Consider the following 230,686-nt stretch of genomic DNA (forward strand, 5'->3'; position numbering starts at 1 on the left):
CAGACCACCGATACTGGAGCCCCAAAGTACTGATGATAAGACGAACCCCGGAATACTGTGATTCAGAAGCGGGATGATATCCCCTGCCGTCGCACAAGCCCAAACCAGTATAAACATCCGGTTTACACCAAATCGGTCGGACAGACTGCCCCAGACAGGGCCGCCTGCAATGCTGAAGATGCCAGCTATGGCGTACACCAGACCGGCAGCGCGGTCCGAAATCCCTTCAGCCAGCATATAACCAGATTGATATAGATTGGGGACAAGATATGCTATACCCACTAGAAAATAGAGTACAGCCACCTGCATCAATGCTTTATTTTTTAACCACTTCGGTTTGTCTGTCTCCTTCACGCTCCCTACAATCTCGGGGTTTCTCAGGATCAATAAAGCCGCGATTAGCACAACAAGTGAGATGATACCGAACCCTAACCAGACCGCACGCCAGCCTAGAACGGGGAATTGAGCGATTAGTAAGGGTACTAAAAATCCGCTTAACAGCATCCCGATACCTGCACCACTTAGCAACATCCCGAGGACGATTCCCTTCTTGTCCGGGAACTGGCCCAGCATGAGGGACATGAGCGGAGTGAATACCAGTGCACTGCCCCCTCCGGCCAGGAACATGAACAGAGCCACCCAAATGAACGAATATGATCCGGAAAGGCCAAACATGCTGATGACAACAGCACCACCTCCTGCCATAAGAACAGCTTTGCTACCCCAGCGGACAGCGAGTATGCCCGATAACCCGACCGAAGCCAGGTAGCCTAGAAACATGATCGTGCCAAGCATCCCTCCCTGTGAAATTGACAATCCGAGTCCGGCCTGCATATAAGGCAAAACTAGCCCGTAGGCCATTCGCGCAAACCCTGTCGTGGTCACAATCATCAACATCCCGGTCAGTACAAACGGCCAGAAAGATGGAAGAGAGGCTGAATTGAAGTTTGAATCAGAACTATTTTTTGAGCGCACCCGTGCACTCTCCCTTCTGTGAAAAAATAAAAAAACAACTATTTTTCTATTATGATTTTTACAGACTCCCCCCTCTACCCCAAGGTGGATTAAAATCCCCGTTTCACGGAATCCTTAAGATTCTCTGCAATTTAACCATCCGATTTCATGAAAAAGCCCTTCAGTAGGTTCTGAAGGGCTTTTTCTGTACCTGGCAAGTTGAGTTGCTTGTGAAGAGAGAGAGTTAACCGGTAAATTGACAGTCCGTTCTAAATAAAAGCCTGTCATTACCATGTTATATCCGGGAAGAATTTTCACGTAGTAATGCGCTGGGATTTACTCCGAATTTCTTGCGGAACGCCTCGGCAAAATGGCTTGGATTCGAGTAGCCCACTGCGCAAGACACTTCAATGACGTTGGACTTGCCGGCTTGAAGTAGCTTTAAAGCCTGCACCATCCTCTTCTCTCGCAGGTATCCAAAGATGGTGTTGCCATACATTTCCTTGAAGCCCACCTTGAGCTTGTAATCATTCAAACCGACCATACGCGACAGCTGCAACAATGATGGAGGATTATCCATCTGCTCCAGGATTATTCGGCGCGCTTCGCCGACGCGCAACTGGGTCTCTTGGCTAAGCCCTATCCGTTCCTCTTTTCCTTCAAGAAAAGTGCGGAGCGCCAGTTCCAGGAGTTCTAACACCGTATACTCCAGCTCAATATTATTCATCGTTCCATCTCTTAGGCTTGCTGCAATGTGATGAAGCGAAGCGCTGGCGGAGGCTGGCGGCTTCTCCTGAAGCAACCGATACGACTTTCCTCCAAGAAGACTGTTAAAGTCAGCCTTTTGCACTCCCCCGATGGAGGTCATAAAATGATGAAACACGCCGACAGACATCCCGATGCCCAACATTCGAAAGGATTGTGCTTGGCCTAGCTCCAATCTCGCTTCTGAGGTATTAATCAGTTGCAAACTCCAATTGGCAGGCATGAACTCCTGACGAGCGCCAGGTACACTTATCTCCCTGCTACCTTCATAACAATACCCAAACTCTACCATTGGCGCGAGTGAATCTAGGCGTATATCATGGTCCTGGTACAGCTTATAGTCTGACATAACCATCTCCAACTCAGAGCGTGGGTACAACCGAAGAACCTGTCCTATTCCTGTCGTAGGGTGAAGCATATAGCTTGAACTTCCGGCTTGATGACCTCCTTCAAGCTTGTCAAAGAAATGATTGAAATTATATTGAATCGAATTGTTCATAATTAAGCACTCCATGTGATCTCTATATGATAATCATTCTCATTGTAATGAATAATTATCATTTTGTCGAACTCCCATTCAGAATCACGTTTGCTGGAATCTCTACTTCTCCATTGGCATCATGATAATCGTTCTCAATGAACGATTCTAGCATAGCAGCAGAATGGTAAGCATACCACTCTCAAACAGTGAATATGCCGGTAGACGGATTATGACATGTAAATAGGCACATAGCAATATCCTAAAAAACCGTATCGCATCAAGTATTTAGCATCCTTCATCCACCTACGTGAAAAAAGAACCTAAGTAAAAAAGCGAACTCACCGGCAATACCAACTGGGAAGTGAAACTCTATACGTTTGGCAACAAAGTCAAGTAAATGAATGATGCAAAATGCTCAAATACATAAAAAGCCGCCAATCGGGCGGCACTAACTTACATTTGTGCGTGAATCCAATGCTCTTACTCCCAGTGCTAAGGCCCCGCACAAGCCAGCATTATCGCCGAGCATAGGTGCGACAATATAATGTCCGATATCCGATACAATCGGCTTGGCACTCACGTATCCATTTAGAAGGCTGCCTACTTGCTCCCGGATCATCGGGAATAAGTGGATTTGTTTCATCACGCCCCCGCCGAGAATGACTTTCTTAGGGGATAACGTCAGGATAACATTCGATATGGCCTGCGCAATGTAGAACGCCTCCATCTCCCATGCCGGGTGGTCTTCCGGCAGGGTATCGCCCTTAGCCTTCCATCTTGCTTCCAGCGCCGGGCCGGCGGCCATGCCTTCCAGACAATCGCCATGATAGGGACAATTGCCACCAAAGTCATCGTTCGGATGCCGCCTTGTGAGGATATGTCCACCCTCTGGATGAACAAGTCCATGTACCAGGTTACCCTCGGTATAGACGCCGACTCCTACGCCAGTCCCGATCGTATAGTAGACGCAGCTATCCAATCCTTGTGCTGCACCCCATGTGGCTTCGCCCAACGCGGCAGCATTGACGTCCGTATCCCAACCAACCGGAACATCGAAGACCGATTTTAGCGTACCCACGAAATTATATCCGGCCCAGCCAGGTTTCGGCGTTGTCGTCACATAACCGTAAGTCGGACTGGAGGGTTCGAGGTCAATCGGACCAAATGATCCAATCCCTATGCTATCGACTCTCTTCTCCCGGAAGTAGGCGATGACATTCTCCATCGTCTCTTCGGGTCGACGGGTCGGAAAGTGAATCCGATCCTCAATCTCCCCTTCTTCGTTCCCGACACCGCAGACAAACTTTGTTCCGCCTGCTTCAATGGCCCCGATACGCATGAGCTTCCTCCTTGACCTCATCTCTCCATATGCTTCCCAGCTCATTGATCTGGAGCGACACAAGCTTTACGTCTCCGCCTACCGCGTAGAGCTCAAGTCCGTTGCTCTCGGAAGCGGGGAAAATCATGTCCGAGATGACCGCTAGACCCTCACCACCGAACACTTCAATCGAAGACCAATCCATGAAGATGGACATGCGTACACGGTTATTCACAGGCGTCAGCGGTGCCTGGTGCTTAGCTGCGAAATCCGGATGGAAATTCGTAGTGCCTGATTTCGTGCGATCCACAAACAACTCCATCTTGAGGGTATCGTACCCGACCACCGTTTCCTCATCTGCAGACTTTCTAACCTTCATTCCGAACTCCGTTGCGGTTCCAATTTCGAATTCCGCGATCAATTCCGCTCTATCAGTGGTGATGTCCGCCAGCGGATTCGTATCCGGAACCAAGGTTACATTCTCCAGAGCCATAAGCGGTGAACCTATCTTTCTCAATTCTTCTACCGGTTCTTGCACCAGACGAAGGCCTTCCCGATAGGTTCTCAACTTCAACTCCCGTGGAATGGATGCATTTCCCCGCCACTTGTCAGTCGGAAGCGTCCCGGCATAGCGCCAGTTGTTCATCCAGCCGATCCAGAGCTTGCGGCCGTCTCCTTCCGGTATATCACTCCAGGTGACGGCTGCATAGAAATCGGACCCGAAATCAATCCATTTCACATCATGAACCGAAAGAATAGGCTCGTCGGGTGTAAATGTCTTACCATCGAAGCTGCCGACGAAGTACATCATACCGGAGCCTCCTGCCGGTGGTTCAGGCTCATTCGGGTTCACTCCATTACAATCGCCTACACTTAGAATGAGCACCCACTTCTTCTGATTGGGATCACCATCGACATGAATCGAGAATAGATCCGGACATTCATACACGCCGCGATGTGTTCCGATGACGTCTGCGCCAAATGCACTAGCAAATGCCCATTCCTTCAAATTCGGAGAGGTGTAGAACTCCACACGGTCTTGAACGGCCAGAGTCATAATCCATTGAGATGTATCCTCATGCCAGAATACCTTCGGATCACGGAAATCAAGCGTCGTCTCCGGAAACAAGACCGGGTTCCCTTCATATTTCGTCCAAGTCCGTCCCTTGTCTCTGCTGTAGGCGATGCTTTGAACCTGCGGCTTACCTGGCTGCGCCTTGTTGTCGTTATTCGTATAGATCGCCACAAGCCCTGAACCATAATCATCAAAAAAACCACTAGTGTTATGTGTATCGACTACCGCGCTTCCAGAGAAAATTGCACCGTCCTCACCTGGCGGCAAGGATGGTTCAAGCTCCTCCCAATGGACCAGATCGGAGCTTACCGCGTGTCCCCAATGCATTCTCCCGAAATCGGGTTGGCTTGCGAACGGAGTGTGCTGATAAAAGAGATGGTACTCATTCTCGTAATAAACCATTCCGTTCGGATCGTTCATCCAGTTTTTTTGTGGCGAATAATGATACTGCGGACGGAACTTCTCTGTATAATTCATGTTTCTCCCACTCCTCCAGAATAATAATAGCCGGAGCATGGCCTGCTATAGCATGAACTCACGCTCCGACGGTATGCATTATAATGTAACTGGCTATTTCCCCGCTCTGTCGTAACCTGTTTGTTTGATTTTCAGCCAATCCTGCATGCCAAGACGATCAAGCTCTTTGATGAATGCGTCCCACTCTTTATCCACGTTCGCGCCTTGCATCCATTCCGTACGCTTCTTCAGAATATATGGCCACAGGTCGGCTTCGGTTTGGGTCAGGCGCTCTGATTCCTCTTTGGAGAAAAATACTCTCGGATACATATGCTCAGCTTTCATATCCGGCACATAGATCTTCTTTAAAATATCAATGCGATAGGCCGCATCGTCCGGCATCGTCGTAACCTTACCGTAATAGGAATCGAGAATAGCTAACGGTCCGCCAGCGCTCGTTTTGACGCGCAGCTCGTTCGGTGAAGCACCGTTCAGCGGCAAGTGCTTCAGCATTTTAGTAGCTTCGTCCATTTCAAAAATATTCTGCTGCGTTTCGTCGCCATAAGTTCCCCAATTGTTCTGTACAGACTGGGACGGATCATACATTGCGTCTATCCATTTAATCGTCGCTTCGATGTTCTTGTTATCGGCTGTGAGCACCATTCTGCCGCGGTCAAATCCCATACCGTTCGCACGGGCTACATTCTTCCAGCCGTTCGGCCCTTCCAGTGCCGGCATCGGTTCAAACGGACTGTCCATGCCGCTCACATTCGCCTTGTCCCAAGTGAAGTACAAACCGTAGCGGTCATCTTTAGCTTTGGCTATAAATTTGTTCCAGTCTTGGGTAATGAATTCCGGATCGATCAGACCCGCTGCGTACAGCTCCTGAAAGTACTTCATGCCTTCCTTATAGCCCGGCGCCAATACGGCATTGTTCACCTTGCCGTCATTGTCGACCAGCGTTAGATCCCCGTTAAATCCAGCTCCGAAGGAACCGAGAAGGAAACTTAAATCCTCGTTACCCCCGTCATCATTAATAAAGGAAACCGGAATCTCGTCGGCTTTGCCATTGCCATTCGGATCCTTCGTTTTGAACGCGATCAACACTTGTTTCAGTTCTTCCGTCGTCTTTGGCATTTGCAGGCCAAGCTTATCCAGCCATGCCTTGTTAATCCACGGAATATTGTTGACAGAGTGAATACTCTCCTTGCCTTCGCCAAGCTCCTCAATCCAAGGGAATGCGAGGATGTGCCCGTCCGGTGAAGTCATCATACCTTTGTATTGGGGCGCCTGCTCCAGCACCTTACTGAGGTTCGGCATTTTCTCAGGCGTAATGTATTCCTCGACAGGAATGATTGTGCCGTCATTGGCCAATTTCAACAAATCGAAATCACTCAGGCCGGCGTTGAAAAGCGCATCCGGAAGCTCACCTGTGGCCAAAGCCAGATTCCGTTTCTCGACGTACACATCTTCCGAATAGACTTTCCAGTCAATATGAATGCCGGTGTTTTCTTCCAGGCGTTTGAAGATCAGCTTCTCATTCGGGTCTTGAGGAGCAAGCGGTGAGTTCGGCGTCATGAAGGTTAGGGTTTGATCATCACCGGAATTCCCCTTTTCTTTGTCGCTTCCTTTATCGCTGCTGCATCCCGTAATTGCCATAACAGCCGTCAGAGAAATAATGGATACTGTTTTCTTAATATGTTTCATACTAATTCTCCCCTTTTAAATGTCTTCATTTAAATAACTGTAGGCTCTCTACTTGAGGGAACCGACCATGACACCTTTTTCGAAGTATTTCTGGAAGAAAGGATACATTACAAGAAGCGGTAGACTGGAGACTACGATGGCTGCATACTTCATCAATTCAGACAATCGTGCTAACTCAGCCTGTTCCTTAATAGAAGAGACAATATTCGGATCAACCTTGTTCAGAATCAGAATACGCCGAAGTACGAGCTGCAGCGGATATTTATCTTGATTCTCCAAGTAGATCAGAGATTGAAAGAAATCATTCCAGTGACCAACGAAAGCATATAACGCAAGGACAAACACGATAGGCTTGGAAAGCGGTATGATGATGCTAAAGAAGATTGTGAAATCTGAGGCACCGTCAATCTTAGCCGCTTCATTCATTTCCTTTGGCAAGCCCCGGAAGAACGTACGGGCCAGAATAATGTTCCAGACGCTCACTGCACCCGGGATCACGAGCGCCCAGATGGTATCAAGCATGCCCAGACTCTTCACCACGAGATAAGTCGGGATCAGGCCACCGCCAAAGAACATGGTGATAATGAAAAGCGTCATAATTATTTTTCTTCCTACGAAGTCGTCGAGCGCCAATGGATAGCCTGCAAAGACGCAGACAGAAACCGTTATCACTGTGAAAACGGAGGAATATAGCAACGCATTCAGAAACCCACCAATGATTTTGTCATCCGATAAAATCATTCTATATCCCTCAAGGCTATAATCTGAGAAGTCGAAGGATAACCCCTTATTCAGAAGTGCCGTCGGTTCCATGAACGAAGCCACGACCATATAAATCAGCGGACCAATAATTGCTACAACGAGGAGAACTAGCAGGGTGAAGATAACACCGAGCACGACCTTGTCCATCTTAGTTGGTTTAATACTGTCCATGATGATCTCCTTTTCTATACAATTCCATCGCCATCGTTAACCCGTTTCACGATGAAATTCACCGTAAACAGCATAATGAGGTTAATGACGGTATTAAACAATTCCACGGCAGCGGAGAACGAATAATTCGCCTGCTGGAAGCCGATCCGATAGACATAAGTACTGATTACATCCGATTTCTCCATGTTCATCTCGTTCCACATCAGAATGGCTTTGTCACCGCCGCCGGCCATAATGCCGCCTGCCGCAAGAATGATCATAATCGCAATAACCGGCCTGATCGTTGGTAAATCGATATGGCGTATACGCTGAAGCAGGCTTGCACCGTCAAGTGTCGCCGCATTGTGCAGCTCCGGATCCACATTGGCCAATGCAGCCACATAGATAATGGACGCCCATCCAGCCCCCTGCCAGATTCCGGAGAGGATATACATCGGACGGAAATATTCCGGTTCTGACATGAACGAGAGCGGCATCCCGCCAAAGGCCACCACTAATTTATTGACCGGGCCTGTTGGAGAGAATAAGACAAAGAGCATACCCACAACAACAACAACAGAAATGAAGTTCGGCGCATATAAGAACAATTGAATGTTCTTTTTCATCGCGGCCTTGCGTACCTGATTCAACATTAATGCCAGAATAATCGGCACCGGGAATCCCAGTAAAAGACCGTAAATGTTCAACTGAAGTGTATTGAATAACAATTGCTCAAAATTGGGTGCATTAAAGAATCGTTCGAAGTGATGAAACCCAACCCAATCACTCCCCAAAATACCCTTGCGAAAGCTGTAGTCTTTAAAAGCGATCAAAACACCATACATAGGGAGATATTTAAAAATAATAGTCAATACGACTGCGGGAAGCACAAAAAGGTAAAGCCAGTAGTTGTTCTTGATATACCTGAGTTTCTCCATAAGTCCTATCCGATTCCGGGCTTCCGGTCTTTTATTTTGTGTAATTCCAGAAGTTTGTTGCAACTTCTCCTCCCCCTCAATACTCATTTGCAAAACATAAATGTGATTTTGGATACTTCTCGCGCGAAAGTAAGTGCTTCCATAAGTCACTGTCAACGGCTTAGCAAATTCAATTTACAACATCACGATTACTTCGTCAAGACTTTTTATGAATACAAAAGTAAACATATGCACACAACAAAAACACTATTTTATTTTATTACGTAAAATTCATTGGTTTAACTGCTTAAAACAATGGAATAATAGTTTTTTATTATGAATAATCCATAACAAGGTGAAAACACACTGAATATTTTCCTTGTGCATTTGTTTACTTTTGCACAAAATGTAAACCATGAATCACGTTCTATTTACTTTTTATCCAATTGTTCATTTGTAACAATTAAGTTGACAATTACATCGATTTATACTACGATTATTTGGTCGAGAACGCAATACTCTGCTAAAGGAGCCATTATCTTTGAACAAAGAAAAAGTAACCATTCAAGATATAGCCGATTCGCTTGGACTTTCTAGGAATACTGTATCCAAAGCATTAAATAATAATCCCTCTATACCGGATGAGACACGCAGCAAAGTGGTTAGGAAAGCTATCGATATGAATTACAAGCAGTTTGCCTTGTTCGAACAAGAAGTTACACCTGCCAAAAAATCCGGTAATATTGCTCTGCTTACAGCAAATATGCCGAACAATTCACATTTTGGCACGTCACTGCTAAGCGGTCTCGAACAAAAAATCAGCTCCGAAGGCTTTAATTTGTCGATACATATCGTTCGAGAGAATGAACTCGATTCTGCAGCTCTTCCTGTAAATTTCGACACAAGTAAAGTGGATGGCATTGTCTGTATCGAATTGTTTGACAAGAGCTACTCGGAGTTTATTACGTCATTCGGGATCCCGACATTATTCATTGACGCTTCAGCAGAACTGACGTTTTCAGAGATGAAGGCAGATCTGCTGATGATGGAGAACATTCACAGTACTTTCAGCATTACGAAGAAGCTCATTGATGAAGGAATTACTGAGATCGGGTTTATCGGCGATTCCCGCCATTGCATGAGCTTCAACGAGCGTTGGGACGGGTTCACCAAAGCCATGCATGCCGCCCAGATTGATCTTGATGAATCCTTCTGCATTCTCGAAGACGACCGGCATATCGCTGACTATAAGTGGCTTAAGCAGCGACTAGCGAGCATGACTAATCTTCCACCCGCGTTCGTATGCGCCAATGACTACATCGCGATTAATGCCATTCGTATCTTAAAGGACCTGAATATTCAAATTCCTGGTGAGGTTAAGGTCTGCGGATTCGATAATTCCCCGGAGTCGCGAATCGTGGAACCCCACTTGACCACCGTTCATATCCACCGGTCCGAAATGGGCTTTCTTGCCGCCGAGATGCTTCTGTCCAAAATCGAAAATCCTGGTAGACCTCCGCTCGTTACGCATGTGAAGACGATGCCGGTTTTCCGTCAATCGACGGGTCATGAGGAGTAGACAGTAGAAAAATGCCGTGAACTACGTGTTGGCAGAAGATGAGTATTGAACGTGTCGGGACATATTCTTTGCTAATTATGGCGAGGAACCTGTTATCCACGATCTTTGGTTTGTAAAACAAATAAGGGTTCCAGCTCTAATGAGCTGGAACCCTTATTGTTGTAGTGCCGAGGATGGGGGTTGAATTCGTACGGTACTCACATACCGCGATTATAGATTCCTCTCTAATAATATCCCCAGTTGTTTTGCCAAGACCTGATGCGGGATAGGTCTTCCATTCGTAAACCACCATTCCACGACTCCTACTTGAGCTGATGCAACAAATAGTACAATAACATCTTCATTTAATCCCTGGTTTTTGCCTTTGGTTACGTCTGCTTCTTTCTTCAACTCTTCGATCAGGAAGTCAAGGAATCGATTACGAAAATAAGGGGCTCCTTTACTCGTTAACATCAACGAAAAGAATGAATAATTATTTTCAAAGTATTCGGTCCAGATCAAAGTCGCTTCTACAAAATCCAAATCAGATGCGAATTCGCAGAGTTCCCTTAGTTCGTTAAAATGTTTTTCAGTAAGCTTATCCAATAGATCATATTTATCCAAGTAATGATGGTAAACTGTTCTTCGACCAACATTTGCCCTGTCAGAGATATCTTGTATCGTAATTTGATCAAAATTCTTTTCAGACATTAGTTCAATAAAAGCCTTATTTATTGCTTTTAGAGATTTGAGTATTCTTCTATCCACTATAGACATTGGGAGAGTCACCAAACTTTCTTAGGAATAATTGCACAATTTTAATCAACTTGTGCAATAGGGCACAAACGGTGTTCATTTGATTATTGTAGACATCCTAGTTTCATTTTATATTATACACCTAAGTGCGATATCGCATTAATGTGCATTTATAATAAAAATCAAAAAGGAGAAAAAATTATGAAAAAATCAGTAACATTTAATAACGGTAATTTAACAATGGCAGGAGATCTGTATTTGCCAGACGGATTCGATGAACATAAAAAATATCCTACGGTTGTTAGCGTTCATCCCGGCGGAGGAGTAAAGGAACAGACTGCCGGGTTGTATGCACAGAAACTCTCCAACCAGGGATTTGTTGCATTATCCTTTGATGCGTCGCATCAGGGAGAGAGCGAGGGTGAGCCGCGTTTACTCGAAGACCCGTTTGCCAGAGTGGAAGATGTGCGTTGTGCAATAGATTATCTGTCTACACTTCCATTTGTAGATGAAGAAAAGATTGGAGCCCTTGGTATTTGTGCCGGTGGCGGTTATGCTATAACTGCAGCACAAGCCGAACGTCGCATCAAAGCAGTAGCAGGAGTCAGTGCAATTGATATAGGTGCTATGTTCCGAGGAGAAGGTACAGGAGGTACCGTTTCATCACAATTGCAAACACTTGAGGCGGTTGCTAAGCAGCGTACTGCAGAAGCAAATGGAGCAGAGGCTATGTTCCTTACTTATGTACCTGATTCGCCTGAAGGATTTGATGAAAATACACCTGTGCTTATGCGTGAAGGCTATGAATACTATAGAACTCCTAGAGCACAGCATCCAAATTCTACTAATCGATTCCTATTTAGAAGCGTTGACAAAATCATGGCATTCTCGGCATTAAGCCAAATAAGTACCTTTCTAACTCAACCTCTTTTAACGATTGCAGGAACCGAGGCTGACACACGTGGTTTCAGCGAACAAGCTTATGCATTGTCGAATGGACCAAAAGAATTGTTTTGGGTTGATGGTGCAACGCATATCGCCATGTATGACACGCCGGGATATGTAGCTCAGGCTGTAACCAAGTTAACAGAATTCTTTGGGAAGAATCTTTAAAAATCAATAAAAATGTGCAAATTCAACTGGCATAAACATCCGGGAGGACAGATTCTTTTAGTTACCGGTGGAAGAGGATGGCATCAAGAAGAAGGAAACCGGCACGTGGACTTCATGCTGGAGATGTAATAGAAATACTTCCAAATGTAAAACACTGGCATGGTGCTGCAGCTGACAGTTGGTGTGTTCATCTTGCAATTGAAGCAGATGTATCAGCAGGTCCTGCTGAAGCTGAATGATTTTTACTTGTCATTCAGCTTTTTACGTATAAAGAAGTTGCACAATGAAGCAAGCATTTGTAATAGAAAATAAGATTTGATTGGAGAAGATCGTATAATGAACAAAATAGAATTAAGCGAACAGAAACTCAAGGAATTATTTGGAGATGTAATTAGTTGCATAGGTCCGACCAGAAACTTTTCATCGGGCACCGCCATGTCGGAGGCCATCTCGAACATCCTGACAGCCTGCCAGGGCGCCGGAGTCAAGCGCTTCGTCATGCAGAGCGGCATCGGTCTTAGCGACGGAAAAGAACTTTCCGTGCTCAATCGCTGGGCCAAACGCAATTCGGGCCGCATCTTCTCGAAGGCGGTTGAGGACAAGACCATTGCCGAGAGTGCAGTGCAACGGAGCGACCTAGATTGGATCATTGTACGACCAGCCGCACTTAGCGACGTAGCCGCCACTTCGAAATATACATCAGGCCCCTCGACCCGCATCGCTCCGCTGCTGCCGCTTTCCTTCGCAGACTGCACCGACTGCCCCGTACGGGCGGCGACGAATGAGCCAACCTGGGTCAGGAAGATCGTTAACGTTGGGCGGTAATGGGGTTGTCTTAAAGGAAACGTTAGTTCTCGTTATTTTAATTTTGATATTTCTAAGTATTGTTTTTCTGAACTCTTTGCCGGTTTTTGGAGCAAGACCGACAAGGAAGAAGAAAAGCCAATTCCAACAATCCAAGAACTTCGTAAAAGGGAAGTTTAAATATCCTATTAAATCGCGTGTTGATTATAGACTAAAGGTGCTACTGCCAGTACTTCTTGAAATCATGAAAGGAAATCCTGATGCGCGACCTAAAGAAAAGCTTCAAGTTCAACGGATAACAAAATCTTTACTCTCTAGAAGCATGGATAAAGCATCCGTTACATGGTTCGGACACTCTACCTCATTAATCCAGTTAGACGGCCAATTATTATTGTTAGACCCGGTATTCGCGACCTATTCCTCGCCTTTTAGATTTGGTGGTAGACGTTATAGTGAGCAAATGCCAATTGAAATCGAGGACCTTCCGGAGATTGATGTTGTACTTATATCACACGATCACTATGATCATCTTGATTATCAGTCTATCAAGAAATTAAGAAACAAAGTAAGAAAATTTCTTGTGCCTCTTGGAGTTGGCAGCCATCTTGAGAGATGGGGGATTGATCCTGAGCGGATTGTTGAACTTGACTGGTGGGAAGAAGCTCAGTTTTATGGCCTGAAGTTCCGCTGCACACCAGCAAAGCATGGCTCGGGAAGAGGAATTTTTGGCCAAAATTTAACCTTGTGGTCTTCGTGGATCATAGAGGGAAAGCATACAAAAGTGTTTTTCGGTGGTGATAGCGGCTATGGTCCACACTTTAAAGAGATTGGTGAAAAATATGGACCATTTGATTTAACACTAATCGAAGCCGGACAATATGACAACAGAGGTTGGTGGCCATTGCATATGTTGCCTGAGGAAACAGTACAAGCTCATATTGAACTCCGGGGTAACCTATTACTTCCAATTCACTGGGGAGCATTTTCATTAGCGAGCCATGACTGGAATGAACCCATTGAACGTGTTCTCAAAGCTGCTCATGAAAGAAAGGTATCAGTTACTGCGCCTCGTATCGGAGAAACAGTCGAAATAAGTTTATCTAATCTATCACGAACTCCATGGTGGAGAGTTGAATCATAACTGAACAATGGAGATTTTATATGCCAAATAAAATCTTACTCAGCGCAATCTCTCGCCGCTTCAGAAAGGCCGTGCAGCACTGCTCCGGTGCCTTCTGCTCCAGACAGCTGTTTCTCGATGTGATCGTTCCAGCTCCTCCAAGGAGGGGTATTCGTTTCCATAGTGATCAACCGGATCACAGCAGCTTCTCATTTCTATTGAAGTAACGGGCAGGATAGTTTAAGAACATTCGCGGTGAACCGTATCATAAGTAGAGGCAAGTTTTTTGGTGGGGAACTGCATCAGAGGCGTGGAAAAGGATTAGCATGGCGAGGGTTACCCCTAAGTCACTTTCTGTGAAAAATCCTGCTACAGAGGCGATATACTGATCGTGTTTCTGAGCAGCCGTGAGGAAGTCGAGATGAAAATCAGCTCATTATCCTATGGCGGCGACGATTATTTGACCAAGCCGTTCAGTCCGGGAGTACTCATGGCAAGATCAAGGCTCACCTCCGCAGGGTGTCGAATGGCAGAAGGGAACAACTGCTGTGGTTACCGGGTTTGACGCTGGATTCCTAGGCACAGTCCGTCATCATGGGCAGTGAAACCAAGTCAAGATTAAAATGGCTAGCCATGATGAGGCATAAAGTTGAATTCATTACTTTTGCTTCTTATCACAACGTTGTAGTGAACCACATTAATCCTTATTTTGAAAAGTTGGGACTTTATCTTAAAGAGCTGGAGGCAAGATTATTATCAGTATGAGCTCGATGAAAACAGTGTGACAACTAACACGGTCATCCACTATCACGCAAATATTCACACCGCACTAAATTATGCCCTTAAAAATAATTTAATCACAAGAAATCCAGCAGACATTGTCGATCGTCCTAAAAAAGTCGAATTCGTCGGCAGCTTTTATAACAATGAGGAAGTCAATCCACTTTTTGAAAAAGTAAAGGGACAGCTTATTGAACTGGCAGTAATTCTAGCTGCCTTTTACGGCTTGCGGCGAAGCGAAATTATTGGATTAAAGTGGACCGTAATTGATTTGATTAATAAGACAATTAGCATTAAGCACACTGTAACTCCAGTCTACTTTGAAGGTAAAGAACACATCATCGAAAGAATGGGCCAGCGAGTAAAGCCGGGATATGTCACCCAAAACTTCACCAGAACTCTTAAAAAACATAATTTTCGTCATATTCGATTTCATGATTTACGGCATAGTTGCGCTAGCTTATTGCTCGCAAATGGGGTAAGCATGAAAGAAGTTCAGGAATGGTTGGGTCATAGCAATTATAATACAACAGCAAACACAATGGATGGAGTTCTTAATTTTTCAAATTAAAAAGCGCATCATTCTCCATATCAAGAGAACTAGCGCTTTTATCTGCGTTCTCCCTCTCAGAAAAAGGAGAGAACTGCAGGAGAGTCAACAATAAGTTCTCTCCTGCATCAAATTAAAAACCAAGGTTTTTCGAAAAAAACCTTATAAATCAAGGATGCCGAGGACGGGGGTCGAACCCGTACGGTACTCACGTACCGCAGGATTTTAAGTCCTGTGCGTCTGCCTGTTCCGCCACCCCGGCATGTTATGGTGCGCGAACTAACGCGACAAGAAATATAATATCATGTATCCGGGGGATACGCAATTCCTTTTTCCAATATTTCTGAATAAGCAGCAAAGAGCCCGTTCAGCTTAGACTGACACGGGCTTTTACTGCATTGATGCTACTGTTGCCTACATGCAAACTGTAGAGTCCTGCTCCGGCTAGTGCCGGTCACGCTCACCGGTTCTGCTGCGCATGCCGGCCAGACCCAGAAGACCGAGCAGACCAAGCCAGCCCCAGTTGGAGCGGTTGTCGTTGTTGTCTGTGGTGGTCGTGCTCTGTGCCCGGTAGCGGCCCGTTCTGTTATCGTTGGACAGCGGGGAGACGGAGCTGTTGTCTCCGGTACGGATTTTGTCCTTCATGATGGTTTCGGTCTTATGCATTGAATCCCTTGTCTCATTCATCAGCGTATTGCCCCGATTGTCCATCATGCGGTCATCCATATTGCCCATGTTCCCCATGTTGCCCATCCGGCCGTCAGTAGTGGTGTTCATGCCCGGAGCGGTGGTGCTCATAACGCCTGGAGTCGTCGTTGTCATACCGCCCGGCGCTGCTGCGGAGATGTCACCTGCTCCGAGCAGACTCATGGACAGGACCGTACCGCAGGCAAGACTTGTGATCAGCTTGTTCAAAATGTTGTGCCCCCTTCATGGATGTGGTTAATCGCTGATAATTTCCCCATCCGGCACAGCATCTATGCAGAGAAGTTATTCCTTCACAATGTTCACGGTCTTGCTGGACGCATTGTACGTGACCTTGGCTCCAAGCGCTTCGGCAATTGCCCGAACAGGCGCATAGGTTACCGCATCGTCCATGACGCCGGTTGTCAGCTTCTTACCATTGAGCGTAATATTTACCGGGATATCCTTGTTCACTTCTGGCTCACCTCCGGTTATGCGGCTTAGTGCGGCTGCACTCTGCTGGGCGGTCGGCCGTCTGCCTGCCTTGAGGTCCTGGATGCTAAGGCCGAAGCTCATCTGCAGATGAGCGTAATCCTTGAAGGAGGTCCAGTCCCCGCCCCATTCGAACCCTAGCTTCTTCCCCTCCTGCGCCACCTCTTGCCAGTCTGCCACCTTGTCGCCGTCCACGTCACGCTTCATATCCCAGGACACATTCCTGCCATCCGGCAGCAGCAGCGCGAAGTCGATCGCCAGTCCATAATTATGGTAGCTATCGCCTCCCCGGGCATTGGTAACAATGTCACCCTTCTTTGTTCTCCCTTGAGCATATAGCTCATTCTGCTGCGCTATCGTGCGCATTCCCTGCGTAATGAGGATCTGCACCCCCCGGTTATAACATCGTCTAATCAACTCGTTCGTCCCGGCCAGTACGGCCGGATGGAGCTTCGCCAGCCTTGCGGCGGACTTCTGCTTCACCTGCTCCAAAGTAAGCATCTACTCACCCCCTGGTATAGTAAATGCCCGCTTAGGCCGGATTGCTTGCACCAATGACCCTTTTTTTCACAAAATGAAGCTGTGCAGCAACCGATCTCCCCGGATGAACTGTGCACCTGCAGGCCAGAATAAGAAGGCAGACCGTAAGTCAGGTCATTCTAAGGGAAAGGGGGATGAACATGGATATACACAGCGACAGCTACAGAATAGCCCCGCTCAGCGATCAGGAGGATGTCGTGGAGGTGATCCGCCAGGCGGAATCGGAGATTGCCCGGATGACCGGGAACCCGGAGGTCACGCTGATTGCCTATGAGAAGACGGGCACCGCCGCAGGTAAATGATGCTTGGGCCCGTGCTGATTCCAGGCAGAACGGTTATCTTTTAGACAATATAAGCCTCGACAATGTCATCTACCAGCAGCCACTTCCATTCCTCCGCCCACTGCAGCTTGATCTCACGCGAGTGGGTGTGAATGGAGGTTACGAACCCGCTCAGCTTCCTCTGCTCCAGAGGACCATACAGCACCAGCGTCACCCGCACATGACTCCGCAGCGACAAAGCCAGCGTATGCTCAATCTCTTCCAGCTTCTGCTCATCCAGCACCGGCTTCAGGCTATGCCAGGTCTCCCGTATCTCTCTCCCGGTCCCTCCGATCTGCTCCGGCAGCATCCTCCCGCTGCGTTCCCGCAGCCGGTTCCCTTCAAGCTTCTTACCCATTAGCCGTTCCTCCCATCTAAGTACAGAACATATGTTTGTATTATATCTGCGGTTCAACAAATTAGGCAAGCAGAAATTAATGTCAGTCTGCACAGCAAAAAGACGCCTACAGTTATGCTGTACAGCGTCTTCATCTGAACCCTTTCTTGCCTATTAACAAGTGTTGTCTCTGCTTATTTCACTGACGAAGTCCCTGCGCTTCCGTTACCCGGTTCCTGCTTGGCATCTGTGCCTGCATCTGACACGGTTCCTGGTACTGCTTGCTCCGGATCAATCAGTCCGGCTTCTGCTCTGGCCTCATTCAGCTTGGAGATACCGTAGAGCATCGCTACGTCCGCCTGCTGATTCATCGTGTTGAATTCCTCAGCGGTTACATCGGGCGATACTGCGCTCTTAGAAGCCTTCTCCTTGATCTCATATGCACTCTGGAAAGCGATCACCGAATCTCTGAGCAGCTTCTGCACAGTCTCCGGCAGGCCACCCGCAATCTTGATGTCATTCACATGATCTGCAAGCTCGGATGCGGTATCCTGGAAGCTGTCTACAGCCTTCTGGAATTCTTTGTCCGAGGCTTGTCCGGTGGAATAAGAGGTTAGCGTGGTGTTGAAGTTTTCTAGCGAGGATTTGCCCATTTCGTCGAATTTCGACATTTCATCGTAAAAGTTCTGCACGGTCTCCTTCACCACTTCCGGGGAAGCCGGTTCAGCACTGTTATTGCCGCAGGCACTAAGAATCATAACAGCCAGGAGCAGTCCTGCAAGTAAAGCTTGTCTCATAATTAAATCCCTCCACTTAACAGAATAATATCGATTTTTGTTAAGTGCAAATGAAATTAATGTAAAATCCGCGGCAATGAAACATCTTCCTGCGTTTAAGCGTATTCATAGGGAGAACGGCGGTCAAGAACCCGTTGGTGACTGGCAATTCCTGTTATACTATAATGAATTTATCCGTTCAAGGAGAGGAAGATCTACTTATGCAATATTGCACAGCATGTGGTGCGGAATACAAGCAAGGTGCCAGATTCTGCGGGGAATGCGGGGCAGCCACAGAGGAGGCCGGTTCTCCGGCAGCAGCACAGCGTCCGGCGGCCGGCCGTAGCTCCGGTCCCGAAAAAGAATTATGGCAGGGCAAGCCTGCCGGCATCTCCGACCGTCTCAAGGGGCTGATTGGGCTGAATACCACCAAGTATACGATTACGTCCCAGCGGATTATGGTGAAGAGCGGACTGATCGGCAAGGATGTCGAGGAAATCGAGCTGCTGCGGGTCAACGACTTCTCCGTCACCCAGTCGGTTATGCAGCGTATGCTGGGGATCGGGACGCTGATCATTTTGTCGGATGATGCTTCATCTCCGCAGCTCCCCTTCTATAGAATCCGTAAGGTTCAGTCTGTCAAGGATATCCTGCGCCAAGCCGTCCGTGACGAGAAAATCGCCAACAATATCAGCTACCGCGAGCATATCTGACGCATTTATTGCTTTTATGGGAGGTAGAATGCTCCTGCCGGAATGACGCCTTTGGCCTGGCTGGGGCTCTCCCACATCAGTACCGCCCGCGCATCCCCCTGGTTCTCATAGTACTCCACCTTCAGCTCATGCAGCTTCCCCGCAATCAGCTTCACTGTGCCTTTGCGCTCCTGCCCGCTCTGATTGATCCAGCTGTCAATAATCAGCTTCCCGTCGATCCATATCCGGATGCCGTCATCGGAATACGAATAGATCGTATAGGTCTCGCTGTACGCAGCGCTTATTTTGCCGCTCCAGCGTACCGAGAACAGATTCGCTTGAATGGCCGGATCAGGCGCCGCCTGCCTCCAGGCGAAGTTAATGTTGGCATCTGTCCGGGTGAGGGCAGGCTTCCCGCCAAGCGTAATATTGTTGTAGTACTGACCACTCAGGCCCGGCTTAGGGAGAGCTCCTCCCGATGAAATATACGACGCTGCCTTGGCCGCATAGCCGTCTCTAGGTAACACGGCACTATTTTTCATAAAAGACTGGATGACTGCCTCCTTATTGCGCTCATACAGCATTTTGCCCCAGGTCATCTGGTAGCTCCATTTATTCTGTGTGCCTGTCAGTACAGATGCCGGAGGAAGCTCCCCGTTCTCGCCGATGGCGATCAGCTTGCCGCGTCCCAGGTCCCAGAGTGTATCATGATGGCTTGCCTTGTAATCCCCCTCGAAAATATCCGCTGCCAGCACATCCACTCTGCCGCTGCCCGGATAATACTTCGCCGGCTCCTGACTATTCTTGTTCTTGGCATTCGGACTCCACACCCACAGCAGATTGTGCAGCTTATGATAGACGGTATACCGCTGGAACATGATCTCCCAGAGGATCACGAAGGAGGATTTCTGCCCCCACCAGAACCAGCCGCCGTTCATCTCATGGTAAGGTCTCCAGAGGACGGGGACACCGGCATCATTCAGTTTTTTCAGGAAAACAGCTACCTTATCCAGCTCGGCAATCATCGCGGTATACTCGGGTGTTCCCGGTGTGATGTACTTGCTGAAATTAGCTTCGCTGAGGCTCATAGAGACATTCGTCCAGGCTGGTGCGCTGCCCGGCAGGTTGGCATGATAGGTCATCGCTACGATGCCCCCGGCCTTGTGCCAGCGGATCGCACTGTCCGTTACGCCCTGTCGCTGACTGCTGATGAGCTTCTCCGTCTGACCGCTGATTGCCCCCATTTCATACCCGTGCAGTCCGGCATAGGTACCCGCCGTATTCTTCAGCTTGTTGTTGATATCGTCGGGGCTCTCCAGGTAATCATGCTGACCGCTGATCATTCCCTGGCCCTGCAGCCAGTACAGCGTCTCCAGCAGCTTCCGTGCGGGCGCCCCCAGCTCCGCGTCAGCGGGAGACATCTGTATTTTGCGAAAAGCCGCTTGCCATTGCACATCACCAATCAGCCGTGAGGCCGAATCCAGCAGGTCCCTGAGGTTGCGCTGTTCCACATTTTCCACCATCCTTTTCCTTGTGTTTGTACATATTATGACGAATTATGGAACTTCAGCACGGCTGCTGCACAGAATTCGGGCTGTCACAATCCGTTATTCTTACGCTATACTATTCAGGGCACAGGCATTATACCCATACCCACTTACAAAGGAGCAGATATGAAAGCCAAAAAGTCCATCATCAGTCTCATTATCTTCGCCCTGCTCAGTCTGTCCGCTTACCTGCTGAAGGAGAACGGGCAATGGCTGCCGCAGTCACCGACGGGTCATTCTTCGGAGGTCGTGAAGCTGAAGTTCCCTGCAGACCGCTACCCGGAGACCGCGAGGCACATCCAGAAGGCCATCCGCAAGGGAGAGTCGGCCATCTGCACCATCAACCGCAAGGAAGCGGAGGAGAACCGTAAGGCGTCCCTGAAGGGAGTCCCCACCAAGAAAGGCTATGATCGGGACGAGTGGCCCATGGCCATGTGCGCAGAAGGCGGAGCCGGGGCGCATATTGAGTACATAACGCCCAGTGATAACCGCGGAGCGGGAAGCTGGGTCGGCAATCAGCTGGAGGCGTTCGCAGACGGTACGCGCGTGGAGTTTATTTTCAAATAAGCCGGCATGTGGGGGATGTTGTTCAATTTCACTGCGATAAAGCGTAGAATGAAATGGGATAATATGACTTAGATGGAGAGCCGGAAGTGTTCTATATCTGTTATCGGGGCAAACGGCTGTACGGCCCTATGTCCGAAGCTGAAGCTTTACAGGAATGGTTCGCGCTTGCAGGAACAATCAAGGAGCTCTATATCATTGAAACGGATGCTGCTACAGGCAGAATCAAACGCCAGATCGGGCCAACGGCCCGTGCTCATAAGAAGAAAAAGAAATAGCCCTATCCGGCACAGGCCGGACAGGGCTAGACTGGCTATAGGCGATACTAGAACAAACAGGCTTTAGTGATGATAACCAGCAGAATGAACAATACCAGGATGGCACCTGTCGAAGTCCAAGGGCTTACTACCGGAACGATTGGAGGTCCCTGATTCACTCCACCTACGTTATTTCCACAACCGCAACCATACTCTGCTCCCATAATTAATTCCTCCTCTTGAATATTGAATACAGCACAGAATATGTGGAATTCCACCCCGTTGCATGGGCCAATTGGCAAAGAAATACCATTCACCTAACGGACAGGCGTCTAGTGGTCGATATAGAGTATGAAGCATGGCTTCAAAATGAATGGGAGGAGGTTGTTATATGGATATTGCTGCATTGTCCGTAGTGATGAGCCAGTCTTCCTTACAGCAGGCCGCAGGGCTGCAGGTAATGAGCCTTGCCAAGGAGCAGGCGCAGAGCAGTGCCCAGGATATGGTTCAGATGCTGAGTCAGGCTTCGCACCCCACCCTGGGAAAAACACTTGATATTCGGGCGTGATTCCTTTATGCTTACATACATAGGAACATCCGTTCCATATTTCAGCCGGTGAAGTGACGCGTGCTGAACTGCTGCTTAGCCCTTTCGGGCTTTTCTTTTGACCAATAACACGAACATACGATCTTATATATGGGGTGATTGATTATGCAAGGCTATTATCAGATGACCGCTTTGGAGAAATGGACAGAGGATCTATATCAGCGCCTGGGCGTCCGCAAACCGTCTGACATCTCCATAGATTACATAGCGAAGCGGCTCAATATCTGGGTACACTATCTGGATGTCCGGAGCAAGGCAATTGAGGCTACCGCTGGAATGTACAGCATGTTCATCGACAACCGGCTCCCTCCCGAGCTGCAGCGGCTGGAATTCCTCCACGAGCTCTGTCATCTGCTGCGGCATGCCGGCAAGTCAACGCTTATGCCCGGAGTGTTCACGCAGGCGCAGAGGGATGAATCCGACCGGTTCATTCTGTATGCCTCCATGCCCTATACCATGATCTCCGAGAATACGCTGCCTGAACTTCGTGAGGATGCCGTTGCCGAGCTGGCTGTAGCATTCCAGGTGCCAATCCCCCTCGCGCTCCAGCGGATCGACCAGATCCAGAGACGTATTTTCCAGGGGCAGTTAATGGCTGTTATGGAACGTAACGAAGACAGAAATATCATCCACAGACATATTCGCTAAGCGTCGCGGGGATAATAAGGACTATAGATCTGAACAAAGAATGTACCTCCGTACAAGGTATTGGCATGGTGAGACTATACTGTAAAGGGGATCAAGATCAACGTGGAAGCCCTGAAAGTCATTCAGTTACTGCTGACTCATCCTGAATACAGCGTGGATGCCGTTCATCCTGAAATTCCGGATTTTGTGGGTATCGAGACGATTGAAGTGGACCACGTGACCCAGACCTTCTCCATCCTGCTCCAGGAGCCTAAGGAATACGGTTGAGTACCGGACCGCCGGAATGGCTCACCCGGACACACCCCATTACATGATGACAATTACATAGAACAGACCCGCCAAAACAAACCGGTACAGCGCGAACCACTCCAGACGAAGCCGCTTGATCAGCTTGATGAACGTCACGACTGCAAGCATGGCTACGAGGAAGGACGTCACGAAGCCGATCAGCATCAGGGTCAGTGAATCTGAATTCAGCAGCTCCCGGCTGTCATATAGATCAAGCAGGCTGGCCCCGAACATGACTGGAACGGAGATCAGGAAGGTGAAATCTGCAGCGGCCTTCTGGCTGGTCCCCAGCAGCAGGCCCCCGGAGATCGTCGAGCCGGATCTTGAGAACCCGGGCCATAACGCCAGGCACTGGAACAGCCCGATGCCGAAGGCTTGGGTATAATTAAGTCCGTCAACCGTCTCTGACGTAATGGTTCTTCTGCTGCGTGCAGCGAAGATCATCAGCAGACCGCCAGCGATCAGACCGATTAAGACCGGCTTGGGGCCGAATAACTGGCTCTTGATCGTATCTTTGAAGAGCAGATACACCACTAATGCCGGAACCATAGCCAGGATCATGTGAATGGCATTCAATCCCTTGCTCTTGGAGAAGTCCAGCTTCAGCATATTCATCCCGATGTTCATATACTTCTTCCAATAGAGCAGCAGCACGGCCATAACCGCACCCAGCTGGATTACGATTTTGAAGGTGACCGCTGCCTCTCCCTGGAAATCCAGCAAATCCCCTGCCAGTACAAGATGCCCGGTAGACGACACCGGCAAGAATTCAGTCAACCCCTCAATAATCCCTAATATGATTGCTTTGATAGCTTCAGTCACTGGTGAATAGCCCCTTTCGGAAGTAAATCAATATATTTCCAGTATAAGAGGCCGGGATAGAATTCCCCATCGAATGGGCTAACAATATGGGACTCCGTGTGACATAAGTGTCACGTGGGGCTGGAGTCTTTTTAGTTAGCGGTTCGGGGGACGTTCCTGTGCTTTACGGGATAACCATGATAACCCCCACTCTACGATCAGGGCAAAGGCTAACCAGGAGACAAAATGAATTCCATACAGAATGAACTGGAACGCTTGCTCGTTCCCCATAGCATAATGCAATCTTGTTAATTCGGGGTTAAAGATTAGGAGCAAGGGGCTGGTTAGGAACAGCAATAAGTTCTTGTCGTCTTCTCCTGACAGATTATAGAGACAGACCAGCACAGACAGCACGGGCAGCCAGAAGCTGAGTTTCTTGTATATTCTCTTCATGAATGACCTCCTTATTTACAAAATCATACTATTTGCATCCATAAATATGCAACTTCATGCAACGAGTACTCGTAAATGGATAAAGGAGCTGGTCAAAATGGTTGTTATTTTCACTGTTCTTTTCATACTGCTTGCGGTCCTGAATATCTTCTTCCCGGCCATGGGCTGGCATATGCGTTACGGCTGGATGGTCAAGGGCGATTCCGGACCCAGTGAAGCCTATCTCATGATGAGCCGAATCACCAGTGTGATCGTCCTTATTATCTTTTTCTTGTTCTTCTTGCCTTCGATGTTTGGTTAGGGGATATACAACACCACCGACAATAAAACAGGAGCTGCTGGCGCTTCCTGCCAACAGCTCCTGTTTTTATTTTCTTTTAATGTACTGTCGGTGGTTTGAACTCCTTCTAGGCCTTGGTTCAGTCATATAATGGCTACTAAAGTTTAGGAGAGAAATATCTTTTGTTGCTCCATTTGATGTTTTCGATACTCGATAATTGCCTCGCTGTGTTGCAGTTCAAGGAACTCTCGATGATTAATAACAAGATCAAGTATTTTTTGAAATTGTGATAAATTAAACGCTTTTTTCGCAAAACTCTTTATTAAAAGTAAAATTCCTAACAGTAAAACTCCTGAATATATAATTAAAATAATCGTTGAAAGCCCATACAAATTTGTATCTTCAGGTTGTATAACTTTTGGAAGATCTCTCAAAATGCCTAATAAAAGTGTAAAAATCGCAATCATAGCAGTAATCATACTTGTAAACAACGCAATCTGTTTATAATCTTCAGTCAAAGTATCAATTTCAACTTTCATTACCTTTAATTCTTTAAATGATCTAAGAAATATATCAGACCTTAGTTTTTCCAATTTTACTAATCCACTCTCAAAATCTTTTATTTTGCTTATGCCTAACTCATCCACTATGTCGATGTAGATTTGTGCTCGATAAAATTTCTTCCAACTAATTAAAATAAGTTTTCACCACCTTTATTTAATCCTCACTTCCTATATATATCGGTTTCATCATTATACGTCTATAATGTAATATATAATTTTTGCAGCAAACAAATAATCATCAGGCGGAATCTTATAATTGATTCTGCATGGTACATCTGATGAAAGGAATCAAGAACTCATCTAATCTTTGAGGGTAATTGTATTAATGTCGCTTGATAACTTCTATTACTAAGCCAACAGACTCATGATCAAAGCCAACTCCCGTTGCACGGCCAATTACAAAGCACGGTTTTCGATTTCATAATACAATTTCTTCATTTTTTCATTTCCCGCGTTTCACGAACTCAACTGGATAAAAATATTAAAAACCCCCTTGCTAGGCAAGGGGGTTAAGTGAAGTGGGCCCTACAGGACTCGAACCTGTGACCAATCGGTTATGAGCCGACCGCTCTAACCAACTGAGCTAAGGGCCCGGACTAGGATATCCGTATTATACGAGTGCTGTCCGGTGTAATAAGGTAATTGCGGGGGCAGGATTTGAACCTGCGGCCTTCGGGTTATGAGCCCGACGAGCTACCGGGCTGCTCCACCCCGCGTCAGTTAATAATTATTCAAACAGCGACAATAGATAATATACAATATATCCATGGATAAAGTCAAGGATGATTTTGGTTTTTTTGGCTAAGGCAGAAAACGAACTCCATAACGACCCTTGCGCGAACGGTATATTTCCACAAAACGCGGATCATGATACCCATAGATCCAGCCGTCCTGCTCCAGTCTTTTGGCAAGGCAACCCGCTTGAAATCTGGTCCTGAACAACTTGGCAAAATAGATCCAATTCATGATGCCCTCTTCTCCTTCATCGCAATAATATATGTCCCGGTGCTATTTATCATGCCCAGTTTTACAAGAAAATTAGAGGATTGCTCAGCGGAGTGGATGGCAATTTCTGCCCGAATGCAATGAGCTGGCTTGGAGTGAGTGTGATGAGAGTAGCGGTCACATTCCGCAGTGGAGCAAGTACATGTGAGAAATTGGTTAGTAGCGCATGGATATTGGAGTGTGCAGCTAATTAGGGACTGTGGAGATAATAAGCAGTTGAGGGGAAACAGTTGGATTTTGTACACTTGCTTGGGCGGAAATCGCCTCTTCAAAGGAAATAAGTGGATTTAGGCCATCTATTTCACGCGGTATCTGCGTTATTGTCCATTTTGGGTTTCAACAAGTGTATTTTTTCCAACTAGAGCCTCCCGAAGTGTGCTGAGCCATTGAATAGATGCTGTTTTTCCACTTCTTTTCCTGCTTGCCCAAAAACTAATGATAAGCACAAAATATATAAAGTCTATTTAAAAAGAAGCCCCGCCCCCGGCAAACGGGGACAAAGCTTCTTCTCCTCCTCATCTTATTCTCTATCCTTTACGCTCAACATAACCTCTACTCATCCTCTGCGTTTCTCCTAAGTCCTACACACCGAAGGCAGCAGGGTCCTTGCGCCAGGATTGCAGCAGCGCTACATCGCTCTCAGCGATCTTGCCTTGAGCCAGTGCTACATCGATTAGCGTGCTGTAGTTGGACAGGCTCTGGAGCGGAAGCTCCGCCGCAGCGAATGCTTCTACCGCGCGGTCCAGCTCGTAGCTGAAGATGGCCAGGACGGCCAGCGGGAGGCCGCCTGCTTCCTGTACGGCCTGCGCGGCCTTGATGGAGCTGCCTCCGGTGGAGATCAGGTCCTCGATCACAATGACCTTCTGGCCGGGCGTGATCAGTCCTTCGATCTGGTTCTGCTTGCCGTGGCCTTTGGCCTTGTCCCGGATGTAAGCCATCGGCAGGCCGAGCTTATCGGCCACCCAGGCCGCGTGCGGGATACCGGCGGTTGCTGTCCCGGCAATCACCTCGGCGTCCGGGTAGCTGGTTCTGATCAGCTCTGCGAAGGCCTCCGCAATGTAATTGCGGACAGCCGGGAAGGCCATGGTCAGACGGTTGTCGCAATAGATCGGCGATTTGATGCCGGAGGTCCAGGTGAACGGCTCCTGCGGGCGCAGGGCTACCGCTCCGATCTCCAGCAGATGACTTGCGACCCGTTCACTTCGATTCTCTAATATGCTCATGCTTGGCTCATCTCCTCAATAATTGTCAGTGCAGCAGCCCGCGGGTCTGCCGCTGCTGTAATCGGGCGGCCCACTACCAGGTAGTGGCTGCCTTGGCGGATAGCCTGTCCGGGAGTCATGACCCGGGACTGGTCGTCCAGTGATGCCCCTGCGGGCCGGATGCCCGGGGTAACGGTACGGAACTCCGCTCCGCAGGCTTCTGCAATCATCACAGATTCCTGCGGAGAGGCTACGACTCCATGCAGGCCGGCTTCTGCCGCAAGCTTGGCGTAACGTACCACCGCATCTGTCACTGATCCGGCTATTCCGATTTCGCGGTTCATCACTTCTTGGCTGGTGCTGGTAAGCTGGGTTACCGCGATAATCAGCGGCATATGCAGTGCTGGCTGAAGGCTGACGGCCTTCGCCGCCCCTTCGACCGCAGCAGCCATCATCGCAGCTCCTCCGGCGGCATGGACATTGAACATATCAACGCCGAGCAGGGTCAAGCTTTCTGCCCCGCCCCGTACGGTGTTGGGAATATCGTGCATTTTGACATCAAGGAATACCGAGTACCCGCGCTCCTTCAGCTCCCGGATGAAGTCAGGCCCGGCCGCATAGAACAGCTGCATGCCCACCTTCATATAGCAAGGGATACCTTCGAGCTGTTCAATCAGCGCCCGCGCCCGGGCTGCTTCCGGGTAATCCAGGGCAACCATCAGCCGTCCGGCCATTTCATTACGCTTCTCAATCTGTCCGACATTGTCTTGTTCGTGCTGCTGATCCGCTGCAGTCCGCTCCATTGGCCTACCCTCTTCCATCGTTATCATATCCTCCGTATCTCTCCGCAAGGTCCTGGGCATAGGGGAACGGTCTGCGTTAACGCAAACCGTCCCTGTAGCAGCCTGTTACAGCTGCCTCACCCTCTATTCTATTGTCCGACAAAAGCAGGCATCGACTCGGACGAGAAGTTAATCGTCTGCAGCATTATCAGCAGCGCCGTTACCGTATCAAGCGAGGTCATACATACAACGCCGTTCTCTACCGCTTCACGGCGGATACGGAACCCGTCACGCTCTGGCGTTTTGCCCTTGGTCAGTGTATTGAAGACGAAGTTCGCCTGACCGCCGCGGATCAGATCCAGAATGGTCGGCTCGCCTTCATCCAGCTTATTCACGTTCATCACGTTCAGCCCGGCCTGTTCCAGCGCCGCTGCCGTACCGCCGGTGGCGATGATTTTGTAGCCCATGGCATGGAAGCCCTTCATCAGCTCAACCGCTTCCGCCTTGTCTTTGTCGGCTACGGTTACGATAATTGCACCGGTGGCCGGAATCTTCATCCCTGCGCCGATCAGGCCTTTGTAGAGCGCCTTGGCGTACAGTTTGTCGCGGCCCATAACCTCGCCGGTCGATTTCATCTCCGGTCCGAGGGTTGGCTCCACTCTGCGCAGCTTGGCAAAAGAGAACACAGGTACTTTGACCGACACATAGTCGCTCTCCGGCCACAGGCCTTCGCTATATCCGTCATCCTTCAGCTTGCCGCCGAGAATAATTTTGGTCGCCAGATTCGCCATTGGAATGCCGGTCACCTTGCTCAGGAACGGAACGGTACGCGAGGAACGCGGGTTGACCTCAATGACATACACTTCGTTCTGATAAATGACGAACTGGATGTTCACCAGCCCGATGGTCTTGAGCTCCTTGGCAATCTTGATGGTGATCTCGGCAATCTTCTGCTTGAGGCCTTCATCCAGATATTGCGGCGGGTAGACGGCGATGGAGTCGCCGGAGTGAACCCCTGCGCGTTCCACATGCTCCATGATGCCCGGAATGACGACGGTCTCTCCATCGCAGATGGCGTCCACTTCCACTTCCTTGCCCAGCATATAACGGTCGATCAGCACCGGATGCTCCGGATTTACTTTTACCGCTTCAACCATGTAGCTCAGCAGCTCGGTGTCGTTGTAGACAATCTCCATAGCGCGTCCGCCCAGGACATACGATGGACGAACCAGCACCGGATAACCAAGCGATTGCGCGGTTTCAACGGCCTCATCGATGTTGATTACAGTCTTGCCTTTAGGTTGTGCGATATCCAGACGGGCCAGCAGCGCTTCGAACTTCTTGCGGTTCTCGGCTTCATCGATGCTGTCCAGGCTGGTACCCAGAATATTCACGCCCGCAGCGGCGAGCGGTGCAGCCAGGTTAATCGCGGTCTGTCCGCCGAACTGTACGATGACTCCAATCGGATTCTCCTGGGCAATGACGTTCATGACATCCTCGAAGAATAGCGGTTCAAAGTACAGACGGTCAGAGGTATTGAAATCCGTAGATACGGTCTCTGGATTGTTATTGATAATGACGGCTTCATAGCCAGCCTTCTGGATAGCCCAGACCGCATGCACAGTAGAGTAGTCGAACTCAATCCCCTGGCCGATACGGATCGGACCGGAGCCGAGTACAATCACCTTCTGCTTGTCGGAATGAATGACCTCATTCTCTGTCTCATAGGTAGAGTAATAGTATGGCGTAGTGGCCTCAAATTCAGCGGCGCAGGTATCGACCATTTTGAATACCGGAACCAGTCCCTGCTGCAGGCGCAGCACGCGTACCTCCGACTCCTTAGTGAATGCTCCACCCGGACGGCCTTCGGCACGGATCTCGGCAATTGCGCGGTCCGTGAAGCCCTTGCGCTTGGCCTGATACAGTGTGTCAGCAGAGAGTGTCTCTTCGGCCCGGATCTCCTCTTCGAAGCTCACGAGGCCTTCGATCTTGGAAAGGAACCACCAGTCCACATTCGTAATGTCCTGAATCTCCTGCAGTTCATAGCCGCGGCGGAAGGCCTCTGCGATCAGGAACAGACGCTCATCATCCGGCTTGGCAAGTCTGTAGCGAAGCACGCTGTCTTCGAGCAGTTCAGCTCCCGGCAGACGGAAACGGTGGACACCGATCTCCAGCGACCGGATGGCTTTGTGAATCGACTCTTCAAAAGTACGGCCGATCGCCATTACCTCTCCGGTCGCCTTCATCTGCGTTCCCAGCTTGCGGTTCGCCGAAATGAACTTGTCGAACGGCCAGCGCGGGATTTTGCTGACGATATAGTCCAGTGTAGGCTCGAAGCAGGCGTAAGTCTGCCCGGTCACCGGATTGACGATTTCATCCAGCGTGTAGCCGAGGGCAATCTTGGCTGCCATCTTGGCAATCGGATAACCGGTCGCCTTCGAGGCCAGCGCCGAGGAACGGCTGACACGCGGATTCACTTCAATGACATAATACTGGTAGCTCTGCGGGTCCAGCGCGAACTGCACGTTACAGCCGCCTTCAATATTCAGCGCGCGGATAATCTTCAAGGAAGCACTGCGCAGCATTTGATATTCACGGTCGGACAATGTCTGGCTCGGCGCCACAACGATACTGTCGCCCGTATGTACGCCCACCGGATCAAAGTTCTCCATGTTGCAGACTACGATACAGTTGTCGTTCGCATCACGCATAACCTCATATTCGACTTCCTTCATCCCGGCGATGCTCTTCTCGACCAGACATTGGCCGATCGGGCTGTAACGGACACCTGCTTTGACAGTTTCGCGCAACTCTTCTTCGTTGTCGCAGATCCCGCCCCCGGTGCCGCCCAGCGTGTAGGCAGGACGAACGATCAGCGGATAGCCGATACCGGCGGCGAAGCCCAGGGCTTCTTCCACACTGGTGATGATCGCGCTCTCCGGCACGGGCTGCTCCAGCTCGCGCATCAGCTCGCGGAACAGATCGCGGTCTTCCGCTTTCTCGATGGATTCGAGCTGGGTGCCCAGCAGCTTGACCTTCTCCTGCTCCAGCACTCCGGCGCGGGCCAGCTCTACAGCCATGTTCAGGCCGGTCTGTCCGCCGAGGGTCGGCAGCAGTCCGTCCGGACGCTCCTGGCGGATAATGGCGGTCACGAACTCCAGCGTAATCGGTTCAATATAGACTTTGTCAGCCATATTGGTATCGGTCATGATGGTCGCCGGGTTGCTGTTGATCAGCACTACCTCGACGCCTTCTTCCTTGAGGGCCTGGCAGGCCTGCGTGCCCGCATAGTCGAATTCGGCAGCTTGGCCGATGACGATGGGGCCGGAGCCGATAACCAGAATTTTTTTGAGTTTATCGTTCTTAGGCATGTTATAGAGCTCCTTTCACGGCTTCAAGCTGGGGTGCGGATGATTTCGGTGCCGTGATTCTGGCATTGGCTGCAAGCTGCGCCTGGCGTGATCCGGCCGGCTGCTGCGCCTTGTGATCTGCGATCAGCTGCAGGAAACGGTCGAACAGGTAACTGCTGTCATGCGGCCCCGGCGCCGCTTCCGGATGGTACTGCACCGAAAAAGCGGGGTAACGGGTATGCTTCAGTCCTTCAACGGTCTTGTCATTGTTATTGATATGGGTAACTTGCAGGTCCGTACTGGCAATGGATTCCTCGTTCACGGTGTACCCATGGTTCTGCGAAGTGATGAAGCAGCGTCCGCTCTCCAGCTCCTTCACCGGATGGTTCCCCCCGCGATGGCCGAATTTAAGTTTCTCTGTATCTGCTCCGCAGGCCAGTGCGAACAGCTGGTGCCCCAGGCAGATCCCGAAGATCGGGTATTCACCGAGCAGCTCGGAGATCGTCTGTACCGCATAAGGAACATCCTTCGGGTCCCCAGGACCGTTCGAGAGCTGAATCCCGTCCGGGTTCAGGCGGCGGATCTCGTCTGCAGTGACATCATGTGGCACAACCACCACATCACAGCCGCGGCTGTTCAGTTCGCGCAGAATGCCTGTCTTCGCGCCGTAATCGACCAGTACGATGCGTTCTTTGTGGCCCGGGCTGTTATATGTTGTAGTTGTAGAGGTACGGGCAACCTGGTTGCGCAGCTCTTCAATGGTAGTGTCACCCATCATCTCCATCAATTCTTCCACACGCTTGTTAGAAGTGGTGAGGATCGCCTTCATGGTGCCGTAGTGGCGGATAATGCGGGTCAGCATACGGGTATCAATCTCGCTGATGCCGGGAATATCATATTCCTTCAGCAGATCGTCTACACTGTATTCAGCACGCCAGTTGCTGGGTACGGATTCGTGGCGCCGCACAACAAAGCCGTGTACAAAAGGGCGCACGGACTCGAAGTCATCACGGGTAATGCCGTAATTCCCGATCAGCGGGTACGTCATCGTGACGATCTGGCCGCAGTACGAAGGGTCCGACAGCACCTCCTGATAACCTGTAATTCCTGTGTTAAAAACAACCTCGCCCGTCTTCTCGCCTTCCGCGCCAAATGCGGTGCCTGTAAACAATGTTCCGTCCTGAAGCAGCAATCTCGCCTGCATGCCTTCCACTCCTTCTTGATTCTGTAGTCTGATTCTTATGTCACAGCCATGCAGCCCGGCTGCATGACTTACACTTGCTTAGCTTATACTTCACTCCATACGGCTCTGCCGTCTACCCAGGTCTTCACCGGCCAGCCTTTAAGCTTCCATCCGGTAAAAGGTGTATTGCGGCCCTTGCTCGCAAACGTTGCAGGATCTACTGCTTTCTCTTCATTCAAGTCAATCAGGGTCAGATCGGCAGGTGCCCCTACTGTCAGGCGGCCTGTATCCAGTCTGAACACCCGGGCCGGATCAGCGGTCATCCGCTGTACCAGCAGGGACAGATCCCATTTGCCTGTGGCTACAAAAGCGGTATACAGCAGCGGGAAGGCTGTCTCAAAGCCGACGATGCCAAACGGTGCAAGTTGCATGCCTTTGGCTTTCTCTTCTTCGCTGTGCGGCGCATGGTCGGTCACGATGATATCCAGTGTGCCGTCCAGCAGCCCTTCGATACAGGCTTCCACATCGCGGCGCGAGCGCAGCGGCGGGTTCATTTTCCAATTGGCGTCCATGCCCGGAATATCCTCCTCCGAGAGCAGCAGATGATGCGGGCATACCTCGGCGGTCACCTTAATGCCGATTTGCTTCGCCTGGCGGATCAGCCGGACCGATTGCTCGGTGCTGACATGGCACACATGATAGTGAACACCCGTTGCTTCAGACAGCAGAATGTCACGGCCTACATGAATCGCTTCCGACTCATTCGGTATTCCTTTCAGACCATGCTTATCGGCAAAAGTGCCTTCGGCTACCGGTGCTCCTTCAACCAGCGAGTTATCCTCACAGTGGGCGATTACCGGCATATTAAGGCTGGCCGCCAGCTTCATCGCATCCTTCATCATCTGTGCGCTCTGCACACCTACTCCGTCATCGGTGAAGCCGATGGCTCCAGCTTCTTTCAGTGCCGCAAAATCCGTCAGCTCGCGTCCCAGCTCATTCTTGGTAATGGCCGCATAAGGCAGCACCTTCACAAGTCCCGCTTCGCGCGCCTTATCCTTCACCAGCTGTACGATCTCTGCACTGTCGGTTACCGGGCGGGTGTTCGGCATACAGGCGATGGTAGTGAAGCCGCCCTTGGCTGCCGAACGCGCTCCGGTCTCAATCGTCTCCTTATGCTCGAAGCCCGGCTCACGCAGGTGCACATGCATATCAATCAGTCCCGGTATCAGCAGCTTGCCGTCCGCTTCAACGGTCTCTCCGGCTTCCGCTACCGCCTCAGCGGCATCCTGAATCTTCGAGATAACGCCGTCCTGCACAACAATATGCTTGCGCTCCAGCACGCCTTCTTCGTTCAGTACACTGGCATTTTTGATGATCACGGTTAGGATTCTCCTTTGTGCCTTCCGGCCGCAGCCGTAAGCTCTGTAGTTATTATATAATAAAAATTCATCTTTGTGTATATTTATTAATACTCTTATGTGAGGTTTTTTTCTGTCTGCTGCGCTACTGTAGCGCCCTTTCCATGACAGCCATCCGTACCGGCACTCCATTGGCCATCTGCGGGAAAATCCGGGACTGGCTGCTCTCGACCACCGCATCGTCAATCTCCACATTGCGGTTGACCGGGGCCGGGTGCATGATAATCGTTGCCGGGTCCAGCCTGGCCGCCCGTTCCTCCGTAAGCCCGAAGTGCTCCCGGTACTGCTCGGCCGACAAAATAATGCCTGAACCATGGCGCTCCAGCTGCACTCTCAGCATCATAACCACATCCGCCTTCAGCGCTTCTTCCATGGACACGTATGGAGCGTACGCCGCAAGCTCAGGAGCCTGCATATTGGCCGGTGCGCAGAACTGCACGCTGGCTCCCATTTTCGTAAGTGCCCAGAGATTGGACCGTGCGACCCGGCTGTGCATAATATCCCCGATAATCGACACCTTGAGCCCCTTCAGTCCGCCAAAATGCTTGCGCATCGTGTACAGATCCAGCAGCGCCTGTGTCGGATGCTCGTTGTTGCCGTCTCCGGCGTTGATCAGCGGAACCCCTACCTTCTCGGCAAGCTGCTCCAGCACTCCTGCTGGCTTCAGCCGGACGACTCCGGCATCGATGCCCATCGACTCCAGTGTACGCACAGTATCGTAGATCGACTCGCCCTTCTCCACACTGGAGGCCGCCGCCGTGAAGTTCAGCACTTGCACGCCGAGGCGTTTCTCGGCCATCTCGAAGGAGAAGCGGGTTCTTGTACTATTCTCGAAGAACATATTGGCAACAAAATGCGCTCTCAGCACCGGCGTGAGCTTCTCGCTCTGATTATCCCAGTAGGCTGTTCTGTCTAACAGCTGGTTGATCTCTGACCCGGCCAGTTCCTTCATCCCCAGCAGACTGCGTTCCTTCACTTTGGTTGCCGTCATCATTGTTATCGTTCCTCCCGGTGTGAAATAATGTACACTTCGTCCTTGCCGTCGTATTCGCTCAGGGACACTTCAATCTGCTCATGCCTGGAGGTCGGTACATTCTTGCCGATATAGTCGGGGCGGATCGGCAGCTCCCGGTGGCCGCGGTCCGCCAGTACAGCCAGCTGGATCATCCGGGGCCGTCCGCAATCCATCAGGGCATCCATCGCCGCGCGGATCGTTCTTCCGGTATACAGTACATCGTCGAACAGGATCACTTTCTTATCCCGGATGCCGCTGCTGCCCGGAGGCAGGGTCAGAATGCTGTTAATTACGGCCTTCTCCAGCTCCTCCCGGTTGTCTCCGCCGCCTTCGCGGTCATCGCGGTAATGGGTAATGTCCAGCTCGCCGTAAGGGATGTCTACTCCCTCGATCTCCTTGATCCGCTCCGCGATCCGCTGAGCGAGGTAGATCCCCCGGGTCCGGATGCCTACCAGCAGGCAATTCTCGATACCCTTGTTTTTCTCCAAAATCTCATGTGCGATGCGTGACAGTGCCCGGCGAATCGCCGTTTCGTCCATAATGACATTTTTTTCAGTAACCATCCTCGTGCCATCCTCCTGCTTGATCGCCTGCTCAAGTTCCCGGATAAACAAAAAACTCCTTGCCCGAAGCAGGCAAGGAGTGAAATCCACAGATTCAAAAAGATGGCGTGTCCGCGCGCATAAAGAGGCTCTCCGTACTCCTACGGATTCCTTCTCGACGACCGCGAACCTCGATTCACGTTACCTTGCCAGCCTCACGGGACTGAATTAAAGGCGCATATTCAACTATAGGGAATTATGACAGATGGACGGGGGGATGTCAAATTATATTCGGGAGTGTCCAGATTTCTTGATTTAAACCTCTCTTCGCGGTGGAATTCCGGAGACAAAGGCGAACGCTGCCGCTCCTACAGTTCCAAAATCCCCTCCGCCGCTTCCACCTAAACGGTGCAAGGGACAAACTTGCCATCCCCCCTTGGGGGAGGGGCAGGCATTGGGGGCACTATGGCGCTGCGCTGATAGTGCATTTTCGTGTGTGGCGGCGATTGCCGCCACACTGCAACAACTGCGGAATGCAGGAATTGCAGGAATTGCACTAATGGCACAAGACACCGCATCAGCGGCAATATGCCGGCTCATTTAAAAAAAGTAACCGCCACAATCAAACCTACTAACAACACGGGGATACCGTAGACAATCATGTATCCTATATATTTCACGGGTCCGGGAAGGCTGGTGAGATCAACTCGCCGAAAAGGCCCCCCGCCTTCGATCAGCTGCTGAGGCAGCAATTGTTCATCAATATAACCGGCACTGCCTTCAGCAATATCAGCTTTCTTATGGGTTTCAGCAAGTGTGGGTGTTGTATTCATCTTCGATCTCCTAATGGAAATATAATGTCGTACGAAATCCAATAGCCCAAGAGTCTGATTATTAGTTCTTATATTATACCATTTTTTTACACGATCGATCTACCCTGATTTCGTTCCAGCCCCTGCTCTGTTATGATAAAACTGGAAGGGAACTGGAGGCGAATATATTCATGAACCTGGAGTTTATTACTATAGAAGAGTGGGATGAGGCGTTGTGGGGGCGGATGGAGCGGATCTATCATGAGGCTTTTCCCAGCGGGGCCAAGACGGAAGCGATTCTCCGCAGTATGCTGAACCGGAGGATTGGTTACTTACATGCAGGGGTGCATCAGGGAGTCGTTGTTGCGATGGCTGTTACGGGTGTTGTAGGCCAAGCTGCGGACAAGATCCTGATCATTGATTACCTGGCGGTGGATAAGGCCTTGCGCGGTGCGGGGATGGGGACCTGGATGCTCGAGCAGATCAGAGCCTGGGCGGTGCATAAACATGGCATCCGGGGGATCATCATCGAGGCAGAATCCGGGACTACAGCGTCTCACATGGAACGCATTCATTTCTGGGAGCGCAACGGGTTCGTCCTAACCTCCTATGTGCATCAATATAGAATGGTACCGGAGCCGTATCAGGCGATGATGCTGCCGCTGGACGGAACCGGAGTTGTGCCGGATGACGGCGAAGCGCTGTTCCGCTATATCAATGCTTTTCACAGCAAGGCCTACCGGAAGGGTTAGGCTGCAGTCCGATCAGGTCAAGCGGAGTTTCCTGCTGGCCCTTTAAAAATTACAGAGAGGGAGGAACGGAATTATGAAAGACCGTGTGATTACCCAAGCGGAACGGCTGGCAGTCGATTATCTTCAAGAAACAGTCAAAGCATCATACCAGATTATCGGAAAAGGCTTCGTAAATCAGGTGTGTGTAGTCGAAACAGCGGCTCATAAGGTCGTAGTCCGCATGAACTCAGCAGATGCCTATCCAGGTTATGTAAAAGAGAAATGGTGTATTGAGCAGGCTGCCAGTCATGGCATTCCCGGACCTGAGGTACTGACCATAGGGTTAGCTGATGAAACAGCTTATATGATTCAGAGTTTCGTGGAGGGGGACAACGGGCTGGACAGTACGGTTCCGAAGCCAGATATCTGGAGGCAGCTCGGCCGTTATGCACAGCTTATTCATTCCATCCCTGTAAGGGGATATGGGGAGAATCTGGTCGATCCGCTCCAGGGGGAGTTCCATTCACCGGCGCATCCAGGCTCGGACGGCAGCTGGCTTGGGCATGTGCAGTACAATATTAATAGTCTGAAGAAGGACGACCCGCTGATTAAGCTTGGAGTAATCAATCTGGTACAGTCACAGAAAGCGCGGAAGTTGTTTGAGAATCTGAAAGAAGAACCGTTCCGCTTCGGCTTAATCCATGGAGATCTTTCTTTGAAGAATACGATGATTACCAGGACCGGCGAAGTTCTTTTGCTTGACTGGGGCAATGCAGAAGTAGGAGCGGTACCGCATGGTGACGTAATGTGGGTTATGCAGATTCGTATGCTGGACGGAGAGCCGGGTATGGAAGAATTCCAGGCTTTTCTGGACGGGTATGGCATCAGTACAGAAGAACTTGCGGACATGAAACCCTGGCTGCTGCTAAAAGCGTTCGATAACCTCAGGTGGGCTGTCGACCGGAGTCCGGACCGTATCGAGGGCTATGCAACGTTTGCGAAGCAGGTAGTGGACATGCTGACGTTGTAGCAACCTCAGTTAGGTTGCAGTTTGTATAACATTTGGCCCGAGAAGAGCGAACCGATAAATGTATGAGCGATCAGCTGCCAAAACAAAAAGCCGCCGCAGATTTCTCCGCAGCGGCCAGTCTTCAAACCAAGCTTAAAATTCAAATTCAACGTCGCTCAAGCGTCTTTGAATTTCGGAGATGACACGCTTCTCCTCTTCCTCGCCCTTGGCGACGAAGGTGACGGAGAAACGTACGAACGCACCGGCATCATCCCATGGCACGGTGGAGATGAGCTTCTCGCGGATCAGGAACTGCGAGAAATCTTCGCCGGATTCGAAGCGGCGTCCGCCCTTGACGCCTTTGGGCGCGGCTACATAGAGGAAGAAGGAGCCCTTCGGCTTCTCGGCCTTGAAGCCCAGGCTGTTCAGCGCATCCACCAGCATGTTGTGGCGGCGGGAGTACTTGGCGGCAATCGCTTCGGTGATCTCAGGATGGGAGAGGCCGTAGGCGGCAGCTTTTTGAATCGCGATGAACTGCCCGGAATCATTATTGTCCTTCACATCACTGAATGCCTTCACGATCAGCGGATTGCCGGCCACGAAGCCGATTCTCCAGCCGGTCATGTTGTAGGACTTGGACAGAGAATGCAGCTCAACGCCGACATCCTTGGCACCAGGCACGGACAGGAAGCTCAGCGGCTTCACGCCGTCATAAGTCAATGCCGCATAAGGAGCATCATGGATGACAACTACATCATATTTCTTGGCCCAGGCAACCACTTCGCTGAAGAATTCAGGGGTGGCGCTTGCGCCGGTAGGATTGTTCGGATAGTTGAGGTAGAGCAGCTTCGCCTTGCGGGCTACATCTTCCGGAATAGCGTTCAGGTCAGGCAGGAAGTTGTTCTCCTTCTTCAGCTCCACGGAATAGACTTGTCCACCCAGATACTTGGTGTGAGTCCCCAGCACCGGGTAACCCGGAATGGTCATGATCGTGATATCGCCCGGATTAATGAATACGGATGGCAGCATAGCCAGCGCAGGCTTCGAGCCGATGGAATGCACGATTTCCGTTACAGGGTCAATGCCGTCCACCTGAAAAACTTCCTTAAGGTACACAGCCGCAGCCGCCTTGAATTCAGGAATTCCGTTATCGGAGTAGCCGCGGTTCTCTTCCTTGGCCGCTTCCAGCGCCAACCGGGCTACAATGCCTTCATCCGCCATTTCGTCCGGCTCGCCGACACCCATGTCAATCAGTTCAATCCCCGGAAAATCCTGCTTCGCCGATGCTTTGGCGCGTTTGATTTTCTCGAATTTGTAGATCGAGGTGTCCTTACCGTATCCTTCGCCGCCGATGCGGTCTGCGAAATTCGTCTGAATGAATGTAGCCTGATATTGTTCAATACTCATAATCTTCTACTCATCTCCTGGGCCTAAATTGTGGATCTCTGCTCTAAATATGACGCAAATTCGGCCTGTGTACCATGGATTTATAATCTATTGATTTGTACTTATCTGCTGCGCAGCGTAAATAGCAATTCTTCCATATCCGCCGGAATCGGCGCACTGAACTCCTTGTACTCGCCTGTAGAAGGATGCACAAACCCCAGGACCGCTGCATGCAGGGCTTGTCCGTTCATGGTGGTTCCCTTGCTGCGCCCGTAGATCGGATCACCCACCAGCGGATGGCCGATGAACTTCATGTGGACACGGATCTGGTGCGTCCGCCCCGTCTCAAGCTGAAGCTCCAGCAGCGTGCAGTCGCCCAACCGCTCCAATACGGTGAAATGCGTCACGGACCGCTTGCTGTTCTTCTCGGTTACCGTATACAGCTTGCGGTCATGCGGGTCACGGCCGATCGGAGCATCTACGGTTCCCTTGTCATGGGACAGATTGCCGTGCACCACTGCAATATAGCGGCGGGTCACGCTGTGCTCCTTAAGCTGGGCAGACAGCGAAGCATGACTGGCGTCATTCTTGGCTGCCATAATCAGACCGGAGGTATCCTTGTCGATCCGGTGGACAATACCCGGACGGATCTCGCCGTTAATGCCGGAGAGGTCCTTGCAGTGATACATCAGCGCATTGACCAGGGTGCCGGAGGGATGTCCCACTGCCGGATGCACGACCATACCGCGCGCCTTGTTCACTACAATCACATCACTGTCTTCATAAGCCACTTCAATTGGAATATCCTGTGCGATCAGATCCGTAACCTCGGGTTCCGGCACGGTAACGGTTACCTTATCGCCTTCATTCAGCTTGTAGTTAGCTTTGACCGGCGAGCCGTTCACCACTACATGGCCGCTGCTGATCCATAGCTGGATCTGGGAGCGGGAAATCTCGTCCTCCCAGGCCTCCGTAATGTATTTATCAATCCGCTCCCGCGCATTCTCGGCGGCAACGATCCATTCGGTGACGTCTCTGTCTTCCTCGGGGGCGCCAGAATCCGCCAGCTCCTTGACGTCTTTGTTCAAATCATTCATTCCCTTCTTTGACTTCCTGTGACTCCTTCACCTCGGTGACTTCCTGTTCGCCCTTCACTTCCAGCAGCGTATCCAGAATAATCAGACCTACCCCGACCACGATACAAGAATCGGCCACGTTGAAGATCGGGAACGTATAGCTGCCGAAATTGAACATCAGGAAATCCACAACCTCACCGCTTAGAATCCGGTCCAGGAAGTTGCCGACCGCTCCCCCAAGAACCAGCGCCAGCGCGGTTGGCAGCAGCTTGCGGGTTTTGCGGGCCTTGTTCAGGTACCAGACGATTCCGCATACAACGATTACCGTAATCACGATGAAGAACCACTGCTGTCCCTCCAGAATTCCAAAAGCGGCTCCACGATTGCGGTGGGACGTAATAATGAAGAAATCCTTGATCACCGGAATTTGCTCTGCGAGCTCCAGCCGGGTGGCAATCAGATATTTGGTACCCTGGTCAATCAAAAATACAATTAGCGCAATCAGAAAGTACACCACAGAAGTTGTCACTCCGTTCTTATTTTTCCCGCGGCTTCGCGGTACGAATACTGTATAAAGACTTGTATATTGTAGCACAGGCCTCAAGATACCGTCCATGGCATGGACACTCGGATCTGTAATGTCCGGGCACTATTTGCCATCGCTAAAAAAGGGCCCCGGAGGCCAAGCTATCCTTAAGAAGAACCGAAAGGGGCCACAGCAATGAGCCATCTGACACCACAGCAGCTCTCCGGGCTGCGCACTACTCTCCTCCAGCAGCAGGAGGACATTAAGCAGAGGCTGAAGAGCAGCGGACAATATGGACTGCAGGAGGCGATGCGGGACAACACCGGAGAGCTGTCCGAAATCGATAACCATCCCGGCGATGCTGCCACAGAGCTGTATAACCGTTCCATGGATATCTCCCTGCTGGAGCGCGATGAGCATGAGCTGGACGATATTGAATCAGCCCTGAGGGCGATGGACGAAGGAACCTACGGCATCTGCATCGCCAGCGGCGAACCGATTCCCTATGAGCGTCTGGCCGCCCTTCCCTCTACCCGCTACACGAAAGAACATGCCCCCCGTCAGAGTGCTCCTTTTACCCGGCCGGCCGAGGAGGAGCTGCTGTCTCCGCCGTTTGGCCGCACCAGTCTGGATGAGCGTGAAGACCAGAACGGGTTCGATGGCGAGGATGCCTGGCAGATCGTGGAGAGCTGGGGCAACTCGGATTCCCCTGCGATGGCTGAGGGCAGCAACATCGGCTCTTACAATGATATGGAGATTGAAGCAGACGAGACCGAAGGCTTCGTGGAGCCCTGGGAGAATTTCGTGGCCACCGACATTACCGGTAATCATCTGACCATCATCAAGGGCAACAGCTACCGCCATTATATGGACGACGAAGAAGGCGACTATCTGCTGGACCCGACCCGGAAAGAACGGAGGTAGCAGGGCTTGCACAGCAAATGAGCACAAACCATGCCCAGCTAATACTTGGCATTGGGTTAGGAATGATCCGATGAGAGAGCTGGAGAGGCTTAATTGTACTTTGTACAGCTAAAACATCTGATTTATACGCTATATCTCGTGGTAGTTGCATTCCGTACATTTAAAAAGCCTTGTTCTCTAAGTTTGGTCCTCTTTAGGCGAATTTAGTTGTACAGATTACAGTTATCCGTCTAAATCAGGCTATTTCGCAGCATTTAGGTGTACATTCTACAACTATCCCTGTGCTTGTCTTGGAACCCTGTTCCACTTCCTGCTAATCGCAAGACCCCACCATTGTGGGGTTCTTTCCTGTTCATCCACGCTCAGAACGTCTTCAGCTCCAGCTGGTGCTGGACAATCCGCACAATGTCTGCGATATAATCGCCGATAATCGGCAGATTCAGCGCACCCAGCACCTGAAGCACATAAATAATCGTCGCCGCAAAAAAAGTAAACCCGAGCGCAATCCCCAGCCCCCTGGCCACGCCGGAGAGGATGTTCAGCCAGATCAGCCGGAACGGGGAATACAGCAGCTCGGTGTATTCCGAGATCCGTGATTTCTCCATCTGCTGGGCCAGACTCGTGGTCATCCGGTACAGGGCGTTCAGCTTCTCTTCCGGCGGAAGAGCGGCCGGATCAACGGCTGCTGTGCCAGCCCTTGCAGGCTTGGGAGAGGAAGAGGCTTGCAGATTGTGCTCAGGGTATCCTGTCTTCTGGTCTGTTTTCCCTACTGGACCTGCTGCTGAATGCCGGGACTTCTGCTCCTCCTGCGGGGCTTCCTCCCTGCTGCTGCCTCTGTCCGTGGTTCTGATCGATATTCTGCCCGGTCCTTCCGGCCGCTGCGGCTGCTCCGCAGGAAACTTCCCGTTGTTCCCTCCACCCATGCCCCTGCACCTCCTGGTTGTCTGTACACCGCAAAACAAACGAGCCCGGTCAAAGAGAATTCTCTCTTCAAGCACAGGGCTCGTCATTTGCATTCTAACCCGTGGAAACTTTTCCTTTGCGGCTAGTATATGCCATGCAGGGACAAGTAATGCAGGATATGCGCGTCTATTCCGGGGTTAAGCGCCGATATGAATACCGATGCTCTTGCCGCCGGCATCCACCGTCTCATAGGTATAATCTCCGTCAAAATCAACCGTAGTCACCAGTACATTCTCACGCAGTACATGCTCGAATGCGGTCACCGCCGCCTTCAGCTCGTCATCAACATGCAGTGTCAGGGCAATCCGCTTGTCAATCGGCAGATCCAGACGTTTGCGGTAATCCTGTACCGCACGTACGACTTCGCGTACCCAGCCTTCCTGTACCAGCTCCGGCGTGATTTCCGTATTCAGGGCCACGGTCAGTCCATAGCCGGAAGCGGAGGCAAAGCCTGGTTTGGCCTGCTTCTCGACCAGCAGTTCCTCGGACGTAATCTGCAGCTCTTCCCCGTCCGGTGACACAATGGCGATGACGCCCTCTTGTACCGCTTTGCGGGTAGCGTCACTGTCCATCGCCTTCAGGAAGCCTTGCAGGAAGCCGACGCTCTTGCCGTATTTCTTGCCCGCCACCTTCAGGTTCAGCTTCAGGGTGAAGTCTACGAAGCCGCTGTCGCTGTGCTCGATGACGATATGTTTGACGTTGATCTCGTCTTTGATCAGCTCTTCATAATCCGCCACGTTGAAGTTGTCAGGGATGGAGACAATCAGCTCGGACAACGGCTGGCGGGTCTTGATGCCGCTCTCGTTGCGGACGTTGCGGGCCAGCTCGACGATGCCGCGGGCGTACTCCATATCTTTTTCCAGCGCTAGGTCGATCAGGTTCTCGTCCGCTTCCGGATAATCTGCCAGATGTACGCTCTCCCCGCCGCCCAGATTCGTGAAGATATCCTCGGACAGCATCGGAGTGAACGGAGCCATCAGCTTGGCTGTAGTCAGCAAGACATGTGTAAGGGTACGGTAAGCATCCAGCTTCTCTTCACCCAGCCCGCTGCCCCAGAACCGGTCACGGGAACGGCGGATATACCAGTTGCTCAGCTCATCCACGAAGTTCTCAATAGCCTTGGAGGTGTTGACGAAATCGTTCACGGCCAGTCCCTTATCCACCAGCACGATCAGGCTGTTCAGACGGGACAGAATCCAGCGGTCAAGCTTATGCTCAGACACCTTGAACGGGTAATCCGCAGGATCATAGCCGTCGATCCCGGCATACAGCGTCAGGAACGCATGGGTGTTCACCAGTGTATCTACAACCTTGGACTTCGTCTCTCCCACCAGACCGCGCGAGAAGCGCTTGTTGTTCCACGGCGCACTGTCGGACAGAATGGCCCAGCGGAAGGCATCCGTGCCGTATTCGTTCATGATCTCCCACGGGTCGATAACATTGCCTTTGGATTTGGACATCTTCTGGCCATTCTCATCGAAAATGTGGCCGTGGGCGATGACCGCTTTGTACGGCGCTTTGCCCGTGAACAGGGTCGATACCGCCAGCAGGCTGTAGAACCAGCCGCGCGTCTGGTCGATCCCTTCACAGATCATATCCGCCGGATACTGGTCTTCGAACCGGTCCTGATTCTCGAACGGATAATGACTCTGCGCGAACGGCATGGAGCCGCTGTCGAACCAGACGTCAATCACTTCCGGGGTACGGACCATGACGCCGCCTTCGCTGAACGGACTGCGCAGCTTGATATTGTCCACATATGGCTTATGCAGCTCGATATCCTCTGCCACTTCCCCGATGGCCATCGATCTCAGTTCAGCAATGCTGTGCGGTGCGAATTCCTTGCCGGTATCCTGGCAGACCCATACGTTAAGCGGTGTGCCCCAGTAGCGGTTGCGGCTGATGTTCCAGTCTACCAGTTCCTCCAGGAACTTCCCGAAGCGTCCTTCGCGCACATGATCCGGGTACCAGTCCACACTATTGTTGTTGGCAATCAGCTGATCCTTGATCGCAGTCGTCTGGATGAACCAGCTGTCTGTTGCGTAATAGAGCAGCGGAGTATCGCAGCGCCAGCAGAACGGATAACTGTGCTCGTATTTCTCTTTATGGTAGAGCAGTCCGCGTTCGGACAGCATTTTCACGATATCCAGATCGCAATCCTTCACGAACCGTCCGGCAAAATCGCTCACTACACTGGTATATTTACCGGAAGTATCTACTACATTCACGAAGCTGATGCCATTCTCGCGGCAGCTCTTATAGTCGTCTTCCCCGTGCGCCGGAGCCATATGTACAATCCCGGTACCGCTGGAATCCGTTACAAATGAGGCCCCTACAATCACATTATGCTTCTCAGCCTTGATATAACCGAACGGCGGAGCATAGCTCTGACCGATAAAGTCAGCGCCTGTATGCGTAGACAGGATGGTGTACTCGCCCTTCAGCACTTCGTCCACCAGATTCTTCGCCAGCACATACACGCCGTCTTCCTGCTGTGCACGCACATATTCCATAGCCGGGTTCATCGCCAGCGCCATGTGCGCCGGAAGCGTCCAAGGCGTAGTGGTCCAGGCCAGCACATAATCGCCGCTGCCGTCCAGCTTGAACTTGGCGGTAGCACTCAGATCTTTAACCGTCTTATACCCCTGCGCTACTTCATGGGAGCTGAGGGTCGTCTGACAGCTGGGGCAGTACGGGCTGACGCGGTGCCCCCGGTACATCAGGCCTTTCTCATGCACCGTAGCCAGGATATTCCACACGCTCTCAATGTACGTATTGTCCAGCGTAACGTAAGGGTTATCCAGATCGGTCCAATAGCCGATCGCTTCCGTGAATTCCCGCCACTGCTTCTCATAGCCGAATACACTTGCTTTACATTCCTTGATGAACTTCTCCACGCCGTATTCTTCGATATCCTGCTTGCCGGAGATGCCGAGCTTCTTCTGCACTCCGAGCTCTACCGGCAGGCCGTGCGTATCCCAGCCCGCTTTGCGGATGACGCGGAAGCCCTTCATGGTCTGATAGCGGCCGATAAAATCCTTGATGACCCGGCCCAGCACATGCCCGATATGCGGCACCCCGTTCGCGGTCGGCGGTCCTTCATAGAACACATAGTTCGGGCGTCCCTCACGGTTCTCCATCGATCTGCGGAACGTGTTCTCCTCGCTCCATTTCTTCAAGATCCGGACATCTCTGGCCCGGGCTTTTTCTTTGACGTCTACCTTATGCATGATGTTCAATCCTTTCGTTTAGTCTTAAACTTTATTCGGATTTCATCCGAGCCTTCTTTTAAAATAAAATATTTCTACCCTAAACCTATCCAAGCTTTTCGATCCCTCCCAAACCCTCCCTTCGCCAAGGGAGGGCCCCAAGGGCGCTGCCCTCTGGACACCCGCAGGTAAGTACATTGTGCTTGGAGGGGTGTCCGCGGACGGGAAGGATTACTTCGACGGTGGATCGGCCCTTCTTAGGCTGCCCTACGGGTACGCCTGCGGGGCCTTAACTGCGCTGGAGCGCCGGGCTTCCGCCCGGGGTCCATGCCGTTGGCTCTTGGGCCTCCCGGCCCGCGAACCCGGAGGGCAGCACTGGACGGGCTTGCCGTTTGTTCTTGGGCCACCCGGCCCGCGAACCCGGAGGGCAGCTACTTGGCCGGGGGCTTGCCGTTGGCTCTTGGGTCACCCGGCCCGCGATCCCGGAGGGCAGCACTGGACGGGGGGCTTGCCGTTGGCTCTTGGGCCGCCCGGCCCGCGAACCCGGAGGGCAGCTACTTGGCCGGGGGCTTGCCGTTAGCTCTTGGGCCACCCGGCCCGCGAACCCGGAGGGCAGCTACTTGGCCGGGGGCTTGCCGTTGGCTCTTGGGTCACCCGGCCCGCGATCCCGGAGGGCAGCTACTTGGCCGGGGGCTTGCCGTTAGCTCTTGGGCCACCCGGCCTGCGAACCCGGAGGGCAGCACTGGACGGGGGTCTTTGCCGTTAGCTCTTGGGCCACCCGGCCCGCGATCCCGGAGGGCAGCACTGGACGGGGGGCTTGCCGTTGGCTCTTGGGCCACCCGGCCTGCGAACCCGGAGGGCAGCTACTTGGCCGGGCAAGGCCCGGGGTCTTTGCCGTTAGCTCTTGGGCCCCCGGCCCGCGATCCCGGAGGGCAGCTACTTGGCCGGGCTGGGCCCGGGGTCTTGCCTTTGTCAGTCAAGGCCCCCGCAGGCGTACCCGATAGGGCAGCCTAAGAAGGGCCGGTCCTACACCGAACAAATTTCCCCCCTTCCGCGGACGCCTCTCCAACCTCGATAAGCACTTGTTGCGGGTGTCCAGAGGGCGGCCAGCCCTTGGGGTCCCCCTTGGAAGGGGGATTTAGGGGGATAAAAAAATAATGCGCTGCCCCGCCCCCAAAGGGGCGAGACAGCGCTCGCGATACCACCCTAATTTGCACTTCACGCACATCCTAAGGGGTGTGAATTCAGTACAATCTCAGTCCGCCGGCAACAGATAGCCATACGGGTCCGGGATAACGTCCGGCAGACGGCGGAGCCTACGCACGTATACACGCTTCAGCTTAGCTTCTAGGGGAGGATCTTCGGGTAAGGCGTGAACGATCGGCTCGCAGCAAGCACCGACTCTCTGGAGAACGTTACCTTATCGTACTTGTCCCGTCATCGAATTTAGATTCAATGGATACAGATATGTTCTAGTTATAGACGTTTTCTCCCCAATTGTCAAGACGGATGACAACAGCCGATTACAGCAGCAGCTCCCAGCTCAGCGGGGTGCCGATGGGCAGATGGGTTCTCAGGCGTTTGCCAAGAAGCAGATCATAGTACTTGGGGGCGAGGCCGTAGCCGGGACGGACGACTTTGATATTCTCCGCAGTCAGCAGTTCCCCGGCCTTGATGTCCTTGGCGGTATAGATGGAACGTCTGAATTGAAGGGATTTCTCTTCTTCCGGGGTGGGGCCGATGGAGACGCCGCCGAGCGCCTTCCAGGCCGTATCCGTCTCCCGGACCAGGGAAGCAAATTCCGCAGGCTCCAGGGAGAATGCCGCATCTACCCCGCCTTCTGCGCGGTTTAGGGTGAAGTGCTTTTCGATAACGGTGCTGCCCAGGGCTACGCTTGCTACGGCGGCTCCTACGCCCAGGGTATGGTCGGACAGGCCCACCTGGCAACGGAATACGTCGCGCAGATAGGGAATGGTGTTGAGGTTGGTATTTTCGGGCGATGCCGGATAGCTGCTGGTGCATTTGAGCAGGATATATTCCCGGCAGCCGGCTTCGGTTATGGTCTGGACCGCCTGTTCAATGTCGCCAAGCGAGGCCATTCCGGTCGAGATGATCATCGGCTTACCTTTGGAGGCTACCTTTCGCAATAAGGGAATATCATTATTTTCAAAGGAAGCAATCTTATAGCAGTCGACTCCGAGCGTCTCCAGGAATTCGAGCGAGGTCTCGTCGAACGGGGTGCTGAACGGAATCATCCCGAGTGCCCGGCACGAAGCAAAGATAGGCTCATGCCACTCCCAGGGAGTATACGCTTCAGCGTACAGCTCATACAGCGATTTCCCCTTCCAGAGTCCGTTCGAAGCCCCAATCATGAAATCCTTGTCCTGCAGATTAAGCGTCATGGTGTCCGGCGTATAGGTCTGGATTTTGAACGCATGTGCGCCCGCCCGGGCTGCGGCCTGAACCAGCTCCAGCGCACGCTCCAGTGAGTGATTATGATTACCGGACATCTCAGCGATTACAAAAGGCGGATGCCCGCTGCCGATGCGGCGGTTACCGATCTTGATTTCCTTCATGGCCTGTCGTTTCCTCCTTTGTCAGCCGTAGCCTATGCTTCTCCCAATCCTCCCGGAACAGGGCCATCAGCACCACATCCACAGGCTGATGATTTCTGATCCGTTGCCTGCATAGCCGGCCTTCCGTAACGAAGCCTAATTTGTGATGGTAGGACAAGCTACGCTGATTGAAATCCAGAATTTGCGCGCATACCTTACTGAGCTTCTCTTCCCGGAAAATATGGTCCAGCGCCAGGATGCCCATCCTCGTGCCGGAGCCGGGTGGACTGTTCTTCTCTCCTATATAAAAGCCCCATTCACAGGTCTTGTGACTCCTGTCAATCTGCGAGAACTGAACGAAGCCTACCGGTGTGTCCAGATAATAACAGATTCGGAGCAGTCTGCTGGTATCCCCGGCTACCGCATTCATCCAGCGGTGATGCTCTTCAAGCGGAATCATCCCGTCATGATTCATATAAGGCCTGATATGATCGGCATTGCGCCATTCCCATATCCGCCGGCTATGCTCCTGGCCCGGCTGCTCAAGCCTATAGTCATTCAGATTTGCCATAGTCCCCTCCCATAATCCTGTCTATGACCTCATCCCATTTATCCTCGCCCATCAGGCGGAGCGCCTGCTCAGACATGGCCCGTACCCGGGGCGGGGCGGCCAGCATAGCCTTGAGCCCCTGCTCAATCCCTTGCGGGGTCACCTCGCTACTCTTCCCCAGGCAATATGCAGCCCCCTGCGCATGCACCAAGGCCGTGATCTGCCGTTGATTATCCGCTGTAATAATGCACAGCGAAGGCAAGCCCAGGTAACATCGCTCCCAGGTCGTACTTCCTCCTGCTCCAATGGAGATGTCCGCCTTCTGCATTAATGCTGCCATATAATCAATCTGACAGTGGAAGCTGGCCAGCGGCAGCCCGCGGCATAACGCGGCGATGTCTTCCTTGCGGCGGTTCATTCCGCCTACAACGACATCCAGATGCAGGTTAGCCAAGGCAGGGCTCTTTAGGGCTTGTAAGGTTTTGATAGTCTCACCTGTAGGATCTGTGCCGCCAAAAAACACCAGAACCCGGCTTATGCTTCCATCACGTTCAGCCAGCCCCCGCTTAGCCGCGCGGAATTCAGGCCGGAGCAGCGTATAGCAGGTGCCTGTCAATTTCGTACAGTAAGCGGGAACCAGCCCCTGATAGCGGTCTATGGAAGCGGAAGGATTGGGGTCCAGCAGCAGATCGCATTGATGCGGGCGGTCCGCCAGATCATCAATGGCCACCAGCTTCTTCACTTTCTCCTGCACCATGGTCTCCCACCGCTTATCAATCCCGTAATGGTCAATAATGAGGCAATCCACAGGAGCAGACATCTCAATCAGCCGTGCCGTTTCCAGCGCATCGGTTCGCCAGTCCACCTGCAGCCAGAATGCAGCGTATGACGGATCAACCGGGGGCGGCAGCAGATGAACAGTATAGCCCCGGCCCCTGATATAGTCTGCCAGATTCCCCGGCAGATCGCGGCAAATGAACGAGATCCGGCCCCCTCTGGCGGCAAGCCCGGCGGCAAGTGTGAGGCAGCGCATGATATGGCCCGTGCCCATAGAATAAGAGGAGTCGGCCCGAATCCATATATTCATCGCGTTAGATGCTGTGTTTACCATGCAGTCCAGCCTCCGTCAACAGAGATATTCTCACCTGTAACATAGCTTGAGGCGGCGGAGGCCAGGAACACCATCACTCCCTTCAAATCTTCAGGAGTGCCGATCCTGCCCAGCGGGTTCTTCCGCTCCAGCTGCCGGATGAACTGCGGATCGGCTTGAACCGCTGCACTGGGAAATGGCCCGGGCGATACCGTATTGGCTCTGATTCCGTGCTGCCCGAAGTGGCAGGCAATGTACCGGGTAAATTGGCCGATCGCCGCTTTCCCTGCCCCGTAATTGGCGGGATTATCCATCCCGCTGTCACCGTAGACCTCCGGGTTTGGCGAGACCAGCCCGTACATCGAGGAGACATTAATGATCGAGCCCCCCTTTTGTTCAACCATATAGGGCAAGACGGCCTTGACACATCTGAAGGTTCCGTTGATCGTCCCGTCGAGCCCGGTCAGCCACTGCTCTTCACTCATGTCCGCCAGACTGGCCGCTGAACTGAACGCAGCATTATTGACTAAGATATCTATGGTGCCAGCCTCTTCGGCGATACTCTGAACGCATTGTCTGACAGAGGCCTCCTGCCGGATATCCATAGCCTTGCCGAAGCAGGCTGCTCCGGTGGTGCGGGCAATGGCCTCCGCAGCCTCCTTGCAGCGCTGCCCGTTCGAGCTGACCAGATAGACTGCCGCGCCTGCCTCAGCCAGTCCCTCTGCTATGGCAGTGCCCAGATAACCGGCACCTCCGGTCACCACCGCTGCCTTGCCTTGCAGATTAAATAATTCTTGAAGGGTACGCATGGGATTAGTTCCACCTCCTGGGGTCAATGATCTCTGCAGGAATATCCGTAAAGGATTCACCAAGCTTCTGCCTCACCGCCCGGCTCAGAGGGGGCAAAGCCATCATCCGCAGGTTCTCCCGCACCTGCTCCACCGTCTCACAACCAATCACTATCCCGGATACCCCCGGAAGATCCCTCACATAGAGGAAGCACAGCTCTTTAACCGGTATTCCCGTCTCCTTGCTGAAGCTGATTAATTCTAATAACGGCTGCTCCGCCTGCTTCAGCCCGGCCGGAAGCTGCTCCGGTGCCATCAGCAGCAGGCCTTGCAGATAGACACTGCGGACGAACAGTTCTGTTCCCTTCCGGGCGAGCCGCTCCAGCATTCCATTCGCTATCCACCGCTGGTCCCACACATTCAGCGGAATTTGAATGCTGTCCAGCCCCTCCATGCTTAAGAATAACTGAGTATCCTCCGCGTCATAGACGGACACACCGATTCTGCGGATCAGCTGCTGCTGCTTCAGCTCCTGCAGCATGCGCAGAATCTCGCCGTCCTGGTAGGACATGTCCAGCGGATCATGCAAGAGACAGACATCCAGCGCAGCGCACTTCAGCCGGTTCAGGGAAGAGCGGACGGAAGAGGTGACGAGCCTCCTCCGCGCTTCCTCCGTGTGCAGCCCTAACCGCTGGACGGAAGGGAGCTTCGTCACAATCTGCGGCCGGCTCCGCGGCTCTGCACCTTCCAGGCAATCTCCAATCATAGATTCGCTGTCCCCGTATCCCGGTGCGGTATCCAAATAACCAATCCCCGAGGAGAGCGCATATTGGAGCAGTTCATTACTCTGTTGTACAGAACGATTGAGGGCCACATTCGCAATTCCGTAATTTCCGCCCAACTGGGCCGTTCCCAGCACAAGGCTGGCTCTATTCATCATCATCCGAAGCCTCGCTAACTCGTTATAATCCCTTCTTCAGGGTGGTTGCTTCATTTATCTCCTTGACCAGCTCCGTATCATCCCGCCATTTCACCAGGGTGCCCCTGTTCTTCTCAGCCACCTCAGGGTGCTCTAGCAGGAATCCCTTCAATTCTTCAAAGTACAGCGGTCTTGCCCCTATATCCAGTGCCTGGTAGATGGTCTCAAACAGCTCCAGATCCTGAATCTCGTCCATCGTTAACCGCCACTCGGGATGCACCCACTCCGCAGGCAGGTCCACAGCATTGATGTTGAAGAGATGCGGATTGTTGAAGAAGTAAAAGGACAGATACTCCGCATGCGTAAGCGGATTGGCATAGCGCAGCAGTCTTCTCAGCGCTTCCACAGTGAATACATCCCCCACTGTACCCATAGTTGATTCCTTGGCGTAGGTGAAATCCGCACCGCTTGCCAGATGCCGGTCTATCAGAACCTTGAGCATCTCCGGGGAGATGGCCGGATTATCGCCGGTGACACGGACTACGATATCCGCTTGGGACGCTTCAGCCACGCTCAGCATTCTTGCGGCCACATTATCCGGATCTCCGGTGACCACCTTCACCTGATGGTTCAGGGTGAAGGCGGTAAGCGGCTGGTCGTCCGGAAGATCCGAGGTGGCCAGAACCACCTCGTAGCCGCCAGGGACAGCCAGACAGTTCATCAGGCATCTTTCAATCGCTGGAATCCCGTGAATCTCGCGCAGCGCCTTGCGGCGGAGCCGGGTGGATTTCAACCGGCAGATGACGGCAATGCAGATCTTGGGTGCTTTTACCTTCTCCGGTGTGAGGGGCGTGTTCGCAGGAATCGCTGTCGTTGCGATCATAGGGAAGGGTACGGAAGCATCGCGGGCCATGAAGGCATCCGGCACAGAGGAACGTTTATAGCATATGCTCTCAGGCGTGATGATTTCACCCGGACGCAGCTCTTGGCGGGAGACTATTCTTAAGGAGGAATCCTCCAGATACCTTCTTTCCGGTTCCCCGATGTCGAGACTGCCCTGTACACACTCTGCTTGGCGCAGCTTATCTACCATCCGCCTGAATTCCTCCGGCGTAAGCGCCGAATAATAGTCAATGCCTTTCTCCGCACGGTTCAGGGTGAGATGCTTCTCGATGACACTTGCACCCAGCAGATAGGCATAGACAGGAAGATCGACCGCCATGTCATGATCGGCATCCTCATGGTCCGCGAAGCCTACCTCCAGCTGATAGGTTTGCTTGAGATGGGCGATACGGCTGAGATTGGAATCCTCCGTCCGGGTCGGATACCCCTGGAACCCGAGCATTAGCACGATTGGGCCTGTGTAATGGCTGCGAAGGCGGGATAATTGGGTATCCATTTCCCCCTCCAGCCAGCCGCCTATGCCGACGAGTAAAGGCTTATCGAACTTGTACAGAGCTTGAATCAAAGGGGCCGACTGCAATACGGTTGAGGGTAATTTCAAGCCGTCCACCTGACCCTCAAGCTCCGCAAGCAGCCCGGCGCCCCATTCATCGTACAGATCCACCCATACCTCCAGTCCCAGATCTTTGGCAAGCTGCACAGCCTCGGCCCATTGCTGCTTACCGATGAACAAATCGATATACGTCTGATAGTGGATGAAATCCGGCACCGCTAGGCTGTCGTAATGGAACCACTGGAATTTCACCCCGTCTGCGCCGCTGCTTGCCGCTGCAAGAATCATCTCCCGCAGCCGGCCGGGGTCGCCCATATGGGCATTGGCAATCTCGGCAATCACCTTCACCTTGGCCACCTGGCTCACTTCCTTCTTCCAGAGTTGGAATAGTGGCGGATCACCTTCTTGACCGCAGTGACCACATCCATCACATCCTCAGGGTCCATGCCCGCATACAGCGGGAGCGTAATGAATTCTTCGTAGCAGCTTTCCGCGACCGGACAGATCCCCTTCTTGAACCCCAAGCTTTCGTAGTACGGATGCAGATAAGCGGGAATGTAGTGGACGTTTACCCCGATATTTTCCTTTTGCAGCGCCTGAAAGACCGTCTTCCTCGTAGCCGTCAGCTTGGAGAGCTGAAGTCTGACAATGAACAGATGCCAGCTCGACTCCGACTCTGGAAGCTGATGCGGAAGAATGAGCTCCTCGGTGGCGCTCAGCTCTTGCAGATACAAGGCGGCAAGCTGCTTGCGCTTCTCGATGAAGCTCCCGATTCTGCGTAACTGGGAGATGCCAAGTGAAGTCTGTATATCTGTGATCCGGTAGTTATAGCCGAGGAACTGCATCTCATAATACCAGGGTCCGTGATTCTCCCTTAACTTGCGCTCATCCCTTGTGATGCCATGGGTACGGAACTGCAGCAGCTTCTCATAATACGCCGGGTTATTGGTCGTGATCATTCCGCCTTCTCCCGTTGTTATATGCTTTACAGGATGGAAGCTGAACATAGTCATATCGCCGATCGCCCCGATGCTCGTATGCTTATACTTGGCACCCAGCGCATGGGCGGCATCCTCAATGACGATCAGGTTATGCTCCCGGGCAATCTGCAGGATCTCATCAAGCTGAGCGGGCTGACCGGTGAAATGGACCGGGATAATCGCCTTCGTTCTCGGGGTAATCAGCTCCCTGATCCGCCGCGGATCAATATTATACGTCAGCGGGTCGATATCCGCGAATACCGGTACGCCTCCCTGATACAGCACACAGTTTGCGGTGGCGGCAAAAGTCATGGGCGTCGTAATCACCTCATCCCCTTCGCCAATCCCGGCGGCATAACAGGCCGCATGCAATGCCGCTGTTCCGCTGGAGAAGGCCACCGCATATTTAGCCCCTGTAAACGCTGCGATCTCTGCCTCAAATTCTTCAATGGCCGGTCCGCTGGTCAAATAATCACTTTGCAGCACCTTGACCACAGACTCAATATCCTCTTCATCGATCATCTGTCTTCCATACGGCAGGTAGTGGGCACGTACAGGCTTTCCGCCGTCAATGGCCAGTTTGCTTTTACTCATGACTCTAACGGCTCCTTTCGGTGGAAGGTCTCCAGAATCCATTGCTCTGTCTTGCGGATGCCCTCTTCAATCGGTACCTTGGGCGTCCAGGACAATTGCTTCTCTGCCTTGCGGTAATTGCATAACAGCTTCTGGATCTCGCTCTGCGGGTGAATATGGGGAACATGATGGACAGGAGCCTGCCCGCCTGCAATAAGCTCGGCCAATTGATTGACGGTAATATCCTTACCGGTGCCTGCATTGATAATTTCTCCGTGCAGCTTGTCGCTGTAGCCCGCTTCCACCACGAAGTCAGCACAATCCTCCACATATAATAAATCCCGGGATTGGGTGCCGTCCCCGTAGATATTCAGCGGCTGACCCTTTAATTTGCTGTGAATGAAGATCGCCACAACGCCGCCTTCGCCGCCGGTCTTCTGGTAAGGACCATAAGTGTTGAACGGTCTTACAACGACCACCGGCAGGTCATAAGCGTAGAAATAGGATAAGACCATATTCTCCGCAGCGATCTTGGCACCGGCATAGGGGGAAGCCGGCTTGATGGGAGACTGCTCGTCAATTCCCTGCGCATCTGCCGCTCTGGCGTAGACCATGCAGGTACTCATGAAGACCATTTTCACCTGCTGCTTGCGGCATTCCTCCAGCAGATAGAAGGTGGCCAGCGTGTCATTGTTGAACGTGGTCTCAGGATCATCTATGCTGTCCTGCACATTAATGCTGGCCGCCAGATGGTAGCACAGGTCGAAGGAGGTCTCCCGGAAAAGTGCCTTCAAGGCCTCTCTATTCTTAAGGTCCATGACCTGCACCTTCTGCAAATACTCGCTATCTTCATACTCTTTCAGATTTTCCAGGGTGGAATTCGCCAGGTTATCGATTACCCATACCCTTTGTCCATCCTTTAACAAACGTCCAACCACCCATCTGCCGATGAAGCCTGTACCTCCGGTTACAAGTATATTCATAGTAGCCTCCACTAGATTAGATTTTGTTCCAATGCCAGCTTTCTTACCTGCTCCTTGGTCAGCGGGATCTCTCCTTCGGAGCTGTAGGTGCCCGGCTTCGGTGTGCCAGCCTCCCGGTATGACTGCGGTGCAGCATAGGGGGAAGGGACAATATAGACATCCGGCAATTCATAAGCGCTTAGGGATTCCTCATGCGTCATCAGCTCTTCGTACCGCTTCTCGCCCGGCTTCAGGCCAACCTCCAGAATCTTCACCGCAGACGGGCCGATGCCATATTTCTTCGGCGTCTCCTCGGCCACAACCTCAGCCAGATCCTTCAGCCTGATTACAGGCATCTTCAGAATAAAAGTCTCGCCGCCCTTGGCAAGCTGCAGGGACTGAACAGTGAGCCGGGTCGCCTGCTCCAGCGTCATCATGAACCGGGTCATCAACAGATCCGTTACCGTAATCGCTCTGCCTTCTCTGGCCTGCTTCACAAACAAGGGAATGACCGACCCTCTGGAGCCCATCACATTCCCGAACCGCACGGTACAGAACACCGTTTGGCTGGAGCCTCCCGAGGTGACGGCAGAGGAAATCAGCTTCTCTGCAGACAGCTTGGTGGCTCCGTAATTATTGGTCGGCGAAATGGCTTTATCCGTACTGGTAAAGACTACCTTGAGTACATTCTGTTGCTTCGCTGCCTGAATCACGTTATGGGTGCCGACAATATTCGTAAGTACGGCCTCGAACGGGTTATATTCACAGAAGGATACATGCTTCATGGCAGCGGTATGGAACACATAATCTATATCCTCCATCGCAGCCAGCACACGGTCATAATCCCGGACATCACCGATCAGATAGCTCAGCTTTGTGTTCCGCTGCAGCTCATCCTGGAGCTCGAACTGCTTATATTCATCTCTGCTGAGAATCCGGATGACCTGGGGCTCCTGCTTCAGCAGGAGCTTCACAATACTTTTCCCGATGGTGCCGGTTCCGCCAATGACCAGAATCCTTTTATTCCGGAAAAACACTCTCTTCACCTCCCGCTTCATCGATTCCCGCTTCCCTGGATCAAGCGGTCCATCAGATCCGCTAGCGCTTTGCCGGAGTGCGTAATCTGATAGGATTGCTCCAAAAACTTCTTCTTGATCTTCTCATAGTTTAATTTCTCTATATTGCTGGAATAGTAGCGGGCGATGATTTGGGTTAAATCGGACGGTTCTTGTTGAATATAGCGGTCTAGGGCATCATAGTAATCATATTCTCGGTTGGCCTGAATGAATTTGTAGACAAATACGGGCTTGCCGAACAGAAGACCTTCCAGCGCAACCGTGGAGAGAGTAGCGACCACAGCGTCTGAGTTCATAATCAGCTCACGGGTATCTGCCTTTCTGTCGGTCACCACATGAACATTGCTATATTCTTCTTCATACTCGGTATACAGCGAGATCAGCTTCTTGGACAGCTCCCAGGGATGGGGCTTGATAATCAACTGGAACTGCGGTTGTGAGGCCAACTGGGTGAGCAATGTGCGGATCTTGTGTTCATCCAGCGTCGGTCCGGTAGCGATTAACAAGGTGATTTTATGAGGATCAAGCGAGTAGGTCTCCCGAAAAGAATCTATGTCCGTAGACCTGGATGCAAAAATATCATCATAACGGGCATGGCCGGTAATCACGATCCGCTCCGCTTCAAGCCCTCTGCGCACATACCAGTCGTGTTCATACTGCCCGTAGATTCCGATATGACTGGAGAACACAGGGATGAATGCTTCCTCTCCCATCAGAATTCCGTGCTGCAGGCATACACTGGGAATTCCCTTGATTCCTGCAACCACAGCGAGCGTCCGGCTGGCTACATCTTCTGTCGTGCCTACCATTACAGCGGCCACCGGCAGCTCATTGTAAAGATTGAATACCATTTCAATGGTATCTACAATGGAAGGAATCCGGTTCAGGAAGGTCTGGGTAAAAAATTCATTGCTGAACGCAGGATGCCCTTCCGTCTTGGCGAACAGCTCAGATGCCTTGTGGACCAGCTCCTCCGCAGCAGCCTTGGTGTCCTGCTTGTAGCCCAGGCTGTATACATTAGGGATTCCAAACAGCTCGGTTGCTCTTGAGCGGGATAGAATCATGGCTGAATCCCCGCTGAAATGCTCGCTGATCGTTTGCTCCGACATTCTGATATAGTCCAGATTAATCAGTATTTTGCCCTGCAGATTGGACTTCACAGGCTGATAGAGCGGCGCAACCATCTTTTCAAAGAAAGGCTGGATCTGGTGCTGCTCATGAATACTGGAATGCTCCAGCTTCAGCCTGAAATCGCTGCTCCCCATCTTGCTTCTAAGCTCATCATTGATTTGTTGATAGAAGTTCGTCATCAGGGCCAGAGGGATATTCCTGTACTTCAGGTCCTGCGCAACATGGATAAATTCACTATAGAGCGACCAGTAATTGGACAGATAGATGGACAATCCGTTTCCCTCCTTGACGCTTGCTTAATTGGAAGCTTCTTTCTTTACGGCTTCTGCTTCATTAATTTCAGCTCTTCTCTCAGCTCCTTGCAGGTTCGCTGCGGAGGCAGCATCTGAATGAACTGGCTCTTCTCCTGGTGCTGCAATTGATAGTGAATCGACAGCTCGGTGATGTAGTTATCATCCAGAACTTCGTCAACCGGGTAGAAATCCCAGAACTGGTTCAGCCGCCAGAAGAACCGGCCATCGCCAATTCTATAAAACTCCGGATTCTCATCCCAGTAGGAACCGAACTTGTCTTGAATGACCGGAAGAATGGAGCTTCTGTGCAGGATGGAGCAATGATCGATGACGCAAGGGGCCACCGAAACGATTTTTTTGGCGGGTCTTAGCTGGCTTCGGGTCACTTCATTCTCTTCATTCAAGTAGTTGACCAGTGATGCAGAATAGGCAATCATTACCTCGGGGTTCTCCTCCAGATAGTCCACCATCTGCTCTAGTCTAGTATTTCTGTAACAGTTGTCATCCGTAGCATAGGAGATATACTCTCCCTTCGCTTGTTGCAGGGCCTGATTGATCAGCGCGGAATATCTGACCTTCTCCACTCTTTGTTCCAGGGTCTGAATGTCGCTCTTCATGAAGCGGATGCGCTTATCCTTCAGATAAGGCTCGATGACTTTGAGGGTCTCTTCATTCGAGTTATCATCCATCAGGTAGAATTCAAAGTCTGTGAGTGTCTGATTGAGAATGGATTCAATGGACTTTGCGATATATGCGGCCTTATTGTAGCTGGTCATGACGATCGTTACTTTTGGCAATCGAATACCTCCCTCGCTGTTTACTTGCTATCATATGTATCCTTCTTCGAAACGGTATAGGTTAGAAGACTAAATTTTCAAATGGAGGACAGAATGCGGCTCTGAATCTATGGCAAACCTGAATAAACGCCTAACAGCATGGCTGTTAAGCGTCTATCAGGTCCGGTAAATCCGTCTATCAGGCTTGCACGTTCCTTAACAAATCATGTATCCGGTGTTCAAAGGTATGGGCCGCCAGCACCTGCTGCCTCGCTGCTTCAGCAATCCGTCTGCGCTCCTCGTCATGCGCCATATAGTAATGAATCTTTTGCAGCAAATCATGCTTATCCTGATACGAAACCACCTGTTGCCCTTCCTCAAACTGTTCACGGAGCCCGCTTCTATAATCGGTAAGCAGAAACGCTCCGCAGGCGGCCGCATCGAAGGTACGGTTGTTGATGCTTGTGGCGATAATCCCTGCCCGGTTACGGTTGTACTTCTCAGCCGAAGGCCGGTGAATATTCAGCACAATCTTCGCCCCGTTGTAAAACTTAGCTGCCGTCTCCGGCGGGACCCAGGCATTCGCCAGCTCCACATTGCACTTAGCGTTGTGCTTCCATTCATGGTAGTACCGGCTCCACCCCCGCCCTACCAGCTGAATCTGATAGGCTGTGCCTGCCAGTAAGGCTTCTATAAGCTCAATCCGGTTGCTGTAAGGCACGCCTACTAAGCAGATATCACTTCTATACTCCTCGGATACGGCTTCAGGGTGAAACAGATTAGGGTCTGTACCCAGCGGCAGATGAGAGACCCGGGGATGGCCCAAAGCCCGATAATGCTCCACTGCAGCCAGGTCAATGGTGAAAATATAATCAAAATAAGCAATCAGTGGAGCTGTCCAATCCATGTAATAGGGGTCCTCTGTCATCCACACCGCCGACTTCACCCCGGATTGTCTGATGCCCTCCAGCACAGGCTCCGGAATCTTCAGACCGGCCATAAGCAGAATCAGCTCCGGCTGCCAAAAATGCTGTTTAAGCTTCAATTCATTCAACACACTGCCAGGCTGCAAAGCTTTGTAATGATGCCCCGCTTTCTGTAAAGTCTCTGTGATACGCTGTTCGAAGAAAGAATACACGCCCTGGAAGCCTGAAGTTATAAATAGGATATTCATAGCTATCACCACCATAAGTCCGATATTTTTCCAGCCTATAGGATGTTGTCTCTAACATAATATTCACTCCAATCATAGGATGGAACTATGCCATAATATGGAGGTGAAAAAATGCCGCAAACCCTCGTAGAATTTGCCCGCAGTGTCAATACCAATCTATCATTTGGACCTACCATTCCAATCGACGGGACCCAACGCCTGATTTTAGAATTCGGTATGCCTGTTCCTTCTGCAAGCAATTTCGTTGAGCTCACTACAACGGTTGGCTGGTTGGTTACGAACGTGTTTGCTACACCGCCCGTTCAGCCCACTCTCCTGCTTGAATTACTTGTGGATGGAATCCTCGTAGGCAGTGCTGAACAATCCGCCATCCCGGCGGATGAAGATGAGACGGTTCGAATGACGACCATGTTCCAGACCATCCTTACCGATCTTCCTGAAGGCTATTATGCGTTTCAAGTCTTTGCCTCCAACCTGGAGGATCTCCAAGGCGAAATTAATCTGAGTGGCCCTATCCACATTACAGGAAAAGTGATCGTACCCGTGTAAAATTCACGCAAAAAAACTCCTTAGCAGAGGTCTTGATTGACCTACTGCTAAGGAGTTTTTGTGTATTAGGGGTACAAGCTAACCGTCATCTTAGGCTCAGAGCGCGTTCTCGCTAACCTCACGGCTCTCCAGCGCATTCCAGTCATCCTGGGACAGCAGCTCCAGCTGGGCTTCCAGCAGCGTCCGGAACCGGGTACGATAGATCGAAGCCTGCTTGCGCAGCTCCTCGGTCTCGATCGCCACCTTGCGGGATTTGGACAACGCTTCGTTGATAATCCGGTCGGCGTTCTTCTCTGCTTCCTTGAGGATCAGCTGGGATTCCTTCTTGGAGTTATTCTTGACATCATCTGCAGCCTCCTGGGCTACAAGAATGGTCTTGGACAGACTCTCTTCAATATTGACGAAATGATCCAGGCGTTCCTGAAGGGTTAACAGCTGGTTGTGCAGTTCCTTATTCTCCCGGATCACACTCTCGTAATCCTTAATCACCTGATCCAGAAATTCATTGACCTCATCTTCGTCATAACCGCGGATTCTCCGGGAGAATTCCTTGTTATGTATATCGAGCGGTGTTAATGGCATGCTGTGCACCTCCTAGAAATTTCGGTGAAGATTATAGATGAAGGACAATTACCGGCGCACGGCCTGCTAAATGTCCGTGTATCCCTGAGACTATCAATTTCGACAAGCACGGCTGTAATCCTGCAAAGACTTCAGACAAATTTGCCTACCAAAATCCGGTAACGGCCCTTCTTGGTTAAGCTGCCGATCTCCAGCACCTTGAACCGTCCGAAGCCCTGAATCGAGACCATGTCCCCGTCCTTCAATGAACAGGATGGATCTTCCTCGACCTTCCAGTTCACCCGGACGCGCCCGGCCTTGATCGGGGCAAGAATCTTGCTCCGGCTCAGCCGCGTGACATCCGCTGCAATCCCGTCAAGCCGCAGGGATGCCACCGTGAACTCCATTGCCTCCAGCTTCGCTTCACTGCTGCGCAGGCCGGATAACGGCAGGATCTCAGTGCTGACGTTAACCCGGTGGACACCGGTCAAATGGATGGACAGATAATCCGCGATGTCGGCAGCCACCACCACATGACAGCCGTCTTCCAGCACATGTATATCACCGATTTTGCCTCTTTTGATACCTAGTCCCAGGATTGCTCCCATATAATCCCCATGCTCCAGCGAGAGAAATTTCTGTTCGCCTGAGGTGATCGCCAGCACGCTTAGCTCCATATCCTCATCCGTGAGGTCACGATAATCCGGAGCCAGCATTGCCCGCTTCCGCTCGGCATCCGAAGAACCGCCCTCCCAGCGCACAATCACATCAGGGTGGCGGTTCACCAGACTTTGCAGAATATAGCACTGACGGGGGTCCAGAAATTCGGTCAGCTTCGTCTCATGATACTCCCCGGCATTCGAGACCCACTCCCAGGCCTTGTCCACAAACGGCCGTTCATCCGGGTGGAAATGCCCGTAGATTTCATTCTTCATCAGATTAGCCGAAGACCGAGGCTACGATAGAGTGAAGCCCGACTGCGGCAAAGCGCAGCATGATAATCGCGACAATCGGGGAAATATCCAGCGTGCCAAACAACGGAGGGATAATCCTCCGGAACGGGGCCAGATACGGCTCCACCAGCTTGCCCAGCAGCTCGCCGATAAAGTTCTCACGCAGATTCGGCAGCCAGGACATCAGAATGTATACGAGGATCATGTAATAGTAAATCTGAAATAGGATGTCTATTATTGAAGATATTTCATTCAAACCCTGCTCACCTCATTCGGTTGTAATCTTGCTCGTCACCCAGGATCTCGGTAATGGAGCCTTGTATCTCCACGGTGTCCGGTGTGCACATAAATATATTGCCCCCAATTTTGGATATTCCTCCACCCAGAGCATAAACAGTTCCGCTGAGAAAATCGATAATCCGCATCGCCTGGTCATTGCGCACCCGCTGCAGGTTAATCACTACGGTGCGGTGTGCACGCAGATGGTCGGCAATCTCCTGGGCCTCGTCATACGAACGCGGCTCGTAGAGCACAACCTTCACATTTTTTTGGGAATGGATGCTGACGACGTTGGCCCTCTGATTTTTGCGCGTTTCTACAGGGGCGGGTTCGTATTCGTCCTCATCACGGGAGATTTGCTCCCGCTCCACAATCTCCTCTTCCTCCTGCAAGCCCAAGAAACTCATAAACCGGTTCATTACGCCCATCATTCTCCCTCCTCATGACCTACTAATACCGTTCCCAGGCGCACCCGGGTGGCTCCTTCCTGTATCGCCACTTCAAAGTCATTCGACATGCCCATCGACAGCTCATGTATAGGCTCAGGTGTCAAGCCCAGCAGATTCAGGCGGTCACGCAGCTCGCGGAGTCCGCGGAATACAGGCCGGGTTGCCTCGGGGTCTTCCTCATGGGGGGCCATCGTCATCAGACCGACCACCTTCACCCGGCCATACGGGGCGATCTCCTTCAGGAAGCCCTCCACCGCTTCCGGCGCCAGGCCGAACTTGGTATCTTCCCCGGAGATATTCACCTGCAGGAACACCTTCACATCAAGTCCCGCAGCGTCCGCCTTCTTATGCAGCTCCCTGGCCAGCGACAGCCGGTCCAGAGAGTGAATATATTGAAATTTACCGATAACGTCCTTGACCTTATTCGTCTGCAAATGCCCGATAAAGTGCCAGATCCCCTTGTGTCCAAGCGCATTCCATTTCGGCTCCGCATCCTGCCAGCGGCTCTCGGCAATCTCCTCAAGCCCTGCTTCCAATACAGCGGATACCGTATTCAGCGATACGTATTTCGTTACCGCAATCACCTTGACTTCACTGACATCCCGGCCGCTGGCCGCGCAGGCCCGTGCGACACGTTCCCGGGTAGTGGCTATTCTCTCTTGTAGCGAGGCCAAAATTTCAACTCTCCTTTATTCCGATCCAGCTCGTCATTCTCCCAGTGACCCCATGTTCCTTCCGGTAGGAGAAGAACAGATCACTGTTACAGCTTGTACACCAAGTTGTACATTCGATATGAGTCGGCAATATTCCTGCTTTTATCATAATGCGTTGGTTCAATTCTTTCAAGTTCAGCAGCATTTTGCTGCTGTCCGTCTCCGATGGTCTATATAAAGCCTGCGCGCCTTCCGCCGCATCCGGCAGGTTCAGCCCGGCCTCCAGCCGGCGGACAGGGTCCATGACGTAATCATCAACTTCATAGCAGCAATCTCCAATAGAAGGCCCTATAGCAGCCTGTATGTCCTCCGGGCGGCTCCCGTACGTCTGTCCCATACGCTCCACCATCGCTGCCGCGATTTGGGCCACGGTTCCCTTCCAGCCCGCATGCGCCAGCCCAACCACCTGCTTCAGCGGATCATGGAAGAACAGCGGCACACAGTCAGCATAAAAAGAAGTCAACAGCACCCCGGGCACATTCGTCAGCAGCCCGTCTGTGGCCTGAAAGGCAGAGGCCCGGTCCAGGCTGCCCCGGCCGCGTTCCTGTTCTGTAACGATGGCGATCTCTTTGCCATGGGTCTGTTCGCCGCAGGTCCAATCTGCAAGCCGGAAGCCCAGACTCCCGGACAGCAGCCTGCGGTTGGCCAGCACATCAGCCGGATCATCGCCTACATGAAACGCACAATTGAAGCTGTCATACGGTTTTTTGCCGCTGCCGCCTGCTCTGCCGGTGAAGCCTGCTGTAATGCTTGTATACGGCTCACGCCAGGGCTCCAGATGCAGCAGCATTGGCGCTGCGCCACTCTGCATAAACGGTTCCATCTCTTCACCTCCGCTTAAGTGTACCACACTCAGCCCCACAAAATATTCCCCACAAAGTGATGAAACGCTTCGAAGCCTATTCAAGTACTTTGCGGGGGCCCCGAAAACATTCTCCTATGACTATACCCATATCCGCAGAAAAAAGACGCACCTCATTAATAAGTGCGCCGTTCACTGCGTTCCGGCCGTTCCAGGTACATCATCTCGCGATCTTCCTGTCCCTGCGGGATGCGGGGCTCCTCCAGCTTCACAAGCACGACATCCGCACCGATCTTCACGATATTCCGCCACGGAATCACCAGATCGGCCCCGCCGCCGAACAAGCCCATAAATCTGGTATACCCCGGAACAATCACGGCGTCAATGACCCCTCTGCGCAAATCCAGCTCCAGATCACTGATCTGGCCCAGCCGTTTGCCGTCAACAATATTGATTACATCTTTGGTTTGAAAATCGGAGATTTTCATTTTCTTACCCGAAGCTGACGTCTCCTCAATCATCCTGCCACCCCTGTACATTCAGACCTATAGCTTCAGTATATGTCCTTAAGGCTTGGCCGCATGACTGTAATCCAGATCTCTGCCCCCCTTACATATAAAAGGATATCCCGAATGGCCGCCAGGTGCAGCCTTCCGGAATATCCTCCGCTCATTTATACGCTGTGGTCATGACTTTACATGCTTTTGCATTTGCTGGATCGCTGACTTCTCCAGGCGTGAGACCTGGGCCTGTGAGATACCAATCTCGTCAGCGACCTCCATCTGGGTCTTGCCTTCGAAGAAGCGCATTGACAGAATGCGTTTCTCGCGCTGCCCCAGCCGCTGCATGGCCTCCCGGAGCGCAATCTCCTCAATCCAGGAGACATCCTTGTTCTTGTCGTCACTGATCTGATCCATCACATAGATCGGATCCCCGCCGTCATGATAGATCGGCTCGAACAGGGATACCGGGTCCTGAATCGCATCGAGGGCGAAGACAACATCCTCCTTCGGAACGCCGAGCGCTTCGGAGATTTCGAAGATCGTCGGCTCCCGCGAATTCTGGTTCGTCAGGCTGTCGCGCACCTGCAGCGCCTTATAGGCGATATCACGCAGGGAACGGGATACCCGGATCGGGTTGTTGTCGCGCAAGTAGCGGCGGATTTCTCCGATGATCATCGGCACCGCATAGGTGGAAAACTTGACGTTCTGCGATAAATCGAAATTATCGATGGCTTTCATGAGTCCGATGCAGCCTACCTGAAACAGATCATCCACGAACTCTCCACGATTATTGAACCTTTGAATAACGCTTAGCACAAGCCTGAGGTTGCCATTTACCAATTTCTCTCTGGCGGATCGCTCGCCCTGCTGCTGCAGCGAAGTGAACAATGCCCGCATTTCCACGTTCGTGAGAACAGGCAGCTTGGCGGTGTCCACACCGCAAATCTCGACTTTATTTCGGGTCATGATGATTAACCTCCCAAGGAGAAACATTACTGTACATTATCTCCCCGGTCCGGCATTTTATTCCTCAGCTTTTATCACTTACACCATCTTGTTGAACTCCTTGCGCAGCCGCTTGATAATTCGTTTCTCCAATCGCGAAATATAGGATTGGGAGATGCCCAGCAGATCGGCCACATCCTTTTGCGTTTTTTCCTCGCCGCCCCGCAGCCCGAACCGCAGCTCCATAATCAGCCGCTCCCGCTCGCTGAGCTTCTCCAGCGCCTTCTGCAGCAGCTTGCGGTCCACCTGCTCCTCGATGTTGCGGTAGATCGTATCGTTCTCCGTACCCAGCACATCCGAGAGCAGCAGCTCGTTGCCGTCCCAGTCAATATTCAGCGGTTCGTCAAAGGAAACTTCGCTTCTGGTCTTGCTGTTGCGCCGCAGATACATTAGAATCTCATTCTCAATGCAGCGGGAGGCGTAGGTGGCGAGCTTGATTTTTTTCTCCGGGTCAAAGGTGTTAACCGCTTTAATGAGCCCGATCGCTCCAATGGACACCAGATCCTCGATGTTGATGCCGGTGTTCTCGAATTTCCGGGCGATGTAGACCACCAGCCGCAGGTTGCGCTCGATCAGCATGGCCCGGACCGCGGCATCGCCGCTGGAGAGCCGCTGGAGCAGGAACTCCTCCTCCTCGCGTGTCAGCGGCGGCGGCAGCGCTTCACTTCCGCCGATATAATAAATCTCCTGGCTCTTCAGACCGAGCAGAAACAGCATGCGGTAATACTGCAGTTGCAGCACAAGCTTGAATTTGACCATTATTGTTCCTCCTATAGGTTACTTAGCCCATCACCTTGCCAGCCGGCGCTTCTGGAGCGCTCTCTTTGTGGGTCAGGTCAGGATGTATGACCGCCCGGTACGCGCCGTCTCCCGACAGTGTCCCGCCATCCAGCCCGATGAGTACCCTTGTGCTGCAAAAGGTGTCCCCGCCAAGCTCTATACTCACCCTATCCGGCTTCAACGCGAGCATGAAGGATGCCCCGCGGTTGACGCCCCTGTACGGCACCAGCCGCACTCTGTCCTGCCATGCGAACGACTGCCCGTCCGCTTCCAGTACAAGTGTGTCTGCACCCGTCTGGGTCAGTCTCCCCTTCCAGGAGGCCGGCAAATGGCCTTCCCACAGCGAGGCTTCCATCACCATGACCGGAATCCTCGTCAGCGGATCACTGAGCCGGTTCCCGGTATCGAGCAGTCCCGGGCAGGTGACCGACACTCCGTCGATCTCCACCGTCACTTCCCCGATATAGGAATCCAGCTGCTCTCTGTGCCGGCGGGAGGACTGAATCCCCTTGAAGAGCAGCAGCACCAGCGGAAGCAGGGCAAGCACGAACCAGAACCCGATCTTCAGCCGGTAAGCTTGGCCCCCCGAGGAGGTGAAGATTATACCCTTCCAGATGTCGCCTGAGCTTTGCAGCAGATAATGAACGCCTATGATCCCTCCCGCCGCCGCAAAATTAATGATATAAAACGCCCCAAATGCCCGAAGATAGCTTTGCAGACTTCTAAATCCAAAGGCTATCCATATCATCAAAACCGACAGCCCGAATTTGATGAGAAAGGTATACAGAAAGGACAGCTCCGGTACGAACATCATGACAACATAGAGCGCACCCGCCAGTGCGGAAACAATCAGGCGCCACCAGGATACCTTGTGCTTCACCAGCCAGCTTGTCAGCCACAGCAGGACTCCGTCGATCAGCAGATTGGCGGCAAAAATCAAGTCAATATACACAACCATCGCTCTCACCTGCCTGCAAACGGATATCTATCCGGAGGCCGGGGTGCAGGCTCTCTTTTTAGACGATAAGATTAGTATAGAAACTCCCGCATCCAAAGTCTGTCTAAACATGGGGGGCGTTCCAGCAGTTTTTTTGTCGAGTTATGGGCCGGATGCGTAAGTTAGCGGCGAAACCAAATTCTGTTCAACAGAAAAAAGCCAGCCTCATAGGCTGACCTTCAATCGTTGTGTATTCAACTGATAGATTTCAACTCTTCTTCCGTGAGTCCGGTGGCCTTCAGTATAGCAGAAGGATCGATTCCCATATCCAGAAATTTCTTGGCTATCTCCCGTTTGGCCTCAAGTTCGCCTTGGGCACGCCCTTCCGCCACTCCCTTGGCGAAGCCTTCTCTAAGCGCACCATCACGCTGCGAGGCTTCGTCCATCAGAAACTTCTGGCGGTCCTCATATTTACGGCGGGCTTCTGAATCCTGACTCAGAAATTCCAGCGTCTCCATCGCCTTCTTCAAGGCTGGCTCGTTCATTTGCAGCACCTCCCAATCAGAGTAGTCAATCCCTTTCAGGAACAGCAGCCAGTTCACCAGGCCGCCCTCGCCGGGCACAACCGGCTGGTTCAGCTTGGGCAGCTCTAGGAAATGAATCTCGATATCGTCTGTCAGCGGCGCTCCGCTGCTGTCCTCCCGCAAATGAAATACACTGTGTGTATGTTCATTTGGGAGCACCTTGTAATTCAGAATGTTAATCGTCACGCATTTCTTCAGCTCGGTATATTTCCCGCTGACCTGAAGCTGCCCGGCATAACGCTTGCTCCAATAGTACAACGTACGTTTCTCAATATCATATTTGTTGAACAGCTGCATCTCAATGTTGATTAGCTGGCCATCAACCGTCTTCGCCCATATATCAAATATCGCCTGCTTATCCAGCGGATCATCCTTATCCGTATAGGGATTGAGCACCACTTCCTCCAGCGGGAGATCGCCCGCATCCAGAAATATCCGGTTCAGAAAAGCCAGCAGTACATCCTTATTGCCCTCACTTGCAAAAATCCGCTTAAATACAAAATCTATCCGGGGGTCCAGCAATTCCATTTCATCGTCTCCCGTTATCGTTATTATACAGCCTGAACAACAAAAAAACACCATACCCCGCAGTTCAAAGCTGCGTGATACGGTGCTTCCGTAACAGTCTATGCTATTAATCGTTATTAATGGCTCTTAATCATTATTGCCGCGTGTCCGGTTGCGCAGGAAGGTCGGAATATCCAGCTGATCCGAGCTTGTCTGATTCCCGAACGGACGAAGATTCTCACTCTTGCTCTTATTATCAGCAGCCGGTTCGCTGTTTGCCGCAGGACGGCGTACAGGAGCTATTGGAGAGGGCTTGTGTTCAAAACCGGTCGCAATAACAGTAACCTTGATCTCGTCCTTCATGCTCTCTTCGATAATGGCACCGAAGATCATATTCACTTCAGGGTCCGAAGCAGAGGTCACAATCTCGGCAGCTTCATTCACTTCGTACAGGGAGAGGTTGGAGCCGCCTGTAATGTTCATAATGACGCCGCGCGCACCTTCGATCGAGGTTTCTAGCAGCGGGCTCATAATCGCTTTGCGGGCCGCTTCAGATGCACGATTCTCGCCGGTGGCAATCCCGATGCCCATCAGCGCTGAACCGCGCTCTGTCATAATTGTCTTCACATCGGCAAAGTCAAGGTTGATCAGGCCGGGAACCTGGATAAGGTCGGAGATACCTTGTACCGCCTGACGGAGCACGTTGTCCGCTTCACGGAACGCTTCCAGCATTGGAGTCTTCTTATCCACAATTTCCAGGAGACGGTCATTCGGAATCACAATCAGCGTATCAACCTTTTCCTTGAGCGCTTCGATTCCAAGCTCGGCCTGGCTGGCACGCTTTCTGCCTTCAAAGGTGAACGGGCGGGTCACGACGCCTACCGTCAGTGCTCCGCATTCTCTGGCGATCTCCGCAATGACAGGTGCTGCGCCTGTTCCGGTACCGCCGCCCATGCCTGCGGTCACGAAGACCATATCCGCGCCCTTCAGCGTATTCGAGATCAGATCGCGGGACTCCTCTGCCGCCTTCTTGCCGACCTCAGGATTTGCTCCTGCGCCAAGTCCGCGGGTCAATTTATCCCCGATTTGCAGTTTATGCTCCGATTTGGCCATATGCAGCGCTTGGGCATCTGTATTAACCGTGATGAACTCAACACCCTGAACGCCATTTTCAATCATCCGGTTCACAGCATTGCTTCCGCCGCCGCCGACGCCGATGACTTTTATTTGCGCCAAGCTCTCCATTTCAAAATCAAATTCCAACATATTGTTTCCATCTCCCCCTCGAGTAGTGCTTGGATGGCCAGTCCAAGTATATCTGGATTACAGTTATATGAACTCGCTAAACATATTCTTTAGTCGTTCCACCAGACCTGGCTTCTTGGAAGAATCCTGAACCGGTGCGGCGCTCTGTTTGCTGCGGTTAACGGTCTTCTTGTTGGCACTGCCGCCGCCGCTTCGTCCGCGGTAGTTGCGCACCACATTGTGGAGGATGCCTACGCCGCCCGTGAAGCCGGGGTCGCGCACTCCAATATAATCCGGCACGGCAATCCTTACGGAGGCTGCCAGCTCGTTCTGGGCTACCTTAAGCACCCCTGGCATCGAAACTGTTCCACCCGTAAGTATATAACCTCCCGGAAGCTCCGTATAACCAAGCCGCTTCACTTCCTGACGGATCAGGTGGAAGATTTCCTGGACTCTCGGCTCGATAATCGCTGCCAGATCCTCCTGGTTGAATTCCTTCTCCACATTGCTGCCAATACGCAGGACCTTGAAGACGACCTCCGAAGCGGCATCGTCGATCCAGGCGCAGCCGTATTTCAGCTTGACCTTCTCAGCCTGATCGGTAAGTGTGCGTAATCCGTACGCAATATCATTGGTTATGAATTCTCCTCCGATCGGAATCGTGGAGGTTGCACTAAGGGAACCTTCTTCATATACGGCAATCGTTGCCTGGCCGGCGCCAATATCTACCAGTACAGCCCCCATCGATTTCTCATCTTTGGAGAGCGCTAATCCGCCAGCCCCGAGAGACATAAGGACAAGATCTTTAACCTTCAGACCTGATTTCTCCACGCAGCGGAGCAGATTATGTATGGGGGTCTTGGCACCGGTGATGATCGTAGCCTCCACTTCCAGGCGGACGCCGATCATTCCGCGCGGGTCCTGAATGCCTTCAAGGCCGTCGACGATATACTGCTTGGCGACAACATCAATGACCTCGCGTTCCGGCGGGAGTGCAATAACCTCCGCAGCCTTGATTACACGGTCGATGTCATCTTCGCCAATCTCACGGTCCTCATTCTGAACGGCAACTACGCCGTGGCTGGATTGCAGGCCGATATGATTGCCGGATATGCCGACATACACCTCGGATATTTGAATACCGACCATTTGCTCCGCATGCTCTACGGCACTCTTGATCGATTGCACAGTCTGATCGATGTCTACAATCGCACCCTTGCGTATCCCTTCCGAATCAGCAGATCCAACGCCAATAATATTGAAGGTTCCACTAGTAACTTCCCCGATTATTGCCCGAACTTTGGATGTACCGATGTCCAAACTAACAATGATGTCATTGTTGCTCAAGCCCTATGGCACCTCCTGTTATAATCATAATAAACAACCTTTGGTCCCGGTCGCGGGAAACATCTCTGTACATATTCAACGTCCCTAATCCTTTCCCTCTTTTTTCAACAAATTTTTTGAGAGGAATAATATGACAAGGTATTCACGTGCAGGCAGGCGCCCTCCGCTCAGCGGGATCAGAACCTGACTTTCAAACAAGGAAATCAAGAGAATAGCGGCTATATCCTGGATTGCATCTCAAAAAATCCGCAGAAAAAAGAGGGATATTGCTTATTGCCCGTAAAACAGATTGTAGCATTTTTTCGGCTATATTAGTAGGGACTATTTACTCCCCAGTGTCTGCCCCTTCCTCTTCCTCTTCCTCTTTCTCTTTGTCCCCGGCTTCGGTATGAAACGGAACATAGGAATCCGCCTCCAGCATTCTGATCAGTCCCGGCTCCTCCGTCTGGATCACCTGATTCAAATAGCCCACCTTATCCTTCAGCAGCGAAATGGCCGTAATGACCTCAAAGCGTGAACGTGTGTACAGCTTGATCCGGTCCGGAAAAGACAGCGTCGGGGAAGGCACAATCTCCGATATATCACTGGTCAGCTCATTCGGAATTCCGGCCAGCGCCTGACACAGCTTGGTCTTATACGGATCGTCAGCCTTCCAGTTGGTCAATATCGGCTTCTCAACGGCAATTCCGGTATCTGTTACAGAGACAGCGGCCCCGCTCGACAGAATGGCTTCCAGCACGCCTGACTGATCCAGTTCATAGGCAACCGCCGGGTATTCCTGCACAGTGATCGTAACCACACCGGGGAACTTCTTGCTTACCTGCGCCTCCTGAACCGTATCCAGCTCTTCCAGCGCCTTCCCCACAGAATCTCCGGAGACCGCGAAGAACTGTCCTCCGATCTTCAGGCCGCTTGCAGCCAGCAGCTTCTCGCGGGACGTATATTTCTCGCCCTGCATTTGAATGGCCGTAATCTTGCTGATCGACGAACGGAAGAAGATTACCGCCAGCAGCGCAGTAAAGAGCAGTACCAGGATGATGATAATTTTACGGTTTTTTCTCTTGCTAGGCTTGTCCTCTTTCAAAAGAGGTATTCGCGTTTTTGGCATTCTCATATCTCCGTAATAAGGCCCTGTCTCCTTCCTTCACGGCTTCGCCGAAGGAGACAGGGAGCTTTAATTGGCCAAATCCAGCGGGTCAGTCACAGGAACCTTGCGGCTGATGCGTGCCCCCAGCTTCTGAAACAGTAATTCGATGCCGTCATATCCCCGGTCAATATGATGCGCCTGCTCTACAATGGTGGTTCCCTGAGCAGCAAGCCCGGCGATCACCAGAGCCGCTCCTGCCCGCAGGTCAGTGGCCTCAACCGTGGCTCCATACAACCGTTGCACACCGCGTATGAACGCCCTGTTGAGATCAGTGGAGATATCGGCTCCCATCCGGCCCATCTCCTCCACATGCTTGAAGCGCCCTTCGAAAACCGTTTCCTTGATGACGCTGAATCCGTCCGCCAGGGACAATAGAACCATAACCTGGGACTGCAGGTCCGTCGGAAAGGACGGGTACGGCGAGGTCACAATTCGCTCAACCGCACGGGGACGTCCCATACAGCTGATATTAATTATATCATTGCACACTGTAATTTGAACACCGGCGCGCCTCAGGATATGGATCAGGGAGGTCAAATGTCCTGCATTGGTGTGGGTCAGCGTCACATTGCCCCTTGTGGCGGCGGCGGCAATCATCACGGTTCCGGCCACGATCCGGTCGGGAATCACCTCATAGCTGCAGGCATAGAGCTTGCGGACACCCTGGATGGTGATCGTATCTGTCCCCGCACCGATAATCTGTGCCCCCATCGCATTGAGGAAGTTCTGCAGATCCTGGATTTCCGGCTCTCTCGCTGCCCCGGAGACAGTGGTCGTGCCTTCGGCCATGGCGGCGGCCATCATGATATTCTCCGTGGCGCCTACGCTGGGGTAATCCAGATGGATATCACAGCCTCTCAGCCGCTCGGCCCGGCAGCAGATCCTGCCGCCCGACTCCTCAATCTCTGCCCCAAGCAGCTTCAGGCCCTGCAGGTGGAGGTCGATCTTGCGCTCTCCGATGGCACAGCCTCCCGGCTGATAGATCGTCACTTCCCCGAACTTGGCCAGAAGCGGTCCCATCAGGAAAATGGAGGATCTCATCTGCCGCATCAGGTCCTCCGGGACATGGGAGGTCAGGAGAAAGGATGTATCAACTGTTACCGTCTCCTCTTCATGCATCGTCCGGCAGCCCAGCCGCTGTAGAATATGCAGCATCGTTTCGATGTCCAGCAGCTTCGGCACATTATGCAGTGAGTGAACTCCTTCGGCCAGCAGGCTGGCTGCCAGAATCGGCAGTGCCGCATTTTTTGCTCCATGGATACGAATGGTGCCTGACAGGGGATTTCCGCCCTCAATCACCAATTTGTCCAATGTATCACCTCCGAGATTACCGCTCACCCACCGTTGGCACTTCCTGTACCACTGTCCTGCGGAATTGGCCGGAAAGAATTCCGTTTCCGAATCTCAGACATCAAGAAGCGCTCTGGGTGATTGTCACGATTATAGGATCATCCTATGTCAGGAGTTCCGTGAGTGTGACAATGTAAGCCCGGATTCTAGCGTTTCCGTCCCGCAGCCAGCCTGCGGAGCTCGCTGACTACAAGGGAAGCGGAATCTCTTTTGCCGAGGCGTCTTGAGGCCTCCGACATACTGCTGCGTACCGTATCCGCTGCAATGATCTTCTGCACTGCACTGAACAGCGCCTCGCCGCTCAGATCCTTCTCCAGCAGCACTACTGCCGCACCTTCACTCTCAAGCGCTCTGGCGTTGGCTTCCTGATGATTGTTCGTCACATTGGGAGACGGAATGAGTACAGAGGGTATGCCAAGCGCGGTAATCTCTGCCAGAAAAGAAGCGCCTGCCCTGTTCACGATAAGGGAAGTGCAGGCCAGCACCTCAGGCATATTGTGAACGTAGGGGAGGACATGCAGCCAGTTCGGGATACTTCCCAGCTGCTCGCGTACCGCCTTGCGGGTATCCTCGAAGTAGGACTCTCCGGTTACATAAACATAGTGGACATTATTACCCTTACCCACAAACGGAGCCATTTCAATCATGGCCCGGTTAATCGCCTTGGCCCCACCGCTTCCTCCGACGACCAGCACTACCGTGCTGCCTTCGGGAATGCCGAGTGACGCGAAGCCGCGCTGCGGATTCGCCGTCATGACCGTCGTAGCCCGGGGATTGCCCGTATAGATTACATTCTTGGCCCCCGGAAAGGCCGGCTCTGTGCCTTCAAAGCTCACCGCGACCGTGCTGGCATACCGGCTGAGAAAACGGTTGGTCAGTCCCGGAATCGCATTCTGTTCATGGATCAGCGTCGGGATGCCGAGCCGGGACGCTGCATAGACTACCGGCCCGCACACATACCCTCCGGTTCCCACAACCACATCGGGCTTGAACTCACGCAGCATCGCTTTGGAGGCTTTGACCCCTTTCAGGAACCGCATAACCGTCTTCACATTGTCCATCGACAGCTTGCGGCGGAAGCCTGTAATATCAATCGCTTGGAATGGCAGATTCTCCTGAGGAACCAGTTTGCTCTCCAGACCCCGCTTGCCTCCGATATACAGGAAGACAGAATCCGCATCTTCGGATTCCAGTTGTCTGGCCACGGCTACGGCAGGATAGATATGTCCTCCCGTGCCGCCGCCGCTAAGTACAATACGCATGTCTTTCACCTCGCATAACGGGATAAATTAAGCAGAATGCCAAGAGCTGTGAGCATCAGAGTGAGCGATGAGCCACCGTAGCTGATCAGGGGAAGCGTGATGCCCGTTACCGGAATCAGGCCGATCACCACACCGATGTTAATCACCACCTGAACCGCCACCATACATACGATGCCTACGGCAAGATAGCTCCCGAAGCGGTCCGGCAGGCTCATGGCTACCTTCATCCCGCGCCAGATCAGCAGCAGGAACAGCAGCAGCACGGCCAGCCCCCCGATAAACCCCAGCTCTTCGGCCAAAATTGAGAAAATAAAATCAGTCTGCGGCTCCGGGACATAGCTGTACTTTTGCCGGCTCATCCCGAAGCCCAGTCCGCCCAGCCCGCCGGGACCCACGGCGTAGAGCGACTGAATAATCTGATAACCGGCGCCCAGCGGATCGGACCAGGGGTCCAGGAAAGCAGTGATCCGCTGCAGCCGGTACGGCGCAGCGGCAATGAGCCCGGCGAACCCGGCCAGCCCCAGCGCGCCGAGGGAGAGCAGATGCTTCATCCGCGCCCCGGCTGTGAAGACCATCATCAGGGCCGCTCCGAACATGACCGTGCCTGTACCAAGATCCGGCTGAAGCATAATCAGCGCGAACGCCGAGCCGATCAGTGCAAGCGGCGGAAGCAGCCCGCGCATGAAGCTGGAGATGTCATACTCCTCGGTTCCGAGCCACTTGGCCAGGAAGAGGATCATCCCCATCTTCATGAATTCCGAGGGCTGAATCCCGAAAGAGCTGATCCCGAGCCAGCTGCGCGCGCCGCCGCGCACTACGCCGATGCCGGGAATCAGCACCAGCACCAGCAGGGCGAAGCACACGATCAATAGCGGCCGGGCGAATCTCTTCAGCGCAAGGTACTCGGTGTTCGCCGTAATGAACATCGCGATGAGGCCCAGGCCTGCGAACAGCATCTGTCTTTTGACAAAATAAAACGAATCGCCATAATTGCGGAAGCCCAGAACGGACCCGGCACTGTATACCATTACCATACCGATAGCCAGTAAAGCGAGTATCGGCAGCAGCAGCCAGATATCGGGCGCATGACGGGATTTGTTCATCAGGAACACACCTCTTGCATCCGTAGTAGGGGCTTATCCACCCCCCTACTTAAAGGTTATGCACCGCCTCTTTAAAAATACGCCCGCGCTCCTCATAGGAGGTAAACATATCCCAGCTCGCGCAGGCAGGGGACAGGAGAACCACATCCCCCGCTTCCGCCAGGGTGGAAGCCTCCCGCACAGCCTGCTCCAGCACGGCAGCGGCACTCTCCCCATTATCGACGGAGATGACCGTCTTTACTCCTGCCTGCCGGGCTACAGACGCCAGCTTGTCCCGGGTCTGCCCAAGCGCTATCAGCGCTTTGACATTCCCCCCCAGGACAGGCAACAGCTCCATATAATCCGAGCCGCGGTCCAGGCCTCCGGCGATAAGAATGACCGGCTTCCGGAAGGAGTCCAGCGCCATGGAGGTCGCTTTGGAATTGGTAGCCTTGGAATTGTTGTAATAGGCGGTCCCTGCCTTGTCTGCTACATACTCCAGCCTGTGCTCCACCCCGCGGAAGGAAGCCAGCACCGGACCCAGCACCGCCGGGTCCGCCCCTGCGGCAATGGCAATGCCGCAGGCAGCCAGCGCATTCCCTACATTGAAGCGTCCGGGAAGTCCGATAGAATCGACAGCGGCTATTTCGGTCTCGCTTCCGCTGGAATCGCGGTAGATAATAACGCGCTTCAGTTCATCAACCCTATCCGCCACATAGGACGGGCGGACGAAGATACCCTGCACCAGCTCCTCGTTCATGGAGAAGGGCATAATTTCCGCCTTCAGATAGGGCACCAGCTCGCGGCAGACCGGATCATCCCAGTTCAGCACAGCCGTATCCTCCGGCTCCTGGTTGGCGAACAGCCTGGATTTGGAGGCTACATAATCCTCCATACCCCCATGGTAGTCCAGGTGGGTCTCCGCCACATTCAGCAAAGCAGCGATTCTGGGCCGGAATGCTTCGGTGCCCTTCAGCTGGAAGCTGCTCAGCTCGACCACCATCCAGTTATCCGCGTCAGCCTCCTGTGCGGCCTGAGAGAGCGGCGTTCCTATGTTGCCGGCCACAATGGGCCGCATCCCCGCTGCCTCCAGCATATGGCCCACCCAGGTCGTTGTAGTAGTCTTGCCGTTGGAGCCGGTGATGCCGATCATCGGGGCAGCGCAGAGATGATAAGCTACCTCCACCTCGGTTACTACCTCAATCCCCAGCTCCAGCGCCTGCTGTACCGGAGCGACCGAATAGGGAATCCCCGGGTTCTTGACCACCAGCTCCACACCCTCGTGGATCAGTGTCTGCGGATGCCCTCCGCATATAACAGAAATTCCCAAAGATTCCAGTTCGGAAGCTTCGGGACTCTGATCTCTTTCCTTTTTATCATTGACCGTCACCACAGCGCCGTGTTCATGCAGCACCTTGGCCACCTGGACGCCGCTTTTGGCGAGCCCCAGGACAACCACCTCTTGACCACGGTACAGATCCGGATGTTTCATTCGTTACAACCCCTTGATGAGATATAGTCCAGCTGCCGCCAGCACGAGGCCCACCGCCCAGAAGGAGACGACTACACGCCACTCCGACCAGCCGCCCAGCTCAAAGTGATGATGGATCGGGCTCATTCTGAATACCCGTTTGCCGCGCGTCTTAAACGAAGCGACCTGAATAATTACGGACAGCATTTCAACCACGAAGACTCCGCCAATCACCACAAAGAGCAGCTCGGTCTTGGTGACAATCGCAATCGCGCCAATTGCCCCGCCGATTCCGAAGGAGCCGAAATCGCCCATGAACACCTTGGCAGGATGGGCATTGAATACGAGAAAGCCAAGCACTGCGCCAATCATCGCAGCGGCACAGACACCAGCGGCAATCGAGGTTGCCTGCATGGCTACCACCGCGAAGGCAGCGAGCGCAATCGCGCTTACGCCTGACAGCAGACCATCCACACCGTCCGTGAAGTTAACGGCATTCGTGACTGCCATCATCATCAGCACAATGAACGGATAATAGAACCAGGGGCCCCAGTCGAAGCTGAAGGAGGTTCCCGGAACGCTGATATTCGTATTATGCCCGGCCGAGATCAGCAGAACGCTGAGCACGACGCCGACCAGCAGCTGGCCCAGCAGCTTCTGGCGCGCCGTAAGCCCAAGGGAGCGCTTAAACACAATTTTGATATAATCATCCAAGAATCCAATGAGTCCATAGCCCAGTGTAGCGGCCAGCAGTACATAGAAGTCCGAATTAATGACCGAGAATTTCAGAAAAGACAGCGTGAACGCGACCATGATGATTACGCCGCCCATGGTAGGGGTTCCCGCCTTCTTCAGATGGGTCTGGGGCCCGTCGTCACGAACCTGCTGTCCGAGCTTAAGGCGGCGCAGCAGCGGTATGATCAGCGGAGCGGCAATGACCGCAAGGATAAAGGACACAGCAATAGTCAGCAGAAGCAATTGATAATCCATGGGTACACCCCTCCTTTAGTTAGAATTCGCTTCAGAATGTTCTTTCAGGCGATTTAGCACTTCCTCCAGGCGCATCCCTCTGGATGCTTTGAACAACACCACATCATCATTGCCGCACTTCGCAGTCAAGGCAGTGATCAAGGCTTCTTTATCGGTAAAAGCAAAGATATGCCCGGCCTCGAACCGCTCCGAGGCCGCGGCCGCAAGCTGTGCCGACAGCGGGCCGAAGGTGAATACATCATCCGTCAGCTCCGGGTCGAGATAGCTGCCGATCTGCCGGTGGAACTGAAGCTCCTCCGGCCCGAGTTCCAGCATGTCCCCCAGCACCGCGATTCTGCGGCCGCTGCATTTCATGGACTGGAGCACATCGATCGCCGCCCTCATGGAGGTCGGACTGGCATTATAGGCGTCATTCAGCAGAACCAGCCCGCTTGCCGCCTGAATAACCTCAATCCGCATGCCGGTCAGCTTGAGGCTGCTTAGTCCTTCTGCCATTTGGTCATCGCTCACCTTATAATGACGCGCCACCGCAAGCGCAGCGAGCGCATTAATTACATTATGCTGCCCCGGCAGCGGAAGGGTGAAGGCACGCTCCCCATGCAGCTGCGAGGTGAAGGTCATTCCCCCGCTGTGCGACATCAGACCGGTCGGATAATCATCATTGTCCGCAGATTGCCCGAAGCGGAAGGTCATCATCCCTTCAGGCGTGCGGAAGCCGGGCTCTGCCAGAACCTCGGCGAGCAGCGGCTCATCCCCGTTATAGATCAGCAGCCCGCCCGGCTGAAGTCCGTCCACAATCTCAAGCTTGGCTCTGGCGATTTCCTTGCGGGAGCCAAGCTGCAGCAGATGGGATTCGCCCACATTGGTAATCACCGCTACGTCAGGAGAAGCGAGCAGAGACAAGAGGGCGATCTCTCCCCGTGAGCTCATGCCCATCTCCAGCACAGCGATTTCAACATCGCTGTCCATCGAGAGGATCGTCAGTGGCAGGCCGATATGATTGTTGAAGTTCCCTTGGGTCTTGTGCACCTTGTACTCTACTTCCAGCAGCGCCGTAATCATATCCTTGGTCGTGGTCTTGCCGTTGCTTCCCGTTACAGCAACCACCCGGGGGGCAACCTCGGCCAAATAGGCGGAGGACAGCTTTTGCAGTGCTGCTAAAGTGTCCTCTACCAGTATAACCCCGCCGCCTGCGGGTGCCGGGCCCTTATCCCTCTGCCAGAGGGCAGCGGCGGCTCCCGCCGCCAAGGACGCGGCCGCATACTGATGGCCGTCGAAGTGCTCTCCAACCAGCGGGACGAACAGGCAGTCCGGCGATATTTTGCGCGAGTCGGTGATGACTCCCTTAATTTCTATATCCTTAGCTTCGGGCGTGGACAGCTCTCCTCCGCACATTTCCGCAACGTTATTCAATGTTCTAATAATCAATAGCTTCGGCCCCTTATCACTTCTTTAGCAACGATGCGGTCATCGAAATCATGAACGACTCCCTTGATCAGCTGATAGGTCTCATGACCTTTCCCCGCAATCAATACTACATCGCCGGGGCTTGCCATTTCAATAGCTTTCGTGATGGCTTCCCGCCGGTCCGGAATCATCTCATAGCGCTTCCGTGCCACGCCATCCTCGCGCAGTCCCGCCTCAATATCGGCCAGAATCTGCAAAGGGTCCTCCGTCCGGGGGTTGTCGGAGGTAACCAGCACATGGTCGCTGTATTTGGCGGCTATTTTGCCCATGAGCGGCCGTTTGGTCGTATCGCGGTCCCCGCCGCAGCCGAAGACCGTCAGCACCTTGCCTTGCGCAAACTCCGTTACAGCCCTCAGCACATTCTCCAGGCCGTCCGGCGTATGCGCATAGTCAACTATGACTGCGAAATCCTGCCCGGCATCCACAGACTCTACTCGGCCGTCCACGCCTGCCACCGACTCCAGACTTGCCTTGATGTCCGCAAGCGGCACATCCTCCAAGAGTGCAGCTGTAATAGCCGCTAGCGCATTATAGACATTGAACTTGCCGACCATGCGAAGCGAAATATCCGTCTCACCCTTAAACGTCTCCACATGGAAAAAAGTTCCTTTGGATGTGATCGATATTTGCGATGCCCGGACATTCGCAGCCCTGTCGATACCATATGTAAGGACCTCCGCTGCGGTCTGGGCGGCAAAATAGGCACTGGCTTCATCGTCTGCATTCAGCACGGCGTATTTGCGTTCCTCCTTCCACGGCGAGATCACGTTGCCGAGCCGCGAGAAGAATAGTCCCTTCACTGCGCGGTATTCCTCCATCGTATGGTGGTAATCCAGGTGATCCTGGGTCAGATTCGTAAATATCGCTGTGCGGTAGTCGGTCCCCTTCACCCGCCCCTGCTGGAGCGCATGGGAGGATACCTCCATTACACAGCACTGCACACCCTTAAGCGCCATCTGATTCAGGCTGCGCTGAAGCTCCAGCGACTCCTGTGTCGTACCGGACATCGGATAGCTCTGACCGTCATACCGCATCTGAATGGTCCCGATCAGTCCGGTCTTCACCCCATGATCCTGCATGATCCGTTCAATCAGATACGTGGTAGTCGTCTTGCCGTTGGTGCCGGTGATCCCGATCAGCTTCATCCGGCTGCTGGGTGAACCGAAGAAGGCATTGGACAGCACGGACATGGCATACCGGCAGTCATCGACTACGATCTGCGGCAGGTCAATATCCAGCTTCCGTTCGCAGACCAGGGCTGCGGCGCCCTTGGCGGCAGCCTGAGGTGCGTAATCATGTCCATCCACCGTATGTCCGGGCAGACAGATGAACAAATCGCCCGGACCCACCTTGCGTGAATCGGCCTGCAAATCTGAAATTTCTATGTCTCCATCCCCGTATAGACGGGAAGCGGCCAGACAAGAAGAGAGTTCTTTAATTAACATACCTATCCCTCACTCTGCATAAAATCCTTATAATTTGGCTAAATTATCCATAAAATTATTAAAATATACGTTTTAAGGTTCACTTGGCGTTCCCATGTAAATCCGGATGGTAGAGCCCTGCTGCACTCTTGCACCGGGCTTCGGAGCCTGATTGATTACGGTATTGCCCGAGCCGGAACGGACCAGCATGAAATTCATATTCAGGTCCTCATAGATATCCTGAACGGTTGCTCCCGTAAGATCTGGGACCGTCACTATGGGAGTCTCCCCGTATTTATAGGTTCTAGGCAGCTGATCCTTACGCTGTGGTACCTTCAGATACAAAAGAGAATCCTCAAGAATATTCTGGACAATCGGAGCGGCTACTACACCCCCGAACTGAATTCCCTTCGGATTGTCAACCGCTGTATAGACCACGATCTGCGGATCATCCGCCGGCGCAAAGCCGATAAAGGATACGATATGCTCCGTAGGAGAATACCGTCCGTTGATTACCTTCTGTGCTGTCCCTGTCTTGCCGCCCACACGGTAGCCGTCAATGAATGCCGGCCGGCCGGTGCCTTTGGCAACCACGCTCTCAAGGGCAGCCCGCACCTTCTTCGAGGTCTCCTCCGAGATTACCTGCCGCACTTCCTCCGGCTCGGTCTCGGACACCACGTTGCCGGTATCGGGGTTAATCCAGGCCTTGGCGACATGCGGAGTATACAGCCTGCCGCCGTTGATGGCTGCCGATACCGCCGCAATCTGCTGGATCGGCGTGACGGATACCCCTTGGCCGAATGCAGTGGTCGCCAGCTCCACCGGGCCCACCTGGGCCGGCTTGAACAGAATCCCGTTCGCTTCACCGTTCAGGTCGATCCCCGTCTTGCTCCCGAAGCCGAAATCCCGGATGTACTTGAACAGCGTATCCTTACCCAGACGCTGCCCCAAGGCTACGAAGCCCGGGTTGCAGGAGTTCTCGACTACTTCAAGGAAGGTCTGGCTTCCGTGCCCGCCCTTCTTCCAGCAGCGCAGCTTGGCTCCGCCGACCTCAATATAGCCCGGATCGAAAAAATGCTCATGCTGCAAATCCACCTTTCCTTCCTGCAATGCCGCAGCCAGCGTGATGATCTTGAAGGTGGAACCCGGCTCATACGTCATCCAGATCGGAAGATTCCGGTTATAGACTTCGGCATCGTATTCCTGATAAGTCCCCGGCTCATAACCCGGCCGGCTCGCCATAGCCAGAATCTCACCGTTGCGCGGGTCCATGGCAATAGACCAGGCTCCCTGGGCCTGATATTTCACCATGGCCTGATCCAGCTCGCGTTCCATAATGGATTGAATCTGCTTGTCGATGGTCAATTGCAGGCTAAGTCCATCCTGCGGCTCGGTGTACTTCTCGGAGGACCCCGGCATCAGCCGGCCTCCGGCATCAGAGAGATAGGAGATATTGCCCGCACTTCCCTGAAGCAGCTTATCATAGATGCTCTCAATCCCGGTAATCCCCTGATTGTCGATTCCGGTGAAGCCCAGAATATGTGCGGCCAGATCCCCGAAGGGATAATACCGTTTGTTATCCTCAGCGACAACGATGCCCGGCAGCTGCAAATTACGGATGCTCGCGGCAAGCTCCATCGTAATTTTGCGGCCGCCGGGCTGCAGTTTCACTGAGGCCTTCTTTTGGGTCAGCAGTGTGACCAGCTTCTCCTCGGTCATCCCGAGCAGCGGAGCCAGCCGCTTCGCGGTCTCTTCCTTCTCCTTCACCTGTACCGGAATGGCATAGACCGTCGGTGAGCTGATATTGTAAGCCAGCGCCACGCCCTCCCTGTCCAAGATCTCGCCGCGTTTGGCGGTGAAGGGGATATTCCGCCGCCATAAATCCTCGGCCCTCTCGCTCAGCTTCTCACCCTGGGTTAACTGTACATAGGCAAGACGCACAGCCAGCGCGCCGAACAATACGGCCAGTCCCAGCAGCGTCCACAGCATTCTCCGCCGGCTTACGACTTTTGACACCTTCATTGTGTTCTCCCCGCTTTCGCTCATAGACATGATCTCTTACCTTCATGACTATTCGGGACAAACAGGGGTTAGAACAAGCCTGTATGAGCGTTACTCTGCCGCCTCTTCCTTATCGGTCTCATCTGCCAAGGCTACAGGAATGTTCTCGCCATATTCATTGAGGGGGCTCAGCTTCAGCGCTACCTGCACCTTGCCCTTATTCTTGGCCTGGCTCTGCTCTGTGACATAGCCTTCACCCTCCACGGAGATTCCCACCTTCAGCAGGTTCAGAATCTCCAGGGCATCGCGCAGGGATTGTCCGCGCAGATCAGGAAGCGTCACGTTCTCTCCCTGCTCGCTTAACAGATAGATCCGCTGTCCAGCTGTCAGGGCGGTGCCTTTCTCTGGGTACTGGCTGACTACACTCGCTCCTTGACCTACAGCTTCAAAATCAAAGCCCTGATTAATCAGCAGCTGTCTCGCCGCCTTCACCGTCTTGCCGGTCAGATCCGGCGCCGTGCGCTGGGTGGCAGCCTCGGCCTTCACCGTCTTCTTATCGGCAGGCTTGGCGACATCACCAGCTTTGGGTACGCCCATATAAGGAAGCGCCTGGGAGACGATATCTTTGAAGACCGGACCCGCAGCGGCGCCGCCGCCCGCAGCATCGGCAGGCTCGTCAATAATGACGAAGACTGCGATCTTCGGGTCATTGGCCGGTGCATAACCAAGGAAGGAGGAGCGAACCTTGTCGCGGTCATACCCGCCCTTACCATCGGGCTTAATCGCCGTACCTGTCTTGCCCGCTACCCGGTAACCCTCGATATAGGCATGTCTGCCGGTACCGTGCTGCTGATCAGCCACTACCTGCTCCAGATAACTGCTTGTCTCACGGGCACTCGCCTCGGAGAGCACCTGACGCACCACCTCTGTCTGCGTGACCGTAGTCTTGCCGGTATTCGGATCAGTAACCTCCTTCACCACATGCGGCACGAGCAGCTTGCCGCCGTTCGCAATCGCCGCCACCGCAGCGAGTTGCTGAATCGGAGTGACCAGCAGTTTACCGTGACCATAAGCAAGTGTAGCATTCTCCACCGCTCTGTTCGGATCAGGGTTGACAATACCCGTAACCTCTCCCGGGAGGTCAATGCCCGTCTTTTCCGTGAACCCGAAATTCGTGATATACTGCAGCAGCTTGTCCTTGCCCAGCATCTGATAACCGAGCTTGACGAACGCAACGTTGCTTGAACGCTTAACCCCTTCCAGGAAGGTGATCGTTCCGTAACCGGCTCTGTTCATATCATAGATAGGCTTGCCATATCCCTTAATCCGGACGGAACCGGACTGGAAGGTGGCATTCGGATTGAACAGCTTCTCCTGCACAGCACCGGCCAGCGGCACAATCTTGAACGTTGAACCAGGCTCGAATCTCGTCATAATCGCATGATTAAAGAAGCCCGCCGCATCCTGATTTTGATCGTAATATTCATTCGGGTTAAAGGTCGGCATATTGGCCAGACCCAGAATCTCCATCGTGTTCGGGTCGGCAGCAATGACACTGATCGATTTGGGCTTGTACTCGGCAAATGCCTTCTTCATGGCCTCTTCAATATATAATTGGATCGTGCTGTCGATCGTCAGCTTATAGTTGCTTCCATTCACCACAGGCTGGAACGTATCCTTGGAATCGGGCAGCTTGATGCCCTTGCCGTCACTCTGGTAATTCAGCTTCCCGTCTGTACCGGAGAGCTGTTTGTCCAGATACTTTTCCAGACCCATCATCGCTTTGCCGTCCCTGTCGGTATATCCCAGAATATGTGCAGCGAGTGAATCCTTCGGATAATAACGCTTCTGTTCCGTGACGAGACCGACTCCGGTTTCCAGCGTATTATGTTCTTCCTTCAGTTTATCTACAAAAGCTTTCACTTTATCGGCCATCTCCTGGTTAATCTTCCAGCCTTCATTACGGATCTCGCGGTTTTTCAGATATTCCCCGTCTTTATCCTTAGCCTCCACCAGCTTCTTCAGCTCATCCGCCGGTTTGTTCAATAGCTCATGCAGACCCTGAATTACCTCTTCACCGATCTTTTTCTCGGCAATGACTTTAGGGTTAACCACCACCGTGTAAGCAGGCACATCGCTTGCCAGAACACTGCCGTTACGGTCTTCGATCACCCCGCGGACAGCCTTGATGGTTGAAGTATGCGCCCACTGCGTAGCTGCGACCTCCTGCCACTCCTTGCCTTGCAGGACCTGAATCCAGAATACTCTGGCAACTAAAACAAGAAAAAAGAGGGTAATACACCCTCCTATAAACAGCGTGCGAAGTTTGATTCTCTTAACCATAAGGTACCTCACAACCTTTATTATTGCGACTGCCGTTGATCGCTGATTATTTACCGGCCTTGTCAGTAGCCTGGCTGCTAAGCGGAACATAGATAGTAGATTCCTCAGAAGGGACCACAAAGCCCATTTCCTTCGCCCGCGGAACGATCGTCTGCTCCAGCGTCTGCTTCTCCATCTTGTACGTGGCAATTTGCTTTTTGTTGCTCGCGATTTCGCTGTCCAGAATCTGGGCCTGCATGTTCAAATCGTAAATATGGACGTAACGCCAGATCAGGGAGGCTGCTACCAGAATAAAGGCTCCCAGTGTCAGCATGTACAAAAGCTTCTCCTGCAGCGGCAGCACTCTGCGCCTGGTGACAACTTTCGTTTTCTCACGGTACAGCGGGTTTGCCTCTTGTTTTCTCTTAGGTTGAACTGCTAAATTTCCGCGGGTATAAGCCATCTCTGATTCTCCTTTATCGTCATCTACAATTTCTCTGCGATACGCAGCTTGGCTGAACGGGCACGCGAGTTAAGCTCCAGCTCTTCTTCCCCGGGCACGATAGGCTTGCGGTTGATCAGCTTCAGCGTGCCTTCTGCACCACACACGCAGTACGGAAGGTCAGGCGGACAAGTGCAACGGCTCAGATAGCTGCTGAAAATCTGCTTGCAGATCCGGTCCTCTAGCGAGTGAAAGGTAATAACGGATACCCTTCCCTCAGGCGCCAGACAGCGTACAGCCGCATGCAGCCCTTCTTCAAAAGCACCCAGCTCATCATTGACGGCAATCCGCAGCCCCTGAAAACTCCGCTTGGCCGGATGTCCTCCGGTCCTTCTTGCCGCCGCAGGAATGCCTTCCTTGATCAGTTCGACCAGTTCTCCGGTATTCTCCACCGGGCGTTCTTCCCTGCGCTCTACAATCTTCCGGGCAATCCGCCGTGAGAATTTCTCTTCTCCATACTGGAAAAGCACCCTGGCAATCTCCTGTTCACTCCAGGTGTTGACGATATCCGCCGCGCTCAGCTGTGCCGACTGATCCATCCGCATATCCAGCGGCGCATCATGATTGTAGCTGAAGCCGCGTTCCCCTTCATCAAACTGCGGAGAGGATACCCCCAGATCAAAGAGAATTCCGTCCACTTGGGGAACTCCATCCTTCTGTGGAACAAACGGCAGTTCCTTCAGGATCTGCTCCAGATCGCGGAAGTTAGTCTTGACGGTTACCACCTTGTCGCCGTATTCGGACAATCTCTCTTTCGCGTTGTTCAGTGCCCAGTCATCCTGATCCAGACAGATCAGCCGTCCAGTGCCGCTAAGCTTGGATGCGATAAGGGCGCTGTGCCCGGCTCCCCCGAGCGTACAATCTACATATAGGCCATCCTTCTTGATGTGCAGCCCTTCTGTCGCCTCTTCTTTTAGTACCGTGATGTGGTGAAACAAGCTGCATCCCTCCAAGGCAGTAATTCGAATTGTTATGTTTTATAGATCAAAATTGAAATCCACCAATTTCTCGGCGATTTCGTTGAACGATTCCTCTGACTGTTCGAAGTACTGCTCCCATAGCTCCTTGTTCCAGATCTCCACCCGGTTCGAAACGCCCAGAATAACACAGTCCTTGTCCAGCTTGGCATATTGCCGCAGATTCCCCGGCAGATTCACTCTGCCTTGCTTGTCCCATACACACTCAGTTGCTCCTGAGAAAAAGAAGCGGCTGAACGCACGGGCATCCGATTTCATCAGTGAAAGGCTTTTGAGCTTTTGCTCCATGATTCCCCATTCTTCCATGGGATAAACAAACAAGCACGAGTCCAGGCCACGGGTCGCAACGAAGGAGGTTCCGAGCATTTCACGGAACTTGGCCGGGATAATGATCCGGCCTTTATCGTCAATGCTGTGCTGGTATTCCCCCATAAACATGCTTTATCCCCACCCCTGGATCCCAATTCCCCACTTTGCCCCACTTTTCACCACCTAAGCATAATAGATTCGCCGTTAAAAATCAAAAACCTTCTTCCGGGCGGAGGTAATTTTTTCTTTTTGTCAAGTGGTACTCTAATCTGTCCCGTAAACACGCAAAAGCCCGGGCCAATTGACTGGCTCCGGGCTCGTGCAGATCCATATCCTTAGTCGTTCAGATTCCAGCTGTCCAGATACTCCACTTGCGCCTGTGTCAGGCTGTCGATGGATATCCCCAGACTTTCCAGCTTGTAACGCGCTACCTGTTCATCCAGCTCATAGGGAACATTCTCCACTTTGACGCCAATGCTCTTATAATTGTCATTCACATATTTGAGGGACAAGGCCTGGAGTGCGAAGGTGGTATCCATAATCTCTGCCGGATGGCCATCGGCTGCGCCAAGGTTCACCAGCCGCCCTTCAGCCAGGAGGTACAGCTTGCGTCCGTCCTTCAGCTGATATTCTTCGATATTCTTGCGCACCGTCCGCTGGGACACCGAGCGCTCGGCCAGCTCCGGCTTATTGACCTCCACATCGAAATGTCCGGCATTGCAGAGAATCGCGCCATCCTTCATCACATCATAATGCTCTCCGCGGATCACATAGCGGTTACCAGTGACGGTAACGAAGAAATCGCCCTGCTTCGCAGCTTCCAGCATAGGCATGACATGGAATCCGTCCATGTGGGCTTCGACCGCTTTGATCGCATCCACTTCCGTAACAATTACGTTCGCCCCAAGTCCCTTGGCCCGCATCGCTACCCCTTTGCCGCACCAGCCGTAGCCCACCACGACCACGGTTTTGCCGGCCACAATCAGGTTGGTGGTGCGGACGATGCCGTCCCATGCTGACTGTCCTGTACCGTAGCGGTTATCGAACAAATATTTGCAGTAAGCGTCATTTACCGCCACCATCGGGAATTTCAGCATGCCCTGCTTCTGCAGTGCCTTCAGGCGGATAATACCCGTGGTTGTCTCCTCAGCTCCCCCGCGGATATTCTCCATCAGGTCGGGACGCTCGGAGTGCAGCAGGGTAGCGAAATCGCCGCCGTCGTCGATAATCAGGTCCGGCTTGCTCTCCAGTGCCCGGACGTTCAATGCCTTGAACTCTTCCGGGGAAGGATTGTATTTGGCAAATACAGTAATGCCGTCTTCAACAAGTGCAGCACACACATCGTCTTGGGTAGATAACGGGTTGGAGCCCGTAATCGTCACCTCAGCACCACCTGCCTGCACTACCTTGGCCAGATAAGCGGTCTTGGCTTCCAGGTGAAGCGTGATCGATACCTTGAGCCCCTTGAACGGCTGCTCGGCTTCGAACTGCTCCCGGATACGGTTCAGTACCGGCATATGCTGGCGAACCCAGTCGATTTTGAGATGCCCTTCGGGTGCAAGCGACATATCGGCCACAATGCTGTTGTGCTTGGATAATGAACTCATGGTAGGACCCCCTAGAATAATTTGCTTACATATAAATAATACGGTGTGTTCCGCTGTAGTCAGCAGGCACAGCCATCAATTCCTCCAGCCATTCCAGACCGTAACGGTTCAGATAATACATAATATTATAGACCCGCTCCTGAAGCTTACCCAGCGGCATCAGTGACAGCTCAATCCGTTCCCACTGGCGGAGTGCAGCTTCATTCTGCTTCTCCATCGCATCCAGAGCTTTGGCCTGCAGGAATGAGATCTGGTCGATAATCTTATCCTTGTTATTGCCGCCCAGCTTCAGCAGTCCTGCCTGAATGCTGCCAAGCTGTTCGATCAGCGGATCATACATCCCGGCGAAGGCTGTCTTGATCTCCTCGAACTTGTCTTCAAGCTTCAGTTCGTCCTGAGCGCTCAGCCACGCTTTGCGTTTATCATCCAGACCCGCCTGCACATCCGTGAAGGACAAGCCGTATTTATCCATATGCTTGCGAAGCGTTCCCTCAATGACTGTAAAAGACATGCGCGGAATAATCAGCGGCATCTGTCCGTCCATGACCTTGAAGGCCTGATGCGGAATTGCCCAGTAAGCCATTTCCCCTTGTCCAAGCACCGTAGCGAGTACAGGAAGTATATAGTCCTGCATCAGCGGGCGGGTTAGCACATTGTTGCTGAACCGTTCGGGATGGCTCTCCAGCAGCTCCAGCAGCTCAGAACGGGAGAACGAGACTGTTGCTTTCCGGTCTGCGAACCGCCCCTCCGCCTTATGGAGCAGAAGCCGCGCACCTTCATGGATGTAGAAAAGATTCGCATTGCCCGGCGTCACATCTGCCTGCAGCTCATATCCGCTATCCGTAATCCGTTCAGCCGCTGCAAGATAGGCTGTCTCCAGCTCGTCATTCCGTTCAATCATGGAGGCGAACATCGGCGCTTCAAGCCTGCGCAGGGCAGGATCAGCAGAATCCAGCAGAATTAGTCCGAATTTCCCGAACAATGCCCCCATCAGCTTAGCAAACGCCTCCGTCATATTCCCGGCACCTGTTGAAGCAGCGGTGACCAGCTCCATAAGCTGCGGTTTGAACTCACTGTCCTGGAGTAAGCCGTCCAGCTGCGCAACCGCCTGAAGCCAGCTCTCGGCATCCACCTTGATGTCACTGACCGAGGACCGCGGTCCTTCGCCTTTATCCAGCTTAATCTTGGCAATTTCGCCTGTCCTGTTCAGCACATAGGTATGATTGACCTCATCCCAGTCATGATCCTCCCCCGCAATCCAGAACAGCGGAACAACAGGGCGTCCGAGTTGCGCTGCGGCCTCACGGGCTGCCTGAATCACCGTAATGGCCTTATATACCACGAAGAGCGGGCCGGTGAACAAGCCGCTCTGCTGGCCGCCGGTCACTACCAGCGTTTCGGGCTGCTCCAGCAATTCAAGAGAGTGAAGAACAGCCTCATGGGTATTGTGCTTCCCGTTATAGCTGCGTAAATATGAAACGACCCCTGCGCGGTCTGCCCGCAGGCTTCCTGTACGGTCCAGCCAATCTGCACGTTCAGCCCGGCTCTCCCGGCTGCGGAAGTCGCCGCCATACAAATGTCCTACTGTGTCATAGTGATGTATATAGTCACTGGCGAGCGCAGATCCGCCCGGCAGTGGTTCCGGTACAACATTCATGGATAGTGGCCTCCTTGTTCTGCAATAACCTGCTGCTATATGTAATTCATAAATCGGTAAACCCTTTATGATTGTATCCAATGTTGGGTGTGGCGTCAAAGTAATATACGCCATCCTTATGAAGGATATGAAGAATATCCTCATATTGAAAGAATAGGCGAGAGCTGAATGCTCCCGCCTACGTTCCACCTGCCGTTTTAAGTTTAGGCAAATTGTTTGGCTACGAAATGTCCCTTGGACACCTCAACCAGTTCATAATCGCTGTCATTTGTCTTCTCGCCGGCCGCATAAATCGGGCTGCCCAGCTCATCATGCAGATGAATGCGTTTTTTGCTCGATTCCACTTCCGGGTCCGGAACCGGAATCGCAGAGAGCAGGGATTTGGTATAAGGATGGAGCGGATTTGCGTACAATTCTTCGCTTTCCGCCAGCTCGACCATTTTGCCCAGGTACATAACGGCCACACGGTCACTGATATGTTTAACCATGGACAAGTCATGCGCGATGAAGAGATAGGTAAGTCCAAGACGGTCCTGCAGCTCCTTGAGCAGGTTAACGACCTGTGCCTGGATCGATACGTCGAGTGCCGAGATCGGCTCATCACAGACGATGAACTTAGGGTTCACGGCAAGCGAGCGGGCAATCCCGATACGCTGGCGCTGCCCGCCGGAGAACTCATGCGGATAACGGGTGGCGTGATCATGGTTAAGTCCAACCATATCCAGCAGCTCTTCAATCCGCTTCTTGCGTTCCTGGCGGCTTCCGGCCAGACCATGAATGTCCAGTGCCTCACCGATGATGTCAGACACCGTAAACCGCGGGTTAAGTGAGGCATACGGGTCCTGGAAGATCATTTGCATATCACGGCGCATCGCCTTCATCTTGCCGCCGGACAATTTGTAGATATCTGTACCATTGTATTTCACGCTTCCTGCAGTCGGCTCATACAAGCGGAGAACTGTACGGCCTGCAGTAGTCTTGCCGCAGCCGGACTCCCCTACCATACCCAGGGTTTCGCCTTCGCGAATCGAGAAACTAATATTATCAACAGCCTTAAGAACTTTTCCTTTGCCTACATTGAAATACTTCTTAAGACCTTCTACTTCAATCAGATTCTTACTCAGACTCTTACTCAAACGAACTGCACCTCCTTCATTGTTGTGCATATGCCGGGAATTTCTTGAACATCTCCCGGCCTTACCAGCAAAATTCGTGGAGATATTGGTTAACGCGGGCCTCCGCATCGGTATTGCCCACCAGCTTCAGCAATGCAATCCCTTGCGTTATCGCTTCGGCCGCTGACATTTTCGATAGTGTGATCAAAACTTCGGTTATCTGTTTCCCCAGCTTGACGTTGGGTTCTAAGAGTTCATCGGGTCTTGAAGTATCATGCCAATATCTTTGCCGCGAATCCATTCCGTTCTATTTCTTCAGCTTAGGGTCAAGCGCATCACGCAGACCGTCACCAAAAATATTAAAGGAAAGCATCGTTAAACTGATCAGAATCGCAGGGAACAGGAAACGCCAAGGATAGTACATCCAGCCGGTCAGCGAGTCACTGATCATCGATCCGAGTGAAGCTATAGGGGCCTGTACACCAAGACCGAGGAAACTCAGGAACGCTTCGGCAAAGATGGCATTCGGTACAGACAGCGTAATTGTTACAATAATCGGTCCTACAGCATTCGGCAAAAGATGCTTGAACAGCAACCGCTTGGACCCAGCACCCATCGAACGCGAAGCCAGAACGAACTCACGGTTCTTAAGCTGCATAATCTCTCCGCGTACAATCCAGGACATCGTAATCCAGCCCGTTATCGTGAGCGCCAGAATAATGGTTCCCAGACTCGGCTCAAGTACAACCAAGAGCAGAATAACTACAAGCAGGTATGGAATGGAGTACAGAATTTCAGAGATTTTATTCATGATATTGTCTACACGGCCACCGAAGAAGCCCATAATCCCGCCGTAGATTACCCCGATGAAAAGGTCAATCGCCGCGGCGGCCAGGCCGACAATCAGCGAGATCCGTGCGCCGTACCAGGTGCGGACAAAGATATCACGCCCCAAATCATCTGTACCAAACCAGTGGTCGGATGAAGGAGGCTTATTGGTGCTGAGCAGATCATTAGAGTAGTAATTGTATTTTGAGAACAACGGACCAATAATCGCAGCCAGTACGATTAGACCGAGAATTCCCAGAGCCGTCATTGCCATTTTGTTCTGGCGCAGGCGTTCCCAGGAATCCCGCCAGGCGGACAGACTTTCACGCTGAATGACTTCAGCCTGTCCCTCATCAATTCCGATTTTACGGAAATCTTCCGGTTTCAGGTTCGCATTCTGCGATACCACATTTTTGTCAGAAGCCAATCGTTAGCCCTCCTTTCCGCCAGATAGTTTGATACGCGGATCTATAAACACATAAGCAATATCTGTGATAAATCGTGCTACCATAAGCAGTACACCATAGAAGATAGTAATCCCCATAATAACGGTATAATCACGGACACCGATCGCTTCGACAAATTGCTTGCCGATCCCCCCTATACCGAAGATCTGCTCAATGACTACCGAACCGGTTACGATGTTAGCCGTCATTGGTCCCATATAGGTTACCACCGGCAGAATTCCGTTGCGCAGCACGTGGCGGCTCAAGATAGCTGCCCAGCTTAAGCCTTTGGCCTTAGCCGTCTTGATGTAATCGGCGTGTAAGACCTCTAGCATACTTGAGCGCGTTAGCCTCGCTATGAAGGCTATCGGCTGCGCCGAGAGTGCAGCTACAGGCAAGAAATAATACATCGGCCCTTTGAACCCGGATACCGGGAACATATGCAGCTTGTAGGCAAATACATATTGCAGCAGCGAGGCGACTACAAAGCTCGGAACCGCAATCCCCAGCACCGCCAGCACCATTGCTGCACTGTCAATAAACTTGCGGTGATAGAGTGCCGCCATCATGCCGAGGAAGACTCCGACAATAACCGACACAAGAATTGCGATAAGCCCCAGCTTCAGAGACGCCGAGAACGTCTGGCCGATCAAGTGTGTTACATCCTGATTCAGACGCTTCATGGATACACCCAGATCGCCCTGGGCGATTTCACCCAAATACTTAAAATACTGATGATAGAGCGGCTTGTCGAATCCATATTGCTCGTATAAACGCGCTTTTATTTCAGGTGGAATCTTCTTTTCAGCCGTAAACGGGTCCCCCGGAATAGCTTTCATCAGAAAAAAGGTCGCTGAAATCAGCACAAACAGCGAAACGATCATATAGAAAAACTTATTGGCAATATAACGAACCATCCCCATCAACACCTCCTTCGACTTTTTTCGAGACACATAATTAGATTTTATGAAAAAAATGGCCATTTGTCTAATTTCTTATTTTGTAAGTTCGTGAAATGTTTAACAAAAAGCCCGAAATGCAAAAAAAAGGGATATATATGGAATTCCACATATATATCCCGAAGTGTAAAGCTCCCTTCAGACTATCACTATTCAGTTATATAAGCTGAAGGTTTTGTCATTCTTAGTGCTCAAGCAGGTAAGCACGAGTGAAGTCAATTGCACCGCTGAAGTCAAGAGTAATACCTTTGAGGTACTCTTTAGTCAGGGAGTTGTTGGTGTAGTAGTAGAACGGAATCAGGATCATGTCATCCTGAATGATCATTTTCTCAGCTTTAGCAAACAATTCTTGGCGTTTTGCCAGATCAGAGCTTGTCTTCGCTTCGTTAATCAGCTTGTCATACTCAGGGTTAGCGTAACCTGTATCATTGTTACCGCCGCCTGTTACCCACATATCGAGGAAGGTCATCGGATCATTGTAATCTGCAGTCCAGCCGGCACGTGCGATCTGGTAGTTCAGGTTCTGACGGTTATCGATGAATACGGCCCACTCCTGGTTCACAGTGTTAACAGTGATACCCAGAGCTTGTTTCCACATGTCAGCTACAGCCAAAGCGATTTTCTTGTGGCCTTCACTTGTGTTGTAAGACAATTCAACCGGTGGCAGTGCAGTCAGACCTTCTTCAGCCAGACCTTCAGCCAACAATTTCTTAGCTCCTTCAATATCTTCTTTGAAGTAGTCGTCTTTAACTGCATTACGGAATTCACCGTCAGCGCCGGCGATACCCGGAGGTACATAACCAAATGCAGGGATTTGTCCACCCAATGTTACGTTGTCGATCAGTGCCTGGCGGTTAATGGACATTGCCAGAGCTTTACGAATTTTAGCGTTGTCAAACGGTTTTTCTGTGATGTTGAATTCATAGTAGTAGGTACTTGCGATACCTTTTCTCTGGAATTCGTTAGGAAGCTCTTTTTGTACGATTGGAATCTGTTCCTGCGGGATTTCACCGTGAGGTGCGCCAGCACGGTCCAGTTCGCCGTTCTTGTAGCTCAGCAGTTCAGTTGCGCCGCTGTTAACCAGGGAGAAGTCGATTTTGGCCAGCTTGATGTTGGCAGCATCCCAATATTTATCGTTCTTGCTTACTTGCAGGGATTGGCCGGTAGTCCACTCAGTCAATGTGAATGCACCGTTAGTGATCATAGTGTCTTTATTTGTAGCCCATTTTGCATTACCCTCAACGGATTTGTGTACAGGGTAGTACGTATAGAAGGACAGAAGTCCAAGGAAGTAAGGAGTAGGTGCTTTCAGCGTAACTTCAAGAGTTTTCGCATCTACAGCTTTTACGCCCACTTGACTGAAATCTGTAATTTTCTTTCCATAATATTCTTCAGCATTTTTCAGGTAGTACAATTGATAAGCGTAAGGTGCAGTAGGATCTGTGTTAGGGTCGAGCACGATTTTCCATGCGCGAACGAAATCAGCAGCTTCTACAGGGTCACCGTTGCTCCACTGTGCATCACGCAGGTGGAACGTATATACCAGTCCGTCAGCGGAAATATCCCACTTCTCGGCAATACCTGGCTCAGCCTGGCCAGTCTCATCATTCATGCGGGTCAAGCCTTCATACATGGTCTTCAGGACGGTGTTGGCTTGGCTGTCCTGAGCTTGTGCAGGGTTAAACGTAGGTGGTTCTGCAGTCAGGTTAACTCTAAGGGTCTGGTCAGCAGCCAGCTTCTCGTCACCTGTTGTTCCTGTGTTCGTGCTGCCTTCGGGTGCAGTCGTCGCCGCTGCATTGGTGCCGCTGTTCGCATTGTTCTTGTTACCGCCGCAGCCAGCAAGCACTGTGCCGATCACCAGAACCATTGCGATCATGAGCAATAGACTTTTACTCTTCTTCATCTAGCAGTTCCCCCTAAATAGAATGTGGTATATGGTTTATGATTATACAACCAGTGGTCAAAAAAATCTAGAGCAATATTTTCTGAAAACGACTTTTTTTTAATTCTTTAAAATTTTGTGACGTTGACGCTTCACCGGAGCAGTGGAACATTACATCGCTTGTGATATGTATTGAATGAGGCCTACCACCATAAATAATACGTAGCCTACGCCCAGGAAAAAGAAAGAAAGACGCCACACTGCACGAAGTAATCGTTTTCCGTCCACCCCGCCTTTGAGGCGGTTTTGCGCGCCGCCAATCAGTCCGGCGGATATTAATACAATAAGTAGTATAAGGAAGAATCCAAAGCTTGAGTCAAAAATAATATTAAACAGTCCTGAAACTGACAGCAATAAAAATAAAGTGGTTATGTCCATCGCCATCATCATTGTCTTCCTCTTATCATGCCTCAGCCCGATTCCTGCGAAATACACAATCAAAAAAGGAACAATCGGAATAACGCTTAACACGCCGAACGAATTCCGGAGAAATTCCAAACAGCCTCACCCCTCCCTCACAGTCATGCCTTCCACCAGTCCGCAGATCCAGCGGTGCAGCGGAGCCTCGATGCCCCGCTCCAGCCCCATCTGCACAATACTTCCATTAATCCAGCGGATTTCCGTCTCTCTGCCCGCAAGCACATCGGCCAGCATTGATGAAGTATTGACCGAGGTTGCGCGGCATACTTCAAGAATGGCCTCCCAGGCATGGCGCTCAGGGATAATCCCGCAGGCCTCGAATATCCTGACTGCCTCTGTGTACAGTTCCTTCATCAGCTGTACACGTTCAGGGGAGGCCGGCAATTCGCCGTTCCGGACCCGCCAGATGGCGGTTAGAGGATTAATGACAGCATTGATCAGGAGCTTCCGGTAAATGATGGTATCCACTTCTTTCGACAGTGAAGCGTGAAATCCTGCTGAGGTGAGCGCTTCTATGAAACTAATTATGGCGGCAGAATCAGCCGCCTGCCCATCAGTTTCATGAATATTTATAGGAGAGCTGCTCTTTCCTATACATATTTCCCCTTTGCCAGCGTGAATAACCTCTGTTAATGTTTTCCTCTTGGCCGCCTCTGTCGTAACAGCCGCCCAGATGGATGACCCCGGCAGCAGCTCTCTGAGCAGCTCCAGATGTCCGCACCCGTTCTGGAACCCTATGACTATAAGCTTCCTGTCTTTCAGCGGCCGGAGAATGGCAGGCAGAGCTTCATGAAGCACCTTCTGCTTGACCGTTATCAGCGTAACTTCCCCGGGCTCGGTCAATTGACGCTGTGTATATTCCTCTACCGGTGCAGCAGAGAAGCTCCCGCCCGGAAGCAGTAACGCCTCTCCATCCTCTTCATAGCTGACGGTCAGCCCCTGCTCGGTTAGCGCCCTGCTCTGCTTCTCAGTCCTGCACCATAGCCGCACTTCGGCTCCGCCAGTGATCAGCCTGCCTGCAAGCAGCAGCCCCAGAGCCCCCGCACCTATCACATCTATTTTCATGCTAACGCTGCCCCCTGCCAAGCTCCAATAATTTTCCTAATTATATCCTGCCTGTTCCTGCAAAAGCAAAACAAAAAACCCTGCAAATCCGTGGCAATGACGCACTCGGACGCAGGGCTTGCTGCACTACTCTTCTATTCAATCCGTTCCAGGTTTCCGTTCGCATCCATTTTGAAGCGGGTTTTCTCTTCATCCTCTTCATTAAGAAAAGCCAGCCTGCGGGCACGGTCCATAATCTGGATCAGCGCCTTGTAATCATCATTGACCACACGGTAGTCGCTCTGGGCAAGATTAACCTCTCTGGATAAGCGTTCATTCTCAACTCTCAGCTCTGAAAGCTCCTCTTCCTTCTCCCGCAGATCGCGCTCAAGCATCTTAAGCTGTCTTCCGGCCTCCTGGAACGTTCCCTTCCATTGACGCAGGAAGCGGATGACGGCATCGATAGACAAGCTGTTCTCGCTTAACCCTTCGCTGCGGCCATAGTCTTCCTCAATGTCACCGAGAATCAGTCCGGCTACCTGCGCTCCGCGTGATGCAGGCTGTTTTTTCAGATAGCTCCGCTTCTGGCGCTGGCCTTTGGCAATCCCGATGGCATCCTCGTAGCTTTTGCGTACGCAGCTGTTCCAGCGGAAACCGCAGGCAGCCGAAGTTCTGCCGATTTTTTCACCCACCTCTTCAAAAGCAGCAAGCTGTGTGCTGCCCTCGCGGATATGACGCAGCGTTATTTCTGCCAATATCAGATCATCTTCCGCACTCCAAGCATCCTGTCTAACGGCTGTCATAAAGCCTAACCCTCCTAACAACATCATGAAATAACCATCTTCAGAACCGGCAGCTCCGCCGGGTAGTGAATAGGGATAAAAGCTGCTTACTCCATTTCTATGCCTCTATTAGAGTTCATAGAATCTATTTGATACTAAATTGTATTGCCAATTTGTCTGCACCTCATACTACCTCTGCTATAAATTCTCTTTTTCGGGGCAGAAGGCTTGTGTCAATAATAAAAATCATATTATTTATGAATTTTTGTGTTTTTTTCAATGAATTCGTTTACAGTGTTTTAGAGAGACGTTATAATAAATGGTAATCAGCTGTTAGCCGGATTCATACTGGAAGGGGGACCCTCTCTTGGACCGCATGTTTCGCGTATTGGGATTTTTTACACTCACCATCGGACTTATGGCTTTTGCCGGTAATCTCACGGAAATGGCCCTGCTCTTCTTTTTGCAAACCGCTTTTTTTGTCATCCTGGGCTATATGAAATTTACGGAAAAGACCTACATCCTGCTCTTTTGGGGGTATATGATCCTGACGTTTACAGGCTTCAGCTACTGGACCATATTTGAAATGGGATTGCCGCTCTAAGTCATATATATTGAAAAGAACGGATATGGCTTCTTGCCTTAAGGAGCCTGTCCGTTTTTTTGTTTGCAGAATTGTAGTTCCGGGAGCCCCAAAACAGGGTATGATATTTTAACAGGCTGAAACATATCAATAGTACATACCTGTCTAACTCTGTTCAAGGTGGTGGTGCAAGTGTTATCCCGTAAATCTGTCCGCCGGATATTCGCAGCAATGTTCATCCTCACCTGCATCGTCATGCCGCCGGCTTCTCCGGTATTTCTGTCCGCCGGTTCCGGCTCCACTCCGGGAGTCAGCGCTCCGCTGCCCTCCATGCCGGATGATGAAGAGACCCGCAAGCTGCTGGAGCAGACGCTCTCCTCTGCAGAGCTCGAACGAGAGATCACCCGGATTACCGCTGAACAACAGACGCTGGAGCGCAAAGCCGCTGAGCTGGAGAAGCAGGCTGCCGCCAAGCAAAGTAATATCGCGGATCAGCAGGAACGGGCGGGCGCCGTTGTGCGTGCCTATTATATGGGAGAACGGGATGGACTTCTTAGTGCATTCCTCTCCGCCAAAAGCATCAGCAGGGTAATCGCTCTATTCGATTATTATGAGATCATTATGGGGCAGGACAAGCGAACGCTCACGCAATATGAGACGCAGTATAAGGATTTGAAAAGCACGCTCACGGCCGCCCGGCGCAGCAGTCAGGAGCTGGCCGAGCTCAAAACGGCGCTGGAAGAGCAGCAGAAGCGTGTGCTCGCTTTAGACAAGGAGATTGCAGGCGGGATTCAGGCCAGTACAGATCCTGAGAGTATGGAGCGGCTGCTGGAGGAGTTCAGTAAATATTGGGAGAATATCGGACTGCATGAGGTGCGCAAGTATTTCAAAGCGCTGGCTTCAGCGATGAAGCATTTGCCGGAGTTCGTCCAGAGCCGGGATGGCGTGCTGGAGCGCAAGGGGATGACCTATAATCTGGCGCTTTCGGAAAAGGATTTGAATGAATTCCTGGTTACCCAGAACCCGCTGTTCCAGGATTTCCGGTTTGTCTTCAAGGATAATTCCATCTCGGCAACGGGGAAAAGCGGGGGCTTGTCGCTGTCGCTGACCGGCCGCTATACCATACAGCAGGAGCCTGTCAACGGCTTGATGTTCCATGTTGATCATGTGGTGTTCAATGGCCTGGAGCTGCCGGATACCACCCGCCAGGCACTGGAGGAAGAGTTCGATCTTGGCTTCTATCCTTCCAAAATCGTCTCCTTCCTGCAGGCCACCGAGGTCGCAAGCTCGGACGGCATCCTGCATGTGAAGCTGTCCCTCTCATTCTAAAGCAGGCTTCACAAAGGCTTGATAACCGGCTGCATCCAGCTTGCCGGTTATCAGACCAAGCGCCGCGTCCGCCCTCCGGTTCCACTCTGCCTCAGTCCCGGAGCCGGGCGTGTTATCCTCTGCAAGGAACCACCCGGCCTCCATCGGCAGCAACCCGAGCTTGGGCTGGGCTGAGCGGTACAGCTCAGCCAGTGCAGGCAGACGGTCGGTGTTCTCCAGCCATTCCAGCTGAGCCGTGTCTGAAGTGACATAAGCGAGCCATTTGACCGCTGCTTCCGGGCTGCCGGACTGGGCAGGAAGGGCAAAAAAGCGGCTGTCGATCACCTCCTCATTCGGTACGCCCTCCTGCTTCTTCGGCATCTGCACCGCCAGTGTCGAATTCCCGTGCTTCTTCCACTCCGAGAGCGGCACAGCCGCCACCGCAACCTTCCCATCCTGCAGCAGCTCCCAGATCTCCTTGTTGAACCGGCTGGTCAGATAGAAATAACTGCGCGCTGCTTCTGTCCACTGGGCCTGCTCAAGGCCGGCGGACAGCAGGCTGCTGCCCATGCTATGCAGCACAGCGGCATACCCGTACGGATTCCGCGTATCCATCGCCAGCAGATACCGCTTCTTCTCCGGGTCCACCTTCACCCGGCCAAGCAGCTCGTTCCACTGCGCCAGACTTGCCGGTACCTCTGCAACCCCCAAGACGGCGAGCCGCTCCGGCGAATACACCAGGACATATGGATCGATATCCAGCGGCACTCCCCAGTTATATCCGTTCCACTGCATCTGCGGAATCAGCATCGTCAGCGGTGTGCTGCCCGGAACACTCTGATAGATATCTACAGGCAGCAGATATCCCCGGGTCGCCAGATCATAAATACTATGACCGTCCAGCATCACAATGTCAGGGCTTGTCCCAACGGTCAGCTCCTGCTGAATCTGCGCCCCACCGTCTTCCGCTTCAACATTCTTAAGGTTCACATCCACTCCGCTGGATAAGGTGTACTCTTTGCTGATCTGCTCCAGCACGCTGAATTCCTCCGTGCTGAGCGAGACGCGGATCTGGAGGCTCTGGATCTCTCCTGCTTCCCCTGAAGGAGGACGCTCTGATTGGTCCAGCGGCTGTCTGGGCGGATAGCTTCCATGATCCGTATTCAGCTCCATGCTGGGTGACAGGCTTGTCAGCGCCAGCAGCAGAACTGCAAACAGCAGCCAGTAATTTTTGCGTTTCAGCACATGCGCCCTCTCCTTCAGCGTTTCTTATTCCTCATTTTAGCAGAGATGCAGGCGCTTGTCTTGGGTTGTGAAAACGTTCTCTTTATATAGAAGGAAACGGCGGGATTGTTCAGTGCAGGTTAAAACCCCGGTGCGCAAGACGCTGCGTGTGCGGATTATTCTTCCGATCGCTGTTAAAGCCCGATTTCTTATTCAGTAATGGATTAGAGGTTGAAATCGGTCTTTAAAGGCGAACGTTACGCTTCTCCAGAACAATTCCGCTCCCTCCGCTGATTGCACCTTTTAACTGCACAAAAACTCTACCCCCGCTTCCGGGGGCGGGCAGGTAAAAGCCGGGAGTGGTTAGCTCCCGGCTGGAATAAAGTTTGTGAGGTGTTTGGCTGGTTACAGCAGATCGGCGGCCAATTGAGCCAGATGCGAACGCTCGCCCTTCTCAAGGGTGATATGTCCGCTGATGCCCTGCTGCTTGAATTTCTCCACGATATAGCTGAGACCGTTGCTCGCCGCATCCAGATAAGGATGATCAATCTGCTCGGGGTCACCCATCAGGATCACCTTACTGCCCTCGCCGGCCCGGGAGACAATGGTCTTCACTTCGTGGCGGGACAGGTTCTGCGCCTCATCAATGATAATGAACTGCGACGGAATGGAGCGTCCGCGGATATAGGTCAGCGCCTCGACCTGGATGCTTCCCAGGCCCATCAATATTTTATCAATATCCCCTGCCTTCTTGGTATCGAACAGGAATTCGAGATTATCGTAGATCGGCTGCATCCATGGACGGAGCTTCTCATCCTTCTCTCCCGGCAGATAGCCGATATCCTTCCCCATCGGGACGACCGGACGGGCAATCAGCAGCTTCTTGTATTTGTGTTCATCCTCTACCTTGAATAATCCGGCGGCGAGCGCCAGCAGTGTCTTGCCGGTTCCCGCCTTGCCTGTGATGGTCACCAGCGGAATATCATCATTCAGCAGAAGCTCAAGCGCCATCCGCTGCTGCGCATTCCGGGCGCTGATGCCCCATACCGCATCGTTGCCGAGATAGAGCGGTTCCAGACGGGAGGCATCGCTGTTGACCTTCAGCAGAGCGGATTTGCCGCTGCCGATCTCGTCCTTGAGAATTACGAATTCATGCGGATACAGCGGATAGGACAGCGACAGCTGCTTCGTGGGCAGGAAGCGGTGGCTGTAATACTCATCGATCACTGAAGGATGCGCCATCAGCGACTGGCAGCCGGAGTAGAGCTCATTCAGATCTCCGGTCCGGTCGGACAGATAATCCTCCGGGGTTATACCAAGCACATCCGCTTTGATGCGGACGAGAACATCTTTACTTACAAGTACCACAGGACTCGGGTCAGGCTTCTCGTTCTCCTCATGGAGATAATTGAGCGCTACAGCCAGTATCCGGTTGTCATTCGAGACTTCGCCGAACATCTCCTGTACCTTGACGAAGCTGCGGTGGTTAAGCTCCACCTTCAGCGTGCCTCCATGGTCCAGTACCACCCCGCTATGCAGGTGGCCCAGCTCCCGGAGCCCGTCTAACAGACGTGATACGGTGCGGGCGTTGCGGCCGATTTCATCGGCATTACGCTTCTTGGAGTCGATTTCTTCCAGGACTACAGCAGGAATGACCACCTCATTCGCCTTGAAAGAAAAAATCGAATTGGGGTCGTGCAACAGCACGTTGGTGTCCAGTACGAATATCTTTTTCATGTTATCCCCTCCACAGCGCCTGGTTTGATTGATCATACATAACTCTATTCAGCAAGGGCAAGATAAGGGAAATCACTGATTCACAGGCTGAAAGGAGTACGCACATATGAGAAAATCAATGTGTCTGTTGCTGGTACTGCTGCTGCTGACAAGCTGCGGTATCGCTAATAAAGAGACATCACCCTCTCCTCAGGATAAACAGTCGGCTGAAGCGGTACACAGCCAGGGGAACCGCGAAGTGCGGCCATTGTCGCAAGATGGTGCAGCCGTACAGGAGCCCACCCCGGATTCGGGGCAACCTTCAGAAGGCAAGCGCGAGAGCGATATTGCACTTAAGGATCATTTTGAACAATTAGCACGAAGAGTCCCCGGTGTGGAAGGCGTCCACTGCGTCGTTATGAACAACGTTGCCGTGGTCGGCATTGATGTAGACGGTGCCCTTACCCGTTCGCGGGTCGGAAGCGTGAAATATTCGGTAGCCGAAGCGATCCGCAAGGACCCGAGGGGCGTCAGAGTTCTGGTTACTGCCGACATGGACCTCAGCAGCAGGCTGGCCGAGATGGGCAAGCATATCTCCAAGGGTAACCCGGTCTCGGGATTCGCCTCCGAGATGGCCGACATTATCGGCCGGATCATCCCGCAGCTGCCGGAGGATATAGAGCCGCAAGGGAATACAAGATAAGCTTACGCCTCACGCAACCGGATATGCTTCAACTCCATAATAACCCAATATTTGGACAAAAAAAGCCTAGTGACAGCACACTAGGCTTTTTGCATGGCGGCAAACACTTGTCCGTCCAGCTTCTCAGCCGCACGTGCATCGTATACCTTCGCGTATTTTGGAGCAGATTCCAGGTGTGCACCGTAGAACAGCGCATTGCGGACCGCTTCAATCTCAATATCAAAACAGCACATCTTAAACGGAACATCCGGCAACGGGTCGAGCCGAACCGCAGCATGACCGTTGATGGCATGCACCGTCCCTTCGCCAAACACGGTAATCGTTACCTTCGGGTTAACCTTCATGTTGTTCACCAGTCTGGAGCGGTGGTCCACAGCCAGCCGGACAATGGATGGGCTCACAGCATAGATCCAGGAGATCGCAGTCGACGTAGGACCGCCGAATTCAGCATCCACAGTGTTAAGAAGAACAAACGTCTCCGACTGCAGCATAGCTAGCAGAGTTTCATTGAGCTGAGCAACGGCTTCAGACATAGTTACAGGCCCCCTATGCGGCATGAATGCATTCAATTTATTATATTATAGCACAGGACGAAACTTGCATTCAATTTACAGATTGTACCCTGCCCCGCTCTCAACGCTGGCCTGAGACCACTGTAGCGGACTCACCGGATATCCGGTCCTGGAGGCTTTTCCTGGCTGCGTCCAGCTCCTTATCGTTAATATATACATAGGGACTGCGCCAGGTTCCGGTTACCGGCACATATTCGACATTTTCCTTGGAGATATCCCAGTAAGTAGCGATCAGGCTTTTAATCTGCGCATTCTCTATATCGCTCTCCAGATTATTATCCACCGCATCCAGCACCCGGCCGATTTTGAGTACGCCGCCCAGCGACTGCATCTGGGAGATCAGTGAAGTCAATACCTCGTTCTGGCGCTTGTTGCGTTCAAAATCATCCGAAGGCTTCGTAGAAGGCTTGCAGTTGGACTTGCGGTAACGCACATAATCCAGCGCTTTATCTCCGTTTAGCTTGGCTTCGCCTTTTTTGAGATTAATATCGGTACCGTCCACACTGTCCGTGTAACACATATTGGCACTGATATTAACGTCCACGCCCCCGAACTCATCCACAATATCCCGGAAGCCCTGGAAATCCAGCACGGTCGTATAATCGACCTTAATGTCCAGATATTTGCCCATCATCTTCTTCATCTCATCCTCGGCCCGAGTCCCGGAGGTCTTCTCCTTGCTCTTGAAGCGGGAGTAAAAGGCATTGATCTTCGTCTTCTTGTATCCGCTAAGCTCTACATAGGTATCGCGGGGCAAGGAGACTACCGTTGCCGATTTGGTCTCCGGATTCAAGGCCGCGACCATAATTACATCCGTCAGGTTAGACGGGTGCTTCGGACGGTTGTCCGTGCCGAGCAGCAGCATCGTCAGCGGCTTCTCTGAGGCGGATTGTCCTGCCGCAACCGGCTGGTCCACTCCGAAGCCTCCCTGGTCAACCTTCCAGTACAGATACCCTGCGTAGCCTAGTGCCCCTATTACGGCGACCAAGAGAATCACGAGCAGGACTCTCATCAGCCGGGCGAAGAATCCGCGCTTTGGCGGTTTTTTCTTTCTGGTTGTGTTTCTGCTTGTATTTTTGGTTGTGGTTGATGCAGAAGTTCTGGACTGTTGTCTGTTATTGACGTTTCCTTGCTGGCCGTTCCTTCTGGGTGGCAGATTGCCCTTGCTTGTATTCATAATCCCTTTAGTTCCTTTTCATTCAACTGGATTAGAAGCAGATCACTTCGTAATCAATTAGACGAACCCGGTGTTCAAAAGTTGCGCTTAGTGCCGTTTCGCAGCATCCGCAGCCGCAGCCTTCCGCTTCTGCCGGGCCTCCACCAGATAGCGGACCCGTACAAGCAGCATCAGACCGACCGCCACCAGCAGGCACTGGATGATTGGCAGCTTGTCGTGCTGGAAGATAAGAAGCATGCCCGAGCCCAGCGCCATCATCAGATAGAGTACGATCTCTTTGCCGACCGGCAGCTTCTGATTGACGCGGAATACTTGGTTATACACATAAGTCAGTAATATAAAAATGACAATGTAAGCGACAACTGGATGCTCAGCGAACCAGCTTTGCATAGCCCGTCACTCCTCCCGGATATAAGTTTCGCTTACATTATATCACCCGCAGCCGTTTTATACTGCTATTAATCCCTGCAATTTGAAAGATCGCGTCCGGCACAATGAGAAAAGCCGCCGGATTTTTCCGGCGGCTTGAATGGCAATCTCTTAGGCTTGGCTGGCTTGCGCCGCCTTACGCTGTTTCTCTACACGTTCGCGCTCGCCCTTGTTCAGGATCTTTTTGCGCAGACGGACAGATTTCGGAGTGATTTCACAATATTCATCCTCATTCAAATATTCAAGCGCGCCTTCCAAAGAGAAGGTACGTGGTGTCTTCATCTTTACAGTATCATCTTTGCCTGAGGTACGCATGTTGGTAAGTGCTTTTTCTTTACAAATGTTGACGATAATATCGTTATCACGAGTATGCTCGCCTACAATCATACCTTCATAAATTTCTGTACCTGCATCCAAGAAGAGAATACCGCGATCCTCAACACCCACGATTCCATATTGGGTGGTTGTTCCACTTTCACTTGCTACAAGCACACCTTGATGACGTCCGCCAACTTGGCCGCCAATCAGTGGAGCATAGCTGTCGAAGGCGTGGTTCATTACACCGTAGCCGCGTGTCAGTGTCAGGAAGTGCGTGTTATAACCGATCAGGCCGCGTGCCGGAATCAGGAATTCCAGACGGACTTGGCCGGTGCCGTGGTTGATCATGTTGACCATTTCGGCTTTACGGCTGCCCAGACTTTCCATAACGGAGCCCATGCTTTCTTCCGGAATGTCAATCATGAGGCGCTCAAGCGGCTCGGATCTGACACCATCGATGTCTTTAATGATTACTTGTGGTTTAGACACTTGCATCTCATAACCTTCACGCCGCATATTCTCGATCAGAATACCAAGGTGAAGCTCGCCGCGTCCGGATACGATGAAGGCGTCAGGGGAATCCGTCTCATCCACACGCAGGCTGACATCCGTTTCCAGCTCTTTGAACAGACGCTCACGCAGCTTGCGGGAAGTAACCCACTTGCCTTCTTTACCTGCGAACGGGCTGTTGTTCACGAGGAACGTCATCTGCATCGTAGGCTCGTCAATCTTCAGAACCGGCAGTGCTTCCGGATGCTGCGGATCAGCAATCGTCTCACCGATGTTGATGTCCTTGATACCGGCAATAGCCACGATGTCGCCTGCGCCGGCTTCTTCTGTCTCCACACGCTTCAGACCCTGGAAGCCGAACAGCTTCTCGATACGGGCAGTCTTGCTCTTGCCGTCACGCATGATGACTGTAACGGATTGGCCTTGCTTGATTACACCGCGGTTCACGCGGCCAATGGCGATACGGCCCAGGTATTCGTTGTAGTCCATCAGTGTTACCAGGAACTGCAGCGGCTCATCAACCTTCTCAGTTGGAGCAGGGATATGCTCAACGATGGTTTCGTATAGTGAAAGCATGGTCTCATCCTGCTTCTCTGCGTTCATGCTTGATGTGCCGTTAAGCGCAGAAGCATAGACTACAGGGAATTCAAGCTGGTCGTCACTGGCTTCAAGCTCGATGAACAAGTCCAGCACTTCATCAATGACTTCCTTCGGACGCGCAGCCGGACGGTCAATCTTGTTCACGACTACGATTGGGGTCAGGTGCTGTTCCAGTGCCTTGCGGAGTACGAACTTGGTCTGCGGCATGCAGCCTTCATAAGCGTCAACAACGAGCAGTACACCGTCAACCATCTTCATGATCCGTTCTACTTCACCGCCGAAGTCAGCGTGTCCAGGTGTATCTACGATGTTAATCAGGAACTCTTTATAAGTAATTGCTGTATTTTTAGCTAGGATTGTAATTCCACGTTCGCGTTCGATATCGTTAGAGTCCATGGCGCGTTCTTGAACGTGCTCGTGTGCGCTGAAAATCCCGGACTGCTGGAGAAGCTGATCGACGAGCGTTGTTTTACCATGGTCAACGTGGGCAATGATCGCAATGTTACGGATATCTTTTCTTGAATGCATGATTTGTATCCAAATCCTCTCATTTATCAAATTAAAACTGTTTAAATTCTTAGCATGTCACGGCAGTCTCACAAAAGAAGCGCCAGGCAGAAAGCCGACGCTCCAACATTCCTTAATTTTATAGTGAAAGTACTATGAAAAGCAAGTCTTTTTCTGAAAAAAACGTTGCCAAGTCCGCTTAAATTTTCTATTTTCTCATCATATCCGGCTCCGCAGTCTTATATGGTCCCATCATGACGTGTTGCCGGCCTGATTACCAGCCACCGTTCCACTTCTTGCGGCTTCCCGGCCAGCCTCTTCCCAGCATCAGCCACAGTCCCGCAGCCACCAGCACAGCGCCGAGCAGATAGAGCGCCCCGGTACCGAGCAGTGTGAAGATCACCAGCACAAGGCTAAGCAGTCCCAGAATTACAGCAGCGGTGGTCAAGCCCCTCGTTCTGACTGAAGCATACAGCGAATATTCGTACAGTCCTACCGCGATCCCCAGCAGAAGAACAGGCCATAAGTGTCTCATGAGGTCCCAGCCCCACGTATTACATAAGCCGAATAGCAAGCCGTACACTGTCAGTATGCCCGCAGGAATGAGTACAGATGCAGAAGCACGGCGGGTGAAAAAGAGCACATGCAGGAACAGGCCCGGAACCAGAAGGATGAGCGGCCATAAGGCCCGTCCCAGAAAACCGAACACCCCCAGCTTACCCAGCAGAATTACTAGGCCGGCGGCGGCGATGAGCACACCCAGTTTCATGTCATTTTTGGAAGACATCTTTCACCTATCCCTTCAAAATTCGTGTCTTTTCACTGGTCCCTGCCCCTTCAGCAGTCCCACCCGGGCGACAGGTTTCCTTTTATTTTATCTGAAATACTCATAAAATACCATCATTCTTCAGCGTATCCCAGGACCTTCTCCGAAAAAAAGAAATAAGGCTGCACCAAAGCCTTCCAGCTTTTGGTACAGCCTATTATTGCCGGTTTCTAGCTCGCAGATACTTTCCGGCGCTTCAGCATCCCCGTGACCACAACGATAATTCCCAGCAGCATCGGCAGCATCGCATGAAGCGTCGGCAGCAGGAATGATATCACCGGGCCGAATTTGGCATCCTGCAGCAGCATATTCCCGGCGGTATACGCCAGAATGTAGGCGCCGATGAAGACCAGCACCGGGAAGCGGTGCAGCCAGCCCACGATAATGCTGCTCCCCCAGACGACAATCGGAATACTGATCGCAATCCCGATTACAATCAGCGCCAGATCCCCTTTGGCAAGCCCGGCAATCGCCAGCACATTATCCAGACTCATGATGAAGTCCGCCAGCAGTATGGTACGTACCGACTTCCAGACGCTGGGGCTTCCCTCGATACGGAGCTCGTCCTCGTCTTCGAGCAGCAGCTTGAAGGAAATCCAGAGCAGCAGCATCGCTCCTCCGGCTTCAATATAGGGAATCTTCAGCAGCAGTACTGCGGCGAAGGTCAGGATGCAGCGCAGCGCGACCGCTCCGGCGGCCCCCCACCAGACGGCCAGCCTCCTGTGCTTCTCCGGCAGATTCTTGCTGGCCATCGCAATGACCATCGCATTGTCCCCGCTGAGCACCAGATTAATCATTAAAATTTCACCAAGCAGCAGTAATGAATCCATCCACCTCAGCCTCCCTGAACTCCATGTATCTACATGTATGCCCCAGGGCGACAAGCTATGCTTCTTGTCCCGCTATTTTAGAAACTGCGCATGTGGAGACGGATTGCCGCGTATATCTATAGTCTCCGGCTGACCGCCCGTAAGGGAGAGGCAAGCCTACCACATCTATTAGGAGATGACCGGGATGAATACATCCGCTGCGGATTTCATATTAGCTCTGCTGAATATCGTGTTCCTTGATCTTATTCTGGCTGGCGACAATGCCATTGTCATTGGCCTGGCCGCGCGGAACCTCGCAGGAAGCCGGCAAAAGCAGGCGATTCTGCTCGGTACAGGCGGCGCGGTCATTCTGCGTATTATCGCCACTATTCTTGTAGTATGGCTGCTTAAGATTCCTTGGCTGCTGGCCATCGGCGGACTGCTGCTGATCCTTATAGCCTATAAGCTGCTGGCCGGCGGCAGTGCGGATACGGATATCCAGGCCGGCGGCACCCTGTGGGCGGCTGTGCGGACTATTGTGATCGCAGATGCAGCGATGGGTCTGGACAATGTCATTGCCATCGCCGGTGCAGCCAATCATAATATTACGCTGGTTGTGCTGGGACTGCTGATCAGTGTGCCCATTGTGGTCTGGGGAAGCACCCTGTTCATCCGGCTGATCAACAGATATCCGTGGATTATCTATCTCGGCTCAGGCGTGCTCGGATTCACAGCCTCCAGCATGATTACCGGCGAGAAGGTAATTGCCCCTTACTTCAAGGCACATCCGCTGCTGCACCTTCTGTTCATCGCCGCCGTGATCGCGGGTATCCTGGCCGCCGGGCATTGGAAGCGCCGCCGGACAGCCTTCGCTGTTCAGAACCACTCTTCCTGAAGGCCTGCCTGCGCCGGTACCAAGTCTTCAGGCTTCTCCTGGCCATAGGGTGTAATCATTACCGTCTCGGTTGCGGCAACCGCCGTATCGAGCATGGCCTGATAGCCGGGCAGCGTCGCTTCAATCTTGTCTACAATCCGCAGATTGGGATTCGTCGTCGGTGATTTGGGCACGAACAGCGTACAGCAATCCTCGTAGGGCAGGATGGACAGGTCATACGTACCGATGGTCTGGGAGAGCCCCACGATCTCACTCTTGTCCATCATCACCAGCGGGCGCAGCAGCGGCAAGGTTGTTGCCCGCCCGATCACATTCATGCTGGGCAGCGTCTGGCTCGCCACTTGTCCCAGACTGTCTCCGGTAATCAGCGCGAGCGCCCCCTCCTTCTCAGCAAGCGCAGTAGCAATCCGCAGCATGGCGCGGCGCATCAGAGTAATAATCAGATTATCCTGCCCGATTCCGGCAAAAGAGGTCTGCACCTCCGTGAACGGTACCAGATGCAGCTTGATCACACCCGCATAACGCGACAAGACACGCGTCAAATCTACAACCTTCTGCCGGGCAAGCTCGCTTGTGTAAGGATAGCTGTAAAAGTGGACACATTCCACCTCCAGTCCCCTGCGCATGGATGACCAGCCCGCAACCGGACTATCAATTCCGCCGGAGAGTAGCAGCATAGCCTTGCCGTTCGTTCCCAGCGGGAAGCCGCCGACTCCGGCAATATTCTCACAGAAAATGAGTGCTTGTCCTTCTCGAATCTCAATCTTCAGTTCCATATCGGGAGACTTCACATCTACCAGCAGCCCCGGATAGCCTTGCAGCAGCGGTGTAGCGATAAGCTTATTCATCTCTATAGAACCGTAAGGGAATTCCTTCCACACCCGGCGGACGCTAACCTTGAAGCTGGTTCCCGCTGCCGGAGCAACAAGCTGGAGGAAGGTGCGGCTGGCCGCAAGAATATCCTCGAATTCCGGCATGGACACCTTCACCGGGCTGATCGAGGCGATCCCGAATACTTTGACGAGCGCATCCGTTAATGCTCCAGCCGGTTCCCCGTTCAGCTGAACATAGATCCGCCCGAATTCCCGGGTCAGCTTCACATTCGGATACGGCTTAACCATCTCTCTGACATGGCGCAGGATGGTCTTCTCGAACCGGCTGCGGTTCTTTCCTTTCAAAGTGAACTCCCCAAAACGCAGCAGGAGCAAATCGGCATAGTCCATGCTGCTTCCGTATCCGGCATTCTGTACTCCGGTACCTGTCTCATTTGTCATTGGTTATTTCATGCCTCCTTCTGCGATCTTTAAGGATTGGACAGCTGCCAGCAGTGCGTGCTCCAGCTGGCTGACATCCTGTGCGGTGTGGCTGTCCCCCAGGCTGATCCGTATGCCGCCAAGCGCAGCAGCGGTATCCCTGCCCATGGACAGCAGAATCCGGCTCGGCTCGGCCAGACGCGAGGAACAAGCGGAGCGAGTAGCGACCGCCATCCCGAGCTCCTCCAGCCTGCGGGCCAAGACCTCTCCCTTCATTCCGGGGTAAGAGAAGTGCACAATATGCGGCGCCCCGTCCTCTCTGCTGTTCAATACAAGTTCGGGAATCCCGGATATATAATTCTCCAGCTGCGCCTTCAGCGGACGAATCCGGGCGGTGAATTCCTCGCGCCGTTCTCCGCTCAGCCGCATGGCCTTGGCTGAGGCTACAATATTCGGCACATTCTCTGTCCCTGCGCGCTTGCCCTGTTCCTGGGAACCGCCAGTCAACAGGGGGAACAGTGTGACCCCTTCTCTAACAAAGAGAATTCCTGTCCCGCGCGGACCGCGCAATTTATGTGCGGACAGGCTGTACAGATCTGCCTGCCAAGCCTTCAGTGGAGCCTCAAGCTTCCCATAGCCCTGCACGCCGTCTACATGGAATAGGGTCCGCCGGTTCACCGCCTTCACCTGCCGCCCGATCTCCCGCAGCGGCTGTACCGTACCAATCTCATTATTCACATGCATGACACTGACCAGCACGGTATCCGGCCGGACCGCAGCGGCAATCCTTGAAGGTTCGATCACTCCCTGCGGGTCTGGTGCTACGAAGGTAACCTCCCAGCCCAGCTTTTGCAGCTGGAGACAGCTCTCGTAGACCGAAGGATGCTCCAGCTCAGTAGTCACTATATGCCGTCCTCTGCTCTGATACTGGAGTGCAGCCCCTTTGACCGCGAGGTTATTGCTCTCGGTAGCGCCTGAGGTGAATATGATTTCCTGCGGCAGCACATCAAGCGCTGCTGCGCAGACCTCGCGCGCACGCTTGATCAGCTTGTCCGCTTCTTCTCCTGCCCGGTGCAGGGAAGAGGGGTTGGCGAAGTGCTTCTTCATCACCTGCTCCAGCGTCTGCACCACCTCGTCATAGGGAGGGGCAGCAGCGGCATAATCCCAATACAGCATATATCGGCGTTCTCCTTTGTTGATCAGAATTCATATTTGCTTATATTTTGCAAAAAGGATCAACCGGCCTGCTGCCGCAAAAGTTGCGGGAGATTCCGTTTGATCCTTATATTATAACGCGTATTGCGCGCGGGCGCGTTCTATTTTGGCAATATAGGCCTGAGTCTCCTTAGGAAGCCCGGAGAGGTTCGCCATAAGCTCAGCATCGCTGCTGACTCCAAGCTTGTTCACCCGGCCCGGCCCGGCATTATAGGCGGCCAGCGCCATCTTCTCCTCCCCGTCATACCGCTTAAGCTGGTAGGAGAGGTATCGTACACCGCCGTCAATGCTCTGAGCAGGATCGAAGGGATCGGAGACACCCAGTCCGTTCGCTGTTCCGTCCATTAACTGCATCAGTCCTTTGGCACCGGCAGAAGATACGACATTGGGATTGAACGAAGACTCCGTATCAATCACCGCCTTAATCAGATCAACCGGAACACCATATTTACTGCTGGCGGTCTGAATAAGCTCTTCATAATCCGTCGGCACCGTCTGCGTTATTTCCCCGGAAATGTCACCCTTAGCCTCTGCCGCTTCCCCAAGCTGCTGCCACAGCAGACCATCCATAGATGAGGTATCCGCAAGAGCAACGTTTGTGCTTCTATTGCTGCTGCCTGTAGTTGAAGTTGTTCCGGCTGCCTGCTGAAGCATCGCGGTGAACGATGCCGCAGAGGAGCCCGTCACTCCTGGACTCACTTTGTTATCCTCACGCTTCATGCTTGAGCTTCTCAAGTCTACCCATTTCAACTGACCGCTTGGCGCAGCGGCATTGATTGACATGCATCCATTCCCTCTTTCACGCTAAGTCTTATATTTGAACTGTACTATTTATTCACAGTAATTACTATATGCCTAAGCGAAAAAACAGACCTCAGACCTGCATAGTTAGGTCTGATAGCCTGTTTTGAACATGAGATGTGGGGATTCAGCCTGCTCTAACGGGCGAAAGGAATTAAGACAAAATAGCTTAAAGCAGATACAATTCCCAGCCCCATCGACCAGGCCCCGGCAGATTTTTGTCCTTTGGTATAGGCATAATACCCCAGGACAGCGGCAATTGGCCCCAATATAATGGACCATATGAATAAAGAGACGACACCGAAGCCCAGGCCGATATAGCCGATTCTCCGGTCCGTTCCCTCGCTCACGCCCCCCGATGTCCGCTGAGCGTCACCGTCCAATCCCGCAGTGCTCTGCAGCTGCGAAGGGAGCGGGCTAAGCTCGGCCGCATACTCTTCATTGTGGCTTCTGTCCCGGCGGGGGTAATCGACTCTGCTGCGCGGGCGCAGAATTACTTTTCTGCGGGCGGAGCGGTCCACTTTGGGTTCATCATTCGGATTATCCATAAGGGCCTCCTTCTCAGGCGTTCGGCTTGAACGTCAGACAACAGGTTGCGGATGAGGTCTCGGCATGGTCATGATGATTATTTGCCGTCAGCTCTTCTGCGTATTCCTCCATGTAACGGCTGCCTGCATGCTGATCGATCTCAATGACAATTTCCTCGGCACGGCACAGGTTCTGTTCTCCCCAATAATGGCAATTGCTCACACTGCATTTCACAAGCGGTTTGACGTTTGTCATAATGATCACCTCCCCAAGTATTATGCCCGCCGTGAATTCCGGATATGCGGCTGCGGGCTGTCATCCTGAAGACAGCAAATAGGCCGCCCCAAGCAGCCAAGTCGGCAGTTGGAACAGCCCTTTTACATAAAAGATCAAATCCTGAACAATGAATTACACCTGATTCTGCATCCGCTTCTCCGTCAAATAATCATTCTCGTAATAAGTCAGATCATCACGCAGCTCCTCATAGACCTTGGTGATCTCCATAATGATGTCGCGTGCCGGACGGACAGGCTTCTTGCGGAAACGGATCGCATCCTGCCCGGTATAGGCGTAACGTCCATCTTCCGAATAACTCTCATTCTTGGGATAGAAGAAGTTATTGACGCCGAGATGATATACATTATATAGCGCTTTTTGCGCGAAAGTTTCATCGAAGGTAGCGCGGCGCAGTGCGAGCCCAAGCTTCTCATAAGACATTTCCGAGAACACCAGCAGATGGCGGAGATCGGACAAGAACCCCCGATAGAAATGTAGTGTTTCTTCATCCTCTTCGGTCACAAGCTGCGGCAGTGCATGCTCATTCAGGAACAGTTCCATCTTTTCGATAACGGATTTAAGCTTCTCTCTCGTCGACTCACACAATTTCTGCACATTGGCTGCTGACATGGCGGTTGCTCCCCCTTATTGTTCCTTGCAATAGTAGTTGTTAATGACACTAAGACACCTGCGGTTGTACTCTCTTGATAGTATCACAAAATCTCTTAACCCTCCACCGTACCCCGGAAGGCGCTTACTTTCTGATATTAACATAAAACCAAGGGCGGCGGTATCCTTTTCGCGAGATGCATAAAACCGGCTCCCGCTTCTAACCCTATCCGGTATACGATACCAGGAAGGAGCGGAAATCATGTCACGTAAAAATTTAACGGTCGCCAGTGTGGTCACTGCTGCGTTGACCGTGCTGCTGCTCACCTTCGCCCTGCGGCCGGAAGGCGGCGGTACGCTTAGACAAGCCTCTGTGCCTAATCCCTCTCAGGAAAAAGCAATCAAGAAAACCGCCCTTGTCCAGGATGTAACAGCTACCGACAAGCTGAACCGGGTCGATGTAAACAGACATCTGAGCACACTGCTGGCCGATATCCGTCACGCTTCGCCTGATGATATCTCAGCATATGCCGGGAGACTTCAGCAGGGACACGGGCATATCACCATGCTGATGCTGGTCGATTTTAACACCCGTAAGACAACAACCTATAAATCTTCTCTGCCCGAAGGCACCGACCAGGAGAATAAGCAGCTGCTTCGCTATCTGAATACTGCCAAATCAGCGATCAAAGGCCACCAGTCCTATGAATCCCCTTCGTTCATCATCGGCAACAAAAAGTATTATTTCGTAGCCCAGCGTAGCCGGGAAGGCCAACTCGCGGTCATCGCCCTGATCAACCAGAAGATTCTGGACCGCGTTGCGCTGCATCAGCTCAAGAATCTGCGGCTTATTCCGTACCCGAAGGAAGGCAAGTACCGGATCGAGTCGGTCCACGCCGATACCTTGAAGGACATCACGGTCCAAACCGGGCATGACAATGAGAACGCCAGCCATTACTACGAGAATGAGATTGTCGTCCGCTTCCCGAATGGGCATCCCACCGCAGCACAGCTTCAGACCATCGCTGCCGATATCCGCTGCAAGACGCCGCGCAAGCTAGGGTATGCTTATATTTTCCGGTCGGACAAGATGAGTTATTCCCAGCTCAAGACTTATTTCGCCTATAAGTGGCATCCGCTGTACGCAGAGCCTCACTATATGTACTTAACCAATGATACGGTCAGCGAAAATACGGGAGCTAATGTGATCACGCCCAATGACCTGCTCTTCTCGACTTACCAGTGGAATCTGCCGGCGATCGAAACTACGCAGGGCTGGAATCTGTCCAAGGGCAGCAAGGAAGTCGTGGTAGCCGTTGTGGATACCGGTGTTCAAGCGAACCATCCCGATCTGAAGGGGCAGCTGCTCACCGGATACAATGCGATTACCAGCGGCAGCACGCCGGATGACGATGTCGGACATGGCACTCATGTGTGCGGCATCATCGGAGCGTTAACCAATAATGAGGAAGGGGTAGCGGGTATCAGCTGGTACAACAAGATCCTTCCGGTAAAAGCGCTCGATAATTCGGGGGCAGGCACCACCTATTCGGTGGCCGAAGGCATTATCTGGGCGGCAGATCAGGGAGCCAAGGTGATTAATCTCAGCCTAGGCAACTATGCCGATTCGCAGTTCCTGCATGATGCAATTAAATATGCTTATGACCGGGATGTAGTGATTGTCTCCGCTTCCGGCAATGACAATACGGAGCGGCCGGGATATCCGGCAGCCTATGAAGAGGTGATTGCCGTCGCTGCAACGAATGCGGCGGGAGAGCGCGCTTCCTTCTCCAATTACGGGGACTACATCGATGTAGCCGCACCCGGGGAGAGCATTGCCAGCACCTATCCCGATAATCAGTATGCCGCGCTGTCCGGCACCTCCATGGCCAGCCCCCATGTGGCGGCACTGGCCGGACTGGTGCGCTCCTTGAACCCTGCACTGACGAACAAGGAAGTCACCGCACTTTTGACTTCGAATGCCGTGGATCTGGGCACAGCCGGCCATGATAAGTATTACGGCTGGGGCCAGGTGGATATCTACCGCACCCTGCAGGCGGCAGGGGGAGGCCAGGTTCCCCTCCAGCTGTTCCCGCAGCAGGTCGGCAAACAGCTTGATTCCATACAATAAGCTGAGCCGTTAGCTGCTAAGCGCGCAAATGCCGTTCCAGCAACAGCAGGAACCGGCGGAGTCCGCGCTCCATTCCCTCCTGCGTCAGCTGTGAATAGCTTAGCCGGATATGCCTCGATGGCATATCTCCGGCATAACAGACATCGCCCGGCAGGAAGGAGATCCCTTCCTGCTCGGCCCGGGCATGCAGTGCCTCAATTCCCGGGGATTCCGGCAGCTGCAGCCACAGATTGAGTCCTCCCCCCGGCAGCTGCCAGGTTACCCCGGCCGGAGCATACTGCTTCAGTAGCTTCGCTGCCGCCTCCTGGCGGGCACGCAGCGCCAACCGCAGCTTCGCTGCATACTCGTCATACTGGCGCGCGATGAAGGGAAGCACCGCCCGCTGGGTCAGCAGCGGACTGCCCAGATCACTGGCAGACTTGGCGGCGATCAGCCTGGAGAGGATATTGCCCTCAGCGGCGACACAGGCGATCCGGCAGCCGGGAGCGAGGACTTTGCTGAAGCTCTTCATGTAGACTACATGCCCGTCGGTATCCAGCGATTTAATGGACGCCGGGGGCGGCTGTTGGAAGTACAGGTCACTGAACGGGTCATCCTCCACAATGAGACAGCGGTAGCTGCGGGCAAGCTCCAGCAAGCGCTGTCTTCTTGGCATGCTCATCGTGACCCCGCTTGGATTCTGGAAGGTCGGGTTGGTATAGATGAGCTTAGGCGGCCTCCGGTCACACATCGCTGTAAGCCGGTCCACCCGCATGCCGTCCCCGTCCATCGGAACGAAGATCATCTCAGCCCCCCGCCCGGCAAAAACATCAATAGCCCCGGTGTAGCTGGGTGCCTCCAGATATACCGTATCCCCCGGACCGACAAAGGTCCGGGCGACCAGATCGATTCCCTGCTGGGAGCCGCTCGTAATCATCAAATCACCGGCGCTGAGCGTGATTCCACGGCTCTGCAGGTGTCTGCGCATCACCTCGCGCAGCTCCGGGTCCCCCTGGAAATTACCATAGGTGGCCATCAGCTCAGGCTGCTTCTTCACCAGCGCTGCCATGGTCGTGCCAATCGGCCCCAGCGGGAGCATACTGCTGTCAATGGAGGCCAGATGAAAGGGATAGTCCACCTCGGAATAATCGAAATTACGCCACAGCTGGGCCCGGGGCAGATAGTCATCATAACCATCCTGCCACCGCGCTTCTGCACCTTGCCTGTTCCGGTCCCGTTCAGCCACATAGCAGCCCTTGCCCTGGCTGCACAGGATATGCCCGCGCGTCTCAAGGTCAGCATAAGCCTTGCTGACCGTCATTTGGCTTACCTTCAAGGAGGAAGACAGGCCTCTAACGGACGGCAGCCGCGTGCCCGGCTGGAGCAGCCCCGAGGTGATCCGCTGTGCAATCGTCTCGCTGATCTGCCGGGGCAGCGGTTTGTCGCCGCTGCGGAGTAAATCAATATGCATGGTCCTCCTCCTCCAACTGTTATATTTACCGTTTTACTGTTATACCGCTATACCGTTATGATACTACAAAATCCAGAAGAGCAGGGAGCATGAATATGAAGATCAACTATGCGGAAATGACGAACCATCTGGGTTCCTCCGCAGTCCGCGACATCCTCAAGATCACACAGGGCAAGGACATCATCTCGCTTGCCGGCGGGCTGCCTGCCGAAGAGCTGTTCCCGGCAGATGCCATCCGGGAAGCCTACAGCCGCGTACTGACAGGCGATAGTTCTGGGCTGCAATACGGACTGACGGAAGGATATCTTCCGCTGCGCGAACAGATTGCCGCCAGATTGGGGCAGCAGGGCCTTCCTGTCTCTGCGGACGAAATGATTCTCACTACCGGCTCCCAGCAGGCTATAGACCTGCTCTGCAGAATTCTGCTTGATCCGGGAGACACCGTACTTGTGGAAGCACCGACCTATCTGGCCGCCTTGCAGGTTCTGGGCTCTTACCGTGCAGACATCCAGGTCGTGGAGAGCGATGAGGAAGGGCTGCTGCCGGAGCATCTCGAAGAGCAGCTCCGCACACACCGCCCTAAGCTCTTGTACGCCGTTCCTACCTTCAACAACCCGTCAGGCGCAACCTGGAGCAGAGAACGGCGAGGGCAAGTGGTGGAGCTGTGCCGGAGATACGGTGTGCTGATGCTGGAGGATAATCCGTACGGAGAGATTACCTTCGATGAATCGCCGGAAGCCTATCCTCCTACGCTTGCAGCCATCGACAGGAAGCTGGGGGGTGATCCCTACGTGGTCTATACGGGCACCTTCTCCAAAATAGTAGCTCCAGGGCTGCGCACAGGCTGGATCATTGGCCCTGCGGAGCTGGTCAAGATGATCGCCAGAGCCAAGCAAGCCGCGGACCTGCACTCCAGTGTCATTGATCAGCGTGCCCTGCATGAGCTGCTACTGACCTTCGACCTTGAAGCTCATATCCGGCTGGTCTCCCGGGAATACAAGTCACGGATGAAGCTGCTCTCGGCAGAGCTGGCTTCACAGAGCTGGCAGGACACCTCCTTCCTGGAGCCGCGCGGCGGCATGTTCCTGTGGCTGAGCCTGTCTGCCCGGATTCATACGGCCGAGCTGCTGCCGCTCGCCGTGGAGCAAGGGGTTGCCTTCGTTCCGGGCGAAGTCTTCTATTCGGAGCAGCCCATGAAGAATACGATGCGCCTGAATTTCACCCATACGCGGCCGGAGCTGCTGCCGCTCGCAGTGGAGCGCTTGACCACCGCGCTGTCCCGGTATGAGGAAAGCCTGCTTCCTCTGTAACGGGATCTACTTAAGGAACATGGGAACATCGACTCTGGCGGCGTCTGCGAAATGGCTTTTTCGCAGAGTCGTCTTGTGCAGGTACTCCACTTTCAAAGCCCTCATTCGTAGCGATAATGTGGAATGAGAAGACGCTATTTTGCTAAAAACACACCTTTTCTGCTCGTTACGGACTTAGTGGCCGCTATTGGGCCGGTGGGAACGCAAAATGAAGCAAAACTTGTTTGTTAAGGGCCACTGGGTCCGCATCGCTTACAAAAAATAGGCTCATTGTCCGAATTAACGGCTTTTGAGTCCGCGAGTGAAGAGGCTGGAATATTATATTTACTGAATTCCGTTATATATAATGAATGACCCGCGTGCATTTCTCCTACTCATGGCTCTCCTTCACACTAAACATGGGGTCTAGACCTTCTTAATAACAAAAAGGCGGCCCCCATCAGGAGGCCGCCGTCTTATTGTTCATATAGTGTGATTAGTGCAAGGTCTTGTTAAAGTTGTCAGTTAGGAAAGTTTGCCGTAAGCCGGGTTCTGTGCTCGTTGTGGTTCAGCCGGGAACTACCCTCCCACCATAAGCGACAATCATCTATCTAGGCCGTACATTACTGCACAGCTCCAGCGACCAACCTAGACGCGCCTCAGGCGAAGGCTGCGGCTTCCGTGAAGAAGACGCTGCGTCTCATTAGGTCTTGCTCCAGATGGGGTTTACCAGGAACGAAGTCACCAGCGTTCCTCGGGGTCTCTTACACCTCGGTTCCATCCTTGCCTGTGCCGCCCGAAAGCGGCCATCGGCGGTCCATTTCTGTGGCACTATCCTTCAGCTCGCGCCGACTGGACGTTATCCAGCACCCTGCCTTGTGGAGCCCGGACTTTCCTCCCGCATGCGCTCTCACGCATACCGGCGATTGTCTGTCAAACTTTCCGAAACAACATTGTATATTATACAGATATGCCGCCAAGGGCACAAGTGCAAATAATAACAGCCTACAGGAATTTAAAAGGCTCGGTATCCGGCTCCGAAGCATGCACCGCCGTGCCGTACTTATGCTCCGTCAGCTTGCCTGCCAGGAACTCCGCTACCTTGCCCTTCATGATCTTCTCCGCATTATGGCCCGGATCGATCAAGGCAATTCCCGCGAGGTGCGCATCCTGCGCCGTATGGTAATCGATATCGCCGGTCACCAGCACATCTGCGCCCTTGAAGATAGCGCTGCTATAGTACTTGGCGCCTGATCCGCCCATCACAGCCGCCTTGCGGATCTGGCGGTCCAGATCTCCAACCACCCGCACGCTCTCCACATTCAGCCCGCGTTTGACCGTCTCGATGAATTCTCCCAGCGTCGCCTGTTCCTTCAGCTTCCCTACTCTGCCAAGTCCAAGGCTGCGTCCCTTGAGGTCCATGGAGTACAGATCATAAGCCACCTCTTCATACGGGTGGGCTTTCAGCATGGCCTGCACCACCTTGTTACGGATCGTATGCGGCACAATTGTCTCGATGCGGACCTCTTCAGCCCGCTCCAGCTTGCCCGGCGTGCCGATATAAGGGTCCGTGCCTTCCTGCGGGATGAAGGTGCCGTAGCCTTCGATATTGAAGCTGCAATGGCTGTAATTGCCGATCCAGCCCGCTCCGGCGTTCAGGATGGCATCCAGCACCTTCTGATGATGCTCCTTCGGTACGAATACCACCAGCTTGGACAGCTGCTCCGTATGAATATCCTTGATCGGAGCGCCGTTCTCAATTCCCAGCGCCTCGGCCATCCAGTCATTCATTCCGCCTTCGGCCACATCCAGATTGGTATGGCTGATATACACGGCAATGTCGTTTTTGATCAGCTTCTCATACAGTCGGCCCGAAGGAGTATCCGTAAGAATCCCCTTGATCGGCCGGAAAATCACCGCATGATGGGCAATAATCAGATTACAGCCCTTGGCAACCGCTTCGTCCACAATGCTCTCATTGACATCAAGCGCCACCAGTACCCCGGTGATCTCCTTCTGTAGACTGCCTACCTGAAGCCCAACATTATCCCATTCCTCAGCCAGATGCTTCGGGGCAAGCTGCTCCATATATCCAATTACGGTCTGTCCTTTGGCAAACATTCCAGCACCTCCGCAATCCGTTTAATCTGAAGTCTGATCCTGCTGCGCTTCTCCTCTGCCGCCTCCAGCTCCGAACGTGCAAGTGAGGCCAGAATGCCCTCCAGCTTGGAGATTTCCCCCTGCCATTTGGCGGCGAACACTTCATTCGGCGCTTGCAGCAGCAGCGGTCCCATCTCCAGCAGCAGTGCCTGATCAAGGGTGACTTCCCCCCCGGCAAGAACACGCTCGATGTACAGCTCTTCATTCGTCCCCGCCGCTTCAGCGCCTTCCGGGACAGCAGTCAGGATCTCATAGATTTTGCCGTCTTCTTCCAAAATATGCTCCGAGACCAGCACCCAGCCGTTCTTCAGCAGCCAGCGGCGCAGAATATCCTCGCCTACATTGGGCTGCAGCGCGAGCGTCTTCACCCCGGCCAGCTTGCCGAGCTTCTGCCCGCGTTCCAGAATGGCCGCGATCAGCGAGCCACCCATGCCGGCAATGGTAATACAGTCCGCTTCCCCCGGCTCCAGCACCTCCAGCCCGTCTCCGCGCCGTACGGCGATCTTCGCACCGAGTCCTGCTTCCGCTACACCCCGAAGCGCCGCTTCATAGGGTCCCGGGTTTACTTCTCCGGCAATCGCCGAAGGTGTACGGCCGCTCTTCACAGCGGCAACAGGCAGCAGGGCATGATCTGAGCCGATATCGGCAAGTCTGCTGCCTGCCGGTACCTGCTCCAGCAGCAGCTGAAGCCGGTCCGATAATTTGATGTTGTTCATGAGGCCACCCACGTTATCCATTTTTTTCTGAAGAGGAACAGCAGCGCAAGGCCCGCTGCAATCTTCAGTATTAATACAAGCGAGGTCCATTCCGGGAATCCCGCTCTGAGCCAGAGCGCATCCACCTCCGGCATCAGCCAGAGGGCCGCACCGGCCCCGAAGTACACCCCCGAGACCCCGCTAACCTTGTGATACATCAGCCAGCTCATCCAGATCATCAGCACACACAGCGGAAGCCAGAGCAGCTCCAGCTCCACCAGAGAGGCGTCCGGCCGGACATGACCGAAGAATCCTGCATAGAGCAGAGCCCAGAAGGCATATCCGCAGAAATGAAGCAGTCCGATGCGCAGAAAAAAACCAAGCACACACCACAGCAGCCCGCAGGCTCCAATCAGCAGCGGTGTCCAAAAATCGGCATCAAGCCTGTGCAGCTCAATCAGCCACAGTCCAAATCCCAGCGTTAAAATGCTGCCAATTCCCGCCAGCATCAGACTGATCATCTTGTTGCGGTTCAGATAAATGGCTGAATAACCATAACAAATAATTAGGACACTGAGCGCTGTAGCAAGTTGCAAAGGCCAGGGAAAAACGCTAAAATAAAGACTAATCAAGAAAATCAAGGAAATAATGCCAAAACCAAACAGCCAAATTTTGATGCTTCCCTGCTGGAGATTCCGTAAGGATACCGGGTTGCTGTCTTCCACCTCTGCCTGATCATCATACAGGTTGGTCAGGAAATCACAGTACTGCTCGGGCAGCAGCTTGCTTCTTCTCCAGTATTGAATTTCTCTTAATATAGTATCACGTTTCTCCAGGTTCAACCGGCATCCCTCACTCGATTTCAAGCTCCCGCACACGGCGGGGCTCCAGCATTGGTGAATCCCCTTAACAACATAATAGGACCTCCTGCCACCGTGCAGCAGAAGGTCCGGTTGTAAGATCTATTCGAGGAAATCCTTCAGCCGCTTGCTGCGGCTGGGGTGACGCAGCTTGCGGAGCGCCTTGGCTTCGATCTGGCGAATCCGCTCGCGGGTTACGCCGAATACCTTGCCCACTTCCTCCAGTGTTCTCGTCCGTCCGTCATCCAGTCCGAAGCGCAGGCGGAGCACATTCTCTTCACGCTCAGTCAGCGTATCCAGCACATCCTCCAGCTGTTCCTTCAGCAGCTCGTACGCCGCTGCATCCGCAGGCGCCAGCGCCTCCTGATCCTCAATGAAATCTCCCAGATGCGAATCATCTTCCTCACCGATCGGTGTCTCCAGCGATACCGGCTCCTGGGCAATCTTCATAATCTCTCTGACCTTCTCAACGGTAAGCTCCATCTCCGCTGCAATCTCCTCCGGCGACGGCTCGCGTCCCAGCTCCTGCAAGAGTTGACGGGAGACCCGGATCAGCTTGTTGATGGTTTCAACCATATGCACCGGAATACGGATCGTACGGGCCTGGTCGGCAATCGCACGCGTAATCGCCTGACGAATCCACCAGGTCGCATAGGTACTGAACTTGAAGCCTTTGTTATGGTCAAACTTCTCAACCGCTTTGATCAGACCCATGTTGCCTTCCTGAATCAGATCCAGGAACAGCATACCGCGTCCGACATAACGCTTGGCGATACTGACCACGAGCCGCAGATTCGCTTCCGCAAGTCTCCGCTTCGCTTCCTCATCGCCATTCTTGATCCGCATTGCCAGTTCCACTTCATCGTCAGCCGATAACAGCGGAACGCGGCCGATTTCCTTCAGATACATCCGGACGGGGTCGTTAATTTTGATACCCGGAGGCAGCGACAAATCATCGTCAAAGCTGAAGTCATCTCCCTCTTTATCCTCATTGTCCTCGCTTGGCCGGAGGCTGTTCACCTCTTCATCATTCTCATTGACAACCTCGATCCCCAGATCGCTCAGCTGTTCGTAGAATTCCTCCATCTGCTCGGGGTCCTGATCGAATGGTGACAATTTCTCCATAATATCTTTGTAATTGAGTGATGATCTTTTCTTCCCGTGATCAATAAGCTGATCCTTAACCTGATCCAGAGTAAATTCCGCTTCCAGTTCAGTGTGCTGATCGTTCGCCATAATTCGACTCCCTCCTCCCTAGGTACATCCTGTCAACAGCTCATTGTCTCTCTAGGGCTAAAATTTCACTTGCTATTTGTGCTGCACGCAAAAAGTCACCGGATTTCTCCGCCTGAATCATCTCTTCACGCTTGGGTTCAATTTTGCGCTGCAGAGGATACTTCCGCACTTCACGAATACAATCGTCCAGAACCTGCGTATTCCAGTCCGGAGGGGTGTCCATCATGGAGATGGCCGTTGCGGTCTTCTCCAGACGGTCGTCCTGAAGCGATGATAGAAACCGGCTGATGCCGGGTGGTTTGCCTTGCGCATAATAAGCATATAGATAAGCGGCGATTGCCGCATGATCATCAATATTGAACTCTTCCCCGAGCCGTTCACCCACATAGGCCGCTGCTTCCGGGTCTTGAATCATTAAGGATAACAGGCGCCGTTCCGCAACATGGTAAGCAGGCAGCAACGTAGGTGTCTGCACTTGCCCTTTTTTATGCCTACCATTATTCCACCTATTGTCGTTATTATCCCCTTCGGGGTTGTTTTTTTGCATGGAGGCCCGAAGTAAATTGCAATCCTGCTTCAGACTGTCATAGGACAGCTCAAGCTCGGAGGCGATTTCCCGCAGGTACACCTCCCGCTCCGTTGAAGAAGGGAGTCCGGCAATAATCTCCAGAGCCTCCTTGACATAGGCAATTTTGCCGTCTTCCTCTAGGAGTATATGGTTTTTTTTCAGATATATAAGCTTAAATTTGATGGAGGACACGGCAGAGTCAATCACTTGTTCCCTGAACCTCTCCCCTCCATGCCGGGAGATGAATTCATCCGGGTCCAGGCCGCTTGGAAGCAGGGCTACCTTGACCCGCAGACCGCTGGCTTCCAGGATGGGAATAGCCTTAAGGGCCGCAGCTTGTCCAGCCTTATCTCCATCATAGGCAAGCACGATCTCATCTCCAAGGCTCTTCATCAGGGCCACATGACCCTCGGTGAGCGAGGTTCCCATCGTGGCTACCCCGTTCTGTACACCTGCCTCCCACGCCGAAATGACATCACCGTATCCCTCGAACAGGACGATTTGCCGCGTTTTGCGGATGGATGCTTTGGACTGGTGCAGATTGTACAGAATCCGGCTCTTGTTGAATAACCTGCTCTCGGGAGAGTTCAGATACTTCGGCTGCCCCTCCCCGAGAATGCGTCCGGCGAAGGCGATCGTCTTGCCCATCCGGTTCGCAATCGGAAAAATAACCCGGCCGCGGAAGCGGTCCAGATATCCCTTGCCCTCACCTCTGGCAGACAACAGTCCGCCCTTCTCCATCTCGGCGAGATCGAAGCTGCGCTTCTCCAGAAACTGCAGCAGCGTATCCCAGCGGTCCGGCGCGAAGCCGATCTGGAACTGGTCGATCATTTTGTCGCTGAAACCCCGGGTTCTTAAGTAATCCATAGCGGCAGTGCCGTATTCCGTGTTCTTCAGCAAAAAATGATAAAACTTCGCCGATAATTCATAAGCCTGAATCAGCCGGTCCCGCTCAGGATCGGGGGCAGCCAGTGCCCCTCCTCTTCCCTCAGGTACAGGGATATCACTCTCTTCCGCCATGATTCTGACTGCTTCGGGGAAGGATAATCCTTCGATTTCCATCCTGAATTTGATGGCATTTCCGCCCATACCGCAGCCAAAGCAATGAAAGACACCCCGGTCAGGGGTGACGGTGAAGGAAGGAGACTTCTCCGAGTGGAACGGGCAGAGACCCCATAAATATTTACCCTGCTTGGACAAATGGACAACTTTGCTGACTGTATCGACAATATCATGCCGTGCCAGCACGTTCTCGATAACCTCTTCAGGAATAGGACCATGTCCGCTAGCCACTTCAACCACCTTCATCTCTTAACAGTTAAATATAATTCGCTACTGCTGGACATTCTCCTGCAAAATTGTTAAAAGTTTTGTCAGTTTATGTTGAAAAAGATTTTTTTCCTCGGCGGTAATCGCTTTGGGACCCTTGGAATAGTGACCGCGTCTGCGTTCAACCGCCTTGGCATGCCTGCTCTCCAGCATAAAATCCATGGTGGAATTCTCATATTCCTGGCCCCGGTTCGAAAGTGCCCGGCAACGTTTGCCCAGTGCCAGCGCCGCCAGCCCATAATCCTGCGTAACGACGACATCTCCGGCAGAAATATGATTGGCGATATAGAGGTCGGCACTGTCTGCCCCCCGGTCCACCTGAACCACCGTAACGCCTTCTTCCGCCCGCAGCACATGATCATAGGAAGAGACCATCAGCACCGGAAGCCCGAACCTGCGCGCCACGGAAATAATCTCCTGCTTCACCGGACAAGCATCCCCGTCCACAACAATCTTCCTCAGCCGGGAAGTTCCCAAGTTACCCTCACCAAATTCCTGTGTAATATATATTACGCTCTAACCGTTCAAAAATCCTTCTTTCGTAAAGCATAAATACGGAACGAATGTCAACTTACGCATTGGCACCGTTCCGTATATTTATACCCTAAACCTACGATCTATACCATAAAATCACAAACATTACTTAAAACCTGCCAGAATTACCACACCAGCTTGCCAAAATCAGCAAACAGCCTGGAGTCTGTATGAATGCCGGCCAGCAGCGCCAGACGGTTCGAGCGGACAGCTTCGTCTTCAGCCATAACCATAACAGAATCGAAAAATCCGGTTACGTCTGCTTCCAGTCCCGACAGAATCTGCAGGGCTTCAGCGGCATGTCTGGACACAAGGGCTGCGCGGTAAGGCTCATGAATACTCTGCCAAGTCGCGTACAGCTTCTGTTCCGCTTCTTCCTTAAGCAAGGCGGGGTCGATTACTGCACCCTCGGGAGCTTTGGCGGCCAGATTACTGACACGGGTCAGTGAATCCACGGTGATTTTGAAATCAGCGAGATCCGTCACGGCATTCATCAAGGCAAGACTTCTGCTCACTACATCAACGATATCATCGAATCCTGCCGCAAGCGCTGCATCCACAACATCATAACGTACATTGTTGTCGGCTAACAGGCGCTTCACGCGCAGACCGAAGAACTCGTAAAGAGTTATACGCAGTTCAGGGGTGAAATGTTTCTCTGTACGGAAACTTTCATGGACTTCCAGTGCTGCTGCAAAAATCTCCTGCAGGCTCAGGTTCAGCTGATGCTCCAGCACGATCTGAACAATACCTGCCGCCTGACGGCGCAGTGCATAAGGGTCCTGGGAGCCGGTTGGAATGATTCCGATGGAAAAGCAGCCGACAATCGTATCGATTTTATCGGCAAGGCTGACCACCAGACCTGCCTGGGTAGAAGGAACGGCATCTCCGGCGAAACGCGGCTGATAGTGCTCGAAGATTGCTTTGGACACCTGTTCCCCTTCCCCGGCCTTGCGGGCATAATCCTCACCCATCGTGCCCTGCAGCTCAGGGAACTCACCCACCATTTGGGTAACGAGGTCGAATTTGCAGATATCCGCCGTCCGGCTCACTTGCGCTGCCGCCTCTGATGACAGCCCGAGCTTCACAGCCAAGCGGTCAGCGATGGCGCGGATGCGGCGCACTTTGTCACCTACACTGCCCAGCTCTTCATGGTAGACGATGTTCTCCAGTTTGGCCAGAGCATCGTTAATCTGCAGCTTCTGATCTTCTTCATAGAAGAATTTGGCATCCGACAAGCGGGCGCGCAGCACCTTCTCGTTCCCCTTGGCGATGACGTCCAGGGATACTGCACTCCCGTTGCGCACGGTTACGAAGAACGGCAACAGCTTGCCATCCTCCCCGAACACCGGGAAGTAACGCTGATGCTCACGCATGGAGGTGATCAGCACCTCCTGCGGAATATTCAGGAAGGCCGAATCGAAAGTACCGAACAGGACAGTCGGTGTCTCTACCAGGAAGAGGACTTCTTCCAGCAGATCTTCCTTGATTGCAATCTTCCAGTTTTTCTCTTCCGCAAGCTTATGAATTCCGCTTAGAATCAGCTCTTCGCGCTCCTTCACATCCACGAGCACATGCTGGCTGCGCAGAGCTTCAACGTATGCAGCAGGCTCCTCTATCAACGCTTCTTCACCTAGGAAACGGTGGCCGCGGCTCACATTGCCTGCCTTGACTCCGGTAATCGTCAGGTCAATGACCTCCTGGCCGAAGAGGGCAACCATCCAGCGGATCGGACGGACGAATTTGAAATCATAAGCGCCCCAGCGCATGTTTTTGGGGAAAGTCATGCTGCTCACAATGCCCGCAAGGCCTTCGGAGAGCAACGAGGCTGTCTCGATGCCGGTGCTGCTCTTCGTCACATAGATATACTCTACGCCTGCCAGCTCCTTGAACGTGAACTGTTCCGGTGAAGCACCCTGACTGCGGGCAAAGCCCAGTGCCGCCTTGCTCCATTCGCCGCTCGCATCCATAGCAATTTTGCGTGACGGGCCTTTCACCTCTTCGCTGACATCCTCCTGCCGCTCAGCGGCATCCTTCACAAGTACGGCAAGGCGGCGCGGTGTTGCGTATGCGCTAACGCCCTGATGACTGATCCGCGAGGCTTCCAGCCATTTCGCCGTTCTGTCCTTCAGCTGCTCCATCGCCGCGCGGATAAAGCGTGCAGGGATTTCCTCCAGACCGATCTCGAACAGAATATCCTTAGACATGGTCAGCACCTTCTTTCTTCAGCAGCGGGAAGCCCAGCTTCTCGCGTTCCTCCAGATATGTCGCCGCTACGGTGCGGGCCAAGTTGCGTACTCTCGTAATGAAGCCTGTGCGTTCCGTTACGCTGATCGCGCCGCGCGCATCCAGCAGGTTGAAGGTATGCGAGCATTTCAGCACGTAATCATACGCCGGGAAGACGAGGTGATTCTCCATTGCTCTGCGGGCTTCCTCTTCGTAGGTGTTGAACAAGCTGAACAGCATTTTGACATCCGAGACTTCAAAGGTATACGTGGAATGCTCGACCTCCGGCTGATGGAAAACATCTCCGTACGTCATGCCGTCTACCCATTCCAGGTCAAATACATTCTCCTTATCCTGAATATAAGAGGCTAGACGCTCCATCCCGTAGGTAATCTCCACCGCTACCGGACTTGCTTCAATTCCGCCAACCTGCTGGAAGTAGGTGAATTGGGTAATTTCCATACCGTCCAGCCACACTTCCCATCCGAGACCCGCACAGCCCAGGGACGGATTCTCCCAGTTGTCTTCGACAAACCGCACATCATGCAGCAGGGGATCTACGCCCAGTGCCTTCAGGCTGTCCAGATACAGCTCCTGAATATTGTCCGGGGACGGCTTAATAATCACCTGGAACTGGTGATGCTGATACAAGCGGTTCGGGTTCTCCCCGTAACGGCCGTCGGACGGACGGCGTGAAGGCTCCACATAAGCAACCTTCCACGGCTCCGGCCCCAGGGAACGCAAAAAAGTCATAGGGTTCATCGTGCCCGCCCCTTTTTCCGTATCATACGGCTGGACGAGAATACAGTTCTGGGCGGCCCAGAATTGCTGCAGGGTCAGAATCATCTGCTGAAAGTTCATAACTACCGGCTCCTTCGCTTTACAAGTGTGTACTGCCTCTTGCTTATGACTGGCTCTTGCTGCTGCGCGATGGAGGCGGCACCAGCTTCTATGTACCTGCGGTGTGTGATGGAAGAAGGATCTCCCGCACAGCCACAAGCCAAAAAGCTCCCGCCCCCATGCCTGATGAACAGACATAGGGACGAGAGCTCAAATATGTTCTCCCGCGGTTCCACCCTACTTGATTACGCAAAAATCACGAAATCCACTTTTGATGCTGCCGTTTCCGTACTCCCGGGTGCCCTGTTCATGAACGTCGTCCCGCCAGGCTTCCACTACCCCCGGCTCGCTGCTGCGACAATATCGCCCACTACTTTCCCGATCCACGCACTCTCTCCAGTTCTGGAGCAAACACGGCAATCTTATAAAAGAAACTGAACTTATAGTAACGGATAATTTGCGATTCGTCAAATATTGTATTTGTCGAGCTGGTCCAGGAAGCTCTGGGACTTCAGTCTGAGCCCAAGCTGCATATCCATGAATCCCCGCATGACGGTCTTCAGCTCCGCACGGGTCTCCGGCTTCACATCCACATTCCCCAGCCTGGTCAGATCCAGCGCCGCAAAGATCCGCAGCAGCTTCAAGGCACGCGGGGAAATCTCCATGGCCGGAGGATCGTTATGCCGGCAGCTTCGGCAGAGGACTCCCCCCAGACGCGGACTGATTCTAAGCTCCTCATCCGGCTTGTCCTTGCCGCAGACGATACAGGCATCGAGCTGAGGCCCATAACCGGCAGCCTGCAGCACCTTCATTTCAAATACATTATTGATAATGCCAGGCTCTTTGTCTTCCTCCAGTGCATTCAGGCAGGCGGTCAGCTGGCGGTACCAGAAGCTGCCTGTCTCTTCATCATGCAGCACCCGGTCCAGCAGCTCGCAGGCATAGGATGCATACGCCGCCTTGACCAGATCCTCGCGCAGCGGATGATGGGACTTCGTGATCTCTCCGGCATTAAGTGTTCCCAGTCCGCCGTTGTTGCGGAAGAACACGAACTCACCTGTTGTGAACAACTGGATCAGGGCAGCATGACGGCTTTTGACCTTCTTGGCACCCCGCACCAGAACCCCTACTTTACCGGCGTTCTCGGTGCAAAGCGTAATAATGGCGTTCCCTTCACCGTAGTCCATGCTGCGGATGACGATCCCTTCCACCCTGTATAGCATGCCTCTTCCCCCAACCACTCGGCAAGCAACCAGTCCTTATTGTGCTTCTTCATCGATGGCCATCTCTTCCTCCGCCGGCAGCGGTCCGCTGCCCTCGGGCGAATCCCCAGCTTCCCTGTACAGCAAATACGCATCGAGATCTCCAGTCATTGCAAAATACTTCCACGAAAAATTCCGCATTCGTATTCATCCTTTCTTCGGAAACACGATGTCTCTTCAGATGTAGGATGTGCGATGCCCCAGGATCTATCCGTGCAATTCCTGCCATGTTGAGGCGGCGTGAGAGGTGATCATTCTTTATGGAAGCCCAAATCCCGCAGGACGCGGTCCTGGTTACGCCAGTCTTTTTTCACCTTCACCCATAATTCCAGGAAAATCTTCGAGCCCAGCAGGTTTTCAATATCCGTCCGCGCCCGGCGTCCGACTTCCTTCAGCAGCGCTCCCTGCTTACCGATAATGATCCCCTTCTGGGAATCGCGCTCAACAAAGATAACCGCCGAAATATGCACAACCCCATTCGGTTCCACGCTCATATCCTCAATCGCCACTGCGATGGAATGCGGTACCTCTTCACGGGTCAGATGCAGAATCTTCTCGCGGATCAGCTCCGCGCAGACGAACTGCTCGGGGTGATCGGTAATCTGATCGTCCGGATAATACTGCGGGCCTTCCGGCAGATACTTTTGTACCTGCTCCAGCAGCGTGTTGACGTTGTTGCCCATCTTGGCTGAGATCGGCACGATCTCGGCGAATGCGTGCAGCTTATTATATTCGGTAATCATTGGCAGCAGCGCTTCCGGCTCGATCTTGTCAATTTTGTTCATGACCAGGATGACAGGAGTCTTAATGCTGCCGAGCTGTTCCGCGATAAAACGGTCCCCGCCGCCCATGCCTTCCGAAGCATCCACCAGGAACAGCACAGCTTCCACTTCATGCAGGGTGCTCATCGCCGTCTGATTCATGTAATCGCCCAGCTTGGACTGTCTTTTATGGATACCCGGGGTATCCAGGAATACAATCTGTGAGTTATTCGCCGTATACACCCCGTGAATCTTATTGCGGGTCGTCTGCGGCTTGTCCGACATAATGGCGATCTTCTGGCCGATCACCTGGTTCATGAGTGTTGATTTGCCTACGTTCGGTCTGCCGATAATGGCGACAAACCCTGATTTGAATTTCATATGATCCTCCTATTTATCTTACAACTTGGTCAAAAGCGTTTCGGTCAAAAGCGTTCGATCCCCCTAAATCCCCCTTCGCCAAGGGGGACCCCAAGGGCCCCGGCCCTCTGGACACCCGGAACTGGCGTGGATACAGCGCTTGGCGCGGTAAGAAACTTTGGAAGGGGGATCGCTTTTCGTTCCCTGCGGGAACACGCTTGAGTTCGGCGCTATTGATTGGCGATGACCAGCATGCGGCGCAGGACAGGGAGCTGTGGAGCATGAGCGCTTGCCGTTCCCTGCGGGAACACGCTTGACTGCGAAGCGGGAAAGACTAATTTGTTGAATACTGAATCCTGCCCATGCCCACCCGCTACGACTAGCCCGGCATGCCCACAATAACTAACCTGCCATGCCCACAACTGCCTTAATTGTATTTTGTACACTTATTCGGCTCCAAATCAGCGATAATTAGAGTGTAGTTGTAATTCATACATCTATTTTCCTCAGCTTAGTCACTTTCGGCGATATCCGATGAATTTAGTTGTACATTTTACACTTAAATCAACTTTTGGCGGGAATAGTGGAAAGTTAGTTGTACAATATACAGTTAACTCCCGGCACATACGGCATCATTCGATCCAACTAAACTTGCAGCAACCATCTTACGAGCTTACCCTTATTCCGAAGCCTGCCCCTGCGCAAGATCCGCGGGTCCGAAAGCGCCGGGGAGCAAATCGCGCACCGTGGTCTCCACAATATCGCCCTTCAGGTTGCCGAGAATGACCGGCATATCGGGGCCGCACAGCTCGACCATCACCTGACGGCAGACGCCGCAAGGCGATACGGGGCCGTCCGTGTCGGCTACGACGGCGATGGCTTTGAAGGTACCGGGCTTATGCCCGTCCGCAATGGCGCGGAACATGGCCGTCCGCTCCCCGCAGTTGGTGGGGCCGTAAGCGGCATTCTCGATATTGCAGCCGTGGTGGACCTTGCCGTCCTGATCCAGCAGCGCAGCCCCCACCCCGAAGCGCGAATATGGGATATAGGCATTGGCTCTTGCCTTGATCGCTTCCTGAAGAAGTAGCGCAGAATCCATAATTATCCTCCTAATTAAAGATGACGGAGCACGCAAAGCGGGTCCGCCTCTTACACCAGCTGAAGTTGTAAACTGATTATGACATAAGACCTGTGATCCAGTCCATCACGGGATGATAAAAAACATAGATTCCGGCAATCACGGCAAACACCGCCGTAAGCAGCACGGCTCCTGCGGCGGTATCTTTAGCCTTCTTGGCTAAGGGGTGAATCTCAGGCGAAACCAGATCAATCGTCGCTTCAATCGCCGTATTGAGCAGCTCGGCAGTCAGCACCAGCGTGATCGCCAGCAGCAGCAGCATCCAGCTGGACGGAGGAAGCCTGAACACCGCAGCGGCGGCTACCACCAGAACAGCAAGGCCGCTGTGCACCTTCATATTCAGCTCCGATTTGAATGTTGCTGCAATACCGTGCGCGGCGAAGCGAAAAGAATGCCAGAATTTTTTGTGGCCTACCGCCGTATTCTTGACCATTAGCGTGTCAACCCGACCTGAGCCAGAACCTTCTCCTGCTTGGACATCATTTCGGCCTCAGCCTCCGGCTCCTGATGATCGTAACCCAATAAATGCAGGAAACCATGGACGAACAGGAAGCCCAGCTCCCGCTCCAGCGAATGACCGTATTCCAGCGCCTGCTCCTGCGCCCGGGTAACCGAGATGATGATATCCCCCAGCACATTCGGCACTTCTTCCAGCTCTTCGTCTTCATCCGCTAAATCATATCTAATCTCCGGCTCGTCCTCTCCAGCCTCATTCATCGCAAAAGAGAGCACATCTGTCGGACGGTCAATGCCGCGGTACTCCAGATTCAGCTCGTGAATACGCTCGTTATTGACGAAGGTCAGATCCACTTCCCCCGTGTCAATCCCTTCAGCAATGCCGGCTGTCTGCAGAATCCGCTCCAGCAGCTCGATCAGATCGCCGTTAATTTCATGTTCATCCTGTTCATTGTTCCAAACGACGCTCAGACTCATTTTTGATGGCCCCTTCCTCTTTTTTGGGCTTGCGCACATCCTCGGGGTACTCAATCCGGGAATGGAAAATGCCCATGACCGTCTCCTTCAGTGTCCGCGAAATAATATCCAGCTCCTTGAGCGTCAGATCGCATTCATCGAACTGATGGTCATCCAGCCGGCTTTTGATGATTTTCTCAATCATCGTCTCCACCTGCACCACAGTTGGCTTGCGGAGCGAACGGACGGCGGCCTCCACACTGTCGGCAATCCCGACAACTGCGGATTCCTTCGACTGTGCCTTCGGTCCGGGATAACGGAAATCCTCCTCCGTGAAGTCCGGCTCTACACCCTTTTCCTCTGCAAGCTTCAATGCCTTATGATAAAAATAATGCAGGAACGTCGTGCCATGATGCTGCTCCGCAATATCGCGGATCGGCTTCGGCAGCTTGTACTCCTTCTGCATCTCCACCCCGTCACGGGCGTGGGCCACAATGATCGATTTGCTCAGCTTCGGCTCAATCGAGTCATGCGGATTCTCCATATTGTTCTGGTTCTCTATGAAATAGAACGGCCGCTTCGTCTTGCCGATGTCATGATAATACGAACCTACCCGGCACAGCAAGCCGTCCGCACCAATGGCTTCTGCCGCGGCCTCGGACAGATTGCCTACCATCACGCTGTGGTGATAGGTTCCCGGCGTCTCTGTAAGCAGCTTGCGCAGCAGTGGATGGTTCGGGTTGGACAGCTCTACCAGCTTCAGCGCCGACAGAATGCCGAACGTCACCTCGAAGAACGGCATCAGGCCGATGACCAGCACTGCGGTGAGCAGACCTCCGGCAAAGGAGAAGCCCAGAGCATACAGCGTATTCGTCTCGTTCCACACGCCTCCGCTCAGCATCGTCAGTATGGCCACAGTCAAACAGCCGAGCAGGGACACCATAATGCCGCCCTTCAGCAGCGTTGAACGTTGTCCGGCGCGGTGCGTCGAGAAGATGGCAACATAACTCACGATTAGGGCAAAGAAGCCGAAGGTGAAATCAAATATCGTATTCTGCTGCACATTCAGCAGGATGCTGGCCAGTATACTGAACAGAATGGAACAGAAATAAGCTAAGGTCATGTCCAGCAGCATGGAGATCAGCATCGCGCCGAGAGCCACGGGGGCCAGATAGCCTATGTACGTCCGCACATCGGTCTGCAGGAAGGCCGTCAGCTTCATCATGACGATAGTAATAATAAAGACCAGCACCAGCATAAGCAGCTGGGAGTTATTGTATTTGAAGCCTGAGGCCCCGCCATTGTAGCGGATGAAGGTCATCAGGCCAAAGGACAGCAGCGCCGAGAGCAGCAGCAGGCCGAGTTGCGGCCAGTAATTAACCTCTTTGCTGAGCAATCCGTTCTCATCCAGCAGCTTGTACAGCTCAGGAGTAATCTCCTGATTCTTGGCGACGAGCACATCCCCCTGCTCAATGAACACATCCGGCGTATTCTGACGGGCCTGCACCTTCGCTTCCTTGGTCGCATCCTCGTCATAGAATTTGTTGGCGGTGATCACCAGCCGCACCAGCTCCTGCACCACCTCGCGGGCAGTCCGCTGGCCCAGCGAGCTGACGCTGACCTGCTCGGCCACCTTGGCGCGTGCCGTCTGGGCATCGGTAATCTGGTCGTTCATCAGCTTGGTGACAATATCCCGGGCCACCGGCTTCATCTCAATGATATCCTGTGAAGTCAGGCGCGGGATCTTGATATAGGTCTCTTCCGGGATGACATAGGCCTGATCCTTGATGATGGACTGCATTTCATTCAACAGATGCTCGGAGTAAGTCCCGGCCTTCTGGCTGGCCGCCACAAAATTAAGAACAAAATCATTGGCCCGCCGCGGAATCTCCTCCCGGTAGATCTCGGTCTTCTCACTCTGTGAAATCGTATCATCCTGATTCAGTCCGCCGATCCGGTCAAGCAGCAGAGTTACGAGATTCTCCGTCCGCATTGGGATAATCGCATATCGGTTGGTCACATTCTCTGCTGCCGTCTCCTGTGCCTTGAGCTTGGCGTTGGTGTCCAGGATTTGCTTGGGAGCTGTAATCTCCTTGGCACTGCGGGTTCCCTCTTTGATATCATACCTTTTGGGCAGCAAATCAGAGGACAGGCTGAGGTAGAAAACAACCGCGAGTAACAGGAAAAGAGCATAGCGCGAGACCGTGCTATACTTCCATCCGCTGCTGCTATATACAAATCCGCTTAATTTCGATGGTTGCTTTGAGGCCATGAAGACAATCCCCTTTTTTATTGGAGGTTTTCGGCAGAGCGGTCATAGGCAACGATAATTTTCTGTACGAGGGAATGCCGGACAACGTCCTGCTCTGCGAAGTAGACAAAGCCAAGCTCCTCAATACCGGAAAGAATCGTTTTGGCTTCGATCAGCCCTGACTTCTTGCCGCGCGGCAAATCGATCTGGGTCACATCGCCCGTAATGACCATCTTGGAGCCGAAGCCCAGACGGGTGAGGAACATTTTCATTTGTTCGGGAGTGGTATTCTGCGCTTCATCCAGGATGATAAAAGCATCCTCCAGCGTACGCCCGCGCATATAGGCAAGCGGAGCAATCTCGATCAGCCCGCGCTCCAGTGCCTTCGCCACCTGATCCGGCCCCATAACGTCATACAAGGCGTCATAGAGCGGCCGCAGATACGGATCTACCTTCTCTTGCAAATCGCCCGGGAGGAAGCCCAGATTCTCCCCGGCCTCCACAGCCGGGCGCGTAAGCACGATCCGCTTGACCGAGCCTTCCTTCAGCGCCGTCACCGCGAGAACTACGGCCAGATACGTCTTGCCGGTTCCTGCCGGGCCGATGCCAAAGACGATATCACGCTTTTTGATCGTTGTCACATAATGCTTCTGGCCAATCGTTTTGACGCGGATCGGCTTGCCGCGGAAGGTCGTCGTAATCTCGCCCTTGAACAGGTCCAGCAGCTGGTCGGCACGGAAATCCTTCGCCAGCTCCACGGCATACTGCACATCGCGTTCGCTTAGAATGTACCCGCCCCGTACCAGGGACAGCAGCACATTGAACAGCTGGCCCAGCATGTCCACTTCCCGCTCAGTCCCGCGTATCGTAATTTCCGCTTCGCGCGAATTAATGACCGCCGGGATTTCTTTCTCGATCAATTTCAGGAATCCGTCCTGCGGGCCGAACAGGGATTGCGCTTCTCCCGCATTTTGCAAAGATATTTGAATGCTTGCAGTCTGTTCTGACAAGTAGCCTCATTCTCCTCAATTGTTTACTATCGGAAGTTCTTCCGCGATTCTCTCTTCCACCTCAAACAGCACTTTCATATAAACTTTACCATTCTCTTTCTTCTCATGCAAAATTTTTTGACTTTTGATGACGCTATCAGCGCCGTAACGCGCGAAAATATCACTCTTGGCCCGCGTCAATCCTTCCGCCCGGGCTTCCTCCGGAGTAAGCGCTTCAGCGGTCGCCTTAATCTCCAGCTCCTTCTCGGTCATCAGGCCCAGCGGCAGCTGAAAAGAGCGCCACGACAGCATGTCGGGCTCTGTAAGCGTACGTGACTTTGCAAACCCGGAGTCCCCGTAGCCCCACAGCTGAATCGCCCACTTACCGAGTACGAGATAGGTGCGGTCCTTGCGTTCCCCTGTATAAGCGCTGCCCGTTCTTTTGAGCGGCACCTCCAGATTATATTCATGCCATACAAGGCCTTTAACCTCGCCTTTGGCGACTACGAACTCTGTATTCTCCTCGTCACCGAGCGCTCCGGAGATAAGGATGTCCCCTTTTTTGACCCGCGAATTCCGGCTGACCACCGGTCTGCCCTGCTCCGCATAGATTTCGGTCACGACTGCATCGGTCCGGCTGATGAGGTGGCGCTGGCTAAGCAGCGGCTTATTCTCCGGGCGGTCTGCTTCGACGACCTGGATGGTTATGTTCGTCCCGGTCCGGTGGAATCCCGCCCATGTCAAGCCCGGAACCAGGCTGGTCAGCCCCCGGGACAGCTCGTCCGACTCCTGCATGCGCCAAATCCACTGTAACGGGTATACCCCCTCCTTGCGGGCGGCTTCCAGGATATCCTCGGTGGGAATACGGGTATTCCCTTCAACCTTCACGCTCCAGATCATCGAGGAGAGCAGCAGCAGACCCACACCGAAGATCAGCATACCTGCGGCAAAAAACTTCCGTCTCCACAAGCGTGCGATGCTAAACGGAAGTCCGTTCCTGGCAGTAACATGCATGCGGCAGCCTGTCTTTTTGAGGAGCGGGCGAAGCCGGAAAAAGTCATCCAGCAGCAGATTCAAAGAAGCGCCGTCCCCGGCAGGCCTCACATCCCAGATGATGATGCCCGCTCCGGTTACAGCATTAATGAACTTCTCCACCTGCGGTCCGCGTACATGCAGTGTAACGAACCCCCGCAGTGATGACAGAGGCGGCTCTTTCATGGATTCTCCCCACTTTCCTTATATCTGATTTCACCGATAATGCCTATGACGGCAAGCTCCTGGCCCAAAATATTGCGGATGACCAGGCCTTCGCCGGAAATCTCCAGCACGCCTTGGGTTAATGCCAGCCTGAGCTGCTCCGATGAGAAATGCAGCACGCCGCGGTGGTTCTCAATATAAAGCTCCTTATTGCCGATCAGGGTGATCCGGGGCATCTCCTGCAGCACATCCTGCGGAAGATCCAGTACCCCGTTTGTCCATCCCCGCAGCCTGCGGCCGATACGGGTCATAAGTAGACGCTCCCCCTTCCTGCCTTCTGTACACCTTATGCGGTGGGGCGGCCGTTTATGAGAAGAACTCACACCCTGCCTTCAGGGAAAACAGTAAAAAACCTGAATCTCTTCCAGTTAAGGAATGGATTCAGGCTTATGTGCAGCATAACATGTTAAGCGGGAAGTGGAGACAAGGTCTTCAGCGCCGCGTGGAATGCGGCTGGCGGGCACGGGGCGGACCCAGCACCTCCGCCCACACCAGGCCGCTGCGCAGCGCGTCACGGTCGCCTGTGAGCGGATGGCGGGCAAATGCCGACGATGCTGCGTCTGTGCCCTCATCGCCTGCTTCAGAGCCCGCAGACGGGACCGCAGCCGCCATTCCGTCAAAGGTAGCCTGCAGTTTCTCCAGCTCCCGCTGCATGCGTTCTGTGCGGGCCTCCACGCTGTCAAGGTCATCGGCCTGCTCCAGAGACACACCTTCGCCGCTCTCATCATCGGGAGCCGGTTGCCGCGCCTCAGCCCATGCAGGCGTAGACGGGGCTTCCTGTGCATCCGGCTGCCGCGCAGGCGGGGCTGCGCTCGTCCCGGAAGGCGCGGGGAAACCGCTGCCCTGCTGCTGTGTGCGCCCGGCTTTCCGGAGGCGGGGCAGCGTATTACCGATATCTCCTCCTCCGCCGCCAAAGGTAGGCATCCCTCCGCGCGGAGCCTGTTTGTCTTTGCCCTTCTTTTTGTTCAGATTGGTGATGATCGCTATGGCCGCAAGCACCAGGAAATAGATCACGCCGCTCATGGGAACTCACATCCCTTTATTTGTGGGGCGGACGGCTGCTGTCGTCCCCATCGTTTAGTTTGCCGAGGGAGCCGCGCATCTGCGTATCTGCCTCGATGTTCTTCAGATTCATATAATCCATCACGCCAAGCTTGCCGGAGCGCAGCGCTTCGGCCATCGCCAAGGGAACCTGGGACTCGGATTCAACGACCAGCGCCTTCATCTCGACCACGCGGGCCTTCATCTCCTGTTCATGGGCAACCGCCATGGCCCGGCGTTCTTCAGCCTTCGCCTGGGCGATGCGCTTATCCGCCTCTGCCTGCTCCGTCTGGAGGTAAGCACCGATGTTCTTGCCTACATCTACATCCGCAATATCAATCGACAGAATTTCAAAGGCAGTCCCTGAGTCCAGACCCTTCGATAAAACGGTGCGGGAGATGGAATCCGGATTCTCAAGCACATCCTTATGCGAATTACTGGAGCCGACGGTGGTGACAATCCCCTCGCCGACACGGGCAATAATCGTCTCTTCGCCCGCACCCCCAACCAGCCGGTCGATATTGGCCCGCACCGTTACCCGTGCTTTGACCTTGACTTCAATCCCGTTCTTGGCTACGGCCGCAACAATCGGGGTCTCAATGACACGCGGGTTCACACTCATCTGAACCGCGAGCAGCACATCCCGTCCGGCCAGATCGATGGCGGCGGCACGTGTGAATTCCAGCGGAATATCCGCTCTCTGGGCGGCAATCAGCGCGTTCACTACCCGGTCCACATTCCCACCGGCCAGATAATGGCTCTCCAGCTGATTGATATTCAGCCCCAGACCGGCCTTGGTCGCCTTAATCAGCGGATTGACAATCCGGCTCGGCGTGACCCGGCGCAGACGCATCGCTACCAGCGTGATAATGCTGATTTTGACCCCGGAGGCCCAGGCAGACACCCACAGCATAACCGGGAAGAAGCTGAAGAAGACGCTTAGTACAATAATCACGGCTACCGCGATCAGCAAAAAAGTTATCATTGATGCTTCTAACATTCTCTTACCAACCTCCGATATTTTTAAATGCAAGCTTTATTTTACGGTTTCCTTCACCACAACACGGCCGCCCTCAACCTTCACCACGGACACGGCCGTCTGCGCGTCAATGAACCCGCCTTCTGTCACCACATCTATCCGCTCGCCGCCGATCGTGGCGGTCCCTGCCGGACGCAACGGGGTTACGCTGATGCCGGAGGCTCCGATCAGACGCAGCTTCTCCGGGACAGGAACAAACCCTTTGTCTCTGGTAAGGCTATCCTGAAGGATGAACCGGTTCCAGATTCCACGTTCCTTGAAGACCACAGCTACAATCACAATGACTACAGCCGCAGCGGAAAAAGCAATACCCAGGCTGAACAGCGCATGTGTAAAGCTGTAAGCAGCTCTTACAACACCCGCCACCAGGCTGATGGAACCTAATATACCCAGGATACCGAAGCTCGGCACAAACAGCTCCAGAACCAGCATCACCAGCCCCAGAATGAACAGCAGCAACGTCTCCGCTCCGGCAAAGCCGGCCACATAGTTGCCGAAGAAGTAGAGGGCGAATACCAGCGTACCGACAATTCCGGGCACCCCGAAGCCGGGCACCAGCAGCTCGATGAATACACCGGCAATGCCCACGAAGAGCAGAAGCGTCATGACCACCGGATGGGTCAAAAATTGCGACATTTTCTCCGCACCGGTATGCTCAATGCGAAAAATGTCGTCTGTCGAGTAGCCCAGCCAGGTAATGGCCTCCTGCTCCGTTTCTGCAATCCGGTCAGCGTAACCGGCCTGAAGCGCCTCATCGCTACTCAGAGCAATAATCTCGCCCGCCTGCTTGTTCACACCCAGCTCCGGGCGGTTAACTACAAGATGAACATCCAACATGCCGGCAGCCACTTCAGGATCACGACCGTTCAGCGAGGCAGCCCCAATCATTTTGGATTTCCAGTACGATACCATCTTGGCGTCTTCCACGCTCTTTCCGTTCATGTCCACCAGCGAAGCGGCCCCGATCATACTGCCCGGCTTCATGATAATGGCGTCCGCGTTCAGCGCGATATAGCTGCCTGCGGAAGCGGCGTTGCCTTTGATATAGGCTACTGCCGGGATCTTGCTGTCTCTGACCAGGGTGCCGATTCGTTCGGCGGAATCCACCCGTCCTCCAGGTGTATCGATCTCCAGAACAATCAGAACCGCGCCGTAATTCGCAGCCTCCTGAAAGCCCCGTTCCAGAAAGCTCTGCAGACCCCGCTCAATCTCCTGGTCCACCGGAATGATGAACACGGGTCCGCTCACTGCCGTACCCGAAGCCGCTCCCGGTGCGCGGACCGATCCATTGTCCGCCTGAGCCGCCACCGGCAGAATCAGCAGAACCATCAAGGCCGCGATCAAAGAGAACACTACGGTGCGTAACTTATTCAAGCCTGCGCCCCCCTTTGCATATGAACCCTTTGCATTCTCAACTTATCATTTTATGTAAGTCTGCATATAATTCTTAGTATACCTTATACGCAGGTCTATCTGAAAAGCTCCACATAATGAAAAACACCCCTTATAAAAGGGGTGCTAGCGTTATATTATTGCAGAAATTGCTGAACCGCCTGGTTCACAAGTTTACCATCGGCGCGACCTTTGACCTTAGGCATCAGTGCGCTCATCACCTTACCCATTTCACTTTTCGAAGAAGCACCGGTTTCCTGGATGGTCTGCTGTACAATTACTTTAATTTCTTCTTCGGTAAGCTGCTGGGGAAGATATTTAATGATAATCTCGATTTCTGCCTTAGTACTCGCGGCAAGCTCATCGCGACCCGCTGATTCAAATTCTTGGAGGGCATCTTTGCGCTGTTTGATCTCACGACTAAGGATATCAAGCACTTCGTTGTCGTCTAATGTTCTCTTCAAATCTATTTCAAGATACTTTATTGTAGAACGAACCATTCGAATGGTGGAGAGTGTGAACTTGTCCTTACTCTTCATCGCTTGCTTCATATCTTCGTTCAATCGTTCGCTAAGATTCATGCGTGGGTAATCCTCCTAAAACTTTCTCTTACGAGCAGCCTCAGACTTCTTCTTGCGCTTTACGCTTGGCTTCTCATAATGCTTGCGTTTCTTCACCTCAGCCAAGACACCATCCTTAGCAATGGAACGTTTAAAGCGACGAAGTGCAGCATCAATTGTCTCGTTTTTGCGAACTTTCGTTTCAGACACCAGTTTTCCCTCCCTCCGACCAGACCGTCCAAGAGCATAACAACACGGTTCATCACCTTTCATTATAGGTTAAACCTAAATAAGGTGTCAACCTTCGCGTTATTCTTTTTTCAGCTTGGCTGTATATGATTACATTGCTTACTCAGGCATGAGAACTTGAATTCCCGGTCAGGGCCCCAAGCTTGGCTCCGCCCAGCAGATGATAATGCAGATGCGGTACCGCCATCCCGCTGTCAGGGCCGCAATTGTTAATCAGCCGGTAGCCGGTATCGGCAATTCCGAGCTCTGCTGCAAGCTGCTGTGCTACGGCATGAATCTCGCCAATCAGCGGCAGGTCCTCTGGCGTAACCTCGTTCATGGAAGCAATGTATTTCTTCGGGATAATCAGCACATGCACTGGGGCGGCAGGCTCAATATCATGGAACGCCAGAATCCGCTCATTCTCAAATACCTTTTTGGACGGGATTACACCTTCGATAATTTTGCTGAATACAGTTTCCATACCACGCTTCCTCCCAGAAATTTTGTAATGCAGAAGCTTGCATCCGGCACTTTCCGCAGCACAGGCTGAGATCACTACACGAACCTAACTCTCTTTCGCGCAACGGCCACCCGCCACTCACAGGCGATGATCCGTTATCGTTCAATACAGCTTGAGCTCTGCGGGGCGCACACGCCTAAAATTTCTTCGGGCTTCCGGCCTGATCGGCTTCGCGGCAAATTTCATTTTATGGCTCTAATCATACAGGATGTTGAGCAATTGCGAAAGGCGGAAGACTATAATCCGTCAAAACCATTTCTTGCGAGGCTTATGCCGGAACTGCAGAGCATCGTGGCCGGGAAGCTGCGTATGAGGATAATAGCGGGTGAGGTTGCAGGGCTGGGAGTGGAGTTGCAGGGTGACAGGGAGCGGAGTGGCAGGGGCACAGGGAGTAGAGTTGCAGGGGCACAGGGAGTAGAGTTGCAGGGTCACAGGGAGTAGAGTTGCAGGGGGAACGGAGTGGCAGGGTGACAGGACGCGGAGTGGCAGGGTGACAGGACGCGGAGTGGCAGGGTGACAGGACGCGGAGTGTCAGAGTGACAGGGCGCGGTGTACAGGATGACAAGGAGTAGAGTAGCAGGATAACTTGTAGAGCTGGGAAGATAGGCTGTATTATAACAGGCCGGGCACACCCAGCAGCAGATTACTCCACAGCCCCCATCAGCATATTGTGTTCGATTTTTCGCATACATGCATGGGAACGGTTCGTCCACGAAATAGGTTCTTGTGGGTTTACAACCGGTGCTTTTGAGTTTGAATCCGAAAAAAAGACAAAAAAAAAGAAACACCCTTCACAGCTCATATAAGCTGCTTCGGCGGCGGACGTATGAGAAGGAGTTCATTCCCTGTCATACGTCCGCCGAGGTGTTTCAAATAATGTCGGCTTAGCTGTATTATAACAGGGGGTTGGAGGTGTATCTGTGATTCTCATCACAACCAACCCCGTCTTTCACATTTTTTCCAAAAGGATGCTTGAACCCCCGCCGCCCTGCTCTGCCGGAACTACAATCAGCTTGCGCGGCAGGCGGGCCCGCAGCTCAGGAACATGGCTGATGATGCCTACGGACAGCTGGTCATTATGCAGTCTCTCCAGTGAAGTAATGACGGTGTCGAGCAGATCCGGGTCCAGTGTGCCGAAGCCCTCATCCAGAAAAAAGAATTGCAGCGGATATTGTCCGCGCAGCTGAATCTGGGCGGATAGGGCAAGCGCCAGCGACAGGGAGGTCAGGAAGGTCTCTCCCCCGGATAACGTGGACACCGGACGTCTTACGCCGCCATTCCCGTCATCCCGGATGACGAAGCCCCCGCCCGAATCCACTTCCAGAGCATAGCGCTGCTTGCTCAGAAAACGGAGCCGCTGCGAAGCAGCCTGACATACCTGCATCAGCTGCTCCTCTGCAATATACTCCACAAAGGCATTGCCGCGCAGCACAGTCTGCAGCTTGGATAGACGCTCCTGCATCGCCGCATGTCCGGCGCGCTTATCCTCCAGCTCTATCCAGCGGATATGGCGCTGCTGCAGGTCCTCCAGATCCCGCTCTGCCCGTGCACGGGCCTGAAGCGAGGCTTCGTCGTCCTCCTTGCACTTGCGCAGAGCCTCTTGACTCTCCTGCCATTCTTCACTGCTGAGCACAGCTCCTGCCAGCTTCTCTTCTATGCTCCGCAGCTGTAGCAGGCACTCCGCCTCCTCTTCGCGGTGTGATTTCACCCGCTCTGTGGCCTGTGCCCGTTCTCCGGCCTCCAGCGATGAGGCCTCAACCTCTGCTGCCGAAGCGAACGGCGAAGATTGCAGACTCTCCTCCCACTGGGCAGCGGCTGCGGTATAATGCTCCTGCGCCGATTCTGCTGCCTGGCGGGCAACCGCAGCATCACGGGTCTGCTGCTGGGCCTTGTCCGCTGCCCGGCGGTGTTCCTGCCGGCTGCGTTCGAGCGCAGTCTGCAGCTCCAGCAGCCTGCGTTCACAGCCGGCCAGCAGCGCTCCGGCAGGCTCGCCGCCAGTCCCTTCGCGCAGCCGCTGCTCTTTATCCCGCGCAAGCGCCTCCTTGCCTTCAAGCTGCGCATCCCACTGCGCCAGCTCCTTGTCCAGCCCGGCCAGCTGCTCGTTAAGTGTCTGCACGGCAAGACTTTTCTCGTCCAGGAATTTGACGCTGATCTCCAGCCGGCTGCGGATCTCCTCGGCGCGTTCATCCTTGCCGAGCATCTCCTGATACGTTCTCACCGCCTCCTCTGGAGCAAGCTGCGGGAAGAGACTGCTCCATTCTTCCCGCAGCTTGCCGGCTGAAGCAGCCAACTCCTCTGCCTTGGCAGACAACCCCTGCAGCCAAGTCTTCTCCGCATCGGCACCTGCCGCTTCCTTGTGATACACCTGCTCCAGCTCCTGCAGGGAACGCTGCCAGTCTGCGGCTGCCCGGCGCAGCTCTGCGGAGCGGTTTTTCAGCGCGGCCAGCTGCCCGTTCAAGCCGGACAACTGGTCCTTCAGCCCGGATAAGACCTGTTCATCCGGGAGCTGCGCGGTTGCCATGGAGTCGGGAGACTCCGAAGTGCTTAAGCGACCCGGAACTTCATGAGATTCGGGATTGCCGAGAGTGACAAATTCGGCATGTGAAGCAATGCTTGCCGCCTTGTCCACCGCCGGCTCTGCCCCGGCTGCGCCAGCGGCGGACTGGTGCAGCGCCTCTTCGGACGCGGCTCCGCCCAGCTGTGCGAGCCAAGAGCTGTCCTGCTCCAGCAGGCTGCGCAGCAGATGGCGCGTCTCCAGCGCCTGCCGGGCCTGAGCGCGGACATGGCGGAGCCGGTTGTCCAGCTCCTCAGGGTCCCCCTGCTCCTGCTGAAGCGCGGGGGAGGGGTGATGCTCACTGCCGCATACCGGGCAGGGAACCCCTTCCCGGAGTTCACCGGCGAGAGCCTGCGAGAGCCGGTGAACCTCCTGCTCCTTCAGCGCAGCCTCCAGCGCGCTGATATGCCCTTCCAGGCGGCCGGCAGCGTCTCCCGCTGCCCCTTCGGCCATCCGCAGCTCTTCCTGGTGCAGGGCGGCGGAGGCCAGCAGCTCCCCGCGCCCGGCCTCCAGCGCCTGCCGCCGGGAGCCGGCCGCGGCCAGCCGCGCCTCAGCCGCTGCGAGCACCGCTGCGCGTCCCTGCCGTTCACGTTCTGCCGATTCCCGCTGGGCCTCGGCAGAACGCAGCCCCTGCAGCCGCTGCATGGCTTCCTGCAGCGACTGCCGCTCCTGGGAGCGGACCGCCAGCGGCTGCAGGCTCTGCTGCAGCTCGTGCTGTTTCTTTTGGCCGCGGGCCAAAAGCTCACGCTCCCGGGCCAGGCTCTCCCGCCCGGCGGCCAAGGCCCGGGCGGCTTCCTCGCGGCGCGCCTGCAGCGCCGCCCGCTCGCGGTGCAGCGCGCCGAGCTCGGCCTCCAGCTCGAGCGCGCGCCGGTACCGGCCCTCCTCCTCGCGGAGGGCCGGCTCGCCTGCGGACAGCGCGGCCTGGGCCGCTGCTTCCGCTTCCGCCCCCGCCGCCGCCTCCTGCACGGCGGCCGCCGCCAGGGCCTCAAGGCCCCCGGCGCGCTGCGCCCGGGCCTTCCAGGCTTCCTCCGCGCTGCGCCAGGCCTTCAGCGCGGGCAATCTCCGCTCGGCCTCGTCCGCCTTGCCGAGCTTCTGCTCCAGGAGGAGGATCTGCTCCTCCTGGGCCAGCAGAGCCTGCCGCTGCGACTCGCGGCGGGCCCGCTCCTCCTGCAGCTCGCGGATACGGGCGAAGCGCTCGGCGCGCTCCGTTGCCTCCGTAAGCCGCTTGCGGCAGTCCGCCGCATGACGTAGCGCCTCCTGCACGCGGACAGCGGCGGCCTCAACATCCGCCTTGCCCGCGCTGCCCAGCCCCTGCTGCTCGGCCTCCAGGGCACGCAGCGCCGCTTCATTCTCCTTGACGCGGCGGCTCAGCTTCAGGGCCAGCCCGTCGCCGTACTGTTCCAGATGGAACAGACGCTGGAGCATCTGTCTGCGGTCCACACCCCGCAGCGACAGGAACTCGGCGAATTTGCCCTGCGGCAGCACAACGGCCCGGGTGAAGTCGTCCATCTTCAGCCCGATGTGCTCTTCAACACAGCGCGTAACCTCCGCCAGCTTGTCGGCCATGACAAGATCCCCGTCCGCCTTGACCTCGATGAACCGGCTGATCGTATTGCTGACCGACTGCTCTCCGGTGCGTTTGAACTTCCGTTCTACGCGGTAGCGGCGTGCCCCGGAAGAGGAGTTCAGCTCGAAGGTGAAAGCCACGCTGAGCTGGTCCTCGGAATGGTTCATAATCCCCTGGGTTCCGTTCACGGCGCGCTCCACTTTGCCGTACATCGCCAGCGTAATGGCATCCAGCAGACTGGATTTGCCGCTGCCCGTCGGACCGAAGATCCCGAACAGCCCCGTCTCGGTCAGGCTGGCAAAATCAATCTCCTGCTGCGCCCGGTAACTCTGCAGCCCGGATAATTTCAACAATATCGGCTTCAAATCAGTTCTCCTCCCCTTCCGCAGCATCGTGCCGCTCTTCTTCCGCCAGCTCCAGGAACAGCGCAATCAGGTTGTCATCCGGCTCCGCGCCGCCGGTCTGGCGCTGATAGAACCTGCGGAACAGCTCCTGTACCGGCATGCGTGAACGGGACATCTCTTCCAGCTCCTGCTCCATCTGCGGGTAGATCGGGCGAATATGGACGATGCCCTCCCGTGCCTTGCGCAGCCGCTGGATATCGTTCATGGACATGGCCTCGGTCAGCCGCAGCTCCAGATCAATGAACGCCCCGGCGTCCCGGCCCTCATCCAGCCAGCCGTAGACCTCCTGCAATCCGCCCGCAGACTTCCAGTTGACCAGCGGCCGCCCGCAGCGGAGATAGATCTCCTCGAACACCGGCTCTCCGCCCGGCGCGACATCAATCATTGCCACCGACTTGGCCTGACCCGCCTCGGAGAAGCTGTAGGCCAGCGGGGAGCCGCTGTAGCGGATCATCCCGTCGCCTTTGACCCGCTGGGCGCGGTGAAGATGTCCAAGTGCCGTATATTGTGCGCCGCATACGAGCGCCGAAGGATCAACGGTATAAGCGCCGCCGACCTGGATCGGCCGCTCGGAGTCGCTCTCCACGCCGCCCAGCACATAGATATGGCTCATCGCCAGATTGACGGTCTGCGGGGTGAACTCGCGTCCCAGCAGATTCATCAGCCGCCCGACCCGGGCGCTGTAAGCCAGCCGCAGCTCAGCCTCTCCGCTGTCCCCGGCGAGCAGCTCGCCCAGCCGGGCTTCGGAGGGGTAGGGGAGCGCAGCGATTTTGGCAACCTCGCCGGTTCTTGCCGCATGCACCGTGACCGGCTCCGAAGTCGGCATCCCCACGAGCGTAATCCCCTGCCTGCGGACAAGCGGGGACACGGACGCCACGCGCTCCGGCTGGTCGTGATTGCCCGAAATAACCACCAGCGGACGGCCGCCTGCCGTCAGTCTGGCCGCCGCGTCATAGAACAGCTGCTCTGCCGCCGCCGGAGGATTGACCGAATCATAGACATCTCCCGCCATCAGAATCAGATCCGCCCCGGAGGAATCGGCAATCTCCACCAGTTCGTCCACGAACTGCTCCTGCTCCTTCTGCCGGCTTCGGCCCTCCAGCGTCCGCCCCAGATGCCAGTCACCCGTATGCAATATGCGCATTTTCCGCCCTCTTTTCCCCGCCTGTCTGCGGCATTCATCGATTCGTATAATAGTTTGAACTGCAATGCCTGCACTCAAGCTGCAATAGTTACAACATTTCGCATCTTACACTCAGAATCTCGCATCTAATAGTCCGACCGCAAACAACCGCCAACGGTCAGCCAAACCGCAGCATGTAAAAGCATATAGGAATTAGCCTGAAATGCCGCCTGGCACTCCTATATCCGCCGCAGTTGCTGCACCATTTCCCGCAATTTACAACCTCACAGCATGCCCGCCGTCGAAGAAGTACAGCCACACCTCACTGACCGGTTCGCCCAGAATATCAAGCAGCGCCTTGCTGTACAGCTCCAGCTGGAAACGGTATTTGTCCGCCAGCTGTGCAAGCCCGTCCCCGTGCGGAGGGATATGATCTGTTTTGTAATCTAGCAGAATCAGCCGCCCCTCCTCACGGAACAGGCAGTCGATCACCCCTTGAATCAGGACCGTCTCCGCAAAATCACCTCCGCCGTGCTCATCCGCAAGTCCGGCCGCCGCTTCATCCAGATAGTCAAGTCCCCGGTAGGCTTCACCGGCTGGCATTGTGTAGCTGAAGGGCTGCTCTCTGGTCTTCCATGCAGAATGGAAGAGTCTGTGGCCCAGCTCACTCCTGCAGAAATGCTCAACCTCCTCCAGTACCACCGCATCCGCCTGTTCCCTGCTAAGAATAGCAAGCCTTACAAGACGCGCAAGCGTAGCCTCCAGTACAGACCGGTCTACCGGCTCATCCAGCGGAATATGCTGCATTACCGTATGGTACGCCGTTCCCCGCTCGGCAGGAGTAAGCCCCCGCTGTTCCATGAATTTGGGGCGCTGGAGATGCAGGCTGTCCCTGTACCCGCGTGCGCTCCGTTCGTCCGGTGCGCCGGGGAGCTTCCGCTCCTCCAGCTGGTCGTAAGACGGCTGCTCCTGCATCGACAATAATCCCTTGAGCTCGGTGACCGAGGTTTTGGCCGGGATGCTTGAGGCAGCCGCATACTGGTAAGTCCAGCCCAGTCTCTCGGCAATCTGCGCAGCTGCCGGGCTCTCCGGCGAAGACACCGGCTTGCCTCTGCGGAGCGCCTCCAGAATCTCCTGGCGTTGTTCATTCTTGTCCTGATCGCCGTCCCCGGCCAGAAAAGCTCCCGGGCTTAGCTCCGCTGCGCTGGCCACCGTAATGCTCCAGTTCGACTCGTCCCCATGCAGCACCGTGGACACCGGCCCCTCACTGCCTGCAAGCTTGCGCAGAATAGCAGCGGCGGGATGGCGGATCAGCGCCGGTCCCACCCAGTCCAGATAGCTGCGGCCACGGGCCAGCAGGTGATCCGCCAGCAGCAGCTCCTCGCGGCCCTGCATCGCTGCCCAGCCGGAAACCGTGCGCGGCAGATCCCTGAGTGTGCCGACCAGAATCATTTTGTCGCGCGGACGGGTCAGTCCAACATAGAGCACGCGCATCTCCTCAGCAAGCAGCTCCAGCCGCGAACGGCGGTTAATCGCCAGATAGGGCAGCGTCGGGTAGCTCACCCGGGTCTCCCGCTCCACGAAGCGCGGCCCGAAGCCAAGCTCCTTGTGCATCAGGAACGGAGAATGCAGATCCTGGCGGTTGAACATTTTGGCCATGCCCGCCAGGAAGACAACGGGGAACTCCAGGCCCTTGGACTTGTGGATGGTCATAATTCGTACGCCCCCGGCCTCCTCGCTGCCTCCTCCGGCAACGCCCAGATCGCCGCCGTTCTCTCTCAGCCGTGAAATGAACACCAGGAAGCGGAATAACCCTCTAGCCGAGGTCTCATTCTCGAATTGAACAGCCCGGTCATACAGAGCCTTCAGGTTGTTCTGGCGCTGGAAGCCTCCGGGAAGCCCGCCAACCCATTCCAGATACCCGCTCTCGCGGTAGATCCTCCAGATCAGCTCGCTTAAGCTTCCTTGCCGGGCGGCATCTCTCCAGTTATCCAGCCTATCCCGGAAGGACTTCAGCTTACGCTGCAGCGCAGGAGGAATATCCTTCAGCGCCGCCAAGGCTTCGGTCCCGTCAGCCATACCTTCCTCTACCTTCCCTTGTCCTGACGAAGGAGTAAACTCTGATGCGGCGGCCGTCTCTCCGGCGGTGTCACCGTTACCTGCATTCTCATCCGTCAGCAGGGCTGCCTCCCCGAACAGATCCGGCGGTTGGCCCTGCAGCGCTTCTCCTGCTTCAGAGGCCGCAACCAGCGCATCGTAGAAGGTCCCTCTGCTGCACAGCCGCACCTTCGCCAGCTCCTCCTCCCGGAGCTTCACCACCGGTGAGCGCAGCACCCCGGCCAGCGGGATGTCCTGGCGGGGATTATCGACAATCTGCAGCAGGGAGAGGGCAATCTCCACCTCTGTAGCCTGAAAATATCCCTTATTCTGGTCTCCGTAGGCCGGAATCCCTTCACCCCGCAGCTCCTCAATCATCAGCGGCGTCCATACCCGGGCTGAGCGCAGCAGAATGACAATGTCGCCGTAAACCACCGGACGCATGATCCGCAGTCCCTTATCATAGATCAGCAGCGGCTCACCGCCGGCCATTCCCGTCATCTGCGAGATACGCCGGGCAATGGCCCGTGCTTCCAGCTGCGCAGTTTCACTCTCGGCAGCCTCCAGCTCCAGAAGAGGCAACTCATCTCCCTCTCCCGCTTCGTCCGCCGGACCCGGTGCAGAGGCTCCTTTGTCGATCAGGAGCAGCTCCGGCGCAAAATAAGTATCCGGGCCTTTCTCCGCAGCTCCCGGGAAGTTCGCTCCGTACACCAGCTCTGCCCGGTCATCATAACTGATCTCCGCGACATTGCTGTCCATGATCTGCCGGAAGACCATATTCACCGCATTCACCACTTCCAGCCTGCTGCGGAAATTGCGGGCCAGATCGATGACCAGGCCATCTTCCCGTTCCTTCTGTCCCGGATCAGCTCCCGCCCGGCCATCTGTCTTGTCTCCGTAGGACAGCCCGTTACTGAACCTGCGGTATTTGTCCAGGAACAATCCCGGTTCCGCCAGGCGGAACCGGTAAATACTCTGCTTCATATCCCCGACCATGAAGCGGTTGCCGGGGGATTCCCGGGAGATCAGCCGGACAATCTCTTCCTGCACACTGTTGGTATCCTGATATTCATCCAGCAGCACTTCGTCGAACTGGCTGCGGTATTCCATCGCCGCATCCGACGGGAGCGAATGCCCCGGCTGCGAGTCCGGATGGCGCAGAATCTGCAGGCAGTAATGCTCCAGATCACTGAAGTCCACCAGCCCGCGGCCAGCTTTCTCCAGCCGGTAGCGCTCGCCGAACGCAATTACCGTCTCCGCCAGCTCCTGCATCAGCGGAGCCGCCGTATGAAGCTCATCCAGGAAGGATTCCGCCGGACGTCCGAACAGGGATTTTTGCAGCTCGAGCAGGCTCTTCTTCACTTGATCCCGAATCGCCTTCACGCTCTCTTGAAGCAGCGGATCGGTGGCATCCTTCTTGCAGGGCTTCAGCTTCCCGAAGGATATCTCCATGAAGATATCATACAATCCGGCCCAGGGCTGTGAGTCCAGCGCGTCAAGAAGGCCCTGCGCCATCTCCAGATCGGCAGCAAGATTCTCCGCGTAAGGCGCCGGACCGCCGGGCTGAAGCGCGATGTCACGCCCCTGCTCCAGCTGGCTGATTGCCCCCTTCAGCGTCAGTCTGGCTTCGGCGAGAATGCTCTGCACCCAAGGCGTATGGCTCAGAGCTTCAGCATCCGGCAGCGCAAAGTCGGCTGCGGTATCCCGCAGCCACTGCGCGGGCCAAGGATGGCTGCGCGCGAAATCATGCAGCCGCTGAATCAGCGAATGCACAGCGTCATCCGTACGCTCACCGCTGAACCAGTCTGCGAGCTGCACGAACAGGGTATCTTCCCCGTCTTCGGCAACCTCGCCGTATTTCTCCTCCAGCAGCTCTTCCAGCAGCTCCTGGCGCATCATCTCCGCCTCATGCTCATTCAGAATACGGAAGCCGGGATCGATCGGAATCACCTGGTAATAGCGGCGGATCACTTCAAGACAGAAGGAATGCAGCGTGGTAATGGAGGCTCTGCCCAGCAGGGCCAGCTGGCGGCGCAGATATTCATTCCCCCCATCACTGTCCTCCTCCAGCTTACGTTCCAGCGCTTCCCGAATGCGCTGGCGCATCTCAGAGGCGGCAGCTTTGGTGAACGTTGCCACCAGCAGCCGGTCCACGCTGAAGCCCGCTTCCTCCTGGCTGATCTTGCGGATAATCCGCTCGACAAGAACCGCCGTTTTACCGGAACCGGCTGCCGCCGCCACGAGAATATCGCTGCCGCTCTCGGCAATGGCGCGCCACTGGTCGTCACTCCACAGACTGCCTTCCGGCTTCGCTTCGGGTACGGGTCTTATGCTCACAGCTTCTCTCCTCCTTTGCGGGACAGCAGATCCCAGATCACTTCTTTGCCCGGCTTGCTTAGATTGTTATAGCCATTGCCCTCCACCGCCTCATCGAACTGGCAGACGGGACGGAAAGAGCAGAAGGTGCAGGCGGTCTCCTGCTGGATGCGGTAAGGCTGGATCGCTACATCCCCCTCCGTAATACTTGTCCCGATCTCTGAGATCGTGCTGCGCACCGAGGAACGCAGTTGGCCCCACTGCTCAGGGGTAGCTACGGATGCGCTGCTGTAGAAGCTGCCGTCACTCTTCAGCGCTACCGGAACAATCGAGGAATACCCTTTGTCGAGGGTGGTATCCATCAGCGATACAACCTCGCGGTCAGCGGTCAGCAGGCCCTTCATCTTGAAGCGCTTCATCAGCTCCTGCTCCGCCTGCTCCCGGTTCATTCCATTGGCTGAGGTCAGGAGCGGATCATGAACGTGGAAATAGAGCGCCCCGGCAGGCAGTGCTTCCTGGCCGAGCCATTGCTCGGAATAGGTCAGCAGCACATCAAGATAGGTCAGCATCTGCAGCGACAGTCCATAATAGACCTCATGCAGCTTGAGATCCTTCTGGCTTGATTTGTAGTCGATTACCCGCAGCAGAATCCCCTGCTCCCCTTCAGCCTTATCCACTCGGTCAATCCGGCCGACAACCTCCATGACACAGCCATTAGGCAGTGTGATTCTAAGCGGAGGCAGTTCCTTGCCCGGGCCAAAATCCAGCTCCAGCCCGACCGGCTCGAAGCTCCCGCGGCGCGAGTGCTCCCCGAGGATAACGGAAGCGCGGCCGACAATATTCTTCAGCTTGCGCGAGATATAGCCGTAGCGCTTGCTGCTCATCAGAATCTCTCCCTGCAGCAGCGGAGACAGCTTGTCTACGGTCTTGCCCGCCTCCGAGCGGCATTCCTCCGCGCTCATGCTGCCCCAGCTGCGGCCTTGCTCCTGCAGCCGCTTCGCCATTTCACTGAGGGCCGCATGGAAAAGCTGCCCGATATCCGGTGCCTGGAGCTTGTAGAGCTGACGTTCCTTCAGCCTCAGCCCGTAGGAGGCGAAATGGGAGAAGGAGCAGGCCACGAACCGCTCCATCCGTGACACGCTGCCGCGCAGCGTGGAGCCGCCGTACAGCCGCAGGCTCGTCTCCTTCTTTAGCCGGATGCCTTCGTTGCGGTAGAACAGCGAGCCGAGCAGCTGCTCCAGCTTAAGCTTCATGGACAGATCCGCATGCCGGTATTCCGCTGCCGGTTCACCCGCAGGCTTGTCTGCACCCTGCTCCGCCGCGAACCAGTTATAGACCTCCCACCACATGCCGGGTATCTCTGCCCCTTGACGCCACTGGCGGAGCTGGAGCAGCAGCATGCGGAGCGACTGCTCAGGATGGCCGATGAAGTCCATATGGACAGCGTCGTCATCATTGCCGCTCTGCGGGAAGCCGGAGAGGAATCGTTCATCCATCTGCTGCGGGAACATTCCCTGCAGCTGGCGGATGACCTCTGAAGGCAGCAGCGCCTTGCCCTCATCGTCAGCCACAGCGTAGCTGATCCACAGCTTCCTGCTGGCCGTGGTAAGCGCATTGTAGATCAGGAAGCGTTCATCCAGCAGCTTCCGGGATGAGCCCGGTGCAAGCTCCATCCCGGACTTCTCCAGCAGCAGCCGTTCCCCTTCGGACAGAATGCCGTCTTCCTTGAACTGCGCCGGAACCACTCCTTCGTTGAAACCGAGCAGGAAGGCATACTTCACCCCCGACACCCGGGTACGGTCCATCGTACCTACCAGCACCTGGTCCAGGGCTGGCGGGACGAGCCCCATCTTAAGCTCAGCCAGCCCGGTCTCCAGCACCCCGGCGAACAGGCTGAATTCTATCCGTTCCTTGCCCATCATCTCGGCAATCTGGTCCAGCAGACCCAGCACAGCCCCCCATAGCTGGCTGTGCTCCCGGGCGGCTTCCGGGCGGCCTTGCTTCAGAGACTCCGCCCCCATCCCTTCGAGCCTGCGCGCCGCCTGCGTATCCTCCAGCAGCAGGTATACCGCCTTGCACAGCTCAAGGCCGCTGCGGCTGGCTTTGATTCTCTGCTCAAACGCCTGCAGCGGTTCCGTAACCGCCTTCCGGCAGGCCTCCATCCTTGCCAGCATCGCTTCATCTACAGCTTCACTGCCCTCCAGCGAGAGGCGCGGAATACCCTTCCAGGAGCGCCCGTTCGTCCAGCGTGAGCCGTGAATGCCGCAGGCCAGCACATAGTTCTCCAGCTCATCCATATGGGCGCGGGTAATGCTTCCGTCCAGCGGCAGCAGCAACTCGGTCTTCACGCACCGGAACACATCTTCATAACGCCAGCGGCGGCGGACGACATCCATGGCGGAGCGGATAAATTCCACCAGCGGATGATGCAGCTCGCTGAGCTTCTGGTCCAGGAAGAACGGAATGCCGAAGTCCTTAAATAACGGGGCGATCAGCGGCTCATAATCTGCCATATTGCGCATGAAGACCGCCATTTCCCCATATTTGGCTCCAGATTCTCTGGCCAGGGCCAGCATCTCACGCAGCACGCCCTCCACCTCGGTGCGGCGCGATGCCGCAGCCCGGATGCTGATCGTTTCCTTCACCTGTTCAGCCGGTCCTCCCCAGAGATGCCGGCGGCGCTGTAATCCGCGCTCCAGATGCGCGAGCACGGGACTGTCCTTGAACCTTGGAAGGACGGGCGGAGCCAGCAGCTCATCCCATACGGTTAGTCCCATCTCCTCTGCGATTCCCCGCAGCTTAATATAAGTAACCGCTGACGGATGGAACAGCTCCAGCTCATGCGGTGTAACGTCCGGCGGATAGATCCGGTCAAGGGTGAGCGCAATGGTCATTTTGTCCGCGTACTGCATCAGCTCACGCAGTACAATGAATTCCTGATTGCTGAATCCGTGGAAGCCGTCCACCCATATCTCGGCGCCGCGGATATAGTCAGAGTCCGCGATATGTTCGGCCAGTTCGGCCAGCCTGTCCTCTTCATCGATATAGAGCTGTGACATCTCCTGGTCCAGCTCGCTGAAGACGAGATGCAGATCATCCAGCTTCCCGGCCAGAATAGGGCTGCCCAGCGTGGCATCCCTCATTCTGCCGATCTGCTCCTCCAGGTCTCCGGCGCCAAGACAGCAGCGCTTAAGCTCCGTATGCAAACTGCTGAGCCGTTCCACGAATCCCGGCCTGTCCGAGGAGGCCCCGAACAGCTTCAGCTCCTCCTTGCGCCTGCTGATAATTTTGTAGATCAGCATCTTCTTGCCTTCTTCACTGATTGGGAGACTCGCGCTGCCGCCGGTCTCCTGCTTCACCCGGTAGGCTAGACGGGAGAAGCTGAGCGTCTGGGCGCGCAGACTCCCCTTCACGCCGCCCGCCGCTAACAGTCCCCGTTCTGCTCCGAACGATCCCTGCTCGGGAACAAGTATAATAATGGGTGCCCCCAGCGGCTCTGCCTTCAGCCTTGAGGATACCCGCTCCCATATTGTAGTCGTCTTGCCGCTGCCCGAGCGGCCGATGATGAAGTTAACCGTCATTTCAGCAGACCCCTTCCGTTGAATTCTGACACTCTATGCGACACCAGAATCTATGAAAACTCTCGTCTCAACAGTATAGCATACCTCCACCGCGCGCTCCAGAACGTACGTTTGCCATTGTTTGCAAATGTACAAATAAGAAGACTCTTCCGGACCGCACAAACAGGTAATAGGTTAGACATCAGTCGCAACCTGCTTTTCAAAAATTCCCAATAGAAAAAAGACTTCCCCTAGAATCTGTACCTTGATTTAGGGGGAACGCCTGGGCGGCCGGGACAGGGAAATCAACTATTGAAGGGGGAGGATGTTACTGAGCTGCGGAGGGACGGATGCGGGACTCGGGCGGGTGGCGAGATTCGGTTGGCACGGGACTCATACGAGTGGCACAGTTCGGGCGGCGCGGCGGGCGCGGGACTCTGGCGGGTGTGGTTGCACAGGTAGCGTATGTACTTTAGGTGTATTTGGCACAACTAAAAGCGGCCAAAACGGCGCGTTAACAGGTTTAACTGTATTCTCTGCAACTAAAAATCCGGTTTTCACCTCCACAGACACATCAAGCCGTTTTTAATTGTACCGAATACAGCTATCGCAACAATTCGTGTTTTGGGCTGCCTTTTAACTGTGCGAAATACATCTATTTGTATTAGCGCGTAACGAATGTTTTCCCTTCTCACAGAACGTTTACCGCCCTCTCCCTCTGCCGCCTTACATACTTATAATGCAGTCCTATCTGCAGGCAACATTGCATCATAGCTCATACAGATTGCTCTACGCCAAAACGCCACCAATTAAATCCCAGAACAATTGTATTTTGACAATAAAAAAGAGCCTCTATCAAAGAGACTCTTTCTGCACTAACCAGCTAAGCCGCCGCGCCGGGTCTATTGCTTCTATTTACTCCGTACCTCAAAAATGGCGAACTTCAGATAATGCCCTTCGTCCACGCCGAGAATCTGCGGATGGTCCTTGCCTGCGGCCCGCCATTCGATCAGCCTCAGCACCTTGCCTGCATCCTTGGCCGCTTCCATGATCGTATCAAGGAACAGCTGCGGCTGCATGTGGTACGAACAGCTGGCCGTGACCAGATATCCGCCGTCATTCACCAGCTTCATGCCCTGCAAATTGATGTCCTTGTAGCCGCGCACGGCCCCTGCGACTGCGCTTTTGGTCTTGGCAAAAGCAGGCGGGTCCAGAATCACGACATCCCACGTGCGTCCGCCCCCGGCTGTCATCGGCTTCGCAGTGTCCGCCTTGGCAGCCGGTTTGCCTGCGGTGTTCCCTTCCGCTACTGCGCCGCCCGTCGCCCGCTCAGACCGCTCCTCCTGCCCCTTGACCTGATTGCGCAGGAAGGCAAATGCATCATCCACCACGAATTCCACCCGGTCGCTGAACCCGTTGATCTCCACATTGGCCTTTGCACTCTCGATAGCATGCGCGGATACATCCAGGCAGGTTACCTTCTTGGCGCCGTACTTGCAGGCATGCAGCGTGAAGCTTCCCGTATGTGCGAAGCATTCCAGCACAGTTGCCCCATCCCAGTAAGGGAATGTAACAGGCTTGCCGCTTTTATTGACTGGCAGTGTCTGGATGGAACCATCCCCGGCTGCTACGCTCTGCAGTGTAATTCCGCTGCGCCCGCCCCAGCCCTTCATCAGCGGGGCAATCGATGCCCTGTTCTCCCGCTGATCGAAGAAGTAGCCGGTCTTCTGCCCCTCTTCAATATCAACGATGACCTTCAGCCCGTTCTCACTTACGGTAATGTGACGCGGGCATTCGCCGTAGAGCACACCCGTGGTCTGTTCCAGCCCCTCCAGCTCCCGCACACTGACATCGCTGCGCTCATAGATTCCGCGCGGCGCCACCACCTGTACCAGCGCCTCCACAATCTCGGAGCGGTGCTGATCCATAGCCAGTGTCAGCAGCTGCACCACAAGCACTTCACCGAAGCGGTCAATGATCAGCCCCGGCAGAAAATCCGCTTCCCCGTACACCAGACGGTAAGCATCCGCCCCCGGCAGGAAGCGTTCTCTGTGCCGCAGACAGTCCGCGAACCGCTGTGCAAAAAACGCCGTGTCCATCGCCGCCAGCTTATGCTGCGACACAATTCTTACCCGGATCTGCGAAGCCGGATTGTAATACCCGGTAGCCAGATACCGCCCCTGATGAGTCAGAACATCCACCAGTCCCCCTGCCTGCGGCTCTCCGTCTACGGATGCCACTTCGCTGGCGTAGACCCATGGATGGCCCTGCTCCAGTCTTTTTTTACGGTTTCGTTCCAGAATTACTGATGCCAATACCTTCAACTCCCTGTTCTTGTTGCCAGATTAATATACATGTCCTATGCCTGGCGTTCATATATTGGTACAACCCCCGTTCAAAAAGGAGCCTGTCCTTATGATCCGTGAACTGTTATTCCCTGTCCTCTACGGTCTTGTCATATTCCTCGCCGGTATGAAGGTGATGGAAGCCTCGCTGTCACGGCTGGCCGGTCCGCTGCTGAAGCGCAGCCTGCACAAGGCTACCTCCACCCCGGCCAAAGGCCTGATAGTGAGCGCCCTGCTGTCGGCGCTGCTGCAGAGCAGCACCGCTGTAACGGTGCTGACTATCGGCATGGTCAATGCCGGGCTGCTGACCTATGCCCGCACGCTTGGCATTATTCTCGGCAGCAACATCGGCACCTGCCTGACAACGGAGCTGATCAGCTTGCAGATCAGCACACTGGCCGCGCCGCTGCTGATCGCGGCGCTCTGCCTATGGGCCGCAGCCGTGATGGCCGGCGAGCTGGCCCCGCAATCCTGGCGGCTGCTTGAGGCCTGCCGCCGGATCTCGGGACCGCTGCAGTTCATCTGCCTCGCGGTCACCGGCTTCGCGCTCATCCTGTGGGGCATCGCGGTCATGCAATCCATCGGCCCCGCCCTGGAAGGCAGCGCCCTCTTCCGCTGGTTCCTCGGCCATGCCGCAACCAGCGCTCTCTGGGGGCTGGCCGCCGGAGCTGTGCTGACGGCGATGGTGCACAGCAGCGCCGCAGTCATCGGCATGGCGATGGGCCTCGCCGCCAGCGGCGTGATGCCGCCTGCGCTTGGCATTGCCATCGTACTCGGCGCGAACATCGGCACCTGCGTCACTGCCGTCATTGCCGCCATCGGCAGTACGCCATCCGGCGTATTCGTCGCCTGGTCGCATGTGGCGCTGAATATCGGCGGCGCCCTGCTCTTCCTGCCCTTCATCCAGCCGCTGCAATCCCTGTCCGCCTGGATCGGCGGCGGACCTGCCGCCCAGCTCGCTCATGCCCAGACTATTTTCAACGTCATCTGCTCGCTGGGAGTACTCCCTTTATGCTATCTGCCCGTCTGGTCCCGGCTGGAGCAGCGGCTGCAGCCCTGAGCCTTCCAAGAATCATAATCGCAGTCCTCATTATACTTCAAATCCGCCGGACAGTACTAATCCAATCTGCAAGGGAAGTATAATCAACAAAGGCGAGATTCATGCAAACCTATAGAAAAAAGACCCAGGGCACCATCGCCCCAGGTCGATATTTACATCAGCTTCTTAATCTTATCCAGCGGTAATTCAACAGCCTTAGAGACCGCTTCGGGAGAAAAACCACCCAGCAGCAATTTACGGATTAGCTCCGCCTGACCTTCTTCTTTTCCTTCAGCTTTGCCTTCCTCGATACCTTCCGCTTTGCCCTCTTCATATCCCCAACGCTTCCAGGCTGGCATTAATTCCATAATGGCTTCTCCCTCCTCCGGGTAATGAACAATTAATTCACTTAGAATCTCCTCATCCTGTGCCCGGTCCGGCTTAAAATACAAATCCGCCACTGACATAATCAGTGCCAACCGTCCCTGATCTAATCGTGTCCTGAGCTTGATGAACATACGCAGGAATTCCCGCCGTACTTCTCTCGCTTCTCTTGTAGTATAACTCATCACAAAAAAACCTGCACACCATCCACATGGACGAATGTACAGGTCTTCTTGTTGCCGCTCAAACCGCCAGCAGGTTTACACTATTTCACACTAACAGATACCGAGACTGTCTTAGTTCCCAGTTTTCCTTTAATAGATGCACTCCCCTTGCTCACTGCTGTAATCATCCCGATGGCATTCACCTTGGCGACTGCAGGCTTGGAGCTGGTCCAGACCATGCTTCCGGTGACAACCGCAGTGCGGCCGGTATCATACAGCGCGGTTACCACTACGTTTTTGCCCGCACCCGGTGCAAGGCTCAGCCGGTTCTCACTGACCGTAAGCTTCATTAGCTTGGGAACAACCGTAATCTTAACGCTCGCCTGGATTCCCTGGTAGGAGCCGGTCAGGGTAGTAGTCCCCTCTGCCAGTGCTTTGACGGAAGTCCCCTTAATGGAGGCCACAGCAGGGTTCGAGGATTCCCAGTTCATTGCACTCGAGAAGTTGGCAGATTTGCCGTTTGAAAAGTATCCGGTGGCCTTAATGGACTTGGAGGCCTTGATATTCATCTCCAGCGTCGCCGGCTCCACCACCAGCTTCACGACCTTCTGCTCAATCGTTACCGGAACACTGATTGTCTTGTTGGAATAGGTACCCTTCAGGGTGGCTGTACCTTTGACCAGTCCCTTAAGGGTCTTGGCTGTGCTTGTCTGCTTCAGAACGGCATTGCTGCCGCTAAGCTCCCACTTGATACTCCCCGATACATCCAGCTCATCGCCATTCTCCAGCACAGCCTGGACAGCAGGCAGCGGAAGCTCTTCGCCAATGACTACTGTCAGCGGTTCATCCGGTCCGATCAGGACCAGCACTTTATTCTGAACCGTTACATTCAACTGAACAGTCTTGGACCGGATCGCCGCAGCGGAAGCGGATGTCACTGCGCCTGTCTTCAGCTTTCCGGTCAGGACAGCCGTGCCTGCCTTGCCGCCGACAAACTTCCCGTCCTTGATGGACACAATCTCTTCATTCGCAGAGGTCCACTCTATCTCCTCGCTGATGTCCATCTTGGTTCCGTCATACTTGGTACCGTTCACCTTCGGCAGGCTTACCGCATCCGCCGTGTATATTTCCTGCTCCGTCTTCTCCAGACCCAGCTCAGTCAGAGTTGGAAAGACGGTGATCTTGAAGCTCTTGCTGATTCCCAGATAGCTGGCCTTAATGATTGAAGTTCCTACCGCTTTACCTGTAACAGTGGCATAAGCGTTGCCTGCATCCGCCGTATTGGCGGTCACTGTAGCGTTCATCAGATTATCGGAGGTCCAGACAGCGGATGCTGTTTCGTTCGAGGTCGAATTGACGGCATTACGCATAGCCGCGGTTACATTCAGACTCTCCCCCAGGAACAGCGACTGATCGCCGGAAGGCGTCAGCAGAAGTGCTTCATAAGGCGCACGCACATAAATATCCACCGACTGCGTGACTCCCAGGTAGCTTGCGGTGATGACCGTTTTACCCACACCCAGGATGGTAATCTCGCCATCTTTTACAGTAGCTACGCTCTCGCTGGAGCTGCTCCATTCCACCTCATTGCCCAAGGTGATTTCCGCACTTGCCGAAGTGGCTTTGGTCTTGGCGCTCAGCTTCACCGGGCTATCCCCGACCAGCATTTCCATTTCCTTGACGACAATGTCATTCTTATCTTTCAGTACAATAGCAGCATAAGGAAGCTCTACCACCGCTTTGATCGTTTCGGTTAAGCCTTTGTACTTGGCGGTAATGGTAGCCTTCCCTTCACCGACCAGCGTAATCTTGCCTGCAGCAATGGTCAGCACACCTGTATTCGAGCTGCTCCATTCCGCGTCCTTCGTTACATCCTTCTCCGTAGTGGCTGAGGTTCCGCCGATAGCGGTTGCCTTAACAGACAGCAATTCCTCTTTGTCGCCTAATTTATAGCTGCCCTCTGTGCTGCGGGTCAATTTCAGTTCCTTGTAGGAATGGGTGACCGACACCTCTACAGAGGCTATCGCATTATTGTAGGTTGCAGTAATTATTGCCGTTCCGGCATCCACCGGTCTAAGCTGGCCATTGAGTACTGTAACGACTTCGGTCTTGGAAGAAGTCCATGTCGCGGCTGCCGTCACATCCCGTTTGGAAGCGGAGCCCTCCACATTGGCATATACCTTAAGCTGCTTCGGTGACTGGCCCACGGTAAGTTCTACCTTGGCTGCGCTGTCGAATTCAATAGAGATAGTGTCTCCAGCAGCGGCAAAGACGTTTACCGGAAAAGCGGCCACAACGAGCAATATCATAATGAGAAGCGTTTTTGTCATTTTCCTGTACACGGTCATCTGTTCTCTCCTTAGACGGTCTGATTATCGGTGGACTTTTTTCCCACTCTCTTCCACTATATCGACAAATCCGGCCCAAGTCTTTACCCCATTGTCCATATTTCACGAATCCCGGGCAAATTCAGGTCTTTGTGACTATATAAATTGTATATAAAAAGCACATAAGATTAGCAATTGAAGCATGGTCGTCGTTGCGGTGAACATTTGGCCCTCCGGCCGCTATTGTATTTGGATTTCTTGATTAGAAGCGCTTCTCGCGGTAGAAATCCAAATACAAAGGCGGACGCTATCGCTCCTACAGTTCCAAATTCCCCCTCCGCCACTTTTCCCAATCTGTTTTTTTAAGTCCAATTTAAATAGATAATTACGGCATAACGAAAAAAAGGATGTCTTCCTGCCGCCGAAGGCACAGAAGACATCCTGTATACATCTGTCCTAGCGGACACTTTCGCGCAGTCCGGCGGCCGGCCGGCTCACACTAACAAGCTCACCCCGGCATTCATTCACGCCTGCTTCGGTTATCTTCACCTGGCAGAGCTCACCCTGCAGCGAATCGTCGCCGCTGAACAGAACCTGGAGATAGTTATCGCTGAAGCCATGCTGTATACTGCGTCCCGCCGAGCCTTTGGCGGCCCGCTCCGGAATGACGGACAACGTCTTGCCGACGAAGCGCTTGGCATAGGCCAGCTGCATCTCCTCGGAGAGATCGATCAGCTCCTGCACACGCGCATTCTTGATCTCTTCATCGACCTGATTCAGCATCCGTGCGGCCGGGGTTCCGGTCCGTTTGGAATACGGGAAGACATGCATCTCGGAAAAGTTGACCGCCTTCATGAAATCATATCCGGCGCGGAACATCTCATCCGTCTCGCCCGGGAAGCCGACGATCACATCCGTTGTAATCCCCACATCCGGCATAGCCTGGCGGATCAGCTGCATTTTAGCGTAATACTCTTCGGTCGTATACTTCCGGCGCATCGCCTTCAGCACCTCGTTATGTCCCGCCTGGAGCGGAATATGCAGATGGCGGCACATCTTCGTGCTGCGGTTCAGCACCTCCAGCAGCTTCTCATCAATCTGGCTCGCTTCAATCGAGCTGATGCGGACACGTTCCAGCCCGTCCACCTGATCCAGCTCCCAGAGCAGATCCGCGAGACGGTAGTTATCCAGATCGTCCCCGTATCCTCCGGTATGAATGCCGGTCAATACGAACTCCTTGTATCCGGCCTCCACCAGCTGATGCGCCTGCGCAACAATTGATTTCGGGTCACGGCTGCGCGACAGACCGCGCGACCAGGGGATGATGCAGAAGGTGCAGAAGTTGTTGCAGCCATCCTGAATCTTCATGAACGCCCGCGTCCGGTCAGCGAACCCGGGCACATCCATCTCCTCGAATTCACGCGTCTTCATAATGTTGCGGACCGCATTCACCGGCTGGCGCGACTCCTGAATATTCTTCACATGCATCATAATCTGTTCACGGTCCTGGTTGCCGATCACCAGATCGACTCCGGGAATATCGAGAATCTCTCCGGGCGAGGTCTGCGCATAGCAGCCGGTTACCGCTACAATCGCCTCGGGATTGCGGCGGACCGCCCGGCGGATCATCTGCCGGCTTTTTTTGTCGCCCGTATTGGTCACCGTACAAGTGTTAATCAGATAGACATCGGCGGAACCCTCGAAATCCACCTGCTCATACCCCTCATTCTTGAACAACTGCCAGATGGCTTCGGTATCATAGAAATTGACTTTGCAGCCCAATGTATAAAAAGCTACAGATGGCATGATTTAAGCTCCTCCCATTTCTCCGGATTCATATAAAATGCAGGCGGCGGCCACCATACCTGCGGTTTCACAGCGCAGAATACGCGGCCCCAGCCCGACAGAGACCACTCCGGCTTCTTCAGCCTGGCGGCATTCCTCCGCGCTGAAGCCGCCCTCCGGCCCTACTACAATCATCACCTTGGCCGCAACACCCTGCGGAAGCGATGCCAGCCATGGAGCAGCTGCACTGCGGAGCTGCAAGCCCTCTTCCTTCTCATAGCAGAAATAGACAGCATCATACCCGCTGAAGCTCCCCAGCAGCTGCTTCCAGCTGAGCGGCGAATGCACTTGCGGAACAATATTCCGGTGCGCCTGTTCCGCAGCCTCCTTGCAGATTTTGCGCCAGCGCTCTACCCGCTTGCTCTCCTTGCGCTCATCGTACTGCACGATGGTACGCTCCGAGAGGAACGGCGTGAAGGCCACAGCCCCGATCTCGGTGCATTTCTGAATGACCGTCTCCAGCTTGTCCCCTTTGGGCAGGCTCTGGGCAACGGTAATCTGGATACGCGCCTCATGGGTCATGTCCAGAGGCTCCAGTATGCTCACGGTGACGATGCCGATCTCTATGTCAGCAATCTCGGCCAGCGCCTCGCGGGACACGCCGTCGCTGACAATCAGCTTGTCCCCGGCTTTGCCGCGCATGACCTTGGCGATATGGCGGGCGTCTTCACCATCAATGCTAACCTTGTCTTGTCCGAACTGTGCCGGAGCTACGAAATAACGCTGCATCTCTCAACCTCATTCTGTCCGTTATTCAGCGTAAAAGCGGCGTAGTCCCCGCCAATTCAGGTCCCGGCCGCCGCTTCACACATATCATTCATCTACTTAATAATCACATTATATTCTACAACGTTTGCCATGCACTGAACAGTCCCTGTCCATACTGATCTGCTCAGACCCCGAACATGCCCAGGAACAGCCGGACGAAATCATTGCCGGTCCTGCTAGCCCAGTAGCTAAGCGGTTCTATCGTATAGGCGCGCAGACCCGGAATGAAGATAATCAGCAGAAAAAGGAAAACCGTATACTGCTCATACTGCTGAAGTCTTCCCCGGATCGGACGCGGTGCGATATCCTCTACGATCCGGTAACCGTCCAGCGGCGGCAGCGGAATCAGATTGAACACGAAGAGGAAGAAGTTGAAGTGGATGAACATCCCGAAGAACCAGTACAGTGCCTGAAGCACCTGGTCGTTCTTGATCGAATCCATTGTCCCTGTTCCCAGCAGAATCGCATAGATCAGCGCACCCAGAATACCCAGCAGCAGATTGCTGACTGGCCCGGCGGCCGAGACGATGACACCCATCAGGCGGGGACGGCGGAAGTTATCCCGGTTCACGGGAACCGGACGCGCCCAGCCGAAGCCCGCAATCAGCAGCAAAATGATGCCGAAGAGGTCAAAGTGCACCGCCGGATTCAAGGTCATACGGCCCAGCAGGCGTGCTGTGGGGTCCCCGAATTTATTGGCAAAATAGGCGTGTGCGAATTCATGCACTGTAAACGCAATAACAATCGTAATCAGAAAAAACGGAAGCTGCTGCAAGGGATATACTAAAAATTGATCCAGGGAACCCATCTCTACCTCTTTCCGGCTGTGAACGCCACCCAATCTTCTTCGCGGGTTACTTCTATAATATTGAAACCGGAAGACTTCAGCGCTTGCGCCACAAGCTCTTCCTTGTCCTTGTAAATACCAGAGGTGATATAGATCCCCTCAGGCTGAAGCGCACGGTAGACATCGTCCGTGAACAGCACAATAATCTCGGCCAGAATATTAGCCACTACGACCCGGACCGGCAGAGTCACTCCCAGCCCGTCTGCCGCCGGAGCAGCAACAGGGACGGCCTCTTGGTCAGCCGTGTTGCCCGGACGGGCTGAAGGCCACATCTCTCCGGCTGCGGTATCCACCGCCCCCTCACCGCCCAGCAGCGAGAGCAGGTCGCTCTCCTTGACGGTGATCGCTGACTCCAGCCGGTTCAGCGCCACATTCTCGCGGGCGCTCTCCACGGCGACCGGGTCCAGATCCAGCGCCAGGACAGAGGCGGCACCGAGCAGCATCGCTCCGACAGCAAGGATGCCGGAGCCAGTACCTACATCGATGACCTCGTCACCGCTGACAATGTGCTTCTCAAGAGCGCGAAGGCACAGCGCCGTTGTCGGATGCGTCCCGGTTCCGAAGGCCATGCCGGGGTCGATCTCAATAATCTTTTCATCCGCAGAGGCCGGGGTATATTCTTCCCATGTCGGCTTAATGGTCAGCCGCTCCGAGACGCGCAGCGGCTTGAAATACTGCTTCCACGCATGGGCCCAATCCTCCTCATCCACCGTCTTCCAGGAGATCTGTGCCAGCCCGGGGTCGATGCCGAATTCTCTCAGTTCCTCCACCCTCGGCGTCAGCTCGGCCACAACAACGTCCATGTCCAGCGTTTCCGCATAATATCCTTTAATGACCGCTTCCCCTTCGGGGATGTCATTGAGCGGTTCATCGTATAATTCGCCGTAACGTGTATCCCGGGTTTTGTTCAGCGTCCCGGATTCTTCGATAGAGACTCCGCCCGCTCCGGCCTCAACCAGCAGATTGGATATCATCTCCTGTGCTTCTTCCGTGGTATGTACCGTCAGTTCGTGCCATAACATATGAATAGATCCTCCTAAAGGTTAACAACAAATATGAAGCATATCTAGGATAGTATAGCATTTCTTACCCGTTCAGCGCCAAACTGCGGTTCAATGCTCTCCCTCGGCCCCGCTGCTGCGGCAAAAACAATCCAGCACGTGGTCATCCACCATCCCGGAAGCCTGCATAAAAGCATAGCAGATCGTCGAGCCGACGAACTTCATCCCTTTGCGCTTCAGCACCTTGCTCATCTGATCAGACTGAGGCGTAGTGGCTGGCACCTCTCCCCTGCTCTTCCAGTGGTTCACTACCGGTGTCCCGCCGACGAAGCTCCACATATACCCGGCAAAACTGCCCTCCTCCCGGCAGATCTGCAAGTAAACCTGCGCATTGGTAATCACCGCTTTGATTTTCAGACGGTTGCGGATAATCCCCTCATTTTGCATCAGCTCGTCAATCTTTTTCTCCCCGTACAGCGCAATCTTCTGCGGATCAAATCCGTCAAAAGCTTCACGGAAGCTCTCCCGCTTCTTCAGCACCGTATACCAGCTCAGTCCGGCCTGCATGCCCTCCAGCATCAGCAGCTCGAACAGCTTCAGGTCATCAACCAGCGGCTTGCCCCACTCTTCATCATGATAAGCTATGTATACAGGGTCCGAGTTTACCCAGTCGCAGCGCTTTAGTTCCATCGTGCCTCTCTCCTTTGTTATATGATCCTTCAGCTGTACATAAGCCGTATCTACTAACTGTATACGAAAAAAAGAGAAGAACACAAGGTTCTTCCCGTTAAAATAATGATACTATTGTCCTTGCAGTTGTACCCGTGTCTCTTTGTCCGGTTCATTGGTAGAGTAGAAGAACATGTATATTGAAGCTTCTGTGCCTTTAAAATCCTTGTATACGTCCATGCTGTGATTGTTTCCGTCTCCACGGAAGCCTACTGTAACTATTTTACCCAGGATTCGATCTTTACCAGTGCCGATATGAGTCTGATTAACGCCGCCAAAATGGGGATCATCGCTCTTCATCTCTACATAGAGATCCGCACCCTGCATATAATAGGTCCACTGCACCGGGTAACCGCCGGTTTGCCGGATTAGCGTCTGCTTTTCGCTGGAAATATTGGTTAATTTCAGTGGTTTCTTGTCATCCTCATGCCGGGTAACCTTATAATTACCTACAAGCGTCATGGGCGTCGTCTTTGTGATCTCAAGATCTACCGGCCGTTCGAAACGCAGCGTTCTCAGATCCTTGTCCTCCGATGTCGAATACCACAATCCACCTTCCAGCTTCTGCCCGCCTACCTCAAGACTATAATTCACATATGGCAGCTCAGCGAATTTGGCTTTAGTCCGGATGGACACACGGATTTGTGTAGGTGTTACAACCATTTGCTCAATCCGGTTACCGGCGTCTTCCGCTTCCAATGGCAGATCCAGAGCCGTCTTCATCGTGGCGCCTGCCATCTTCTTTTTGCTTAGCTCGAAATCGAATGTCCATGGGCCATCAATGTTACGTTCAAGCTTGGTGTAGCTGAGTTTATATGCCGTCTCTGCCTGAGGGACGTCAACAGGATTGTAATACTGAAGTGAGGTATATTCCCCGTTATCCCCCGGCTTGCCCATTGCACCTGGCTGAGAGTTCTTGACAGGCTCTCCAGCTCTGTAGGCTACGATTTGCGGGAATGCCAAGTTCTTAGCTTCCTCGTTCTCAAAAATTGCAGCCGTGGAGAGCATCAGCCGCTCATTCCCTTCCTTAAAGGGCTGAACACTAAAGGACTCCAGCCCGTCCCGGTTCACCGGGAAGCTCTGCCGCTCCGGCGAATCCGTATCCAGCTTCAGCTCTACCTCCTGCTGGGAATAGGACTGAATCCCTGCTGCGGTCAGACTTACCTTGACCGTCTCCTGTCCCGGACTCCAGTTCGTCTCAAAATAACCATTGTACCGTTTGTTCTTCTCATCCCACTGCTGGTAGTAGTATTCATTGTCATCGCCGTTCCCATTGGCATCCTTAAGGGACATTCCGTTCACATTCCACAGTCCGTTACCCTTATCTCCCCCAACATCGAGACTATAAAGAATTACAGTCCGGTTCTCATCAGAGAGCGCTGTATGCAGCGTCAGGGTTACTCCATCCTTAGTTATCGTCTGGCCCAGCGGCTGACCCAGATTCTTGGACAGTGCAGCCTGTACACCGCTTCTATGGTTGAGCAGATTACCCCAGTCGTATTGCACAGCGGCATATACAGGAACAGCCATCAGTACTACGCTGAATGAGGCTGCGACAGTGACTTTTCGCCAGTTACGATGGCGGACCGGGCTATACGCTCCCGCACGGCTGCCCCCCTTGGAGGAAGCATATCCGGCCTGCTCCATCCGGCCCCACATTTGCTCGAAATCAGGGTAATTCAGCTCCTGATCTTCATTTAAGCGACGCTTTAACTGCGCTTCGGTTCTGTCCATATTCATCGTCCTCCTTCGTGATGGGCTGAACGCCCGCTTCTTCCAGAATCCTCTTCATCATGCGCAGCCCCTTGTGCTGTCTGGACTTCACGGTCCCGAGCGGAATATTCAGCATCCGGCGGATTTCCTCCAGACTGAAATCATGCATATACCGCAGAGTCAGCACCGCCCTGATCTTCGCCGGCAGCCGGGACATGTATCCCGCCCATTCCAGCTTCGTCTCCTTCTGCTCCACCAGCTTGTCTACCAGAGGCTGCGGATTCTCCCTGAACATATGGAGATGAGCCGTCAGCTTCTGCTGCAGGCTGCTCCTGCGTTTCAGATGGTTCAGGCAGGTGTTGACGGTGATTTTCATAATCCAGGCCTTTAAGTATTCAATGCCCTGCCACTCGCTGCGGAAGAGAGTGATGAACACCTCCTGACACAGATCCTCAGCATCGGCAGCATCGTGCACCATATAGTAGCAGGTGCGGTATACCTCCTTGCTGTAGGTCTGGAATAATTCCTTGTTATCCAATTGAGCATTCCCTCCTTTCTGGTTCGTCTGCTTCTTATAACAACTCCGGGCGGCAAAAGGTTCATTATCTGCGATAATCCTTCTGTGTGTACTAAAAAAGCAGCATGTCCACCTGAAAAGCACAGGCTGCATACTGCTTACGATAGAGTGTCCGGAAATAGCTGATTTGCTTCAGGGCAGGCACGTCTCAGATAATGTTCATGACTTCACGCGCCTGATCGTCCAGTTCCTGCGCAGAGGTAGCGATCAGCGTGAATTCATTCAGCGCCACTTGGATCTGCTGCTGACTGAGCTGCACATTATCCTGCACCAGGTTCAGTCCGGTGGATATTCTGTCAACCTCTTCCGTAATGGCCTGCACACTGTTTCGGACTTCGGTGATCTGATCCTGGACCATCGCGGACAGCTTTCTTACTTCCTTGGCCACCACATCGAAGCCCCGGCCGAATTCTCCGGCATGTGCAGCCTCAATCGCCGCATTCAGCGCAAGCAGATGGGTCTGGGACGCAATATCACGGATGGTCTGTACTACACCGCGGATCGCAGCCGCCTGCTTTTGCAGATTCAGCAGCGTTTCGGTGTTCTCACTAGATACTTCTGCAATCCGGTCAATACTCAGCAGCAGCTCCTGACTCCGTTCAATTCCTTTGTCGGCGCGCTGATTGAGGCTATCTGCCATTCCCTGCATCTGCTCCACGACATGACTCATGTTATTCTGTCTGTCCGTAATATTGGTCGCCACCTTAGATACGCCGATGACATGGGTATCTGTCTCATCAAACACCGGCATATAGGTAGCTTCGAGCCAGACCGAATTCCCTTCTGCATCCATCCGTTCAATTTTGTCCTGGAAGCTCCGGCCAGCCATCAAATTCTCCCAGAACAACTCATAATCGGGGCTGTTCACGAATGCGGGGAAGCATAGCTGCCTGTGCTGCATGCCGTACATCTCCTCCACTTGATACTTCACGGATTGGGCAAAAAGCTCATTAACATAGGCGACACGGCGGTCCAGGTCAAACCGGATCATGGCGAGATTCTTTTCCAAAGCTTTGACAACCAGTTGGTCTGTAACTACTTGGTCTGATGAATGTTCCATGTTGACTGCTCCCTATACATCTCGATTTTTAATGGATATGCGGACGACACTCACTTATTTCACTTTACTTCTATTAACGGCTCTTTCGGCTTTTGGGATTACATTCATTCAAAATAATAAGACGCTATAACTGATCCCATTCAGCGCCGGACAGGTTGGTACCATTATGTACTAACTACTTTCTGGGGTCGTAGTCCCCCATCTTGATCCCCCATACACTGTCCTTCCGGTATGCAGCCGCTTCCCGCAGCTCTGGAAGTCTCTTATCCTGCGGATAGTGCCGCTCCAGATATTGGACGAAAGCCTGGCGCAGGCCGATCTCATTATCCAGCTTGTTGAATTCATTGGGGTGCTTCTCCATTACAGCGATTGAAGCTTCCCAGCCTCCAAGCTCTGCCGACTCCGACTGCCCTGAGAGGACCTTGTCAGCGAGCATTCGTAACTCCCGGTAAGCTTGTTTCACTTTGGAGGAATAGACCTGCTTTTGGTTCAGGAAGGTTAACAGCGCCACCAGCAGTGCCAGCCCTATCCACATTATCACTGTATTCACTTATGTATCCTCCCGGCTTCGCATATCCCTCCATTATACACGCCACAACACAAAAATACCCCACTTACGCAGGGTATTCATCGCAACAATTCGTCTGTTCATCTCTTCTTGACTTCACCCATACCCTCATATCCGGCATTCTGATAGCAGGTCTCCGCTATTCTTTCTTCATGATCTCTTCCAGCTGCCGCTTGTCAGCTTCCCGGGAACGGTCCATGGCTTCAACATCATCCTGATCTGCTTCAGCTGCCGAGAATTCAACGTCCTCTGCCTTCGCCTCGTAGAGCATTTTCATTTTTTCGGTTTTGGAAAAGATTTTCGAGTTCTCTCTGTCCATCGCTGTAATCAGCCTCCAATGTATTAGTCTGAGCCTCAAATCATTCCGCCGGCTTCCTCTATAAGCGACATCGCCTGACTGTGGACAGCCGCATCTACTATAACCGTCAGCAGAATATTTCTTCCGGTCGGCCCGCCGTCCCCGCCGTGACTCATCCCGCTCCCGCTCGTATGTGCCGCAGCTAATATGCCCGTATGGTCACTGACAGCCGTCATCGAATCCATGCTCGCCAAATTTCCGGTAACCGGGTTCACTCCCGGCTCCTGCCCGCTCCCCCCAAACCTGCTGAACCGGTCAATCGAAATCTCCTCTGCTCGTAATGCCTGGAGCTTGCGGGAGACCCCTTCCGCTTCTTCCGGGGTTTTGAAGTAGGCCAATATACTTTTTTCAGACATGGGAATTCCCCGCTTTCTGCCTGGTGTCCATTCGTACAAGCTTACTTGGCTATTTTGGATTTCCGGACAGGTATTTATACATCTCCTCTCTGGAGATTCCTTTAAATGGCGAAATCAGAAAGTCAGACATAGATCTTTCTATTTTGGTTTCCGCTTAGCATGGATGTCAGTATTTATGACGAATTTTGTTTTATTGTCTGTTATTTTGTAATTTTTTGTCTTTTTAAATTTGTTCAGCAGATTAAAAACCCCTAAGGTGTAACATAACATTCCACGTAAAATGAAAACATTATCAAAACTCTTAAATTTTGTGTGGATTTTACAAATAACCAGTGGTAAAATCTTCTTAATATTTTTCCTAGTAATCTTGACGGAAATAAACCGGATTAATAGAAAAGGAGAATCCGTCTACTGTCTGTAGCAGGAGAGATGTAAGCCAGAACAACATCATATTGTGGAGGGGATTACATTTGGAGTGGACAAAATTACCTCGTAAGCTATCATTACTAACTTTATCATTGGGTGTGGCTGCAAGTATGATTCCGGGTGCGGCATTCGCCGCCAGCAGCTTGAAGGCACCCGTATCAGGCACTCATTTTCCAGCCTTGAATGAAGCGAATCAGCCTTATATTTCTCCACAGATTAATACCAAATCCTCGAATCTTGTCAGGGTTATCGTTCAACTCAGCGGTCAGCCTGCCGCCGTCGGCAAGTATGCGGCCAGACAAGGAATTACAGCGCTCGCTAATACAGCTACTGAAGCTGCGGTGAACAGCCAGCAGGAGGAAGTACTTGATAAGGCTGAAGCCAAGAAGATTGACCTCACCGTCAATTACAAGTACGACACGATTCTGAACGGCTTTGAAGTCACCGTTCCGGCTGACAAAATTCCTGAGCTGGCGAAGATCTCCGGGGTGTCTTCCATTTATCCGAACAGCACCTGGTATGCGCTCCCTGACCAGACCGTGACCGAAGTGACTTACAGAAACGACAATGCTCCCCTGAAGCAGATTCATGCCGACTGGGCAGCAGACCAAGGCCTTACCGGAGCCGGACTGAAGGTCGGTGTAATCGATACCGGTGTAGACTACACGCACCCGGATATTGCTGCGGCTTATAAGGGCGGCTATGACTCCTTCTATCAGGACAATGATCCCTATGAAGAAGTTCCGCTGACTCCGGAAGAAGATACCGAATATGGTGTAGGCTATGCGGGAACTTACCATGGTACGCATGTAGCCGGAACCATCATCGGTCAGTATGCAGCTAAGGGTGATGTGGCTCAGAAGGGTGTTGCTCCCGGGGCTGACCTGTATGTCTATAAAGTATTAGGGCGCAATCTTGACAAACCGGACACTTCCTCCGGATCTTCCGCTCAAGTCATTGACGGGATTGAACGTGCGGTGAAGGACGGCATGGATGTCATCAACCTGTCGCTCGGCTCCGATTCCGAGAAGGATGTCAACTCTCCTGATTCCATCGCGATTAATAATGCCGTACTCTCTGGAGTAACTGCTGTCATTGCGAATGGGAATAACGGAAAAAAAGGTTATTTCTCCATGGGTTCCCCTGCTGCATCTCAGCTGGGAATCTCGGTAGGTGCTGTTAATAGCCCTCTTCAGGCGTTCTCGGGCGAATTCCGGGCACAAATCCCGAACTCAGTCACTTCGGTGACTTATGACACCTACCAACCGTTCCATGTTATGGCTTATGAGCTAGGCAAATCTGATTTTGCTAACATTTTTGGTACAGGTCCTGTCAAGGTCGCCTATGCTAAATTAGGAAAACCTGAGGATTACCCTGCTGGCGATCTTAGTGATACCATAGTTCTGGTGTCGCGTGGTGATCTGACCTTTGATGTCAAGATTGCCAATGCCAAAGCCCGTAATGTAAAAGCACTTGCCATATTCAATGGTGATTCCAAAACGATTGATGACATCAAAGTTCCAAACCTTGATGATCACGTCAAAGGCCAAGATGGCCTTAGCCGAGATGGCTTTATGGGCTTCAATTTCGGCGACGGATATCAGAATGTTCCAACACTTGATATTCAAGGTACATTCGGACGTCAATTGGCACGGGCTATCGATGCCACAGACGAAAAAACTGCCACCTTTATTTTTGACCCGGACTACCCGGTAGAAATGACGCTAGGAAATGCAATCACCGACTTCTCCTCACTGGGGCCAAACTTTGACGGTAATCTAAGCATCAAGCCGGACATTGTTGCTCCTGGCGACGGAGTATTGTCCACTTACCCTGCTTATGGCAAAGGCCATTCCGACACTGATTATTCTAAGGCCTATGCTCGCCTCAGCGGTACAAGTATGGCCACACCGCATGTAGCAGGCTTGGCGCTGTTAATCAAACAGAAACACCCAGACTATACGCCATTTGACATTCGTGCAGCTCTGGCGAACACGGCAGATCCTGTCTTCTACAAAGATGAGCCTGAAGACTTTTATCGTCAAGGCCCTGGACGCGCCAATGTAGAAAATGCCATCAACACACCGGCACTGCTGCAAGCGATTGAGCCAATCTCCATTCTGGACAAGAACTTTGTCTCCCAGAATGTGATCAACTACAATCCGTCCACAAGCTTTGGCACATTGCTGCCAGGTTCTGAAGCTGCGAAAGTCATGCAGTTGAAGAATATGAGTGATAGCTCGCTCACCTACTCCGCCTCCGTGGAATGGAACTATGGTGACCCCAAGGTATCTGCGGTTCTCGATAAATCATCAGTAACTGCTGCTGCAAAAGGTGCCTCCACGTTCAACCTGAAGGTCACCGTTGCTGCTGATACCGAGCCGCAAATGCTGCAAGGTAATATCGTACTGAAAGCAGACGGACAGCCAACACTTCACTTGCCGTTTGCAATCAATGTAGATAAGACTACAGAACAGCCTAGCTGGGGCACAGGCATTCAGGAAGCTACACTGAGCCAGCCAATCGTCTACACCAATTCAAGTGCAGTGCTGAACTACAAATTGAAGGCAAAAGATATTAACTACTATGAAGTGAATCTGATTGGCCTTGATGATGTAAAAAAAGGCTCCTTCCAGGTATCCACAACCGGTACGCCGGATAAGTTCTTTGAGCCAGGGAACTACAGCACGGTTATATCATCCACTTATCACCCATATGACCACAACGGTGATCCAATCCTGGATGCCAGCGGCAACCCGGCAGTAGCCAGCCTGACCGATGGCGTATACAAGCTTGAGGTTCTCGGCATTACCGCAGAGGACAACACCAAAACACCAATCAAGATTGACTACAATAATGATGAATATTACAGTACCTATACCTCATTCCGCTTTATCACTGTCTCTGACAGTGGAAACAATGGCGGCGGTAAAGGTGGCGGAGTAGTAACACCTGTAGTAACGCCTACACCCGTGGTAGTTCCAGGTCCTGTAAAGTCTCTTGTTGAAGAAGGGGTTCAACAGGTAACGGTAACACCTCTAACTGCATCGAAAGATGGTGTAACGACAGTTACCGTCAGTGACAGCGATCTGAAGGCCGCTCTGGCTAAAGCTGCTGCTGCCAAGACAGCCGTTGTGATCTCTGTCAGCAGTATCGCAGACAAGACAGCCGAGCTGAGCCTGACGGCAGAACAGTTGAAATTGCTGGCTGGTGCTCAAGCAGGCAGCAGTGTTATTGTAAACATCGCCGGATCTGCTGTATCCTTGCCGGTATCCTTGCTTGCGGCTTACCCTGCAGGCCAGAGCTTGAAGCTAGTAATCAAGCAAGAGCCGGATGCGGCCAGCAAGCTGATTGCAGGTACTCCGGGTGCCAAGGTCATCGGAACTCCGGTATCCTATGAAGCTTCATGGACTACAGCTACAGGCAGCACTTACTTGAACGTTCCAACCAACGTGTTCATCAAGCGCACCTTTACTGTACCAGGCAAGATTGAATCGAAGACTGCAGGCGTCCTGTTTGAAAAAGACGGACTGGTGACTCCGGTTGCTTCGGTCTTCACACCACAAGCCGATGGAACAACCCTTGTGACCGTAAGCCGTCCTGGCTTCTCCGTGTATGCAGCAGTCAGCAAACCGGCAGCAGCCTTCACCGACATCGCTAATTCCAAATCAGCTGTTGCCATCCAGACCTTGGCCGACAAGCTGATTATCCAGGGAACCTCGGCAACAACCTTTGCGCCGCAGAGCAACCTGACCCGCGCTGAGTTCACAGCACTGTTGACCCGTGCACTGGGTCTGCGTACTGACGCCAGCGTGACCTTCTCCGATGTGAAATCAACGGACTGGTACGCCAAGGATGTCGCCGCAGCCTCCAAGGCCGGTCTAATCTTGGGTATCGGCAATGGCAAATTTGCCCCAACCCAGAAGGTAACCCGTCAGGAGCTCGCTGTCATTCTGGACAGAGCAGTGAAACTGACAGGCACTGAACTGAAGGCTGTTGCTAATCCTTCGTTCACTACCTACTCTGACAGCGCTAAGGTTGCCCCTTATGCCAAGGACAGCCTGCAAGCCCTGACCAAAGCCGGCATCTTCGCCAGCGAATCAGGAATTGCCTTCAATCCAACAGCTCCGGCAACCCGTGAGACAGCAGCCGCTGCACTCTATGAATTGCTGAGCAAGAGCGGATTGATCGAGTAGAAGAACCAACTCCTCTAAAAACACCAAGTAAAGAGAAAGTAAAACTAAAGCCCCTTCGTTTCCTAGTCAGGAAGCAGAGGGGCTTTAGTTTGTTTTTTGAGATCATCTACAGGAGATTTTTTATTTCTTTTTCAAGTATACAACTTCATCAATGCAACTTTCTATATTAGTCAAACTTTGTACTGGAATCAAAAAAATACAATTATATTGCTTTAATAATTTTGAACAATGCGCTAATCTTGCTATTAATGCCTCCTTCCACATATCATTCAACCAAGGAAAACAAAACACCTGCTTCTCATGAGCAAGTCCAATTGCAATAGAGGCGTTCCAGCGTTCGTTACTTATGTGCTTGATCTCTCGATCCAAGCGTGAAGGAGCAAGCTCAAAAGCATCTATCAGATCTTTAACGCCATGTCGTTTAGAGGTACCTAACTCTAATTGCTCACGCACAGTCAAACTTTTTTTATATAAGGGAACTTTTGATTGAATACCTTCTCCAACATACCATCCGTATATGTTCAATTTATCCCTTTCTATTTTGTTTCCATCAATTATAATATCCCCGCTGTACCTTTGCTCCCTTCCTGACAACAGGTAAGATAAGGCCCACCCTCCTTCGCCAATGTTATTCTCTATTGCATAAGTCTTACCAGACGTAAAGCGATAGGAAAAATGTTTTAAACTGTCTTTCTTCGATTCAAAATTTAACATCGTTGGTTTGCAAGAGATTGATACATCTTCAAGATCAAGAATGGATAAATTCTTCATTATTTAAAAGGGACCTCCTTAACATTTATAACTTTTAGTGGTCCTCTGGTCGCCCTAGCAAATCTCTGTAAATTTTCAGCGACTGTTCTATCAATACTGAGTGCGCCAGCTGGTATCTCAAATTCAACTACTGTTTCTAAGGAACGCGCGCCGGAATTTCTTGCTTGAGCTAACGTTGGCTTGGTGGTCCAAACAAAAACTTGCCCTGCTTCTTGTTTTGAACCTGATAAAAGTCCGCTTTTTATTATATCACTTGCAGCCTCCTTTGAAGTGACATGATAAAATTTTTGCCCTGCCTGAGCTACCATTGGTCCACCTCTGGAAAAGGCATAAATACCATCTGTAGCTACAGTAAAGACAACAAAAGCTATAGGATCTTCAAAGATAGAAACTTCATGAGCATTTCCGTATTTCCCTTCCAAATACATATCATAAGTGTCATATCTATACTTAATATCGCTAGGAAGATTGGCTCTTGAACCACAAAAACTGTTCGCATCACATACGTAGTAAGAAACCCGTACAGCATCTGCTGCTTTTTCGGCCTCTACCATTCCATTTTTATCTCCACTAGCTTTGGCTTTGTTATAGTTGTCTTCAAAAGGCTTAACAAGAGCTCTTAATGCTGGGTCATCTGATTTTTTGTAGTGACCACTAGGATCTGTAAAATTCAGAGGATTATTTTCCACATACGTATAGAAATTCATACTAAGCGGATTATCAATTTGCCCTTCATACGTATCCTCATTCAAAAATCGCCCTATACTAGGATCATAATACCTTGCCCTTAAATAGTAATATCCAGTCTCTTCATCATATATTTCTCCAGTGTATTTAAATGGATTGGAGATTCTTTCAAATTGGTTGCTAATGTTTCCCCATTCATCATATGAATAACTGTTAACAATCGTACCACTGGTATCCACAATCTGTATAACATCGCCATGACCGTTATAAAGATAATAATAGTCCTTTAAGTAATTGTTGTCTTTCTTCTCTTTCTTAACGAGTACACGGTCTCCACGAACATAATTAGCTTGCTCTCCATTATTTTTTTCTTCGGTAATGACTTCAGTATTGAAATTATAATTATACTGTGTCTCATTATTCCCATTTACTTTCTTATATCTTAAACCATCGGCATAATAATAATAGTCAGTTTTGCTGGTTCCCTTTGTTACCGAAGTTAAGACATTTTGGAGATTGTAAACATGGCTGGAATCTGTATATTCCTTCTCTATCTCATCATTTGCCTCTAACGTTTTGCGGTTTCCCTTTAAATCATAGGTATAGATCACTTTATTAGATGATCCATTACGATTTGATGCACTTAGTCGATTTAATGCATCATACGAATAATTGCTAGTTTGTTTCGTCCCATCAGATTTCGTTTCCGTTATTGAAATAACATTGCCGTTATTATCATACGTGTACTGAAATTCAGATAAAATCTGATCTCCTTTTTTATTAGTCAGACTTTCAACCCAATTTAAGGCCTTATTATACGTATATTCCGTCTTCAAGGTCGTATTGTCAGTCAATGTTGGAAATATGATTGATTGCACTAATCCGTTTGGAAAATAATTGTACACAACATTAGCAGAACTTGAACTGTTAATAGCTTGATTACCATTTGTCTGGATTTTACTAATACGCTGTTTATCGTATTGGTAGTTTGTATAAAAATTCAAAAAATAATCATTAATTTGAGTTAATCTTCCTGTAGCATCCTTTTGATTTAATATATAAGCGCTGTGCTCACCTGCTACAGTGTAATAACCTCTCTTACGTCCCATACTATCTACTATTTCATTTTGAAATGCTGTTTGGATGCCATTAGTATAGTGAAGAATAGTATTCTGATTTGTTCGCCCATCACTAAATATATACTTGGTCTCTTCACTTTCATTTTGCTGACCACTTATGAGCTCAGATGTTAAACGATTCCGTTCGTCGTAATTATAATTAAATATTGTCCCTTTTCGATCAACTTTAACTTTGGGTAGTCCCAAATTACTATATTCTATCCTTTCACTTTGAGAAGAGGACCCATCGATTTTTTCTTTTATTACTCCAAGCTCATTGTATATTTTATCACTAACATTCTCTGTCAATCCATTTCCTGCTTTAATGGTAACGTTGGTAACTTTTCCATTTCCATCGTAAGTATAAAAGGTGGTTTGATTAAGAGCATCTTTTATTGAGATCAAACGGTTAAGTGGATCATAGCTGTAGCTTGTAGTTACTCCATCCGCATTAAGATTATTATTAGGGTCAGTATATGCAACTATATTACCTTGGATATCATAACGGTAAGACTCTTTAATAGGGTTACTCTGACTTGGCCAATCCTTATAGGTCATAATTGAAATGATATTACCTTTATAATCATAATTTTGAGAAAGGTAGTTGAACTTTTCTGTACTAGATGATGCTGATTGCATATAACTCACGCTATTGCGTGATTTCAGGTTATATATTGTCTCATAACGCTTTCCATATGCGTCTGTTGATAGATTCTGTTTCCCCCAAGCATCATAACTTGCTGTTATTGTATTTCCAACAGCATCGATCATATATATTGGACGCATAAGGTCATCATAATGATATTGGGTCTGTACCCATTTTCCTTGATATTCATCCCAGTTCTCTTGCAATAACATTAAACCTAACCCATTGTAATAAGAACTCTCATAAGTTTTCATCGCACTGCCATCAGCATTTTTAGTTAATGTCTTTGTGGATCGCACATTTAATGTTTTCATTCCATAATTTGTATTATCAAGACCTGGAACCACATATTCATAACTCAAATCTTCAACTTCACTATAGGCTTCACCACTAATATTTGTATAGTTAGGGTTTTGTACTTTGATTAGTCTTCCTGCTTTGTCATATTTATATTGAGTTGTACTACCCTTTTCATCGCTTTGGCTAATTAGTTTTCCTGTCCCAAAGTCATAACCAAGCTTGCTTTTTATTATTTGCTGATTTGATTGTCCAATATTGATCCACTGTTGCTGTTCCGTTGGAAAAGCATATTTAACTTCTTGTCCGTAATTCAAAACTGTTTTTGAAACAGTTTTATATTTTCTCAAAGGATCACTATTGATACGAACTAACTTTTCCATCATCATCTGTTCAATCGAGTTAGTGCCAACTGCATAACTGTATGTGTATCTAGTTTCTTCGTTTATAGCATTTATGAAATTGCTTATACGGCCTGTAGAATTATATTCGTAACGCTCAGTAGCAGGACTGCTATCTCCTTCATTCTGGTACCAGGATTTCGATTCAAGGAAATGAAAAGTAGGCTCATAGGTAAAATTTGTTGTATAGTACCGCTTAATATTAGAATCATTAAATTGACTTGGTAATAAAGATTGAGTCTGAGATTTAACTTCTCCCCACTCAGTGTATGAAGTTTCAGTATATGTCTGATTCGCTGTATCATCTGAATCACTTACTCCATATTCTGATGTACGAGTTTGCGTGGGATAATGAGTTAGAACGGGGTCAAAAGCAATATTAGTTACGACTTTACGTTCTCTATTAGCCGCCTGAGTGGCGGTTGAAAGTAATTGTTGAATTCCATTAAATGTTGTTATTGTTGTTAATTCATTTGTACTGGTTGTACTTTGCACTGTACTTGTCGATGAAAAAGTATATGAGGCATCAAATGGTTTGGGGTTATAAGGATCAGTATCACCCATATAATCTCCAGAGTATGAATACTTAATTTCATTATATTTGTTTGAGAGAACATCTTGCCTTGATGTTACTCTGTACTCTTGTCCAATTCCACTAGACCCCAGATTTCGATTAACAAGATCATAACTATATTTAGTATAAGATGACGGATAGGAAACTTTTGTTAATCTGTTGTAACTATTATAACCTGCGTTAGCATCACTGATTTTAGTTACATAGTTAAACTTCCCAGGAGTACTACTGTCATAATCAAAAAGGGTATCTTGTCCAACTTGATCCGTAGTTTTCCATAAAACAGGAGCATACCCATCAGGATTTCCGTTGAAGGTAAGTGAAGATCTAGTTTTGGTATAAACAACCCGCTGAGATTCTACACTATTCGTATTAACCGTAACAATAATTTTTTCTCCTGGAAAACTCCCTGTAGTATTTAAGTTATTTTCATAATTAAAGTTAACGGTTCTCCCTATACTATCTGTGATTAATGAAATTACCTTATGGTTTGCTCCATCATATACAGCACGTTCTACATACTGAAATACAATTTTATTTCCAAAGTTATCTATAATACCCAACAACAAACCATCACTATCAAAGTATTCACGTTTCTTATCTAAATATTCGAGATAATAACTTGATGAGGTTTGGCCATTGGTAAAGGTACCTGATTCATCCTTCATAAATCGAATTTTCTTACCCTGATATCCTACCAAATGTGAATAACTTTGTTGGCCATAATAAGAATCAAGATCTATTTGGTAAATGGCTCCTTGTCCATCATGATAGTATTTGTAACCATCTGCTAATTGAACGGAAGGAAACTGAAGGGACCAACCGATCCCTAGATCATAACGTGAATTGAGATAGTTATACTTTTTTATCCAGCCACTGCTTTCATAGTTTCTCATATAAGCAAAAGACTGATTGGAATTATACATCACACCTACATTAAGGTCGAGTCCATCTCGTCCAGGTAGGCTGATATCTGTTTCCTTCCATGTTAAAGCTCCTGATGCCGGGTCAATAAGTTCACTGTTACCACTATGATCTGAATACTGCTGCTTACCCGTTTGGTTAATTTGTTGCTGAGTAATAAGGCCACTAAAAACACTATTAACATTTGCATCCAAAGAACTAATTTGCATAAGACTTTTGTCTTCACTAAATTGTAAATCACTATAAACCCTCTTGCTTACAGTAGTATTATTTTCAAATAATGCTGTTGAGCGGACATCAGAGTAAACACTGTCATCTACTGATTTATTGTTTTCTGTAGATTCACCTTTTATATCATCCCAAATCTGCTGCCAAGAATCCTTCCCTTTTTTTAGTTCCCATAAATCACTTGCTGTTTTTGATGGAAAATCTTGAAGTAACAGATTAACCCAATAAATATCTTCAATAGACGCACCTGAGAGTGCCAATTTTTCAATTTCTCTTTTTGAGATTTCAGTTGAGAATAGTCCTGAAGCTTTTGCTGAAAAAGGTGAAAATGATGCAGTTCCTTGCTTTTTTAAAGACAATGACTTCAGGATACTAATAGTATCCTTTATTCCTGTGCTATAAACATCTTCTGCTGCGGAGGTAAATACAGGAGGAGCAGATTCTGTTGCTTTCAACGTTTTACTACTTACACTTGAATTATCCCTATGTTCCGGTGAAAAGGTAGTGGAGGGTTCTAGTTGTGGTTGCGAGGAAGGAGACGGTTTTAGAGTTAGAGCTGCATTCTTTGTCGAACTTAGAATTACATTAGATCCTTTTAATTCATTTTTGCCTTCTGCTTTGATCGTTAAATTTGGGTATACAATTGCTAGACAAAGAATAACTAATAATATTTTTCTGATTAGCGAATTTTTTTTCAATGTAACTCCTCCATGAAATTTATCGTAATGATAAAGGCACTGCGAACTTTTGCTCATTTGGTTGCTGAAAACTTTGTGATTTTTGGTGCTATCTCTTTGATGCTTTAGAAGCCAACGTCTAGCTCCAATGGTTCAGAAGCAATACCGGAAGCTGTATAAGCAATTAGTTTAACTGTACACTTTTTTGGTAGAAGTTGGTATTCATTGATGTAAGTCCACGACGTTTTAGTTGCAGCCAGTTCCTTAGTTATATTTAATTCTGAAGAAACAATACTAATATTGTACTTAGCAACTCCTACACTAGCAGGAGGTGCATCCCAAATCACAGTTACACTGTTAGTTCCATACGATTTAATTTTGAAATTCTTAGGCGAGGGAATAGTTGGTGTTGGTGTTGCGGGTGGAACTGTTGGTGAAGGTGTAGTGGGTGGGCCAGTCGGTGCAGGTGGTGGAGTAAATTTAGCACCTCTACTGCTAATTAAATTTCCGTTGTAATCATAATTATAAGTAATTTCATATCTTGTTCCTGAGTCATATGTGTAGGTTCTCTTAACTAACTTGTTTGAAGTATCATATTGCAAAATTTCAGATTTTTGAGCAGCATATATGATTTGAGATGTTAAGAATAGAGCAATACTTACAATCAAAATTATTCTTTTTTTCATAATATTATTCTCCTCATATAGAAGTGTTAAATATAATAAATATTGTCACAGACCTATTACTTATCACAACACAACAAAAAGCACCCTGCCTCCTTAATATAAGTGTTAGTTGCTAAATCAAGGAGAGAATGCCTGAACTTTATAATTTATTTTTAGTTATAGATCTCGCTCTCCTTTACTTTAAAGTTACAGCATATATTTTTGAAAACAGATGATTCTAGAACTATATTAATCGAAAATCCATTTTTTTGAAATGGTGGTATTTTGTCGAATCAAAAATATTTTAAAAAGCAAAAAAAGATATAGCCATTTGTAAAATACTGAAATATAATATCCAAAGAAAGGTATAGAAGATAAAAATATCAATAAAATTCAAACTATATTACAGGAGATGAAATCTGAATGAAAAAAAAGATTATTGCAATTTTAAGTATTGCACTTTTATCTACCACACAATCCATTGATGCCAGTGGATCAACAGTTACTAAAATGCTTAAAAGTACAGTTTCTCCTATGCCGTCTGCAATGCCATCAACGATGCCGACCTCATTTCCTACACCAGCACCGACACCATTCCCCACTTCATTTCCTACACCAGACCCTACTCCATCACCTACACCAGTTCCTACACCAGTTCCTACGCCATCACCTACACCAGTTCCTACTCCATCGCCTACTCCATCGCCTACACCAGTTCCTACTCCTTCGCCTACACCAGTTCCTACTCCATCACCTACAAAAGGACCAACACCTACTCCAACTCCGACTCCATTGCAAGTACCAAATAATTTCCATGTAAAAAGCAATGGAAACAATTATGTATCTGTTGCATGGGATAAACCAGCTCAAGGCATTTCAAAATATATAGTCTCAATTGAATCCAATTCTTTTAATTTAACTAAGACTGTAGATAAATCAAAGACTAGTTGGGGTTACTTCAATGACTTTGGTTTTTTGCCTGGTGGTTACTATGTAAAATTAACGGCATATGATTTAGACGGAAAACCTTACCCAACTGTTAGCGTAGAAGTAGGTTATTAAGAATATTATTATAAAAAAGCTTCCATTCTTCAGTTTCAAAAAGCAAGCCCCCAATCTCTTTTACAAGATTGGGGGCTTGCTCATGTTGTATAGTATGCCTTAAAAATCAGTCTCCCCGGAACGCCCGCTTCACGCGGTCGAAGAACGACTGCTCCTGCTCATGCGTGTTCTCTCCGTTGTAGGAGGCGAACTGGCGGAGCAGGTCCTTCTGCTCATCGCTGAGCTTGCTAGGCGTGACTACGATGACGCGGACATGCTGGTCACCGACGCCGTTGCCGCGAAGATGCGGAACCCCTTTGCCTTTGAGGCGGAAGAAGGTACCGGTCTGGGTGCCTGCCGGGATCTTGAGCTTCACCTTTTCGGTCAGCGTTGGGATCTCAATCTCGTCACCGAGTGCCGCCTGAGCGAACGTCAAGGGAACCTCGCACATAATGTCGTTGTTCTCGCGCTCGAAGAAATCATGATTCTTCACACGGATTACAATGTACAGATCTCCGGCCGGGCCGCCGCGTGTGCCGCCTTCGCCTTCACCGGTCATGCGCAGCTGCGCGCCGTCATCGACACCGGCAGGGATACGCACATGGATCTTGCGCTGTCTCTTGACCTTGCCCTGCCCTGCGCAGGTGGTGCATTTCTCTTTGATGATTTTGCCTGTGCCGCTGCAATGGGAACAGGGGCGGCGGTTACGCATCTGTCCAAGCGGTGTATTCTGCACGAATTCCTGCTGCCCGCTGCCATGGCAGACGGAACAGGTCTCCGGCTTGGTACCCGGCTTAGCCCCGGAGCCGAAGCAGGTATCGCAGGTCTCCGTGCGCGGAATAGTAATATCGGTCTCTTTGCCGAACACCGCTTCCTTGAACTCAATGGTCATCGTATACTGCAAGTCGCCGCCGCGCTGCGGTGCATTCGGATCACGGCGTCCGCCGCCGCCGAAGAACATATCGAAGATATCGCCAAGACCGCCGAAATCTCCGCCGCCGCCGCCGAAGCCGCCGCCCATTCCCTGATTAGGGTCAATATGCCCGTATTGGTCATAACGCGCCCGCTGCTGCCCGTCACTGAGGACGTCATAGGCTTCCTTGACCTCTTTGAACTTCTCTTCGGCGTCGCTCGCTTTATTCACATCGGGATGATACTGGCGCGCCAGCTTGCGGTAGGCCTTCTTCACTTCATCTTCTGAAGCATCTCTGCCGAGGCCGAGCACCTCATAATAATCACGTTTATCTGCCACTGCCTTCACCTCCGTACATCGTCAATTTCCCCTGTATACATGGTAAAAGGAAAGCCAAAACACGGGATGCCCCGGTCTTGACCTTCCCCTCTCACCAAAATTAAACGTATCGTCTAAGGTTACCCTTGATTCTTCTCATCGTCAACCACTTCATAATCGGCATCTACCACGTTGTCTTTCTTGGCATTGCCTTCAGCAGCACCCTGACCCGCTTCAGCGCCTTGCTGTTCTTGGGCAGCCTGCTCATACAGCTTCACGGACAATTGCTGTACGATCTCATTCAGCGCCTCTGTAGCGGCATTGATTTCTTCCAGGTTGTCGGTCTCCAGTGCAGCCTTCAGTTTGTCCTTGGCTTCATTGGCCTTGTCGATCTCGGAAGCATCTACCTTGTCGCCCAGATCCTTGATTACTTTGTCTGTGGAGTATACGAGCTGGTCAGCACCGTTTTTGGCTTCGACCAGTTCTTTACGCTTGCGGTCTTCCTCAGCGTGCAGCTCGGCATCCTTCATCATCTGTTCCACTTCGGCGTCGCTGAGGCCGCTGGAAGAAGTGATGGTGATCTTCTGGCTCTTGTTCGTGCCTTTATCTGTAGCAGAGACATTAACGATACCGTTGGCATCGATGTCGAAGGTAACTTCGATCTGCGGTACGCCGCGCGGTGCCGGCGGAATCTCGTTCAACATGAAGCGTCCCAGCGTTTTGTTGCCGTTCGCCATCTGGCGCTCACCCTGCAATACGTGGATTTCGACGCTTGGCTGGTTGTCAGCAAAAGTAGAGAATACCTGCGATTTGCTTGTAGGGATCGTAGTATTGCGCTCGATCATCTTCGTGAATACGCCGCCTGCAGTTTCGATACCGAGGGACAGCGGAGTAACGTCCAGCAAGACTACGTCTTTTACATCGCCAGTCAGAACGCCCGCTTGAACAGCAGCACCCAGGGCTACCACTTCATCCGGGTTAACGCCTTTGTGAGGATCTTTGCCGGTAAGCTTCTTGATTGCATCCTGTACGGCAGGAATACGGGTCGAGCCGCCGACCAGAACGATTCTGTTCAGATCCGCAGGTGTCATGCCGGCATCGCTAAGCGCTTGACGGGTAGGTCCGAGTGTACGCTCAACCAGGCTTGCCGTCAGTTCGTCGAACTTGGCACGGGTCAGGTTGATCTCCAAGTGCTGAGGCACTCCGTCAACAACCGTGATGAACGGAAGCGAAACGGTAGTGGTCAGTACGCCGGACAGTTCTTTCTTTGCTTTTTCTGCAGCATCCTTCAGACGTTGAACAGCCGCCTTGTCCTTGCTCAGGTCAATGCCTTGCTCTTTCTTGAATTCAGCTACGAGATAATCCATAACCAGTTGGTCAAAATCGTCACCGCCCAGACGGTTGTCACCGCTGGTTGCTTTTACCTCGAAGAAGCCGTCGCCCAGCTCCAGAATCGATACGTCGAACGTACCGCCGCCAAGGTCATAGACCAGAATCGTCTGATCTTCGGACTTCTCCAGACCGTATGCGAGAGCGGCTGCCGTTGGCTCGTTGACAATACGCAGCACTTCGAGGCCGGCAATCTTGCCCGCATCCTTGGTAGCCTGACGCTGACTGTCATTGAAATAAGCCGGAACTGTAATTACCGCCTGGGTTACAGTCTGGCCCAGATACGCTTCCGCATCGGATTTCAGCTTCTGAAGAATCATCGCCGAGATTTCCTGTGCAGAATAGTCTTTGCCGTCAATGCTTTCTTTGTGGTTCGTGCCCATGTGGCGCTTGATGGAAGCGATGGTACGGTCAGGGTTCGTAATGGCCTGGCGTTTCGCTGTTTCGCCGACGATGCGTTCGCCGTCTTTCTTGAAGCCTACAACCGATGGGGTTGTACGCGCGCCTTCCGGATTCGGGATAACAACGGCTTCGCCGCCTTCCATAACGGCAACGCAAGAGTTCGTGGTTCCTAAGTCAATACCGATAACTTTACTCACTGTAATGTGCCTCCTCAGAGATAATGTGAAGCCCGGGGCTTCAGCCATTTATATTATTGTGGAACCTTATTTCCATCTATGCCTGCTTATCTTATATAGAACAGAACTACATGCTGACTTTGACCATGGCCGGACGAAGAACCTTATCCTTCAGGAGATAGCCCTTCTGGACCTCTTCCGTCACGATGCCTTCCTCGTACTCCTCGCTCTCCACCTGCATGATCGCCTGGTGATATTCAGGGTTAAACGGCTGTCCTACGACCTCCATAGCTGTAAGTCCTTCAGACTTAAGCACTCCCTCCAGCTGGCGGAAAATCATATTCACGCCTTTGATGAATGCTTCAGCATCTGCACCTGCGGCAGGAGTTGCCAGTGCGCGTTCAAAGTTATCCATGACCGGAAGCAGTTCGGTTACAAGCTTGGATGTTGCATACTGGGCCAGCTCTTCTTTTTCTTTCTGGGTCCGGCGGCGGAAGTTATCGAAATCAGCCTGCACACGCAACGTGCGCGCCTGATGTTCATCTGCAAGCTCCTGCAGCTTTCTGTATTCCTCATTGCCTGAAGCCGCCTCGCCGGCCTCTTCAGCCGTGAATGCGCCGCTATCTGCTGTGGCATCAGCCTCTTCAGCCGCGTGATTATCATTCACCGAGGGATCATTCTTCTCATTCATTTCCTGAACCTCTTCCTCTTTCAAGTTGTCTTCACCTCCTTAATATCATTCACGATGAACTAATACACTCTGTTCACTTATACCAGTGTGCCAGCATCGCTGTCAAATCCCGGGACAGAATACCCAGAATGCCCATTACACGCGCGTACTCCATACGGGTCGGACCCAGGATGCCGATGCTTCCCAGCGGCTTGCCGTCGAGTGAATAGGTAGCGGTAATCAGACTGCAGTTGGCAAAAGCCTCATGCTTATTCTCTGTCCCGATGCGCACCTGCATTCCTGTCCCGCCCGCAGCGGGATTCAGCATTTCAAGCAGGGTCGGGGTCTCCTCCAGCAGATCAAGAATCGTCTTGACCTTGTCGACGTCCTTGAACTCCGGCTGGGTTAGCATATTCGTGGCCCCGCTTAGGTAAATCCGCTGATCTTGGTCGCTTTCAAGCGCCTTATCCAGCACCTGCATTAATTCTTCATAGTGGGAGATGTGGCGCTGCATTTCTTCGCCCAGCTCGGAATAGAGCTGACTCTTCAGCTTATAGAGCGGTACATTGACCAGCTTGCTGTTCAGCAGATTCACGACCTTCTCCATCTCGGACACAGAGATCTCCGGAGGAAGACTCACGGTTCTGTTCTCTACCTGCCCGGTGCTGGTAACGATAATCGCCACAGCGGTCTTGTCATCGAGCGGGAGCAGCTGGAAATGGCGCAATGAAGTATGAAAAACCTCCGGTCCCAGCAGGATGGAAGTATAATTCGTCATATTGGAGAGGATCATTGCCGCATGTTGGATAACCTGCTCTGTAGCATTCAGCTTCTCGGCGAAAAAAGCGCGGATCGTGCCCAGTTCAGCCGTTTCGGCGGAATTCCACGGTACCAGATGATCCACATAATAGCGGTAGCCTTTATGGGACGGGATTCTCCCTGCCGACGTATGAGGTTGTTCCAGATAACCCAGATCCTCCAGATCGGCCATTTCGTTGCGGATCGTGGCCGGACTGTAGCCCACGTCCCCGCGTTTCGAGATACTGCGCGAGCCCACCGGCTCAGCGGAAGAAATATAGTCATCGACAATGGCATTCAGTATCATTCGCTGGCGTTCAGTTAACATGTTATTCCCTCCTACCTGGCTGTGGCTCCGATTCGTTAGCACTCTAACGAGATGAGTGCTAACCACTAATACAAAAATACCAAATGGACCTCGGCATTGTCAAGTGAGTTCAGCAACTTGATTGCGCCTATTTCAGTCAAAGCAATATTTTGGAACATTGCCAAACTGGTAGAGCAGCAGCGTAAGCTTATCTATACACTTTAATCTGCTCGTACATTCCTCGCCCATGTCTTGATAAATACCTTATGCTTAATCTCCTGCGGTGCTCCTTTGATCCGCAAAAAACCACTGTCGCCCAGAAAGCTCAGCTTCCCGGGAGAACAGTGGTTTCTTATTATATAGTTTACCGGGGGCTATGGCCCGCCGGATTAGTCCAGTCTCTTCAGCACGGCGATCTCATCGCAGGCATGCTGCTTTTTGCAGTTCACACAATCGGTCCAGACCTTCTCGGGGAAAATCTCCTTCTCCACCACATCGAAGCCGTTCTTGAGGAAGAAGTCTACGGCGTAGGTCAGCGCCATAATCTTCGGGATTTGCTGACGTCTTGCTTCTTCCACCAGCTTCTCCAGAATCATCGAGCCTACACCCTTGCCCTTGCCTGCATCATTCAGGCCAATCGACCGGACCTCAACAAGATCACTTCCGAGCCGGAATAAGGAACCGCAGCCGACAAATTCGCCTCCAATCTCAGCGATCACGAACTGGTCAATCTGGCGGGTCAGTGCTTGCCTGGAACGGGGCAGCATAATCCCCTGCCTGGCATACTCCTCTATCATCAGATACAACGGCTCTACATCCTCCACCGTAGCATTTCTGCATATCACTTGTTCTCCTGCTGGAGAGGTCTTTTGGAAATGATCCGTTTTGACAAGCACCTTGACTCACCCCTTGTTGTTAATATGAATAAATATACAATATGGTGAATTACAATTCAAGGGGTATTTCAAAATTAAACCTCTGTCAGGGCACCGACAAATTCTCCGAAAACATCGTTGCCGAACAGGATTCCCTGCTTGCTCAGGCGGTAGGTGTCCCCGGATTGCTCCAGTAGCCCGGCCTTCAGCATTTTATGCAGCGGTGCGTCAAAAACAGCCTCCAGCGGCTTCCCGAATTGCGAGCGGAATGCCGCATCCGATATCCCTTCGCGCATCCGCAGGCCGACCATCATGAAATCCTCCATCGCCTCCTGCTCGGAGACCTCAAAGCTGTCCAGACGCGGCAGTCCGCTGCGCGAAGCCTCGTTATACGGGTTCACACCCTTGATATTCATGTGCCGCTGCCGGCCCACATACCCGTGCGCCCCTGCGCCCAGACCATAATAATCCTCATTGCGCCAATAGGTTATATTGTGCCGGCTCTCCATGCCCGGCTTGGCAAAGTTGCTGATCTCATACTGCGTATACCCGGCGGCCTCCATCGTAGACATGAGCAGCAGATACATCGCCAGCTCATCCTCCTCATTCGGCAGCGGGAGCTTGTTCTTGTTGAACAGAGTGTGGAACAGCGTATTCTCCTCCACCTTCAGGCTGTAGATGGAATAATGCGGAAGCTCCAGCGCCAGTGCCTTGTCGATGCTCTCTCTGAGCATATCGACGGTCTGGTTCGGCAAGCCGAACATCAGATCCAGAGACAGGTTATCCAGCCCGACCGCACGGGCATTCTCCAGACTGCGGTATACGTCATTCACATCATGAATCCGGCCGATTCCGCTCAGCAGCTCATTCTGGAACGCCTGCACCCCGAAGCTGACCCGGTTGACGCCGCCTTCCTTCATGACCCTGAGCTTATCGATATCGGTTGTACCGGGATTAGCTTCCATGGAGAATTCAATATGCTCATCCCACTGCGGGAAATGCCTGCGGACCGATTGCAGGAAATAAGCCATCTCGTCAGGCTTGAGCACCGTTGGCGTACCCCCGCCGACAAAAATCGTCTTGATCACACCCGGAGGTGTCTGCTGCACGGTCAGTTCCATCTCGCGGTCAAGCGCATGGAGATAATCCATCACCGGCTGGTCCTTCAGCACATAAGAATTGAAATCGCAGTAGAAGCATTTATTGGTGCAAAACGGGATGTGAATATATACGGCCTCAGGGGGACGGCCATGGTGTGCAGTGTTCGTAGCTGTGTTCATTAGCTGTCTCCTTTGTTCTATTAATATACAGGCCTGCAACAGCACCTGCTGCTGAAAAGCAAGAAGAAACGGCTGTACCGCCCTGCGTAGGACGGCACCCGTTTCTGCGATAAACCGAAAAGCTCCTCGGAGCTTTATATCCTGCTACTCAATCTGAAGCACGGCCATGAACGCTTCCTGCGGCACCTCGACGCTGCCGACCTGCTTCATGCGCTTCTTCCCTTCCTTCTGCTTCTCCAGCAGCTTCCGCTTACGCGAGATATCGCCGCCGTAGCATTTGGCGAGTACGTTCTTGCGCATCGCCTTAACGGTCTCGCGTGCGACCACCTTTGTGCCGACGGAGGCCTGGATCGGCACCTCGAACATCTGGCGCGGGATGATGCCGCGCAGCTTCTCACAGATGACCCGGCCGCGGTTATACGCGCGGTCACGGTGAACGATGAAGGACAATGCATCGACCTGCTCATTATTCAGCAGGATATCCATCTTGACCAGGTTGGACTGGCGGTAACCGGAAATCTCGTAATCATAGGACGCATAACCCTTCGTGCCGGATTTCAGCTGGTCGAAGAAGTCGTAGACGATCTCGGACAGCGGAATCTCATACGTAATTGTTACCCGGTTGGTATCCAGATACTCCATATTGACGAATTCACCGCGTTTGTTCTGGCATAGCTCCATTACAGTACCCACGAAGTCGTTAGGTACAATGATTCCAGCTTTGACATACGGTTCTTCTATGAAGTCAATCGTCCCGATCTCCGGGTAATGTGACGGATTGTCGATCTGAATGGTCTCTCCGTTCGTCAGCTTAATGCGGTAAATAACGCTCGGCGCCGTAGTAATCAGCGGCAGATTGAACTCGCGCTCGATCCGCTCCTGAATAATCTCCATGTGCAGCAGTCCCAGGAAGCCGCAACGGAAGCCGAAGCCCAGGGCACTGGAGCTTTCCGGCTCGAAGCTAAGGGAAGCATCATTCAATTGCAGCTTCTCCAGCGCTTCACGAAGATCATTATAATCCGAAGTCTCAATCGGATAGAGACCGCAGTAGACCATCGGATTAATCCGGCGGTAGCCCGGCAGCGGCTCAGCGGTCGGATGCTTGGCATCCGTCACCGTATCCCCGACACGGGTGTCGCCTACGTGCTTGATTCCGGCCACAATGAAGCCGACATCGCCGATGTTCAGCTCAGGCACGATAGTCATGCGCGGCATGAAGGCACCAACCTCGATCACCTCGAAGGTTTTGTCGGTGGCCATCATCTTAATCTTGGAACCGGCACGAATGCTGCCGTCCATTACACGAACATAGACGATAACGCCCTTATAAGGGTCATAATGGGAGTCGAAGATCAGCGCCTTAAGCGGTTCCTCCGAGCTGCCTGTCGGCGCCGGAACCTGCTTCACGACCTGCTCCAGAATCTCCTTGATGCCGATGCCTGCCTTGGCGGAAGCCAGCACGGCTTCACTGGCATCCAGCCCGATGACATCTTCGATCTCCTGCTTCACGCGTTCGGCGTCAGCATTAGGAAGATCGATTTTGTTGAGTACCGGAAGAATCTCCAGATTGTTGTCGAGCGCCAGATACACGTTAGCCAGCGTCTGGGCCTCAATCCCCTGCGCCGCATCCACTACCAGCAGTGCGCCTTCACAGGCCGCGAGACTGCGGGATACCTCATAGGTGAAGTCGACATGCCCTGGTGTATCAATCAGATTCAGATAATAATCCTGTCCGTCATCGGCACGGTACGTCAGGCGTACGGCCTGCAGCTTGATGGTGATGCCGCGCTCACGCTCCAGGTCCATCTGATCCAGAACCTGCTCCTGCATCTCACGCGTAGTAAGCGCACCCGTATACTCCAGAATGCGGTCAGCCAGTGTCGATTTGCCATGGTCTATATGTGCAATAATCGAGAAATTGCGAATTTGTTGTTGTCGTTTCTGAACGTCCGTCATGCCTTACCCCCACAAATAGCCTAATGTTAATCCACTCATTATAACAGTACGGGCTTCGCCCATCAATCCCGCCAGCCGCTGGAAAAGAAAGAAACCGCCTTGATCCTTTGCAATCACAGGCTGATTTCCCCAATAATTACAAAAAAAAACGGCTGCGGGCGTACAGAAGCCTCAGCCGTTTATGTCCTGAACCCCATTCCAGCCCGGGAAACTCCCGGCCGTTCCTGCTCACTCCTCCGTGGAGTCGAAGAGTGAGACCACCCAGCGGATGCCCTTCTGCGAGGCCTGCTGGAGCAGGCCGGCAGTCTTATCCGCCAGCACATCAACCGTCCTCTTCTGCTCCTCCGGGATCAGAATCTGCTCGGGACTGAGCGCAGTGTAGTCCTTCACCTCCTGCTGGGGGAGACTGCCCGTGCCGCCAGCCGTCTGTCCCTGTGTGCCTGCAACCGGCTGCTGCACCGGCAGCGCAGTGTAGGCACCCGTTACAGGATCAATAGTCACGGGGACATACACATAAGCCTGCCCGCCAGGAGCCTTACCGGCAGCCGGAACGTATGCAGTCCCCGCCGTGTCGGCCGCACCGGCCGGAAGCTGCCTGCCGGCCACACTGCTCCCGGCAGGCTTGCTCCAGTCCGGCAGTATGCCGGAGAATCCCGAACCGCCACTGCCGCCGAACTGCAGGCCGACCAGCAGCCCCACGCCCGCCCATATTCCGACTACCACCAGCTTTTTACCGAACCGTGTCATATGCTCCGCTCCTTTTCAACTATAATCGCTTCAGGAAGCCCCGCCTGCCGGTGTCTTCGCGTCTCCGGACGGAACACCGCCCTGATCAGGTGCGGCCGCCTTCTCTGCATCCCGGCTGCTCCAATACACATCGGCAATCGCATCTGCCAGAAGTTCTGCGGTCCGCTTCAGCTCATCGGCGCTGTTGTCAATACCGCCTACCTCGATCAGTACACTGTTCGGGGACAACGTCTGGTTATACTCCCCATTATTCCCGTTTCCGGATGATTTCCCCCATATGCCGCGTGAAATTCCAGGATAATTTTTCTCCAGTAACTGATGGATTTTATTGGCGAAGGCCTCGTTTTGTTTCCAATTCTTATTCGCATGACCCAAAATGAAATATACCTGGGCATAATTTTTCCCGTTAATGACAGCCGTGGTCTTGCCGTGCCGCTGGGAATCGCGGTGGATGTCGATCAGCTCACTCATCTCCTGATTAGAGGCCATGGCCGATTTCACCGTCATACGTGAATATTTATAGGAGAAGTTCCAGTTGTAGCCCGGCACCTCTGTAGCATAGTCCTCCTTGGCATGGATCGTCCCGATCCCGCGTTCTTCCAGTCTCTTGGCAATATAGGAGCCTACCAGCATCACATTCTTGGAAGGAACAGCCGAGCTGGGATTGTCGCTCTGTGCGCCAAGCAGCGGATTATACGCCTCTCGGGGATGAGAATGGTAGACCAGAATACGCTTGACCCCGGTATCTCCCGTTCCGTTCTCGGCATCTCCGCTCCCGGAGTAGCCCTCGTCTCCCTCCGTACCAGCCGGGTCTGGAACTGGCGAAGCCTCAGGCTGCACCGCACCTTCTCCCGGGCTGTCATGGCCATTGCCAGCCTCTGTACCGGTTCCTGAATCCGGCAGGGTTCCCGGATCATCTCCTGTTCCCGGCTCTTCCCCGGCAGCCAGCTCATCTCCTCCGGGATGATAATCCGCTGGCGCCCCTGTACTCCCTCCTGAGCCTTGCCGCAGCAGGAAGGGATCATCGGCAGCAAGTCCGGGCATCTCACGCGAGACCAGGCTCTTGGGATCACCGGGATCGACACTAGTAAGCAGCCGGAATACGAAGGAGGTCACCTTGTCTCCGGAGAAGGCCGAAGGCTCCTCGCCCTTCGGCAGATGCGGAACCTCCATGCCCAGCAGCTCCATGAAGAATCCGCTGGAGAGCGATGCGGCGAGGCCTTTCATGGAAGGAATAGGCGAGGAGTTCAGCTTCTGTCCGGCCAATCCGCCGGCTCCGAGCAGCATGAATAGCACAAGTGAACCTCCGGCCAGCAGCAGCATCGTCCTTCCCAGCGACAGAATATCCATCAGCCGTCCGCGCAGCCGCCCTATATTCCATAGCTGAAACCATTTTCTGTTCATGATTGTTATGTCCTCCTCTAAGCCCTCTGTAATCTCTCATACTCCAAATCTATGAGCAGAAGGGTTATGCTAGAACCACAGAATGAGAGATAGCAGGGAACATAGATAGAGAATCTAAGGGACAACACATGCCAAGAAGCCCGCAACCGGCTCTGCCTTGCGGCAGACGGTGCGGGCCGGGAATAAGCGACAAGATCAGTGAGTGTAAGCTCCGACATTGCCCGGATCTACCGCTTCATGCAGCGCAGCATTCAGTCCGCTCGCCACAATGTTCGCGATCTCCTCAATGAATTCATCGATCTCTTTGGGGGTAACAATCAGATCATGGCCCAGCGGCTCAAGTACTTCCTTCACAAGTGCAAGACGCTCCTGCTCGGAGATATCGTCAAGCAGCCCCATAATCTCTTTGGTATGGGCGCCGCCGTCAGCCATCTGCCCGAAATGGGTCCGCATCATCTCCAGCACATTATTGACGATGGTGGAGGCATAGCAGACTGTAGGGACACCGATGGCGATGCAGGGAACGCCAAGCACTTCTTTGGTCAGCCCCCTGCGCTTGTTCCCGATCCCTGAGCCGGGGTGAATGCCGATATCGGCAATCTGAATGGTCGTGTTGATTCTCTCCAATGAACGGGAGGCCAGCGCATCAATGGCTATAATGACATCCGGGCTGGTGCGGTCCACAATCCCCTGCACGACTTCGCTGGATTCAATCCCCGTCAGACCAAGCACTCCGGGAGCGATTGCGCTGACATTCCGGTAACCCGGCGAGATCTGGTCGGGTACCAGCTCATAGAACTGGCGGGTAATCAGCGAATTCTCAACGACCAACGGACCTAGCGAGTCAGGCGTCACATTCCAGTTGCCGAGTCCCACGATAAGGATCTTGGAATCGCGGTCAATACCGATTTTATCCAGGAAGTGTTCGAATTCCCGGGCAAACACTATAGAGACCTTCTGCTGCAGGCCGGTGTCCCCGCCACGCAGTCCAGGCACCTCCAGGGTCACATAATTGCCGACAGCCCGTCCAATCGCCTGAGAACCGGCAAGATCTGCTACAGCAAGTCTTGTGACCTTGATGCCATCTGCTTCTTCCACTTCCTCATTGACACCGGGGATCGGCGCATTGGCGTGCCGCTCTGCCATTTCCTTCGCTTCCACCGCCAAGTCCGTACGTACCGAATACAGCTGAAGATCCAGTTCCATTCTTAGTTCAGCCTCCTTTTGCATATTGCTGATAGTGTGCGAGAGAAAGCCCCCGTTTATACAAACCGCTGCGCGGAATTCCAAAGCTTTTTATGTTGCTTTTTGCTACCCTTCATGCTAAACTATTTTAAGTTGTGAATCATTTGTTGATTTCGAATGTCTTTCAGGAGGTGAATGCAATGCCAAATATCAAATCCGCGGTAAAACGCGTCAAGACGATCGAGAAACGTCGTGCACTGAACGCTTCCCAGAAGTCCGCGCTTCGTACAGCTGTGAAAACTGCTGATGTAGCAGTGACAGGTACGGAAGTAGAAGTTGCTCAGGCAGCTTTCCAAGCGGCTTCCAAAAAGCTGGACAAGGCTGTAACTAAAGGTCTGGTTCATAAAAATGCGGCTGCCCGCAAAAAATCCCGCTTGGCTAAGAAATTGAACGCTCTCAAGGCTCAAGCCTAAGCCAAGGGCGACAATCATAACGAGCACATGAAGAACCTGACCGCTATGCTGCATACGGTTAGGTTTTTTTATGCTTGTTATGTTCATTCATTGAATTCTGCCGGACAATCAAAGAGCCTGCCCGCCCGTATATCACGGGATGGACAGGCTCTTTGATTAATTACATGAGCTGCCGCCTGGTTCAGGCTCCAAGACGCAGCATGAACATCTCCAGGCCCAGCACCTTATCGACAGCCCCCGTCTTCATCTGATAATCCAGATCGGCCAGAATACTCAGGATCTGCCGCAGCCGCTGGCTCCCGAACTTATGGGCCTGCTCTCCGGCCAGCTTCACTGCATACGGATGCAGTCCGAGCTGGGAGGCAATCTGTCCCTGCGAATAGCTGTGGGCTGACAGATCCTTGACCTGCAGGATGATTCTGAACTGCCGGGCAATCAGCGAGGCGATCTTAATCGGCTCCTCCCGCTGCTTGAGCAGCTCATAGAGCGTATTCAGCGCCTTGTCCAGGCGCAGATTCGCAATATCCTCCACTAATGTGAAGATGTTCTGCTCAGTCCCCCGGTGGACCAGACTCTCTACCGCTGCCGCATCCACCCGCCCGCCGGTACCAGCGAACAGACACAGCTTGTCCATCTCCGCAGACAGGCCCTGGAGCCCGGTTCCGCTGCTTGCGATCAGCACCTCCGCCGTACCCGGTGCAAGCGTACAGCCGCGCTCACGGAAGCCCTTCTCGACCCAGCGCAGCAGTTCCTCCGCTCCCAAAGGGTTGAAGGCCAGCACAGTGCCGGAGGCCTTGATGCTTTTGACGATTTTTTTACGTTCATCCAGCTTGTCGCCGTTCACCATAAATACAATCACACTGAATTCGGCAGGGTGCTGCATATATTCACTCAGCATCTCCACATTATGCTCCAGCTTGGCCTTCTCCTTGCCTGCCGTGAACAGGGCAGCATCCCGCACCAGCAGGAGCTTGCGTTCGACCATGAACGGAACCGTCTCCGCCTCTTCAATGACTGCCTGAACCGGAGTTTCGGAGAGATCGAACGGGATCACCGCGAAATCACGGTCTTCCTTGGGAATCAGGTGTTCCTCCAGCATGGCCGCGAATTCATTCATCCGGAACTTCTCACTGCCATACAGCAGGTACAGCGGAGAGACCTTTCCTTGCTTGATGTCTTTGGCAGCCGTTTTGGCATCCATCCCGCCACTTCCTTTTCCATTTTCTTGCCGGTCGGTATCCAACCCAATACATTCGTACATTTTAACAAAAAAACGGCTGAAAACATAGGCATCTTTCTCACCTTGTCCTGCTCCAGAGCACAGCAAAAACGGAGCAGCCCCGGCACCAAGGCCAAAGTCGCTCCGTTTCAGCGGCGCATCTATATAAACGACGGAGGGAGCAGCTCTAGAAACTCTCCCGGCCGCCGGTCATACCGATGATACTTGCAAAGCCTGTAATTCCTGTCCTCTTGCCTTAGCATATTCCGCAGGCCTGAGGAACGTTCCGGTTATTTATCGGACGTTGCCGCGTCCGGGCTTATAGCCGGGGTGGGGACGGATGAAGCAGAAGCTGAAGGAGAGACACTAGCTGCCGGTGAGGCGCTGGACGCTGGTGAGGCGGCAGGTGCCTGAGAGGCAGATGGAGCAGGTGTTGCGCTCTCGGCCGGAACCGTGTATACCTCCGTTGTCTGCGTACCGTCCTCAAGCTGTAGCACATAAGTGAACTGGGTGCCGTCTTCCGACCACACCCCGGAGACCCAGTTCCCCTCCAAAGGAAGCGAAGCCAATGCTGTCCGTTGTTGTTCTTCTCCCTCTGCGGCTAGACTGTAAATTACAACCTGCTGGCCGGTCAGCTCAGCCATATGCTGCCCGTCCGGTGAAGTCCACGAGGACTCCGCAGCCATCAGCATGGCCCCTGCCTCGTTAGGGGCTGGAGTCGGTGCCGTCCGTACATCCGCCGCAGCCGGATTATCGTCCACCGCACTCTGTTGTGTCGGTGTACTCGATTTCATGCTCTGGGTATCTGCTGACCGGCCATCCGCTTTCTTGGTGCTCTTGGGGCGGTCCGCCGGAGGCGCAGTAGCGGTGCGCTTGCTGGGCGGAGCTTCGCTTACCGCAGGCTCCGTGCCTGTATCCGAACCGCCGCCAGCTGCGGCCGGTTGATCCGCACGCTCAGTGGGAGCAGGCGGTGCAGATTTCAAATTATTGTCTGCCGTTTCACTAGGGGTAGCCTGTTCCATTAATTGGAGTTCACTGCCGCTGCTGTTATCGCCGCTGTTACTCTGTCCGTCTGCCTGCGGGGCGTCCGCACTATTCTCCGTACTCACGCTGGAATTCGCCGCTCCACTGCTCATTAAATTGGATGACATATCCATATCTGCACCTGGCAGGCTCTTCGGCATATTGAATACGGCGATGAGCAGAATTACAGCTGCCGCCGCAGCACCAATGCCTGTCCGCGCAGCCAGTGAAGCGCCCTTGGACTTCTTGCCCCGGGTATTAGAACGGGAGAAGGGAATAACCTTCGGATCTTCCGGCTCCATAACCGCAGGCTCTTCCGGGACACCTCGGTCCAGTTGTTCAAGCTGAGGCAGGATAGAGTCAACCAGACTGAAGGGGGGCTTCACATCCGGAAGCTGCTCCAGCTGCTCGGAGAGCAGTGTCAGCCGGTCCAAGACTTCCGCGCAGGAAGGGCAATCGTCGATATGACGGAACATTTCAAGCATTTCTTCCTGACTGAGATCATGATCCAAATAGCGGTGCATCCATTCCATCACCTCCGCGCATTTCATCCTGACACACCACCTTTCTGATACTCCTGAAGTCTATTCTGCAGCTGCTGCCGTGCCCGGAACAGGTACGATTTCACCGTGTTCAGAGGCAGATCCAGACAGTCTGCAATCTCGTTGTAAGAAAAATCCTGTAAATAACGAAGCACGATTACCGTCCGGTGATGCTCCGGAAGCTGGTCGATGGCCTCACGGATATCCTCCGCCAGATAACCCGACATCACTTCGCGCTCTACGTTATGTTTTTTATCCTGGAACACCATTTCGTGTTCATCGATAGAAACGGTAGGCTTCGTTCTCCGGAATTTGTCAATACATATGTTGGTAACTATCCGCTGAACCCATGTTTTGAACTGCGCCTTCTCCTCATAGGAGCCGATCTTGGTATACACCCGGATCAACGCTTCCTGGGAGGCATCCAGAGCATCCTGTTCATTATGCAGAATGTAGAAGGCCGTCTTATATACATGCCCTTCAATTTCGCGCAATAGGGTGATTAGAGCGTCGCGATCGCCCGCTTGAGCGGCTCTGATGAGTCCCTGCTCCACCACGAAGGTTCCCCCTCTCTATGCAATCTTACTGACGCGCAAGACTGCGAATTTGTTGCAAGCCTGTAATGATTATTTTAAAAGATAAAAACTGTATGCTTCGCGCATAAATGTTGCTTATCTTTCCCGCTGAAACGGTATCGTCCTAAAAAACGGACGGCAAAGCCGTTTCTACTTGTAGTCCGCAATCCCTACTAAGCATACAAGGGATGCTGCAATCATTCAAATACTCTTTTATTGAAGAAGGTTACAGAAATGACATGAGAAGCAGACCGTCCCGTACAAGGCTTACGCTACGACGGAGACGGCTCCTCCAGTATATATAATGTAGTTGCACACACCAGGAGCACAGCATAATTCTCCCTGCCATCATCATCAAGCACATATACTTCTCCCTGTTCAAAAAGTTGCGGATGATTATAGTTACGGTACAGTCTATACATGGCTCCCGCCGTCACCCTGCAGCCGTGCACTGCGGTCCGGATCTCCGCATAATCGGCTTCTTCCACTATCAGTGTCGGGTACAGCTTGCTGCGAAAATCGTCGCCAGTCATGGCATCACCTTTCCGGTATACCTCTCAATGTCCGCAGGCGCTTAGGGCACTCTGCCTCTATTATAAGTATTGCCCTGAACCGCAGCAATTCCATTCTTTAGGCGTATCTAACTGTAACAAAAAATGCCCTGCCCCATAGAGGCAAGACATTTCGGGTTGTATGAATGGTTATAAAAGTCTCCGGTTCCGCGAACGGCTCAGCCTGACTTCCTTATTACCGGCCTTGGATCTCTTTGAACTTCGCTACATACTGTGCAGCCAGCTCCGTAATCTGGTCATAACGGCCTTCCTTGGCCGGTGCGGTCAGGTTGCCGCCGATGCCGACAGCGATGCAGCCGTTCTTGATCCATTTCTCCATATTGTTCAGATCCACGCCGCCGGTAGGCATAATGTTCACATGCGGCATAGGCCCCTTAACCGCCTTAACATAGTCCGGCCCGAACGCACTGCCAGGGAACAGCTTCAGCACATCCACGCCCAGCTTCAGGGCTTCCTTCATCTCATTCAGCGTCATGCAGCCCGGCATGTAAGGAATGCCATACAGATTACACATCTTGGCGGTATCCTCTTCAAAAGACGGGCTGACCACAAACTCCGAGCCTGCCAGAATAGCAATTCTTGCCGTCAGCGGGTCAAGCACGGTACCGGCACCAATCACAGCGCGGCCCCCATATTCGGCAACCAGGCGCTTAATCGCTACTTCGGCTCCCGGAGTCGTGAAGGTAACTTCAATATTGTTCAGTCCGCCCTCGATACAAGCTACCGACATGGCATAAGCATCATCGGCATTATCCGCACGGATAACAGCTACTACGCCAACAGAGGTGATATTCTGCAATACTTTGATTTTCTTCATGGTTGTTACTTCCTCTCTGGTTATATTCGATAAGAATATTTATTTAGATAAATTAATTTATCTAATTTACTAACAACAGGCTTTATCCATCTAAGAAAATAGTAATAACATTGCCGCCAACAGTCAATATATATTTATTCAGACAGCGGTAACAATCTTATATTATTCGCACCAAAGCCTTATGTATCAAGGATCAAATAATCCTCTCACCTGCCCCTGCAACAAAATAAGCCTGCTGAATGAGCATTGCTATATTGTACAAAACCGTTTTATGTGATAATTTCAACTTATATTCTATCCCACACCTTAATCAAGGACTCAATTATACGCTTGGCCTATGCTATCAAAACTTTTAGGAGGAACTATTCATGAACAAACAGCTGGATGCAGTCACATTCGGGGAGCCGATGGCCATGTTCTACGCCAATGAAGCGGGCCCTTTGCATGAGGCCACTTCCTTCTCCAAGGCGCTGGCAGGTGCGGAGAGCAATGTCGCCACCGGATTATCCCGCCTGGAGCATCTGACCGGTTATGTGACCAAGCTTGGCGAAGACAACTTCGGCCAATTCATCACCTCGGCACTGAACAAGGAGAAGATCGATACCGCGAGCATTACAACGACCAAGGAATTCTCCACCGGCATGCTGATCAAATCTAAGGTACTGACCGGAGATCCCAAGGTAGAATATTTCCGTAAAAATTCCGCCGCCTCCAAGCTGAGCCTGGCCGACTTCAATGAGGACTACTTCGCTTCCGCAGGCCACCTGCATGTGACCAGCATCTCTTCTGCACTCTCTGCTTCCTGTCACGAGTTCTCGCTGCATGCCATGGAATTCATGAAGCAGCGCGGCGCTACCGTCTCGCTTGACCCGAATCTGCGCCCAACCCTGTGGCCGGACACCGAAACTATGGTTAGTACAATTAACGATCTGGCGACCCGCTGCGACTGGTTCCTGCCTGGACACGGAGAAGGCAAAATCCTCACCGGCCTTGAGACCCCGGAAGAGATTGCCGGGTACTATCTGGAGCTCGGCGTATCCCTTGTAGTAATCAAGCTCGGTCCTGAGGGTGCTTACTATAAGACCTCTGCTGGCGAAGAGGGGTATGTGGACGGCTTCAAGGTCGAGCAGGTGGTGGATACAGTCGGCGCCGGAGACGGCTTCGCGGTTGGGGTGATCAGCGCCATGCTGGAGAAGCTCAGCGTAGCGGAAGCCGTGAAGCGCGGCAATGCGATCGGCGCACTCGCCGTAATGTCGCCTGGCGATATGGACGGACTGCCCACCCGTGCCCGGCTGGAGGAGTTCATGAGCGCAGGCTTATAGCCAATGAGCCGGTGCTCTGCTGGCGGCAGCGCCAGGCTTCAGCATGAACACACATTAGACAGCAAAAAGGGTGTCCCCGAGCCGGCAGACGGCTGGGACACCCTTTTGCATATGTAGCGAGAGAGAGGTGTGGCTGGATTACAGTGTGATACGGCATGGTTATGGCTCAGTTACAGCTCAGTTACGATAAGTCAGTTTCATCCGAGCATTGTTCCTGCGGACCGGCAAGTCGTCATTCCAGCAGTTCGCGCGGCAAAGTACATAGTCTTGCTGAATGTACATAATCCTGCTCTCAGACTATAGAATTACGGACCGGAGAGCCGTTATTTGGGCAATTGCTGCACTATAGCAAGCCTAACGGACTCAGATGACGTTAAGCCGCACTTTTCGCGCCATCCAGCGCCCTAAATAGCAATTTAACGGCTCCTGAGTCCGTAAAACTTACAAAACCCTTCTTTTCCGCACAATAACAGCCCCTGGTTCCGTAAAGCCGTGGATACCTTAGCAGATTTCCTATCTGCTGTCACCACGATGGACCTTTCGCCGCCCCGCCCTGCCTTATTCCCGCTTAGCCGGCGGCTGCACCGAATCGCCCTGCTGCAAGGAAGGCGGGAATCTATAGGTGATGGGCATCGCGCTGTCTGCCTCGTTGATTAATGAGAGCATAATCTTCGCTGCCTGCATTCCCATCTCATAGGCGGGCTGGCGGATCGTTGTAATATCCGGGTTATAGATACGCGCGAATTCCGCATCATCAATGCCGATCACCGACAGTTGGCCGGGGATGGAGATGGCATTGCGGTTCGCATATTTAAGAATCTCGCCCAGCACCAGATCATTGGCGGCAAGCAGCGCTGTCGGCGGCTCGGGCAGCTGTAACAACTCGTCCAGTGCGGAAGCGATATCTTCGCGTGACACACTGCGCATATACGAATCAAGCAGCGGCAGACCGGCTTCCTCCATCGCTTTTTTGTAACCGCTCATTCTCTCTTTGCGCGGGGTGATCGCATGTACGCCAAGCGGGAGGGACAGAATAGCAATCGCTTCATGGCCGTGGCCGGTCAGCTCCCGGATGGCGGTCTTCACCGCCATTTCATTATCCAGCAGCAGACTCTGGGTGGTAATCCCGTCCACCAGCCGATCCATGAAGACCAGCGGATATTCCGCTTCAATTAATTTGGTGTAAGGCGCGGGCTGATCCCCGGCCGGGAAAATAATCAGGCCATCCACCTGACGGGCAACCAGCGTCTCCACATAGGTATTCTCCTTGTCCGCATTCTCATCAGAGTTGCAGATAATTACCTGGATTCCGTGGCGCTGCAGCTCATTCTCAATGGCCCGGATACACTGAATGGACAGTGAATAATCGATATTGGCCACAATAATGCCAACCATGTGCGTGCGGTTCTGCTTGAGACTGCGGGCAAGTCCGTTGGGCTGGTAGTTCAGCTCGTCAATAACCTCGGCAATGCGGTTTCTGGTCGCCTCACTCATATATTTGTACCGTTTATTCAAAAATTGCGAGACTGTGCTTTTTGATACGCCCGCTTTCTGGGCCACATCCTCAATAGTCAGCTTCTTCATTGATCCCGCTCCACTCTTCGATATCGAACTCCAGCAGTAAACACAAACCAGGTTTACTTAGAGATATTATCAAAAAGTATAGCTTTTTTTTAGTAAATTATCTACATGAACTGAACTGGTGGTACAGAAAAAGAAAATATAGGGTGTCGGAGGTGAGACAAAGTATGGCATTGGAAGACAGGCGTTGATGCACATCGGGTTATAGCCGGTTTATAGGAGTGAATATTGCCGATACACTAAATGACTTGGCCAGCACAAAGGTAACGGACTGAGATGCGCTTGTTTTCCCAAAAAGCAGCATTTCACCCATTTTGCGGACTCCAGTGCTCTTATTCACTGTAACTCGCCCGAAACAGACCCGTTAGGAAGACAATAAGGTCCCCACAGTCCGCAAAAGCGGGCAATTGTGTCAAATCAAGAAAATAAGAGATTTACAGTCCGCAAGAGCCAGAGGGAGCACATAAATCGGAGAACCCCCTGCATTCCAAGGAGTTCCTCTTAACCGATTTAACTTATCAACATTAACAAAGTTGCTTTTATACTTCCGCATTCCCTGGCCAACACCATTTCACCAATGGTCCTGTACTGTACCCCACTGCTCAGTTTTTTATTGTAGTTGCATCAATCTTTTCACCGTATTCCTCATACCACCAGTCATAGAACCATTGCTCGCCCGACTTCATATCAACCTCTGTACTCCGCTGCTCTCCATTAACTTCGTAGTGGACTATGGTCGCAGGATCTTTAGAATCTACAGTAAGCTCTCCATAATGGAGTTTGGAAGGTACTTCTACATTTTCTGTGGTGATCTCACCCGAAAGTACCTGGGCACTGCCAGTTGCAATATCATACAGCTTATTATGCTGGATGTAACCGTCCTTTCCATCATTGGTATAGTAAACAACCAGAAGCTCTGCTTTTTCGGAATTAAAAGCCATGAAGGACTTATAGACTTGATACGCTTCATCTATGATTAGTAATTCTCGGGGAACAGGAATCTTCCCCTCGCCAGCCTGTCTGACATCCATCACAAACAGCTTAGCTCCTGACCTTTTCTGATTCTCTCCAATTTTATAGCTGCCGCTGGAATACAAAAGATAATCTCCAACTCCAAATAAACCACCCAGCGCCAAATATGACTGCGCACCTCCTGCATACAAAGGAAAGACATACAACCGCTGTGCTGAATCCGCAGATAGCTCTGCATGCCCTTTTGGAGTCAAATAAAGAGTATATGGCTCTGTATTGTGTGTGTATTTAGGCTTTAGGTAGTCAACCATTGGCGGCGGAGGCGACCAGACGATTCCGGCGGAAGTCTCAACAGCCATTGCAGCACTCTTATTACGGTCTAGCGGTAGGGGCATATAATACTTAAGCCCGCCTAGTTCAAACTCTGCCGAGATCATGTACAGACCCAGGCCTTGCGGAGACGCCGAAGGCTGAACCACAGCCGCTCCCGAGCTAGGCTTAAAGACCGCTGCCAGCCTCCCCGCCGGATCAAGCCCCGCCCCCGGACCATACGGCCAGATCAGCGCGCCGAACAGCAGCACTGCTGCCAGGCCGCCAAGGACGGCTATGCGGCTGAAGCGGCGGCGTCCGCTTTTATCCGCAGAGGATTCATGGGCGGCCCGTTCAATCCGCTCCATAAGCTGCGGCGTGAAGCCTGGCTCTGCAAGCGGGTTCCGCCCGGCTTGCCTGTACCAGTCCTTCTCCCCGCTCATCACCTTCACATGCTCATGCTCATGCTCATGTCTTGTTCTCACAGGTCTCCCTCCTTCATCGCTGCTCTCACTTTCAGTCTGGCCCGGCCGAGCCGGGATTTGACTGTCCCCTGGGCGATTCCAAGCAGTACGGACATCTCAGCAACCGGCAGATCCTGCTGAATATCCAGCACGAGCACCTCTCTGTACTTGTCCGGCAGCTCCATAATGATCTCCCAGATGCGGTTCGCATATTGATTGCCGATCGCCTCTTTCTCCGCAGACAGGGCTGCCCGGGTATCCTCGTGTTTGCCGAGCGGAACGAATCTCCGCCAGAAGCTGCGCTGCCTTAGGCTGAACGCGGTGTTGCGGGTGATGGTCAGCAGCCAGGTTTTCAGGGTGGACTCCCCCCGGTACTTGCCTATACTCTTGTATGCCTTAAGGAATACCTCCTGGCTGATATCACTGGCCTGCTCCCGGCTGCGGGTTAAGAAAAAAGCATAATTCCACACGTCCTGGCCGTAGGTCTCCATCATCTCACGAAGTGATACCGAGGCGGCACAGGTCATGCTATACGTTAGTTCTTTACTCTGCATGTTCTCTCCCCTCTCACCTAATAAGACTCCTGCCGGCGGATATGGTTCCCTGTTATTGTAAAATTGAATATGCGGATTGCACTTTCTGCAATAGAATTGCCGATATTTGCCGTTAATCTCCATTCTATTGTATTTCCTGCATTAGAATTTGAAGAATCTGCTCCATTAGCCCCTGTTAGCTGAAATCAAGTGTACAAAATACAACAGATCTGATTCCCCCCAAAATTGGAGCAGCATCTAATGTACGAAGTGCAATCAAAACTCCATCCGCCGACGGCAGAGCGCTTTCAAATTTTATAGCCGTTTCCCCTTCCCGCGAGCCCCCATCTGTACCATTCCTCCCCCCTGCAAAATACTTAAAATAAAGTCTAATAAATTCTAAGAGAATAGAATGCAGGCGGGGCGTGGGATTGGAGGTTTTACCCTTCATTTTGGGCAGCTGCAAGAGCCTGTGGGTCTATTGACTTTTCAATATATGGTATATAAAATGATTAAGCATTACTAAATATAGTGTATATAATAGCAAAGCCCATAAATCTAGTGAAATCACCCATCTTCATTTGTCAAGTAGAAAGGGCTAACGTTATAGGAGGTTAGAGACCATGCTGATTGCTTACGATTCCAAGACCGGCAACGTTAAAAGATTCATCAATAAGCTGAAGCTTCCGGCTGTTCAAATCGAAGAGCATATGACGATCGACGAGCCTTATGTGCTTGTTACATACACCACCGGATTTGGACAGATTCCAGAGAAGGTGGCAACGTTCCTTGAGCGGAACCACTCCAGGCTGAAGGGCATCGCCGCGAGCGGCAACAAAAACTGGGGTGAGCTATACGCGCACAGCGCAGACTTAATTGCACAGCGTTACAACGTACCGGTGGTCGGCAAGTTTGAATTGTCGGGAACATTTGGTGATGTACAGCGCATAAAACAGGAGGTGGACCGGGTTGCGGCATATTGAACTGAACAACATGTTGATGAAGAGAGACGAAAGCGGCTTTTTCCAATTGGATAAGGACCAGGAGGCGGTAGCTGAGTTCATGCGGGATGTGGAGCGGCGCAGCCTGACCTTCACGGATACCAAAGCCAAGATTGATTACATGATTGCCAATGATTACTACGAGGACCTGTACGACCGTTACTCCGCTGCTGAGATGGAGGATGTCTACCGGATCGCCCATGACTATAATTTCCGCTTCCCTTCCTATATGGCGGCTTCCAAGTTCTATACCGACTATGCCGTCAAAAGCAATGACCGTAAGCAGTACCTGGAGCATTACCCGGACCGCGTAGCGGTAGTGGCCCTGCATCTGGGACGCGGCAACGTGGAGACTGCCCGTACACTGGCCCGCTCGATGATGGAACAGCGCCTGCAGCCGGCGACACCAACCTTCCTCAATGCCGGCAAAAGCCGCCGCGGCGAGATGGTCTCCTGCTTCCTGCTGGAGATGGACGATTCGCTGAATTCGATCAACTATGTGCTGAACACCTGCATGCAGCTGTCGAAAATCGGGGGCGGGGTCGCCGTCAATCTGTCCAAGCTGCGCTCGCGCGGCGAGACGATTAAGGGTGTCGAGGATGCGGCCAAAGGCATCATGCCTGTCCTGAAGCTCATGGAAGACGGCTTCTCCTATGCGGACCAGATGGGCCAGCGTAAGGGATCGGGTGCGGCTTATTATAATATTTTTGGCTGGGATGTACTGGAGTTCCTGGACAGCAAGAAGATTAACGCCGATGAACGGACACGCCTGAAGACGTTGTCTATCGGTCTGATCGTGCCTAACCGCTTCTACAAGCTCGCACAGGATAATCAGCCGCTGCATGTGTTCGCTCCTTATACGGTCTATCAGGCATATGGTACGCACCTGGATGACATGGATCTGGACGTCATGTATGATACCCTGCTTGCCGATCCGCGCGTGAAGAAAAAGATCGCCATGAGCGCACGCGACATGCTGACCAAGATTGCCATGATCCAGCTTGAATCGGGATATCCGTATATTATGAACAAGAGCAACGCCAACGCTGCTCATGCCCTGCGGGGTGTGGGCCAGATCAAGATGTCCAACCTGTGCACCGAGATTTTCCAGCTGCAGGAGACTTCGGAGATTAACGACTACGGACAGCAGGACGAGATCCGCCGCGATATCAGCTGCAACCTGGCTTCCCTGAACATCGTGAATGTGATGGAGCACGGCAAGATCCGTGAATCGGTACATGAGGGCATGCTGGCACTGACGGCTGTCAGCGATATGACTACCGTCTCCAACGCTCCGGGCGTGGCTAAGGCGAACAAGGAAATGCATTCCGTGGGCCTGGGCGTGATGAACCTGCACGGATATTTTGCCAAGAATAAGGTGGCGTATGAGAGTGAGCAGGCCCGTGATTTCGCGCGTACCTTCTTCATGACGATGAACTACCACTCGATTGAGAAAAGTATGGAGATTGCCGCTGAGACAGGCGAGACCTTCTATGGATTCGAGCAGTCCGACTACGCCAGCGGCGTCTATTTCGAGCGTTATCTGACTACGGACTACCGTCCGGTTACGGCAAAAGCGCAGGAACTGTTCGAAGGGATCTACATTCCTACTACAGAAGACTGGAAGCAGCTGCGTGAGAAGGTTATGAAGCACGGCCTGTACCATGCCTACCGTCTGGCGATTGCGCCGACCGCGAGCATCTCGTACATCCAGAATGCCACTTCGAGCGTTATGCCGATTGTAGAGCAGATCGAGACCCGCACGTATGCCAACTCGACCACCTACTATCCGATGCCTTACCTGCGTCCGGACAATGTGTTCTATTATAAATCCGCCTACCAGATGGACCAGTTCAAGGTGATTGATCTGATTGCGGAGATTCAGCCCCATATCGACCAGGGCATCTCGACGGTCCTGCATGTGAACAGTGATGTCACAACCCGTGAGCTGGCCCGCTCTTACCTGTATGCGGCGCATAAAGGGCTGAAATCCCTGTACTACACCCGGACCAATAAACTGTCTGTCGAGGAATGCCTGTCCTGCTCCATCTAAGAGCGGGCACGGGTACAGAAAGGGAGAATATACAATTATGAGCGCAATCCAAGCCGTGAACTGGAACCGTCCCGACGACGATTTCTCGCTGATGTTCTGGAACCAGAATATTATGCAGTTCTGGACCGACGACGAAATTCCATTATCCGATGACAAAATGTCCTGGCTCACGCTGAGTGAGATTGAAAAGGACTCCTATATGAAGGTGCTGGGCGGATTGACCCTGCTGGATACGATCCAGGGCGGCGTAGGCATGCCGCAGATTATGGAGCATGTGGACGGTTTGCAGCGCAAGGCGGTCCTCGGCTTCATGGGCATGATGGAGCAGATCCATGCGAAGTCTTACAGCAGTATTTTTACCACACTGGCTTCAACGGAAGAGATTGACGGGATTTTCCGCTGGGTGGAGGACAATACGTTCCTGCAGTTCAAGGCGGAGACGATCTCGGAATATTATCAAAAGATTGAAACCAAGAAGGACCTCTATCTGGCGATGTCCGCATCGGTTCTGCTCGAGAGCTACCTGTTCTATAGCGGTTTCTTCTACCCGCTCTATCTGGCCGGACAAGGCAAAATGACCTGCAGCGGAGAGATCATCGACCTGATCCTGCGCGATGAGAGCATCCACGGCGTCTATGTCGGCGTGCTGGCCCAGGAGATTTTCGAGGAGCTCTCTGAAGAAGACCAGAGCGATGTCTACCAGACCCTGGTCGGCCTGCTGCGTCTGCTCCACGCGAACGAGGAGCAATACACCGAGCAGATCTACGCTCCGATTGGTCTCGTTGAGGAAGTGAAGACGTTCCTCCGCTACAATGCCAACAAGGCAATGATGAACCTCGGCCATGACCCGCTGTTCGACGAAGAAGAGATTAACCCGATCGTGCAGAACGGGATCAGCACGCACACGAAGCAGCATGACTTCTTCTCGAAGAAGGGTAATGGTTATGTGCGGGCGATGAATGTTGAGCCTTTGCGGGATGAGGATTTTCAGTTTTAAGTGGGTAGATTGAACTTGTACATTCCGATTTCGGGATAGTCGTGGCTCCAGAGAAGTTTTGGACTTCCGGCCGCTGTTAGGTTTGGATTTCCTGATTTTAAACCGCTATTCGCGGTAGAAATCCAAACCAAGCATATGCTTCCGATACGAGCTTTCCTTCGGAAAGCTTTCAGGCGGACGCTACGCTCCTACAGTTCCAAAATTCCCTTCCACCACTCCTCCCAAAAATTTGCTTACCAAGTTCAATCTATTTGATGGTATGTAGAATAAGCCCCCGGCAGCTTGCATAAGCTGCCGGGCTTTTTTTGTAAGATGCATCCAAGCTAGTAGAGTATCAGGTTTAAACGAGTGAGAATTACTTTAACTAATTGCTTGCTGAGGGTTTACCGCGCCCCGATTAGGGTGCAAGGGGTAGGCTTAATTGCAATTTGTACAACTAAATCGCCATATGTGCCGCCGAATCTCTGTTTAGCTGTATTTCGTGCAATTAAAATGCCTCTATACCTGGATTTTCGCCCATGCGGGCAAATGTAGTTGCACAGAATACAATTAGAAGAGGAAGTCCATCCGTTTCGCTGTTTTTAGTTGCACAGAATACACTTATCCCTGTTTTTTCACTACGAACGCAGCTTCATACCTTACCGCATTTATGGAATGAAATCACTTATTTCATTCTGATGGTCTACTAGTAGAGTATCAGATTTAAAATAGTTAAAATATGGTGAATGTGATATAGTCGAGATAAAAAGAGGTGTCGACTATGAGAAACCGTGAATATACCGTTTGCTTAACCGCAAATCAGCAGAATGAATTACTGGAGATTTGCTCGAAAGGTAAGGTGGCCGCACGATCTCTTCGGCGAGCCCAAATTCTGTTGTGGGCAGATGAGAATCGACTGGACGGAAAACTTACAGATGTAGAAATTGCCAAGCAGCTACACATCCATACGAACACCGTATATCTGGTGCGCAAGTCCTTTGCAGTGAACGGAATGCAGGCGGCACTTGAACGAAAAAAGAGACTGACCCCGCCGAATCCTCCAAAGGTTACTGGCGAATTGGAGGCGAAAATCATCGCACTCAGTTGCAGTACACCCCCAGCCGGAAGAAGTCGGTGGACCCTTCGACTGTTGGCAGATAAGACCGTAGAACTGGGGTATATTGACAGCATTTCGTACGACACGGTGGATCGGATTTTAAAAAAACGAACTCAAACCCCATCTTCGTAAATGTTGGTGTATTCCGCCTAAGCAGAATGCGGCGTTTGTAGCAGCCATGGAAGATGTGCTAGAGGTCTACCATTTGCCCTACGATAGAGAATGTCCTGTCATTTGCATGGATGAAAAACCCTTCCAACTGCTGGATGACGTGCGAAACCCCATTCCGATGAAACCAGCCAAGCCACTGAGAGAAGATTCAGAATACGTACGCCATGGAACCTGTAGTATCTTTATTTTCACAGAACCGCTTGCAGGCTGGCGGCATGTCAGCGTTCGTCCACGACGTACCAAAATCGAATGGGCGGAGCAAGTTCGGGAACTTTTGGACGTTCATTACCCGAGCGCACCGACCCTTCGTTTGGTGATGGACAATTTAAACACACATTCCATTGCCTCGTTATATGAAGCTTTTGAACCCGAGACGGCGTTACGTCTAGCCAAACGACTCGAGATCCACTACACACCTAAACATGGCAGCTGGCTAAACATTGCTGAAATTGAGCTGAGCGTCATGACAAGCCAATGTTTAGACAGACGGATTCCCTCTATGGAAGAGCTAGCCAGCGAACTAACCGAATGGGAATCGACTCGAAACGCTGTTCAAAAAGGAGTGGATTGGCAATTCACTACGGAAGATGCACGAGCCAAACTCAAAAGGTTATATCCACAATTTAAAGGCTGATGCGGTACTAGAGCTCCACTTTTCGCTGAAACGGTACCGTCCCCAAAAGAAAGGCAAAGCCGACACTACTTGTGAGACCATATGGGTGTTGGGACGTAGGAGTAGGGAAGGTTCATTCATTTTAGAGGAATGAGGTGTGCGGAGTGGCTATACATATTCAGGAGTATGGAGACCCGGATGGGGGTTGTCTGATGGTCTTCCTGCATGGCGGCGGCGTGAGCGGGTGGATGTGGGATAAGCAGGCGGCTGCATTCGCCCGCTATCATTGTCTGGTCCCGGACCTGCCCGGGCACGGGTTCAGCCGGGACGATATGGAGTTCACAATCCGCAGCAGCGCGGAGGAACTCTTATCCATTATGGAAGATCAGGCGAAGGGGCGAAAGATCATCGTTACCGGCTTCTCGCTGGGTGCACAGGTGCTAACTCAAATGCTGGGCATGAGGCCGGAGCTGATCGACTATGCCATCATCAACAGTGCGTTGGTGCGCCCGATCCCCTCCGCCCGCAGGCTGATCGGACCGGCCGTCAGACTCTCTTTTCCGCTGATCAGGTACAGATGGTTCGCCAAGCTACAGGCCAAGACGCTCTATCTGGGCGAGGAGTACCTGGAGCGTTATGTTGAAGAGAGCCGGCAGATGGAGCTGAAGACGCTGATCCGGGTGCTGGAAGAGAATATGTCGTTCCGCATTCCAGCCGGGTTCAGTGAAGCCGCAGGCAAGATACTGGTTACTGTAGGTGAACGTGAGAAATCTGTCATGAAGCAATCCGCCCGGGATCTTGTGGCTGCGAATCCCCGCTCCATGGGCGTAGTGCTTCCCCGGATTGGACATGGAGTCCCGCTGGCGAAGCCGGAGCTGTTCAATGAGCTGCTCAAGGCCTGGATACAGGGCGGTGATCTGCCGGGGGAATGCAGAAGAATCTGATCCGGGTGCCGCCGACGTGAAGATTACTCCACTCCCTAGTTCAGATCTTCCTTGATTTTGTAGCGGACAGCAAAATAACTTAGGAATAGAATCGCCGCAACAGCCACTCCGAACGTGTGAATCAGGTCAGCCGTGCTGCCTAAATCCTTCACACTGACAATGGTGTTGATCAGCAGATATTTCGTCAGGTGAACGCCCGTGAGCTGATTCTCCAGCGCTGCCAGTACCATCCCGATCACATTCAGGGCCAGAACGAAGCTGGCGCTTAAGCTGACGAGCAGGTTCTTAGTCATCATAGCAAGGCAGAGAATCAGCAGCGAGAACGCCCAGTGCAGCAGGAATTGGCTGATCAGCAGAGTAACGAGCGTGCCTAAATCCCCCATATCCGTCTGGTCAAAAAACAGCCTTCTCCCGATCCCATCGGCAATCAGCAGCGTCAGGAACATCATGGCCACGAAAAGAGCGAGAATCACCATTTTGGACAAGACAGAGTAGATTCTTGCCTGCCGCATGGAGATATAATTCTTGTGGAAGCCGGAATTCCATTCGCTCATATAGAAATAGATCGTGAACACCGCGATATAGATCAGCATCCAGGAAGGCGGCTGCGAGATGGTATGCTGGATGAATTCGCTCTCGGTTAAGCTGAGCATCGGACGGCCCTCCACCGGCTGCTCGTATTGCTTCATCATGAAGATGCCAAAGATCTGAAAGGCACAGAACAAAAGCAGCAGCAGGTACATAATCTTGTTCCGCGTGAAGCGGTACAGGTCCATTTTGAACAGGTTAATCATGGCGTTCACCTGCACTTTCCGTGCGCTCCAGGAAATATTGCTCCAGGCTCTGCTTATGCCTTGCGATGGAATCGATCATGATTCCCTGCTGCGCCAGCACCTGGACGATCTGCCGGATGTGGATATGCCCGTCGTATACATACACCGTCCGACTGTCCACCACCTTATATTTCGTAATGCTCAGCTCGCGCTCCAGCACCGGAAGGACCTCGCGGGCTTCCTCTACCTCCAGTTCAATCCTTTCCTCACAACGCTGCTGCAATTGTTCCTTCGAGATTACCTCGACGAATTCTCCCTGATGGATGATGGCATACTTGGTGGCGATCTTCGATAGCTCCTCCAGAATATGGCTGGAGATCAGAATGGTCAGGCCCGCTGCGTTCAGCTCCAGGATGAGCTCCCGAATCTCCACAATCCCCTGCGGATCAAGCCCGTTAATCGGCTCATCCAGAATCAGCACATCTGGACTGCCCAGCAAGGCCACCGCGATTCCCAGCCGCTGCTTCATGCCCATGGAATAGCTTTTGACCTTGTCGGTATTTTTAGGGTCCAGGCCTACAAGCTTCAACAGCTTCCCGATCGTTAACTCCCTGTCACTTAGACCATATGCGATGGCGAGCAGCTTCAGGTTCTCATAGGCCGAGACGTTCGGATATAGCCCGGGATTCTCAATCAGCACGCCCATCCGCTCGAAAAAAGACTGGTCCCCCGCCGCTGCACGGTTGAAGAAATGCAGCTCCCCCGAGGTCGGATACACCTGTCCGCTAATCATCTTGAGCAGCGTGGATTTGCCCGCACCGTTCTTCCCGATGATGCCGACAATCTCCCCTCTGTAGATTTTGAGATTGGCACTGCGCACCGCCGCTTTCGATTTGTACATCTTGGTTAGTCCGCTTAGTTCAATGATGCAATCTGTCATATCTGCCACCTCCTTACCCTAAGTTAACAGGATGAAGACTAATAGTTCGCCAACAAAAGGTTAAGAAAGTTCAAAGTCCATCATGGGCTCAGCCGGAAGCCGATGCCCCAGACCGTATCGATATAAGCTTCGCTGTCATACGCCTTGATTTTGTTGCGGATATTGCTGACATGGACCGTTATCGTCTTGTCCTCGCCCAGATAGATCTCCTCCCAGGCCAGCTCATAGAGATCCTGCTTCGTGAACACGCGGGAGGGATTCCTGACCAGCAGCTCGACAATCCGGTATTCCTGGCGGGTCAGAGGAAGTGGCGTTCCATGAATCCTAACACTGTAGGCCGTGCAATCCAGCACCAGATTCTTATGTCTGAATTCGTTCACCAGCTCAGCGGCTACTGTCCGCTGGATATGGACATGGATGCGGGCGATCAGCTCCTTCAGCTCGAAGGGCTTGGTTACATAATCATCAGCACCTAGCGCGAACAGATCCAGCTTATGATCCAGCTGATCCTTGGCCGAAAGGATAATGACGGGAACCCGGTACTTCAGCTCCCCGCGCAAGCGCCGCATGAACGCCTCGCCGGACAATCCGGGCAGCATCAGATCGAGGACTATCAGGTGATATTCGCGTTCCGCCAGATTCAGCATTCCTTCACTGCCCGAATAGGCCCGGGTACACTGAAACCCTGCGGCGGTAAGCCCATCAGACAGAATCCCGTTAATATGCTCGTCATCCTCAACGATGAGAATTCTTCTGCTGTTATGATTGAAGGGGATGCCCATGGGGATGCTCCTTTCCCGCTTTTGCGAATTCGATATGAATGCTGAAGGTGCCGCTCGCAGAATTGGCAGATACGTCTCCGTTCATTTTCTCCATCAGTGCCTTGACAATCGAGAGTCCAAGCCCCGAGGAATGGCGGGTACGTGACGGATCTTCTCTGTAAAAGCGGGTAAATATCTTCTCCGTATCCACGCTGCTGCCTGCCTTAGGCCGGTTCATGAAGCGTATACACAGCATGTCCTGCCTGTCTTCAACCTCTATGGCCAACGGGCCTTCGCCATGAATGAAATAATTGCCGATGATATTGGTAAAGATTCGTTCCAGCGCGTGGATATCCCCCATCACCCGGGGAGAATGCTCCGGCAGCCGTAGCTCGGGCTCACTCTCCGATCCGGCGAAGGCATCAATGAAGGTAAACAGATTCCGCTTCAGCACCTCCACAACGTCAACCGGCTGCAGCTCCAATTCATATTCGGGATTCTGCAGCTTGGTATAGAGGAACAGCTCATCGACCAGCTTGATAATCTGCTGTATTCTTGACTGGGCAAGCTCTACGTACCGCCCCTTCTCCTGCTCCGCCTCTGTCCGCAGCGCCAATTGCAGATAACCGTCCAGCGAAGTGAGCGGCGTCCGGATATCATGCGACAGACTGGTAATCGCCAGATTCATCTCCTGATTCTTGCGGCTGAACTGTTCTCCCATCGCTCGCTGGCGGCTTAACAGGTTATTGCACTCCCGCACCAGCCTGCTGATCTCCCTCGGCTTCAACTGGGTTGCCACTAGCTTACGGGATTGATGCTCCATAATAAAAGACAGCTGGCTGCTGATCTGACTGACCTGTCTCCGGTAATTCAGCAGGTAGATCGTCTGGCCGATCAGCAGCAGCAGGAGTCCTGCCAGGACAATAAGGATACGATCACTTCCTCTCATATGATTGTATTATATACGATTAGAGAGGCTTAGTCCGGGGTGGGAGTAAGCTTGTGGCGTAGGGTGATTCCCTCCTTGCCCACCCTGAGCTCAATCTCACCTTGCTGGTCAGTCCGGTAGATTCCAGTGTTTGCATCTGCCAGCCGTTCCAGCACACCGCTGTTGGGATGCCCGTACAGGTTATTCACACCCGCTGAGATGACAGCGGCCCCCGGGGTCCAGAAGGCGAGCCAATCCGCGCTGGTGGCGGTTTTGCTGCCGTGGTGGGCGACCTTGAGGACGTCGATGGGCCCGTCTTGCGTAATCCCGGATGGACTTGCGGACCGCAGGATGGCTTCCTCTGCCGCCTGATCCATGTCTCCCGTGAAAAGAAAGCTCCTGCCGTTCATCTCCAGCCGGAACACCACCGATTCGTGGTTCTGGTCCTCCACTTCCTCTAGCAGGGTCTGTCCATCCGATCGAGGCTCCGGCCAGAGGAAGTTCAGCCGCGTGGCCCCGTCCGGGACCAGCGTCATGCCCTGCTGCACCGGATACAGCCGGACACCCGCGTCCAATGCAGTCGTCATCAGCTTGGTGTACGGCTCCGTAGCGGCTAATGTTCCGTTGAACAGCAGCGCCGATACCGGCATCCCTTCCAGCACTGCCTGAAGCCCTCCGGCATGGTCCTGATCGCCATGCGTCAGGATAACCGCGTCCAGCCGGTGAATTCCCCGCTGCTTCAGGAGCGGCAGCAGCGTCTTCGCTCCGACCTCGAACGGGCTGCGGCGGATACGCCATGCCTCCCGGTTGCCGAAGCTCACGGTTCCGCCGCCGTCCACCAGGATATGCGCTCCGCCCGGCGTAGTGATCAGGCTGCTGTCCCCCTGGCCTACATCGAGGTAGCTGATCGCTCCGGCACCATCCTCTAGAGCTCCGGTGTTATAGCCTTTGTAGAGTAATAGAGTCAGGCCTACAGCGCTCAGTATCGCTGCGAGATTGCTCCAGCGCGTAGCTCCAGTCGGGGGATAGGGCGGATAGGCTTGGAAGGTGAAGGCTGCGTGCCCGCTGTTCGCAGTGAATGGTGAATCTGGCTGGTTGTTGGTGTTGATATGGTTGCCCGGCAGCTCCAGCTCCGCCAGCGGCCGGGTCTCATCGTCCATGAACTGGAGAACAAGCATGGCTTCAGTCCTCCGCTTCAACGCATGTAGCAAACCGTATAATAGACCGTAGTAGAGGCAGATCCACAGGAAAGATGGCGAAGCCCAGATCAGCACCCCGGCGGTGAATCCGTTCACCCACTCCACTGCCGCAAAGGTAATATTATTCAGGAACTCTGCAAGCTGCGCTGTCAGGAGCGCTGCTGCATTCCAGACCCGTCCAAGGAGCAACGCCACTGTTCCCAAGGGCAGCACCAGGAAGGTGATGAAGGGAACCAACAGCAGATTGGCAGCAACGGACAACAATGAGAATTGGTTGAAATAATAGATCGTCAGCGGAAAAGAAACCAGCTGAGCAATAATCGTTACAGAGAGGCTGCTGCCCAGCCAACCCGGTAACCGTTTGAACAACGGCGCAGCAAGCGGTGTATAAATCATGAGTCCTGCCGTCACTAGAAAAGACAGCTGAAAGCTCACACTAAGCAGCAGATAAGGATTCCAGACCAGCATCATCAGAGCGGATGCAGCCAGAATATTCAGTCCATCTTTGAGCATGCCCAGCCTTGCCGCCAGCAGGGCAATCATGCTCATGATTCCGGCACGGATAACGGACGGTCCGGCCCCGGACAACAGTACATAGAGCGGAACCAGCAGCAAGGTCACGGTTAATGCAGTTTCTCTGGTCAAGCGGCAGCGGCGCAGAAGAACCAGGATTACTCCGACGTACACCGCCACATGCATTCCCGAGATGGCAAGAATATGCGTCAGCCCGAGCTGCGAGAACTGTCTGAACGTCTCCGGGTCCAGTTCCTTCTGGATACCGATGACGAGGCCTTTCATATAACCCGCATGAGGCTCCTGAAATAAACGGCTCATTTCTGCACCGAGTACGGATCTTGCCTTATCATTCCAGCGCAGAATAGTGGATAGTTCCCACGAAACTTGGGGGTTGACCGTTACACTGGCTGTGCCTGCTCCTTTGAGCAGCCAGTGAATCTTTTGGGTGAGCAGATAGGCACGGTAGTCGAATCCTCCGAAGTTGCGCGCTGTCTGCGGCTGGTTCAGTTCCCCCTCAATGACTACCCGGTCTCCCCGCTGCCACAAGGCAGCTTCAGCGATCTCACTCTCCTCCTGGAGCTTGATCTGGACGGTTACACGTTCACCTCTGCCCTTTGCTCCCGCAGTTTCCGCTGTTTCCGCTGTCTCCGCCTCCGCCGTTTCACCCGGCTTCTCTCCCGCCCGCGAATCGCCTCCTGCTGTCTCAGTGTCGCCCTCCTCCTCTAGCTGGTGCGGTGTAATCCCGGACAGCTTCACAATAAAATCAACCCGGTCCCCGTCCCGCTCCACCGGAGAAGCAATAACGCCTGCGGCGGTTACATATGCCTCATCCAGTTCGCTTGCCGATTGTTTCAACACCTCTGGCAGCAGACTCACATTGCGTACCTCACTGTATTCCCAGTACAGCGCTGCCATAATCAGTGCCGTCACCAACACCGCTGCCGCCCTCCAGCGTATCCCGCCGCTCACCGCCCAGACTACAGGCAGTAACAGCAGCCCTGCGAGACAGATTAGCAGACTGCGGCCAGAGAACAAACAACCTGCGGCACTTCCCGCCACCCAGCAAACTGTGAAGCTTAAGAGGGGCCTTCTGTTCATGATCATCTCTCCTTCCTAATTAGCTCTGGACGCCAAAAAACCTCTGCATACGCATACACATGCGTGTACAGAGGTTCTTCCTCTGGGGTCAGTCCATATTCTATCGGGATCTTGTTCACTCTAACTATAATTGAATCCTGCCGGTGTACGCCGTTACTCTGATATCGAAATCATCGTTTCCTTAGGCGGCTCATAGTTCTCCAGTTGCCGGAACACAATGCCTTTGGAGGAGAGCATTGCCTGTACCTTCTCCATGTCCTTGCGATAAGGGCGCAGGTAGACGATCTCCACGATTCCACTGTTAGCCAGCATATTGGCACAGGTCCAGCAGGGTTCATCTGTCACATAGACCGTACTGCCTTCCCGGTCGCTCCGGTCTGTGAACAGCAGCAGATTCTGCTCGGCATGGATTGTGCGAATACAGCGCTGTTTTTTGACCATGGTCTCTACACCGACAATCATCTCACGCTCGTATTGCTCAGAGACCATGCAGCCCGCTTCCGAGCAGTCCGGCACACCCATCGGCGCACCGTTATAGGCGGTACCCAGCAGCTTCTTGCCCTGCACCAGCACCGCGCCGACATGGCGGCGGGGACAACGCGAACGGGTAGAGACCATGCAGGCAATATCCATGAAGTATGTATCCCAGTTCTTGCGGTAAGCCACAGTCATCAGCAATCTCCACTTTCTCTAAATAGTTGTTCATTATTGTAGCATACCTGGCTGCGTTTTCACTAGGATATTGATAACCTGCAACAACGTACATTTCGCCTAATTCTCGCTTAGATTTCCCATGCCGCCACTTCTACACCACATTTGCTCATCCGTAGAGCGGGGTGTGATTGCACTTCATACAATAGAAATTGCATTCTCAGCGCCTAAGTAACGTTCTGCTGCACTTCATACAATTGATTCTCTCATTTAGTCTCCAAAGACCTGCTTTTGCAAAATTCTAATGTACGAAGTGCAGCAGCTTCAGTCTTCAAGCGGATTGAGGGCTAATCTAATGTACAGAGTGCAATTGAAACTTACTATGCCTCTGCAGACTGGTTGTTCGTAGACAATCGTCACGGCAGTCTCAAAATGCCACCAGCGGCTTCAGCTTCTCCAGCAGCTTGGGGCCGATGCCCTTCACCTTGCCTAAATCGCTATAGCTGCGGAACACTCCCTTACTGGTGCGGTAGTCGATAATCGCCTGCGCCTTCTTCTCCCCGATGCCCGGCAGATCCATCAGGGCCTTGGCATCGGCAGTGTTCACATTGATCCGTCCGTCAGCCGCTGCCGGGGCATTACTGGCTGCGGCTGCGGCTCCGGCTCCTGCTGTTCCATTACCACCCACACCGCCATTACCTGACACCGTGGGGGCCGCGCCTGCACCAGCTGCTGCTCCGCCAGTTGCCCCACTGGCCGTACCGCCTCCTGTTGCTCCTAACGTGGTTGCGCCATCACTCGCCGGTCCGATCTCTGTTGCACCAGCCGTTGCTCCGTTACCCTCTGCGCCTGCCACCGATCCCCCGGCAACTGCACTCCCTCCGGACGCGCCACCGCTACTGGCTCCGCTTCCTACCGATCCACCGCCCTCCGCGCTCCCAGCCACTACATCCCCTGCAGTCCCGGCGCTACTTCCAGTGCCATTCCCCGTCGTTCTAACACTTGTTGCGCTTCCCGCTGTTACACCGCCGACCACGCCTCCAGCCGCTCCACTACCCGCTATATTACCACCCGCCACGCTTCCGCCAGCTACTCCACTCCCTGCCTTGCCGCTGCCGACCACACTCCCGGCATTTTCCCCGGCGGCCGCACTGCTAGTCTCCCCTTCGTCCACCACTCCCAGCGCCTGCGCCATTCCGGCGTTTAGCGTCCTCCATCCGGCGATGCCATCGTCCTGTGCCCTGTGGTCTGCGGCCCACACCAGGCCCCCGCCTAGCAGGGCTGCGGTGATGGCGCAGACAATCATTCTTTTATCCATCCGGTTGTCCTCCCTCAAAATATTGGAATTTTATTCAAAACTGAGATGAATACCTGTCATTTGTCCAAGACTGCCCTGCATACATTTAACGAAGAGTATTCCTGTAAGCCTAGAACCCAGCAACATAAGAAAGGAGGTACCACAGGATGAAAGTGGGATTTATCGGAACAGGCAGTATGGGCAGTCTGCTGATCGACACCTTCCTTCGGTCGGGAGCCCTTGATCCATGTGATGTAATGGCCAGTAACCGCAGCCCGGGCAGGCTGATGGAGCTGAAGAAGCTTCATCCCGGAATCACCCTTTGCTCCGGCAATATCGAAGCCGCCTCGGAGAGCGATCTTGTGTTCCTGTGTATCAAGCCTTTGCAGTTCAAGAGCGTCACCGATGAGATCGCCCCTTATCTGCGCAGCGATCAGATCGTTGTATCCATTACAAGCCCTGTGCAGCTCTATCATCTGGAATCGGCCCTGCCCTCCAAAGTTGCCAAAATCATTCCCAGCATCACCCATTCCGTCAGGGGCGGGAGTTCGCTGTGCATCTTCGGAAGCCGCTTAAATAAGAAAGACAGGCTGCTGCTGCTCCAGCTATTCTCATGTATTGGTGTTCCCGAGGAAATTCCTGAAGGACACACACGGATTGCCTCTGATTTCTCCAGCTGCGGTCCGGCCTTTCTCAGCTATTTCCTGGAGCGGTGGATTGAAGCGGCTGTAGCAGCCACCGGCATCGATGAAGCCCTGGTCACCCGGCTGGCCGGTGAGATGCTGCTGGGTACAGGCAAGCTGCTGACCGAAGGCTCGTTCACCCCGCAGGAGCTGCAGGAACGGGTTGCCGTCCGTGGCGGCATCACCGCGCAAGCACTGAATCATTTACAGACGAGTCTGGAGGGGGTATTCGAACGCCTGATCACCACCACACACGACAAGTACGATGAGGATGTGGAAAAGCTCGACGAGCTGTTCGGACTCGGCAGCATTGCCCAGAGCCGGATAGACCGCTAAGGCAGCTCTCTCGCTGAGCTGTGCCGGCTACTCGTCTTGCCACCCTGCCTCTGGGGCTGCATTACTCATGCTGTCTTGCCGCCCCGCACCTTGGGCTGTATTACTATGCCGTTCTGCCGCCCTGTGCCTTAGTCGGACGATCCTTAGTGCCCTCTGAAGCTCTTATCCGCGCTTTTGGTCGGGGCTTAGCCTGAAAACCAACAAAGCCCGCAGCACGGATACCTCCGTTGCTGCGGGCAGAATTGCGTTCTTCGCTTAACCCACTACGATATTTACCAGCTTGCCAGGAACGGCAATGATTTTGCGTACGGTTTTGCCTTCGACGGCCGACTTCACATTCGGCAGGGCCAGGGCGTGGTCCTGCATCTCCTGCTGGCCCATATCCGCCGGAATCAGCGCGCGCTGGACGATTTTACCGTTGACCTGCACGACGATCTCAACCTCAGCATCTACGGTCCAGGCTTCATCATAGGACGGCCAGGCGACATAGCTGATGCTTCCTTCGTGGCCCAGCAGCTCCCACAGCTCTTCGGCAATATGCGGTGCCAGCGGCGACAGCATCTGCACGAACTGCTCAGCCGCTTCCTTGGACAGGCTCTCCTGCTTATAAGCGTCATTGATGAAAATCATCAGCTGGCTAATCGCGGTATTGAAGCGCAGATGCTCGAAGTCTTCGGTGACCTTCTTCAGCGTCTTATGCCAGGTGCGTTTGAATTCATCCGTGCCGCCGCCCTCTGTAATCTTCGCACTCAGGCTGCCGTCTTCATTCACGAACAGGCGCCATACGCGGGAGAGGAAGCGGTGAATGCCTTCAACACCCTTTTCGTTCCAAGGCTTCGTTGCTTCCAGCGGCCCCATGAACATCTCATAGACGCGCAGGGTATCTGCGCCGTAAGCTTCCACGATCTCATCCGGGTTAATGACGTTGCCGCGCGACTTACTCATCTTCTCGTTATTGTTCCCCAGAATCATTCCCTGGTTCACCAGCTTGTGGAACGGCTCCTTGGTATCGACTACGCCGATATCGTAGAGCACCTTGTGCCAGAAGCGGGCATACAGCAGGTGAAGCACCGCATGCTCGGCTCCCCCGATATACAGGTCAACCGGCAGCCATTCCTTCTGCTTCTCCGGTGAACACAGCTCCTGGTCATTGTGCGGATCAATATAACGCAGGTAGTACCAGCAGCTGCCGGCCCATTGCGGCATGGTGTTGGTCTCGCGGCGGGCCTTCATGCCGGTCTCGGGATCAACCGTTTCGACCCATTCCGTGACATTCGCCAGCGGAGATTCACCGGTGCCCGAAGGCTTGATGGCATCGACATCCGGCAGAACCAGCGGCAGCTGATCCACAGGAACGGTCTTCATCGTGCCGTCCTCCAGATGCAGGATCGGAATCGGCTCTCCCCAGTAACGCTGACGGCTGAACAGCCAGTCGCGCAGTCGGTAGGTCACCTTCCCCTTGCCGCTTCCTTTCTCTCCAGCCAGGCGATCATTTTGGCCATCGCTTCGGTGTTGGACAGGCCATCGAGGAATTCCGAATTGACATGCGGACCGTCGCCGGAATAGGCTTCCTCTTCGATATTGCCGCCCTGCACCACTTCGATGATGTTCAAGCCGAACTGCTTGGCGAATTCCCAGTCACGGGTATCATGACCCGGAACGGCCATAATCGCCCCGGTTCCGTAGCCGGCCAGCACGTAGTCAGCAATCCAGATCGGCACCTGCGCGCCGTTCACCGGATTAATCGCATACGCGCCGGTGAATACACCGCTTTTCTCCTTGGCCAGATCCGTGCGTTCCAGATCGCTCTTGCGGGAAGCCTTGTCGCGGTATTCGGCAACGGCTGCCTTCTGTTCCTCCGTGGTAATGGCATCCACCAGCTTATGCTCCGGTGCCAGTACACAGTAGCTTGCTCCGAACAGAGTGTCGGGGCGGGTCGTGAACACTTCGAGCGTGGCCTCATGGCCTTCAATGGCAAAAGTCACCTCGGCACCGGTCGATTTCCCGATCCAGTTGCGCTGCATATCCTTGATGCTCTCTTCCCAGTCCAGCTCCTCCAGGTCCTCCAGCAGGCGGTCGGCGTATTCGGTAATCTTCAGAATCCACTGGCGCATCGGCCTGCGGACTACCGGATGGCCGCCGCGTTCGCTTTTGCCGTCGATGACTTCTTCATTCGCCAGGACAGTTCCCAGCGCTTCGCACCAGTTGACCGATACCTCAGCTACATAAGCCAGACCACGGTTATACAGCTGGATGAAAATCCACTGCGTCCACTTGTAGTACCCCGGATCAGTCGTACTGATCTCCCGGTCCCAGTCGTAGGAGAAGCCCAGCGACTTGATCTGGCGGCGGAAGTTGTCAATGTTCTTGAAGGTAATGTCACGCGGATGCTGCCCGGTATCCATCGCATACTGCTCAGCCGGAAGTCCGAAGGCATCCCAGCCCATCGGGTGCAGCACGTTGTAACCGCGCATCCGTTTGTAACGGGAGACGATGTCCGTAGCGGTATAACCTTCCGGATGGCCTACGTGCAGCCCTGCGCCGGAAGGATACGGGAACATATCCAGGGCGTAGAACTTCGGTTTGCCTGCCTCTTCACTTGTCTTAAAGGTCTTGTTCTCGTCCCAGAATTTCTGCCATTTCGGCTCGATGGTCTGGGCGCGGTATCCAATATTGTCGCTCATCTTGTGCTCCTCCTTGGAGTGTTGCTGTAATAGGTGGTACTGCTGCTGTCTTAAAAAGTTAAGGGATTAGTCTCCACTACAAAAAAGTTTTGGGCTACCTTTGCGCGAAGAAAATGTATATTGTTTTCCACATACATTCAGGCCGTGTGCCTGCTTTCGAGCACAATGTATGCTGTTTTTCACATACATTCAGGCCGTGTGCCTGCTTTCGAGCACAATGTATGCTGTTTTCCACATACATTCAGGCCGTGTGCCTGCTTTCGAGCACAATGTATGTTGTTTTCCACATACATTCAGGCCGTGTGCCTGCTTTCGAGCACAATGTATGCTGTTTTTCACATACATTCAGGCCGTGTGCCTGCTTTCGAGCACAATGTATGCTGTTTTTCACATACATTCAGGCCGTGTGCCTGCTTTCGAGCACAATGTATGCTGTTTTTCACATACATTCAGTCCGTGTGCCTGCTTTCGAGCACAATGTATGCTGTTTTTCACATACATTCAGGCCGTGTGCCGCTATACGAGCCGATTGTATTCGGTTTTAACCAGACCTTCAGTCACATTCAGCATCATAGTCATTCTACGAAACCTTCCAAGAACTCTTATTCACAAATTCACACATACCTTTTTCACAGCAACAGGAAACTATAGTTTCCTATTACAGCAAAAAACCTCCCATCCCTAGCGTATAATCGCTAGGGACGAGAGGTTTGAATTCCCGTGGTACCACCCTAGTTAGCGGCGGACATTCTTTGTCCGGCACTCACTTTGACACCCTCTATCGGGGGCGAGCCGATGACGGTTCACACACTGGCCCCTCTAAAGGAACCTGCGGCTCGCGCCATTACTCGGAGGTGAGTTCACTGCGGCCCGTTAACCGGCTCGCACCTTAGGTGCCGGCTCTCTGCAATAACGGTCTCACGAATTAATACTCCTCTTCATCGCACTGCTATGATACTGCTTCTTACTTCGTAATATTCACCACATTATAACCAAAAGATACATGTACCGTCAATCATTTCACACGAAGTCATCGCGAAGAAGCCGCCATTGCCCATATAGCTGAAGCGGCGGGAGGTGCGGCTTCGGTCCTTACACCATTCTTCTGCTAATATCGGCGGCCGCTTCTACGCCGGTCTTCTGCGGATATAATAGCCGATAATATGCTGGATGACCACCTTGGCGGCGGCGAAGAAAGGGACGGCCAGAATGAGTCCAATCATGCCCGCGATCTCCCCGCCGACCAGCAGCGCGAAGATGATCAGCAGCGGATGCAGGTGCAGCTTCCGTCCCACGACCTGCGGAGAGATCACGTTGCTCTCCAGCATTTGGCACAAGGTATTCACCACCGCCACCAGCAGGACAAGCCGCCACGACAGGGTCGAGGCCATCACAATGGCCGGAGCCGCCCCGAGAAAAGGTCCCATATACGGAACAATGTTGAACACCGCCACTACACAGGCGAACAGCAGCGCATAAGGCATGCTGATAATCGCGTAGCCGATATAAGCCAGCACGCCGATGATGATGCAGACGAGAAACTGGCCGCGGATATAGTTGCCGAGCGCTTCATCAATGTCTTTTAACAGCGTCACAATGGACTTGCGGCGCGAACGCGGCAGGCAGGAGACCACCATCCGTTCGAACACCTCGAAGTCCTTCAGGATATAGAACACGAGAAAAGGCACAATGAACGCATTGAACAACAGGCCAATGGTCGAAGCGATATTATTAAGGAAGTGGGAGATGCCTTCGGCCAGGCGGTTCTCCAGCTGATAGAACCAGTTATTCATTCCCGTCTCCACCCCGGGCGGAATCAGCCTGGAATTCATGCCCTTCATCAGTCCCTGCGCGTGCAGGGTCATCTCCGGCAGATGCTCATTCAGCTCCTCCAGCTGTTCGATGAACATCGGGATCAGGTTGATCAGGATCACCGCAAGCGAGGTCAGGAACACCGCATAGATCAGCAGAACGGCTACGCTGCGCGGCAT

At 52.8% G+C, this 230,686-nt stretch carries 200 protein-coding genes, 3 tRNA genes, 1 other RNA gene and 2 pseudogenes (2 of these 206 only partly in view); 36 read left to right on the forward strand and 170 right to left on the reverse strand.

The window, feature by feature from the left end; all coding sequences use genetic code 11:
- The 7 genes from MHH28_RS13710 to MHH28_RS13740 all read right to left on the reverse strand — a co-directional run.
- On the reverse strand, window positions 1–975 hold the 5' portion of the coding sequence (locus MHH28_RS13710; protein ID WP_405115766.1) for a YbfB/YjiJ family MFS transporter. 258 nt of this gene lie to the left of the window's left edge; 975 of the gene's 1,233 nt are visible here — the first part of the coding sequence; the start codon lies at window positions 973–975; its stop codon lies beyond the left edge, outside the window.
- A 274-nt stretch (window positions 976–1,249) separates the two neighbouring features.
- Window positions 1,250–2,218 (reverse strand): helix-turn-helix transcriptional regulator, encoded by a 969-nt coding sequence (locus MHH28_RS13715; RefSeq protein ID WP_405115768.1) that lies wholly within the window; start codon window positions 2,216–2,218, stop codon window positions 1,250–1,252.
- 430 nt (window positions 2,219–2,648) lie between these two features.
- Window positions 2,649–3,539, reverse strand: coding sequence for an ROK family protein (locus MHH28_RS13720; RefSeq protein ID WP_405115770.1), 891 nt, complete (start codon window positions 3,537–3,539; stop codon window positions 2,649–2,651).
- On the reverse strand, window positions 3,520–5,070 hold the full coding sequence (locus MHH28_RS13725; protein WP_405115771.1) for a glycoside hydrolase family 32 protein: 1,551 nt from the start codon (window positions 5,068–5,070) through the stop codon (window positions 3,520–3,522). The genes MHH28_RS13720 and MHH28_RS13725 overlap by 20 nt, the downstream gene beginning before the upstream one ends.
- 93 nt (window positions 5,071–5,163) lie before the next feature.
- Window positions 5,164–6,756: an ABC transporter substrate-binding protein gene (locus tag MHH28_RS13730; protein ID WP_405115773.1), complete on the reverse strand. Its 1,593-nt coding sequence runs from the start codon at window positions 6,754–6,756 to the stop codon at window positions 5,164–5,166.
- 48 nt (window positions 6,757–6,804) lie between these two features.
- Complete coding sequence (locus tag MHH28_RS13735; RefSeq protein WP_340938978.1) at window positions 6,805–7,689, reverse strand: carbohydrate ABC transporter permease; 885 nt, start codon at window positions 7,687–7,689, stop codon at window positions 6,805–6,807.
- Window positions 7,690–7,703: 14 nt separating this feature from the next.
- Window positions 7,704–8,693 carry a sugar ABC transporter permease gene (locus tag MHH28_RS13740; RefSeq protein ID WP_173128012.1) on the reverse strand — a complete coding sequence of 330 codons (990 nt, stop codon included), beginning with the start codon at window positions 8,691–8,693 and terminating at the stop codon, window positions 7,704–7,706.
- A gap of 433 nt (window positions 8,694–9,126) precedes the next feature.
- Here MHH28_RS13740 and MHH28_RS13745 point away from each other — a divergent pair, with 433 nt between their 5' ends.
- Window positions 9,127–10,164: a LacI family DNA-binding transcriptional regulator gene (locus MHH28_RS13745; RefSeq protein ID WP_405115776.1), complete on the forward strand. Its 1,038-nt coding sequence runs from the start codon at window positions 9,127–9,129 to the stop codon at window positions 10,162–10,164.
- A 210-nt stretch (window positions 10,165–10,374) separates the two neighbouring features.
- Here the strand turns inward: MHH28_RS13745 and MHH28_RS13750 are convergent, their stop codons facing one another.
- Complete coding sequence (locus tag MHH28_RS13750) at window positions 10,375–10,920, reverse strand: TetR/AcrR family transcriptional regulator (protein ID WP_211720534.1); 546 nt, start codon at window positions 10,918–10,920, stop codon at window positions 10,375–10,377.
- 180 nt (window positions 10,921–11,100) lie between these two features.
- On the opposite strand from MHH28_RS13750, the gene MHH28_RS13755 reads away from it, so the two are divergent.
- The 6 genes and pseudogenes from MHH28_RS13755 (at window position 11,101) to MHH28_RS13780 (ending at window position 15,287) form a co-directional block, all read left to right on the forward strand.
- Window positions 11,101–12,012, forward strand: coding sequence for an alpha/beta hydrolase (locus MHH28_RS13755; RefSeq protein ID WP_405115778.1), 912 nt, complete (start codon window positions 11,101–11,103; stop codon window positions 12,010–12,012).
- Window positions 12,013–12,036: 24 nt separating this feature from the next.
- Window positions 12,037–12,251, forward strand: a pseudogene (locus MHH28_RS13760) (cupin domain-containing protein); the annotation flags it as partial.
- A gap of 97 nt (window positions 12,252–12,348) precedes the next feature.
- On the forward strand, window positions 12,349–12,837 hold the full coding sequence (locus MHH28_RS13765; RefSeq protein WP_405115780.1) for an NAD(P)-dependent oxidoreductase: 489 nt from the start codon (window positions 12,349–12,351) through the stop codon (window positions 12,835–12,837).
- Window positions 12,827–13,957 carry an MBL fold metallo-hydrolase gene (locus tag MHH28_RS13770; RefSeq protein WP_405115782.1) on the forward strand — a complete coding sequence of 377 codons (1,131 nt, stop codon included), beginning with the start codon at window positions 12,827–12,829 and terminating at the stop codon, window positions 13,955–13,957. Before MHH28_RS13765 ends, MHH28_RS13770 begins: the two co-directional genes overlap by 11 nt.
- 615 nt (window positions 13,958–14,572) lie before the next feature.
- Window positions 14,573–14,701: a hypothetical protein gene (locus MHH28_RS13775; protein ID WP_405117075.1), complete on the forward strand. Its 129-nt coding sequence runs from the start codon at window positions 14,573–14,575 to the stop codon at window positions 14,699–14,701.
- Window positions 14,646–15,287 carry a tyrosine-type recombinase/integrase gene (locus MHH28_RS13780; RefSeq protein WP_405115784.1) on the forward strand — a complete coding sequence of 214 codons (642 nt, stop codon included), beginning with the start codon at window positions 14,646–14,648 and terminating at the stop codon, window positions 15,285–15,287. The genes MHH28_RS13775 and MHH28_RS13780 overlap by 56 nt, the downstream gene beginning before the upstream one ends.
- Window positions 15,288–15,442: 155 nt before the next feature.
- Here MHH28_RS13780 and MHH28_RS13785 read toward each other — a convergent pair.
- The 3 genes from MHH28_RS13785 to MHH28_RS13795 form a co-directional block, all read right to left on the reverse strand.
- Window positions 15,443–15,528: transfer RNA gene (locus MHH28_RS13785), tRNA-Leu, on the reverse strand.
- 182 nt (window positions 15,529–15,710) lie between these two features.
- Window positions 15,711–16,181, reverse strand: coding sequence for a WGxxGxxG family protein (locus MHH28_RS13790; protein WP_405115786.1), 471 nt, complete (start codon window positions 16,179–16,181; stop codon window positions 15,711–15,713).
- Window positions 16,182–16,256: 75 nt separating this feature from the next.
- Entirely contained in the window at window positions 16,257–16,943 is a 687-nt protein-coding gene (locus tag MHH28_RS13795; RefSeq protein ID WP_405115788.1) for a M15 family metallopeptidase, read from the reverse strand.
- A gap of 179 nt (window positions 16,944–17,122) precedes the next feature.
- On the opposite strand from MHH28_RS13795, the gene MHH28_RS13800 reads away from it, so the two are divergent.
- A complete protein-coding gene (locus MHH28_RS13800) occupies window positions 17,123–17,284 on the forward strand; it encodes a hypothetical protein (protein ID WP_405115790.1) in 162 nt (53 codons plus the stop codon).
- A gap of 40 nt (window positions 17,285–17,324) precedes the next feature.
- Here MHH28_RS13800 and MHH28_RS13805 read toward each other — a convergent pair whose 3' ends face one another.
- Entirely contained in the window at window positions 17,325–17,660 is a 336-nt protein-coding gene (locus tag MHH28_RS13805; RefSeq protein ID WP_405115792.1) for a YolD-like family protein, read from the reverse strand.
- Between the two features lie 173 nt (window positions 17,661–17,833).
- A complete protein-coding gene (locus MHH28_RS13810; protein ID WP_405115794.1) occupies window positions 17,834–18,436 on the reverse strand; it encodes a hypothetical protein in 603 nt (200 codons plus the stop codon).
- Between the two features lie 200 nt (window positions 18,437–18,636).
- Between MHH28_RS13810 and MHH28_RS13815 the strand changes: the two genes are divergently transcribed.
- Window positions 18,637–19,128 (forward strand): PH domain-containing protein, encoded by a 492-nt coding sequence (locus tag MHH28_RS13815; protein ID WP_405115796.1) that lies wholly within the window; start codon window positions 18,637–18,639, stop codon window positions 19,126–19,128.
- Between the two features lie 14 nt (window positions 19,129–19,142).
- On the opposite strand, the gene MHH28_RS13820 is transcribed toward MHH28_RS13815, so the two are convergent.
- The gene (locus MHH28_RS13820) at window positions 19,143–20,618 is read right to left on the reverse strand and encodes a glycosyl hydrolase (protein ID WP_405115798.1); all 1,476 of its coding nucleotides are present in this window, start codon (window positions 20,616–20,618) and stop codon (window positions 19,143–19,145) included.
- Between the two features lie 162 nt (window positions 20,619–20,780).
- Here MHH28_RS13820 and MHH28_RS13825 point away from each other — a divergent pair, with 162 nt between their 5' ends.
- Entirely contained in the window at window positions 20,781–21,221 is a 441-nt protein-coding gene (locus MHH28_RS13825; protein ID WP_405115800.1) for a DNA-entry nuclease, read from the forward strand.
- An 86-nt stretch (window positions 21,222–21,307) separates the two neighbouring features.
- The gene (locus tag MHH28_RS13830) at window positions 21,308–21,496 is read left to right on the forward strand and encodes a hypothetical protein (protein WP_340938945.1); all 189 of its coding nucleotides are present in this window, start codon (window positions 21,308–21,310) and stop codon (window positions 21,494–21,496) included.
- Between the two features lie 47 nt (window positions 21,497–21,543).
- On the opposite strand, the gene MHH28_RS13835 is transcribed toward MHH28_RS13830, so the two are convergent.
- Window positions 21,544–21,699: a hypothetical protein gene (locus tag MHH28_RS13835; RefSeq protein WP_155991357.1), complete on the reverse strand. Its 156-nt coding sequence runs from the start codon at window positions 21,697–21,699 to the stop codon at window positions 21,544–21,546.
- 167 nt (window positions 21,700–21,866) lie between these two features.
- Between MHH28_RS13835 and MHH28_RS13840 the strand changes: the two genes are divergently transcribed.
- From MHH28_RS13840 to MHH28_RS13850, 3 genes are all read left to right on the forward strand, one after another.
- Window positions 21,867–22,043 (forward strand): YjfB family protein, encoded by a 177-nt coding sequence (locus MHH28_RS13840; RefSeq protein ID WP_405115802.1) that lies wholly within the window; start codon window positions 21,867–21,869, stop codon window positions 22,041–22,043.
- 162 nt (window positions 22,044–22,205) lie between these two features.
- A complete protein-coding gene (locus tag MHH28_RS13845; protein WP_405115804.1) occupies window positions 22,206–22,730 on the forward strand; it encodes an ImmA/IrrE family metallo-endopeptidase in 525 nt (174 codons plus the stop codon).
- A gap of 102 nt (window positions 22,731–22,832) precedes the next feature.
- Window positions 22,833–22,997, forward strand: a complete 165-nt coding sequence (locus MHH28_RS13850; protein ID WP_155991360.1) for a hypothetical protein — start codon at window positions 22,833–22,835, stop codon at window positions 22,995–22,997.
- A gap of 39 nt (window positions 22,998–23,036) precedes the next feature.
- Here MHH28_RS13850 and MHH28_RS13855 read toward each other — a convergent pair whose 3' ends face one another.
- Both MHH28_RS13855 and MHH28_RS13860 read right to left on the reverse strand, forming a co-directional pair.
- Window positions 23,037–23,840 carry an undecaprenyl-diphosphate phosphatase gene (locus tag MHH28_RS13855; RefSeq protein WP_405115806.1) on the reverse strand — a complete coding sequence of 268 codons (804 nt, stop codon included), beginning with the start codon at window positions 23,838–23,840 and terminating at the stop codon, window positions 23,037–23,039.
- A 135-nt stretch (window positions 23,841–23,975) separates the two neighbouring features.
- Window positions 23,976–24,272, reverse strand: a complete 297-nt coding sequence (locus tag MHH28_RS13860; RefSeq protein WP_405115808.1) for a hypothetical protein — start codon at window positions 24,270–24,272, stop codon at window positions 23,976–23,978.
- 97 nt (window positions 24,273–24,369) lie between these two features.
- Here MHH28_RS13860 and MHH28_RS13865 point away from each other — a divergent pair, with 97 nt between their 5' ends.
- Window positions 24,370–24,573 carry a DUF6199 family natural product biosynthesis protein gene (locus tag MHH28_RS13865; protein ID WP_405115810.1) on the forward strand — a complete coding sequence of 68 codons (204 nt, stop codon included), beginning with the start codon at window positions 24,370–24,372 and terminating at the stop codon, window positions 24,571–24,573.
- 143 nt (window positions 24,574–24,716) lie between these two features.
- Here the strand turns inward: MHH28_RS13865 and MHH28_RS13870 are convergent, their stop codons facing one another.
- The 12 genes from MHH28_RS13870 to MHH28_RS13925 all read right to left on the reverse strand — a co-directional run bounded on the left by MHH28_RS13870 (window position 24,717) and on the right by MHH28_RS13925 (window position 36,445).
- Window positions 24,717–25,199, reverse strand: coding sequence for a hypothetical protein (locus MHH28_RS13870; protein ID WP_405115812.1), 483 nt, complete (start codon window positions 25,197–25,199; stop codon window positions 24,717–24,719).
- Between the two features lie 435 nt (window positions 25,200–25,634).
- Window positions 25,635–25,708: transfer RNA gene (locus tag MHH28_RS13875), tRNA-Ile, on the reverse strand.
- A gap of 49 nt (window positions 25,709–25,757) precedes the next feature.
- Window positions 25,758–25,831 (reverse strand) — tRNA-Met (locus MHH28_RS13880).
- 85 nt (window positions 25,832–25,916) lie between these two features.
- Entirely contained in the window at window positions 25,917–26,081 is a 165-nt protein-coding gene (locus MHH28_RS13885) for a hypothetical protein (protein ID WP_019909365.1), read from the reverse strand.
- A 620-nt stretch (window positions 26,082–26,701) separates the two neighbouring features.
- Entirely contained in the window at window positions 26,702–27,343 is a 642-nt protein-coding gene (pyrE, locus tag MHH28_RS13890) for an orotate phosphoribosyltransferase (RefSeq protein ID WP_405115815.1), read from the reverse strand.
- Entirely contained in the window at window positions 27,340–28,056 is a 717-nt protein-coding gene (gene pyrF, locus MHH28_RS13895) for an orotidine-5'-phosphate decarboxylase (protein WP_405117077.1), read from the reverse strand. The genes pyrE and pyrF overlap by 4 nt, the downstream gene beginning before the upstream one ends.
- Window positions 28,057–28,253: 197 nt before the next feature.
- Window positions 28,254–31,475, reverse strand: a complete 3,222-nt coding sequence (carB, locus tag MHH28_RS13900; protein ID WP_405115817.1) for a carbamoyl-phosphate synthase large subunit — start codon at window positions 31,473–31,475, stop codon at window positions 28,254–28,256.
- A 1-nt stretch (window position 31,476) separates the two neighbouring features.
- Complete coding sequence (gene carA, locus MHH28_RS13905) at window positions 31,477–32,658, reverse strand: glutamine-hydrolyzing carbamoyl-phosphate synthase small subunit (protein ID WP_405115819.1); 1,182 nt, start codon at window positions 32,656–32,658, stop codon at window positions 31,477–31,479.
- An 83-nt stretch (window positions 32,659–32,741) separates the two neighbouring features.
- Complete coding sequence (locus MHH28_RS13910) at window positions 32,742–34,016, reverse strand: dihydroorotase (protein WP_405115821.1); 1,275 nt, start codon at window positions 34,014–34,016, stop codon at window positions 32,742–32,744.
- Window positions 34,017–34,140: 124 nt separating this feature from the next.
- Window positions 34,141–35,049: an aspartate carbamoyltransferase catalytic subunit gene (locus MHH28_RS13915; protein ID WP_405115823.1), complete on the reverse strand. Its 909-nt coding sequence runs from the start codon at window positions 35,047–35,049 to the stop codon at window positions 34,141–34,143.
- 2 nt (window positions 35,050–35,051) lie between these two features.
- A complete protein-coding gene (gene pyrR / locus MHH28_RS13920; RefSeq protein WP_405115825.1) occupies window positions 35,052–35,633 on the reverse strand; it encodes a bifunctional pyr operon transcriptional regulator/uracil phosphoribosyltransferase PyrR in 582 nt (193 codons plus the stop codon).
- A 575-nt stretch (window positions 35,634–36,208) separates the two neighbouring features.
- On the reverse strand, window positions 36,209–36,445 hold the full coding sequence (locus MHH28_RS13925; protein ID WP_405115827.1) for a hypothetical protein: 237 nt from the start codon (window positions 36,443–36,445) through the stop codon (window positions 36,209–36,211).
- 170 nt (window positions 36,446–36,615) lie between these two features.
- Between MHH28_RS13925 and MHH28_RS13930 the strand changes: the two genes are divergently transcribed.
- Window positions 36,616–37,176, forward strand: coding sequence for a GNAT family N-acetyltransferase (locus tag MHH28_RS13930; RefSeq protein WP_405115829.1), 561 nt, complete (start codon window positions 36,616–36,618; stop codon window positions 37,174–37,176).
- Window positions 37,177–37,249: 73 nt separating this feature from the next.
- Window positions 37,250–38,185: a phosphotransferase family protein gene (locus MHH28_RS13935; RefSeq protein ID WP_405115831.1), complete on the forward strand. Its 936-nt coding sequence runs from the start codon at window positions 37,250–37,252 to the stop codon at window positions 38,183–38,185.
- A gap of 132 nt (window positions 38,186–38,317) precedes the next feature.
- Here MHH28_RS13935 and MHH28_RS13940 read toward each other — a convergent pair whose 3' ends face one another.
- The 3 genes from MHH28_RS13940 to lspA all read right to left on the reverse strand — a co-directional run bounded on the left by MHH28_RS13940 (window position 38,318) and on the right by lspA (window position 41,143).
- On the reverse strand, window positions 38,318–39,571 hold the full coding sequence (locus tag MHH28_RS13940; protein WP_405115833.1) for an LL-diaminopimelate aminotransferase: 1,254 nt from the start codon (window positions 39,569–39,571) through the stop codon (window positions 38,318–38,320).
- 101 nt (window positions 39,572–39,672) lie between these two features.
- Complete coding sequence (locus MHH28_RS13945; protein ID WP_405115835.1) at window positions 39,673–40,647, reverse strand: RluA family pseudouridine synthase; 975 nt, start codon at window positions 40,645–40,647, stop codon at window positions 39,673–39,675.
- A complete protein-coding gene (lspA, locus tag MHH28_RS13950; RefSeq protein WP_405117079.1) occupies window positions 40,640–41,143 on the reverse strand; it encodes a signal peptidase II in 504 nt (167 codons plus the stop codon). The genes MHH28_RS13945 and lspA overlap by 8 nt, the downstream gene beginning before the upstream one ends.
- A gap of 204 nt (window positions 41,144–41,347) precedes the next feature.
- Between lspA and MHH28_RS13955 the strand changes: the two genes are divergently transcribed.
- Entirely contained in the window at window positions 41,348–42,076 is a 729-nt protein-coding gene (locus MHH28_RS13955) for a TraR/DksA C4-type zinc finger protein (protein ID WP_405115837.1), read from the forward strand.
- Between the two features lie 362 nt (window positions 42,077–42,438).
- Here the strand turns inward: MHH28_RS13955 and MHH28_RS13960 are convergent, their stop codons facing one another.
- The 14 genes from MHH28_RS13960 to MHH28_RS14025 form a co-directional block, all read right to left on the reverse strand.
- Window positions 42,439–42,723 carry a DUF5665 domain-containing protein gene (locus tag MHH28_RS13960; protein WP_340995684.1) on the reverse strand — a complete coding sequence of 95 codons (285 nt, stop codon included), beginning with the start codon at window positions 42,721–42,723 and terminating at the stop codon, window positions 42,439–42,441.
- A gap of 453 nt (window positions 42,724–43,176) precedes the next feature.
- Window positions 43,177–46,269 (reverse strand): isoleucine--tRNA ligase, encoded by a 3,093-nt coding sequence (gene ileS, locus MHH28_RS13965; RefSeq protein ID WP_405115839.1) that lies wholly within the window; start codon window positions 46,267–46,269, stop codon window positions 43,177–43,179.
- A 1,502-nt stretch (window positions 46,270–47,771) separates the two neighbouring features.
- Window positions 47,772–48,824, reverse strand: a complete 1,053-nt coding sequence (gene pseI, locus MHH28_RS13970; protein ID WP_405115841.1) for a pseudaminic acid synthase — start codon at window positions 48,822–48,824, stop codon at window positions 47,772–47,774.
- Window positions 48,802–49,374, reverse strand: a complete 573-nt coding sequence (gene pseH, locus MHH28_RS13975; protein ID WP_405115843.1) for a UDP-4-amino-4,6-dideoxy-N-acetyl-beta-L-altrosamine N-acetyltransferase — start codon at window positions 49,372–49,374, stop codon at window positions 48,802–48,804. Before pseH ends, pseI begins: the two co-directional genes overlap by 23 nt.
- Window positions 49,358–50,440, reverse strand: coding sequence for a UDP-2,4-diacetamido-2,4,6-trideoxy-beta-L-altropyranose hydrolase (gene pseG / locus MHH28_RS13980; RefSeq protein WP_405115845.1), 1,083 nt, complete (start codon window positions 50,438–50,440; stop codon window positions 49,358–49,360). Before pseG ends, pseH begins: the two co-directional genes overlap by 17 nt.
- A 17-nt stretch (window positions 50,441–50,457) precedes the next feature.
- Window positions 50,458–51,252 (reverse strand): SDR family oxidoreductase, encoded by a 795-nt coding sequence (locus MHH28_RS13985; RefSeq protein WP_405115847.1) that lies wholly within the window; start codon window positions 51,250–51,252, stop codon window positions 50,458–50,460.
- Window positions 51,253–51,256: 4 nt separating this feature from the next.
- Window positions 51,257–52,174 carry an aldo/keto reductase gene (locus tag MHH28_RS13990; protein WP_405115849.1) on the reverse strand — a complete coding sequence of 306 codons (918 nt, stop codon included), beginning with the start codon at window positions 52,172–52,174 and terminating at the stop codon, window positions 51,257–51,259.
- A gap of 19 nt (window positions 52,175–52,193) precedes the next feature.
- Entirely contained in the window at window positions 52,194–53,963 is a 1,770-nt protein-coding gene (locus MHH28_RS13995; RefSeq protein ID WP_405115851.1) for an N-acetylneuraminate synthase family protein, read from the reverse strand.
- Between the two features lie 5 nt (window positions 53,964–53,968).
- The gene (pseC, locus tag MHH28_RS14000; protein WP_405115853.1) at window positions 53,969–55,180 is read right to left on the reverse strand and encodes a UDP-4-amino-4,6-dideoxy-N-acetyl-beta-L-altrosamine transaminase; all 1,212 of its coding nucleotides are present in this window, start codon (window positions 55,178–55,180) and stop codon (window positions 53,969–53,971) included.
- On the reverse strand, window positions 55,177–56,142 hold the full coding sequence (locus MHH28_RS14005) for a dTDP-glucose 4,6-dehydratase (protein WP_405115855.1): 966 nt from the start codon (window positions 56,140–56,142) through the stop codon (window positions 55,177–55,179). The genes pseC and MHH28_RS14005 overlap by 4 nt, the downstream gene beginning before the upstream one ends.
- Window positions 56,143–56,153: 11 nt before the next feature.
- Entirely contained in the window at window positions 56,154–57,158 is a 1,005-nt protein-coding gene (locus tag MHH28_RS14010; RefSeq protein WP_405115857.1) for an SDR family NAD(P)-dependent oxidoreductase, read from the reverse strand.
- A 17-nt stretch (window positions 57,159–57,175) separates the two neighbouring features.
- Complete coding sequence (locus tag MHH28_RS14015; protein ID WP_405115859.1) at window positions 57,176–58,600, reverse strand: CDP-glycerol glycerophosphotransferase family protein; 1,425 nt, start codon at window positions 58,598–58,600, stop codon at window positions 57,176–57,178.
- A 44-nt stretch (window positions 58,601–58,644) separates the two neighbouring features.
- Window positions 58,645–59,418: a glycosyltransferase family 2 protein gene (locus MHH28_RS14020; RefSeq protein ID WP_405115861.1), complete on the reverse strand. Its 774-nt coding sequence runs from the start codon at window positions 59,416–59,418 to the stop codon at window positions 58,645–58,647.
- Window positions 59,419–59,596: 178 nt separating this feature from the next.
- Window positions 59,597–60,571 (reverse strand): glycosyltransferase, encoded by a 975-nt coding sequence (locus tag MHH28_RS14025; protein ID WP_405115863.1) that lies wholly within the window; start codon window positions 60,569–60,571, stop codon window positions 59,597–59,599.
- Between the two features lie 111 nt (window positions 60,572–60,682).
- On the opposite strand from MHH28_RS14025, the gene MHH28_RS14030 reads away from it, so the two are divergent.
- Window positions 60,683–61,120, forward strand: coding sequence for a hypothetical protein (locus MHH28_RS14030; RefSeq protein ID WP_405115865.1), 438 nt, complete (start codon window positions 60,683–60,685; stop codon window positions 61,118–61,120).
- Window positions 61,121–61,216: 96 nt separating this feature from the next.
- Here the strand turns inward: MHH28_RS14030 and MHH28_RS14035 are convergent, their stop codons facing one another.
- From MHH28_RS14035 to MHH28_RS14205, 35 genes are all read right to left on the reverse strand, one after another.
- On the reverse strand, window positions 61,217–61,702 hold the full coding sequence (locus tag MHH28_RS14035; protein ID WP_036690176.1) for a DivIVA domain-containing protein: 486 nt from the start codon (window positions 61,700–61,702) through the stop codon (window positions 61,217–61,219).
- Window positions 61,703–61,833: 131 nt separating this feature from the next.
- Complete coding sequence (locus MHH28_RS14040) at window positions 61,834–62,616, reverse strand: RNA-binding protein (protein WP_405115867.1); 783 nt, start codon at window positions 62,614–62,616, stop codon at window positions 61,834–61,836.
- 4 nt (window positions 62,617–62,620) lie between these two features.
- A complete protein-coding gene (locus tag MHH28_RS14045) occupies window positions 62,621–62,890 on the reverse strand; it encodes a YggT family protein (RefSeq protein ID WP_036724260.1) in 270 nt (89 codons plus the stop codon).
- A 7-nt stretch (window positions 62,891–62,897) separates the two neighbouring features.
- Window positions 62,898–63,341 carry a cell division protein SepF gene (locus MHH28_RS14050; RefSeq protein ID WP_405117081.1) on the reverse strand — a complete coding sequence of 148 codons (444 nt, stop codon included), beginning with the start codon at window positions 63,339–63,341 and terminating at the stop codon, window positions 62,898–62,900.
- A complete protein-coding gene (locus MHH28_RS14055) occupies window positions 63,341–64,036 on the reverse strand; it encodes a YggS family pyridoxal phosphate-dependent enzyme (RefSeq protein WP_405115869.1) in 696 nt (231 codons plus the stop codon). The genes MHH28_RS14050 and MHH28_RS14055 overlap by 1 nt, the downstream gene beginning before the upstream one ends.
- 4 nt (window positions 64,037–64,040) lie before the next feature.
- Window positions 64,041–64,898 (reverse strand): peptidoglycan editing factor PgeF, encoded by an 858-nt coding sequence (gene pgeF, locus MHH28_RS14060; RefSeq protein ID WP_405115871.1) that lies wholly within the window; start codon window positions 64,896–64,898, stop codon window positions 64,041–64,043.
- 155 nt (window positions 64,899–65,053) lie between these two features.
- Window positions 65,054–65,365: a YlmC/YmxH family sporulation protein gene (locus tag MHH28_RS14065; RefSeq protein WP_405115873.1), complete on the reverse strand. Its 312-nt coding sequence runs from the start codon at window positions 65,363–65,365 to the stop codon at window positions 65,054–65,056.
- 198 nt (window positions 65,366–65,563) lie between these two features.
- The gene (gene sigG, locus MHH28_RS14070) at window positions 65,564–66,346 is read right to left on the reverse strand and encodes an RNA polymerase sporulation sigma factor SigG (protein ID WP_036690188.1); all 783 of its coding nucleotides are present in this window, start codon (window positions 66,344–66,346) and stop codon (window positions 65,564–65,566) included.
- Between the two features lie 78 nt (window positions 66,347–66,424).
- Entirely contained in the window at window positions 66,425–67,147 is a 723-nt protein-coding gene (sigE, locus tag MHH28_RS14075; RefSeq protein WP_036690190.1) for an RNA polymerase sporulation sigma factor SigE, read from the reverse strand.
- Between the two features lie 19 nt (window positions 67,148–67,166).
- Window positions 67,167–68,123 carry a sigma-E processing peptidase SpoIIGA gene (gene spoIIGA / locus MHH28_RS14080; RefSeq protein ID WP_405115876.1) on the reverse strand — a complete coding sequence of 319 codons (957 nt, stop codon included), beginning with the start codon at window positions 68,121–68,123 and terminating at the stop codon, window positions 67,167–67,169.
- Between the two features lie 233 nt (window positions 68,124–68,356).
- Window positions 68,357–69,214: an Rpn family recombination-promoting nuclease/putative transposase gene (locus tag MHH28_RS14085; RefSeq protein ID WP_405115878.1), complete on the reverse strand. Its 858-nt coding sequence runs from the start codon at window positions 69,212–69,214 to the stop codon at window positions 68,357–68,359.
- 126 nt (window positions 69,215–69,340) lie between these two features.
- Window positions 69,341–70,459 carry a cell division protein FtsZ gene (gene ftsZ / locus MHH28_RS14090; RefSeq protein WP_405115880.1) on the reverse strand — a complete coding sequence of 373 codons (1,119 nt, stop codon included), beginning with the start codon at window positions 70,457–70,459 and terminating at the stop codon, window positions 69,341–69,343.
- Window positions 70,460–70,522: 63 nt separating this feature from the next.
- Complete coding sequence (gene ftsA / locus MHH28_RS14095) at window positions 70,523–71,785, reverse strand: cell division protein FtsA (protein WP_405115882.1); 1,263 nt, start codon at window positions 71,783–71,785, stop codon at window positions 70,523–70,525.
- 325 nt (window positions 71,786–72,110) lie between these two features.
- Window positions 72,111–72,893, reverse strand: a complete 783-nt coding sequence (locus tag MHH28_RS14100) for a cell division protein FtsQ/DivIB (RefSeq protein ID WP_405115884.1) — start codon at window positions 72,891–72,893, stop codon at window positions 72,111–72,113.
- A 66-nt stretch (window positions 72,894–72,959) separates the two neighbouring features.
- A complete protein-coding gene (gene murA / locus MHH28_RS14105; RefSeq protein WP_405115886.1) occupies window positions 72,960–74,243 on the reverse strand; it encodes a UDP-N-acetylglucosamine 1-carboxyvinyltransferase in 1,284 nt (427 codons plus the stop codon).
- A gap of 185 nt (window positions 74,244–74,428) precedes the next feature.
- The gene (gene murG, locus MHH28_RS14110) at window positions 74,429–75,544 is read right to left on the reverse strand and encodes an undecaprenyldiphospho-muramoylpentapeptide beta-N-acetylglucosaminyltransferase (protein ID WP_405115888.1); all 1,116 of its coding nucleotides are present in this window, start codon (window positions 75,542–75,544) and stop codon (window positions 74,429–74,431) included.
- A 5-nt stretch (window positions 75,545–75,549) separates the two neighbouring features.
- On the reverse strand, window positions 75,550–76,647 hold the full coding sequence (spoVE, locus tag MHH28_RS14115; RefSeq protein ID WP_405115890.1) for a stage V sporulation protein E: 1,098 nt from the start codon (window positions 76,645–76,647) through the stop codon (window positions 75,550–75,552).
- Between the two features lie 49 nt (window positions 76,648–76,696).
- Window positions 76,697–78,118: a UDP-N-acetylmuramoyl-L-alanine--D-glutamate ligase gene (gene murD, locus MHH28_RS14120; protein ID WP_405115892.1), complete on the reverse strand. Its 1,422-nt coding sequence runs from the start codon at window positions 78,116–78,118 to the stop codon at window positions 76,697–76,699.
- Between the two features lie 3 nt (window positions 78,119–78,121).
- Window positions 78,122–79,087, reverse strand: coding sequence for a phospho-N-acetylmuramoyl-pentapeptide-transferase (mraY, locus tag MHH28_RS14125; protein WP_405115894.1), 966 nt, complete (start codon window positions 79,085–79,087; stop codon window positions 78,122–78,124).
- A 15-nt stretch (window positions 79,088–79,102) separates the two neighbouring features.
- Entirely contained in the window at window positions 79,103–80,512 is a 1,410-nt protein-coding gene (gene murF / locus MHH28_RS14130) for a UDP-N-acetylmuramoyl-tripeptide--D-alanyl-D-alanine ligase (RefSeq protein WP_405117084.1), read from the reverse strand.
- Complete coding sequence (locus tag MHH28_RS14135) at window positions 80,512–81,999, reverse strand: UDP-N-acetylmuramoyl-L-alanyl-D-glutamate--2,6-diaminopimelate ligase (RefSeq protein WP_405115896.1); 1,488 nt, start codon at window positions 81,997–81,999, stop codon at window positions 80,512–80,514. The genes murF and MHH28_RS14135 overlap by 1 nt, the downstream gene beginning before the upstream one ends.
- Window positions 82,000–82,071: 72 nt before the next feature.
- Window positions 82,072–84,000: a stage V sporulation protein D gene (locus MHH28_RS14140; protein WP_405115898.1), complete on the reverse strand. Its 1,929-nt coding sequence runs from the start codon at window positions 83,998–84,000 to the stop codon at window positions 82,072–82,074.
- Between the two features lie 90 nt (window positions 84,001–84,090).
- Entirely contained in the window at window positions 84,091–86,322 is a 2,232-nt protein-coding gene (locus tag MHH28_RS14145; RefSeq protein ID WP_405115900.1) for a penicillin-binding transpeptidase domain-containing protein, read from the reverse strand.
- A gap of 46 nt (window positions 86,323–86,368) precedes the next feature.
- Window positions 86,369–86,764: a hypothetical protein gene (locus MHH28_RS14150; RefSeq protein WP_405115902.1), complete on the reverse strand. Its 396-nt coding sequence runs from the start codon at window positions 86,762–86,764 to the stop codon at window positions 86,369–86,371.
- Between the two features lie 23 nt (window positions 86,765–86,787).
- Window positions 86,788–87,741, reverse strand: coding sequence for a 16S rRNA (cytosine(1402)-N(4))-methyltransferase RsmH (gene rsmH, locus MHH28_RS14155; protein ID WP_405115904.1), 954 nt, complete (start codon window positions 87,739–87,741; stop codon window positions 86,788–86,790).
- A 39-nt stretch (window positions 87,742–87,780) separates the two neighbouring features.
- Window positions 87,781–88,218, reverse strand: a complete 438-nt coding sequence (mraZ, locus tag MHH28_RS14160) for a division/cell wall cluster transcriptional repressor MraZ (protein ID WP_173128235.1) — start codon at window positions 88,216–88,218, stop codon at window positions 87,781–87,783.
- Window positions 88,219–88,424: 206 nt separating this feature from the next.
- Window positions 88,425–89,696: an adenosylhomocysteinase gene (locus tag MHH28_RS14165; protein ID WP_405115906.1), complete on the reverse strand. Its 1,272-nt coding sequence runs from the start codon at window positions 89,694–89,696 to the stop codon at window positions 88,425–88,427.
- Window positions 89,697–89,721: 25 nt separating this feature from the next.
- A complete protein-coding gene (gene bshC, locus MHH28_RS14170) occupies window positions 89,722–91,353 on the reverse strand; it encodes a bacillithiol biosynthesis cysteine-adding enzyme BshC (RefSeq protein WP_405115908.1) in 1,632 nt (543 codons plus the stop codon).
- Window positions 91,354–91,556: 203 nt separating this feature from the next.
- The gene (locus tag MHH28_RS14175) at window positions 91,557–92,519 is read right to left on the reverse strand and encodes an ABC transporter ATP-binding protein (RefSeq protein WP_405115910.1); all 963 of its coding nucleotides are present in this window, start codon (window positions 92,517–92,519) and stop codon (window positions 91,557–91,559) included.
- A 256-nt stretch (window positions 92,520–92,775) separates the two neighbouring features.
- The gene (locus MHH28_RS14180) at window positions 92,776–93,723 is read right to left on the reverse strand and encodes an ABC transporter permease (RefSeq protein ID WP_405115912.1); all 948 of its coding nucleotides are present in this window, start codon (window positions 93,721–93,723) and stop codon (window positions 92,776–92,778) included.
- A gap of 3 nt (window positions 93,724–93,726) precedes the next feature.
- Window positions 93,727–94,659 (reverse strand): ABC transporter permease, encoded by a 933-nt coding sequence (locus MHH28_RS14185; RefSeq protein ID WP_405117087.1) that lies wholly within the window; start codon window positions 94,657–94,659, stop codon window positions 93,727–93,729.
- Window positions 94,660–94,885: 226 nt separating this feature from the next.
- A complete protein-coding gene (locus tag MHH28_RS14190) occupies window positions 94,886–96,604 on the reverse strand; it encodes a peptide ABC transporter substrate-binding protein (RefSeq protein WP_405115914.1) in 1,719 nt (572 codons plus the stop codon).
- A gap of 150 nt (window positions 96,605–96,754) precedes the next feature.
- On the reverse strand, window positions 96,755–97,114 hold the full coding sequence (locus tag MHH28_RS14195) for a DUF3397 domain-containing protein (protein ID WP_405115916.1): 360 nt from the start codon (window positions 97,112–97,114) through the stop codon (window positions 96,755–96,757).
- Between the two features lie 33 nt (window positions 97,115–97,147).
- Window positions 97,148–98,128, reverse strand: a complete 981-nt coding sequence (locus MHH28_RS14200; protein ID WP_405115918.1) for a ketopantoate reductase family protein — start codon at window positions 98,126–98,128, stop codon at window positions 97,148–97,150.
- A 134-nt stretch (window positions 98,129–98,262) separates the two neighbouring features.
- Window positions 98,263–98,910 (reverse strand): RsfA family transcriptional regulator, encoded by a 648-nt coding sequence (locus MHH28_RS14205; RefSeq protein WP_405115920.1) that lies wholly within the window; start codon window positions 98,908–98,910, stop codon window positions 98,263–98,265.
- Window positions 98,911–99,256: 346 nt separating this feature from the next.
- Here MHH28_RS14205 and MHH28_RS14210 point away from each other — a divergent pair, with 346 nt between their 5' ends.
- Complete coding sequence (locus tag MHH28_RS14210) at window positions 99,257–99,493, forward strand: DUF2626 family protein (protein ID WP_340752288.1); 237 nt, start codon at window positions 99,257–99,259, stop codon at window positions 99,491–99,493.
- Between the two features lie 171 nt (window positions 99,494–99,664).
- A complete protein-coding gene (locus tag MHH28_RS14215; RefSeq protein WP_405115923.1) occupies window positions 99,665–100,801 on the forward strand; it encodes a coiled-coil domain-containing protein in 1,137 nt (378 codons plus the stop codon).
- Here the strand turns inward: MHH28_RS14215 and MHH28_RS14220 are convergent.
- Complete coding sequence (locus MHH28_RS14220; protein WP_405115925.1) at window positions 100,793–102,025, reverse strand: extracellular solute-binding protein; 1,233 nt, start codon at window positions 102,023–102,025, stop codon at window positions 100,793–100,795. The two genes, MHH28_RS14215 and MHH28_RS14220, sit on opposite strands and share 9 nt — an antisense overlap.
- Window positions 102,026–102,409: 384 nt before the next feature.
- Window positions 102,410–103,741, reverse strand: coding sequence for a PhoH family protein (locus MHH28_RS14225; RefSeq protein WP_405115927.1), 1,332 nt, complete (start codon window positions 103,739–103,741; stop codon window positions 102,410–102,412).
- A gap of 106 nt (window positions 103,742–103,847) precedes the next feature.
- Here MHH28_RS14225 and MHH28_RS14230 point away from each other — a divergent pair, with 106 nt between their 5' ends.
- Complete coding sequence (locus MHH28_RS14230) at window positions 103,848–104,423, forward strand: YhcN/YlaJ family sporulation lipoprotein (protein ID WP_405115929.1); 576 nt, start codon at window positions 103,848–103,850, stop codon at window positions 104,421–104,423.
- Window positions 104,424–104,503: 80 nt separating this feature from the next.
- Here the strand turns inward: MHH28_RS14230 and MHH28_RS14235 are convergent, their stop codons facing one another.
- The 6 genes from MHH28_RS14235 to MHH28_RS14260 form a co-directional block, all read right to left on the reverse strand.
- Complete coding sequence (locus MHH28_RS14235; RefSeq protein WP_405115931.1) at window positions 104,504–104,956, reverse strand: pyridoxamine 5'-phosphate oxidase family protein; 453 nt, start codon at window positions 104,954–104,956, stop codon at window positions 104,504–104,506.
- Window positions 104,957–105,056: 100 nt separating this feature from the next.
- Entirely contained in the window at window positions 105,057–106,007 is a 951-nt protein-coding gene (locus MHH28_RS14240; RefSeq protein ID WP_405115933.1) for an LCP family protein, read from the reverse strand.
- Window positions 106,008–106,259: 252 nt separating this feature from the next.
- Window positions 106,260–106,562 carry a YlaH-like family protein gene (locus MHH28_RS14245; RefSeq protein WP_405115935.1) on the reverse strand — a complete coding sequence of 101 codons (303 nt, stop codon included), beginning with the start codon at window positions 106,560–106,562 and terminating at the stop codon, window positions 106,260–106,262.
- Between the two features lie 150 nt (window positions 106,563–106,712).
- A complete protein-coding gene (typA, locus tag MHH28_RS14250; RefSeq protein ID WP_405115937.1) occupies window positions 106,713–108,557 on the reverse strand; it encodes a translational GTPase TypA in 1,845 nt (614 codons plus the stop codon).
- A gap of 253 nt (window positions 108,558–108,810) precedes the next feature.
- Window positions 108,811–109,323: a hypothetical protein gene (locus tag MHH28_RS14255; RefSeq protein ID WP_405115939.1), complete on the reverse strand. Its 513-nt coding sequence runs from the start codon at window positions 109,321–109,323 to the stop codon at window positions 108,811–108,813.
- A gap of 209 nt (window positions 109,324–109,532) precedes the next feature.
- Window positions 109,533–110,192, reverse strand: a complete 660-nt coding sequence (locus MHH28_RS14260; protein ID WP_405115941.1) for a TerC family protein — start codon at window positions 110,190–110,192, stop codon at window positions 109,533–109,535.
- Window positions 110,193–110,376: 184 nt separating this feature from the next.
- Here MHH28_RS14260 and MHH28_RS14265 point away from each other — a divergent pair, with 184 nt between their 5' ends.
- The gene (locus MHH28_RS14265; RefSeq protein WP_405115943.1) at window positions 110,377–111,066 is read left to right on the forward strand and encodes a TerC family protein; all 690 of its coding nucleotides are present in this window, start codon (window positions 110,377–110,379) and stop codon (window positions 111,064–111,066) included.
- On the opposite strand, the gene thiI is transcribed toward MHH28_RS14265, so the two are convergent.
- The 6 genes from thiI to MHH28_RS14295 all read right to left on the reverse strand — a co-directional run bounded on the left by thiI (window position 111,048) and on the right by MHH28_RS14295 (window position 115,769).
- Window positions 111,048–112,289: a tRNA uracil 4-sulfurtransferase ThiI gene (gene thiI, locus MHH28_RS14270; protein WP_405117090.1), complete on the reverse strand. Its 1,242-nt coding sequence runs from the start codon at window positions 112,287–112,289 to the stop codon at window positions 111,048–111,050. The two genes, MHH28_RS14265 and thiI, sit on opposite strands and share 19 nt — an antisense overlap.
- A gap of 54 nt (window positions 112,290–112,343) precedes the next feature.
- Window positions 112,344–113,495 carry a cysteine desulfurase family protein gene (locus tag MHH28_RS14275; RefSeq protein WP_405115945.1) on the reverse strand — a complete coding sequence of 384 codons (1,152 nt, stop codon included), beginning with the start codon at window positions 113,493–113,495 and terminating at the stop codon, window positions 112,344–112,346.
- 111 nt (window positions 113,496–113,606) lie between these two features.
- Window positions 113,607–114,317 (reverse strand): lytic transglycosylase domain-containing protein, encoded by a 711-nt coding sequence (locus MHH28_RS14280; RefSeq protein WP_405115947.1) that lies wholly within the window; start codon window positions 114,315–114,317, stop codon window positions 113,607–113,609.
- Between the two features lie 155 nt (window positions 114,318–114,472).
- Window positions 114,473–114,883 carry a hypothetical protein gene (locus MHH28_RS14285; RefSeq protein ID WP_405115949.1) on the reverse strand — a complete coding sequence of 137 codons (411 nt, stop codon included), beginning with the start codon at window positions 114,881–114,883 and terminating at the stop codon, window positions 114,473–114,475.
- A 13-nt stretch (window positions 114,884–114,896) separates the two neighbouring features.
- Entirely contained in the window at window positions 114,897–115,118 is a 222-nt protein-coding gene (locus MHH28_RS14290) for a DUF1540 domain-containing protein (RefSeq protein ID WP_405115951.1), read from the reverse strand.
- 153 nt (window positions 115,119–115,271) lie between these two features.
- Complete coding sequence (locus MHH28_RS14295) at window positions 115,272–115,769, reverse strand: YpuI family protein (RefSeq protein WP_405115953.1); 498 nt, start codon at window positions 115,767–115,769, stop codon at window positions 115,272–115,274.
- Window positions 115,770–116,010: 241 nt separating this feature from the next.
- On the opposite strand from MHH28_RS14295, the gene MHH28_RS14300 reads away from it, so the two are divergent.
- Window positions 116,011–117,879 (forward strand): S8 family peptidase, encoded by a 1,869-nt coding sequence (locus tag MHH28_RS14300; protein WP_405115955.1) that lies wholly within the window; start codon window positions 116,011–116,013, stop codon window positions 117,877–117,879.
- 16 nt (window positions 117,880–117,895) lie between these two features.
- Here the strand turns inward: MHH28_RS14300 and MHH28_RS14305 are convergent, their stop codons facing one another.
- Window positions 117,896–119,329: a PLP-dependent aminotransferase family protein gene (locus MHH28_RS14305; RefSeq protein ID WP_405115957.1), complete on the reverse strand. Its 1,434-nt coding sequence runs from the start codon at window positions 119,327–119,329 to the stop codon at window positions 117,896–117,898.
- A 95-nt stretch (window positions 119,330–119,424) separates the two neighbouring features.
- On the opposite strand from MHH28_RS14305, the gene MHH28_RS14310 reads away from it, so the two are divergent.
- Window positions 119,425–120,639 (forward strand): PLP-dependent aminotransferase family protein, encoded by a 1,215-nt coding sequence (locus MHH28_RS14310; protein ID WP_405115959.1) that lies wholly within the window; start codon window positions 119,425–119,427, stop codon window positions 120,637–120,639.
- Between the two features lie 505 nt (window positions 120,640–121,144).
- Here MHH28_RS14310 and rnpB read toward each other — a convergent pair.
- The 30 genes from rnpB to MHH28_RS14460 form a co-directional block, all read right to left on the reverse strand.
- Window positions 121,145–121,560: RNase P RNA component class A (rnpB, locus tag MHH28_RS14315), an RNA gene on the reverse strand.
- A 63-nt stretch (window positions 121,561–121,623) separates the two neighbouring features.
- Entirely contained in the window at window positions 121,624–122,739 is a 1,116-nt protein-coding gene (locus MHH28_RS14320) for a Nif3-like dinuclear metal center hexameric protein (RefSeq protein WP_405115961.1), read from the reverse strand.
- Complete coding sequence (locus MHH28_RS14325) at window positions 122,715–123,485, reverse strand: tRNA (adenine(22)-N(1))-methyltransferase (protein ID WP_405117092.1); 771 nt, start codon at window positions 123,483–123,485, stop codon at window positions 122,715–122,717. Before MHH28_RS14325 ends, MHH28_RS14320 begins: the two co-directional genes overlap by 25 nt.
- Window positions 123,486–123,490: 5 nt before the next feature.
- A complete protein-coding gene (locus tag MHH28_RS14330) occupies window positions 123,491–124,315 on the reverse strand; it encodes a hypothetical protein (protein ID WP_405115963.1) in 825 nt (274 codons plus the stop codon).
- 120 nt (window positions 124,316–124,435) lie between these two features.
- The gene (gene rpoD / locus MHH28_RS14335; protein ID WP_036690273.1) at window positions 124,436–125,569 is read right to left on the reverse strand and encodes an RNA polymerase sigma factor RpoD; all 1,134 of its coding nucleotides are present in this window, start codon (window positions 125,567–125,569) and stop codon (window positions 124,436–124,438) included.
- A gap of 40 nt (window positions 125,570–125,609) precedes the next feature.
- On the reverse strand, window positions 125,610–127,445 hold the full coding sequence (gene dnaG / locus MHH28_RS14340; RefSeq protein WP_405115965.1) for a DNA primase: 1,836 nt from the start codon (window positions 127,443–127,445) through the stop codon (window positions 125,610–125,612).
- 24 nt (window positions 127,446–127,469) lie between these two features.
- Window positions 127,470–127,943 carry a YaiI/YqxD family protein gene (locus tag MHH28_RS14345; protein WP_405115967.1) on the reverse strand — a complete coding sequence of 158 codons (474 nt, stop codon included), beginning with the start codon at window positions 127,941–127,943 and terminating at the stop codon, window positions 127,470–127,472.
- 182 nt (window positions 127,944–128,125) lie between these two features.
- Window positions 128,126–130,207, reverse strand: coding sequence for a glycine--tRNA ligase subunit beta (gene glyS, locus MHH28_RS14350; RefSeq protein ID WP_405115969.1), 2,082 nt, complete (start codon window positions 130,205–130,207; stop codon window positions 128,126–128,128).
- On the reverse strand, window positions 130,200–131,087 hold the full coding sequence (gene glyQ, locus MHH28_RS14355) for a glycine--tRNA ligase subunit alpha (protein WP_036690280.1): 888 nt from the start codon (window positions 131,085–131,087) through the stop codon (window positions 130,200–130,202). The genes glyS and glyQ overlap by 8 nt, the downstream gene beginning before the upstream one ends.
- 446 nt (window positions 131,088–131,533) lie before the next feature.
- The gene (gene recO / locus MHH28_RS14360) at window positions 131,534–132,289 is read right to left on the reverse strand and encodes a DNA repair protein RecO (protein ID WP_209872067.1); all 756 of its coding nucleotides are present in this window, start codon (window positions 132,287–132,289) and stop codon (window positions 131,534–131,536) included.
- 36 nt (window positions 132,290–132,325) lie between these two features.
- Complete coding sequence (locus MHH28_RS14365; RefSeq protein ID WP_076075837.1) at window positions 132,326–132,469, reverse strand: YqzL family protein; 144 nt, start codon at window positions 132,467–132,469, stop codon at window positions 132,326–132,328.
- A 110-nt stretch (window positions 132,470–132,579) separates the two neighbouring features.
- Window positions 132,580–133,470 carry a GTPase Era gene (era, locus tag MHH28_RS14370; RefSeq protein ID WP_405115972.1) on the reverse strand — a complete coding sequence of 297 codons (891 nt, stop codon included), beginning with the start codon at window positions 133,468–133,470 and terminating at the stop codon, window positions 132,580–132,582.
- A gap of 658 nt (window positions 133,471–134,128) precedes the next feature.
- Window positions 134,129–134,548: a cytidine deaminase gene (locus MHH28_RS14375; protein ID WP_405115974.1), complete on the reverse strand. Its 420-nt coding sequence runs from the start codon at window positions 134,546–134,548 to the stop codon at window positions 134,129–134,131.
- A 76-nt stretch (window positions 134,549–134,624) separates the two neighbouring features.
- A complete protein-coding gene (locus MHH28_RS14380; RefSeq protein ID WP_405115976.1) occupies window positions 134,625–135,020 on the reverse strand; it encodes a diacylglycerol kinase family protein in 396 nt (131 codons plus the stop codon).
- Entirely contained in the window at window positions 135,020–135,520 is a 501-nt protein-coding gene (ybeY, locus tag MHH28_RS14385; RefSeq protein WP_405115978.1) for an rRNA maturation RNase YbeY, read from the reverse strand. Before ybeY ends, MHH28_RS14380 begins: the two co-directional genes overlap by 1 nt.
- Window positions 135,492–137,771, reverse strand: a complete 2,280-nt coding sequence (locus MHH28_RS14390; protein ID WP_405115980.1) for an HD family phosphohydrolase — start codon at window positions 137,769–137,771, stop codon at window positions 135,492–135,494. The genes ybeY and MHH28_RS14390 overlap by 29 nt, the downstream gene beginning before the upstream one ends.
- Before the next feature lie 17 nt (window positions 137,772–137,788).
- Complete coding sequence (locus MHH28_RS14395) at window positions 137,789–138,760, reverse strand: PhoH family protein (protein WP_405115982.1); 972 nt, start codon at window positions 138,758–138,760, stop codon at window positions 137,789–137,791.
- A gap of 15 nt (window positions 138,761–138,775) precedes the next feature.
- The gene (gene yqfD, locus MHH28_RS14400) at window positions 138,776–139,957 is read right to left on the reverse strand and encodes a sporulation protein YqfD (RefSeq protein ID WP_405115984.1); all 1,182 of its coding nucleotides are present in this window, start codon (window positions 139,955–139,957) and stop codon (window positions 138,776–138,778) included.
- On the reverse strand, window positions 139,954–140,247 hold the full coding sequence (yqfC, locus tag MHH28_RS14405; protein ID WP_405115986.1) for a sporulation protein YqfC: 294 nt from the start codon (window positions 140,245–140,247) through the stop codon (window positions 139,954–139,956). Before yqfC ends, yqfD begins: the two co-directional genes overlap by 4 nt.
- A gap of 181 nt (window positions 140,248–140,428) precedes the next feature.
- Window positions 140,429–141,019: a hypothetical protein gene (locus tag MHH28_RS14410; RefSeq protein ID WP_405115988.1), complete on the reverse strand. Its 591-nt coding sequence runs from the start codon at window positions 141,017–141,019 to the stop codon at window positions 140,429–140,431.
- Window positions 141,020–141,035: 16 nt separating this feature from the next.
- Window positions 141,036–142,037, reverse strand: a complete 1,002-nt coding sequence (gene floA / locus MHH28_RS14415; protein WP_209872081.1) for a flotillin-like protein FloA — start codon at window positions 142,035–142,037, stop codon at window positions 141,036–141,038.
- A gap of 36 nt (window positions 142,038–142,073) precedes the next feature.
- Entirely contained in the window at window positions 142,074–143,405 is a 1,332-nt protein-coding gene (locus MHH28_RS14420; protein ID WP_405117095.1) for an NfeD family protein, read from the reverse strand.
- A gap of 200 nt (window positions 143,406–143,605) precedes the next feature.
- Window positions 143,606–144,049 (reverse strand): GatB/YqeY domain-containing protein, encoded by a 444-nt coding sequence (locus MHH28_RS14425; RefSeq protein ID WP_405115990.1) that lies wholly within the window; start codon window positions 144,047–144,049, stop codon window positions 143,606–143,608.
- Window positions 144,050–144,064: 15 nt separating this feature from the next.
- The gene (gene rpsU, locus MHH28_RS14430) at window positions 144,065–144,238 is read right to left on the reverse strand and encodes a 30S ribosomal protein S21 (RefSeq protein WP_005547957.1); all 174 of its coding nucleotides are present in this window, start codon (window positions 144,236–144,238) and stop codon (window positions 144,065–144,067) included.
- 142 nt (window positions 144,239–144,380) lie between these two features.
- Window positions 144,381–144,740, reverse strand: coding sequence for a histidine triad nucleotide-binding protein (locus MHH28_RS14435; RefSeq protein WP_076075810.1), 360 nt, complete (start codon window positions 144,738–144,740; stop codon window positions 144,381–144,383).
- A 988-nt stretch (window positions 144,741–145,728) separates the two neighbouring features.
- Window positions 145,729–149,265 carry an AAA family ATPase gene (locus MHH28_RS14440; protein WP_405116001.1) on the reverse strand — a complete coding sequence of 1,179 codons (3,537 nt, stop codon included), beginning with the start codon at window positions 149,263–149,265 and terminating at the stop codon, window positions 145,729–145,731.
- Between the two features lies 1 nt (window position 149,266).
- Window positions 149,267–150,448 carry an exonuclease SbcCD subunit D gene (locus MHH28_RS14445; RefSeq protein ID WP_405116003.1) on the reverse strand — a complete coding sequence of 394 codons (1,182 nt, stop codon included), beginning with the start codon at window positions 150,446–150,448 and terminating at the stop codon, window positions 149,267–149,269.
- Between the two features lie 255 nt (window positions 150,449–150,703).
- Window positions 150,704–154,861 (reverse strand): UvrD-helicase domain-containing protein, encoded by a 4,158-nt coding sequence (locus MHH28_RS14450; protein WP_405116005.1) that lies wholly within the window; start codon window positions 154,859–154,861, stop codon window positions 150,704–150,706.
- A complete protein-coding gene (gene addB, locus MHH28_RS14455; protein ID WP_405116007.1) occupies window positions 154,858–158,421 on the reverse strand; it encodes a helicase-exonuclease AddAB subunit AddB in 3,564 nt (1,187 codons plus the stop codon). The genes MHH28_RS14450 and addB overlap by 4 nt, the downstream gene beginning before the upstream one ends.
- An 890-nt stretch (window positions 158,422–159,311) precedes the next feature.
- Window positions 159,312–160,715: a class I SAM-dependent rRNA methyltransferase gene (locus tag MHH28_RS14460; protein WP_405116009.1), complete on the reverse strand. Its 1,404-nt coding sequence runs from the start codon at window positions 160,713–160,715 to the stop codon at window positions 159,312–159,314.
- 100 nt (window positions 160,716–160,815) lie between these two features.
- Between MHH28_RS14460 and MHH28_RS14465 the strand changes: the two genes are divergently transcribed.
- Window positions 160,816–161,805, forward strand: a complete 990-nt coding sequence (locus MHH28_RS14465; RefSeq protein ID WP_405116011.1) for a Na/Pi cotransporter family protein — start codon at window positions 160,816–160,818, stop codon at window positions 161,803–161,805.
- A gap of 152 nt (window positions 161,806–161,957) precedes the next feature.
- On the opposite strand, the gene MHH28_RS14470 is transcribed toward MHH28_RS14465, so the two are convergent.
- From MHH28_RS14470 to MHH28_RS14530, 13 genes are all read right to left on the reverse strand, one after another.
- Window positions 161,958–162,353, reverse strand: a complete 396-nt coding sequence (locus MHH28_RS14470; protein WP_405116013.1) for a hypothetical protein — start codon at window positions 162,351–162,353, stop codon at window positions 161,958–161,960.
- A gap of 80 nt (window positions 162,354–162,433) precedes the next feature.
- Window positions 162,434–164,641 (reverse strand): Ig-like domain-containing protein, encoded by a 2,208-nt coding sequence (locus MHH28_RS14475; protein WP_405116015.1) that lies wholly within the window; start codon window positions 164,639–164,641, stop codon window positions 162,434–162,436.
- A 474-nt stretch (window positions 164,642–165,115) separates the two neighbouring features.
- Window positions 165,116–166,465, reverse strand: coding sequence for a tRNA (N(6)-L-threonylcarbamoyladenosine(37)-C(2))-methylthiotransferase MtaB (mtaB, locus tag MHH28_RS14480; RefSeq protein ID WP_405116017.1), 1,350 nt, complete (start codon window positions 166,463–166,465; stop codon window positions 165,116–165,118).
- A 3-nt stretch (window positions 166,466–166,468) separates the two neighbouring features.
- The gene (locus tag MHH28_RS14485; RefSeq protein WP_405116019.1) at window positions 166,469–167,233 is read right to left on the reverse strand and encodes an RsmE family RNA methyltransferase; all 765 of its coding nucleotides are present in this window, start codon (window positions 167,231–167,233) and stop codon (window positions 166,469–166,471) included.
- A gap of 163 nt (window positions 167,234–167,396) precedes the next feature.
- Window positions 167,397–168,080 (reverse strand): site-2 protease family protein, encoded by a 684-nt coding sequence (locus MHH28_RS14490; protein ID WP_036700539.1) that lies wholly within the window; start codon window positions 168,078–168,080, stop codon window positions 167,397–167,399.
- 2 nt (window positions 168,081–168,082) lie between these two features.
- Complete coding sequence (gene prmA / locus MHH28_RS14495; protein ID WP_405116021.1) at window positions 168,083–169,141, reverse strand: 50S ribosomal protein L11 methyltransferase; 1,059 nt, start codon at window positions 169,139–169,141, stop codon at window positions 168,083–168,085.
- 90 nt (window positions 169,142–169,231) lie between these two features.
- Complete coding sequence (locus MHH28_RS14500) at window positions 169,232–169,810, reverse strand: DNA-3-methyladenine glycosylase I (RefSeq protein WP_405116023.1); 579 nt, start codon at window positions 169,808–169,810, stop codon at window positions 169,232–169,234.
- Window positions 169,811–169,921: 111 nt separating this feature from the next.
- The gene (locus MHH28_RS14505) at window positions 169,922–171,583 is read right to left on the reverse strand and encodes a DUF4179 domain-containing protein (RefSeq protein ID WP_405116025.1); all 1,662 of its coding nucleotides are present in this window, start codon (window positions 171,581–171,583) and stop codon (window positions 169,922–169,924) included.
- Window positions 171,543–172,040: an RNA polymerase sigma factor gene (locus tag MHH28_RS14510; protein ID WP_405117098.1), complete on the reverse strand. Its 498-nt coding sequence runs from the start codon at window positions 172,038–172,040 to the stop codon at window positions 171,543–171,545. Before MHH28_RS14510 ends, MHH28_RS14505 begins: the two co-directional genes overlap by 41 nt.
- Before the next feature lie 247 nt (window positions 172,041–172,287).
- Window positions 172,288–173,199, reverse strand: a complete 912-nt coding sequence (locus MHH28_RS14515; RefSeq protein WP_405116027.1) for a methyl-accepting chemotaxis protein — start codon at window positions 173,197–173,199, stop codon at window positions 172,288–172,290.
- 175 nt (window positions 173,200–173,374) lie between these two features.
- Window positions 173,375–173,749 carry a hypothetical protein gene (locus MHH28_RS14520; protein ID WP_405116029.1) on the reverse strand — a complete coding sequence of 125 codons (375 nt, stop codon included), beginning with the start codon at window positions 173,747–173,749 and terminating at the stop codon, window positions 173,375–173,377.
- 157 nt (window positions 173,750–173,906) lie between these two features.
- Window positions 173,907–174,044 carry a YfhD family protein gene (locus tag MHH28_RS14525; protein WP_405116031.1) on the reverse strand — a complete coding sequence of 46 codons (138 nt, stop codon included), beginning with the start codon at window positions 174,042–174,044 and terminating at the stop codon, window positions 173,907–173,909.
- A 77-nt stretch (window positions 174,045–174,121) separates the two neighbouring features.
- Window positions 174,122–174,481: a hypothetical protein gene (locus MHH28_RS14530; RefSeq protein ID WP_405116033.1), complete on the reverse strand. Its 360-nt coding sequence runs from the start codon at window positions 174,479–174,481 to the stop codon at window positions 174,122–174,124.
- A gap of 536 nt (window positions 174,482–175,017) precedes the next feature.
- On the opposite strand from MHH28_RS14530, the gene MHH28_RS14535 reads away from it, so the two are divergent.
- Window positions 175,018–179,103, forward strand: coding sequence for a S8 family serine peptidase (locus tag MHH28_RS14535; RefSeq protein WP_405116035.1), 4,086 nt, complete (start codon window positions 175,018–175,020; stop codon window positions 179,101–179,103).
- 120 nt (window positions 179,104–179,223) lie between these two features.
- On the opposite strand, the gene MHH28_RS14540 is transcribed toward MHH28_RS14535, so the two are convergent.
- From MHH28_RS14540 to MHH28_RS14550, 3 genes are all read right to left on the reverse strand, one after another.
- On the reverse strand, window positions 179,224–179,874 hold the full coding sequence (locus tag MHH28_RS14540; RefSeq protein WP_405116037.1) for a hypothetical protein: 651 nt from the start codon (window positions 179,872–179,874) through the stop codon (window positions 179,224–179,226).
- A complete protein-coding gene (locus MHH28_RS14545) occupies window positions 179,874–185,447 on the reverse strand; it encodes an RHS repeat-associated core domain-containing protein (RefSeq protein ID WP_405116038.1) in 5,574 nt (1,857 codons plus the stop codon). Before MHH28_RS14545 ends, MHH28_RS14540 begins: the two co-directional genes overlap by 1 nt.
- 104 nt (window positions 185,448–185,551) lie before the next feature.
- On the reverse strand, window positions 185,552–186,112 hold the full coding sequence (locus MHH28_RS14550) for a hypothetical protein (RefSeq protein ID WP_405116040.1): 561 nt from the start codon (window positions 186,110–186,112) through the stop codon (window positions 185,552–185,554).
- A gap of 402 nt (window positions 186,113–186,514) precedes the next feature.
- Here MHH28_RS14550 and MHH28_RS14555 point away from each other — a divergent pair, with 402 nt between their 5' ends.
- On the forward strand, window positions 186,515–187,153 hold the full coding sequence (locus MHH28_RS14555) for a fibronectin type III domain-containing protein (RefSeq protein ID WP_405116042.1): 639 nt from the start codon (window positions 186,515–186,517) through the stop codon (window positions 187,151–187,153).
- Between the two features lie 106 nt (window positions 187,154–187,259).
- On the opposite strand, the gene dnaJ is transcribed toward MHH28_RS14555, so the two are convergent.
- From dnaJ to gpr, 10 genes are all read right to left on the reverse strand, one after another.
- Window positions 187,260–188,384 (reverse strand): molecular chaperone DnaJ, encoded by a 1,125-nt coding sequence (gene dnaJ, locus MHH28_RS14560; protein ID WP_405116044.1) that lies wholly within the window; start codon window positions 188,382–188,384, stop codon window positions 187,260–187,262.
- Between the two features lie 119 nt (window positions 188,385–188,503).
- Entirely contained in the window at window positions 188,504–190,351 is a 1,848-nt protein-coding gene (dnaK, locus tag MHH28_RS14565) for a molecular chaperone DnaK (protein ID WP_405116046.1), read from the reverse strand.
- A 106-nt stretch (window positions 190,352–190,457) separates the two neighbouring features.
- A complete protein-coding gene (grpE, locus tag MHH28_RS14570) occupies window positions 190,458–191,045 on the reverse strand; it encodes a nucleotide exchange factor GrpE (protein ID WP_405116048.1) in 588 nt (195 codons plus the stop codon).
- 49 nt (window positions 191,046–191,094) lie between these two features.
- Window positions 191,095–192,126: a heat-inducible transcriptional repressor HrcA gene (gene hrcA / locus MHH28_RS14575; protein ID WP_405116050.1), complete on the reverse strand. Its 1,032-nt coding sequence runs from the start codon at window positions 192,124–192,126 to the stop codon at window positions 191,095–191,097.
- A 368-nt stretch (window positions 192,127–192,494) separates the two neighbouring features.
- Window positions 192,495–192,950 (reverse strand): N-acetyltransferase, encoded by a 456-nt coding sequence (locus tag MHH28_RS14580; protein ID WP_405116052.1) that lies wholly within the window; start codon window positions 192,948–192,950, stop codon window positions 192,495–192,497.
- Between the two features lie 125 nt (window positions 192,951–193,075).
- Entirely contained in the window at window positions 193,076–194,260 is a 1,185-nt protein-coding gene (hemW, locus tag MHH28_RS14585) for a radical SAM family heme chaperone HemW (protein WP_405116054.1), read from the reverse strand.
- Between the two features lie 144 nt (window positions 194,261–194,404).
- Window positions 194,405–196,216, reverse strand: coding sequence for a translation elongation factor 4 (lepA, locus tag MHH28_RS14590; RefSeq protein ID WP_405116056.1), 1,812 nt, complete (start codon window positions 196,214–196,216; stop codon window positions 194,405–194,407).
- A 228-nt stretch (window positions 196,217–196,444) separates the two neighbouring features.
- On the reverse strand, window positions 196,445–196,963 hold the full coding sequence (locus MHH28_RS14595) for a hypothetical protein (protein WP_405116058.1): 519 nt from the start codon (window positions 196,961–196,963) through the stop codon (window positions 196,445–196,447).
- A gap of 30 nt (window positions 196,964–196,993) precedes the next feature.
- A complete protein-coding gene (locus tag MHH28_RS14600) occupies window positions 196,994–198,367 on the reverse strand; it encodes a stage II sporulation protein P (RefSeq protein ID WP_405116060.1) in 1,374 nt (457 codons plus the stop codon).
- Between the two features lie 195 nt (window positions 198,368–198,562).
- Window positions 198,563–199,573, reverse strand: a complete 1,011-nt coding sequence (gene gpr, locus MHH28_RS14605; protein ID WP_405116062.1) for a GPR endopeptidase — start codon at window positions 199,571–199,573, stop codon at window positions 198,563–198,565.
- A 179-nt stretch (window positions 199,574–199,752) separates the two neighbouring features.
- Between gpr and rpsT the strand changes: the two genes are divergently transcribed.
- Window positions 199,753–200,025 (forward strand): 30S ribosomal protein S20, encoded by a 273-nt coding sequence (gene rpsT, locus MHH28_RS14610; RefSeq protein WP_036690458.1) that lies wholly within the window; start codon window positions 199,753–199,755, stop codon window positions 200,023–200,025.
- A 181-nt stretch (window positions 200,026–200,206) separates the two neighbouring features.
- Here the strand turns inward: rpsT and holA are convergent, their stop codons facing one another.
- From holA to MHH28_RS14635, 5 genes are all read right to left on the reverse strand, one after another.
- Window positions 200,207–201,226, reverse strand: a complete 1,020-nt coding sequence (holA, locus tag MHH28_RS14615) for a DNA polymerase III subunit delta (RefSeq protein ID WP_405116064.1) — start codon at window positions 201,224–201,226, stop codon at window positions 200,207–200,209.
- A gap of 308 nt (window positions 201,227–201,534) precedes the next feature.
- Window positions 201,535–202,818 (reverse strand): zf-HC2 domain-containing protein, encoded by a 1,284-nt coding sequence (locus tag MHH28_RS14620; protein WP_405116066.1) that lies wholly within the window; start codon window positions 202,816–202,818, stop codon window positions 201,535–201,537.
- Window positions 202,815–203,366 carry an RNA polymerase sigma factor gene (locus MHH28_RS14625; RefSeq protein ID WP_036690462.1) on the reverse strand — a complete coding sequence of 184 codons (552 nt, stop codon included), beginning with the start codon at window positions 203,364–203,366 and terminating at the stop codon, window positions 202,815–202,817. The genes MHH28_RS14620 and MHH28_RS14625 overlap by 4 nt, the downstream gene beginning before the upstream one ends.
- 290 nt (window positions 203,367–203,656) lie before the next feature.
- Window positions 203,657–203,917 carry a hypothetical protein gene (locus MHH28_RS14630; RefSeq protein WP_405116068.1) on the reverse strand — a complete coding sequence of 87 codons (261 nt, stop codon included), beginning with the start codon at window positions 203,915–203,917 and terminating at the stop codon, window positions 203,657–203,659.
- Between the two features lie 214 nt (window positions 203,918–204,131).
- Entirely contained in the window at window positions 204,132–204,773 is a 642-nt protein-coding gene (locus MHH28_RS14635; RefSeq protein ID WP_405116070.1) for a bifunctional 2-keto-4-hydroxyglutarate aldolase/2-keto-3-deoxy-6-phosphogluconate aldolase, read from the reverse strand.
- Window positions 204,774–205,141: 368 nt separating this feature from the next.
- Here MHH28_RS14635 and MHH28_RS14640 point away from each other — a divergent pair, with 368 nt between their 5' ends.
- Window positions 205,142–206,095, forward strand: a complete 954-nt coding sequence (locus MHH28_RS14640) for a sugar kinase (RefSeq protein ID WP_405116072.1) — start codon at window positions 205,142–205,144, stop codon at window positions 206,093–206,095.
- A gap of 558 nt (window positions 206,096–206,653) precedes the next feature.
- On the opposite strand, the gene MHH28_RS14645 is transcribed toward MHH28_RS14640, so the two are convergent.
- The 4 genes from MHH28_RS14645 to MHH28_RS14660 form a co-directional block, all read right to left on the reverse strand.
- Window positions 206,654–207,679 (reverse strand): LacI family DNA-binding transcriptional regulator, encoded by a 1,026-nt coding sequence (locus MHH28_RS14645; RefSeq protein ID WP_405116074.1) that lies wholly within the window; start codon window positions 207,677–207,679, stop codon window positions 206,654–206,656.
- 599 nt (window positions 207,680–208,278) lie between these two features.
- Window positions 208,279–209,442: a hypothetical protein gene (locus MHH28_RS14650; RefSeq protein WP_405116076.1), complete on the reverse strand. Its 1,164-nt coding sequence runs from the start codon at window positions 209,440–209,442 to the stop codon at window positions 208,279–208,281.
- A complete protein-coding gene (locus tag MHH28_RS14655; protein ID WP_405116078.1) occupies window positions 209,439–209,975 on the reverse strand; it encodes an RNA polymerase sigma factor in 537 nt (178 codons plus the stop codon). The genes MHH28_RS14650 and MHH28_RS14655 overlap by 4 nt, the downstream gene beginning before the upstream one ends.
- Window positions 209,976–210,150: 175 nt before the next feature.
- Window positions 210,151–210,405: a hypothetical protein gene (locus MHH28_RS14660; RefSeq protein WP_405116080.1), complete on the reverse strand. Its 255-nt coding sequence runs from the start codon at window positions 210,403–210,405 to the stop codon at window positions 210,151–210,153.
- Between the two features lie 172 nt (window positions 210,406–210,577).
- Here MHH28_RS14660 and nrdI point away from each other — a divergent pair, with 172 nt between their 5' ends.
- The 5 genes from nrdI (at window position 210,578) to MHH28_RS14685 (ending at window position 216,829) form a co-directional block, all read left to right on the forward strand.
- Window positions 210,578–210,937 carry a class Ib ribonucleoside-diphosphate reductase assembly flavoprotein NrdI gene (gene nrdI / locus MHH28_RS14665; protein WP_405116081.1) on the forward strand — a complete coding sequence of 120 codons (360 nt, stop codon included), beginning with the start codon at window positions 210,578–210,580 and terminating at the stop codon, window positions 210,935–210,937.
- Window positions 210,924–213,008, forward strand: coding sequence for a class 1b ribonucleoside-diphosphate reductase subunit alpha (nrdE, locus tag MHH28_RS14670; protein WP_405116083.1), 2,085 nt, complete (start codon window positions 210,924–210,926; stop codon window positions 213,006–213,008). Before nrdI ends, nrdE begins: the two co-directional genes overlap by 14 nt.
- Before the next feature lie 37 nt (window positions 213,009–213,045).
- A complete protein-coding gene (gene nrdF, locus MHH28_RS14675; protein WP_405116085.1) occupies window positions 213,046–214,005 on the forward strand; it encodes a class 1b ribonucleoside-diphosphate reductase subunit beta in 960 nt (319 codons plus the stop codon).
- Window positions 214,006–214,765: 760 nt separating this feature from the next.
- Window positions 214,766–215,906, forward strand: a protein-coding gene (locus tag MHH28_RS14680) for an IS630 family transposase (RefSeq protein WP_405116087.1) whose coding sequence is annotated in 2 segments (ribosomal slippage) — window positions 214,766–215,205 and window positions 215,204–215,906 — 1,143 coding nt in all. Because the reading frame shifts where the segments join, the coding sequence is not laid out codon by codon here.
- Window positions 215,907–216,049: 143 nt separating this feature from the next.
- A complete protein-coding gene (locus MHH28_RS14685) occupies window positions 216,050–216,829 on the forward strand; it encodes an alpha/beta fold hydrolase (protein ID WP_405116089.1) in 780 nt (259 codons plus the stop codon).
- 35 nt (window positions 216,830–216,864) lie between these two features.
- Here MHH28_RS14685 and MHH28_RS14690 read toward each other — a convergent pair whose 3' ends face one another.
- From MHH28_RS14690 to MHH28_RS14720, 7 genes are all read right to left on the reverse strand, one after another.
- Window positions 216,865–217,623: an ABC transporter permease gene (locus MHH28_RS14690; RefSeq protein WP_405116091.1), complete on the reverse strand. Its 759-nt coding sequence runs from the start codon at window positions 217,621–217,623 to the stop codon at window positions 216,865–216,867.
- The gene (locus MHH28_RS14695; RefSeq protein ID WP_405116093.1) at window positions 217,616–218,542 is read right to left on the reverse strand and encodes an ABC transporter ATP-binding protein; all 927 of its coding nucleotides are present in this window, start codon (window positions 218,540–218,542) and stop codon (window positions 217,616–217,618) included. The genes MHH28_RS14690 and MHH28_RS14695 overlap by 8 nt, the downstream gene beginning before the upstream one ends.
- A gap of 80 nt (window positions 218,543–218,622) precedes the next feature.
- Entirely contained in the window at window positions 218,623–219,324 is a 702-nt protein-coding gene (locus tag MHH28_RS14700) for a response regulator transcription factor (RefSeq protein WP_405116095.1), read from the reverse strand.
- Window positions 219,302–220,252 (reverse strand): sensor histidine kinase, encoded by a 951-nt coding sequence (locus MHH28_RS14705; protein WP_405116097.1) that lies wholly within the window; start codon window positions 220,250–220,252, stop codon window positions 219,302–219,304. Before MHH28_RS14705 ends, MHH28_RS14700 begins: the two co-directional genes overlap by 23 nt.
- A gap of 29 nt (window positions 220,253–220,281) precedes the next feature.
- Window positions 220,282–223,044: a ComEC/Rec2 family competence protein gene (locus MHH28_RS14710; protein ID WP_405116099.1), complete on the reverse strand. Its 2,763-nt coding sequence runs from the start codon at window positions 223,042–223,044 to the stop codon at window positions 220,282–220,284.
- A gap of 153 nt (window positions 223,045–223,197) precedes the next feature.
- Window positions 223,198–223,716 carry a deoxycytidylate deaminase gene (locus MHH28_RS14715; RefSeq protein WP_405116101.1) on the reverse strand — a complete coding sequence of 173 codons (519 nt, stop codon included), beginning with the start codon at window positions 223,714–223,716 and terminating at the stop codon, window positions 223,198–223,200.
- Between the two features lie 406 nt (window positions 223,717–224,122).
- A complete protein-coding gene (locus MHH28_RS14720; protein WP_405116103.1) occupies window positions 224,123–225,013 on the reverse strand; it encodes a ComEA family DNA-binding protein in 891 nt (296 codons plus the stop codon).
- Between the two features lie 146 nt (window positions 225,014–225,159).
- Here MHH28_RS14720 and comER point away from each other — a divergent pair, with 146 nt between their 5' ends.
- Window positions 225,160–226,011: a late competence protein ComER gene (gene comER, locus MHH28_RS14725; RefSeq protein ID WP_405116105.1), complete on the forward strand. Its 852-nt coding sequence runs from the start codon at window positions 225,160–225,162 to the stop codon at window positions 226,009–226,011.
- A gap of 255 nt (window positions 226,012–226,266) precedes the next feature.
- Here the strand turns inward: comER and leuS are convergent.
- Window positions 226,267–228,695 (reverse strand): annotated as a pseudogene (leuS, locus tag MHH28_RS14730) (leucine--tRNA ligase).
- Between the two features lie 1,127 nt (window positions 228,696–229,822).
- Window positions 229,823–230,686, reverse strand: partial view of an AI-2E family transporter gene (locus tag MHH28_RS14735; protein WP_405116107.1) — the 3' portion only. Its footprint extends 204 nt past the window's final position; the window shows 864 of its 1,068 coding nt (coding positions 205–1,068); its start codon lies beyond the right edge, outside the window; it ends in the stop codon at window positions 229,823–229,825.

The sequence above is a fragment of the Paenibacillus sp. FSL K6-1217 genome (assembly GCF_045040735.1).
GTDB lineage: Bacteria > Bacillota > Bacilli > Paenibacillales > Paenibacillaceae > Paenibacillus_AQ.

Bases quoted from the DNA above. Each gene is read 5' to 3' on its own strand.
- MHH28_RS14300 (WP_405115955.1), top strand. From the start codon at position 116,011: ATGTCACGTAAAAATTTAACGGTCGCCAGTGTGGTCACTGCTGCGTTG.
- pyrF (WP_405117077.1), bottom strand. From the start codon at position 28,056: ATGGCCGGACGGCTGATGGTTGCCCTGGATTACCCGGAAGCAGCCCGG.
- MHH28_RS14660 (WP_405116080.1), bottom strand. From the start codon at position 210,405: ATGAAGGGTAAAACCTCCAATCCCACGCCCCGCCTGCATTCTATTCTC.
- MHH28_RS14390 (WP_405115980.1), bottom strand. From the start codon at position 137,771: ATGGCCTCAAAGCAACCATCGAAATTAAGCGGATTTGTATATAGCAGC.
- MHH28_RS13990 (WP_405115849.1), bottom strand. From the start codon at position 52,174: ATGATGATGAATAGAGCCAGCCTTGTGCTGGGAACGGCCCAGTTGGGC.
- MHH28_RS14620 (WP_405116066.1), bottom strand. From the start codon at position 202,818: ATGAAATGCGCGGAGGTGATGGAATGGATGCACCGCTATTTGGATCAT.
- MHH28_RS14410 (WP_405115988.1), bottom strand. From the start codon at position 141,019: ATGAGCGGCGTGATCTATTTCCTGGTGCTTGCGGCCATAGCGATCATC.
- MHH28_RS14205 (WP_405115920.1), bottom strand. From the start codon at position 98,910: ATGACAGCCGTTAGACAGGATGCTTGGAGTGCGGAAGATGATCTGATA.
- mraY (WP_405115894.1), bottom strand. From the start codon at position 79,087: ATGGATTATCAATTGCTTCTGCTGACTATTGCTGTGTCCTTTATCCTT.
- MHH28_RS14540 (WP_405116037.1), bottom strand. From the start codon at position 179,874: ATGAAGAATTTATCCATTCTTGATCTTGAAGATGTATCAATCTCTTGC.
- lepA (WP_405116056.1), bottom strand. From the start codon at position 196,216: ATGACGGACGTTCAGAAACGACAACAACAAATTCGCAATTTCTCGATT.
- MHH28_RS14255 (WP_405115939.1), bottom strand. From the start codon at position 109,323: ATGTCTTCCAAAAATGACATGAAACTGGGTGTGCTCATCGCCGCCGCC.
- MHH28_RS14035 (WP_036690176.1), bottom strand. From the start codon at position 61,702: ATGCCATTAACACCGCTCGATATACATAACAAGGAATTCTCCCGGAGA.
- MHH28_RS13955 (WP_405115837.1), top strand. From the start codon at position 41,348: ATGAGCCATCTGACACCACAGCAGCTCTCCGGGCTGCGCACTACTCTC.
- yqfC (WP_405115986.1), bottom strand. From the start codon at position 140,247: ATGACCCGTATCGGCCGCAGGCTGCGGGGATGGACAAACGGGGTACTG.
- yqfD (WP_405115984.1), bottom strand. From the start codon at position 139,957: ATGAAAGAGCCGCCTCTGTCATCACTGCGGGGGTTCGTTACACTGCAT.
- pyrE (WP_405115815.1), bottom strand. From the start codon at position 27,343: ATGAGCATATTAGAGAATCGAAGTGAACGGGTCGCAAGTCATCTGCTG.
- MHH28_RS14230 (WP_405115929.1), top strand. From the start codon at position 103,848: ATGAGAAAATCAATGTGTCTGTTGCTGGTACTGCTGCTGCTGACAAGC.
- hemW (WP_405116054.1), bottom strand. From the start codon at position 194,260: ATGAACACAGCTACGAACACTGCACACCATGGCCGTCCCCCTGAGGCC.
- holA (WP_405116064.1), bottom strand. From the start codon at position 201,226: ATGGATGCCAAAACGGCTGCCAAAGACATCAAGCAAGGAAAGGTCTCT.
- MHH28_RS14200 (WP_405115918.1), bottom strand. From the start codon at position 98,128: ATGAAAATAGATGTGATAGGTGCGGGGGCTCTGGGGCTGCTGCTTGCA.
- MHH28_RS14380 (WP_405115976.1), bottom strand. From the start codon at position 135,020: ATGGTCAAGAATACGGCGGTAGGCCACAAAAAATTCTGGCATTCTTTT.
- prmA (WP_405116021.1), bottom strand. From the start codon at position 169,141: ATGTTATGGCACGAACTGACGGTACATACCACGGAAGAAGCACAGGAG.
- MHH28_RS14655 (WP_405116078.1), bottom strand. From the start codon at position 209,975: ATGCAGAGTAAAGAACTAACGTATAGCATGACCTGTGCCGCCTCGGTA.
- MHH28_RS14140 (WP_405115898.1), bottom strand. From the start codon at position 84,000: ATGAAGGTGTCAAAAGTCGTAAGCCGGCGGAGAATGCTGTGGACGCTG.
- MHH28_RS13840 (WP_405115802.1), top strand. From the start codon at position 21,867: ATGGATATTGCTGCATTGTCCGTAGTGATGAGCCAGTCTTCCTTACAG.
- MHH28_RS13940 (WP_405115833.1), bottom strand. From the start codon at position 39,571: ATGAGTATTGAACAATATCAGGCTACATTCATTCAGACGAATTTCGCA.
- sigG (WP_036690188.1), bottom strand. From the start codon at position 66,346: ATGACCCGAAATAAAGTCGAGATTTGCGGTGTGGACACCGCCAAGCTG.
- MHH28_RS14185 (WP_405117087.1), bottom strand. From the start codon at position 94,659: ATGGTTCGTTATATTGCCAATAAGTTTTTCTATATGATCGTTTCGCTG.
- MHH28_RS13985 (WP_405115847.1), bottom strand. From the start codon at position 51,252: ATGCGTACCCTTCAAGAATTATTTAATCTGCAAGGCAAGGCAGCGGTG.
- mraZ (WP_173128235.1), bottom strand. From the start codon at position 88,218: ATGTTTATGGGGGAATACCAGCACAGCATTGACGATAAAGGCCGGATC.
- hrcA (WP_405116050.1), bottom strand. From the start codon at position 192,126: ATGTTAACTGAACGCCAGCGAATGATACTGAATGCCATTGTCGATGAC.
- pseH (WP_405115843.1), bottom strand. From the start codon at position 49,374: ATGGCAAATCTGAATGACTATAGGCTTGAGCAGCCGGGCCAGGAGCAT.
- rpsT (WP_036690458.1), top strand. From the start codon at position 199,753: ATGCCAAATATCAAATCCGCGGTAAAACGCGTCAAGACGATCGAGAAA.
- mtaB (WP_405116017.1), bottom strand. From the start codon at position 166,465: ATGCCATCTGTAGCTTTTTATACATTGGGCTGCAAAGTCAATTTCTAT.
- MHH28_RS14310 (WP_405115959.1), top strand. From the start codon at position 119,425: ATGAAGATCAACTATGCGGAAATGACGAACCATCTGGGTTCCTCCGCA.
- MHH28_RS14320 (WP_405115961.1), bottom strand. From the start codon at position 122,739: ATGTTTGCCAAAGGACAGACCGTAATTGGATATATGGAGCAGCTTGCC.
- MHH28_RS14600 (WP_405116060.1), bottom strand. From the start codon at position 198,367: ATGAACAGAAAATGGTTTCAGCTATGGAATATAGGGCGGCTGCGCGGA.
- ileS (WP_405115839.1), bottom strand. From the start codon at position 46,269: ATGCATAAGGTAGACGTCAAAGAAAAAGCCCGGGCCAGAGATGTCCGG.
- MHH28_RS14225 (WP_405115927.1), bottom strand. From the start codon at position 103,741: ATGAAAAAGATATTCGTACTGGACACCAACGTGCTGTTGCACGACCCC.
- nrdI (WP_405116081.1), top strand. From the start codon at position 210,578: ATGCTGATTGCTTACGATTCCAAGACCGGCAACGTTAAAAGATTCATC.
- MHH28_RS14640 (WP_405116072.1), top strand. From the start codon at position 205,142: ATGAACAAACAGCTGGATGCAGTCACATTCGGGGAGCCGATGGCCATG.
- MHH28_RS13805 (WP_405115792.1), bottom strand. From the start codon at position 17,660: ATGGGTAAGAAGCTTGAAGGGAACCGGCTGCGGGAACGCAGCGGGAGG.
- MHH28_RS14710 (WP_405116099.1), bottom strand. From the start codon at position 223,044: ATGAACAGAAGGCCCCTCTTAAGCTTCACAGTTTGCTGGGTGGCGGGA.
- MHH28_RS13865 (WP_405115810.1), top strand. From the start codon at position 24,370: ATGGTTGTTATTTTCACTGTTCTTTTCATACTGCTTGCGGTCCTGAAT.
- spoVE (WP_405115890.1), bottom strand. From the start codon at position 76,647: ATGAACAAATCCCGTCATGCGCCCGATATCTGGCTGCTGCTGCCGATA.
- MHH28_RS14305 (WP_405115957.1), bottom strand. From the start codon at position 119,329: ATGCATATTGATTTACTCCGCAGCGGCGACAAACCGCTGCCCCGGCAG.
- MHH28_RS14085 (WP_405115878.1), bottom strand. From the start codon at position 69,214: ATGGAATTGCTGGACCCCCGGATAGATTTTGTATTTAAGCGGATTTTT.
- MHH28_RS13815 (WP_405115796.1), top strand. From the start codon at position 18,637: ATGCAATATTGCACAGCATGTGGTGCGGAATACAAGCAAGGTGCCAGA.
- MHH28_RS14500 (WP_405116023.1), bottom strand. From the start codon at position 169,810: ATGGAACTAAAGCGCTGCGACTGGGTAAACTCGGACCCTGTATACATA.
- MHH28_RS14630 (WP_405116068.1), bottom strand. From the start codon at position 203,917: ATGACTGGCGACGATTTTCGCAGCAAGCTGTACCCGACACTGATAGTG.
- MHH28_RS14005 (WP_405115855.1), bottom strand. From the start codon at position 56,142: ATGAATATACTTGTAACCGGAGGTACAGGCTTCATCGGCAGATGGGTG.
- MHH28_RS13735 (WP_340938978.1), bottom strand. From the start codon at position 7,689: ATGGACAGTATTAAACCAACTAAGATGGACAAGGTCGTGCTCGGTGTT.
- MHH28_RS13925 (WP_405115827.1), bottom strand. From the start codon at position 36,445: ATGAATACAACACCCACACTTGCTGAAACCCATAAGAAAGCTGATATT.
- carB (WP_405115817.1), bottom strand. From the start codon at position 31,475: ATGCCTAAGAACGATAAACTCAAAAAAATTCTGGTTATCGGCTCCGGC.
- MHH28_RS14245 (WP_405115935.1), bottom strand. From the start codon at position 106,562: ATGCAAAGCTGGTTCGCTGAGCATCCAGTTGTCGCTTACATTGTCATT.
- MHH28_RS14530 (WP_405116033.1), bottom strand. From the start codon at position 174,481: ATGTCTGAAAAAAGTATATTGGCCTACTTCAAAACCCCGGAAGAAGCG.
- MHH28_RS14260 (WP_405115941.1), bottom strand. From the start codon at position 110,192: ATGGATTCATTACTGCTGCTTGGTGAAATTTTAATGATTAATCTGGTG.
- MHH28_RS14635 (WP_405116070.1), bottom strand. From the start codon at position 204,773: ATGAAGAAAATCAAAGTATTGCAGAATATCACCTCTGTTGGCGTAGTA.
- glyS (WP_405115969.1), bottom strand. From the start codon at position 130,207: ATGTCTAAGGATATTCTGTTCGAGATCGGTCTGGAGGAAATCCCTGCA.
- MHH28_RS14690 (WP_405116091.1), bottom strand. From the start codon at position 217,623: ATGATTAACCTGTTCAAAATGGACCTGTACCGCTTCACGCGGAACAAG.
- comER (WP_405116105.1), top strand. From the start codon at position 225,160: ATGAAAGTGGGATTTATCGGAACAGGCAGTATGGGCAGTCTGCTGATC.
- MHH28_RS14265 (WP_405115943.1), top strand. From the start codon at position 110,377: ATGAATACATCCGCTGCGGATTTCATATTAGCTCTGCTGAATATCGTG.
- MHH28_RS14040 (WP_405115867.1), bottom strand. From the start codon at position 62,616: ATGAAGAATGAAATCTACGGGCATTTCCACCCGGATGAACGGCCGTTT.
- MHH28_RS14365 (WP_076075837.1), bottom strand. From the start codon at position 132,469: ATGCGGAATTTTTCGTGGAAGTATTTTGCAATGACTGGAGATCTCGAT.
- MHH28_RS13860 (WP_405115808.1), bottom strand. From the start codon at position 24,272: ATGAAGAGAATATACAAGAAACTCAGCTTCTGGCTGCCCGTGCTGTCT.
- MHH28_RS13725 (WP_405115771.1), bottom strand. From the start codon at position 5,070: ATGAATTATACAGAGAAGTTCCGTCCGCAGTATCATTATTCGCCACAA.
- MHH28_RS14595 (WP_405116058.1), bottom strand. From the start codon at position 196,963: ATGACACGGTTCGGTAAAAAGCTGGTGGTAGTCGGAATATGGGCGGGC.
- MHH28_RS14100 (WP_405115884.1), bottom strand. From the start codon at position 72,893: ATGCCAAAAACGCGAATACCTCTTTTGAAAGAGGACAAGCCTAGCAAG.
- MHH28_RS14475 (WP_405116015.1), bottom strand. From the start codon at position 164,641: ATGATATTGCTCGTTGTGGCCGCTTTTCCGGTAAACGTCTTTGCCGCT.
- ftsZ (WP_405115880.1), bottom strand. From the start codon at position 70,459: ATGTTGGAATTTGATTTTGAAATGGAGAGCTTGGCGCAAATAAAAGTC.
- gpr (WP_405116062.1), bottom strand. From the start codon at position 199,573: ATGGAACTGGATCTTCAGCTGTATTCGGTACGTACGGACTTGGCGGTG.
- MHH28_RS13740 (WP_173128012.1), bottom strand. From the start codon at position 8,693: ATGAGTATTGAGGGGGAGGAGAAGTTGCAACAAACTTCTGGAATTACA.
- spoIIGA (WP_405115876.1), bottom strand. From the start codon at position 68,123: ATGGTTGTGTATATTGACTTGATTTTTGCCGCCAATCTGCTGATCGAC.
- MHH28_RS13800 (WP_405115790.1), top strand. From the start codon at position 17,123: ATGGATATACACAGCGACAGCTACAGAATAGCCCCGCTCAGCGATCAG.
- MHH28_RS13715 (WP_405115768.1), bottom strand. From the start codon at position 2,218: ATGAACAATTCGATTCAATATAATTTCAATCATTTCTTTGACAAGCTT.
- MHH28_RS13935 (WP_405115831.1), top strand. From the start codon at position 37,250: ATGAAAGACCGTGTGATTACCCAAGCGGAACGGCTGGCAGTCGATTAT.
- MHH28_RS14030 (WP_405115865.1), top strand. From the start codon at position 60,683: ATGCCGCAAACCCTCGTAGAATTTGCCCGCAGTGTCAATACCAATCTA.
- thiI (WP_405117090.1), bottom strand. From the start codon at position 112,289: ATGGACTATGCCGATTTGCTCCTGCTGCGTTTTGGGGAGTTCACTTTG.
- MHH28_RS14425 (WP_405115990.1), bottom strand. From the start codon at position 144,049: ATGAATCTTAGCGAACGATTGAACGAAGATATGAAGCAAGCGATGAAG.
- MHH28_RS13915 (WP_405115823.1), bottom strand. From the start codon at position 35,049: ATGATGACGGCAACCAAAGTGAAGGAACGCAGTCTGCTGGGGATGAAG.
- MHH28_RS14280 (WP_405115947.1), bottom strand. From the start codon at position 114,317: ATGTCAATCAATGCCGCTGCGCCAAGCGGTCAGTTGAAATGGGTAGAC.
- rpoD (WP_036690273.1), bottom strand. From the start codon at position 125,569: ATGGCGAACGATCAGCACACTGAACTGGAAGCGGAATTTACTCTGGAT.
- MHH28_RS14135 (WP_405115896.1), bottom strand. From the start codon at position 81,999: ATGTTAATTAAAGAACTCTCTTCTTGTCTGGCCGCTTCCCGTCTATAC.
- MHH28_RS13795 (WP_405115788.1), bottom strand. From the start codon at position 16,943: ATGCTTACTTTGGAGCAGGTGAAGCAGAAGTCCGCCGCAAGGCTGGCG.
- MHH28_RS14555 (WP_405116042.1), top strand. From the start codon at position 186,515: ATGAAAAAAAAGATTATTGCAATTTTAAGTATTGCACTTTTATCTACC.
- MHH28_RS14420 (WP_405117095.1), bottom strand. From the start codon at position 143,405: ATGGTTCTGCTGATTCTGCCGGTGGCGGCTCAGGCGGACAATGGATCG.
- recO (WP_209872067.1), bottom strand. From the start codon at position 132,289: ATGCTATACAGGGTGGAAGGGATCGTCATCCGCAGCATGGACTACGGT.
- bshC (WP_405115908.1), bottom strand. From the start codon at position 91,353: ATGAATGTTGTACCGGAACCACTGCCGGGCGGATCTGCGCTCGCCAGT.
- pseC (WP_405115853.1), bottom strand. From the start codon at position 55,180: ATGAGTAAAAGCAAACTGGCCATTGACGGCGGAAAGCCTGTACGTGCC.
- MHH28_RS14235 (WP_405115931.1), bottom strand. From the start codon at position 104,956: ATGTCTGAAGCCGTTGCTCAGCTCAATGAAACTCTGCTAGCTATGCTG.
- dnaG (WP_405115965.1), bottom strand. From the start codon at position 127,445: ATGAAGGTGGTTGAAGTGGCTAGCGGACATGGTCCTATTCCTGAAGAG.
- MHH28_RS14165 (WP_405115906.1), bottom strand. From the start codon at position 89,696: ATGAGTTCATTATCCAAGCACAACAGCATTGTGGCCGATATGTCGCTT.
- MHH28_RS13885 (WP_019909365.1), bottom strand. From the start codon at position 26,081: ATGAATTGGATCTATTTTGCCAAGTTGTTCAGGACCAGATTTCAAGCG.
- MHH28_RS13750 (WP_211720534.1), bottom strand. From the start codon at position 10,920: ATGTCTATAGTGGATAGAAGAATACTCAAATCTCTAAAAGCAATAAAT.
- MHH28_RS13730 (WP_405115773.1), bottom strand. From the start codon at position 6,756: ATGAAACATATTAAGAAAACAGTATCCATTATTTCTCTGACGGCTGTT.
- MHH28_RS14535 (WP_405116035.1), top strand. From the start codon at position 175,018: ATGATTCCGGGTGCGGCATTCGCCGCCAGCAGCTTGAAGGCACCCGTA.
- MHH28_RS14290 (WP_405115951.1), bottom strand. From the start codon at position 115,118: ATGACAAACGTCAAACCGCTTGTGAAATGCAGTGTGAGCAATTGCCAT.
- murG (WP_405115888.1), bottom strand. From the start codon at position 75,544: ATGCGTATTGTACTTAGCGGCGGCGGCACGGGAGGACATATCTATCCT.
- MHH28_RS14025 (WP_405115863.1), bottom strand. From the start codon at position 60,571: ATGAATATCCTATTTATAACTTCAGGCTTCCAGGGCGTGTATTCTTTC.
- MHH28_RS14465 (WP_405116011.1), top strand. From the start codon at position 160,816: ATGATCCGTGAACTGTTATTCCCTGTCCTCTACGGTCTTGTCATATTC.
- typA (WP_405115937.1), bottom strand. From the start codon at position 108,557: ATGCATTCAAGAAAAGATATCCGTAACATTGCGATCATTGCCCACGTT.
- MHH28_RS14470 (WP_405116013.1), bottom strand. From the start codon at position 162,353: ATGAGTTATACTACAAGAGAAGCGAGAGAAGTACGGCGGGAATTCCTG.
- MHH28_RS13775 (WP_405117075.1), top strand. From the start codon at position 14,573: ATGAGGCATAAAGTTGAATTCATTACTTTTGCTTCTTATCACAACGTT.
- MHH28_RS14275 (WP_405115945.1), bottom strand. From the start codon at position 113,495: ATGCTGTATTGGGATTATGCCGCTGCTGCCCCTCCCTATGACGAGGTG.
- MHH28_RS14715 (WP_405116101.1), bottom strand. From the start codon at position 223,716: ATGACTGTGGCTTACCGCAAGAACTGGGATACATACTTCATGGATATT.
- MHH28_RS14295 (WP_405115953.1), bottom strand. From the start codon at position 115,769: ATGTCAGCAGCCAATGTGCAGAAATTGTGTGAGTCGACGAGAGAGAAG.
- MHH28_RS14485 (WP_405116019.1), bottom strand. From the start codon at position 167,233: ATGCAGCGTTATTTCGTAGCTCCGGCACAGTTCGGACAAGACAAGGTT.
- MHH28_RS13845 (WP_405115804.1), top strand. From the start codon at position 22,206: ATGACCGCTTTGGAGAAATGGACAGAGGATCTATATCAGCGCCTGGGC.
- carA (WP_405115819.1), bottom strand. From the start codon at position 32,658: ATGCAGGCGAGATTGCTGCTTCAGGACGGAACATTGTTTACAGGCACC.
- MHH28_RS13945 (WP_405115835.1), bottom strand. From the start codon at position 40,647: ATGAATGATTTGAACAAAGACGTCAAGGAGCTGGCGGATTCTGGCGCC.
- era (WP_405115972.1), bottom strand. From the start codon at position 133,470: ATGAAATTCAAATCAGGGTTTGTCGCCATTATCGGCAGACCGAACGTA.
- MHH28_RS14145 (WP_405115900.1), bottom strand. From the start codon at position 86,322: ATGGTTAAGAGAATCAAACTTCGCACGCTGTTTATAGGAGGGTGTATT.
- MHH28_RS14375 (WP_405115974.1), bottom strand. From the start codon at position 134,548: ATGGATTCTGCGCTACTTCTTCAGGAAGCGATCAAGGCAAGAGCCAAT.
- MHH28_RS14240 (WP_405115933.1), bottom strand. From the start codon at position 106,007: ATGAGAGTCCTGCTCGTGATTCTCTTGGTCGCCGTAATAGGGGCACTA.
- pseG (WP_405115845.1), bottom strand. From the start codon at position 50,440: ATGAATATATGGATTCGGGCCGACTCCTCTTATTCTATGGGCACGGGC.
- glyQ (WP_036690280.1), bottom strand. From the start codon at position 131,087: ATGAACTTTCAGCAGATGATTCTGACCCTGCAGCAATTCTGGGCCGCC.
- pseI (WP_405115841.1), bottom strand. From the start codon at position 48,824: ATGAAGGAAATCAAGATCGGTAACCGCCGCATCGGCAGCGGGCATCCG.
- MHH28_RS14490 (WP_036700539.1), bottom strand. From the start codon at position 168,080: ATGGGTTCCCTGGATCAATTTTTAGTATATCCCTTGCAGCAGCTTCCG.
- pgeF (WP_405115871.1), bottom strand. From the start codon at position 64,898: ATGGAACCGTTTATGCAGAGTGGCGCAGCGCCAATGCTGCTGCATCTG.
- MHH28_RS14510 (WP_405117098.1), bottom strand. From the start codon at position 172,040: ATGGTGCACGATGCTGCCGATGCTGAGGATCTGTGTCAGGAGGTGTTC.
- MHH28_RS13720 (WP_405115770.1), bottom strand. From the start codon at position 3,539: ATGCGTATCGGGGCCATTGAAGCAGGCGGAACAAAGTTTGTCTGCGGT.
- ybeY (WP_405115978.1), bottom strand. From the start codon at position 135,520: ATGAGTCTGAGCGTCGTTTGGAACAATGAACAGGATGAACATGAAATT.
- MHH28_RS13755 (WP_405115778.1), top strand. From the start codon at position 11,101: ATGAAAAAATCAGTAACATTTAATAACGGTAATTTAACAATGGCAGGA.
- MHH28_RS14705 (WP_405116097.1), bottom strand. From the start codon at position 220,252: ATGAGAGGAAGTGATCGTATCCTTATTGTCCTGGCAGGACTCCTGCTG.
- MHH28_RS14150 (WP_405115902.1), bottom strand. From the start codon at position 86,764: ATGGCTTATACCCGCGGAAATTTAGCAGTTCAACCTAAGAGAAAACAA.
- floA (WP_209872081.1), bottom strand. From the start codon at position 142,037: ATGTTAGAAGCATCAATGATAACTTTTTTGCTGATCGCGGTAGCCGTG.
- MHH28_RS14515 (WP_405116027.1), bottom strand. From the start codon at position 173,199: ATGGAACATTCATCAGACCAAGTAGTTACAGACCAACTGGTTGTCAAA.
- MHH28_RS13825 (WP_405115800.1), top strand. From the start codon at position 20,781: ATGAAAGCCAAAAAGTCCATCATCAGTCTCATTATCTTCGCCCTGCTC.
- murD (WP_405115892.1), bottom strand. From the start codon at position 78,118: ATGAAACATCCGGATCTGTACCGTGGTCAAGAGGTGGTTGTCCTGGGG.
- MHH28_RS13810 (WP_405115794.1), bottom strand. From the start codon at position 18,436: ATGAGACAAGCTTTACTTGCAGGACTGCTCCTGGCTGTTATGATTCTT.
- MHH28_RS14695 (WP_405116093.1), bottom strand. From the start codon at position 218,542: ATGACAGATTGCATCATTGAACTAAGCGGACTAACCAAGATGTACAAA.
- MHH28_RS13835 (WP_155991357.1), bottom strand. From the start codon at position 21,699: ATGGGAGCAGAGTATGGTTGCGGTTGTGGAAATAACGTAGGTGGAGTG.
- MHH28_RS14050 (WP_405117081.1), bottom strand. From the start codon at position 63,341: ATGGGCGTAATGAACCGGTTTATGAGTTTCTTGGGCTTGCAGGAGGAA.
- MHH28_RS14285 (WP_405115949.1), bottom strand. From the start codon at position 114,883: ATGGATAATCCGAATGATGAACCCAAAGTGGACCGCTCCGCCCGCAGA.
- MHH28_RS14190 (WP_405115914.1), bottom strand. From the start codon at position 96,604: ATGAAGAAGAGTAAAAGTCTATTGCTCATGATCGCAATGGTTCTGGTG.
- MHH28_RS14645 (WP_405116074.1), bottom strand. From the start codon at position 207,679: ATGAAGAAGCTGACTATTGAGGATGTGGCCCAGAAAGCGGGCGTATCA.
- MHH28_RS13765 (WP_405115780.1), top strand. From the start codon at position 12,349: ATGAACAAAATAGAATTAAGCGAACAGAAACTCAAGGAATTATTTGGA.
- MHH28_RS14700 (WP_405116095.1), bottom strand. From the start codon at position 219,324: ATGGGCATCCCCTTCAATCATAACAGCAGAAGAATTCTCATCGTTGAG.
- MHH28_RS14505 (WP_405116025.1), bottom strand. From the start codon at position 171,583: ATGGACAGAACCGAAGCGCAGTTAAAGCGTCGCTTAAATGAAGATCAG.
- MHH28_RS13930 (WP_405115829.1), top strand. From the start codon at position 36,616: ATGAACCTGGAGTTTATTACTATAGAAGAGTGGGATGAGGCGTTGTGG.
- MHH28_RS14435 (WP_076075810.1), bottom strand. From the start codon at position 144,740: ATGGAAACTGTATTCAGCAAAATTATCGAAGGTGTAATCCCGTCCAAA.
- MHH28_RS14175 (WP_405115910.1), bottom strand. From the start codon at position 92,519: ATGCACAACAATGAAGGAGGTGCAGTTCGTTTGAGTAAGAGTCTGAGT.
- MHH28_RS14720 (WP_405116103.1), bottom strand. From the start codon at position 225,013: ATGGATAAAAGAATGATTGTCTGCGCCATCACCGCAGCCCTGCTAGGC.
- addB (WP_405116007.1), bottom strand. From the start codon at position 158,421: ATGACGGTTAACTTCATCATCGGCCGCTCGGGCAGCGGCAAGACGACT.
- MHH28_RS14550 (WP_405116040.1), bottom strand. From the start codon at position 186,112: ATGAAAAAAAGAATAATTTTGATTGTAAGTATTGCTCTATTCTTAACA.
- MHH28_RS14525 (WP_405116031.1), bottom strand. From the start codon at position 174,044: ATGAAAATGCTCTACGAGGCGAAGGCAGAGGACGTTGAATTCTCGGCA.
- nrdF (WP_405116085.1), top strand. From the start codon at position 213,046: ATGAGCGCAATCCAAGCCGTGAACTGGAACCGTCCCGACGACGATTTC.
- MHH28_RS14065 (WP_405115873.1), bottom strand. From the start codon at position 65,365: ATGAAAATCTCCGATTTTCAAACCAAAGATGTAATCAATATTGTTGAC.
- pyrR (WP_405115825.1), bottom strand. From the start codon at position 35,633: ATGGTTACTGAAAAAAATGTCATTATGGACGAAACGGCGATTCGCCGG.
- MHH28_RS14445 (WP_405116003.1), bottom strand. From the start codon at position 150,448: ATGCGCATATTGCATACGGGTGACTGGCATCTGGGGCGGACGCTGGAG.